Origin of the sequence: Cytobacillus gottheilii, from assembly GCF_018582665.1 — a bacterium.
GTDB lineage: Bacteria > Bacillota > Bacilli > Bacillales > Cytobacillaceae > Cytobacillus > Cytobacillus gottheilii.
In genome coordinates, this window is sequence record NZ_CP071709.1 from 1,182,501 (window position 1) to 1,413,186 (window position 230,686).

Genomic DNA, 230,686 nt, shown 5'->3' on the forward strand with positions numbered 1-230,686 from the left:
AAGAGATGTGCAGCTGATCGATTTCCGAACAATAGTCTGGTGGCGATAGCGAGAAGGTCACACCCGTCCCCATCCCGAACACGGAAGTTAAGCTTCTCAGCGCCAATGGTAGTTAGGGGCTGTCCCCTTGTGAGAGTAGGACGCTGCCGGGCAACATGAAAAAGAAAAGTACATCTGTATAGATGTGCTTTTTTTGTAGTTTAAATTCTAAATTGAAGACGACTGTTTAACTTCGAGAAACATTGGAGAGCCAGTGCATGTAGTTGGCATTGGAGGAAGGACCTAAAATGCCGCAAGGTATAGTCTTAAAAATGTAAGTTTGCTCAACTTATCTTTTTACCAAACTGTGAGGGAATTAGATAGGGACTGTCCCCCTTGAGAGTAGGACGCCACTAGGCGAATACATAGAAAAGAGTTAGCACTTTAGCTAACTCTTTTTTCCGTTCATTCAATCAAAAGTATTTAACTTCACAGAAGTTGAATTGTGCGAAGTGATGTAGTATTATAAGGATAATTAGAGTCGCATTTTTCTCACAACTTAGGGGGGATTTATTTGACGAATATAATTAATCTTTTCTCTCAAAAGCAAATTGAAGAAGGTAGAACACCAGGTACAGTAAAAACGTATGTTGGTGTTCTCGAAAAATTCCAAGCATGGTTAACAGCAAGGAACATAGAACTTAATCACATTTCAAAGAATGATGTTCAATTATTTATGGATTATTTGGAAGAACAAAAAAAGGGTGCAGGCACTATTGAAAAGTATTTTGCAGCCATAAGTGTTTTTGCACGATTTTTAGGAAAATCTGAAATTATGTTAAATATTCATCGTAAAGAAAAATTAAAGGAAAGCGAAATACCTGATTCACTTGAGGATAAGGAAGAGAAGAAGATATTATCTGAAGTTGAATTAGATGGTAACCTCCGAAATACAGCAATTGTGTATACTCTATTATATACAGGCATACGTATTTCAGAATTATGTGCACTAGATCTTAACGATATTGATTTAACTGAAAATAAGCTCTTTGTAAAAAATGAGAATGGACAAATTGAAAGGGGGATTCCTCTTTCATCAGAAGTAAATAAACATTTAATAAACTATATAGATTCTATAAATAATCCGAATCGAGAAGCATTATTTGTTTCGAGTGTAAATAAGAGATTATCTACAAGAGCAGTACAATATATGCTGCAGAAATATAATGTGAATCCTCATAAACTAAGACATACATTTTGTCAGAAGCTGATAAATAAGGGGATTGATATTCACACGGTGGCTAAATTAGCAGGGCATAAGGATATAAATGTTACAAAACGTTATGCTAGTGTATTAGAAGCAAATTTGGAAGATGCAATAAATAGAGCTTTTTCTTAAAAATGATACACTTCGGCACAATTTGTTTTATATATATTAACCATCTACAAATTGTGCCCCAAAAACAATTACTTAAGGTCTTTTTTCCAGTCGATAGGTTATTTAAGGAAAGATGTAAGCTTTTTTAACACACTATTCTGACTCATTAGCGACCTTTGAGCAGCTTTAAAATCTAAATGAAGCTGGTCAGAAATATTGATTGGGTGATGCACATTGTCGATTTGCTGATGTATTCACAGCCTTAACAATGAGAGAGAAGTTGCTGCCACAAGATAGAGATCTATCTTAATATTTGATGAGGAGAGAAGCAAATGAAAATCTATCAAGCTACGATTGAAGATTTAGAGGGAGTATCCGTTTTATTTAATAAATATCGTTTGTTTTATCAGCAGACCTCAGATCTAGAAGGTGCTTTGACTTACATAAAAGAACGCTTAGATAACATGGATTCTGTTATTTTTGTAGTAAAAAATGATCGAGGGTATGCAGGATTTACCCAACTTTATCCCACGTTTTCATCTGTAAGCATGAAGAGAGCATGGATCTTAAATGACTTATATGTAGATGAAGCTGCCAGAAAACAAGGGATTGGAGAAATGCTTTTGCAAAAAGCAAAAGACTTTGCTGTTGAAACAGGCGCGAAAAGCATTAGTCTGGAAACTGCGTCAGATAATATAACTGCTCAAAGATTATATGAAAAGAATGGATACAAAAAGCAATCACAAATTTTTCATTATGAACTAGATTTGACTGGTAAGTAGCCTTATTTAAATATGGTTTAGTTGTATATTTTAAGAACAAGCTGTCAAATCTGACAGCTTGTTTTGTTTAAGTAGGGGATAAAAATTGTCTCAGCTGTGATGCATAGTTAACTCTCCCGGTCACCCCAAAAAAACCCGTCAATCCAGCCATTCTGCATAAAAAAAGCTAAAGCGAAGAAAAACCAAATTTCTAAAGTGAATTCTTACTTTTATTGTAAAAAATAATTAATTATCTATAAGTATTTTATAAAAGGGGATACTATCCATAGTTATAAAACTGGAGGTATTACTGTGGAAACTCATCATATTCGTTTAACTTCAACTGAACTCGGTGGTTTATGGGCAAATTATATAGCGGATTCTATGTTTATTTGTGTTTACAAGTATTATTTAGCAAAAGTTGAAGATGATGAAATCAAACAAATCATAGAACATGCTTTAGATTTGGCCCAGCAGCATGTACAAGTAGTTACAAAAATCTTTAAAGAAGAAGGACATGCTATTCCTCTTGGTTTTACGGAAAACGATGTTCATGTGGATGCTGCAAGGCTTTTTTCGGATGAGTTCTTTTTAATCTTTACGAAACAGATGACGAAAGGAGCTTTAGTTACATACGGGGCCGCTTTGCCGCACGTCTTTCGCAATGATATTCGAGAGCATTTTATGTCTTGTATTTCTTCAACAATGGAGTTATTTAATGAAACAACTGACTTGCTGCTTTCCAAGGGACTTGAGGTTAGGTCTCCATATATACCTTATCTGCAAGAAGTGGATATGGTTGAAAAACAGCATTTCTTAGCTGGTTGGTGGGGAAAACAAAGACCATTAACAGCCTTAGAAATCACCCATCTTTATTCTAATATTCAAACGAACCATATGGGAACTGCAACTATAACTGCTTTCGGACAAGTGGCAAAGAATAGTGATGTTCGGAACTATTTCAAAAGAGGCAAAGAAATTTCCAAGAGTCAAATCCAAGTTATCATTAATTACTTACATGAAAATGATCTGCCAGCACCTGTAACCTGGGATGCAGAAGTTTACGATTCAACGGAGTCCCCTTTTTCTGATAAATTAATGCTGTTTATGATTTCTATGATGACAGCTGCTGGCATGGGTAACTATGGTACCGCGCTTTCAGCAAGCCCAAGGCGTGACATTGCTGCTGATTATGTTCGATTTCAAGGGGAAATTGGACTTTATGCGGAAGATGGGTTAAATCTTCAAATTAAGCATGCGTGGCTGGAAAGACCCCCTCATGCAGCGGACAGAGATCAGTTAATGAAATAAAGCGACATAGACCGCTAATTATTATAATATCCTTAAAAGAGGTTAGACAGATGTGAATCCAAAAGAAAAATTGTTATGGAGCATTGCTTTTCCAGGTTTTGGTCAATTGCTTAACGGTAAGTATCTGAAAGGTTTTCTTTTTATTCTATTGGAATTTATCATCAATGTTCAATCAAGTTTTAATCAGATTATTTTCTTTAGTTTTAATGGAGAAATCAATAAAGCAATTGAATATACCGATTACCAATGGCTGATGTTTTATCCTTGTATCTACTTCTTTTCCATGTGGGATGCTTATAAAGATGCAGGTGGAGCAAAGGAACAATATTCCTACTTGCCTTTTGTCGTTCCTGCATTTTTTGTTACGATTGGGCTTATGTATGCAGAGAGGGTAAGGATATTTGGTGTATGTCTGGGAACCGTTTGGTTTCCGATGTTGTGTGCAATTCCAGGAGTGGTGGTAGGTCTTCTGCTGAGAAAGATATTCAGGAATGTGTAGGAAGCACTGAAATACTGGTACATAAATCAAGGGCATTCGTATGGTTTAACGTGTCTAATTCGAATGCCAAGATTGGATGAAAAAATGGGTGAAGAAGCACTCATATTTTTACCATTAAGGATTAAACTTAATTGAATAGCCTTAATTTATATCAGCTGCTTTATATTGATGATACATCAGTCAATGAAGCGGCTGTTTTCTGTACGCAAAGCTATAATGAGTGAAATAAAATCCATTTTTATATATAATAATTCCATTATATGGAGTATTTTGTAACCATCTTGAAGTTTAATAAGTGTTGAAGATTAGGAGAGTGGAAAATGGATTTATTCGCAATGTTTTTAATATGGGGGATCCCGGTTTTATTGGTGTGGAGCTTTATTTTAAGTATTCGCCATATGCTAAGAGAGCCTAAAGGGGAGCAATTTTTAGGGCGGACCCTCACGTTTATTGGCTCCATCATTTCTTATACGATCCATTCACTGGCTGCTTGGTTTGGGATCATTTGTATCATTTTTGGCATTACCGCTTTTACAGTTGGCGGACTTATAACCCCGATCCTATTTATCCTATTTGGCGGATTTTTGGTGCGCAATTATTTTCCGCGCTTTAATATGCCAGAGTGAAGGCCAAAAGGTATTATTCTATTAAACTTTGGAGCAGAAAGGTGACTGTTATTGTCTAAAGAAAAGTACAATACATTATTTAAGCTCGTTAAAAAAACAATAAATGAATGGGACCCGATTGGTGTTTTACCTGATGCTCCCGACGATGAATATGAATTTGAAGTGGCCCAAATTGTCACTTTGCTTAATAAGGCTGATACGGAAGAAGCTCTTTCAGAAGGGCTTGCTGAGATTTTTAATAAAGCTCTGGGTTGTCATTATACTGTAGAAGAATGTTTGCCAATTGCCAGGAAAATAAGGATTTTAACAGAATAGCTTTTTTACTAAGCTGCCAAGTTAGGCGGCTGTTTTTTTGCGGAATGGGAAGATTACTAGATTCATTGGAAATAACGGATTCAAATGTTTTTATTTGCAGTGTCTTTCTAGCTTATAATATCTATTAAAAGTATATAATCTTTTTTACCAAGGAGAATTACTATGGAAACAGTCTATTTTGCAGGCGGATGTTTATGGGGTGTGCAAGCTTTTATTAAAACCTTACCTGGAGTAAGGTATACAGAAGCAGGACGAGCGAATGGAACAAGTCAAACACTACATGGTGATTATGATGGCTACGCGGAATGTGTAAAAGCAGAATTTGATCCACAGGTTGTATTGATCACAGAATTAATGGGCTATTTTTTCGAAATTATTGATCCATACAGTTTGAATAAACAAGGCCAGGATGTTGGGAAGAAATACAGAACAGGGGTATATAGTGAAAATCCTGAACATTTAATCGAGGCGAAAACTTTTCTTAGTAAGAGAAGTGATTATGACCGTATTGTGGTGGAGGTACTGCCTCTTACAAACTATGTGAGAAGTGCAGAGGAACATCAAGATCGGTTAGCTCGATGTCCGGATGATTATTGTCATATTCCAGAAGAATTATTAAACAAATATAAGTAAGTAAAGTTGGAGGGACTATACATGATACGATTTGAAAATGATTATGCAGAAGGTGCACATCCGCGGATCCTGCAGCGGCTCATCGATACAAATGAAGAACAGTCACCTGGTTATGGCATGGACGAACATTGTGCAAAAGCCAGAGAGTATATTAGAAAAGCGTGTGACAGAGAGAATGCAGATGTGCATTTTTTAGTTGGAGGCACACAGACAAATACAACGGTTATTTCTTCTATCTTGCGCCCGCATCAGGGAGCAGTGGCTGCCATTACAGGACATATTGCTGATCATGAAACAGGTGCAATTGAAGCCACCGGTCATAAAGTGCTTACTCTGCCTAGTGATGATGGGAAAATTAAAGCAGAGCAGGTAAAAGAATTATACGATGCTCATTGGAATGATGCCGCACATGAACATATGGTTCAGCCAGGATTGGTATACATATCGCACCCTACTGAAAATGGGACGACCTACAGTAAATCTGAATTGGAGGAATTAAGCAAAGTTTGCCGGGAATGTGATTTACCGCTGTTTATAGATGGTGCTCGGTTAGGATATGGTCTCGTTTCAGAAGGCAGTGATTTATCCTTAGCGGATCTGGCTAAACTTTGTGATGTATTCTATATCGGCGGAACCAAATTAGGAGCAATGTTTGGGGAAGCAGTAGTGATCATGAATGATACTCTTAAAAAAGATTTTCGGTATATGATCAAGCAAAAAGGCGGAATGCTGGCTAAAGGGAGATTATTAGGCATACAGTTTGAAACACTGTTTGAAGATGGCTTATATTATGAAATATCTCAACATGCTGTTGAAATGGCGCTGATGATTCGGGAAGCGTTTGTTGAGAAAGGATACTCTTTGCGTTATGATTCCAAAACCAATCAGCAGTTTCCGATTTTACCGAATGAAGTGTTATCGAAATTAGATGAAAAATATTCGTTTTCCTATTGGGGAAAAGTGGATGATGAGAACAGTGTTGTGAGATTCTGCACCAGCTGGGCTACGAAAAAGGAAAATGTTGAAATGCTGATTGAGGATATTAGGAGTTTGTAATATTGGTGTGTAGGTAAAGGAAGGATACTCCATTTTGAGCGATTTTTCTTCAAGGTGGAGTTTTTTTGCGGTCGGGGAGGCAGTTCTCAGCAGTTGGGTGGGGACCGGGCTGCAGAAACCCAGTGGGGCGAGGAATCTGCCATTTTCTCCCAATTTGAGAATGAGCTTGTTCATAAGCGGAGAAATCTCCCTTATTTCTAAAATAACGCTAAAAATGACCAAAATAGAGGGAGAAATTCCGACTATTGGCTCAAAAAAGGTGAAAAAGGGCGGTTTTGTAGGAGATAACCGGAATTTCTCCGCTTATTTAGACCAAAAATAGCGCTAAAATGAAAATAAGCGGAAAATCTCCGCTTATTTGAATCCGGGTTGAACGTTAAAGAGCTTGGGTCGAGGAACCTGTCCCTAAAAACCCATGTGAATAAAGCGCACATGTTTATAATAAGCGGAGAAACTTCCCTTATTTCTAAAATCACGCTAAAAATGACCAAAATAGAGGGAGAAATTCCGACTATTGGCTCAAAAAAGGTAAAAAAGGACGGTTTTGTGGGAGATAACCGGAATTTCTCCGCTTATTTAGACCAAAAATAGCGCTAAAATGAATATAAGCGGAAAAGCTCCGCTTATTTGAGACTGGGTTGAGCCTTAAAGAGATTGGGTCGAGGAACCTGTCCCTAAAACCCATGTGGATAAAGCGCACATGTTTATAATAAGCGGAGAAACTTCCCTTATTTCTAAAATAACGCTAAAAATGACCAAAATAGAGGGAGAAATTCCGACTATTGGCTCAAAAAAGGTGAAAAAGGGCGGTTTTGTGGGAGATAACCGGAATTTCTCCGCTTATTTAGACCAAAAATAGCGCTAAAATGAAAATAAGCGGAAAATCTCCGCTTAATTTACCCTAGGAAAGAGCGCCAAGAGTGGGTCGAGGAACCTGTCCCTAAAAACCCACCCAAAAACCCACCCCCAAAAAAACCCAGTGGGTCACTGAACCTGTCCCCAAATCCCATTCTCAATCATCTTCATCCGATAAAAATACCCTCCTCTCATCTCCATCAATTCTTGGAATGTCCCGCTTTCAATAATTCTGCCCTGGTCCATCACGATAATTTGGTCCATGTGTTCTAAGCCGGTTAGGTTGTGGCTGATGAGCACAATGGTGTTGTCTTTTGCTCCAGTAAATAGTCTGTTCATCACTCGCTGTTGTGTAATGGGATCAACAGACGAGGTTGGTTCATCCAGCAGCAGAAGACTTCCCTTTTTCAGCATCGCTCTGGCGATGGCAAGTCTCTGTTTTTCGCCACCGGAGAGATTTGCGCCTTTCTCCAAAACCACAGAATCCACGGATAAATGGTCTAGTTTTACATATGAAAGAACTTCATTCATTTTATCATCGGAAATATTGTCACCCGCAAGCCTTAGGTTTTCTCGAACACTTCCATAAAAGAAGTGATTGCCCTGAAGAACAGGGGAGATGTTCTTCCAGAGCTGATCTTCATCCAGATGGGCTAGATCCTGCCCCTGTATACGAATGGTTCCGCTGGATGGCGGATAGAGTTTTAATAAGAGATGTAGCAATGTCGATTTACCTGAACCGCTTGGTCCAACAATCGCCGTTTTGGACCCGCTCGGTAATCGCAAAGAAACATCTGTTAGTGTAGGGCGCGCTTCACCTGGAAAATAAAAATGCACGTTTTTACATTCGATTTCCGGGGGACCATCTAGCTCTGCCAATCTGCCATTGCTTTTCAGCTCTTGTTGTTTCTCTGCTTCATTGATGATTGAAGACAGCAGTTCTGCAGCATGTCTTGTATCTTCAAAATAACCCGGTACCTCGGTCATTGGAGCTGCCGTCTCAAATACTGTCAAGGAAATGAGAACAAGCATCGCTAAAAACACGCCATCAAGCTCACCGGCAGATACCAGGTAAGCCCCTAAAGCAATCACAGACCATGAAGTAAGCAGAGAAAACCAGTGATTAACCGCAGAGTTTAATTGTTCTTGCTTTCCCTTATCTTCCTGCTTTCCAATATAAACGTCTGATGTTTGACTCAGCTTCTTTTCTTTAGAAGATAGCTTCTGATAAAGCTTTAAATCTAAAAAGCCATATAAAAATTCGGTTGTATCAGTAGATAGCTCAGTGCGAAGCTGCCGGATTTTTGCCTGGATGCCACGCTGTTTGATGGCAAATATAAAGGGAATACAAAAGCCGGTTATCACCAGCCCTAATAAAAGAATTATTGCAACCGGAAGGGAAAACATAGCAGTGAAAAGAACCGTTGTCAGGAAAACAACAAGCATCACGATCGGCGGATAATACACACGAAGGAAAAAATTCTGCAGGCTTTCTACATCGCCCACAACCCTCGCCAACAAGTCACCGCTGCGAAAGCGCTGAAAAAGGGATGGCGCAAGTGGCTCTAGTTTGTTAAAAAAGTAGGTTCTTACATTACTAAGAATCGTAAAAGTAGCTCTGTGTGAGTAATAGCGTTCCGCATAACGGGCAAAGGCGCGAATGACGGTGAATAATTTTAACAGAGCAACAAAAATGGTAAGGATATAAAGCGGCGGAAGCAGTGCTGCCTTTGAAACGAGATAGCCGCTGTCTGCAAACACAGCAACCGTGGATAATCCAGCCAGTATGCCAAAGAAGATCGAAATGTACATATCTTTTCGTTCGATGAACATTAACTTGATTACGAATCTCAATTCCGTCATCCGGCAGCGCCTCCTTGGTTTTCTTCTACCATCGTCAAATAATCCTTTGTCTGCTCCAATAGCTCTTTATGAGTGCCTTTTCCAACTAACGTTCCTTTTTCGAGATACAAAATACAGTCTGCTTGTTTAATGGTATGTAATCGGTGTGCGACGGTAATGATGGTTGCGGTTTGGGCCAGCTCTGCAATCGACTTTTGCAGAATGCTTTCTGTATAAAGATCCAGTCCGACAGTTGGTTCGTCAAACAGGATAATGGAAGGTCTTTTTAAAAAGGCACGTGCAAGAGCAATCCGCTGTTTTTCCCCACCGGATAAACCTCTGCCAGCTTCTCCAATAGACGTATGTATGCCATTTTCTAATTGCTGTATAAGCTCAGTGAGTCCTGCTTTTTCCAATACAGTGCCAAGCTCGTTTTCAGAAATCTTTTTCCCAGGACACGCAATAAGGATATTATCTTTAATTGTGCCTGAAAAAATATAAGGATCCTGTGAGATATAAATGAGCTTGTCAAACCATTCACGTTCATCATAAGTAAATAGCGGCTCATCATTGATTAATACTTCTCCTGTTGCAGGCCTGAATATCCCAGCTAGTAAGTGAAGTAAGCTAGTTTTACCAGCCCCGCTTGGTCCAACGATCGCAATTTGGCTATAGGGTCTGAATTCTGCGTAAATGCCATGTAATGAAAAATGATCTTCTCCATATGTAAAAGATAGATTGTTCAGCACGATGCTTGGAGGGCCAGCACTGTGAGACAACGGTTCGCGTCCCCATTGGATGATCTCGCTAGATTCCTCCAGCTCATCTATTATTTTTTCCGCAGCAGCCATACTGCCTTTTCCTGCATGAAAGGCACTGCCAACATCCTTCAGTGTTTTATAAAATTCAGGCGCAATCGCTAAGACAAAGAAGGCTGGGAAGAAAGAGATATTTTGATAAATGACGAGTCGAAGGCCAACCTCCAAAGCAATTAAAGCAGTCCCTAGCATCGAAATGAGTTCGAGCACAAGTGAAGAGAGGAAGGCAAATTTAAGGACATCCATTGTTGCTGTCCGATAATCAATGCTGCTTTTTTTAATAAGGGCTGCTTCTTCATTCACTTTTCCAAAAAGCTTTAATGTGACTAATCCCTGCAGGCTATCGAGGAATTTTCCTGCAAGGACAGTTAGTTTTTCTACATGCTGAAGAGCTTTTTTTTCTGTTTTTTTTCCAATGATAATCATAAAGACTGGGATGAGAGGAGCGGTTACAATCATAATGACGGCTGAAACCCAGTTTTGCCAAAATACCGCTGCTAATAGAATGATTGATACAATGGAAGATAAAATCCGCTGTGGATAATATTTGCTGAAGTAAGGGTCAATTTCGTCCACAACATCCGTCACCAGCGTTACTTTTTGCCCTGATTGCCCTTTGATAGATGCCTGGACAGGGTTATTGGAATACTGTGTGATCAATGATTGGCGAAACTGTTTTTTTACTTTTGAGGCCATTCTTATCCCGATTTTTCCGTGAATATATGAGCATAATCCCCTTACTGAAAACACAGCTAAAAGAGCTGCTAAATGTAAAATAACAGCTGAAAAAGGCTTCTCTTCTAAAAAAATGCTGGTGACGATCGATACAATCAATAAAGCCTGAATAACTGTCATACACCCTATTACAAATGCAGTAAACGAAAGAGAATACGTACTCCTTTTTTGTTGTTTGGCAAGATCTTTTAGCTGTTTCACCTTTTGTCCTCCTAGCTACCGTACATCATCCACTTTTTTATCTGTAAGATACCGTTTATCTTTAAGAAAGAGACGCCAGAACCAATAGAATAATGGCACAAGAATCGCCATGCCGATTGCATATCCCCATAGAAGGGAAAGGTACATTTGCTTATTTGTCACTGCTTCATAAATCGTCAGATCGGGATAGACAATATAGGGCATATGAGCCCAGCCGTAAGCAAAGCTTGCTAAGCCAATCTGCGCCACCATAAATAGAACTGCAACCCGCGGCTGCCCGACCCGTCCTTTTTTAGATGGCCACCAAAGAGCACTATATCCAATAGAAAAAACAACGAGGCTTAAGGCGAATAGATGCCATTGCCTTGCCATATTTTCAACCATCCACATCGCTTCCGGCATTAGTGTCATTGTTGCAGCAACAGCCATACTAAGCATGATCGGACCGAGGATAATCGCATTTTTTCGATACACCTCATACGTTTCCATTGCTTTTGCTTCTCTGGCATAATCGCTCAGGAAGAGGGAGGACAGAAACAATTCCGCCGCTAATCCAAAGCCGATATGTGCATAAAGGGTGGGACTGGAAAGCAGTCTGTCATAAAGAATATAATGATTGCCACCAACAATCTCCACAAACCCGCCAATAATAATCGGAAGGATGCTTAGCATTAAGGCAGGAATGAGCAGACCGGTAATGCCGGAAATGTAAGTAAATAGCTTTGTATACTTTTGCACCGAATAGGAATACACCATAAAGGCACTTCTGATGATCAGCAAAATAAGGACGAAGCTGACTGGAACAATCATAAACGATCCTAAAGCAAAGGCTGCATGAGGAAAAAAACCGACTAAAGCAACAACAAATAACACTAAGAAAACATTTGTTACTTTCCAGGAAGGATTTAAGTACAAGTTCGCTATGCTGGCTGCGGTCGTATCTTTCCGTCCAAAATAAAACATCGACCAAAAGCCGGCGCCAAAATCAATCGCTCCGCCTAATGCATATAGGAACAAAAACAGCCAGATCACTACGATGGCAACATTGGCTTCCATTGTATTTTCCCCCTTCTAAACCGTTGTGGTTTGATTTTCAAATTCTTTTATAAGCGGATTGCGGCGGAAATAATAACGCATCACCAGTGCTGTCACGACTAATAGAAAACCATAGAGCGAAATAAAAATGACAAAGAAGGTTCCTAGGTTTGCTGATTTCGTTGCAGCTTCTGCCGTCCGCTGAATGCCATAAATGGTCCAAGGCTGTCTTCCAATACAGGCAAAAATCCAGCCCGTTTCAATGCCGAGCATGGCTAAAGGTCCGCTTGCAACTAAAGGAATGAGCACCCAATTCGGATATTCTCGTTTTTTGAAAAAAATCCGATAAGCTAATGCGCCAAATGACAGCGCAATTAATGCAGACCCAATGCCGACCATGATGTTAAATAAGGTATGAACAAAGAGAGGCGGCCACTCGTCCCGTGGATATTCATTTAGTCCAACTACCACTCCATCCGTAGAACCGGTGGCCAGATAGCTGAGCATGCCTGGGACTTCAATTCCGCCTACAACCCGATTTGCTTCCGGGTCAGGTGTCCCAAAAATGGAGAGTGGAGCATTTGACTGAGTTTCAAATAAACCTTCAGCCGCTGCCAGCTTAACAGGTACGTTATGATGCAGCCCTACAGCCGAATGATGCCCATTCGTTGCTGTCCATAAAGATGTAATCGCTCCAAAAATAAGCGCCATCATTAACCCTTTGCGATGATACGTTTTTTCACTTTGCTTCAGGTTCGGTTTTAATAATTGATAAGCGGCATAGGAAGCAACGACAAATGCAGTCGCTGTGTAAGCACTGCTTGCAACGTGTATAGCTGTATAACCAAAGGCTGGATTTAAGACCGCTTCCCATGGACGTACATCGGTAATATCTCCGTTCACGATACTGAATCCAGTTGGCGTATTCATCCATGACTGGACGTTGGTGATTAAAACAGCAGAAGCCGTAGCTCCAAGTGCGACGAAAAAGACACTGATGATGCGCATTGTCGAACTTAAGCGGCTGGCCGCATACACGTAAATAGAAAGAAATAAAGCCTCAAAAAAGAACGCAAAAATTTCTAACGTAAAAGGCAGGGCAATAACTTGTCCGACTACTTCAATTAAACCCGGCCACAACAAAGCAAGCATGACAGCTACAATGGTGCCAGATGGAATGGCTACCCCAAGTAAAATTGCAACAGCTTTAGTCCACCGCTTTGCAAGAATTCCATAATCATTATCTTTTCTAACAACCCTCAATATCTCAGCGATGAGAATCATCAGCGTAAGCCCAACTCCCAATGTCGCAAAAATAATATGAAAGATAAGGGATGACCCAAACAGCATTCTCGCAAGCAACACATTATCCATCATTCTCATCCTTTCAAACTTCATTCATATGGTTATTCTTGTTCAGGATGGATATTTTATGCATTGGTTTTTTGCCTGGGTTTTAGGAAAGGGAGATTTGATCGGCAATGTGATTTTGTAGGAGGGGAGTTGGTTATTGAGGGGCGGAGCAGGTTCTCTAGAGATTATTATAAAACGGGTGGGTCATGCACTGAGGTAAGGAACCTGTCTCCAGGGCCTAAAATAAGACCAGTGGGTCAAGGAGCCTGTCCCCCCCGACCCAAAATAAGCGGAGAAATTACTCTTATTCATGAAATTCCACTGAAAATAGCCAAAATAGACGGAGAATTTCCGGCTATTCCCTCAAAATCCGTGATTATGAAGGGTTTTACGGTGTTTAACCGGAAAAATTCCGCTTATATTAAGCGAAATTAGCTTATTTTTGCATTTAACGGTAAAAACTCCGCTTATTTTAAAAGCACTATTTTCAGAGAGAAGGATGTCTCCTTATAGGTACAGAAGGATTATGAAAAAGGAATAGAGAAGATTTAGGAGCCTGCATAAAGGAGTGGATCTAGAAATGATAAAAGCTGTTTTATTCGATTTGGACGGGACCTTATTAAATAGAGATGAATCAGTAAAAATGTTTATACAAAATCAATATGACAGACTGAATAAATGGCTGGGTCATATACCAAAAGAAAGGTGTATAAGAAGGTTTATTGAATTAGACCACCGTGGATATGTTTGGAAAGATAAAGTATATCAGCAGCTAGTCAGTGAATTTAAGATTACTGATATTACCTGGGGGGAACTGCTTCAAGATTACCTAAGTTCTTTTAAAAATCATTGCATTGCTTTCCCAAATCTTATTCGTATGTTAGAAGAATTAAAGACTAAAAACCTTGCTTTAGGCATGATTACCAATGGTAAAGGACAATTCCAGATGGATAACATTAAAGCTTTGGGCATTAGAGATTATTTTCAAACGATCCTGATTTCTGAATGGGAAGGGATAAAGAAACCAGATCCTCAACTATTTAAGCGGGCATTGCAGCAACTTAATGTAACACCTAACGAAAGTATATTTGTGGGCGACCATCCGGACAATGACATAAAAGCTGCCCGAAATATAGGAATGAAGGCAATCTGGAAAAGAGATTCTCAATGGAACCATGCTGCAGCAGACTATATGATTGATGATTTGGGAGAAGTATCTTTAATTATTGAAAATCTAAATTAAGCAGGATTATAAAAATTGTAGGAAAATAACTGTTATCAAAAAATCCCTATATGTTATAATTAGTGTAAAATTACACTAATATCAGAAAAGGGAGTATAAAATGAGGAAATTTCAAAGTGGTATCCTCATACTCATTCTATTTTGTTATCCATATGTCTATTTTTCTATGTATCAGGATTTTGATAATAGATCAATGCTCGGTTATTTATTTATGATTATAGTGACCTCACTTCTTGCTTTCTTCAGCAAACGATCTAATAATTTGTTCTTTCTTGTATTAGGGAATATCTTGTCAGCTATTATTTCATATATTTATATAAGTGATATGGCAGGAAACGACCGGTGGGAGGGTTATTTTAAGCCGCTTGCTCCAAATGACTTATTGATCTTGAATAGTTTGTTGAATTTGATTCCTCAATTCTTTGCTATATGGATAGCGAGAGATTCCAAAAATAAAGAGCAGCAGTGAGCTGCATTTTTTACATATGAGTTAATTTCGTAACAGAAGGAAGCGTGGCTATTTGGGTCAAGGAACCTGTCCCCCCAACCCAAAATAAGCGGAGAATTTACTCTTATTCGTGAAATTCCAATGAAATTAGCTAAAATAGACGGAGAATTTCCGACTATTCCCTCAAAATCCGGGAAAATGACTGGTTTTACGGTGTTTAACCGGAAAAATTCCGCTTATTTACTCCAAAAAAAGCTTAATTCTGAATTTAACCGGAAAAACTCCGCTTATTTTAACCTACCGCAGGACCCTGGCCCCCAAGCCCTACCCCACAACTCTCAGGTAAGTCTCCTCATTACACAAAATAAACAACTGTGCATCACTAGGAATAGATTCCTGATGCCTCCGCGCGATATCTAGAGAGTTTCCATCCGAAAGCAGTACCGCCCCCATGTCAAAAAGATCCATAGCGGCATCACGGTAGGTTTTCCATTGTGGTTTTGCGCTAATAGCATAAAGGTTTTCTCCGTCTTTATTACTGAGCATTTGATTGAATAATTTGCTTGAACCATGGTGGAGGGAGGCTTGAGCCATGAGGCGAGAAACGGAATCATTGGAAAGAATAAATTCATCGACATTGGCATGTTCGAACAGGGCGATATGTTTATCTTTTTTGACTTCGACGATGGTATAGATATTGCGGTCGTACTTTTTGGAGATATGTTCGACGCGAGAGGCGGTGAGCAGGGTTTTGCCATCGGCGTATTCTGCCTGATCGTTTCGGTCATCAGAGAAAATAGCAACCGATTTCGCTTCTAGGATATTGGCTTTCAGTAAAACTTCTTCTTCGGCAGGATTGCCGCTGATAAAATGGACATGATCGCTTTCGATTGGTGCGCGTTCCAGATGGTCAATAATGACGATTTCCTTTTTCGGACCGCTGCTGGTGATTTCCTCAATGACATTAGCTAACTTTTCTTTCGTGCCGCCGATTAAAATATAATGGTCTTTACCGGAATACTGCAATTTTCCTTCCTCCTTCCATTTGCGGTAAGTACTGAAGCCTTCAAATAGTTTTCCAATAATAATCCCCATTCCGCCGATGCCAAACGTATAAACAAGAAGCATAGTGAAAACCCTGCCGAGATCACTTGTTGGATAATAATCGCCATATCCGACAGTGACGAGCGTTGTCATCGTCCACCATAGAGCATCAATGTAGCGGGGAAAAGTCTCGGGCTCCACCAGCTTCATCGTGACGCTGCTGATGAAAATCATCGCAGCAGCCAGCAGAGCCGCATCAATCAATCTAATTTTTGTTAGCTTCGAAAAGATTTTATGTAAGATATACATGCTCTACCTCCTGATTCCCGCAGGAAGATAATAAGAAAGGTTATTGGTAATGGTTTCGCCAATCCGATAACCGATAGCACCTGGCTTCCCATTCAGCAGAAAGCTGCCGAGAAGCAGTTTGCCATTTTGTTTGCCTTTTTCACTTTGAAAATCCATGGCCGGATGCTCGATATATTGCTGATAGACGGGAAGATATTCAGTATAAGAGCTTTGTGCATCGGCTAAAACAAGATTTCCGCTACGATTAAAGATCTCAACCGTATCGCCTTCACGCCCAAAGATCGGCTTTTTCACAAAAGGAATTCCATTTTGGATAAAATAATCTGCTTCCAGATAGGTTGGAAGAAAGTACTGTCCAATCCAGCTATGCTCTTCCTCTGTAAAAAAAGGATGATCTTCTTCATGTAAGCCCCAAATAATGGCCTGAACCGCTTTATTTTGCAGCAGAAAAGCTGAAGGAGGATTAATAACAGTAAGCTTTCCATCCTCAATCAGTTCTAGTAACCAAAGTCCGATCAGATTTCCTTTGTCATCCTCATCTTTAATCAGGTTTTCAATCGGAAACGTTTGTCGATAAAGGATATCAATTTTTTTCCCTTGCTCATCAAATAGCCCCACACCTTTTTCAATGTGAAGTTTATGGAGAGGGGTGAACTTGGAATCATTTCCTTTTTGCAGATATAGAACCGTTTCCCGATCCTCTATATTGTCTTCATGTGCCGTGAAAACGATATGAGGTTTTTCCTTTTGCGAGCTTTGTTTAATGCTTTCAAGTACGGCGGATCTTAACTTTGCTTCCATGCCTTCATTTGGATCGATCATCCCAAACTCCCTGCAGATTTCACCGTTAACTGAAAAGAGCTCTTTAATGAAGGTAGGCGTATCTGCATTAATCTCAATGCATTTGTAGCTGTCGCCGGAGGGTATCAGATCTAGCCTGGCGATCACGCTCTCAGAATTCATCGTTTTCAAACGAATATAGGAAAGGGTTTCAGCTGGAAACCCCATTTCAAGCAATGTTTCATTTGGAACTCTGCGAAGAAGGGAGGCGGTTTTAAAGAAAACAGCTCCGATTCGTTCGCTGATCAGACGTATGCGATCTGCTTCAGCCTGTTCCAGCGGCTTGATATCATAAAGGGCATATTCCTCCCCATAAAGATCGTGCCAGAAGCCTTCGATTTTTTCGTAAAATTGTTTCCGTTTTGTCCGGTAGTCAGTTGTATTCACCATGCTTCAAATTCCTCGACATACAGAACATAGACGCCTCTGTCCTCATCGATCTCTGTTGAAGTCACTTTTCTTTTTCCGAGCTGCGGAATGTCGACAATGTCTTTCAGCAGATAGCGCAGAACGTCAAAGTGAGTATCACAGGGAATACGCGAAAGAAGGCGATAATTTTCCCGCTCATTTGGGCTTCGGAACTCGATATGTATTCCTTCTCCCCGAAAACTTTTTTCTTCATCCCCAGATAAATTCCGGCCAATTTCTTTCAGAACAAGAATCTCTTCCTTGCCGTCCATTTCATTCGAGATTAATTCATACTGTGACCCGCGCAGGATCAGATAGGTGCAAAGCTGTCTGGCGTAGAATTCGTCTTTTCCAACAGAGGAAGTTTTATATTCATAGAATGGATCATATCGTCCGTTGCCACGGTCAATATAGTAAGTTAATGCGTCCAACACAGGTCCCACCCTTAATTTAGTAAGATAAACACTTCGCGATAATCAGACCGATGGCCAAGAATAAGGAGAGAAGCATCACACCTACCGCCCGATTATCTTCTTCAATCGCCTTCGTAATGCTAAAGCGGATTGTCACCAATTCGGCAATCAGGAACACAAGAATCTGCGAGACAATGCCAATTGCTCCCCAAATCACCATATCCATCAGATCAATCGAATATTCCGCTGCAGCGCCAAGCACAATCGCAAGTCCTAAAACCTTCCCGCCCAAAAACAAAGCAGCAGTGACATTCTTTTCACCAATCAGGCGAAATTCCTTTAACTTCGGGGTGCTCAGCGTAAAAATAATCATACCTGCAATAAGAAGCAATAAAGCTACCCCTAAATAAGAAGCAAAATTTAAGTATAAATTCATCTTTTCATCCTCCTTTTTCTATAAGCCATTATCCGCCAGAGCTTGAAGACCCGCTTCCAAACCCTGAACTCCTGTTTTTCGAATCTCCGGCAAACGAAGAACTGCTTTTATAACTTTTATAGGCAGAGCTATTCAGCAATGCATTCTTGCCTTTGTAAAACGTCCCGCCATAAAAAAAGTGCCCATAATGCCGGGAATGATCATCATCACATTCATATACACCATCATCATCATCCCATTCCCAGTCATCACAATCCGTATCAGTGGGAGGAGGAGGAACTTCTGCCTGCGAATTACATCCCGAAAGACCAATTGTCAGAGCAGTCGCCGTAATGCCCGCCATGACTAACTTCGTCTTACCCATACTTTCACCTCGTTTCATATTTCATATTATCTTACGGAGGAGGGCGGGAAAAGATTCGGTTTTTTACTGAGGGAATGAAAATACGGGAAAAAGCCAAGAAAGGGTTTTAAGTTAAATAAAAGTAGTCGTTAGGAAATTTGTTTAATTCTGTATCCTGAGTCAAAAAATAAATAGTAGATGAGTGAATACTGAAGTGAGAGGTATTTTCAGATTAATAGACGGGGCAGTTATCGATATTGCGAAATTATCAAACACTTCTAAGAGTTTTGATATATTATAATGTAAAATATACTAATAAAAGGGAGTTGCTAGATTAAATGGCATTAGTAAGTAAGATAGATGAAATTAGCAGAAGTGCAAGCATACATGATGAAGTCGAAGCATCTTATAATGTGGTTCGCAACAATGGGGAAATTTATGTGCAAGTTAATACATATGGATCACCAGAAAGAAAGATTAAAGGGAAAGTAAGTCAATCAATTCAATTTAGTTCAGAGGTAATTATGGACTTATATGAAATTATCAATAAAGACTTTTAAATCTTAACCAGATTTTATAATTTTTTTTGTGGACACAAGGACGGTTTTTCTTGCTTCTATTTTGAAGCGAGAGAGAACCGTCTCTTTGTATGCCTGTAAATTTAAGTAAAATCCAATATCAACACTTTATTCTGCTAAATATTTGCTATAATTGTGATAAACATTGCTGCGAAACGGAGTTTTATAGATGAATGTAGTTCTGACAAGACCATCAGCAGCGCCTGTGATTCAGGCGCTTCGTTCTATTGGATATAATGCAAGCACTGCTATAGCCGATCTTGTAGATAACAGTCTGGATGCCAAGGCATCAGATATTAAAATAAATTTTGCTTATAATGATACAGATGGAATGATTACCATTAAAGATAATGGTTCCGGTATGACTGAAGAAATGCTTCAAATTGCCATGAATATTGGTTCTAAAGATCCAAGAGCTCATAGAGGAGCAAATGAACTCGGCCGTTTCGGCATGGGGTTGAAAACTGCTTCTTTTTCACTTGGGAAGCGATTGAGTGTTCTGACAAAAAAAGATGGAGTATACAATGAGAGATGCTGGGACCTTGATCATGTATCAGAGTGCAATGAATGGCAGCTTTTCACCAGTATTCCTGAAAAAGTGAAAATACAAATGGGGGATATAAAGGAAGAAAGCGGCACGATTGTCTGTATTGATAAGCTCGACCGCTTCATGGGTGTTGGACGAAAGCGCAAATTAAAGGAAACGAGCTTCTATAATAAGGTTTTCCGTATTAATAGACACTTGGAATTTGTCTTTCACTCCATATTGGAGAGAAAAGAAGTAAGCATGTTTATCAACGGTAAAGAGATAGAACCGTGGGATCCATTTATGCGATATCATCCGAATACAATGGAAGGCGAAATGCAGATCCTTAGAATTAATGATAACAGAATTAAAGTACAGTATTTTATTTTGCCTCATGCTTCCCATTTAGCAGAGCCTGAATATAAGAAAGCTGGGGGATACAAAGGATGGCGTGATCATCAGGGATTATATATATATCGGGAAAACCGTCTTTTATATTTCGGCGATTGGATGGGGCTGTTTCCAAAGGATGCAGCCTCACAGCTTGCCAGAGTACGCATTGACCTTCCCAATGCAGCTGACTCTGACTGGCAGGTTGATATAAAAAAATCAGGCATTAATCTGCCTGAGGATGCTAAAAGAAGGCTTGAAGCTATCTCATCCATAGCAAGAAAAGTCTCAAAGGATATCTTCTATTTTCGTACACAGCCGGGTCCAAGGAATCCTTCCGTTAAGGGCAGCTTAAATACATGGGAGCAGTCGGGAAGCGAGGATGGCCCGCAGTTTATTCTAAATCGAAATCATCCGATTCTATCTGAACTGCTTAAAAATCTGGATGATGAAAATGCAAAGCTATTAAACTTATATTTGAAATTTGTACAGCTTGGCTCTCCAAGCAATATTATAGATTCTCCAAAGGTCCCGGAAGAAGAAGTGCAGGAGGTACCGGACAGCCAGAAAGAACTGGTGATCCAATTTGCTTCTTCTATGATGCAGCTGAATGTGGCTGAAAATGAAGAACAGCTACTGAATATTTTGTTAACACAGCCTGCATTTGATGGATTAAACCGTGCTACTTTAAAAGCAATTACATCGGAGGCGAACTTGATTGTCAGCAATGGATAATAAGAGTCTGTTTGAACAGGCATTTACCACAAACTATTATATGTTAAAAAGTCACTCTGCAAATTCAGAAGAAGCCGCAGAAAAAGCATTGGACTTAGCGAGATTACTGGCATCCGGAATTGCCCCAATCGACAACGCAACATTCCAAAAGTGGTCTCTTGAAATGTTCATGAAATATAAAGTCGGTTTTGAGGTTCCAAAGGATTATGTTATGAGGAACTCTAAAGAAAAAAGCTGGTTTGAGCCTAAAATGGCAGCAAGCGGATTTTTCTGGACCAGGTACCGCAGATATCTGTCCGATTCGAAAAATTGGCCGCTTGATGCAGTAACTGCCATTGATGAAACGACGAATCAGATCATGGCATCTATCGGAAATCCAAAGTCAATGGAGCCATTCGACAAACGCGGTCTTGTATTAGGGTATGTCCAGTCAGGTAAAACAGCTAACTTCACTGGTCTGATTAATAAGGCTTATGATGTTGGCTATAAGCTTATTATTGTACTGTCAGGCATCCATAATGACTTAAGAGCACAGACACAGATTCGTCTGAATGAAGAGGTAATCGGGAACCGGACAGATAAGGATGGCAATCCAATAGGTGTTGCCCAAATATACGCAAATACGGCTGATCATATCATTTCCTCCTGGACAACAGAAGATAATGATATCAAGTCAAGCCGAAGAGGTACGAGCAATCTAAACTCACCAACATTAATGGTTGTTAAGAAAAACAAAACAGTTCTAGAGTCGCTTCGAGATCAGTTAATTAATCACCGTGATATATATAATCTGGATATTCCCGTCTTAATTGTTGATGACGAGGCAGACCAGGCATCGGTTGACACTTCTAATCCTGATAAAAATGAGGATCCGAAAACGATCAACCGCCTGATCAGACAAATTCTTGAAGTGTTTAAACGAAAAGCTTTTGTCGGCTATACAGCAACACCTTTTGCCAACCTTCTTATCAGCAAAGAAGGAAGTACGGATGAGGAAGGGGACGACCTTTATCCTAAAGATTTTCTGGTTGGCCTGCCAAAGCCAAAGGAATATTGCGGACCCGAGGAATACTTTAATGTCGAAGAAGATGCGGATGATACTCGGCCAAGTCTGATCCGCCATTTGCAACAGGAAGACCTAGATGTATTTACAACTATTAAAAAGAAATCCGACGCAGATAAATTCGAAGAAGTTCCGCCGCAAATGCGTGAAGCAATGCTTGAATTCCTGCTTGTGATTGCTATCCGCAATCTGAGAGGACAAAGAAGGAAGCATAATTCTATGCTCATTCATACTTCCCGTTTTAAAGATGTCCAGTCAAGTGTAAAAGATGAAGTATCCCGTGCCTTCGATGCTATATCAAAGCAACTGCAGTATAATCCGGAAAGCAGTGTAATTGCGGAGCTGCAAGAACTGTATGAAAATGATATTCTCCCAACAAGCAGAGATTGGCCGAATGAAGATCATCCAGAATTCAGCTGGAATGAAGTATATGAAGAACTGAGAAAATGCTGTGAAAGCATTCAGGTTTTCGAAATAAATGGAAACAGCCGGGATGCGTTGGATTACCATCAATATAAAGAAGATGGGTTAAATGTTATTGCTGTTGGGGGAGACAAATTGTCCAGGGGATTGACGCTTGAAGGCCTAAGCATCACTTATTACTTCCGAAATACCCTTATGTATGACACTCTCATGCAGATGGGACGCTGGTTTGGCTATAGAAAAGGCTACATGGATCTCTGCCGCATCTATACATCTGAAGAGATTGCTTCAAATTTTGAGCATCTGGCCATCGCAATGATTCAGTTGCGGCAGGAGTTCGATCGTCTGGCTGCAATGAAAAAGACGCCTTCTGAATATGCAGTTAAGATGCTCAGCCATCCAACGATGAAGCTGACAAGTCCGCTGAAAATGAGAAATGCCGTATCATCAAATGTAATTTATGCTGGCACCCTGCAGCAGACAAGGCTATTTGATCCGAGTGAAGAGGTAATGAAAGGAAACATGGATGCGGCTGTTAAGCTTGTTAATAAGATTCCTTTAGCAAAAACAACATACAGAAAAACCAGCTTTTACTCGGCCTCTGATGTAAATGCAGAACATATCAAGGAATTCCTGTCAGATTATCAGACAGCTGACAGTAATATTGTAAATTCTGTACTAATTGCTGACTATATTGACAGAGTTAATAAAGAGGGAGAATTAACAGATTGGACAGTTGCAGTGGTAGAGGGAGAACCGAAAGCTGCTTCAGGGCTATCAGAATACCCGGTTGCCTTAGGAAAGGTCAATTTGAATTCTGCTAATGCTCTTGGCAATAAAGTCAAAGCGCCTGAAAGCAAGGATCAAATTAGAGACATTAAGGCTATTGTGTCTCCAAACCACGAGTACATGGATCTGGACTATGAGGAGATTAAAGGGATAAAAGACCGTATGGAAAAAAGAAGGATGCGAGACAAGGAAAAAGGATTAATGTTAATTTATCCTCTGCATCCAGAAGTGCAGATCTTTAACAGCCTAGAAATAGAATTCTCCTCAAAACTTGTGCCAATTGGAATTGCGTTTTCCTTCCCCCCGACGGAAATAGAAGATAAAGGTGTCTACCAGACAAATAAAACGGTATAAATAACTTTATTTAAGGAGAGTACCTGTGTTGAATCTAAAAATAGAGTTTGAGCAAATGATACAAGAACTTAAAAGTCAGGACGACAGTGAAGTTTATAAATTAAATGTCCTGACTTATGAGGATCCAATTATGTTTGCGGGAATCGATCCCGTCAATCATCATCGCCAGCTGTACATTGATCTGGGCACAGAAGGATGGGACGAAGAACAGGAAAAAGCATTGCCGAAGTGGAGGGGGATGTCTGTAAAGGTAGAGTATCTTGAAAAACTCTCCCTCTTAAAAGAGCATTATTTTCTTGTTATCAGACAAGAGGATGAACAAAGTCCAGAAATATTTGAAGTTGTTCTGCAAAATCTCGCTGAACATCTGGCAGCTGCTGAAGAAGAAGAATCTCTCTTTTCAACCGTCTATAAAGTACTTGATCGATGGAGAACGTTCTTTCAGCGCGGAGGATTTAAGAAGTTATCTGAAGAACAGCAGCGTGGCTTATTTGGAGAATTATGGTTTATCAATGAATGGCTGGACAAGCACCCTGGCCAGCCGCCTCTTATAATAGAGCAGTGGGAGGGGCCGACAAAAGGCCGCATTGATTTTAAAGGAACCAGGTGCGGACTAGAAATCAAAACAGTTATTGAAAAATTATCAAAAACCATTAAAATATCAAATGAGAACCAGCTGAAACTCAATGAAGCTGTATCTTCTATTTTTCTCTATGTATGTTTTCTTGAGCAAAGCCGCACACATGGCCTTTCTCTTCAGGAGCTGGCAGGACTGGTTCGTGCCAAGCTTGCAGAAAGATCTGAAAGAATCGCACTCATTTATAGCGATTTATTGACTGATCTGGGGTTTAGGGAAGAAGAATATGGAGATGTGCTATATTTTATGGAAAAGACAGAGGTTTACGAAGCTGGGGAAGACTTTCCCCGCCTAATAAAGGAACAGCTGCCAAAAGGGATTTCACATGTAAGCTATAATATTGATCTGACTCATTGTTCAGAATATGAGAAGGATCCGGAAACTATATATCAATTGTTTAGAGTGGAAGGGTAAAAGATGATAGAAACAAGACAAAGAAAAGAATTTCTGCTCGACTTTATGGAAGAGCTGGAAGAAAAAGCGATCAAATCCGGCAGCTATCAGGTCCCTTTCCTGGAAAAAATGATTTCCTTTATGGACAGGCCAGATGAACCTGAAATTCTGCTGCCTCCTTATAAGGATACTGGAAAAAACATTGCCGTAAATGCCTATTCTTATGATGAAGAAAATCAAGTATTAGATATTTATGTGGCTGATTATAACTTTGAGCAGAATGAAGAAGATTTGCTTTCCATCAATATGACTGTCGTTGCTGAAATAGCCAATCGGGCAAAACGTTTTATTACAAATGCAAAGAGTCTTCTGCAGACGATCGATCATTCATTGGAAGCCTATGATCTTGCTAAAGTCATTGATGAAGTATTGAGCAGCATAAATGAGATTAATATTTTTGTTGTAACGAACTTGTACTATACTTCCAATAAGCCTGTCGAAATAACCATCCCTGGCATTGAAACGGTTAATGTTCAAGTATGGGATATCGATCGAGTTCAGCAGCTGATCACTTCTGAGCAGGCTATTGAAACAGACTATATTGATTTTGAAAGTGATTATGGCGAAACATTTGAAATGATGTTTGTTCCTGACCCTTCGAGCGGTGTGAAAGATTTTGATTGTTATGTAGGTTATATTTCTGCTGAGCTGCTTGCTAAAGCTTATGATGAATGGGGTCAAAAGCTTGTTGAGCGAAATGTCCGTTCATTCCTTCAGGCAAGGGGCGGAACCAATAAAGGTATTCGTGATACGCTAAAAGATCCTTTTCAGCGTAAAATGTTTGTTGCCTATAATAACGGTATTTCAACAGTAGCCCGAACTGGTGACTTTGAACCAGTAAAAGATGGTGTAAACCAATTTAAAATAAAAGGATTAAGCGGCTGGCAGATTGTAAACGGCGGTCAAACGACAGCATCCATTCATAAAGCTTACAAGGACGGTATCAGCCTGAGGGATGTCTATATTCAGGCAAAACTTACAATCCTGCAGGTTAATGAATTTGCTGCAAGAGATCAGCATCAGCTTGAAGATGAAATGATTTCACGTATTTCACAATATGCTAATACGCAGAACAAAATTAACAAATCTGATCTCTTGGCTAATACACGCTTCATGTCTGATCTGGAGAAATTTTCACGTAATATCTGGATTCCTGCAAAGGATGGAAGAAAACCAGAAAGCAAATGGTACTTTGAACGTGCAAGAGGCCAATATATGGTCGACATTAACCGCCGTAATCGGGGCAAAGAACAGACAGACTTTAAGAAGCAATATCCGAAAAATAAAGTTTTAACGAAAGTTGACTTGGCTAAATACTTTATGTCATGGGAAGGCTATCCTCATGTTTCCAGTAAGGGCGGAGAGGAAGCTTTCAAAAAATTTATGGATTTGAATAAAAGCTTCTGGAGCGGAACCACTCAAGATAAGATAACATTATCTGTCTATCAAAAACTAATTGCCCGAGCTATTATCAATTTAAGGGTAAAAGAAATCGTTGACGAAATGAAGCTAAGGGGCTACAAAGCAAACGTTCTTTACTACACGACTGCTATGCTTCATCACTTATACGGTGAGCAAATCGATTTAGTTGGAGTATGGGAAGAGCAATCTCTATCAGAAAAATGGGATGAAATCATCAGTATAATTGCAGATAAGACATTATCCTATCTTAGAGAATCAGCCGGAGAGCGAAATGTTACACAGTGGGCTAAGCAGGAAGCATGCTGGATCCAGTATAAAGAAACCTGCTCCCAGGAATTGAAAAACTTAATTTAATCATATAACACCCTAATCTTCTGTTGGAGATTCAGGGTGTTTTTCCTTTAAAAGTTTATGATGTCTAATAAAATCGGCAATAGAATTCACTGCATTGTCAAAGTTCTTCTTGAATTCATGCTCCCAAATGCGCATAACATTCCAGCCTTTTTCCGTATAAAATTGATTCACTTCCTGATCCCTGCTTACATTGCGTGCTAATTTTTTTGTCCAATACTCTTGATTTGAGTTGGGCATGTTGCCATGAATCGGGCAGCAATGCCAGAAACATGAATCTATGAAGATGACGATTTTATATTTCTTTATAGAAATATCCGGTTTCCCGAACATTTTCGTGTTTTTTCTGAACCTGAAGCCTCTTTTCCAGAGAGCCTTAGTGACAGCGTTCTCCAGCATGGATTGGGACTTTATTGCTCTCATGTTATTGGAACGCTGTTGTTTTGTTAATTTATCTGGCATGTAATCACGTCCGTTTAGGGATTATACTGAAATCTTACCCATGAGGATCCAACATTACACCATTTGGCATTAATCGCAAAAAAATAATTATGTTATAATTGAAAAGTTGACTAAAAATAACTTTTCGAACGCACGTTCCTATATTAAAATATAGTATAGAAAGACTACTTCTTATTGAAGTGAGGTTTTATAGATGAAGAAATTAAAAGTAATGGATCTTTTTGCAGGGGCAGGCGGTCTCAGCAGCGGCTTTGAACAGACAGGCAGGTTCGAGGTGAAAGTCGCTGTCGAAATTAATGAGAATGCCCGTAAAACCTACAAAATGAACCACCATAAAGACGTAACTTTACATGAAGACATTACAAAGCTCCAATATGTAGATGAAAATGGTGAAAAGATTGGTGAATTCAGTGATATAGATGTGGTGATCGGAGGACCGCCATGTCAGGGATTTTCCAATGCTAATCGGCAGCAGAATACACTTATCTCTTCCAATAACAATCTTGTTAAGGAATATTTGCGAGCGATTGAAGAAATTAATCCTGTAGCTTTTGTGATGGAAAATGTGAAGAGCATGGAGTCGGAAAAGCATAAGTTCTTTATGAGTGATGGTGATGAAGATGAACTTTCTAAGCTGGGAATCCATCCTGTGGAAGAACATATCAAGATCGGCAAAAGCACATCGTATTCTGCTAAATTAACAAATTTCCTTAAGACTGCTTACGAACAGAAAATAGATTTAACACCATTCATGATTAATAAAGACCTCTTTTCTAAACTGAATACACTTTTGAAGCATGCTAAAAAGCAAACGACCAATGATTTGCTGCACTTTATACAGAAAGAGACAAACCATAAATTCTTTATGAGGGTGATTAACAAGCAATGGCTTAATCAGCACCGTGAATATTGGGACAGCCATTATCAATTAGATTGGGTTGACTTGGGGGACATGCTGAAAAAACTTATGGGCAGTAATGTTAAAGAACTGGCAGCATATACAGAGAAACTTGAAAACATCATTGAAGCGCAAAAGGTCATACGCAAGATTTCAGAAGTTATTGAGAATAGAGTTTTGCTGTTCGATATTGAGAAAAATGATCATGATATTGAAATCATCATTAAATCATTTAATGTGTTTAATTATATTAAAAGAAAGTTTGCAAGCCTAGGCTATTCATTAAATGAAGATAAGTATATCTTCAATGCTGCTCAATATGGTGTTGCTCAGGAAAGAAGCAGACTAGTTTTAATGGGAATAAGAAACACTTGCTTAGAAGCAGAATCGGTCATAACACCTGAGCCATTATTTCATAGCAGAGATGAGTACAATAAAATCTATGATGCTATTGGTGACTTAGAGACTATATCTCCTGGAGTAGATGTGAAAGATGATGAAATGGAAAAGACGTTTCATCGACTATTATCTGATAGTCCCTTAAATGATTACCTTAACAATAAAGACAAGATATATAACCACGTTAGAACTGAGTCACGTGAAGTGGCTTTAAAAAGATTTCAGGCCCTTAAAGAAGGGCAGAATTTTCATAACCTGGATGAATCGTTAAAAACAACCTACACTGATCATACCAGAACACAAAATACAATCTACAGAAGACTTGCATATAACGAGCCATCAGATACTGTGCTTAATGCTAGAAAGTCGATGTGGGTACATCCGGTTATAGACAGAGCTATTAGTATAAGAGAAGCGGCTAGACTGCAATCCTTCCAAGATTCATATAAATTCTGCGGGTCAAAGGACTCGCAATATCAGCAAATTGGGAATGCGGTTCCTCCTTTGCTTGCTAGGGCGATTGCTGAGGGAATATTGGAATCACTGGGAATGGAAGTGGAAGTTAAGATGAGAGATATTTTAATTTTAGCTGACCAAAAACAAGTGAGAAAAATTTAAAGAAACTACTTTGTTAAAACTGTATTGATATAAATTAAATACCCGTATTTCTGAAATAGCTCAGAATATACGGGTATTTTTATAGGCGAAATTAAGCATTACTGCTGTGTTCTTCCTTAATTTTGATTGATAGATAGAACCACACAGCCTAATATAATTCATTTCCACCTAATCTTATGTTACGATACCAATATAAAATCTAATCCAAATCCGCTTTTCAAACAGCGGTAGAGGTTCTAGCACCCCTCTCTAAAAAAACTAAGATGAAGCAGCACTTCGATCTTGGGGTGCTGTTTTTTCTTGTGTTTTAGGGAAGGGGAGTATTTACATGTTAAGAGATGAAAAAGCAATTGTCGTTTTTAGTGGCGGGCAGGATAGTACGACTTGTTTGTTTTGGGCGTTAGAGACGTTTAAAGAGGTTGAGGTTGTTACGTTTAATTATAATCAGCGCCATAAGGAAGAGATTGAGTGTGCGAAGCGGATTGCAGAGGAGCTAAAGGTGAAGCATCATCTGTTAGACATGCAGTTGTTGAATCAATTAGCTCCGAATGCGCTGACAAGAGATGATATTGAGATTAAAGAGGGAGAAGATGGGGAGCTGCCATCGACGTTTGTTCCTGGGCGTAATTTGATTTTCCTTTCGTTTGCAGCGGTTTTGGCGAGTCAGGTGAAGGCGAAGCATATTATCACGGGTGTATGTGAAACGGATTTTAGCGGATATCCGGATTGCCGGGATGCGTTTGTTAAATCGCTGAATGTGACGATTAATTTGTCGATGGATCAGCAGTTTGTGATTCATACGCCGTTGATGTGGCTTGATAAGGCAGAAACTTGGAAGCTTGCGGATGATTTGGGTGCATTGGAGTTTGTTCGTGAGAAGACGCTCACTTGTTATGAAGGCGTTATTGGTGATGGCTGCGGTGAATGCCCGGCATGTAAGTTAAGAAGAAATGGTTTAGAGAAGTATCTAGAAGGAGCTAGTGTACATGACAGATAATTTCTTTGGCTTTCGAATCGTGGAGAAGCTTCAGAAGCTGGATGAAGATATAAAGAAAAGTGATTTAAAGTATCATCACAAGCGCGTGCTTGTCAGTAAGGAATTTACGTTTGATGCAGCCCATCATCTTCATTGCTATGAAGGGAAATGCAAAAATCTTCACGGGCATACATACAAAGTTGTGTTTGGCATTAGTGGTTTTGTTGATGAGGTTGGTCTTGTGATTGATTTTGGGGATATCAAAGAGATCTGGAAAGAGGAGATTGAGATTTATCTGGATCACCGTTACCTGAATGAGACGCTGCCTAAAATGAATACAACGGCTGAGAACATGGTTGTGTGGATTTATGAAAAAATGATGGAATCCTTGAAGAACAGATGTAATCAATATAAGGGTGCACGAGTTGAATTTGTTCGTTTATATGAAACACCTACGAGTTTTGCAGAGGTTAGACGGGAGTGGATGGAAGTTTGAGTAAGGTGCCAGTGATGGAGATTTTTGGACCGACAATTCAGGGAGAAGGCATGGTGATCGGACAGAAGACGATGTTTGTCAGAACTGCCGGCTGTGATTATTCTTGTTCGTGGTGTGATTCTGCTTTTACATGGGATGGGTCAGGGAAAGATCTCATCAAGCAGATGGAGGCAGAGGAAATTTGGGAAGAGCTTGTGAAGCATGGCGGAGATGGCTTTTCTTTTGTGACCATATCGGGCGGCAACCCCGCATTGCTAAAAAATCTTAGTTATTTAATTCAGCTATTAAAATCGAAGAATATTAAAATTGGGCTGGAAACACAGGGAAGCAAATGGCAGGACTGGTTTCTGGAGATCGACGAGTTAACACTCTCGCCCAAACCGCCGAGTTCTGGGATGACAACGGATTTTAATATGCTGGATACCATAATCGGAAAGCTTCAGGCAACAAACACAAGTTTAAAAGTGGTTGTGTTTGATGATGAGGATTATCTTTATGCCAAGAACGTGCATCTTCGTTACCCTGAAGTGCCGTTTTTCCTGCAGGTTGGCAACAGTGATAATCAAACAGCCGACAACCAGCAGCTGTTGGCTCAATTAATAGAGAAATATGAATGGCTGATTGATAAGACGATGGCCGATCATGAGTTAACGGATGTTAAGGTGCTTCCGCAGCTTCATACGTATATTTGGGGCAATAAGCGGGGCGTGTAATTATATTTTTTAAGAAAGAGATACTTCTGCGGAAGTGTCTTTTTTTATATTCGAGATATTGGCTGTATGAGATTTTAATACATCGGTATTTATTTTCTTCAACTAGAATAATGTAAAAAGGACTAGGAGGAGAGCGAGATGAAGGCGATTGTTTCGGAAAGGTATGGCAGGGCTGATAGTCTTACAGTAAGGGAAGTAGCAATTCCCAGTCTTGATCGCAATCAAGTGCTGGTAAAGGTTCATGCATCATCCATCAATTTTGGAAATCTTGTATTATTAACAGGCAAGCCGCTGCCTGCCCGTCTTGCATTTGGGCTTTTGAAGCCGAAGTACAGAATTCCAGGCGGGGATGTAGCAGGTATTGTTGAGGCTGTTGGTGAGAATGTGACTAGGTTTCAAATTGGCGATGAAGTGTTTGGAGATTTGTCCACCAGCGGCTGGGGGGCTTTTGCAGAATATGCAGCTGCAAATGAAACATCGTTGGCTTTGAAGCCCAGCAATCTGACATTTGCCGAAGCGGCCGCAGTGCCGATGGCAGGGGCAACAGCACTACAGGCGATCAGGGACAGTGGAGAGTTAGCTGCTGGCATGAAAGTGCTGCTTCATGGAGCTTCAGGGGGAGTTGGAACTTTTGCCATTCAAATTGCGAAAGTGTATGGTGCTGAAGTAACCGCTGTGGTAAGTACTCGAAATACAGAGATGGCAAGAACCTTAGGTGCTGACCATGTCATTGACTATCAAAAGGAAACCATAGAGAAGCATGATCAAACCTATGATGTTATTTTTGGTGTGAATGGCGCTCAGCCTCTTTCCACTTATAGCAGGTTATTAAAAGAGAATGGACAATTTATCCACGTTGGAGGGGAAAGCAGCCAGATGTATCAAACGCTCCTAAAGGGCTCATGGTTATCCATGGTTGGGAAAAAGAAATACAGCACATTTATGCACAGAACAAAGCAGGAGGATCTATTTTTTCTTAAAGAAATAATAGAAACGGAGAAAATACGGCCGATTATTGATCGGGAGTATTCCCTGCAAGACGTTCCAAAGGCCATTCAATACTTTGAAAAAGGACGTTCTCAGGGGAAAGTTATTATCTCTGTTTTAAGTTAGTAAAACGCTATGTTTGTTTTGTTGCACTTAAAAAGTGCAAAGTATCTACGTTCACAACTAAACGATACAGGCACCCATTTTTTCGATTTCAATATGATGAATTTGAAGGAGTGATGACGATGCCGTGGCAACAAAAAATTAGTTATTTGATCGGTCAGCCTGTTGGTATTTCAATGGCCAACGGACAGGGAACTTCAGGTATTCTGTGCGGTACATCTAATGGAAAGCTGCTTGTGATTGAATATTTGTATCAAGCACAATTCGCCTTAAAGCAGTACGATTTTTATATGATTCAGGATATAAATGGATTTCCAGCTTGTCAGAACCAGCAGCCCTTATATTAATGAAGCGTCCCTTCTATCGAGGGATTTTTGTTTACTGTGCAAAAGAATTAAATTTTTATTAACTCTTAGGAATTCCCGCAAACACTTTTATGAAGTCTCTCTTTTTAAATTTGCAAACAATTTTGTTATCCTTAAATGGAAGAGAAATGCCTAGAGGATAGAGAAGGGAGGCGGATATTTAATGGACATAGAAGAATACAAAACTCGAGCAGAACAGCAGGAGGATTGGGCACCAGGCTGGGAAGCGATTGATATGGTGTTTGATCAGCTTTATGATAATCAAAACCCGGCTCATTATGGAACAGAATTACACAAGCGGGCGATGTTTGGCGGTGATCAGTATTTGGACGGGTTTAGTATCTATGAATCTGGTAATGGCTACAAACACATTTTGACATATGGAATGAGTGAGCTGTATGTGAACGAGGAAGCGTTCGGCGGAGAATGGAGCGGCTGGGGATATGAGATGACGTTCAAGCTGCAAGCTGAATCGGCGGAAGAGTGTTTGTGGGCCTGTGATATGTTGGCCAATCTTGCCCGCTATACGTATACACAGCAGCGATTTTTTGAACCATCGCAATTTGTGGCAGGCAATGGAACGTCTATTCATTCCGGAGTGGAATCAGACATCACGGCATTGCTAGTGGTCAATGATACAGAGGCTGAGGGAATCGATTCGGTACATGGCAGAGTAGAGTTTCTGCAAGTAGTCGGCATTACAGAACGAGAACTAGAGCTGTTGAAAGAGGATGTTACCTTGGCGGCAAAGCTTGTTGAAGAGATGAAGAAGGATAATCCATATTTGGTGACGGATATGGGGCGGAAGAAATCTTACTTATAGAAGTAATTTCAATAAAAATTGGTTATTAACGATACATAGGGAAGGAGAGTTTTATCATGACAGAACTAGTAAGACGCTTTGAAAATAAGGTTGCACTTGTAACAGGCGGGCGTTCGGGGATTGGGCAGGCAATTGCACGCCGTTTGCGTGACGAAGGAGCAACCGTGATTACGGCGCAGCGCGGGGAGGACAAGGAATTTGACTGGATTTCAGCTGATTTTTTTGATCCTGAAACGCCAGAGCGGATTATCGAAGAGGTAATCGCAAGGACAGGACAGCTTGATGTATTGATCAATAATGCGGGGATGATGCAGGAGGCAGCGATTGAGGATATGAGCCTGGAGGATTGGCAAAGAAATCTTACGTTGAATCTGACGGCTCCTTTTCTCATGATCCGGGCGGCATTGCCTTATCTCCGGAAGACGAAAGGCAGTATCGTCAACACAGGATCTGTTGAGGGATTGGCTTCTAATCCGCTGCATGCTGCTTATGGTGCCACTAAAGCTGGACTTCATGGACTGACACGTGCTGTTGCTGTGGACCATGGGCATGAAGGGATTCGCTGCAATGCAGTAGCACCAGGCTGGATCGATACGGATTTGAATCTTGATTTAATTGCAAACATGCCTGATCCCGAGGCATTTCAACATAACATTGGGCGAATTCATCCAATTGGCCGCACAGGTTCTCCAGAAGAAGTGGCAGCACTTGTGGCCTTTCTTGCGGCTGAAGAGTCTGGGTTTATTACTGGACAGATCTATCCAGTTGATGGCGGCAGAATGTCAAAGCTGAGTCTGCCATAAATGATGTAATGGAAAAAAACGCTCGCTGAAAGCCAGAATGATTCATGGTTGCTTTTAGGAGCGTTTTTTAAAAAATAAGGAAGTTTTTGAGTGAGAAGGAAAATGGGTGAGAAAAGATAGATGATGCAATACAAGCAGGTTTAGTTATCGGTAGAGAATGCTGTTACTAGTTCAACAGCTGGTGTTTGAGGAAAGTTTTTTTTCCTCATTAGGCAAAAAAAAAGCTGGCAGCCACCAACTTGTTTATAAAACTTATATCTTTTTTACATGCCACTTATGAGACGGAATCGTATTCTGATTTAGCCTTTTTGCCATGTCGTCAGCTTCCGAGTAGTCTTCAAAGGTTTTGCTCGATTGGCTGTTTGAATTCTTTAAGTGTTCTGTTGTTCCGCTAATGTTACGTATCAAAACGAACATTGGATCAACTCCTTTTATCCTTATAAATTTAAGGATATGTTAAGCCTAACATAATTCGCGGTAAAATTATAGGAAAATTAGGAAACTTATTCAAATTTTCGACATTTAAGAAAGAATAACGAATAACAGGTGCTTTATCATATAGAATTTTATGACATCAAATGTGATTGTAATGCAGCCACTACTAGAATAAAAAATGCCAGACACCATAGGAAAGGTACCTGGCATTTTTTTAGTTTAATTAAGGTTTTTCGGTCTGAAAATCAACTTCAAAATTTCCATCAGCACAAGTGCTCCGAATGCAAGACCCAATGCTGTCAGGAATTCCTGGAATCCAAATGTGGCTGGAATCGAGAAGATGTCACGCGTGAACGGTAATAGAGTGATTCCGTAAAGTACAAATCCTAATGCAACGGCACCAATTACATATTTGTTGCTGAAAAGTCCTGCTCCAATGGCTGTTTGTGTCGCAGAACGGGCAGCAAATGTCTGCAGGGTACGAGCTAGGATTAGTGTCGAGAATGCCAATGCTACTCCCATTTCTTCTGAATGCTGCAAGCCAAGGTAGTGTGCGATAATAACGGCGATTCCGATTAGAATACCTCTTGTTAACACTGCCCGCAGTGTACCGCCGGCAAAAATACCTTCATCAATATTACGCGGTTTCTTTTTCATGACACCTGGTTCTGATTTTTCCATGCCAAGTGCAATGGCTGGCAGGGAGTCATTGACTAGGTTGATAAATAACAGCTGTATCGCTGTAAACGGGTTGGCCCAGCCAATGATGACCGCGAACAGAATCGCAATGATCGCGCCCAAGTTTCCGGCGAATAAATAGCCGATCGACTTTTTAATATTGTCAAAAACCGTCCGCCCTACACTGACTGCATTAACAATTGAGACAAAGTTGTCGTCTGTTAAAATCATGGAAGAGGCGTCTTTCGCGACATCTGTACCGCTTCCCATTGCAATTCCGATATCTGCCTGCTTGAGAGCAGGGGCGTCATTTACGCCATCACCGGTCATGGCTGTAATGCGATTCTTCTTTTGCCATGCTCGGACAATCCGGATTTTATTTTCAGGTGAAACACGTGCATAGACAGAGATGTCTTCTAATTTCCGGTCCAGCTCTTCTTCAGAGAGTGCATCTAATTCCTGACCTGTCAGGGCAATATCATTTTCATCCATCAGGCCGATGTCTTTTCCAATTGCCTGTGCGGTCGTTTTATGATCACCAGTGATCATAATGGTTCGGATGCCTGCCTGTTTTGCTTGCTCAATAGAACCATAAACAGCTTCACGAGGCGGATCCATCATCGCCGTCAAGCCGACTAAAACCAGATCATTTTCATCCTCGTGTCCAATGCCGTGATGCTCCGGCAAATTTTTATACCCATAAGCGAGAACACGAAGCGCTTGTTTAGAATACTCTTCATTCATATCTTTAAACTGCTGCAGAAGTTCATCTGTTAAAGGTTCTTCTTTTCCATTGATCAGTACGTAGCTGACCCGATTAAACATCACGTCAGGACCACCCTTTGTTAAAATCATCCGTGAACCATTAATGGTGTATACGGTCGACATTAACTTTCGATCGGAATCAAACGGCAATTCTGCTTCGCGTTTGTTTTGATTTCTGATTTCCTCAAACTGATCCACATAATTGATCAGCGCTACTTCGGTTGGATCGCCAACTTCTTTTCCTTCATTGTTAATATAAGAATCGTTACAGAGGACCATAATGTTGAACAGCATTTCTTCGCTGCTGTTTTGATTTTCGTGCGGCTTATCCTTATTGCCCTCACCAGGAATATAATAGTTTGTCACCGTCATTTTGTTCTGTGTTAGTGTCCCTGTCTTATCCGTACAGATTACACTCGTCGATCCAAGCGTTTCTACTGCCGGCAGTTTTCGAATAATGGCGTGCTGTTTCGCCATTTTGTTCGTTCCAACGGATAAAACAATCGTGACAATGGAGGACAGTGCTTCTGGGATCGCTGCAACAGCCACGGCTACTGCGAACATAAGTGACTCTAAGATAGCTGTTGTCATATCAGCTGTATTGCCGCCAAACCAGATTCGGCCAACCTCAACGGCAAAAATGAGAATACAGAGAATAAGGATCGCGATGCCGAGCTTTTTGCTGAACTCATCAAGCTTTCGCTGCAATGGCGTCTGCTTCTCTTCTGCTGTAGCAATCATGTCGGCAATCTTACCGATTTCTGTTTTCTCACCAGTGCCAGTCACCACAAAGGTGCCGCGTCCGTAAACGACTAATGAGCTGCTGAATACCATATTGCGGCGATCCCCGAGTGGAGCATCTTCGCTGAGGGTCTCGGTGTTTTTCTCAACCGCTTCCGATTCTCCCGTCAGCATGCCTTCATTGACCTTTAACGAGCCGCTTTCAAGAATCCGGCCGTCTGCTGGGATATGATCACCTGCTTCAAGGAAAACGATATCTCCCGAGACAAGCTCGCGGGCTGGAATGGTTTGTCTCTCACCGTTCCGGATCACTTTTGCATTTGGTGCCGACATACTCTGCAGGGCCTCAAGAGATCCTTCCGCCTTTTTCGTTTGAACGACACTAATAATCGAATTAATAATGAGCACAAGAAAAATAATTAAAGATTCAACCACTTCACCAAGAATGAGCTGAACACCAGCTGCAATTAAAAGAACGATAACCATCGAGTCTTTAAACGTTTCTAAAAATAACTTCCAGGTTGGAACTTTTTCTTTCCCCTTAATTTCGTTATAGCCATCTCGTTCTAAACGTTTATGTACTTCTTCCTGTGCAAGCCCATTTTCAGTCGCCTGCAAATGCTGCAGCACATCTTCCTGACTTTCACGATAAAATTGCATTAGATTGCTCCTTTCCTACCCAATTTTATTATTAGTATCCTTTTCCCATTTCATGCTCTTATTTAAACAGAAAGGGAAGATGAGTCGAAACAAACTGTAAGATGCCGAATGAGTCATTCTGGTGTGATGATCTCCAAGGTGAGATGGTTGGAATTTTAATTGTGATGGATTTATTGGAGAATTTATTAAAGTGCTTATTTTAGTATTTGATTTCGTGGAGTAGAAGAGAGCTTAGTGTACCTTTAGATTATGTTAGATATGCCGATCTTAAAAGGGTCATTATGATAAGTTTTTATTAAATTTTGTATATTCCTTTAAATAATACAGGTATGAAAACACATAAATAAACCAAGACAAGGAGAAGATTCCCTGACTTGGTTTTGAGACAAAAGTTTATTGTATCAGTGATGGTTTCCCATTCTTTCTTTTGCGGCTGTACCAAAGAGCAGTTCCCAGCCAAATGAATGCTAAACCCATTGGGATGGCCAGTAGCCGATCGAATGGATGAGGAATGACAGCGGCAGCAAGAGTAATGACTGCTGAAGCGGCAAGTAAAGCGCCAGCCATGGGAGGCAGGACTCCTGCACGATATGTTGCAATTCCAAAGAGCAGTCCGCCAACTGTATAAAGAATTCCTGCTATCGGTGCTAATATGGGGAAAATACCAAGGTTCACTTCACTTTGCAGCCCGCCAAAGATTCCTGTGATGCCCTCTACAAATCTTGGAGCATCATCTGTTAGGAGAGGTAAAACGAATGCCTCAATAAAACTAAAATTCATGGAAATAAACCAAAACAGGCTGAAGGTTACCCACCCAATCAGGCCAAGCCATCTCGTTTCTTCCGCTTGCTTCAAGTAGATCCCCAGTATGCCAATTAAACTAAACAGCGAAAAGGAAATTGTAATGACAGCAGCGATCACCCATAAATCTGTGTTAACAGACGATAATTGGTCTGCTGGATGGAAAAACTGAATGGAGATGTAAAGAATTCCTGCTAAAATTGCAAATAAACCACCAAATTGAATGACGCTTTCTGCTGTTGCACCCCTGTTGTTTTTTTTCATACCATACCCATCTCCCTGTAAGAAGGGGTCTGAAGTTTTAGTTACCTCAATCCACTTCTTTGTATATTTGATAAATCAAAATTACCATTTTCATCCGCCTTCTCGCTGTCCAGATCTTGCTGTATTAGGAGCCAGGCACATTTCCATTCTGCTTGAAGCCAATCCCGTATTAACTGAATAGTAAGCTAGACAGTGAACTATTTACGAAATAATCAGCATATAGTATTTTAGTAGTAGGTAGTCCAGAAAAATACAAAAATAAGGTGATCTCATGGAGCATTATGAAGTAATTGAAAAAGCTTTAATACATATTGAAGATAACTTAGACCAGCCCTTGTCATTAGAGTCGGTTTCAAGCGCCTTCCATATGTCGAAGTACTATTTTCATAGACTATTTTCTGCCATCATGGGCTGTTCTCTAAACGAATACATACGAGCCAGAAGATTGAATATGTCTGTAAAATACATTCAAGATTCAGATTTGTCCTTAACAGATCTGGCCTATCAATTAAATTTTGGTACACCATCGTCCTTCTCCCGTGCTTTTAAAAAGCAATACGGTATTCCCCCAACCTCTTTAAGAAATAGTGAAAAGACAATTGATACTACTGACATTCCTCCAGTCATAAAAAGACCGATTAAACATATTAATGGCGACATTGTGACTGATTTTACCTTAACAAACTTCGATTCTATACAAATAAGCGGACTTGCATTCGAAGTTGATTTATCCACAAACGATTTTAAGGAAGTCATCCGATTTCATTCTAAAATGCTGACAGACAGCATTAATCACACCATGAAAAGTCCCTGCTATGTCATATATTCAAACTGCCAGCCAGATTCGACCAAGTTTAAAGCGCTTGTTGGGATTCCACATCATATAAAGATTGATAAGCCGCATTTCTTCACTGTAGATGTTCCCGATTTTTTTTGTTCAAAATTTAACTACTATGGCGATTTGCTTGAAATTGGAGATGTCTTTATTACAGACTTTGCGAGGTTCTTAAAAATCTCCAGACAAGAAGCCGAGGATGCTGATATAGAGCTTATTCAAGTATTTGAGGACGTTCACAATTTAGAATCGTCCTATCATATCGTTGTTCCAGTCAAGAAGCTGCCGATTGATTCAGAAGTTTGAGGTTATTTACTTATGTCCTTTTTTGAAGCTATCTAGCTGGATGTATTCTTGAGGAAGACTGTTTTGCATCAGGAGGGGGAGGCGCAAAGGAGCATGTTTAGAAGACTTAACGCTTCTCTTTTGCAGCAGATCAGTTTGTTTTAAACTGCCAGCTTAGTGAGTGGAGGTCTATTTATGAAAGAAAAAACAAAATTGTTTATAGGAACCGCAGGATGTTTTATTTTATGTGTATTTGGTGTTTACCGTTTACTGGTTGAGAACCCATCCAATTTTACCTCTATGATTATTCCCGTAATTTTTGCGCTTTCAGGTTTTCTTGGATTTGTGACAAATGTTTATAAATTGAGTAAGCGGAAAAGTGACAATATATGAACATTTTGGCAGAGAGCTGAAATTTTATTATAAGATAATAGTGCAGATATTCACGATATAAAAGAAAGGATGATTCTAATGAGCCGAAACATCACTTTACCGGACGGAACAACACTGCCAAATGTGGGACAAGGCACATGGTTTATGGGTGAAAACGCACAAATGAAGTCGAAGGAAGTCAAAGCACTGCAGCTTGGCATTGAGTTAGGCATGAATGTCATTGATACGGCGGAAATGTATGCTGAAGGAGGAGCGGAGCTGGTTGTTGGCGAAGCGCTCAAAGGAAGAAGAGACGATGTTTTCTTAGTATCCAAAGTTTATCCGCATAATGCTGGATTGAATTCTATTGAAAGAGCATGTGAAAACAGTCTAAAACGGCTGGGAACGGATCATCTCGATTTATATCTTTTACACTGGAGAGGTTCTGTCCCTTTAGCAGAAACCATTGAAGGAATGGAGAAGCTTAAGAAGGATGGAAAAATTGCGAGATGGGGGGTATCGAATTTTGATACAGCGGATATGAAAGAGCTATGGAGTACAGAGAACGGCCAAAATTGTATGACCAATCAAGTGCTCTATCATTTAGGTTCTCGTGGAATTGACTATGATTTGGTTCTATGGCAGCATGAGCACAATATGCCGATTATGGCCTACAGTCCGCTCGCTCAAGGTGGTTCCTTAAGACAGCAGCTGTTAACAGATCCAGTCATAAAGGAGATCGCAGAAAAGTATAATGCCGAGCCTTTGCAAATTGCTTTAGCATGGACCATACGGGCAGGCAATTGCCTGGCGATTCCTAAAGCAGTGCAGGAAGAACATGTACGGGCAAATGCGGCAGCAGCTGGTATCACCTTAACTGATGAGGATCTGCACAGACTTGATGAGGTATTTCCGAAACCTACACGAAAAATGCCTTTGGATATTATTTAAAAGAGAAAAGGTGGCTGAGATCTTCAGCCACCTAGCATTATCTGACCTTCATTTCCGTGTTTAGCACAACGCGGTCTCGTCCAGCATTTTTCGCACGATACAAACATTCATCAGCTTCCAGGATCATATCCTTGATGGAAGTAATGCTGTTTCCTTTGTGAAGACTAACGCCAATGCTGACTGTTAAAGACAGAGCTTGATTTCGATTTAAGAAAAGCGGATGTGAATGCAGTGACTTCCTCAATTCATTGGCCACATTGATAACTTCCTGTTCTTTGACATGGCTAGTGACTACTATAAATTCTTCGCCACCGTATCTGCCGACAAACCCCAATTCCTTAAAGGTATCCACGATTCGATTGGCAACAAAGATAATGGCCTGATCTCCAATCGTATGACCGTATGTGTCATTGACACGTTTAAAGTGATCAATGTCAATTAGTAGAATACTAACCTCTTGCTCCGCTTTCTGTGCCTCTTTTACCAGCATATTTGCTTTTTCTAAAAAGTATTTGCGGTTTAATACATTTGTAAGATGGTCGTACATAGCCGACTCTTTAAATGATGTATAATTCATAAGATTGTCCATTAAAACGGTAAATTGATCCTGGAAATAAGGAATCATTTTCTCCTTCTGATAGGGGTCAATTTGATCCTGATCCTCGCCACAGACAATAAGAAGACCTGTATGATTTTCACAAACAATCGGAATAGACAAGAACGTGCCAAATGTATCCTGAACACCAAAAGATCTGGGCGTGATATCAGTTGCATAGATGATTCTTGATAGATATTGATCGTCGATATGAAAGCTGTCATCAAGAGATAAATCGCCATGCTGAACGATCACTTCCCATGCTGCATTCTTTTTCTGCAAATAGAATCCTTTTTCCAGCTTTGTCAGGTACAAGAGCGTGTAAAGTCCATTTTCCGCCAGCAGAGTATGTTCTTTCACACTGGACATCTGCTTAAAGAAATTCTGCATCAGTGTCTGCATGTAATATTTCTTTGACTCCATCTCTTTTTCAAGCGTGACACGTTTAATCTTGTCAGCAAGACCTAATGAAAGAACAAGGACTTCTACCATTGCTCCAATTTTTGGTGCATATAAGGTCAATGCATTGAGCGGCAGAATCTGATAAGCAGCCATCAGATTGAGTAAGATGCCTATTAACAAAAGCGACCATGCTGCAATATAAAACTTGGCTTCCCGTGTTCGCAGTCTCACTTTTATGACAATTAAGATGACAAAAAGGGCAAAGAGGGTAGCAATGATTGTACTAACCATTGTGGCCATTCCGATAGGTAAAACGAAAGGAATGATTAATGTAAAAGCACAAATGATCGTAAATACATGGACCATTTTATAGAGTCTTGGTGCAATGCCTTTCAGCTGCAGAAAATGCTTCGTAAACAGTAATCCAAACAGCGCAGCAAAAAGAATAAAAAATGAATTAGACCGGAGTGCCCACCAAGGATAATCGCCCCACAGCCACTCGAACGCATATCCATCCCAAATCGCCTGCAGGATCGTAAAACCAGCAATAAACAAGATATAATATAAGTACGTTTTTTCTCTTAGCGAGAGAAATAGAAAACTATTATAAATCATCATGGCAATCATAATGCCGTAAAAAAGACCAAACAGCATTTGCGAATCAGAATGGTTTGCTGAAAATGATACATAATTCCAAAGAGTGATCGGTGCCTGAAAGAAACTATCAGTTTCAATTTTTAAATAATAGGTATGTATGTCTTCAGATGAATCTAGGTGAAGCGGAAAAACGAGATTGCGGTGTTTTATGATTCTTTCATCAAATGGCAGGCTGTAGCCGATCGTTTCTTGTAAATTAAGGCTACCACTATTTTCACTATACAAGGAAACCAAGCTTAAATGCGGCTTTTGAATTTCGAGCAGCAGCTCTTTCGCACGGTCACTTGTATTTTGCATATCGATCTTGATCCAATAATCCAAATCGGCAATATCCCCATCGATATCCGCCTGACTGAAGGGAACAAATTGATCCTGCCTTTCGAGAATTTGATCTGGAGTAAGATCGTTTGAATCAACATACACAAGTAAATGGGAGGTCATGTCCTTTTCCGTAAAATCATTGCCGACGTTCACGGAGTTTGCTTCAGCATAAGAGGCTGAAATAGGAAAGAACAATGTAAAAAGGACAATGAGAACAAAGTAGTGATATTTTTTGAAAACTGGTTTCATTGAATTGACTCCCGTTTCATGAAATATTGGTATCATTATAACATGATAGTGTCAAATTTTAGCATATTATTTTAGGAGGAATGTCATGAAAACAGAAACGTATGATCAACTTTTGCCATTATTAAAAACAGGTGATTTAATTTTATTCAGCGGAAAATATGAGATGAGCAAGTTAGTGGAAAAGCTGGAGCACAGCAAATGGTCGCATGTGGGGATGGTGCTGCGTCCTGATCCAGATGGTGAGGTTTATTTCTTTGAATCGACCGCCCTTGTAAATCTGGAGGATGAATGGTTTCATGATCATGAGACAGGACCAAAGGTTGTCAAACTGCTGGATCGGCTTAAAACGTACGGCCAGGATGTAGAACCCTACGTGGCACCAGAATATGCCGTGCGCACCTTAACTATGAAAAACAAAATCGATGATCAAAAGCTCTATGACTATATCAAAAGCGTGCATGGAATCCCCAATCCAAGTGAATGGCCAATGATTGAAGAAGTAATTGAAGGCAGAATGTTTCATATTACTTCAAAAAGGAATGATTACACCTGCAGCAAGTTGATCGCAGAAACTTATTTAACATTAGGGATCACATCGTTTTCCATGCCGTTAAACGGACTAATGCCAAAGGATTTTTCGTCAGCAGGACATATAAAAATAAAAGACGGAGAGTTAGGAGAAGAGATATTGATTCAGTTAGAGGAAGAGGTTGCTACTTGAAATTTTCATTGACAGACCTCTGTCCTATAAGATAATATTAAACTCAATTGCATAACCCGATCGGGAGAGGTTCCTAGCTTAAACCCTCTATAAAAAACTATGGATTGCTGTGTCCATGTGGTCACAGCTTTTTATTTTTTTGATAGAAAGATTGTCTAGGCCTCTTTGTGAAGTTCTGTAGAACTTTGCTGGGAGGTCTTTTTTCGTTCGGTTATCATATAAAACTGTAGCATCAGGAGGAGTATACATGAGAATTTTATTGTATTTATTATCTATTGTTATTGCCAATGTGGTAACAGCTAAATTTGCGCCATTGGCTGTAGGGATTTTCATGATCCCTATGGGTACGCTGTTTATTGGAGCGACCTTTATTTTCCGTGATCTTGTCCAAAATAAATATGGAAGATCAAAGACGTACTTATTTATTTTTACTGCATTAATCCTGTCTGGAATCGTGTCATTCCTGCTTGGAGATACATTGATGATTGTGGTTGCATCCGCTATTTCGTTCTTAATTGCAGAAACAGCTGATACGGAAATCTATACGCGTTTAAAGCTGCCATTTGCATGGCGTGTTTTCTACAGCGGTGTTGTCGGCGGCTTGCTGGATTCAGTTGTGTTTGTTGTAATCGGCTTAAGTCCATTAGGTGCAAACATGCTCCCATGGGAAGCAGTGCCGGCAGCAATTGTTGGTCAAATATTGGCGAAAACGATTATTCAAATGATTGCAGCGCTGATTATTCATCGTATTCATACTGGAAAAGAGAATAAGATGGCGTTTTAAGTTTCGGAGGAATCTATTGATCAAAATAGGTTCCTTTTTTATGTCCCCAGAATGCTGTTGTCCCAGAGCAGTGTCGATGCTATGCTTTTAGTAAAAAAAGGAGTTTCATTTATGCCTTTGGAAATCGTTCGCCAGGATCTTACAGTCATGAATGTAGATGCCATCGTCAATGCAGCCAATAAGAAATTGCAAATGGGCGGCGGTGTTTGCGGTGCTATTTTTCAAGCAGCCGGAGTTGAGGAGTTAACAGAAGCATGCGACAAAATCGGGGGATGTGCAGTCGGTGAAGCCGTGATAACGAATGGATTTAAGCTGCCTGCCAACTATATTATCCATACACCTGGTCCCATTTGGAAGGGCGGTACACAGCAGGAGGCAGAATTGCTGCGGAAATCTTATAAGCATTCATTAGAACTGGCACAAACATATCAATGTGAGTCCATTGCATTTCCACTGATTTCAACAGGAATATACGGATTTCCTAAAGAAGAGGCTCTGCAAATTGCCATTTCGGCCATCAGCACCTTTTTAATGCAGCATGAAATGCATGTTTATTTAGTTGTATTTGATCAGCAATCGTTTGGCCTGAGCCAGAAGCTTTTTCACTCTATTCAGGAATATATTGATGAGCATTATGTGGAAGAAGCTAGTGCTCTCTATGGGGGCAGAGAAGCACGCTTTGTAACGGAACAACTTAGAGAGCATGATTATGTTAAGCAAAGTGAGGATATTGAAGAAAGCAGTCTAATGCAGTTAATTGATGAACTCGATGAATCGTTTTCGGCACGCCTGCTTCGCCTCATTGACGAAAGAGGAATAAGCGATGTGGATGCTTATAAAAGAGCGAATATTGATCGCCGTCTGTTTTCAAAGATCCGCAAGGAAGACAGTTATAATCCGAAAAAGAAAACCGCTATCGCCTTTGCGATCGCTCTGGAGCTGGATGAAGATGAAACCAATGCTCTGCTGTCAGCAGCAGGATATACTTTGTCACACAGCAGTAAATTTGATGTCATTGTGAAATTTTTTATCACTCAGCAGAAGTATGATATCCATGAAATTAATGAAGCATTATTTCGATTTGACCAGCCTTTGCTCGGTGCTTAGAAAATGTCGCTTTTGAAGCGACCATTTCATTTTGAAAACTTGATATCCTTCCATTATAGATAAGGAGGGTATTAAACATGAAAAACAAAGTAACTGAAGTTGTATTTATTTTAGACAAAAGCGGATCAATGGCAGGGCTCGAGGCAGACACGATTGGCGGCTATAATTCGATGTTGAAAAAGCAGAAAAAAGCTGAAGGAGAGGCGTTTGTAACGACAGTATTATTCAACAATGGGTATGAATTATTACATGACCGCGTTTCTGTAAAAGATATAAAAAAGCTAACTGAAAGCGATTATGAAGTAAGCGGGACGACCGCATTAATTGATGCAATCGGGTTTTCGATTCAAAAAACTGTTCAAGAGCAGAAGAAGAAAGAGCGTGCAGATCATGTCCTCTTTGTGATTACCACTGATGGCATGGAAAATGCCAGCCGGGAATTCACCTCTGAACAAGTGAAAAAAATGATTCAGCATCAGAAAGAAAAATATGACTGGACCTTTATGTTTCTCGGAGCCAATATTGATGCCGTTGAAACTGCTGGGTACTTTGGCATTGATAAAGATTTTGCCGTGGATTACCATGCTGATGGAGAAGGTACGAAACTAAATTATGAAATCCTGAGCGAGGCAGTATTGAGCGTACGGTATGGCAAGGGTGTTGATCCTGGCTGGAAAGACGAGATTGAACGGGATTTTACTGAGCGGAGTAAATGATAGTAGGTTATAAGGTGTCCTAAATCTTTAGTGATTTAGGATATTATTTTTGAGTTTAAGTTAATTTCTGGAAAAACCTATTAATTAAAACTGTATTTAAGAGGTAAAGGAGGAGAAGTGAAGTTGAAAAGATACTTCGAGGGGAATTGATCCCTTTCTTAATGTATAGGGGGGACAAAATGCTTGGGCCATGGTGTTGGGGTGTCTCCAAGCATTTTTATGCATTGAGTTTTCGTGAAAATAGAGGGAAGAATTCCGCCTATTTAGGGAAATAGCTATATTTTCCTCTAAATAAGAGGAGTTTTTCCGCTTATATGGATAAAATCATTAAAATTCGGTGCATTTTTTGAAGATAACCGGAATTTCTCCCTTTATTTTTGCTATTTGAGGCCTTTTTTTCAAAATAACCGGAATTTCTCCGCTTATTCATTCCTAGACCTTTTGGAGAAACAACATGATAAAGTATTGAAGGTCGCAGCTTAGCCGAGTGATGTATGTGCAAACAATAGTAGTATTGAGTTATAGATACGGAGCACTGTATAATCATTAGCATAGAAGATTTCGGGGAGATAAGAGCCGGCAAAGTGCCCGTGGGCAAGTGAAAAGAGAGTTGGCGAGAACTAAAGAGCCGGCAAAGTGCCCGACAGGCAGTGAAAAGAGAGTTGGCGAGAACTAAAGAGCCGGCAAAGTGCCCGTGGGCAAGTGAAAAGAGAGTTGGCGGGAACTAAAGGGAAGGCAAAGTGCCCGTCAGGCAGTGAAAAGAGAGTTGGCGGGAACTAAAGGGAAGGCAAAGTGCCCGACAGGCAGTGAAAAGAGAGTTGGCGGGAACTAAAGGGAAGGCAAAGTGCCCGACAGGCAGTGAAAAGAGTCAAGTCCTTATTATTGTGTAAATTCCTTTTCACAATGTTACCACCTATTAATAGCTGTTAGTTGATTTTGCTTAGGAGAAGGGGGTACCCCCTTCTCCTAAGCAAAATTTCGCTCCGCGGTAAGGTATACTTTCTTATTTAATTCTAAATTTTCATTCTCCATTAACAATGCACCAATTAATCGAAATGCAGACTGATTATTAGGAAAGATACGGATCACACTCACTCGTTTTCTAATTTCTTGGTTGAGCCTTTCCAATGAGTTATTGCTTAAAATGTGTATTTGATACTTTTCTGGTTCATTTAGAAATTGGATCGTGTCTTCGTAACCTTCTTCGAGAATTTCGATTGCCTTTCTTACTTTCTTATTTTCTGCATATAGTTCAATAAATTTGTCCCTATATTTTCTTGACTCTTCAACTGATACTACTTGGTATATTTTTCTCAGATCAGAAATGATTTGTCGTGATCCTGTTTTTGGAAGTGCGTTAACAATATTTCGTTTGAAATGAACAGTGCACCTTTGCCATGCCGTACCTATAAATACTCTTTCTATTGCTTTCTTTAATCCAGCATGTGCATCTGAAATCACTAATTTTGGTGATTGTAACCCTCGAGATTTTAAATCTTGAAAGAACTCTTGCCATGCTTGAAAGCTCTCGACGTGATCTATTTTAAAGCCAAGTACTTTACGCTTTTTGTCCTCACCCATACCAGTAATTAAATAAGCTGCTTTTGAAATGACCTTGTTATTCTCTCGAACTTTTATATAGGTGGCATCAGCGTAGAGATACGGATAATATTCGACATTAAGTGGGCGATTAGCCCAGGCTTTTACTACAGGATCCAGTTTCTCTGTTAGGGAGGAAACAAAAGATTTTGATACACTCTGGCCACATAATTGTTTTACGATATTCTTTACTTTTCTAGTGGAAACTCCATTGATGACCATTTCTAACATAGATAATATAAGTGTCTGATCAACACGCGAAAATTTCTCAAAGATAGAAGGCGAAAATTCACCTCCTCTTGTTCGGGGAACTTTTATTCTTAACTTTCCGATACTCATGATGAGTTCACGTTCATAATATCCATTTCGATAATCACGACGATCTAAAGAACGTTCATAGGCAGCTGCATTTAAATAGTCATCTCGTTCTTTTTCCATGTATTCGTTCAAGACTAATACTAAGGTAGATTTCACAATAAGCTCAAGATTAGAATTCATAATCGATTCTTTTAAAACGTCCATATCTAGGTTAAACTGTAACTGAGTCATTTTTATCCCTCTTTCCAATGTTTTCTTGGTCGTTAACATTGTGGACAAATAGGAATAAAATGACTCTTTCTTTTTACACAATTATATGGACTTAATCGTGAAAAGAGAGTTGGCGGGAACTAAAGGGAAGGCAAAGTGCCCGACAGGCAGTGAAAAGAGAGTTGGCGGGAACTAAAGATCAAGCAAAGTGCCCGTGGGCAAGTGAAAAGAGAGTTGGCGGGAACTAAAGATCAAGCAAAGTGCCCGTGGGCAAGTGAAAAGAGAGTTGGCGGGAACAAAAGAGCAAGCAAAGTGCCCGACAGGCAGTGAAAAGAGAGCTGAGGGGAACTAAAGGGAAGGCAAAGTGCCCGTCAGGCAGCGAAAAGAGAGTTGGCGGGAACTAAAGGGAAGGCAAAGTGCCCGTCAGCAAGCGAAAAGAGAGCCGAAAGGAACATATGCGCCAACGCCTACGTAAATTTCCTCCCCAGCAGTATCTACATAAACGTCTAAAAGGAGTATTATCTTAATGTCGATCATTGATAAATTAAACCTAACCAAATACAACAATCTAGCAGTGCTGAATCAGCAAGGAGACTACGATTTATTTAACGGCTTCAAGACTGAGCTGACCGGAGATCATGATGCGATTTTTATTTTTATAGAGTCTATCAATCAAATGGTTGAGCATACAAATCGTATCATTCAAGAGGGGCAATTAGTTGAAAAAGGGTATTTGTTTTTTGCTTATCCGAAAAAAGGGAATAAGCGGTTTGATACGCACATACATCGTGATGAGATCTTTCCGGCGATGAAGGTTGGAGAGGATGGCTATGTGGGTGACAGTGATATCAAGTTTGCTCGGATGGTAAGCATGGATGATGTTTTTACGGTGATTGGATTGAAACGTGAAAAGAAGAAAGCGAAAAAATCCTCCGCTGCAAGCCAATGTGTGGCGGATTACGAAGATCAGATACAAGATGTAGAAAAACTGCTGACCGATCATCCTGATGAGTTAGGTTTTTATCAATCGTTAACACCAGGCTATAAGCGGGATTGGGCACGGTATATCTTTTCAGCAAAGCAGCAGAAAACGCGTGACAGCCGACAGGCACAAATGGTCGAGATTTTATCTAAAGGATTTAAGACTGTTGATTTGTACAGGCAGGGCAAGAAATAATATAGAAGAAAAAAGCTTACAGACCTAGATTCTGTAAGCTTTTTTCGTTTCTACTCGGAAATCAATTTGATCTTTTCAACTGTGTTTTCAATTATGGTTTCTATATTTGTGTGACCGTAATAGGAAGCATACATAACAGCATTTCCTTTATGCGCAAACACCATTTTTGTTTTATGCTTATCATAAGTAATCAAAAGATCCAATTCAGGATGAGAGGTTTCTATAAAATCTTCTCGTTCAGTTTGAAAACTTCTGCTTTGTATTAAATCCGAAATTACTGGCTCTGCCAAGGAAGGAAAGCGCAGCTGGTATACTTTTGTATCAAGTGAAGACGAATATTCTTCTCCATATTTCTGAATTTCACCCGGTATGAATCCGTGTTCAGAAGTTTCATATTGCAGGGGGGCAAGAGGACTCCAATTAAAAGAATATTGATTTCCACGATCTACATCGTCATTAAAAAAGACAGGTTCTTCCCTGATAAAATCCGGGTCATTCTCTAAATCTGCTAATCTGATAAACGGTAGGTCGGGGCTGCTTTCCGGCAATGTTTTCGTATCTATTTTTGCCAGCTGAAAAATTGGGATGATTGCAATTAGTCCCATTACGATTGTAAGCAGTATGCCTATAATAATTTGTGTTTGGAATCGTTTTTTCCAAGGTGCATGGTGGTCAATCGGTTTTCCTTCAATTAGGTTTCTGCGCAGTTTGCGAATGGATATGGCTGCTTGAAGTGAAAGGTATGTTGAATAAAGTAAAAACAGTCCAAAAATGACTTGAAAAACTGCGCTCCCCTCGATTAAGACCAGAGTAGGTGTTTCATCAAGAAACCAAACTGCGGCTTGCATTCCGATTAGTAAAAGCATGCCAGTAATCGTTATGATTGTGCTAAAAGTTAACTTAGTATCCAGAGTCTCGATTGTAAAAGCCTGCTCAGCCGGATCGGTATGAAGTTCTGGTGCCTGCAGATCTGCAGGGGACGAAAAGACATGAAATAAATTATAGCTCGTTACATATTCCCAGCCGTTTTCTGCATACATTTGCTTTTGTTCGGATGTTATCTCGTCTCCCGAATTCACTTCAATTCGGTAGCGCATTTTCTTTGGGTCCCCTTTAACAAACTTGGCAAAAGGAATCCCCATCTTTTTAAGAAAAAACCCATGGGCAGCCATGTCTGCAAACCAGCTTTCATGTTCTCCGATTCGCCAATTGTCATTGGGACGCAGCTTGTAGACAGCTTTAGTCATTTTCATCACCACCCTCTAAAATCCTGCTATCTTCAATCATCGCTTTTAATCGGTCATGCTCCAGCCGAAGTGCTTTTTCTCCTTCTGCTGTTATTTCATACGTTTTTCTTCTTCTATCCTCTTCCGTTAAAGAAATGAGTCCATCTTTTTGCATCCTTGAAAGGACACCGTAAAGAGTGCCAGGACCCATATTTACTCGGCCATTGGACACTTCTGCAATCGAATGCATGAGCTGATATCCATGATTGGGACGCATTAACGCCAGAAGAACATAATACATCGCTTCTGTCATTGGTCCGCCGTTATAGGCCATTTCAATCATCCTTTAAAAAGTTATTATGTTACACGTTATATCGTCTAACATAATAGTAAAGGGATTTTTATCCAGTGTCAACCTTAATTGGAAAATAAAAGAAGACATAAAGCGGCGCAGTGAGTCGACAAATTTCGGGGCGTCACTGTGACGCCCCGAAGAACGCCCCGAAGAACGCCCACAAGAACTTCGTAAGATTTAAAGCAGAAAAAAAGAAGAATTTTGTTATGTATTCCAAATATTGTTTGCCAGAGTTTTCTATATGATAAAGGCACTAAGACAAAGGTTTTTTATTTGGAGGGATATGTAATGGGAATTTTAAAGGTTCAAAATGTAAAGAAGGTTTATAAATCCCGCAGAGGAGCAAGGGTGGAAGCACTTGCTGATATCAGCTTCACTGTGAATAAAGGCGAATATATTGCCATTATGGGAGAGTCTGGTTCGGGGAAAACAACGCTGCTGAATATTTTAGCTTCTTTAGATGAAGTGACAGATGGGGAGGTACTTCTTGAGGGGATGAACTATAAGCATATTCCTAATGATGAATTGGCTGCATTTCGCAGGCAGCATTTAGGATTTGTGTTTCAGGATTTTAATTTGTTAGATCAATTCACCTTGAAGGATAACATTTTCCTGCCGCTCGTAATGGCTAACCTTCGTGTAAAAGAGATGAATGCAAAGATTAAGGATATAGCTGCTGCATTGGAGATTGAACATATTTTAAATAAATATCCATACGAAGTTTCTGGCGGTCAGCAGCAGCGTGCCGCTGTTGCTCGGGCATTAGTCACATCACCAAGCTTAATTTTAGCAGATGAACCAACAGGTGCTCTTGATTCCCGTTCAGCACAGGAGCTATTGGACTTATTTGCAGCGTTTCATCAAGCAGGCCAAACCATTATTATGGTCACACATAGTGTGTATGCGGCTAGTAAAGCAAGCCGTGTGCTATTCATTAAAGATGGAAAAATAAATAATGAAATCAAAAAAAATGCTATGAATGAAGACATAACCCAACAGATATTTGATATGCAGTCAGCAGCAGTTACGAGAAGGAGTACCAGTCTATGAATAAAAATTTATATGGTAAATTAGCGCTGACAAACATTAAAAAGAATCGCTTAATGTTTCTGCCATATATAATAACTTGCATAGTAACCATTGCATTATTTTATACAATGAACAGCTTGGTGAATGATACAGCTTTGAAAAACATTCCAGGAGGAAATTTTACGATCGATGTAATGAAATTTGGAAGCTTATTGTTTACAATACTTTCTCTGTTTTTTCTGCTATATGCGAATAGCTTTATTTTTAAGAGAAGAAAAAAGGAATTGGGACTTTATCATTTACTCGGGATGGAGAAAAGGCATGTTAGAAAACTATTGAGGCTGGAAAATCTTCTGATTGCACTGCTGAGCATCCTAGGTGGAATAATAATTGGACTAGTGTTTACCCAAGTTGTAGGCTTAGCTATGTCGATGACGATGAGAGCTCCCTTGGCGTTAAACATTATTTCTATATTAGCAATTATAAAAACGATCGGCACCTTTATCATTATTTTCTTCATCATTTACTTATATAACGTAAAACAGATTCACTCTGTTCGTATCATAGAACTAATGAAAGGCGGACAATCCGGGGAGCGGGAGCCAAAGGCAAAATATCTGTTAGCTTTACTTGGCTGTATCCTTTTAATTGCCGGATATCTATTATCATTTACTGTAAACAATCCAAAGCTAGACTTAAATGCAATGATAACAGCGGTCGTGTTTGTTGTAGCTGCAACGTATTTACTTTTTATTGCAGTCAGCGTTGTGCTCCTTAAAAAGCTGCAAAATAATGAAAGCTTTTATTATAGCAAGGATTATTTTACCCTTATTTCAACTATGCTTTACCGTATGAAACAAAATGCTGTTGGCTTATCAAATATTACTATATTAAGCACGGCAACAATGATTGTGATCACAACCACGATTTCCTTATATTTAGGTGTTAATACGATGGTGAATAATACGTTTCAGTTCGATGTGTCTATAACGAATACAATAGAACATGAAGCGGAGCAGCAGCAACTGCAATCATTTATTGACAATCAAAAAGAGAGGTTTAATGTTGACATCACATCACTTATTTCTTATCGGGGGGGACAGTTTGCCGCAGATTTAACAGGAGATGGGAAGGAGAATTTTTTCCGTATTCTTCCCTTGGAGGATTTTAACACACTAACAAACGAAAGAATAACGTTAGCTTCCAATGAAGTACTTCTTCTAAAATCTAAAGAAACTGCAGAATTACAAAGCATTAATTTAAATGATGAATCATTTAAGGTGAAAGATAAGGTCGAGGAGCTGCCGTTTGATACAACTTTAGCTGACAATATAGAAGATAGCTGGATTTATGTCGTTGCATCGTTAACAGGTGAGTTTGCGCAAGCTGCAGATTTAGAAAACTCATTGACGATGTATCAGGATTTTAATTTACAAGGAAATTCAAAGCAGGTAAATGAATTTTCCCATGCAATCGCTGATGAGGCTGAAACGATTGGCAATGTGTATGTTGAGGCAAAGTCAATTTACAAAGAAACGGTGTTAGGCAGTTTTGGCGGTTTGTTGTTTCTAGGTATTTTTATTAGCGTCATTTTGTTTGCGGAGACAGCTTTAATGCTTTATTATAAGCAAATTTCGGAAGGGTATGATGATCGTCATCGCTTTGCCATTATGAAAAAAGTTGGAATGAGTGATAAAGAGGTTAAAAGAACCATTAGCAGGCAGACGCTTATCATGTTTTTGGCTCCGCTTGCAGTAGCTGTCATCCATTTAGCAGCAGTATTGCCTCTTGTGATGAAGATCATTGGGTTCACAGCAGCAATGGATCATACAATGGTTGTGTTAGGAAGTGCTCTTTTTGCAGTGATCCTTTTTACCATTATTTATGGAGTAACTTTTCGTTTTACAGAGAAAAACTATCTGAGGATTATCTTGCATTCATCCAAATTGAAACCTTAATGGTGCATAAAAAATGGATTGTCCAATTATCGGACAATCCATTTTCTGCTTATTTATTATTCAATTCAATCGTTTCATTCGTATCTGTGGATCGGGAGCTTTGCCCTGTCATGCGTTTATAAAGGAATGCCACTTTTTTGGTGAAATTACCGGTTTCCCAATATTCAGCTGCTTCTGCTTCAACTTTAATTAAGACAACGTTCGGGTCATCGTAAGAAGTTTGCATAATTTTTTCGAGTACTTTGTTCCACAGTTCTTTTTTCTTGTTTAAATCCTGAACAATTTCAGCTCTTCCGCGGACAGAAACATAGGATTTTCCGGCATAAGCGACATTCACATCTTGGTCATGCATGATTTCTTCATATTTATCTGTTTCTTTTTTTGTAAAAAACCATAAGTCACCATCAAACTCGACTTCCTGTGTTTTCATCGGACGGGATACAAGACCATCTTCAGATACCGTTGTCAGCATGGCTGTATCGATGTCTTTAATTAATTCTCTTAACGTTTCAAGTTCTTCTTGTTTTAACATGTTGAACATCTCCTTCACTACATTAGTCTCTATAGAGGTAAACTACCCTTTACACAAACTTTTATGCATAAGTCGAGGTTGGTAAAAGGAACTTGCTGAAAAGAAGCGAAATAATAACCATTGAGTTTTTAGGAGGAATATAATGGGATATATTTCTGAGCTGAGGAAGCAGATTGGCAGCATACCTATCATCACTGCGGGTTCAACCATAATTGTGATGAATCAAAATAAAGAAGTTCTTTTTCAGCATCGTTCAGATACTCTGGATTGGGGTTTGCCAGGAGGAACAATGGAACTCGGCGAAACATTAGAGGAAGTTGCTTTGCGGGAATTAAAAGAAGAAACAGGATTAAATGCCAATAAGCTTAAATTGATTGGTGTCTTTTCAGGTCACCGGTATTATTTTCGATATCCAAATGGAGATGAAACCTATAGTGTGATCAGTTTATTCCATGCCCAGCAAGTGACTGGAAGATTGTCTATGAATGATGGAGAAAGCCTGGATTTGAAGTTTTTTGGCAAAGACCATCTTCCAAATAAAATTGAAAAAAGAGCATGGGAACTAATGAATCAAATGGGAGATGGATTTTGGGAGTTAGGAGATTCTTTTTAAAGATCTATTATGTCCGGGAGGAGAGCGATGAAAAAGTGGAAAACGCTCAAAACAGAATACATACATAAAAGTCCATTTGGCCATATTCGAAAAGATGCGTGTCAGCTGCCGAATGGCATTATTATTCATGATTATTATGTTAATGAGTATTCAAATTGGGTTAATGCTGTGGTGATTACAAAAGAAAAGCAGCTGGTGTTGGTAGAACAATATCGTTATGCCGGAGAGGATTATTTTCTGGAAGTGCCAGCAGGGAAAATAGAAGCACATGAAACGGACGAGGAAGGGATCGTAAGGGAAGTGGAAGAAGAGACTGGTTTTACTTCGCTGCGAAAACCCGTTTTATTGGGTGAATTTATGGTGAATCCAGCTATTCAAAACAATAAAATCAAAACGTTTCTCCTTTTAGAAGCCTGCAAAACATCACAGCAAAAACTAGATGATACAGAGGAAATCAATATTCAACTTATCGATTTTGAAAAGTTTGGAGAGATGATTATAGCCAATACCATTCAAATACAGCTTTTTTCTGCACATGCTTACTACCTGGCGAGAAGTTATCTTCAATAGTATTATGACCACGAAAAAAACACCCTAACTACCAGAAAGGGCTCGTAGTTAGGGTTATTTCGAAATTTCTTTTCTATTCGGTGCAAGGGGTGGCTGTTCTAGCCATTTGTTTTTGACCATAATGTCAAACCAATCTTTTGTAACTAGAAGGTTCTGTAAAATAGTTGCTTCGTAAGTGGCGATTAGATCGGATCTCATTGATGATGCCAAACCTGCACCATGATAGTTTTGCGCTGCCTGAAATAAGAATCCCGTATGATACATAATTAATTTATCGGAAAATGGAGAATCGTTCGATTGAGTAACTTCCGTTTCCCATGATTTTGGAACAGGCAGATTATCTGCTTGCAGTATTTTTGCAAGTGTTTTGATTTGTCCATCGGCCGTCTTTTCTGAGTCACGCAGAAATTTCTTCACTTCTTTTGCTTGTGCGATCTGACTAAACGCTATAGAGAGCGTTTTGGCCATAATGCTTTTTTTGAGGTTTAAAGAAATACTGATAATTTCAATTGCTGAAAGGGTTCTGCCTTTGCCAAAGAAGCCATCCTTAAAATCCTTACTGGAAATAAAAGTGGGGTGGTCATAGGCATAATATAACGGGTCACGCTGAAATAGACCTTTTTCAAGCAAGAGATCAGTTGTTTTGTGATACATATCTTTGGCAGCGTCATCGCATGAATCATAGAATTGTCTTAAGTCTTTTCTGACAGAGACGCCTAAAGAGGTACTATGTCCTAATAAGCCGTGCAGGGTCATAATATTTAAGTAATTCAAGCAAAATGCATCTGTGAATAATCGCTGTTTACCTGGGAACAAATCGGTCTCATTAAATCCGATCGGTACAGGAAAACCTTCTTTCTCAATAAAAGTCTTAATTAGTTCCTTCTGACTTTCAAATGTTTGGATCGCTTCATGAAAAATCGCCTTAATTGCTTCGTCCTCAATTATAGAGTACATATACTTATTAACAATATCTGTCGCTGTACCATTTATGTACTCTCCCCACAGAGAGCCAATCTCAGAAGAGGTAAGCTTCATTTGTTCATTTTTCATATATTCACCTCTCCGATAATATTTCCTTATAATGAAAAAATATAATCAGAGCGGAGAGTTTGTTTTCAGCTAAATTCTTTAAACTAAGAGCAGTGCTGTATACCCAACCACCCCTAAAAAGAAGGCAGCAAAGCTGCTTTTCCGTTCTTCAGGCAGCTCTTCTTTTAGCACATTCAGCACAATGCCGCCAGCCAAAAATGCGGTAAGGAGGGAGATATAGACTTCTTCCAATTTTACAAAGGCGCCGACGGTCCAGCCGATCAAAATGGCAAACGTTAATCCCCAGCGGCCATAATGGTCATAGATATCCTGGTGATCTTTGCGCAAACTATGGTCATTCGTCACGAAATGTACGGCCAGTGCCAAAAAGTAAAAGAACATCCCCCAAACACTTTCGAATTCTTCTCTGACCAATAGGTATCCAATCAGTGCATTGTATAAGAAAAAGGAAGTGATATGAATCCAAAATACACCTGGACTTGTTTGCTCGTTTTGACTCGACTTAGAGTTTTTAACCATTTTTTCAAGTCCGTAAAATAAAGCAAGTCCCAGCAGTGCAATAATGTAGGCGTGATTCTCAAGGAAACGAAACAATCCTGGACGTGCGGCCTCTTCTAGAACCTGCTGATGCTTGTTCAAGTCTGGCAGTAGATGAATAAACACATAAGCAACAGCCACACCGCCGGCAGCTGAAAGAAAGCGGCTTCTTGGAATAGCCTTAACAAACCTCATATACTTTGAAAAATAGTGAATCAGGGTAAAGCCTAGTGCAAAAATAAAGCTAAGCAGCATTTCCATATGTATAACCTCCCTTGTTTGATACTTTTATAAGTGCTATTCACCAATTGTTTAAAAATCAAACAAAGCAGGGAGAGGAACCATCTTATTTCACCAATCATTAGACAATATAAAACGCCTCCTGGCAAAAGAGAGGATCTATCACTGCCAAGAGGCGTATTTACGTCGACAAAGTTCGAGTTTTTTCGGGGCGTCACAGTGACTGCTAATACATATCTTCCTCACGACTGGTTATTTTAATAAAGATATTGAATCATGCTATGGACGAGGGAGATCATTATGAAGAAGAAAAATCATGTAATTTTAAATGTAGGAATGATTGGATTGTCATGGTTCATCATACTTCTTTTCGGCAAAGAAAGTATTAAAAAGTATTTGCCGGCATCCATCCTAATTTTATTAGTTGAGAAGCTACACGCTGCACATGGGAAAAAGAAGAGATGGTGGGTTTTCTATAACAAACCGAAATCGTATTTCTTTGGAGAATTCCCTTATCAAATTGGTCCTTTTCTTATGCTGGCTCTGTGGACATTGAAAAAAACATATGGTGATTTCAAACCTTTTATTCTGCTCAACGCTGGTATAAGTGCTTTCTTTGCATTCCCATTAACATATATGGCAAAACAGATAAAATATTATCGCTTAAATCGGATCAATCATGTCCAGTTTTTCTTCTACTTTTTCTACAAGGCATTCCTATTATATGGTTTTCAATATTTGATTGAACGTGGTTTTCGAACAGGGAAAAGGCAGGAACCTGAGTTATTACCTTTTACTGAATAGCAATAATGAAAACAACACGCCTCGTGGCAGGAGAGATTTCTTTTCACTGCCAAGAGGCGTATTTGTGCCGACAAAATTCGAGCAATTTCGGGGCGTCACTGTGACTGCTTCAAAACTGCTTCAACTGCTTCCAAACCCACCCAATCCCCAAAAACAAAAACATCAAGCCCGCTAAGTAGTAAACGACTGCAAGTTCATATGTACCAAGTAAAACAAAAGCAATTAGCGGTCCAAGTGCCGCTCCAACGTCAACGACTATAGTGTAGGCGGTCATGACTTTTACTTTATGTGTTTGACTGGCAGTTTTTACGGCTAAGGTGTCAGCGGTTGTCACAAAAACTGTGGAAAAGAACTGAAATAATAACAGCAGCAGAAGCAGTGGCACAATATTCTGCACAAAGCCTAAGCCGAAAAGCAAAACAGCTCCAATAAGTGCTGGAATAATAATGAATAATACCGGTGTTTTGCTTGAATCAATCATCTTGCCAATTTTCGGAGCGATAAAAGGGTCCCAGCCCCAACGCAAGGCTTGGATAATGCCTGCCAGCGTAGCCGCCCCAACCGTCAATCCAGCAGCATTCCACTCAATGTCATAATGTGCTTCAATAGATGTACTGAGGGTAGAAGCAAAAAGCCCAAATATAATGAAACCAACCATCGCACCCGTCACTAAAATAAATCCGCTATCAACGGTAAGCCAGTTTTTTGATGCCTTCACTTGCGCAGGTTCCTCTTGTTCAACTTTAGAAAGTGGAATCAGAATAAATACTGCCGGCACCATAACAAGACCTATAGCAGCAAATAAGGAAGTCACAAACAAAATAGAAGTTTGATCAACAAGTAAACCTCCGCCGAGCATGCCAACAAGTCCGCCGATTCCCCAAAGACCGTTATATAAGCCGACCAGATTGCCTGTATTATCTTCTGTTGCAGCCTCTGCGACAGTCAGGAATCCGCCAAGGCGCAGAAGGGACCAGGCCACTCCCCATAACAGCCGCATGAGGAACAGCAGCCAAAACTCATTGAAAAATCCATAACCTGCCGTGGTGCCAACAGCAATCAGCAATGCAAGCAATACACCTGTTCGAAGCTCAAACCTTTGATAAAACAATCCCACTAATGGATTAATAGGCAGGCGAATAAATCGGTTGATTGAAAGCAGGAGACCAATTTGCCATAGGGAGGTTAGTCTAAACTCCTGCCAGTAGACAGGCAGCGCGATGATCAGCATGGAATCTCCCAGCAGTGCCGCTCCTGTAATTGCGGCGATTCCAATTACTTTCTTTTTAGCTGCAGTCATCGTTTTAGCCATTCGAGGATATGCTGCTTTGCTTGAAATAAAGCCTGGTGCTGATGATTAAAGGAGCTATCATCAATTTCAGAAAGAACTTTCCCATTACTTAATAAAAAAATATCCCCATATCCTTGGATTTCTGTGTTATCTCTATTGCTGATCCAGCCAGGCATGATTCCGTGACACTCTGCAGATTCGCCGTTTGGAAAAGAAACGCTGATGCTGCTGTGGAATTGGGCTTTCCTTTTGCTTAAGGGAACATAGGCTAGCTTTTCCAACAGCACCTCTGCCCGATCAGCATCACTGCCAGAGGAAAAACGTGCTGTTTTAACGCCGGGAAAACCTTCTAAAGCATCAATCGTCAAACCAGAATCTTCTCCTATTATAATGTCTTCTGGAAAATGACTTCTGACCGCTTCCACTTTTAATGCTGCGTTTCCTTCGAACGTAAGAGCTGTTTCTTCAATATCTTCTATTTCACCAGATAGTGAAGTGATCTCAATGGGTACCTCACTCAAAAAATGTTTGATTTTCTTTACCTTGGATGGATTCCAAGATGCAACGATCACTTTCATATATATCAACCTCCTGTTATTCATTGTACTTTTTGAAAAGAGGAAAAAAAGTGTATAATAGTTCTTATTGTTTTTCCCCTTTTATCAGGAGGAGCTGGAATATGAAGCTATTAGAGCATTATGATATCCTTTTTCAAAGCTTAAAAGAAACAAATAATGAGATAAAGATAACGGTTCAAGACCTTTCAGAGATGCTTTCATGCACCTACCGAAATGCCAAAATCATTCTCCGAAAGTTAGAGGAGCAGAATTGGATTGAGTGGAAGCCAGGGAAGGGGAGAGGGAATCTTTCCAGTATAAAGCTTCTGAAAGATGTGGATCACCTTGTTGTGGACGAAGCGAAAAGCATGTTAACACCTACTTCCATTGATGCAGGAATCAACCTGTTAAAAAAATATGGAGTAAAAGAATCTGTGCAGCGTGAATTCGTTGATTGGGTGTTTCATACGTACCTCGGCAAACAGCTCGGTCCTGAAGGTGGTAAGCTTGCACGATTGCATTTCCCTTCTTATCGGCCGCTTCCTGTTCTTGATCCGGCAAAAGTTAACAGACGTTCCGAAAATCATATTATGCGTCATATTTTTAGTACGCTCGTTACGTATAATCAGGAAAATGATGAGTTTCTGCCGTATCTGGCTCATCACTGGGAACATAATGAAGACTATACAAAATGGACCTTTTATCTGCAAAAAGCTGTCCTTTTTCATCATGGAAAAGAAATGACAGCAGAGGATGTCCGTTATAGTTTTATCCGCCATCGTGAAAATAGATCCGCTTATGAATGGATCCTAGATGGTCTGGAAGATGTACAGGTTAATCATCGGTATACAATTCAATTTGTGTTTGCTGACACTTGCCCATCTTTCCTGTATTTAGCTTCCTCATTAGGCGGAAGCATTTTGCCGGAGGATGTACCGGTAACTAGTGAGTTACCAGTAGGAACAGGACCATATAAAATCAGTGAAAATACGGAAGATAAATTGGTCTTAACCGTCTTTTCAGACTACTTCTTAAGACGGCCTTTTCTTGACGAGATCACACTATACTTTTTCCCGCAGCTTTATGACAATGCTGCTGATCTGCAGTCGGTTTCCAATTATGAAGATATGAACTTTTACCATTATCCCTATCAGGGGAGAAAGGTTCAGGAATTTAAAAAGTATACGATGCTTGATAAGGGAAGCAAGCTGCTTACGTTAAATTTGCATAAAGGGATTCTTGCTGAAAATGCCTATGTAAGAGAAGCTATTTTTCATTTTTTATCACCGGAAAAACTAATCGAGGAATTAGGAGGTTCACGCTTTAAAACAGCGTCTCGCATATTAAAAAAGTTTGAAGAAAAGAATCAGGAACGATCTGTATTGGCTGGTAAAAAGGCTCTAGCAGCAAGTGGTTACAAAGGGGAAACGCTTACCTTGATTAGTTATGTTGGAGCAGGGAATGAAGCAGATGCAAAGTGGATTCAGAAGGTTTTACGGACTAAAGGGATAGAATTAGAACTCAAATTTTACACGTATACTGAATTGCATAAGCGAGAATTACACAAAGAAGCAGATCTTCTCCTCGGTGAACAAATCGGTGATGAAAGTGATGTATATACCTATCTTTCAGCATTCAGGGGAAATCACAGCTTGTTAAAACATCATCTCCCGAAAGCTGTGAATGATGAAGATTTACTATCTTTAGAAAATAAAATACTGAAACAAAACGGGCATATTCATCTTTACCGGTTAAATCAATTCGCCTTTTATCACCATGATGTTAAAGGTGTATCATTTAATGCGCTAGGATGGATTGATTTTACGAAATTATGGTATGAAGCCTGAAAAAGAACGAATAGAGAGGAAGACCAAGGATGCCCTTAGTACATGAATTCGGAATTCTTGATGTGTTTGACAAAGAGAAAAAATACATATACTATGAGCCGGAACAATATAACTGCATTTCTGTTGATGATGATTTTATTCAAAATCTTGCAGCAGAACTATCAATCATGAAAACTTACTTTCATTCTTTTAAGAGAAAAGAATTTGGTCTGGCTATGTGGGGAATTACGCTGATCCCGCCTGAATCACTGCAGCTTTTTTATGAGAAAGTGACCTCTTCGAAAGACTTTAAGGAATCTGGTGATCTAGCTGATTTAGCAGCCAAAATCCTGCAGGCGATAGAAGAAAAGAGATATATGATTCATTTTGGCGTTTAACGTTAAACAAGAGCAGGGAGATAACTCCCTTGAGATTAAGCGGTTCATTGTATTTTGACCGGATGACATTTTTTATAGAAAAGAAGCCATTGCCTAGAGAGGTGATGGCTTCTTTTGTTTAAAAAAAGGAGACCAAATGAAGGAAAATGCATCTTCATTCCGAATAGGTTAATAGATTGCTTACAAAATAGGAGGGCTTATTTTGCTGCTTTATTTTTAATAAATCCGCTCCAACAAGTGTTTATAAACAAAATAGGAGTGGATCTAAAATGATGTTTAAAACTGATATTAATGGAATTACAGCTGAGATGTTAGGAGGGTTTTTCGTGGACTGGCCAAATCCGCCAAGCTCAGAAACCCATTTACAGCTCTTAAAAAATAGCACAAAAGTAGTTGTAGCTTTAGATGGAAATCAAGTCGTTGGTTTTATAACGGCGATTAGTGACGGAGTTCTATCTGCTTACATTCCGCTGCTTGAAGTCTTGCCTGACTATAAAAACAAGGGTATTGGAACGAAATTAGTAAATATCATGCTTGAAGAGCTTAGGGATATTTATATGATCGATTTATGCTGCGATGATGACGTGGTGCCTTTTTATAATCAATTCAAAATGATGAAAACAAACGGCATGATTGTAAGAAATTACGATCATCAATCTGGAAGTAAAAGGATGGTAACGAAATGAATGTAGAATTGACAAGGTTCAGAGTGAAACAAGGCAAATCAGAACGTGTGGATGAATGGCTTCAGTTTCTGAATGAGCATATGGATGACGTGCTCGTTACACTTGAAGGTGAAAAGATGTACGTCGAAACCATTTTCAGAGAGCTGCTCAATGGTGTGGAGTATTTGTACTGGTATTCTGTCCAAGGAAGCGGGGGAATAGAAGTAGATAATTCTCAGCATTGGATTGACAAGAAGCATTTAGAGTTTTGGGAAGAATGCATTGATGAAACCTTTAAACCGATTGACCTGAGTACAGAGGTTGTCATGATTCCAGAGAAGATAAGAAATTGTATGAAATAACTGTGCTTATCATTTTGAAGCAACATACAGCTGTATTAGAATGGAGAATAGTTATAGTGAGGGGGACATCTTAATGAAGAAGAAAAAGCAATATGAAGTGACATTTATTTTAAATAACGGTGAGATCGGGCATCTCATCGAAGCATCTTCTCTCGTGCGCGCAAGAGACAAGATTATGAAACATTTTGTAGACGATTTAAGCAGTCCCGTCATAGCAATTTCAGACGATTTAGTCATTATTAAACAAAATATCCAATACTTCAAAGTACATGAATATGATTTCTTCGAAGAAGTTTGAATATAGAAGGTAAAGAACGCGATCCGATTCAGGGCAGCGTTCTTTTTTTCCTATATTTACAAAAAATGAATTGTTATCGTAACAACAATAGTGTATGATACATAGTATAAACCATATAGTGTATAACATACAGCATAAATGCAGTGAGGTGAGTGAATGAGCAATCTGTTACTTTCTTTAACAACCGAATTACGAAGAGGCACTTTGACATTAGCCGTTTTAAGTCAATTACAGACACCGCAATACGGTTATTCACTTGTCCAATTACTCGAGGAATCAGGCATCAATATTGATCAAAGTACGCTGTATCCGCTGCTCCGCCGTCTGGAGAAACAGGAATTGGTTACAAGCAGCTGGGATACATCTGAAAGCAGACCGAGAAAATATTATGTTCTCAGTGATTATGGGCAGGAAATTTATACAGAGTTAAGAAAAGAATGGCTGAAAAGTTCCAAGGAGCTTTATGACTTATTAAAAGGAGAGGAAGACAATGCAAAATCTGATTGAGATTTACATCCAGGAAGTCACAAGAAGATTACCGGAAAAAAATCGCAGTGACATTGCATTAGAACTTCGGTCGACAATTGAGGATATGCTGCCTGATGAGTATAAAGAGGAAGACGTAAAGGCAGTTCTCGAAAAACTGGGAAACCCAGTAGCATTGGCGGGAGGTTATCGGGATCAGCCTATGTATTTAATTGGTCCACGGTATTATGACCTCTATATTTCACTATTAAAAATGATTTTGCCAATCGCGGTTGTTGTATCGTTTATAACAATGGTTGCCTCTTATTTTATTCAATATAATGGAGAGCAAGATTTCGTCAACTTCATCACGACTCTGATCACAAAGGGAATTATAACGTTATTAGAAGTTGGTGTTGGAGTCTTTTTTTGGATGACGATTGTTTTTGCAATCATTGAACGAACAGACACAAGCAAAGGTACAGACCCGCTAACGAACAGTTTGAGTAAATTGACTCCAGAAGATTTAAAGCAAATCACATATGTTCCAAAGAAGAAGAGCATCTCAAAAGCAGAGGTATTTGGTGCTTTTATTTGGACAGCGATCTGGGCAGCTTTCTATTTCAATGCCGATCACCTGATTGGAAGATTTGAAAATAGAGGAAATGGCCTGGAGTTTGTACAGCCGCTCTTTCATCAAGATGTACTCATAGGATATTGGCCATTGGTAGTAACCATTATTGCATTAGAAGCGGGGCTTGCTCTCTATAAATATGTAAAAGGACATTGGACGAATAGGCTGGCGATTTTTAATCTGATTGTCGAGTCAGCAGCAATGATTGTACTATTAATCTTATTCCTTAATCCAAACCTATTCGAAACGGAATTTTTTAATAATATGGCCAATACATTTTCTTACTCAAGCACACAGCTTCAATTTAGTTTCATTAGTATTACATTCGTTGTTGTTCTTGTATTTGCTGTTATTAGCATTGTTGATGGATTTCGGAAGGCGAGGATTAAGTAAGAGGGGGGGATGCTCCCTCTTATTTTCTTAATAAAGGGAATGAAATGCACGAGAAAAACAGAATATTAGAAGTTAGTGGTGATCATTTATCCGGTACTGAGCATACGACACACTCTTTAAATTCCAAGAGGTATGGACTGGGATGATTAATTAAACTTTATATCCGAATGGTTAAGAAGTGGATTTTTTTGTTATGTTACCTTAAAAATATTTCTGAATACATGAGTGGAATGGAGCGAAGAACACTCGACTCCTGTGGGCAATAGAGGAAAAGGTGAGACCCCGCAGGAGCGTCCCGCGACGAGGAGGCTCAGCTTCCTCCCCACGGAAAGCGAGGGTCCGTAGCTCAGGTGAAACGGGCTTGTTTGATTTAAGGTTATCAATTTAGTCTTATCTAATATTATAAAGTACAGACTGCTACTAAATTATATTTTAAAAACATACCCCAGCCGCTCCCCAAGTCTGCTCAATAATTCATTCGTAATTGTCCCGCATGACTCCGCAACGTCTTCTGCAGTGATTTGCTGTGATCCGTCTCTGCCAATCAATGTTGCAATATCGTCTGCTTGCACTCCTTCAATTTCTGAAACATCCACCAGTAGCTGATCCATGCAGATCCGGCCGATTATTGGCGCTTTTTGCGAACGAATGAGGACATGTCCGTTTGCCATATTTCTTGGAATTCCGTCACTATAGCCAATTGTGATGACCGCTGTTTTCATTGTGCTTGCAGCGGTGAAGGCTCTTCCATAGCCGAGCGCTTCCCCAGTGTGCAAGGTCTTTACCATTGCAACTCTAGCTTTAATAGATAATACGGGTTTTAGTTGAGCATTCGTATTAACCCTATCATTTTGGCTTAGGACTCCATAAAGAGTGATCCCTGCACGAGCATAATCATACTGTAAATGAGGATAATTCAAGATGCCGTAGCTAGCTTGAATATGCTGGTGTCCGACAGGAAGGTGCTGTGATTCAAGCCATTGAATGGTTTGGTTGTATCTATCTATTTGTCTATTCGTAAATGCTATATCATCTGGATCTAGGCTATCTGATACTGCTAAATGTGAAAAAACACCGGTTATCGTTAAATGTTTGCAGTTATACATTTCTTTCAGCTCTGCAAGCTGTGAAGCATCTGTTCCTAAACGGTGCATCCCCGTATCTATCTTAATCTGAACGCTGATGGGTACAGCATGTTTGTTTAACTCCTTTGCATGCTCAAGTCCAATCACTGTCTGTGTAAAGTTGTATTTTTTGATAATCCTAATAGATTGAGCGGGGGTATACCCTAAAATAAGAATATTGCTTTTAATGCCGTTTCTCCGAAGCTCGATTGCTTCTGCTAAAGTTGCAACGGCAAATGAATTTATTCCTGAGTCCGATAGTTCTTTTGCTATTTTTACTGCTCCATGACCATAGGCATTTGCTTTTACCACTGCCATTAGTTTTGTTTTCTCCGGCAATATCCCTTTCAGCTGTCTTGCATTTCCTCTAAGTGCCTGTAAATCAATTTCTGCCCACGCTCTGCTCGTTGGCGGCGGGTTTATCTTTTTTCGTCTTTTCCAGACAATCGTTGCTATTCTTGCCGCAGCAAACGAGAGAAAGCTGACTCCTATAAAATGCATAAGGCTATTTTCAACAAGCCATTTTTCAAGGTTGAAGATTTCTGCCGTTAAACGGACAAGCACAATCATCCACGGATGGATGATATACATAATCGTCGAGATCGAACGAAGGTCTTTACTGTTTTTTTCGCGAATTTGCAGCAGGCTTCTAAAGAGAAAATACATTGCTGGAATGAGCATGATATACATACTGTCATGCCGTTGAAGCTCAAGGGCATGCAGAAGCAATCCTTCAAGTATCAGCAAAGAAAAAGAGATAACGAAAAACAGAAGATTTCGCTGAAAAGGAATTGCATGATTCCCTTTATAAATCAGCATTCCCATTACTAAAAAGATCGGCACCATAAAAACGCCATTTCTAGTATAATCTGATAGAGTGAAAACCGCCTCATAAAATGCTTCTAAGCTGGAAAACGTCTCCGTCACTCCATAATAGCTGTCACCGAATAATCCAATAACATAAAGAATAAGAGAGATGAAAAAAGTGAATTTTAGTCCTATTTTGCGAACTAGAAAAGCAACAATCATCACACCTAAAATCAGTCCAGGGAAATACCATAAATGATAAAAGGTGCCATCAAAGATGATATCCTTAATCAATTCCTGCCCCCAATTTGCAGCCTCATAATGACCGGCATACAAATTCAGCGGGAGGTATAACAAAATAGAAAGAACATATAAAAGGGCGATTTTTTTACAAAAAGAAAAAATATAAGTATTATTGCCGTTTTCGATATATTTATAGAGAAAGTACCCGCTGACCATGAGAAAAAAGGGAACAGCGCCCCTGGCAGTAATCCGCGTCAGAATAAAATCACCATTCTCTCCATAAGAAAGAAGCGGTGATGTATGGTTTGCAATTACAAGAAAAGCAGCTATTAATCTAAAGGAATCAAGCGACCCTGTTTTACTCATAAAGAATTTCTCCAAACTGTCACGATAAAGCCGTCTACATTGTTTCCAGAGATTTGGTATAAGCAATCCTCTGGTATTTGAATGATCGTCTCCTGATCTATTGCTCTTACATAAAATATCTCGAAGTTTTTGCCCTTTTCACTAAATGTATAATGCTGGCCATGCTGCGGAAAATCGGAAAGAAACTGAATGTATTCTTCCAGACAGAAATTATGATGATTCATAATTTTTGCGTGCGGGTACCCGATATAGCGGAAATGCCAAGGTTCGTGTGAGATGCCTGTTATCTCTTCTTTGCCGCTGGAATAGCGCTCAATAAAACCGTAGTCTGCTGCTAGTTTGCGAAACTGACCAAAGATGCCTGTGTATGGAAAAGAAGGACGAATGAAATCAATTTCATCCGTATTTTCCCCTAAATCAATGGCAAGACCAGATTCATGCTCGCTGCAGCCTGGATAGGCGACATATTGCTCTGTAAAGGTTCTGCCATTTTCAATGAGAGAATCCTGGAATAATTGTTCTTGTTCTTCTTTGCTTCGAAAACCGCTAACTGGCACAATTTTTCCCCGTGCTTCTACTTTTTCAAGAAGCTGTGTTAATGAGGCAGCGGCCCTTCGTTCGAGTAAAATGGATTCAACGTTTTCAAGACAGGGCACAAGTGCAGGTGAATCGTGGGCTTGTCTTTGTTTTAGTCCGTTATGGCGATTTACAAGCAGTAAATAGCCTTTATACATATCGTTTTTCTGCAGCGTAATATTTCTCATCGCTCCAGCCCCAATTGGATTAGTTTGTCAATGATTTCGGAAAACGTTAATCCAATGCCCTTCATCATATTTGGATAACGGCTGTGATCTGTGAAACCTGGAAAAGTGTTCACTTCATTGAAGACAATCTCGCCACTTGGGGTAATAAACATGTCCACCCGTGCCAAACCAGAGCAGCCAAGGGCATGATAGATTTTAATGCCTGTATCTTTTACTTTTGCTTTCAGATCTTCGTCGATGCGGGCTGGCATATGAATCTTTGAAGTAGTGAGACTGTATTTTTCTTTAAAATCAAAATAGCCAGTTTCTAACTCTATTTCGTCCACTTCACCGACTATGAGGTCATCATTGCCTAAAATAGCACATCCAACTTCAAAACCATCAATAAACTCTTCGATAATAACGCGCTCATCATGAGAAAAAGCTTCGGCAACAGCACTGGGCAGTTCGTCTCTTTCGTTAACAAGCGTAATTCCGATGGAGGAGCCAGATTTAACGGGTTTAACAAAAAGCGGCAGCTTCAGCTGATTAGTTTCTGCAATGATTTCTTCTATTAACGCAGACTTTGAAAATACTACGGAAGCTGGGGTGCGTACCCCTTCGAGTGCTGCTAATTTATGAGCGCGGTCTTTATCCATGCACAAGGCAGAAGACAAGGTATCGCAGCCTATGTATGGAATTCCAGCTAGCTCTAAGTATCCTTGCAGTGTTCCGTCTTCGCCATTTTTACCATGTAAAACAGGGAATACCAGGTCAATCATCGTTTTAACAACTTGTCCATTTGTCTCTTCTAATAAATAATTCTCATAGCGATTTGGCGAAAAGATCGCAGGCGTACAGCTTGTTTCATCAGTACACCATGTATCATTTAATATGTTTTCTGCACTGCCGTAATATCGGTACCAGCGTCCTTCCTTTGTGATGCCAATTAAAACTTTTTCATATTTTTCAGGATCCATATGTGTAATGACAGAGTATGCAGATTGCAGAGATACTTCATATTCATTCGAGCAGCCGCCAAACAGAACAGCAACGATCATTTTTTCCATATTGATTTCCTCCTTGTAAATAAAAAAACACTTTTTGTTTCTGTACATACATCGTACTAAAACAAAAAGTGTTATTTTTTCGTTTATTTTCAAGGAAATAATACGTTTTTCTTCTGTAATTCTTACGATTTTCTTACGGTGTAAGTGGAAGTGTGACGATAAATTCAACTGTCTCATTCTCACTCTGTGCAGAGATCGTGCCGCCGTGCAGTTCTACGATCTCCTTGGCGATTGCAAGGCCAAGTCCGGCTCCTCCTGATTTTGTTCCGCGAGACGTATCCAATCGATAGAATTGTTCAAAGATGCGCTCCAGCTTATCTTTCGGAATGACAGGACCTTTGTTAATAAAATGAAGGTGTAAATGTTTTTGATCCTTTTCTGAACGAATGATGATAGCGCTATTTTCATAGCTGTAATTAATCGCATTGCGGATTAAGTTATCAAAAACCCGTTCCATTTTATTCACGTCGCAGGAGATTTCCAGATTGTCTTCAATCTCTAATTGGCAGGTTAAGTTCTTTTCTGCGAGTAGGGGATTAAATTCAAAAGTAATTTGCTGCAGCATTCTAGTTAAATGAATATGGCTCATTTCAGGACTTAGCTGTGTCAAATTAAAACGGGTAATCTCAAAGAACTCATTAATTAAATCCTCAAGTCGTTCGGCTTTATCTAATGAAATCGATAAATATTTTTCCCGCAGCTCTTCTGAAATTTGCTGCTCATCCCGAAGCAATGTTAAATAACCAATGACCGATGTTAATGGTGTTTTCAGATCATGAGCCAAATAGACGAGAAGGTCATTTTTGCGCTGTTCTGCTTCTTTTGCCAGCCTTGCATTGCGGATCGAATCCTGCTTGGTGCTATTCATTCGTTCTTCCACTTGCTTTAATTCAGCTGGCAGACGTATATAATCACTATTGTCTGAAGCAAGCAGCCTGCTTGCTTCTACAATCTGATCTACGTACTTGAGCGTTTTTCTCCAAAAATACATAAAGATGCCGACAATCCCGATCATCCATGTGATTAGAATAAAAGGAAGGGGGTTACTGCGAACAGGACTTAACAGGAGATAGATCAAATCATTTGGCTGCCAAACAAAATTGCTATAGATAAAATAAGCCGCAATAATAGATGTCATTAAACCAACTGAAAAAATAAAGATTGCAAAGAAAAATTTCGTGAACATCCTGCCAGTTAATCCGCTGCTTGGAGCACTTTCTCTATTCAATGGTATAGCCAACCCCCCATACCGTTTTAATAAACTTTGGCTTTCTTGATGGCTCCTTCATTTTCTCCCGTAAACGGGCAATATGGGCCATCACAGTATTGTTGTTATCAATATATTTCTCGCCCCAGACAGCTTCAAACAGTTCCTCTGAGGAAACCACCTTGCCTTTGTTTTCACATAAATGCCACAAAATCGAGAATTCGATCGGCGTTAAAGAGAGTGGTTTTCCATAGAGCGTGCATTTACGGGTGTCCTGATTAATGATTAAGCCGGAGAAATCGTGTTCCTTTGCAGCAGCCTCGGGCACAGGGGTGCTGCTGTTATTTGAATTATAGCGTTTATAGCGGCGCAGCTGCGCTTTCACTCTAGCCACCATTTCCAGCGGATTAAACGGCTTTGTTATGTAGTCATCAGCACCTAATGTGAGCCCGGTGATTTTGTCGATGTCTTCAATTTTTGCCGTCAGCATAATCACAGGATAATGGTGATTCTCTCGGATTTTTTGACAGATTGAAAACCCGTCCACATCCGGCAGCATTACGTCTAAAATCGCAAGCTCGAGCTCATGATTCTGTATATATTCAAGTGCCGGCTTGCCTTCATAAAAGACATGGACATCATAGCCTTCATTCATTAAATAAAATTTTACTAAATCGGCAATTTCCTTTTCATCATCTACAACTAATATAGGATTCATTTTTTTCACCTCAAACAGCTTACTGAACTACTATAGATTAAATCATTTTTAGGAGAATGAGAAGCGGGAGCAGTAATTATTGAAATAGAACATTTAAACAAGCCCGGTTCCACCTGCGCTGCGGACTCTCGCTTTCCGCGGGGAGGAAGGTGAGCCTCCTTGGCACGCCTGCGGGGTCTCACCTTTTCCTCTATTGCCCGCAGGAGTCGAGTGTCCTCCGCTCCATTTCACTCAAGTGAATAAAATAAATTTTATAATCATAAAAAAACCGAATGATTAGAAAGATGATTTCCTAAGCATTCGGTTCTATGCGTGTGTTAAATACTTATGCCTCAGCCTCTTTCAAACGGTTTATATTACTGAAACTGAACCTGAATACTGACAATTTCAGATCTCGTTCCAATTCGCATTGGCGGTCCCCAGAAGCCAAACCCTGAGGTAACAACAGAATGCATTTGCTCCTTCTGTAGATGTCCCCAATCATTCTCGAAAATGGAAGCCGTAATAAGGCTGCCTGGGAATACTTGTCCGCGATGGGTGTGGCCTGAAAGCATTAGGTCTACACCTTCCTGCTGTGCGATATCAAGGTCATATGGCTGGTGCTCCAGCAAAATGACTGGTTTAGAAGAATCGACTTCATTCATAAGTGTGTCTAAGGCCAGTCTGTCTGGATCTGAATAATCTTTGCGTCCAATCAGCGAAAACTGGTCCTGAATGTTTTCTGTCTCATCATACAGAACCGTGATGCCGCTATCCTCTAATGCTTGTATCAGCTCATCCATCGTTCCTTCATGCTTGTCATGATTGCCAAGGGAGGCGTACACGCCGTATGGGGCATCAAGCTCAGATAAGATTTGGTTGATTTCCTGATCAAGAAATGGCTGAACATCATCATCAAAAAGGTCACCAGGGATTAAGATAATATCTGGTTTCAACTCATTCATTTGTTTTACAAGGCGCTCTGCATGATTTTTACCTGATAAAAGACCAAAGTGCATGTCTGCAGCCATTGCGATATGCAATGAATCGAGAGTAGATGAGCGTTTTTCCATTGTAATATCATATGTGCGAACAACAGGACTGTATGTATTAAAAACGCCATATACTAAAAGTGATATTATCAATCCAATCGTAATCGTCCCTGCCCATACCTGCGTCTTTCGTCTCGGCAGCTTTGTTAAGCGCAGGAGAATGACCGTCAAATGGGCAAGAGGAACCAGTAAGATCAGCAGGTAAAAGCATGCCATCCAATAGGCGCCGGCAATATTTAAGAATGTGATTCCTGACACACGGCCCAGAACAAATGAAGTGGCTGCCAGCGTGATGACTAAAATATAAATCGTTTTAAAACGCCGCGTGGAAGTCTCCGGACGCAGCAATCGATACCCTCTCCAGCCGATATAATAAACAAGCCCGCCGTAAATCAGCAGAGAGAGAAGCATAATAAGAATGAACATGTGCTGTATTAGAACTCCTTTTCTAATTGTTGTTATTCAACAAATGGTTATTGTAGGTTAATCGTAGTATTTTTTTAGTGCAGAAACAAGTTTTAACTAATAGAATTGCAGTAAAAGAAATGTTTTGCATGGAAAAGGGAAAGCACTGGAAATTCGTGCAGGAAATGAATAACATATTTGTTGATTTTTAAATTTTGTTATTCTATGATTTACAGAGCAAGAAGCAAGTTAAAAGGGGAGGAACCCGTTAATGCAAATGACGATTGCCCGTGCGATGACGCGCAAAAAAACGATCAAAGCCCAGTTAGAGAAAATTACAAAAGACATTTCCCAGCATGGTGCCATTAATAATAAAAGGCTTCACATATTATCTGATGAAAAAAAGGATATCAAAAAGAATCATCAAGAATCGATAGACAAAGTGAAAGCATTATTTCAGCAGTTTTATGACCTGAAAGATAATTACATAAAGTTAACGGTAGCGATTAATAAGGCGAACCTGGAAACAGACATTGTCATTACAGGAAAGACAATGAAAATTGCCGAAGCTCTAGTCTATAAAAATGATATTCAAGCATACTTTGAAAATTTAAAATATGCCTATCAAAAAGCTGTATCAAAGGCCACTGCAGAAGTTGATCAATTTAATAAAAACATGAAAACTGAAGGACTATCAGAACAAGTGAAAAAGGAAGTCCTGGCAGATGTACTCTATTTAGTGCCAATTGAAAAAATGGATGAACTTGATGCGTTTTTGGTTGAGTTTATGACTGAAATTGATGGTACACTGAATGAAGTGAATGCAAGAACATTCGTTGAAGTAGATATCGACTAAGATGGATTAACTTTGCTGGTCTATCGCTGTAAACCACTAAATCCAGTCAATCAAATCTGATTGTTTCCCAAAGAGGAAACGCCAAGATAAGTGTTCAGTATTGAGTGCTTAGTAATCAGTGTTTAACTGTTTAGTGTTTAGTCATAAGTGATTAGTGTTAATGAAATCCTGCCATACAACTTTGAAGGCAACTTCGAGGTACCCTGACTGTCCTTGTGGTTTGATAGGCAGGCTGGTAGATCAGCAAAGCTTTAATACATACAGATTGAATAATAGAGACAATCCTTGAAACAGCAGGGTTGTCTTTTTTGTGTTAAGTATATAAAGGAATTTAGGATTAATAAATCGAATGTACTTGCTGAGGTGCTGTTTTGTGTGTTTAACATAAAACAGAAATAAAAGAATTCAGTAAGCAGGGATAAAGATATGAATATAAAAACAAGTAGATTATTAATCCGTCATTTTGATTTAAAAGATTGGCAGGCAGTATATGAATATACATCAGACAGGCAAGTAATGAAATACATACCAGAAGGTGTATTTACGGAAGAAGATGTGAAAGCATTTATAAATAAGAACACTGCTGCTGAAGCTAAATATTTTCCTGTTGTTTTAATAGAGAAGGATCTTTTGATCGGGCATATGGTTTTTCATCAATACTTTGGTGAACATACGTATGAAATTGGCTGGGTCTTTAATCCAAAGTATTACAGTAAAGGCTATGCTTCTGAAGCAGCTAAAGCCCTATTAGATTACGGGTTCGGAAAAATGAAACTGCATCGAATAATTGCAACCTGCCAGCCAGAAAACATTGCTTCTTATCGCATTATGGAGAAGATTGGCATGAGAAGGGAAGGCCATTTTAAAAAATGTATACCAAACGGCTCAGAGTGGTGGGATGAGTATTATTACGCTGTTTTAGCTGAAGAGTGGAGTAAAAGTTAGCACTTACAAGTTCTCGTATGAATTCATTTTTAGTGGAACTAAAATCTAGGATTGAACCAGAAGGGAATTATTCCCTCTGTATTGAATAATATCTACCATATATATTATTTGGAACAATATGGAGGAGAAAAATGACTTTAGCAACTATTTTCAGAAATGCTTTAGGTGTAGTTGGGTTCCCATTAACGATTTGGAACCTGGCTGTAGATCGGAAAAATAAAGTGAAGCCGCCTGGACAGATCATTAAAACTAAATTTTCAGAGGTCCATGCTATTGTGTGCGGCGAAGGACCTGTTACCGTTATTCTAGAAGCCGGGCTTAGTTCAATCTCTATTGACTGGTGCTATATTCAGCCGGAAATTTCTAAGTATGCGCGTGTTATATCCTATGATCGAGGCAGCTATGGCTGGAGCAGGACAAATAGGAAAACAATGACCTCTTTAGATAGTGTAGAAGAAATAAAAGATATTCTTCGTGAACTAAAAATCGATCCTCCGTTTATCCTGGTTGGCCACTCTTTTGGCGGTCTTGCAATGCGCCTATTTGCAAGCATGTATCAGGATGAAGTCGCAGGGTTAGTACTAGTTGATGCCGCACATGAAAATCATTATGTTTTAAATCAAGAGAATGAAAAGCGAATCAAGCAATTTAGCAGACTTGTCACCTTTGCGCATATCACTTCATTGATTGGAATTCCGCGATTACTGAAACAGAAGATTGGGCGTAAATTTCTTTCGAATGAGTTTGATGCTGCATTAAAATATACTGGCTACACGGTGGGGGCATACCAATCTGTCTACCGTGAATTCAGGGATAGTTCAATATCAGCACAGCAGCTTTTGAATAGCCAGCCTCTGAAGTCAGATCTTCCGGTTATTGTAATCAGTGCAAAAAAACAGCCTGAAAACTGGCGGAAAAATCAGCAGCATTTAATCAATCTCACTGCTGACACTGAACATATTGAGCTGGATATGGGTCATTCAGTACATCTGGAAGCTCCTGATGTCGTAAATGAAAGTATCCTGAAAATCATAAGAACCAAAAAAATAAATCAAAAGCAAAATATGATGACAATCTAGATCACAGTCGAACACACCAAAAAATTAATCTCATCTGAAGGAGTATGATTAGGATGTCTCATGCTAAGGATGTTCTGGCAGATCAATTATTAGCAAATGCAAATGATCGCAGCTGGTATGTTTCATTTTTAGAATCAACTGCGAACATAACAGAAGAAGACGCGTTTTGGAAACCAGACAAAGAAAGCAACAGTATTGCTGAAATAGTCCAGCACCTTCTATATTGGAATGAAACATGGCAAAAGAGATATAAAAAATCACATATGGATGCAGTTCCGCCGCTGCGTGACAATAATGAAAGCTTTGTGATTAAGGAAGATCGATCATTTGCTGACTTAAAAGCGTGCCTTCTAGCAGTTTTGCTGCAATGGCAGGAGCTGCTGACAGAGGAGATAATGGATCAAGAGGTACATGGCTTTCCTGTGAATGCAAAGTGGTGGGGTATTCTGGGAAACTTGACCACACATAATGCTTACCATATTGGACAGATTGTTTATATTCGAAAGCTGCAGAAAAGCTGGGACAGGAAATTTTCTTAAAAACAATCATCACAAATATTTAAGAGCCATCATGGCTGTTATGATGATACAAAAAAGCATGGAGCCAATTCACAGGCACCATGCTTTTTAAAAACAAAATAATAAGGAATCTTAAAGACCTTTTATGAGACGAGTTTCAATCCAACTGCAGCACTTAAAACCATGCCGATGAAAACGAGTCTTTTCCAGTCTCTTGATTCACCATAAAAAATCATTCCTAAAATCGCTCCGCCAGAAGCCCCGATTCCTGTCCAGATAGCATATGCCGTCCCCATAGGAAGTGTTTCCATAGCTAAAGCAAGAAAAATAAAGCTTAATCCAAACCCTAGAAACAATAAGAAGAGTGATTGCCAATTACGATCCTTATGCAGTTTGTTGATCATCGCAACACCCCACATTTCACATAATCCCGCTAAGATTAAAAAAATCCAAGCCATTAGGAGTCACCCTCTTCCTGTACTTTGTTTGTTGTCACTAATTTCAGACCGATAACACCTGCTAATAAAAGTAAAATTAAAAGTACTTTTTCAATCCTAAATGGTTCTCCAAAAAAGAGAATTTCAGATAATGTTGTTCCAGCTGTTCCCAGACCAACAAACACTGCATATACCGTTCCTACGGGAAGCTTTCGCCCAGCCATAATCATTAAATAAAAGCTGATTCCAATCGCAACGAGAGTTCCAGCCCATGCCCAGAAATCATTAGCATGCTTTAAGCCGATCACCCAAAATACTTCAAAAAAAGCTGCAATAAATACTTTAATCCAGTCTTTATTCATGCAAAAGACACCTCCAGTCTTTATTCATGCAAAAGACACCTCCAATGTTAATATCTCCAAAAAACAAAAAAGCCCAGGAGATAACTGTTACGCAGTTTCTCCCAGGCTTTTATCCTTCCGTGGCACAGCAAGAGCTGTGAGTTTTCTCTCGGACCAGACCAGCATTAAGCTGCGGAACCCTAGAAAACATTTTTGATATGCAGTTACCTCATATTATACAAAAATTTCGCATGAATTCAAGAATTACCTCTTGGAACATTGTGTAAGTTTGTGAAGCAAAAAAATCTGTATCAACGAGTTTTGACATATGACAGAAAGCATTTAGGGGATTTCGAATTCTTTGAATTTGCCATCTTATTGAAATATAATAACAGACAGATGGAGTATTTTAGAATGAGGGATGAATTCAGTCACGACGATATTTTTACAAAAGAGGTTTTAAAATGAAGAGCAAAAGAATATTACTTATTTTACTTGCATCGTTTGTCATGCTATTAGCAGCCTGCCAGGACTCATCGGAAGAGACAGGTTCTAATTCAGACACACAATCGGAAGAAAACAGCGGATCAGAACAAACTCCTGAAAATTCCGATTCGGCTGCACCTGATGAACAAGATGAATCTTCTAATGAGCCATCGGACGAAACACCTGCTCAAGATCCATCAAATTCTGCTGACAATAGTGATAGCGAAGAATCAGAGAGTAAAAAAGAAGAATATCTTGCGAAGTTAGATGAGATTGATCAAGAGATGACGGAAATGATGGAAAACTCGACTGCTTCCAACACAGTTGAAATGAAAAAAGAAGCTTCAGACCGATGGGAAGCCTGGGATGATGCACTGAACGAAATCTATGATGTCCTTGAAGAGCAGCTCTCACAAGAAGAAATGGATGCATTAAGAATAGAACAAAGAAGCTGGATTGAACACAGAGACGCAACGGCGAAGGAAGCTTCCTTAAAATATGAAGGCGGCACACAGGAAAATGTAGAATATACCGCTGTCATGGCAGATGTAACGAGAGAAAGATGCTATGAGCTTGTGAATGAATATATGAAGTAATTGAAGAAATATGGAACTTGTTTAGGCAAGTTCCATGTTTTTTTGTTGATTGAAAAGACGGGGGGAGGGATTCTGCTGCTAGAAGAGTCCTAGTCTCATATTTTAAGTAAAATTGATGTGACGTTTAAGCTTTAAAAATTGCATCTCATTACCAATTCTTGATAATATTAATCAGTAAGTAATATTTAGAAACACGAACTATACGTTAGGGGGATGCAAATGCGAGCAAATCTGCAAGATACAACCACATTACATAATGGTGTCAAAATGCCTTGGTTGGGCCTAGGGGTATTTAAAGTTCAAGACGGAGATGAAGTTATTCAAGCCGTTAAAGCTGCCATCAAAAATGGATACAAAAGCATCGACACAGCAGCCATTTATCAAAATGAAGAAGGTGTCGGCCAAGCGATTAAAGAAGCTGGTGTTCCACGTGAAGAACTATTTATTACATCAAAGGTCTGGAACGGCGATCAAGGCTATGAAGAAACATTAAAAGCCTTTGATACGAGCTTAGAAAAATTAGGTTTGGAATACCTGGATTTATACTTAATCCACTGGCCAGTTCCTGCTCAGAACAAATACAAAGAAACATGGAAAGCATTAGAAAAATTATATAAAGATGGACGAGTTCGTGCAATCGGTGTAAGTAACTTCAAAGAGCATCATTTAGAGGACTTGCTGAAGGATGCTGAAATTACACCAATGGTGAACCAGGTTGAGTTCCATCCGCACTTAACACAAGTGGAATTGCGCGATTTCTGCAAAAAGCATAACATCCAGCTGGAATCATGGTCACCATTAAAGCAAGGCCAGCTTTTAGATGAGCCTACAATTATGAAAATTGCCGAAAAATATGGCAAAACAACAGCTCAAGTTATTATCCGCTGGAACCTGCAAAATGAAGTCGTAACGATTCCAAAATCCATCAAAGAAAACCGCATCATCTCAAACGCAGATGTATTTGACTTTGAATTATCTCAAGAAGATGTGGAAACTCTTAACGGACTAAACAAAAGTGAACGTGTTGGATCCGATCCAGATGAAATGAATCGAGTATAACAAAAAAGGCAGCTTCGGCTGTCTTTTTTTTGTGCCCGAAAAGAGGAAATGATTGAAAAGTCTTTTGAAATGATCGAAAAGCTCTCGAGATTGGCCGAAAGTAACAGAAGATTGATCGAAAAAGCCGGGAAATAGATCGATACATCCTGGAAAATGACCAAAAGTGCAATAAACCCTTGCAATACTACCCAACTTTTAGTATTATCGTTTCATAGCTAACGATTAAGAAAATTTGAAGGGAGTGATGTGTATTTATACATTTAATGAGGATGGCGATCTGCTGCAGGAAGAGAAAGATACAATCAGCCAATTGTCTAAGATTCCTCTGGATTCCCTTAATTTAAACGCTGTTTCAGTTGTGACAAACATTTATCGAGTGGCACAGGGCTTGAAAAATGAAATGGAACGAGAAGTGCTTTCTAAGCACGGTCTTTCCTGGACTTCATTTTCTATCCTGTATGATTTATGGATCTGGAAGTCAGTTGAAACGAAAAAATTGGCAGAATTAAATGCGGTCTCAAAGGCTACGATTAGCAATATTACGAAAACCTTAGAGAAAAAAGAGTACTGTTACCGGAAAACGGACCCAAGAGATCGGAGAATAACCTTTCTGGCGATCACGGAACAAGGGAAAAAAGTAATCGAAGAACTTTATCCGCAGTTTCATCAAGGTGAAGTGAAAATTGCCTCAAGCTTGAGTGAGGATGAGCAAAAGACTGCGGCAGAATTATTAAGACGAATGATACGAGATAATCAATATTAAATGTGATGATAGGAAAAGCAGTAGGATTTATTGTCCTGGTTCAGAGAGTCGAATGGTGCTGAGAATCGATACAGTGATAAATCCGAATTACATTCCTTGAGCTTTCTTTTGTATATTTTTATGCAAAAGGACGGACGATCCGTTATATCGCAGAGTGGAAGACTGTAATCTTCAAAAAGGGTGGTACCGCGTAAACTATACGTCCCTTTATGAATGTTACGGTCTTTATTATTTTTTAGGAGGATGAAAGCAATGGTGAGCAAATTAACGCAGAAACAATTAGCGGAAGTAAAAAGGCAAATGAACATCTACACACAAGGTACAGCAGATATTATTCCAACAGAAGAGCTGGAAATGAAAGTGGCAAAGTCAATCCTGGAAAATCAGCCGCTAAAAATTAAATTAGGTTTAGATCCATCTGCGCCAGATGTGCATTTAGGTCATAGTGTTGTTTTAAACAAATTAAAGCAGTTTCAGGATAACGGGCATATCATTCAGCTGCTGATTGGCGATTTCACAGGTAAAATCGGCGACCCAACCGGCAAGTCGGCTGCCAGGAAACAATTGACGGATGAAGAAGTGAAACATAATGCAAAGACCTACTTTGAACAATTCGGCAAAATCATGGATATGGAAAAAGTAGAGCTGCATTTTAATTCAAAATGGCTTTCTAAACTGAACTTTGAAGATGTTATCAATCTGGCTGGAAAAATTACTGTCGCAAGGCTGATGGAAAGAGATGACTTTGAAGAACGAATTGCTTTAGGCAAACCAATCTCCCTCCATGAATTCTTTTACCCGTTAATGCAAGGTTACGACTCTGTTGAATTACAGTGTGATATTGAGCTTGGCGGGACAGATCAGCATTTTAATATTCTGATGGGCAGACATTTTCAAGAGAAGTTTGGATTGGAAAAGCAAGTGGCGATGTTAATGCCATTATTAGAAGGACTTGATGGTGTTGAAAAAATGTCAAAGTCAAAGAAGAATTACATTGGCATTGATGAAAAGCCAGAAGAGATGTACGGGAAAGCTATGTCAATACCAGATGAACTGATGATTAAATACTTTGAACTGATTACAGACTACTCACCAGAAGAGATTTCAAATATAAAAACAGATATTCAATCGGGTTCTCTGCATCCAAGGGATGCGAAAATGCTGCTGAGTAAAACCATCGTAAGAATGTACCATGGCGAGGAGGAAGGTGAAAAAGCAGAAAATCACTTTGTTTCTGTATTCCAAAAAGGGCAGCTGCCAGATGAGATTGCCGAAAAAGAGTGGGGCGGCGACCGAAACATTTCGATTATTGATCTTCTAGTAGAGCTGAACTTTTTACCATCAAAAAGTGAAGCCCGCCGAATGATCGGTAATCGAGGGGTTAAAGTGAACGGTGAGACAGTGGAGGACCCAGCCCTAAAACTGGAAATCACAGATGGGCTAATTATACAGGTTGGAAAGCGGAAAATCGTGAAGCTTAAGCTGTAAAAAATAAAAACGAGGGGAAATCTCCTCGTTTTTTTAGTCTATTTATAAAGATCTTTGTAATGCCTTATTAGCCAGATTTACATCATTTTGCAGTAACTTTTCTAAGTTGTATGAAGGGTAAAAACTCTTTCCATACATATAAGTAAACACTTTTGCATGTGTATCTATCGCATTGTTTAATTGCTTTTTCAATACAGTTCTGAGAGCTGGTGTGGCTGTTTCAGTGATGGCAATGGAATAATTGCGGACACCGGTTTTAAAAAGAGCCAATAAATCGCCTGCGTAGAATGGCAATAAATCTTCTCGAATTTCGTCCGTTTCATCATCTTCTCTTGGTGCCAGAGGATAAAATTCCAATAGCTCTCTAATATTGGCGCTGAGCCCATTAATAGCTTGTTCATATAATTCTTTTAATGCAGGATCTTTCACTTTTCCATATGCTGTTTTCAATTTCATTAAACCGATTGATTGGAAAGCTGTCAATTCATGAATTTCTAATGTTTCATGCCATGCAAGGTGAGGCTGTTGAGTATACATATTTTCCATTATTGTGCTAACCTCCAAAGGAAATTTTCTTGATAGATTATTCAATTGGAAAACATTTGCAAGTTGTCTAAAAAATTTGGGCTGAGAGATATTTAGTTATAAAAAAGCCGTATAAATACAATCTCACAATGTATTTATACGGCCCATATGATTTATACTCCCGGGAACCAGCCAGGTGTATTGATGATTGCATTCCACAGTGGATCTGGAACAACAAGTTCTTTTTGGCGATCTTTATCGATCTCCGTTACAATATCATCTTCTTTTCCAGCTTCTACTTTTTGTACCCAATCTGGATCGATAATCAGTTCTCTGCCTAATGCTAAAAGCGGAACGCCTGTTGCGAATGCTTTCTTTGCATCCTCTGCACTATAAATAGAACCAACCCCAATTAAAGGAACACGATTATCGATTTTTTCTAATAAGTAATGGATGCGTGTATTCGATAGATCATCAACACCGCGTCTTGGGGTTGAATGGAAGTCCTGAAGAGAAACATGCAAGTAATCTAAACCTTGATCTGATAGTTTATCAACAAGAGCAAGCGTATCATCCATTGTAATCCCTGGTGTTTCCGGCTCTTCTGGTGAGAAGCGGTAGCCTACAATGAATGGAGATTTAGCATGTTCTTTTACCACACTTTTTACCTTTTCTATGACAGCAAGAGGGAACGTCATTCGTTTTTCAAGGCTGCCGCCAAAGCGATCTTCTCTGCGATTTGAATGCGGGGAGAAGAATTGCTGAATCAAGTAGCCGTTTGCTCCGTGAATTTCAACCCCATCATAGCCAGCTTCAATTGCGCGGCGAGTTGTTTCACCAAAAGCCTCAATCATTTCTTCCACTTCAGCTTCAGATAAGCCGCGTGGAACCGGATTTCCTTCACCTTCTGAAGGAATATTGCTCGCACTTACCACATCTCCATTTACTAAATCAGGAGGGCATTGTCTGCCGCCATGGAAGATTTGCAGAATGGCTTTTGCGCCTTGTTCTTTAATGCCTGAAGCTAGTTGCTTTAAGCTTGGGATAAAATCATCACTATAGCCAGCAAATTCCCCAGGAAACCCTTGGCCATTTGGCGTGACATTTGTACAAGCCGTAATGACCATTGATACGCCAGATGAGCGGCGTGCATAATAGTCTACTTCAGCATCCGTAACAGTTCCATCCTGATTGGAAGAAAAATTCGTCATTGGTGCCATTACTACACGGTTTTTCAGTGTTATGCCATTCGGCAGGGTAAAAGAAGATAACAGTGAGTTGTTTTCATTAGTCATACTTTTTTAATCTCCTTAGTTGGTTTTTTTAAGACGGTATAGAGGTAATCATATGTAAAAACATTAAAACTGTAAAAGAATCTGCTTGCTTAGCTTTTCCAATCTGTTGAGTGCTAACCAGCAGACTGAAGGTGAAATCTCTAGTCAGTAAGTTCCAGCTAAGAATTTTAGTTTTTTTTCTTCAAATGGGGATTACTATTATGGAGTGTAATGCTTCAAAAGCCTTATGTGACGAGGTTTTGAATAGTATGTGATAAAAATCACAAAATATGTTGATTATTTCACAAAGATATCTTATAATGAGTTCATAAGGTTGATTGTGAAACAAATCACAAATAATATGTGAAGTTTTTAACAAACATAAACTCTAGGAGGAACACATAAATGAAAATTGCTGTTATTGGATGTACACATGCTGGAACTGCTGCGGTATCAAATATGGTGAAGCTTTACCCAGAAGCTGAAATTACAGTTTATGAAAGAAACGATAATATTTCCTTTTTATCTTGCGGAATTGCCTTGCATGTTAGCGGCGTTGTGAAAGATCCAAACGGTTTATTTTACAGTTCTCCAGAAGAATTGACGGAGCTAGGCGTTAAGATGCTGATGAAGCATGAGGTAGTAGATATTAATGTAGAAGAGAAAAAAATCACAGCAAGAAATCTGATAGAAGACAAAGAAGTGACAGACACCTTCGATAAGCTTGTCATGACGACTGGATCTTGGCCTGTCATTCCGAAGATTGAAGGCATTGATATGGAGAATGTCCTTCTTTGCAAAAACTTCCATCATGCGAACACAATCATTGAAAAGGCGAAGGATGCACAAAATATTGTCGTTGTAGGGGCAGGTTATATTGGCATTGAGCTTGTAGAAGCATTCGAAATGAGCGGGAAAAATGTAACGCTTATTGACGGTGAAACAAGAATCTTAAGCAAGTATTTAGATGAATCTTTTACAGAAATTGTTGAAAAGGACTTTACTGACCGCGGCGTTCAGTTAGCGCTGGGTGAAACCGTTAATCGTTTTGTTGGGGAAAATGGCAAAGTATCTGCTGTTCAAACAGCGAATGGTCAATACGAAGCAGATCTTGTGATTCTTTGTATCGGATTCCAGCCGAACACTGGTTTGTTAAAAGGGCAGATTGATATGCTTGCAAACGGCGCGATTAAAGTCGATGAGTATATGCGCACGAGCAATGAAGATGTATTTGCTGCTGGGGACAGCTGTGCGATTCGCTATAACCCTACAGGTGAATATGCTTATATCCCGCTTGCAACAAACGCGGTGAGAATGGGAACGCTTGTAGCTAAAAACTTGGTAAAGCCAACTGTTCGCTATATGGGAACTCAAGGCACATCAGGTATTAAAATATATGATCAAAACATTGCAACAACAGGCTTAACAGAAGCATCAGCTCAACGTATGGGATTGAATGTGAAAAGTGTCACAATTGTTGAGCATGACCGTCCAGAATTTATGCCAACCTATGAAGAGGTACAGCTGAAGGTTGTGTACGAAGAAGATTCAAAGCGTATTGTTGGAGCACAGGTTATGTCTAAAATCGACGTGACTCAATCAATCAACACATTATCAGTTTGTATTCAGAATAAGATGACAATGGATGAGCTTGGATTTGTTGATTTCTTCTTCCAGCCTCATTACAACAAACCTTGGAACTTCTTGAATCAAGCGGGGCTGCAGGTGATCTAATAGCAGTTCGTTTTGAAAGCCGAGTACGGATAGATATTCCGTGCTTGGCTTTTTTGTTGTGTAGGCGTGGGCGGATTGGAATTTGGCGGATATTTCCTAATTAACGGCGGATAATCTGCTATTTCAATTACTATGATCCGCATAATTCATGCTGGTTTCTATCGTTTTTTATGGTATTCGATCTTTTCTTCGCTATTTTTCCACTCTTTTCATTTTATTGCTCCAAAAAAGGAATAACACCTTTAACATTGTGGAAAATGATAGTATAAGAATTTTGATAGGGGTGTTACCATGGAAAAAACACTATACGAAAAAGTTGGCGGAGAAGAAGCAATTTCAAAGGTAGTAGATTATTTTTATAACGAGCTGGTACTTAAAGATGAGTCAGTCAATCACTATTTCAAGCATACTGATATGGAGAAGCAGCGCCAGCATCAGTCAAAGTTTATCAGTTTTGCCTTGGGAGGGCCGAATCAGTATTCCGGAAGATCCATGGCAAAAGCGCATGAAGATATGGATATACAGCCGGCACATTTTGAAGCGATTGTGAGACATCTTCATGATGCACTTGCACACTTTGGCGTCGAGAAAGAAGATATCAATGAGGCGCTGAGGAAAGTGGCGGCATTAAGAGAGGATATTATTCATAAATAAGTGCCTTGAAAAAATAAAAAAGGTGGCGGATCCATTTCATTTCCGCCACCTTTTTATGCAATTTACATTAAAGTCTCTTTAAAAATACGTAGCTGACCTTATCATATTCCATCTTATTTTCATAAAACCGATGTGCATCCTTTCTTTGCAGACCAGAAGAGAGGGAGACGATATTAAATCCTTTTTCATTTGCCCAATCATGTACATAGTTTAATAGTTTTTCACCATACCCTTTGGAACGGTGAGAAGAATCTGTTACTAAATCACAAACCCATATGGATTTTCCGTTGTATAAGGTAATCATCGGCATAAATCCAGCAAGAGCTGCGATTTTGTTATTTACGTATAAGGCAGCTAATGTATACTGTTCCTTTTCTGCTGCTTCCTCTACTAACTCAAGGTATTGCTCCTCTGTTAAATGAGTTCTTAATTGCTTCATGACGGGATAAGCTTCCTGCCATTCTTTTTGAGTGGTTAGTTCCCGGATGGATATACTGTTTTCATTTGTCATCTGCACACCTCTTTTTTCTCAGCGCGTTTTTTAGTGCAGTTAGCTTCATTAAAAAAGGCTGATGTATTTATGAAAATTATATAGCATTTCTATATGAATCTTCCTAACAATTACATTATTTTAAAAACAGCTCTTTGATTACTGAGAATTTTCCGTATCAAATTACAAGAGCACCTAATTTTGTTATTATTTAATTATTAGTAACAATTTCCAAGTGGAAAGCTGAAAATGTATATCTAGGAGGGCTAGCTATGAATTTTGTCATGAAATTTGGCGATACGAATTTCATAGGTGTTGCAAATACGGAAGAATATAAGTCGTTTGTCAGCGAAGATTGGGATGTTGATGATTTACTCTTTAAGCATATTGCCGAAGAAATGAAAAATGGATATATCCTCTTCTTTCAAATGACAGCAGAGGGAATTGAGCACTCCTGGAATGTTGAGGTATTAATTGATTCAGAAGAAGAGAATATTGAACAATCTTGTTTCCGTAAAGCTTCGGGTTTTATCAAAGTGACACACGAGCAGCTGTTCTTAGTTGATTATGATTGCATTACGATGGCAGCACAATTTGAAAATCATAAAGTGCCAGACCAAAATTGCTCTCAATATAGGATTGAAATTCCTAATGGGGATTATCAGGTTGAAGTTTTTCAATATTATAATGTTGATGATGATGAATATACTGGCACCAATCAAAAGGATATCCTGCTGCATTTTCGTAAAGCAGATCAATTCCAAGATATTGCAGATAAGACTTTTTGGTATACATATTAAGTTGAAAAACCTGGTGATATAGTAGTGAAAACCAATTTATCCTGGGGGGAGAATAAATTGTACTATAAAGAATACGGTGCAGAACATTCGAAAATGATTGTTTTTATTCACGGGGGCGGAGTCAGCGGCTGGATGTGGGATCAGCAGGTAGCTTATTTTTCCCAGCGTTATCACTGTTTGATTCCAGATCTGCCCGAGCATGGAAAGAGCAGAGGAGATGGGTTGAAATTCTCGATTGATACTGCAGCAGATCAGCTGATTGAATTGATTGAAGAAAAAAGAAAAGGAAGAACGGTGGCAGCAGTTGGGTTTTCTCTAGGTTCACAAGTGTTGATATCTATGCTGGGAAAAAAGGAAGATATAATTCAATATGCAATGATTAATAGTGCTTTGGTCAAGCCAATTCCTTTTGCCAACATGCTGAACCAAACCATGATCATGGCTTTGCCGCTGGTGAAGAATCGAACATTTGCTAAAGCACAAGCTAAAGCGCTTGATATAAGTGATGTGTATTTTAATCAGTATTATCAGGAAACACTTCAGATTAATAAACAAGCTTTTTTGCGAGTCATGAATGATAATGCCTCATTTACGCTCCCTTCATCGTTCCATACATATCCACACAAAATATTAGCTACGGTTGGTGAAAAAGAGAAAAAAATAATGAAGGATTCAATGAAAGAGATGACACACAGCAATCCGAATGTTCAGGGAATCATTTTTCCTAAGATTGGCCATTCAGCACCTCTTTCTGCTCCTGACCTTTTTAATAGACTTTTAGAAGAATGGATGGAAAACAATACGATTATAGATGAAATAAAAAAAGAAGCATAAAAGAAATGAGGCTACTGAATGCAAGTTGACCAATTCATGGAATCAAATTTTTCTGGTTTAGCACTGAGACCGCCGCTTTTTTACCATTGGGATGTTGGCATCCGATTTGAATTAGGGGTGGATTATGAATTTGACAACATTTATGAAAATTGTCCATATATAAGAGGTGTGTACGACAGAGCAATCACCTTGTTTAAGACAGTACATTCTCCAGCAGATGATTTATTTATGGTAGTGGATGTACATGATTATGCTGAAGGAGAAGTGTTTAAGCGGAAGTTAAGTACTTTTTCTAAGTATATAAAAAAGAAATCTGTTCTGTATAAGTTACAGGAGAATACGATTCCTTTTGTTTTTCCGGAAGATGATGAAGATGGGGAGTATAAGACCTATCGATTTACATTAAAATGTAAAGCTGAAGATATAGCTTACATTCCTTTGTTAAAGGCGATCTGTAATCAGGATATGGCATTACAGCCAAAAATATTTCATTATGTTTATTTTATCAATATGACTAAAAAAACAATCTTTCACGTTTATGATGATCGCGGCTGTGATCTGCTTGCAGCAAGTCCACAAACCATTCGGGGCATCTATGAAAGCTATAATGAATGGATATTAGATTATGACCGGGAGAAAATAGATCAGGTTTTTGCAGAATGAGGCTGGGACATAAGTAACTAACACACCTATTGAACCGAATGGTAAGGAAGGCATCTTTCTAATCATTTGGTTTTTTATTTATAATTATAAAATATATTTTATTTACATGAGTGAAATGGAGCGGAGGGCCCTCGACTCCTGCGGGCTGCAGAGCAAAGGGTGAGACCCCACAGGAACGAAGAGACGAGTAGGCTCAGCTTGCTCCCCGCGGAAAGCGAGGGTCCGCAGCGCAATGGAACGGTCTTGATTTAATACCGAAACTAAGATATTGAATATTCGTGTTTTAGAAATATTAATTTCGATTTGTCCCATCCTCTTTAAACGCTGGAATGCGTTAACCTGGCGTTTATGTATATATGTAATAAAAAATGCCTTTGTAAGGTATTCTTGGAATGTCATAATAAATAGCTTTAAGCAAAACGGGTATGGTAAATTTATCTTGTGGAAAGGAGATATCATAATATGGAAAAAATCATGATTGTTGAAGATGATCAAAAAATTGCCGAATATTTAAGTTCATATATAGAAAAGTACGGCTATCAAGTAAATATCGCAGCAGATTTTGAAAAGATTATAGACATTTTCCGGGAAGTAAAGCCCAATCTTTTACTGCTGGATATTAATCTGCCAAGTTATGACGGCTATTATTGGTGCAGGCAGATTCGAAAGGAATCCATTTGCCCTGTGATTTTTATTTCTGCGCGGACAGGCGAGATGGATCAAGTGATGGCGATTGAAAATGGCGGAGATGATTTTATTACAAAGCCATTTCATCCGGATATTGTCATGGCGAAGATCCGCAGCCAAATGCGCCGTGCCTATGGCGAGTATGCGGCTAAATTTGAAGAAAGAGTTTTATCGGAGGCCGGTCTTAATTTGTATCCTGAGCGATTGGAACTTCAATTCAAAGGCAGGAAAACGACATTAACCAAAAAGGAAAACGATATTATTGAACATCTGCTTGAACGCTATCCGCGCGTGGCCGGACGGCAGGATTTGCTGGAAAAGCTATGGGATGATCAAGTTTATGTGGATGAAAATACGCTCAATGTCAATATTACCCGGGTTCGGAAGAAGTTTGAGGAAATTGGGATTACGGATGCAGTTGAAACCGTGAGAGGGGCAGGATACCGGCTGCGCATTACTTGGGATGAGGGGCAATCATGAAGTTATTTCTGCGCGAGCACCTGCTCTTAATTGTGATTCAGGTTTTTCAATGTATGGTCGTTCCTGTTCTCTTCTGGCTGGATGGATACCGTGGGATTGGTGTAGTCATTTATGCTATTTTTCTATCCATAATACTTTTATCAGGATATTTGATTTATCAATATGGTAGCAGAAGGAAGTTTTATCAGCGTCTGCAGAATTCAATGGAAACATTGGATGCTTCTCTAGAAACGACCGAACGTTCACCTATTTCAGAGGCGCTTGATCAGTTGCTTCTATCACAATATCAGTTATATCAGGAGAAGCTGCGAAAAGCTGAAGACCAGCAGGATGAGCATTTATTATTTATGGATCGCTGGGTTCATCAGATGAAGACACCGCTTTCGGTCATTGAGTTAACAGCCCAAAGCTTAGATGAACCTGAATCTTCAAGTATTCGCGAAGAAACGGACAGAATGCGGAATGGATTAAATACGGTGCTTTATATGGCAAGGCTCCGTACAATTGCAGAGGATTTTCACATTAAGCCAGTTGTACTGTCTAAACTGATTCATGAGGTTAATCAAGATAACAAACGTTTTTATATTCGTAATGCGGTATATCCGCAGGTTAAAGAAGAAAGACCAGGAATTACCGTCGCAACAGATGAAAAGTGGCTGTTCTTCTTACTAACGCAACTTATACATAATGCCGTTAAGTACTCTTCTGGACAAGCAGGAAATATTGAGATCTCGATCTACGAAGAGTTAGGAGAATGTGTTCTCGAGGTAAGGGATTTTGGAATTGGAATTCCTATAGCAGATCAGAAACGGGTTTTCAGTAAATTTTTCACCGGGGAAAATGGAAGAAAATATCGTGAATCAACGGGGATGGGGTTGTATTTAGTAAAAGAAGTAGCTGATAGGCTTCAGCATGAGATTGTGCTGGAATCTGTTCAAGGAGAAGGGACGGTCATCCGCATTATTTTTTCACCTACACAAAACCTTACATCAATGTAAGATTCGTGAAAGCATAATCGATCGTATAGCTCACCAGATACAGGCTATACTTCAACTAGAAAGAAATTGAGAGGAGATTGGTTATGCTTAAACTTACAAATTTGGGCAAGGTTTACGAAGGAAAAGTAGCGTACCGTGCTTTAACGGATATCAATTTAGAAATAGACAAAGGCGAGTTTGTGGCGATCATGGGACCGTCTGGAAGCGGGAAAACGACGCTATTGAATATAATTTCAACGAACGATTCACCAACAACAGGCAATCTAGAAATCGAGGGGAAAAATCCGCATCGATTAAAGAAAAATGCGCTGGCAAAGTTCCGCAGAAATGAATTAGGCTTTATTTTTCAAGATTTTAATCTTTTGCATACCTTAACAGTGGAAGAAAATATTGTGCTCCCGCTCACATTAGACGGTGCTTCTGTAAATGAAATGAAGGAAAAAGCAGGGAAAATGGCTGAAAGCCTTGGAATCACACCGATTATGAATAAACGGACATATGAAATATCAGGCGGGCAGGCACAGCGTGTAGCTATTGCCCGGGCAATGATTCATCAGCCTAAGCTGCTGCTGGCTGATGAGCCAACAGGGAATCTGGATTCAAAGGCTGCCAAGGATGTTATGAATATGTTGGGGAACATTAACAAAAAGGAAGAAACGAGTTTGTTAATGGTAACTCATGATCCGCAAGCGGCGAGTTATTCTGACCGGGTCATCTTTATTCGTGACGGGAAACTTCATTCAGAGATCCACCGCGGGGAGAGCAGGCAAGCTTTTTTCCAAAAGATCATTGATATGCTTTCGCTGATGGGAGGCAATGATCATGACTTTTCGTCAGTTCGCATTTAATAATGTGCTCCGCAATAAAAGGTTGTACATTGCGTACTTCTTAAGCAGCATGTTCACGGTTATGGTGTTTTTCACCTTTGCTATTTTTGCCTTTCACCCTGCCTTTTCCGGAGGAGATATTAATAGAAACATCATTTTCGGAATGGCAGTTGCAGGCGGAATTATCTACGTATTTTCTTTCTTTTTCGTTTTGTATTCGATGAGTTCTTTTTTGCAGTCGAGAAAGAAGGAATTTGGTTTGTTAATCATGATGGGGGCTTCTGATCGGCAAATTCGCCTGATGGTCTTTCTGGAAAATATCCTGATTGGCTTTTGTGCAACAGTCGGCGGAATATTGGGAGGATTGATCTTTGCCAAGTTTATTTTGCTTATTGCAGAAAATGTTTTAATTATTGAAGAATCCCTTCATTTCTATTTTCCTGCTATGGCGATTGCTGTAACATTTGGAAGCTTTCTGGTACTCTTTTTTCTTATATCGATTTTTGTTTCCTTTATTCTTCGTACGAATAAGCTGACCGATTTGATTAAAGGAGATAAGAAATCTAAGGGGGAGCCGAAAGCTTCTGTTTTCCTCTCCATTATAGCTGCGATTCTTTTAATTGCTGGATATGTGACAGCTGTACTGGTTAAAGGGATATTCGTTGTATATGCGATGATACCCGTAATTTTGGTCGTCGTAATAGGAACGTATCTCTTGTTTACACAGTTAAGTGTTTTTATCATACGTCTATTGAAAAAGAATAAATCAATCTTTTGGAAGAAAACAAATATGCTTCTTTTTTCAGATCTTTCCTTTCGCATGAAGGATAATGCAAGAACATTCTTCTTAGTAGCGATCATCTCAACAGTTGCCTTTAGTGCGATTGGTTCATTATATGGTTTTCAGTCTATCCTTACTAAAGATGTAAAGAATTCCACATTATACGATGTTACGTATAGTCCATGGGGCGATGATACGAAAGAAGTCATTCAGCAGGATATTCAAAAAATAAATGCAATCTTGGAAGAAGATAATATTGAGGCTGTTAGTGAAACAATGGATGAGGAAATTTTTAATATCTCTGAACAGATTAGCTCAGTACAGATTGTAAAAGCCTCTGATTACAATCGCTTTGCCGCATTAACTGGAAAAGAGGAGCTTCACCCTGCAGAAATGGAAGCAATTGTTGTGGGTCAGAGTGAGGCCATCTTAACGGAAGACACAAAAGTGGACGAAATGATGATGAAAGAAGAGATCCAAATTCAAGACGGTCGAGAAATTATCCCAAGCTCTATTATTCAATCTGCTGTGCTAGATATATACAATCCGTATTATGTTGTTAATGACAGTATCTATGGGCAGCTGGGAGAGCCGGTTAGAAGTGATGTAAGTGCTGTATGGGCAGCTAAAGATGCACAGGAAGAACAGATCATCGAAGTGGGAAGAAAACTGAATGAACAATTGGAGCATAAAGCCTATTCTATTGATTATTCTATTTATGAAATCAATAAAACGTTTGGACCGATTCTTTTTATCGGCCTGTTTATTGGAATCGTGTTTTTCGTTTCTGCTGGGAGTTTCCTGTATTTCCGCTTGTTTACGGACCTGGATGAGGAAAAAAGAAAATTCAAAGCTATCGCTAAAATTGGTTTGACTCAAAAGGAACTGAAAAAGGTAGTCAATCGCCAAGTGGCGCTGCTCTTTTTCTCGCCGATCGTGGTTGCACTCGTTCACGGAGCTGTGGCACTTACAGCATTATCACATCTTTTCAATTATAATCTGACGACTGAATCAGCCCTCGTATTGGGGAGCTTTACAGTTATTCAAGTGATTTATTTCTTAATTGTTCGTTTTATTTATGTGAGACAGGTGAGAAGAACCATCTTATAAAAAAAAAGGAGCTTATAATTGTTGAACCTTCAATAGTTATAAGCTTTTTTTATACGATCAAATGTATAAATGAATAACAGAGTGGAACGCTCGCAGTAATGTAGTATAAGTGTTATTTTCATTCGGTAGCTTTTCTTTATCTGCAAATGAAACCTGCATGGCCGTTTATCCGTAAGAATAGTCATGCAGCCGTGAGATAACATAGAAATCTAATTTACTGAAGGGATGAATAGAATGAGAACGGATCAACCTGTAACTCCCGAAAATTTTGGTGAAATGTTTCTTTATGGAAATCCGGAAGTCATCTATGAACAATGCAGTAATGAATTTAAAGAACTAGTAAGCTTCCAGCAATTTAGTGAGCTATTGAAATCTTTTAATAGCAATGTTGAAAGCTTTCATCTTGAATCTGCTTCGCATCTTGGATTTGTCACACAATATGTGTGGATTGATGAGCGCAAGGAAAAGGCAATAAGTGTTGCATTTGACTCTTCTGATATTATTCAAAGCCTTTTAATAAAGCCTTATAATACGTTTCCAGAAACTGATAACACATACTCAAAGAATAAATATGTGATGCCCATTAATGAAGAATGGTTTGTATTCTGGGGCGGAACGAATGAGTTTATCAATTATCACTATTTATACGAATCTCAGCGTTATGCCTATGATTTAGTCATGATGAAGGAACATGTTACATATCAGGATGATCCAGCGAGGAATGAAAACTATTATGCCTTTGGCAAAGAGGTAACAGCGCCGGCAGATGGTAAAGTGGTAAAAGTTGTTAACCATATTATCGATAATATTCCAGGTGAAATGAATGAAAAAGAGGCTGCAGGCAATTATGTCGTTATAAAACATGAGCATGAAGAGTACAGTATGCTGGCTCATTTTAAGGAATCTTCCATCCTAGTTGAAGAAGGCGAAGCTCTGGAACAAGGTCAAGTTATTGGACTTTGCGGAAATTCAGGCAACTCTTCAGAAGCACATATACATTTTCAGGTGATGGATACGCCAGATCTATTTAACTCCAAATCACTGCGCATTCAGTTTGCGGGTGGTGAGGAACCTATTCAAGGGGATTTTGTAACAGAATAATAGATTAAACCAAGTAGGGGGGAGGAAAGAATCCTCCCTTTCTCTATATTTACTAAAAAGGTTAATAACATAATGGAGAGTGTGTTTTCTTCCCAGAATATAACTGTTAAAATAAGTTGTAAAAGGAATAAAAGGAAGGTTCTTCATGCCTTTATATAACAAACTTGTCCGAGATAAAATACCAGCTATTATTAATAACACAGCGAAGGATTTTCATACAAAACGGTTAAGTGAAGATGAATACATTATTGAGTTGAAAAAGAAATTAAATGAGGAAATCAGCGAATATCAAATAGCTGGGGATAATCAAGACGCCTTAGAGGAACTGGCAGATGTTTTGGAAATCATCCATAGTCTTGCGATCGTCCACGGTGCCGACATAGACGAAATTGAAAAAATTCGTCAAAAGAAGGCAGAAGAAAAGGGAAGTTTTCAGGAACGGATTTTTCTTATAGATGTAGAGGATTAAGATAAGTAAATAGATAAGAAAAAAATATTTAAATCGCAAGGCATCCGGGGCATTTTGGAGGAAACGCAATGAGTCATAAATTAAAGGTAGGAGAACTAAGAGAAACATATATAACCGACGAGGAAATATGGAGAATACTCACTGTCGTGTTATCAAGCAAATCTGTAAAATCTTCTACCTATAAGTATGCTCTAATTAAAGCATTAATTGAGAATTTATATATGGTCAATGACAATTTTGAGTTAACTTACAATCAATTAGCCTATTCTTTTACAAAGATTTATTGGAACTTAATTGTTCAACATAAATTAATCCACCAAAATAGAGGGAAAACGGCCAGAGTTGTGACGCTGATTAAGGAAACACAGACAAATCATGCCATTCCTGATGAAATGATCTTCGATAAAATCAGCGATGACTTGCAAATCAAACTCGTAAGCAAAATTAAGTCAACAATGAAAGAAAATGTTTACGGTGCGCTTTATGGAGATACAAGGGGAAGTTTTTATTCGTTTGATCACCGGCAGGAAATCCTGAGAATAAGTCCAGCTGTACATGGATTTATGCTGAATTATCAAAGGCTTATAGTGAATCTGACGAACTATCATTTGGCAGCAATGATTGAACAGCTGAATGAAGTTCCAAGCATAAATTATCTGTTAGGCAAGGTTGAGAGCATTGCCAAGCGGTCTTCTCTGCGTCCATTTGAAAGAATCCTGTTAGAGTATTTTAGTGCGGATTGTTTTTATTGTTGTAAGCCGTTAACCGGGATTACAAGAGAAACACATGTGGATCACTTCATACCTTGGTCTTTTGTGCAATCAGATCAAATTTGGAATCTAGTACTATCCTGTAATAAATGCAACACTTCAAAAAGTGACAAACTGCCAAAAAGAGATTATCTTGAATTCATTATTGAGCGGAATCATGAGCTGAATGACAAGAAAGAAGATCAAGTGGTAACAAACTGGATGGAGAATTATAAATCGAAAAAAATGATCATGCTTTATGATTATTCGATTAAGAATGGATTTGATACGATTTGGACTCCATCATAATAAGTAAATACCCAGAACCAATACAATAAAATGGACTATTAGGAGCAGGAAATATGATAAGAAATGTATGGAGTGACCGGAATGAAAGCTTGCCAGCGTTAACACCTAAAAAGGTGCAGGAAGCAGAAGTTAAACTAGGAGTAAAATTGCCGAAATCTTATATTGAACTATGCAGCATTCAAAATGGCGGCTATCTGGAGTATGATGCCTTTCCGACACTTGTTCCAACAAGCTGGGCTGACGATCATGTTTCAGTTGATCACATTAGAGGCGTTAATGAAGATGGGATTCTGGACAACCAATACTATATAGACGAATGGGGACTTCCAAATCATATCGTTCTGTTATGCGGAGACGGCCATTCATGGGTTGCTCTGGATTATAGAGAAACAAAAGAAAATCCACCAATTATATACGTAGATGCAGAATACACAGATGAAATATTTATACTTGAACTCGCCTCTGATTTTGAATCATTGATTAATGGTTTATTTATTTATGAAGACAATGTGTAAATACAAAAAGGACCAATTAGGTCCTTTTTATAAATAAGATAAATTTCCTGCTTATAGGAGTAAAGCGCATTATGCTACCCCTTGGGCAGTTTTGTCTTACTCTTTTTTTATATAGAATAGAAATCTATTAACGAGTGGTATCCGGCATAATCCAAACCACTTCGCATAGGCGAACGAAGAACGTTGAATCGCGCTCTTGAAGGGCAATATGATCTGGTTTAACATCGATTACACTGCCTGAAATTCTTCCTCTAGATGTTTCAATAACAGCTCTTTTTCCAACTAGGGAGCTTGCTGCATTATACACAAATGGCTCCACCACGATTACTTGTTCAGGCTGCTGCATCATGTTCATAGGCTGCATGTTTTGACGATACATATTTTCATCTCCTCAGATTTTTTCTTGTTTTATAAGGGATAATAAGATAAATTCACTGTGAATAAATCAAATAGCAAGTGAATCCCTGTCTAGCTCCAGGCGCTAGGGACTCGAGGTCTTAAGCTGATCCAGTCAAAAGGTTAAAGAGCAACCTTTCACCTGGCTCATCTTAAGCTTGTCGTCCCTGAGCGAGCGCCTTCCGCATTTCAAATTATTCAGGCATAATCCATACGATTTCACAAAGGCGGATAAAGAAGGTTGATTCAGCTTCTTGAATGGCGATGTGATCAAGTTTTGCATCAAGAACTGTACCTGATACGCTGCCCCGAGATGTTTCTACAACTGCACGTTTTCCAACTAAAGAACTGACCGCAGCGTACACATAAGGTTCGACAACAATTACTTGCTTCGGCTGCATCGTTGTTTCCATCTGTCTTGGGTAAAACATCTGTGTATAAGGGTTGTTCACTTGAGATCCTCCATTATGGTCTTATTTATTATGAATACATTCACAACATATTCAGCTTCAAGGGTATTTGCCCTGGTTATATACCTATATTTGAATAATTTCCTAGGCGCTTTTATTGCTAGTTGAATTCCGAAAAAAATATTTGACGATTCTTATCTTTTATATTATTATTTCACTATAAAGAAGAAAACGCTTTACTCATACAACTCAATGATCTCAGGGTGTTACTTATACAAGGCATAACCTGAATTAATCTAGATAGGACTAGGACTCTAGTTTTATTTGAGATTGATTCAGGTTTTTTGATTATAAGAATGAAATAACGAAGATTCGGCACTCTATTCTTGAGGAAAGGAGCGATCGTGTGAAGTTAAAAAAGGCTTTAAATAATAATGTGGTTTTGGCTAAGACAGAAGATCACCGTGAAGTTGTTGTCTTTGGCACTGGCATTGCTTTTAAACTGAAGCCGGGCGATCCTATTGATGAATCAAAGGCAAGTAAAGTGTTTACCTTGCAAACAAGTGACTTATCACTGCAGATGGCGAATTTATTAAAAGAAATACCTGTTGAATACGTTGAAATTACACAGGAAATCTTAGATTATGCCAGAAAGAAACTAAACGTTTCAATCAGCGACTATACATTGCTCACGCTCACCGACCATATCTATTATGCGATTTCAAGATATAAAAAAGGCGAGAAAATTGTAAACGTTCTATTATGGGAAGCTAAGAAGTTTTATAAATCAGAGTTTGAAGTTGGATTAAAGGCTTTAGAAATTATAAAAGAAAAAACAGGCGTGGCCTTTAATGAAGATGAAGCAGGTTTTATTGCCATGCATTTAGTTAACACGCAGGTTGAAGGCAATGAAATTGATAAAACATTAAAGATGACCAAGATTGTCCAAGACATATTAGGCATTATTAAATATTATTTTAAAATGGAATTTGATGAAGATTCCTGGAATTATGGCAGATTGGTTACTCATTTAAAGTTTTTCGCACAGAGAATTCTATCAAAGGATCGAATTGAGGAACAGGATGATGATCTATTCATTCAAGTTCAGCATAAATATCCAGAAGCATTTGAATGTGTGAAAAGAATAGAAACATATGTGAAAAATGGTTTTGGCATGCAAATCACTCATGCAGAAATGGTCTATCTTGTTCTGCATATCTCCCGTGTTACATCACGCGGAGGTAAATAATTTAATGATGAATACAGGGTGTTACTGAAAAGGCATAACCTGTGATGTTTCAAGGCTGATACCAGTCTTGTTTATACATCCAGTGTTATGCCTTTTTTTATATTATAAATATATATTAGGGGGTTTACCACAATGGCTGATTACAAACAATTAGCACAATCCATTGTCGAAGGTGTCGGCGGTGAAAACAATGTAGACAGTGTTTATCACTGTATGACAAGACTTCGTTTTAAACTAAAAAACGGAAATAAATTAAATAAAAAGGATCTTGAGCAGTTAGATGGTGTTGTATCTGTGCTTTATAGCAATGGACAGCATCAGGTTGTCATTGGAAATCATGTTGCAGAAGTATATAAGGCGATTACAGATCAATATAACATTGACAGTGCTGCTACTTCTTCCAGTCAGGAAAGTGAAAAGAAGACTAGTAATCCGATTGCCCGCTTGTTTAACATCATGTCGAGCATTATTACGCCGATTGTACCAACTCTAGCCGGATCAGGTATGCTGAAGGCCCTTCTTGTTATCTTCACAACCTATTTCGGAATGTCAGAAGAAAGCAGTACGTATCTGATCTTAAGTGCTGCATCTAACGCGGTATTTTACTTTTTCCCGCTAGCTCTAGCTGTATCGGCTGCAAAAACGTATGGAGTTAATACATTCGTTTCATTAGCGATTATGGGTGCACTGATGGAGCCGAAATTTACCGGATTAATGCAGGAAGTTGGAGATATCGTTGATTTTGCCGGATTGCCAATTGTATTAATGAGTTATAGCGGTCAAATTATCCCGGCTATTTTGGCTATTTGGTTATATTCTTATTTAGAAAAGTTCTTAAACAAAGTTATTCCAAAAGTTATTCAAATGTTTGCTGTTCCAATGATTTCATTATTAGTTATGGTTCCTCTTACAGCAGGTCTTATTGGACCGTTTGGCGTTTATGTAGGTGATGGAATTGCTACAGGTATTGATATGATGAGTAACACAAGCGGTATGTTAACAGGTGCGATTATTGGCGCAGGCTGGACATTCCTTGTTATGTTTGGAATTCACTGGGGCATTGTACCAGCGATGCTTCAGAACTTAACTCAAACAGGGTTTGATACGATTCGTCCGCCAGTAGCAAATGCAACATTTGCACAAGCTGGTGTAGCATTTGGTGTATTCCTGAAAGCAAAAGATAAGAAACTTAAATCATTAGCACTTTCATCTTTAGCTCCAGCTCTATTAGCAGGTGTAACAGAACCAATCGTGTATGGATTATCGGTGCGCTTAAAACGACCAATGATTGCAGCTGTTATCGGAGGAACGATTGGCGGAGCGTTTGCAGGCGCGATGAATACAACTGTTATGGCATACGTATTCCCGGCTCTGACAACATTGCCAGCCTTTATGACTGACACGTTTGCTTATTACATTATCAGTATTACCATTGCCTTTGTTCTCACAGCAGCACTTACGTATATTTTAGGATTTGATGAAGGAACACCAGCTAGTGATGATAAAGTAAAACCACAGACTCAGAATAATAAAATAGATAGTAATCGCTCTGTTGTAAAATCACCAATGAGCGGAAAAGTCGTTCCTTTGAAAGAAGTGAATGATCAGGCTTTTTCAACTGGTGCAATGGGGCAAGGTGTAGCTATTATCCCTGCTCATGGAAAAGTGTTTGCGCCCGTAACAGGTACAGTAACGACTTTATTCCACACAAAACATGCTATTGGCTTAACAGCAGATGATGGCACAGAAGTTCTCATTCACGTTGGTCTTGATACAGTAAAACTGGATGGTCAGCATTTTACAGCTCATATCAATCAGGGCGACATAGTGCAAGAAGGGCAATTATTAACAGAGTTTGATATTGAAGCAATTGAAAAAGCAGGTTATGAGCTGACAACACCAATAATCATCACAAATTCTAATGATTATTCAGATGTAATTGAAACAGAGCAGTCTGCTGTTTCAAACAATGATGTGCTTTTAACAGCAGTGAAATTGTAAAATAATGAAGTTTAGGAGCTGATCCATATGAAACCGAATCAATCACACTTCCCAGAGAACTTTCTCTGGGGAGGTGCAATAGCTGCCAACCAAGCGGAAGGCGCTTGGAATGAGGATGGAAAAGGTCCTGCGATAAGCGATGTTATTCGAAATGGAATCGTTGGCGGGACATTTGATGGAGAAGTGATAGATGGTCATTATTATGCAAGTCATGAGGCTATCGACTTTTATCATCATTATAAAGAGGATATTGCTCTTTTTGCAGAAGCAGGCTTGAAATGCTTCCGTACATCCATTGCCTGGTCTCGTATTTTTCCAAATGGGGACGATGAACAGCCGAATGAAAAAGGATTGCAATTTTATGATTCGCTTTTTGATGAATTATTGAAAAATGGAATTGAACCAGTTATTACGATTTCACATTTCGAAATCCCTTTAAACTTAATAACCAAATATGGCGGCTGGACAAACCGCAAGCTGATTGATTTTTATGAACGCTATGCGGTTACGATCTTTAAGCGCTATAAGGACAAAGTGAAGTATTGGATGAATTTTAATGAAATCAACCATTTTCACACAATTCCATTAGCAGCTGGCGGCATCCTCATTCAAGATGAAGAAACAAAGCTGCAGGATATTTATCAGGCGTCACATCATGTATTTGTGGCGGCTGCCAAAGCAGCAAAGCACTTGAAAGAGATTCGTCCTGATGCTATGATGGGCGCCATGCTTTCACTAAGCCCAATTTATCCGCATACATGTCATCCAGAGTCGGTCTTTGAATCCTATCAGCTTAGAAGAAGATCATTGTTTTACTCTGATGTGATGATTCGCGGAACGTATCCGACATATGCAAAGCGGATTTGGGATGAGCATCATATTAATGTGCAGATGGCTGATGGTGATTTAGAGCTTATCAAAGAGAACACAGTCGATTATCTTGGCTTCAGCTACTATCGCAGTTCAACCCATGAGGCAGGCATGAAAATCCTCGGGAATACGGGAGGCATTATCGGTAAAGACAACCCGTATCTGGAAAAAACAGATTGGGGCTGGCCAATTGATCCTCTTGGCTTGAGATATGTCTGCAATGAATTGTATGATCGTTATGAAATTCCGCTCTTTATTGTTGAAAATGGCTTTGGCGGAAAAGATGAATTTGATAAAGATGGCAAAATTATTGATGATGAAAGAATCAATTATATTCAAAAACATTTGATCCAGCTTAATGAAGCTATAAAGGATGGCTGTGACATTATCGGTTATACATGGTGGGGACCCATTGATATTGTCAGTGCCGGAACAGGCGAAATGAAAAAAAGGTATGGCTTCATTCATGTTGATAAAGATAATGATGGAAAAGGAACACTGAAACGGTCAAAAAAGAAAAGTTTCCAATGGTACCAGCAAGTGATCAAGACAAACGGCCAATCGTTATTTGAATAAAGGAGGACATTATGGAACACAACAAAAAAGCACCATTTCCAAAAGATTTTTTATGGGGGGCAGCTTCAGCAGCTTATCAGGTAGAAGGAGCTTGGGATCAGGACGGCAAAGGACCTTCTGTATGGGATGTATTTGTCCGCAATGAGGGTGTAACTTACAAAGGCACCAATGGCGATGTGGCAGTGGACCATTACAATCGCTACAAAGAAGATGTCGCATTAATGGCCGAACAAGGATTGAAAACATATCGTTTTTCAATTGCATGGAGCCGGATCTATCCAACAGGAAACGGAGAGGTCAATGAAAAAGGGCTTCAATTTTATGATGATTTAATTGATGAACTGTTAAAATATAATATTGAACCAATGATTACACTTTATCACTGGGATATTCCGCAAGCTCTGATGGATCAATATGGCGGCTGGGAATCTAGACAGGTGATTGAGGATTTTAATGAATATGCCATTACTCTCTATAAGCGTTATGGAGATCGTGTGAAATATTGGATCTCCTTAAATGAGCAAAATTATTTTATCAGCTATGGCTATGAAACAGCACTTCATCCCCCGGCTGTCAAAGACCGCAAGAGAATGTATGCAGCGAATCATATTGCTAACTTAGCGAATGCCAAAGTGATCCAGTCTTTCCGCAAGTATGTGCCAGATGGCAAAATTGGACCTAGCTTTGCATACAAGCCTTATTACCCAGTTGATTCGAATCCGCAAAACATACTGGCATTTGAAAACAGTGAGGATTTAAATAATTATTACTGGATGGATATGTACGCTTGGGGACGCTATCCAGTGACGGCTTGGAAGTTCTTAGAGGAAAATGGTTTGGCTCCAGAGATTGAAGAAGGCGATTTCGAGTTATTGGCATCTGCAAAACCGGATTTTATGGGTGTAAACTATTATCGTACAACAACCGTAGAAGAGAATCCGAAAGATGGCGGTGTTGATATCGGTGTTAAAAATGTAACAGGGAAAAAAGGCTCCACGAAACATTCTGGCATGCCTGGAATGTTTAAAACAACAAACAATCCTCATGTAGAAAGCACAAACTGGGATTGGGATATTGATCCGCAGGGACTGCGTATTGGTCTGCGCAGAATTGCGACGCGCTATCAGCTTCCGGTACTCATTACTGAAAACGGCTTAGGAGAATTTGATGCACTTGAAGAAGGCGATGTTGTTAATGATGATTACCGGATCGATTATTTAAAATCACATATCCAGGCAATCCAGGATGCAATGAGTGATGGAGTTGAAGTACTTGGTTACTGTGCATGGTCATTCACAGATCTGTTAAGCTGGCTAAACGGCTATCAAAAACGCTATGGCTTTGTTTATGTTAACCGAGATGAAGATGGCGAGAAGGATCTGCGAAGAATCAAGAAAAAAAGCTATCATTGGTATAAAGAAGTGATAGCTGAAAACGGAGAAAATCTCTAACCGATTAAGGAGGATACCTAGTGGAGGAAGAAGTTTTGCTTCCCTCTTTAGGTATTCTTTTGTGTTTTTTAGGTTGCAGTGAATTTTAAATTAGCTATTGAAGGAGATGGGTTATATCTGTAAAATAGTTATCATTTAAGAAAAGATAGGAAAATACCTAAAAGTGTGAGAAGGAAATGAACTTTCTTCGGCTTTAGGTATTTTATTTGTTTATAAGAATGAAGTTTTATAGTCCACGGGTAAGCTTTACTTTAAACAGGTAAGTCTTATGGAAGGAAGTCTGAACATGAAAAATGCAGTATTGTTTTTAGGGCAAATCTTAATCCTTTGGCTCATTTATATTTGCTCTCAGTATGCCGTTTCGTTATTGCACTTGCCGATCCCCGGCAGTGTGTTGGGAATGCTGCTTTTATATTTTGCTTTATCCAAGAAAATCATCTCATTAAAATTAATTGAAAAAGGTGCACTTTTTTTAACAAAACATCTGACCTTCTTGTTTTTGCCATTTGTGATCGGGCTGATGTCTTATGGTGATCTAATCAAAGCAAGTGGGATTCAGCTGCTTGTAATGATAGTGGCAAGTACGCTAATTGGCATGATTGCTACAGGTGCTGCATCGCAGTTTTTATCAAAAAAAGAGAGGGAGGTTGTGAAGGAACATGAACATTCTGACGCTGTTTAGTTTATGCCTGACTGTTGCCGTATACATAGCAGCAAGAAAATTCGCAGAAAAATTTCCATCTCCATTTACGATTCCTCTAGTAACAGCATCTGCTTTTATAATTATTATTTTCTTATTATTTGATATTTCGTATGAAGAATATGGAACAACCAAAAGCATTATTACCTATATGCTTGGACCAGCAACAGTAGCATTGGCAGTTCCAATGTATATGCACCGGGAGATCATAAAAGAGAAGTTTTGGAATGTCTTGTGTGGAATCCTGATCGGTACTTGTACGACTATCTTTGCTGCAGTCAGTCTTTCAAAAGTGCTGCATCTCTCAGAGACGATTCAAACGGCCTCGGCTGTTAAGGCAATTACAACGCCAGTTGCGATAGATACAGTGAAAATTTTAGATGGAGATCCAACCTTAGCGGCAACCTTTGTTGTTGCTTCTGGAATTACCGGGGCCATAATGGGCTCAGCTATATTAAATTTTTTCCGTATTCATGATCCGCTTGCACGTGGTCTTGGGATGGGGACAGTCTCGCATGGAATCGGTACAAGTCAGGCGTTAAATGAGGGCAGTCTCCATGGAGCTGCTGCGAGTGTGGCGATGAGCGTCGCCGCCATTATGACATCCATTTTACTGCCGCTGGTTTATCGTTTGTTTGTATAATTTCTTTAAGCTTTCAAATTGTCTGCATATGTCAGACGGGTTGAAAGCTTTTTTGCGGAGATGTTTTTACATTTTCAATAAGAGAGTGCTTTAGCCATTCATTACGAGTATAATTATGGTAAATAAAATGACCATTTTGGGAGTCTATAGATGAAAAAAACGTATTTGATTTGGTTAGCCTTTCACTGTATTGTCTGGATTTTTACCTTCATGGACTTATACCCGTTCTTAAATGAATGGCAAATTGGCAGTGTTTCTTTCTTTTTACTGCTGGTATTTATTTTGCCTCTCTTTAAGGACAGGGAATGGCTGCAGACTGCCATTTTTAGTGTGCAAGGTGTTTTAAGCATATTTATTTTCTACCCTGATGGTGATGGGTTTCCACGGTATATGCTCCTAATACAAATATTAATTATGGCTGAAGCTGTCTTTTACTTATCGCGTCTAAAAAGTATTCTTATTATTGCAATTATAAGCGGGGGAGCATATTTTACTTTTTTGCAGATACAGCTTACTGCAGGAAGTCTTGCTTGGTATGGCCTCATCTATTTACTTGTGATTTGTGCTCTCCTTTATTATCAAACATTACATAGAAAAGTTTCTGAAGTGCAGGAGAGAAACGATGCCCTGCAGCATGAGTATCGCAGAATGAAAAGACTGCTTGTTACAGAGGAAGAGCAGACTAGAAAAGATGAACGAATGCAAATCGGTCATGAAATTCATGATTCAGTTGGGCATAAACTAACAGCGCTAGTCATGCAATTTGAAGTGTTCCGGTTAAGTGCTGAAGAAAAGGATAAAGAGAAAATTACCGCATTAAAGGAGCTTGCACAGCAGAGTCTGGAAGAGACGAGAAGAGCAGTAAGATCCTTCAAAGACAGAGAAGTAGGAGGACTGCAAGGTGTCATTCGGCTCATCCGCAAATTAGAATTAGAAAGCTTTATGAAAATAAATTTTATTGTAAAACATGGCGCCTTTGCTGCTCCGCTAACAGGAGAACAATCCTTTGCCATATACCGGGCTGTGCAGGAAGGTCTTACCAACATCATGAAGCATGCACATACAAAGGATGCACAGGTGCTCTTTGAGTCACCAGGCGGCAGCATTTTCCGCTTTGAGGTATCGAATGCCACAGCCGGGAAAGTTTATTTTGAAGAAGGATACGGCCTGAAAGCAATGAGAGATCGCCTGGAAAAAGTTGGCGGCGTTTTAGAGGTCGAAAACAATGACCGAGAATTTATGATTAGAGGCGTTATTCGTTTGACTGATCGGAGTGGAAAAAGATGATTAAGGTAGTGTTAGCAGAAGATCAAGTGATGGTGCGGCAAGGGTTAAAAGCCATGATCGAAACGGATCCGGAAGTGAAAGTAAAAGGAGAAGCAGGGAACGGGAAGGAAGCAGTCGAGTTATGCGAAAAACATCATTTTGATGTAGCGATATTGGATATCCGCATGCCTGAGATGGATGGAATTGAAGCAGCAAAAATCCTCAGGATGAGATTCCCGCAAATGAAAATTCTCATGCTCACAACGTTTGATGACGAACAGTATGTAATGGATGCCTTAAAACTAGGCGTCAGCGGCTATATGCTTAAAAATGGAGATACAGAATCACTGTTGAGAGCCATTAAAGACTCAGTAAAAGGCGCCCTTTCACTGGAAGGGCAGGTTGCAGCCAAAGTCGTGCCTGCACTGCTGCATAATGAACAGGATCAATCCGTACATCCCGACTTAACACCAAGAGAAAGAGGCATCTTAAAATGCATTGGCGAAGGCTTGAACAATAAGGAGATCGCCGATCGTTTAGGATTATCTGTTGGCACGGTTAAAAATCAGATCAGTCATATATTGGATAAATTAGAACTAAGAGACCGGACACAGCTGGCGATTTATGCGATTCGAAGCAGGCTTGTATGAGTTAGATGTATTTGGATGGAGTTAGGTGCCCGCAGGGGTGTGGTTGATGGGAAAACGGGTTCGTTTGATAGGAAACTGAAAAATTTTGATAGGAAAACGAGTTTGTTTGATAGGAAACTGAAAAATTTTGATAGGAAAGCGGATTCGTTTGATGGGAAACTGAAAAATTTTGATAGGAAAGCGGGTTTGTTTGATAGGAAACTGAAATTTTTGATAGGAAACGGGTTCGGTTGATAGGAAAGTGAAAGATTTTGATGGGAAAGCGAGTTCGTTTGATAGGAAACTGAAAAATTTTGATAGGAAAACGGGTTCGTTTGATAGGAAACTGAAAAATTTTGATAGGAAAACGGGTTCGTTTGATGGGAAACTGAAAATTTTTGATAGGAAACCGGATTTGTTTGCTCGGATGTGAAAAATTTTTATTAAAACTCGACTGGAAAACAAGGAATACTCGGAGAAATTTTATAAAAAACCTATGATCAACCAAATTTTTGCCCAAGAAACACAAAATTAGACTCTGCATTACGGCAAAACACGATGCAAAAAAGAAAAAATGACTAAAGTAACAATGTCCTTTTCCTTGAATGACCAGGGTCAGTATTGACGCTGGTTTTTTTATTTTATACTTAGAAATATCAAGAGCAGCAAGGCTGTTGCCCAATTGATGCCAATGCCTAACAAAGCCATATAAAGGAGGAAGTTAGATGCTTGAGACGGTTGATTTAAGCAAATCATTTAAAGGAAATAAAGCCGTGCAAAACGTTAATTTATATTTAGATCAGGGTGAATCAGTCGGTTTATTGGGTCCAAACGGAGCAGGGAAGTCAACAACTATTTCAATGATGTCTACATTATTAAAGCCGACCAGCGGTGAGATTAAATTAAATGGGGCCAATACGCTTGGTAAACCAGATGAACTTCGCAAGGTATTAGGCGTTGTTCCACAGGAAATTGCCCTATATCAGGAGCTTTCTGCTTATGAAAATTTACGCTTTTTCGGCTCCATCTATAATTTGAAAGGGCAGAAGCTGGAGAAACGAATTCAGGATGCTCTTGAAATGGTTGGGCTGAAGGATCGCCAAAAAGGAATCGTCAAAACGTTTTCGGGCGGCATGAAGCGCAGAATTAACATTGCGGCGGCACTTCTGCATGAGCCGGAAATTCTCATTCTTGATGAACCAACCGTAGGAATTGACCCTCAATCACGGAACCACATCTTAGAAACAGTCAAAAATCTGAATAAAGAGAAGGGCACTACTATTCTATATACAAGTCATTATATGGAGGAAGTTGAACAGCTCTGTGACCGACTGTACATTATGGATCATGGTGCCGTCATTGCTGCTGGAACAAAACTTGAGTTACTCAGTATTTTATCTTCCGAGGATACAAACAAAGTAGAGTTGAACCATTTAGATGAATCGTTTATTCAAGAAGTAAAGGATATGGAAGGAATCAGCAAAGTCGAAGCCTCCAATCTTCAATTGAAAATTATTGCGAAAAAGGGCAGTAATCTTATTAGCAACCTCGTTCATCTCGCTGAGAAACATCATGTGCAGATCGTTAATTTCCATACAGAAACACCAAGCCTTGAGGATGTCTTTTTACATTTAACCGGGCGCACTTTAAGAGACTAGGAGGGAGGGGCATAATGAGTCATTTTATTAAAAAAGATTTGTTAATTTTCTGGCGTGATCGCAAGGAAACACTTATTGCACTGCTGCTCCCGATTTTACTTATTATCGTGTTGAATTTTGCTCTTTCTGGGGTTATGAGTGACGATGAAGATAATCAATTGGATTTGCACTTGGGGATTGTAAATCAGGACGATCAAGAGGTAGCCATGACGGTTTTACAGGAAAAGCTGGTCAATGAGGCATCTTTTACAGAAGCGAATGCTCTAGCTGTTTCAGAAAGTATGTATGCATTGCAGCCTGTGGATCAATTGTTTGCCTATTTTAATAGTGAAGAAATAAAAGACTTTGTGACTGTTCAGAAACTGGATGAGGATGAAGCCAATCAAAGAGTTGAGGATGGCGAACTGGACGGTATTCTTGTGATACCAGAAGGGTATACAGCAGAAACGCTATATTCTTCGATCACAGGCGAAGCTCCGGCAGCCCAATTGCGTTATAAGCTGGAAAACAATACAAATGAAAATAACATCTTATTTAATGTAATTGATGGGTTTATCGACCAATTGAATTATCAGTTTGCTCTTTCAAAGGTTGAAGGGTCTGAAAACGCCATTGTGCATGCGCCGCAAGGAGGGGTTGAGACAGTTGAGACTCATACACCCTTTACACTTACTGTTGCACAATATTATGCAGTAACCATGGGGGCGCTTTTTGCTTTGTTTTTAGCAGCAACAGTCGCGATCAAAACGGGTGAAGAAATCAGACAGCAGGTTGTAAATCGAATATATATATCGAATGCACATCCAACACAATTTTTAATGGGGAAGATGGTCTCAACCTTTTGTTTAGCTTGGGTTCAGCTATTATTCGTGCTTCTCACCTCCAATTTCCTATTAGATGTGTTTCCTGACCGTTCTGCTTCATTTTGGGCAGGTTTAATGATCATCATTACGTTAATAGCTTTGTCCATTGCCGGCCTATCTGCCGCTTTTACTTCCGTTTCATTAAGAGTGAAAAATATTGATACTGCAAATGGTTTATTTATGTTAGTGGTAATCATACTAGGAGCAATCGGGGGCGGCTTTGTTCCAGTCTATATTTTGCCAAACTGGCTTCAGCAAATAGGGGAATGGACACCAAATGGACTTGCGCTGGTGATTTATACAGATTGGGTGCAAAATGAAACAGTATCTTCTATTTTACTCTCTAGTCTGCTGCTTGTAGGATTCTTTCTGCTTCTTGTTGTAATTGGAGTCCTGCTGTATCCGAAAAGGGGGAATGCGAAATGATGAGATCTGTTATATGGGCGCAATTTGCAAAGGATCGGCGAGTGCCCTTATTCTTAATTTTGTTAATAGCAGGCAGTGTTTTGGCCACTGTCATTTTTACTGGCGGTGCTAACTCCCCCTCTTCCTTTGTTATTTATAGTGAAGAAGCAGATGCTGATCAAATTGAAAAGAAATGGGAGAAGCTGCTGAATACTGACGACTCTCTGGAATTTACGATTGCCGATTCGGCTCAGGTAAAAGAAGATTTGGAAAAAGGGAATATTGATTCTGCTGTAAAGTTAATGGAGAATGACTATAAGATCATCACGAGTGATGAAATAACAGATGTTTCATATATGCAGCAGCATGTTCATTCTGTGTTTCAGAGAGAAGCGGAGATCAGTGCGATTACAGATTTAGAAGGAAATGAACTGACAAGAGATGATGTGGAAAAGTACTTGCAAGCAGGTCCTGTTCAAATGGAAAAGGTCGGGCTTAACAATGAAGAGATGACAGACTATAACATGCGGACACAGTTAATGTTTGCTTTTACTCTCTTAATTGCCACCTTTATTCTTGGCTTTAGAGTGAATAATGTATCACATGATAAGGTATCCGGTGTTTGGGACCGTATGATTCTTGCACCGATCAGCAAGACCAAAATGTATACTGGTTACATCTTATATAGTTTCTTAATATCCATGTTTCAGATTGTTGCCGTACTATTATTGTTTAAATACGTGTTGAAGTATGATCTTGGAAATCAGTTTTGGCTAATCATACTCGCATCTGCTCTGTTTGTATTCAGCATGATCAGCATTGCCATGCTGATTACTGGATTTGTAAAAACACCAGAACAGTTCTATGCGATTTATCCATCCATCATTCCGCTAATTCCTTTGGTTAGTGGATCCTACATGATGCCAGGAACGATTTCTAATCCAGTACTGCTGTTTGTAGCGGATCTTTTTCCAATGGCCCATGCAATGGATGCTATCATGAATGTAATTTTTTATGATGCTGGGTTGGCGGACATAACGATGTCACTGCTAATTATGCTTTTAATCGGGATTGTCGGAATGGGATTAGGGATCAATTTGGTTGAGCGCAGGAGCAGGTGATTTATAGAAAAAAACGGGAGGGCATTATGTGCCATCCCGTTTTCTCTTTAATTCGTTTTAATGGAAGATTGTTTATTTGTTTTTTTATTCGTATAGTATAGCTTGTTTTGATCGATGAAAAGATCAATTGAATGTACTTTATTCATAGGTTTAGCGTGTTTGCCTGCTAGTGTTGCTTTATACAAATATCCGCTGTTTGAATAGTTGCTGAAGTAAATTTTGTTGTGCGTGATGACAAAATAAGGTGCTCGTGCATTGATCAGCTTTGTTTTTCCTGTACCGTCCTTTTTCATGCGGTAAAGCTTGTCCTGATCTTTACTGTTAGAGTAATAGAAATAATTTCCCATCTCTTGCACGGATTGAAGCTCTTGAAAGTAAGCATATTTGGTGCTTGCCGCTGATGGATATTGCTTTTCATTCCAGACATGATCTTTTCTCAATGTCTTAGCGTCTACAAGAAAATATTTATAGCTAACTTGATCAGCCTGATTTGGGACAGGATCATTCCAAGTGGCGTCAACATAATAATAGTGATGATCTACTTTTACCATATTCCAAGCATGTGGACCGCCGTTAGCTGTTCCTGCAATATATTCGTTCTCAATACCAGCGCGATCTAATAGCAGCTGCATCGTTTTAGCGTAGCCTTCACAAACGGCAATTCCATCAACCATTAAACCATACGGTGTATACGAGCTTTCAGGAACTGTTCCATTCTGATAGTTTGTCCAGTCATAAGCTGTATTTAAAACAATATAATCGTGAATCGCTTTTACTTTATCAAAATCTGAATCCTTCGGTTGGATTGTCTCTTTTAATATGGATTTAATCAGCTTTTCTTGTTTGCTGACCATCGTTTTGATTTGGGAAACAGGGTATTTGTAGCTGATTTTAATCTTACCGTTTGAATAAATCAGTGTATTTTTGTGCTGAAAATAAAAGATTTCAGGATGATCTGCTAACACGTCATTGATGACTTCACCAACTTCTTTGTATGAAAAAGATTGAGAAGGAAATGTAGCAGTTGTTTGATAGCTTTTAAAGGAATCCAGCAGATTCTGGTAGGTTTCTTGATAAGCTGAATCCTTCTTTTCGGCTGCAAGAGCAGAGGAGCTGATCATTGTGAGGAACAGAAATGCAAAACATACGGAATACAAGGTCTTTTTGACCATGGTCAATCTCTCCTTTACGATTAGTTTCTAAATAGAAAATAATTACGGTAACCCAGCTGTCATAGCTTGCGCCTTAGACCTGTGGCTTTGCGTCTCAATCTTTCAATTGATTTGCCGTTATGAGTATTATAGTCTATTATTATTAGTAATTAAAGGAGTATTAGGTTAAAAATACTAGTCTAATAGAAGTGTTTATGTAAAACTTTTATGAAATGTTGTGGGTTTATTAAGATTTTATTAAACATTTGTTAAAGAAAAATGAAAAACCTGTTGACGATAGAGGATAAATATACTAGAATAATAAAAGTAGTCAGCAGGATTATTCGACAAAATTCGATAGATTTTGCAGGTTCTAATTTGAGATTGAAAACATACTATTTTATTATATTGCGGTTGTAGTTTAGTGGTAAAACCTCAGCCACGAGCATAGCATCCATGAAACATCTGCGAGTTGCCTCGACGCATTAGCTTCTCGAATGAGCTGGCAGAGAAAGAGGCATGACATTTCGTGAGATTAAAATTATTTTAAAAAGATTCATTATAATGCGGGTGTAGTTTAGTGGTAAAACCTCAGCCACGAGCATAGCATCCTTGAAACATCTGCGAGTTGCCTCGACGCATTAGCTTCTCGAATGAGCTGGCAGAGAAAGAGGCATGACATTTCGTGAGATTAAAATTATTTTAAAAAGATTCATTATAATGCGGGTGTAGTTTAGTGGTAAAACCTCAGCCTTCCAAGCTGATGATGAGGGTTCGATTCCCTTCACCCGCTCCATACATAACCAACGCAGTGTTCCGTTTCTTTAAGAACGAAATGTTGCGTTTTTTCATGTTTTAAAAAGTGTTTTCATTGAATGTGTGAAAAGGGTCCATTTAGGAGATATGTGCTCAGAAGCTAAGGAAATGTGCTGTTTAACGAAAGTTATCCGCCGTCAGAAAATTTTATCCGCCGTTAAAAAAATTTATCCGCCAAAAACCATCTTTTATCCGCCAAACGCAAAAACACACCGCCTATCCCGTCGCTCAGCACAAAAAAACGCCCGCCTGCTCAGCAGCAGACGGAACGCACTCCATAATATTAATCAATTATGCGGACCTCACCAGTACCCCCATGCACTTGAAGGAACATATCCTTCAAAGAAACAGTCATTTCTTCCGCTTCTTCAACTGTAATAGATGGGCGATGAAAGACAATTTGCAGCGCATTGACGGTTTCTTCTGTGACAGCCGTTCTTTCTGAATCCACGAACGGGCTGCCAAATGGACCGGCTTCATCTGCTGCGACAAGTAATCGGTGGACAGAGTTTTCCCGACCGTTTAAACCGATATAGGATTCATTCTCCTCACCAAGTCGAATTTGGACTGGACCAGAAAGCTTGTCTGCATCATAAATTCCGATCGGCACTTGATATTTTAACGAAAAGAAATTATTCAAATCAATCGCACTATGAACAGATTGCAGATAATTTTGCTTTATTACTCGTCTGTAAAGTGCTTCGGCGGAATGCCGATAACGGTTAGGATCCTTTCCGCAAGCTTTAAATATCTGACGCCATTCCTGAATTGCTTCGATCTCGGTGACTTTTTTATCCTCATAATCGAAATAAAGCGACTCCTGAAATAATTGCAAGCGGCCTTTTACCATTTGCGGAGATTTGCCAACTTGAATATCATGGTATGTAATCACGCCGATTTTAAAATGAGGGAATAATGTGCTCAATTCAGGTGAAATGTTAATTTCCAATGTTTCCACCTCCAAAATAGATTAGAAATAGTTTATCATAAGAATAATGATTTTTTCATTAAAAGGTAAGTGAGTTGGTGTACTGCATGAAAGTAGAAGAATTGAAACAAGATATTATACAATACAGCCAGTCAATCGGGATTGATAAAATCGGCTTTACAACAGCCGATACCTTTACTGGTTTAAAAAATATATTAATGAAGCAAATTGAACTGAATTATCAATCCGGCTTTGAAGAGCCTGACCTGGATAAAAGAGTTACGCCTGCATTGCTTTTGGATCAACCCCAATCGATTATTTCAATCGCTCTTGCCTATCCTTCTAAAATGAGGGAGCGGGTTGCTGGGAAAAAAGGGGAAAGAAGGGGTATTTTCTGCCGGGCGTCTTGGGGAGAAGATTATCATCATATCTTACGGAATCGTCTGCAGCAGCTGCAGGACTATATCGCTGAAAAAGTGCCGGATGCCCGATTTAAATTTATGGTGGATACGGGTGAGCTTGTTGATCGAGCGGTTGCTGAAAGAGCGGGAATCGGCTGGACTGGAAAGAATTGTTCCATCATTACACCAGAATTCGGTTCCTATGTATATTTAGGAGAAATCATTACGAACATTCCGTTTGCACCGGATAAGCCGATTGAGGATCGCTGCGGTACGTGCACGAAATGTATGGATGCCTGTCCGACTGGGGCCTTGGTGAACCCCGGTCAGCTTAATGCTCAGCGCTGCATTGCTTTTTTAACACAAACAAAAGGCTTTATGCCGGATGAATTTCGGGAAGAATTGGGCAATCGCATCTATGGCTGTGATACATGCCAAACCGTTTGTCCTGAAAATAAAGGCAAAGATTTTCATTTCCATCCTGAAATGGAGCCTAATTCAGAAGACGTAAAGCCGCTGTTAAAGCCTATTTTAAAAATGAGCAACAAGGAGTTTAAGCAAAGATTTGGGCGCATGTCGGGCTCGTGGCGCGGAAAGAAACCAATTCAGCGTAATGCCATACTTGCTCTTGCCCATTTTAAAGATGAAACAGCTGTTGATGATCTGAGTGACTTGATGTTTACAGATCCCCGTCCAGTTATTCGCGGCACGAGTGCGTGGGCTTTAGGAAAGATTGGCGGAGAAAAGGCGAAGCAGGAATTAGAAAAGGCTCTAACAACCGAGCAGGATCCAGAAGCCTTGGAGGAAATCCAAAAAGGACTTTCTTTTTTATAAAGATTTCTTTGAAAGTGTCTAGCTCCTAAGATCATGGAGCTGCAGGCTTTTAAATATTTTAATTGAGATGAGAGGCATGTCCTCTCATTTTTTTATTGTGAAAATGACTTTTCCTTCATAAGTATAAATAGAAGGGAGAGATGCACAGTGAGAGACCAATTACAGAAACATTTAGAGAATATGGTTGGGTTATATGTATCATCTGAAAGGCTCTCTAATTCAGCGGATTTAAAAGTTGAACGTAAGCTAGGCGGCCTGCAGCGCAGGAATGCTGAAATCGTTAAAGCGAAAGCAACAGGGGCGATTATAAAAAAAGAACAAGGAGAAAATGAAACAGAGCTCGTGCATTATCGTGCTCATTTCCAATACTTAATTAAACAAAAATCCTCCTTATATATAGAAGAAGAGATGGAAGAGCGGGAGGCTGAGTTTTATAAAGGTGTGCTTGTTGATGATAAAGAGATTGAGCCGGATTATGAAATGCCAAGCATGCTAAATGAACTTCAGGAAAGCGGAGAAGCTGATGTAAGGCTGAAATTTCATTATGATCGTTTGAAGGCCGTTCAATATGCTGAAACATGGTGGAATAGCTATAACCCAGCCTATAAAAGCTTTGATGTTGACTGCACAAATTATATTTCTCAATGTCTGCATGCTGGCGGTGCTCCGATGAGAGGCTATCCGAATAGAGGAAAGGGATGGTGGATGCAAAACAATAATTGGAGCTACAGCTGGACGGTAGCGAATGCCATGCGCTGGCATTTGCCTGGTTCAAACGCGGGGCTTCAGGCGAAGGAAGTAGCTGCTCCAGAGCAACTGCTGCTTGGAGATGTCATCTGTTATGACTTCCAAGGGGATGGCCGTTTTGACCACACTACGATTGTGACAGGAAAAGACGCTGATGGAATGCCGCTCGTGAATGCTCACACCACTAACAGCCGAATGCGGTATTGGGCTTATGAGGATTCCACTGCTTATACACCGAACATAAAATATAAATTCTTTTCTATAAACGATCAGAACTAGAAGTTTAAAATTTTTCTTTCAAAGTGATATAATGAATCAGACATATTTTTAGAGGTGAAAGACATGGCACTACATATTGTACTCTATCAGCCAGAAATCCCGGCAAACACCGGCAATATTGCCCGTACTTGTGCAGCGACAGACACAACACTGCATCTGATTCGTCCGCTTGGCTTTTCAACAGACGATAAAATGCTGAAGCGTGCAGGACTTGACTACTGGGAATTTGTAAATATTGTTTATCATGATTCATTAGATGATTTTTATAAACAAAATGAAGGCGGAGAGTTCTTTTATTTAACTAAGTTTGGCACACAGCCACACTCCACATTTGATTATAGTGATCAGGACAAAGATTACTTTTTTATTTTCGGGAAGGAAACAACTGGCCTTCCAAAGGATGTTATCGAAAGCAACAAAGATCGTGCGCTGCGCATTCCGATGAATAATAATGTCCGCTCGCTGAATTTATCCAATACAGCTGCCATCCTCATTTATGAGGCGCTAAGACAACAAGATTATATCCATCTAAAATAGACCTGAGCATTTGTTCAGGTCTTGTTTATATCCTTTTCGAGGAAATCATTATTAAAAAAAGAGAGGAACATGACCCATGAATGAAACAATAAAATTACTTCAAAATCACCGCTCAGTTCGCTTCTTTGAGGACAAGCCATTATCAGAAGAACAAATCAAAGCGATTGTTGTATCTGCACAGGCAGCTTCAACCTCCAGCTTTATTCAAGCGTATTCCATTATCGGAGTGACAGACCAAGACAAGAAAGACCAGCTTGCTGCACTAGCTGGCGGACAGGAATATGTAGCAAAAAATGGTCATTTTTTTGTATTTTGCGCTGATCTGCATCGGCATGAGCTTATTGGGGAGCTTGAAAAGAAGGATGTTTTGCCAACCATCAAAAGCACGGAAAAATTCATGGTTTCACTGATTGACGCAGCTTTAGCAGCACAAAATGCTGCCATTGCAGCAGAGTCCATGGGTCTTGGCATTTGCTACATTGGCGGCATTCGTAATAATTTGGAAGCAGTTTCTGAATTATTAAAAACACCGAAACGCGTTATTCCGTTGTTCGGCATGACGGTAGGCTATCCGCAAAAAGAGAATGAGCAAAAGCCGCGATTGCCTTTTGAACATATTTACCATGAAAACGAATATAACCAAGACACCGATGCCTATAAAAAGCAGCTTTCTTTATACGATGAGATCATCTCTGAATACTATCAGGAACGTACAGATGGAAAGAGATCAGACACGTGGACAGGCCAGATGGCTCAAATGCTCGAAAAACAAACAAGAATGTATATGAAGGAATTTGTGAAGAAGCAGGGGTTTGATTTGAGATAGTTTGTAAACTATTATTTGGTGAATGGAGTTGTGAAAGCAGCTGGAATACACCACTGTAAACCAGTATCTGGTAAAAGGTGTTGCGAAAACAGAGGAAACACCTCACTAAAAACCAGTAAATGGTAAATAGTGTCTCGAAAACAGCCGAAACACCCCACGAAAAGCCAGTAAATGGTAAAAGATGTTGCGAAAACAGAGGAAACACCCCACTAAAAACCAGTAATTGGTAAATAGTGTCTCGAAAACAGCCGAAACACCCCACTAAAAACCAGTAAATGGTAAATGGGGTCTCGAAAACAGAGGAAACACCTCACTAGAAACCAGTAATTGGTAAATGGTGACTCGAAACAGAGGAAACACCCCCACGAAAAACCAGTAAATGGTAAATTGTGTCTCGAAGACAGAGGAAACACCCCACGAAAAGCCAGTAAATGGTAAATAGTGTCTCGAAAACAGCCGAAACACCCCACAAAAAACCAGTAAATGGTAAAAGGTGTCTCGAAAACAGCCGAAACACCCCACTGAAAACCAGTAAATGGTAAAAGGTGTCTCGAAAACAGCCGAAACAACCCACGAAAAACCAGTAAATGGTAAAAGGTGTCTCGAAAACAGCCGAAACACCCCAATGAAATCCAGTAAATGGTAAATGGTGTCTCGAAAACAGAGAAAACACCCCATTAAAAACCAGTAATTGGTAAACGGTGTGCCGAAACCGCTACGATCGCTCTAGTGTAATCCAAAAGTAAATGAGTACTGGAACCCAATAACCTTACTCTCAAAAAATAAAAAACTGCTGGCACAAACGCCAGCAGTTTTTTACTTTTTATTAATGCCTGGTTTATCGTCGTATCCTGCTGTGAAAATAGCAACAAGGAAAGCAGCCATGACACCAAGAATAATAATTGTACCCATGTTATGTATCCTCCTTTTTATGAAACATTCCACAAGCATATGAGTTTATTATATCCTATTGCAGGAAAACTGTGAATGTCATGTGTGAAAATTTTGTAAGTGTTTACTTTTCTTTGAGAATAAAGCTCTATTTCCCTCTGTTCCAAAGGGTTAAACAGCTATTATTGTTTGAATATTGTAAAAATTACCTGCTAAAACAATCCCTTGTTCGCGCATGTTCGATAAACAGGGCGCATACAGTATATTAATCGTCTCTGATAATGTGACAGGGGGAGGTCCATATGGATATTCTAAAAAAAATTGAGATGTATCGCCACGAAGAGGAAAAGCTGAAATGGGAAGGGACTTTCGGTGAATATTTAGAAATTATAAAAGAAAAGCCATGGGTTGCCCAGTCCGCACATTCACGTGTTTATAATATGATTAAAGACGCGGGAATTGACGATGTTAAAGGGCAGAAAAAATATCAGTTTTTCAGTGATCAATTGTTTGGTCTTGAGGAATCACTGGAAAGACTTGTAGAGGAATATTTCCATCCTGCTGCAAAAAGGCTGGATGTACGCAAACGGATTCTTTTACTGATGGGACCTGTAAGCGGAGGTAAATCTACTTTAGTGACTATGTTAAAAAGAGGGCTGGAAGCCTATTCCCACTCAGAGCGGGGAGCGGTCTATGCCATTAAAGGCTGCCCAATGCACGAAGATCCGCTCCATTTAATTCCGCATCATTTACGCAAGGATTTCCTGGACGAATATGGCATTCGGATTGAAGGGAATTTATCACCTCTTAATATGATGAGACTGGAAGAGGAATATGGCGGCAAGATAGAAGATGTAATGGTTGAAAGGGTCATTTTCTCAGAAGATCGGCGCGTTGGGATCGGAACATTCAGCCCATCAGATCCTAAATCACAGGATATCGCTGATTTAACAGGGAGCATCGATTTTTCAACGATTGCCGAATATGGTTCAGAGTCCGATCCGCGTGCTTATCGTTTTGATGGAGAACTGAACAAAGCAAACCGCGGTATGATGGAGTTTCAGGAAATGCTCAAATGCGACGAGAAATTCCTATGGCACCTACTATCTTTAACACAAGAAGGAAACTTCAAGGCAGGACGATTCGCCCTCATTTCTGCGGATGAATTAATTGTTGCCCATACGAATGAAACAGAGTATCGCTCATTCATCTCTAATAAAAAGAATGAGGCGCTTCATTCCAGAATCATCGTCATGCCGATTCCATATAACCTAAAAGTAACGGAAGAAGAAAAAATATATGAAAAAATGATTCGCGAAAGTGATGTATCTGAAGTGCATATTGCTCCGCATACATTAAAGGTTGCAGCCATGTTCACGATTTTAACGAGACTCAAAGACCCGAAAAAAGGGGATATTGATTTAGTTAAGAAGATGCGCCTATATGATGGTGAAAATGTAGAAGGCTATGCGCTTGCAGATGTAGAAGAATTGAAAAAAGAGCATAGTGATGAAGGAATGAGCGGCATTGATCCGCGTTATGTGATCAATCGAATCTCATCGACCATCATCCGAAAGAATATTACGTCTATCAACGCACTGGATGTCCTGCGTTCTTTAAAAGAAGGGCTTGATCAGCACCCTTCAATTACAGCGGAACAAAAGGAAAGGTATTTAAACTTTATCTCTCTGGCCAGGAAAGAATATGATGACATTGCGAAAAAAGAAGTGCAAAAAGCATTTGTGTATTCATACGAAGAGTCTGCAAAAACATTGATGGAAAACTATCTTGATAATGTTGAAGCATACTGCAATAAAGTAAAACTTCGTGATCCGCTGACTGGTGAAGAAATTAATCCAGATGAAAAACTAATGCGGTCGATTGAAGAGCAAATTGGTATTTCGGAAAATGCGAAAAAGGCATTCCGTGAAGAGATTCTTATCCGAATTTCGGCTTATGCCCGCAAAGGTAAAAGGTTTGATTATAATTCACATGATCGACTTCGTGAAGCGATCCAGAAAAAGCTCTTCGCTGACCTTAAAGATGTCGTGAAAATCACCACTTCCTCAAAAACGCCAGATGAACAGCAGCTGAAAAAAGTAAATGAAGTAGTAGCACGCCTTATCGATGAACATGGCTATAATTCATCATCTGCAAATGAACTTCTCAAGTATGTGGGAAGCTTATTAAATCGATAAAAAGCTTATGTTTGAGGCTGTCCGGCTCAAGGGTAAAGAATACTTGAGGTGATAGCATGAAAAAGTATGAGCTTGATAAAAACTTTAAACCGCGCAATAGTTCAATGGCTGAGAATGTGGAAGAAATGAAGAACCTCGGAAACCAAATGGAGAATCTACGCACTAACAAGGAATTAAAGGAAGATCAAAAAGTGCCTGACCCCGTCCAATATAAAGAAGCAGATAAAAACCTTCGCCGTTCGTAAGCGAAGGTTTTATTTTCCCTAAAATAATATTTAGGCTTGTCCAAAATAGATTTTCATGTACTATTGTCGAAATAATTTGTAAATTATTTTGTCTCATTGCATATGATGAAGTAATACACCATTTTTAATATGGTCAAGAAATGTTAAGATAGCTGTTATTACTGCCTTCTATGGTGAAATATCTTATTTGACACTCGGAATATAGTATGTAAGCAGCATATTAAATGTGCATGAAAAGTGAAGAAATTTTTAAGCAATTGTACAGCAGGTTTACGAAGTGTTTGCTCCATTTTTTCGCCAGTTTAAAAAGGAGGGATTTAATGTGAACGAGGCCAATAACCATCAGTTTGTGATTTCCCAGGAAGATTGGACCCTCCATCGCAAAGGTCATGATGATCAGCAGCGTCATCAGGATAGAGTACAGGATGCGATTCGCAATAATTTACCTGACCTGATCACCGAAGAAAATATCGTCATGTCGAATGGAAGGGAAGTTGTCAAAATCCCGATAAGATCATTGGATGAATACAAAATTCGCTATAACTATGACAAGAATAAGCATGTTGGTCAAGGTGACGGTGAAAGCAAAATTGGTGATGTGGTTGCCCGTGATGGTTCTCAAAGACAAAAAGGTCCAGGCAAAGGTCAGGGTGCAGGAGACCAGGCGGGAGAGGATTACTTTGAGGCTGAAGTTTCCATGATGGAAATTGAAGAGGCACTCTTTCAGCACTTAGAGCTGCCTAACTTGAAGAAAAAAGAAAACCAAGAGCAGCTCGTTGAAAATATTGAATTTAATGACATCCGCAAAACGGGGTTAATGGGCAATATTGATAAAAAACGCACCATGATGACGGCGTTTAAACGAAATGCGATGGCAGGCAAAGCTTCTTTCCACCCGATTTATCAGGAGGATTTGAAATTTAAGACTTGGAACGAGGTTGTTAAACCAGAATCAAAAGCCGTTGTGCTTGCGATGATGGATACGAGCGGATCCATGGGCATTTGGGAGAAATATATGGCAAGAAGCTTCTTCTTCTGGATGACCCGTTTCCTGCGCACCAAATATGAAACAGTAGAAATCGAATTTATCGCCCACCATACAGAGGCAAAAGTGGTCTCTGAAGAAGACTTTTTCTCTAAAGGGGAAAGCGGAGGTACAATCTGTTCTTCCGTTTACCGAAAAGCACTCGAACTCATTGATGCAAAATATAACCCAGCTCAATTCAACATCTATCCATTTCACTTCTCAGATGGCGATAATCTTACCTCAGACAATGCCCGCTGCGTCAAACTCGTCGAAGAACTTATTAAAAAATCCAATATGTTCGGATATGGGGAAGTTAACCAATATAACCGCCATTCCACTCTTATGTCCGCCTATAAAAATATTAAAAACGAACATTTCCGCCATTATATTTTAAAGCAAAAAGCGGATGTATTTCATGCAATGAAAGCCTTTTTCAGCAATAATGAAGAGAATAAGAAGTATGCTTAAATAGAGTTTTATCTAAAGCAAATCCCATATTACTAAACCCGGCAGATCAGTCTGTCCGGGTTTTATTATTGTTCACCTTACTTTTTACCTTGTCATGCAATACCTCTCTTAAAATGGGGTACAGGTTATAAAGTAAACAATTTTTACAGTGAAGGATGTAAAACCGTCCAACTGACAAATTCTATTATTAATTGTTATAAGGGTGATACGATGTTTTTTAATGATTGGGAAACGGTAGGCAGGACGATTTTAATTGGGGTTTTTGCATATGCTGGACTGGTTCTGTTCCTAAGAGTTTCAGGAAAACGGACACTTTCAAAAATGGATGCTTTTGACTTGGTCGTTACCGTTGCACTTGGATCGACGCTGGCAACAATCCTGCTAAATAAGGATGTGTCCCTTGCAGAGGGACTCTCGGCATTCTTTATCTTGATTGTATTGCAATATTTTCTTGCTTTCTTTTCGGTAAGATCTGGGATAGTAAGAAGCTTGATTAAGTCAGAACCAGCATTTTTATATCGAGATGATCATTATCTTCATGATGTGATGAAAAGGAAAAGGGTGCTAAAGGTAGAAATCCTCCAGGCTGCAAGGTCCAATGGCATATCTTCGATGGGGCAGGTAGAAGCGGTAGTGATAGAAGCAGATGGAAGTATTTCTGTTATTCAAAAAACAGATAAAGCTGGAGAGTCTACGCTTGCAAATGTGAAATAGTCGAAAATTAACCCACTTAAATTCATAAATACAGCCTTCTTATATGAAATAAGAAGGCTGTCAGACTGTAGACAAACTCGATGAAAATCGAGTTTGCCTACAGTCTTTTTTGTTTTAGAATAAAAGGAGAATAAGGTTAGAGGTGATGAAGATGCTTTCCAAACATAATTCAATTCAACGTGATCAGCTTGAAATGGTTGCGTTAGATCAACTGGTACCTGAAAACCATTTAGTACGAAAAATGGAGGCTGCAATTGACTTCTCCTTCATTTATGATTTAGTAAAAGATACATATTCAGAAGTAGGTCGTCCAAGCATTGACCCGGTAATTTTAATAAAGCTTACTTTTATTCAATATACCTTCGGTATTCGGTCCATGCGCCAAACCATTGAGGAACTAAAAACAAACATGGCTTATCGCTGGTTTTTAGGATATGGATTTTATGATAAAGTTCCTCACTTCTCTACCTTCGGTAAAAACTATGAGCGTCGTTTTAAAGATACTGATCTATTTGAACAGATCTTCTATCGAATCTTAAAAACGGCCACGGAAAAGAAATTAATTAGCGCTGAACATGTTTTTATTGACTCGACACACGTAAAAGCAAGCGCGAATAAACATAAATTTGCGAAGAAAGTTGTGCGGAAGGAAACACGCGCATATCAAGAACAGCTTCAGACAGAAATCAACGATGACCGTGAAGATCATGGGAAGAAGCCATTTCCACCTGATAAATTTGAAAAAGAGGAAACAAAAGAGATCAAAGAAAGTACCACAGACCCAGAAAGTGGCTACTACGTCAAAGACGAACGCACTAAACAGTTTGCTTATTCGTTTCATGCCGCCTCTGATCGCAACGGATTTATCTTAGGAAATATAGTTACACCAGGAAACATTCATGATAGTGGAATCCTTGAGCCTTTAGTTGAACGAGTGATTGATAGAGTTGGAAAACCTGAAGCCGTTGCCGCAGACGCAGCTTATAAAACACCTGCCATCACGAAGTACTTAATTGAACATGAAATAACACCTGCACTCCCTTATACACGACCACGTACAAAGGATGGATTCTTCCGAAAGCACGAATATGTTTATGATGAACATTTTGATTGTTATATTTGCCCAGCGGGCAAAATTTTGAACTATTCAACTACCACCAAGGAAGGCTACCGTGAATACAAATCATTGAAACAGACTTGTGCCACTTGTTCATTATTGCACCAATGTACACAGAGTAAGAATCACCAAAAAGTGGTGACCCGGCATATTTGGCAGGAATATGTGGAGGAAGCGGAACATCTTCGCCATCACAAAGATGTAAAACCAATATACGCAAAGCGAAAGGAAACGATTGAACGTGTTTTCGCTGATGCAAAAGAAAAGCATGGAATGCGTTGGACAACGTTAAGGGGACTTAAAAAATTGTCGATGCAAGCGATGCTTACTTTCGCGTCCATGAATTTAAAGAAAATAGCCAACTGGACGTGGCAGGACCCAAAAACAGTATAAATCTGAGGATAGGATAGCTGCATTCTGTCCTCTAAAGGAATAAAAATAGAAAAAAAACTTCAAAAGGGGTTCGGAATGAGACCATTCCGAACCCCTTTTGTCTACAATCTGACAGCCTTCTTATATGAAATAAGAAGGCTGTTTATAGTTGTTTTATGATTGGAAGCTCTAAAGATGACATACGGTAATGAACTTAAGTCCGATCATAGGCTTTCGGGGGTGATTCCATCCAGCCGTGATCAATGAGAATGTTTGCCCCATCATCAACAAACAATCCAACATTCATGAGGTTTCGCCCATACATTAAAGCGATATCCCTTCGTCCATTTACTGCTATAGAGTTCGCAAATGATCTTATTTTAATAGAAAACATATCTACCTTATGAAAGAGCATAATTTTATCTGAAAAAGGCGGGTATGTGGATGTTGTAACTAAATGATCAAGATGAGATGGTGTCTGCAGATTTTCAACATGCAGTTTCTCCATGAATTGCTTCACTGATTTTTCGGTCATGTCTAACCCGCGTTTAAACAAAGCTTTAATCTTTTCATCTCTAACCACCTGGTAAAACCCTAATAATAATGTTTTGCTTGTTGTGTTATTTTCAATATTGTCATAAAGGTGAGAGATTTCTAAAGCATGAAGAGGTCGTATGTCTCCGATAAAACCTGCCAAGTAATTTTGTTTATGAATAAAATCGTTGCTTTCTGGAATAGGAATAATAGGCGGTTTTGCTATTAATTTTTTTTCAGCTAAGACGGTATTAATTTGATCTAATAACGCCACGGCACAATTGTTGCAATAAGTAAAAAACTGATTGATATCTTTCCTCATAATTAAAGGAATCGCAACGGCATAAATGCTCATTCCCGCCTTGGAAGCATATTTCAGGTAGTGAACATAAAATGTATCATCATAAAGCCTCGGAGCACCATAGTTAACGTCATCTTCTGTAAATCCTTTCGGGATCGGGAAATGACTTTTCTTAAAAAAATATTCGATCCGCTCCATGAAATCCTTCGTCAAAGCAATTCCATTTTCCAGCAGAATTTTAATATCTTCATCGTCACAATGGTGAAGAAAATAAGTGAGGATTTGCTGAGACATGCTGTTGCCTGTATAAGTAGCCCAAAGCTTACCCATTTCAACCGCTGTTAAAGGTGCATTTTCACTTAATGAGTCTGAACTTAAATGAATAGGCTTTAAAATATCCATTGGATTTAAATCCATAATAAATCCCCTTTTGTAGATTTTTTGTTAGGATTACCGATGGATTATTATTTATTCCTGTAGCTTCCTTTACCTTTAAAAATTTTATATACTTTCCTGTATTTGCAAACCTTAGTGCCATTATTCTTATATGTAGCAAGCACGTGTCCCTTCGAAAATTCTATATCCTTATACCCTCAGCTTCCAAGCTGGTATCAACGAATTGAATTTAAAAAAGTAGCTCATAATGACATGAATAACTGTATATAATGCCAAAGTTGTCATGTAGGTAATGAGCCAGATATGAAAGGGTTCTTTCAGAAATAAGTAGAGCAGGGTCATGCCAACTGGAAATGGAACGAGAACAATTAACCAAATCGGTGCTCCAAGCTTTTCAGTTATGGAACCTAAGGATACGACGGAAGCGCCAATAATAATAGCCGCTAATATCGTGATGCTATTTTTCAAAAGGATGCTTCCAATAAAATAAGATGAAGCAGTAAGAAAAATGGCTAGAAGAAAGTTAAAGAAATAAGTCATATAATCACCTCGAAAATAATGATATGTAAATTTTACCATAAAAATCAAGGTGGAATTGTATCGGTACTGTAAATTTACGATAAAAAAGAGTCCTCTCAGACTCTTCATTTTCTATTCTTTTCAGTTAAATAACTACGGTTTTCCGACAAAGTAAGTGATATGCTGAAAACGAATATGATAATTCAAATGGTCAATGGTCAGTTGAATATGATCAATAGCCACCCCGGTTAATATGCCTTCTAGTTTTTCATTAATTGTCACCACTTTAATTTTTCTTCCGATATTCATAAGCAGGTGATCTAAAAATACAGGCTCTGTACTCATGGTTGAGTTTGGTGATAATTGATTCATTATAACTGGAAGGTTGTTTGAATATTTATATTGTCCGGGCGGTACGCTTTCGGTTTGGTTTCGATATAAATAAGGATACAAGCCATATTCCCCCTTTTTTATTACTTTATGTAAAGAGGAGTATAAACCGTGCCTGTCACAACTTTAAACTAAGCTTATTTAATTACTTTATCTAATGCTGGCAGAAGTTCGTTAAAAAAGGGCTTGACGACAAAGTCTTTTGCTCCATTTTGAAGAGCTTCAATGATTATTTTTGATTGGCCCATCGCTGAGCAAATGATTACATTTGCGCGGGAATCAATCCGCCTAATTTCTTTTAAAGCAGTCATTCCGTTAATTCCATCCATTGTTAAGTCAAGCAAGACAATATCAGGTGACATTCTTTTAAATAACTTAATGGCTTCTTTTCCATTTGCAGCTTCTCCAATGACAGTATAACGGTCACTTGAAATTGCTTTTTTAAGCAGCTGGCGCATAAACATTGAGTCATCAGCAATTAATACTTTATAATGCATCATTTCTTTTTACTCCTTTTTTACAAGATCAGTCATCTTGGTAACCCGGCTGCCTTAGCAAATCTGTGCCTTAGGTCCGTGGCTTTGCGTCTTTTACTTTCGTAAAATTTGCCGTTATAGGTATTTTAGCACGTGTTTTCCATTTCGACAATTTGCGACTTTTTTCTTATTACGAATATTTGAAAAGATTTGCCTTCAGTTAAAATAAAAAAAGCCGTCTATCGACAGCCTTTAAAAATCAGCAAAGAGCATGAGTTACTTCAATGGTATTATTCTTAGGAGAGTTTACTTTATCCGAAACGACAAAAGCATCCATGTGGTTATCCTCAAAGGGGACAAGGAGTTTGTTTAGTTCAGTGGCATTCCTATTGTTTGGGTTTAGCCATGTTTTTTCATCCTCTGGATTAAGGATCACAGGCATGCGTTCATGAATCTCTCTCATAAACGGGTTGGAGGCTGTTGTAATAATTGTGCAGGAATAAACGGGTGCTCCTTCAGGAGAAATCCAGCGTTCCCAGAGCCCGCACATGCCAAACAGGTTATCTGATTTTAACTTTATTCTCATCGGAACTTTTGTTGTACTTGTTTTTTTCCATTCATAAAAGGAATCGGCAATAATGAGGCAGCGGCGCTTTTCGTAAGCAGCTCGAAAGCTTTGTTTCTCTGTCAGGGTTTCTGCGCGGGCGTTCGTCATTTTATAGCCGATTTTCACATCTTTTGCCCAGGGAGGAATAAGTCCCCATTTTAAATAGCCCAGACGATTTTTTTCTCCGTCGTTAATGACAGCCAGCACTTCATGAGATGGCGCAATATTATAGCTGCGTATGTATTGTGCTTCATCAATGGCCGCTTCGATATCAAAGCGATCAATTATTTCCTCATAATCAGAAAATAAGGTGAATCTTCCGCACATATCTATTTCCACACTCCTTATCGTTGAATAGGATAGTTACATTTGTTTACGGAGGGAAGAAGACATTGTTTCATAATTTTTAAGGGATGTTTTTTATTTTGGATAATAAATCAAAGGTTCCGTAAGATCTTCATATCCACTTCTTTTATAAAATTCGATGGCTTCATCACTTGGCCAAACAAGCACAAATTCATATTTGTTTTCCTTGGTCCAATCATGGATAGCATGTAAGAGTTTGCTGCCAATTCCCTTTTGCCGATATTCTGGAAGTGTATATACATTTGTCATATAGGCGAAAGGGTACGTGATTCTCCCTGGACGGGGAACCTTGTGGATGCATTCAATATAAATATGAGAAAGAATTTTCCCCTGCTCCTCTGCAATCCAAATAAACCACTGCTGATTGAGGAGTGCTCTTTCTAAAAAGGAGCGGCATTCAGTCTCAAATTCCTGAAAGGATGAGCTTTTTTTGCTTTCATCATGTTCAATAGTGAAGTCCCATCTCATTTGAATTAACTGTTGGATATCATCTGCATCAGCTAGTCTGATTCTCATTGTATTCTCCTTTCTTGTTGAAAAAATTATTCTACAAGCTGAGATGAATATCCTTTAAAAAAACAGCCAAGGTTATTAACCCTGGCTGTTTAGTTCATATGGCTGTATGATTTTTGGCTGGATACTGCTTTTATTGCCGATCATAATTCCGGCTAAGATGATTAATACACCCGTCCATTGCAGGAAGCCGACATGTTCTGATAAGACCGCTGCTGATAATACCACTGCAACGGGCAGTTCGGATGCCGTTAAAATCGTTCCCAGACCTGGTCCTACATGCGGCATGCCAATAGAAAATAGCAGCGGCGGCAGTACGACCCCAAATATACCTAGTAAAAGTCCATATGGAGCTAAACTAAACAAAACGGGTGGATCGAATATAAAGAGCGGCGGAAATAAAATAAATACCGTAATCATGCTGCCTGTTGCCAATAAGGCACTTTTCTGAATGGCAGGCAACTCCTTGCCAACAACTCCGCTAAGAAAGATGAATAATGAGAATGTCACGGCAGATAACAGTCCCCACATAGCACCTTCTCCTGAAATGGACTGAATGTTCCCTGAGATTAGTCCAGCAGCTAAAAGCGATCCTGCAAGCAAAATAATGATAGATATAACTTTTAATTTTGAAGGTTTTCGTTTATAAACGATCCATTCAATTAATGTGCCAATCCATATAAATTGGAATAAGAAAATAATCGCGAGTGAAGCGTTAACTGTCTGCAGACATTGATAGTAAAAAACGCCTGTTAATCCGGTCGGAATGCCAGCACCCAGTATTTTACCTGCTTGAAGCATGGTAATTTTTATTTTTTTTGCAAATAATGCGATAGACCAGATAATGACAGTGCCAAAGAATACTTGGCTCCCAGACACCTGCGGCATCGTAAAGCCTGCTGCATAGGCAAGCTTAACAAATGTAGACAGAATGCCGAAGCTGCAGCCTCCCAGGAAAACGAGTAAAGCATAATGCCAGCTTTTCATATAAATCTCCTTCTTTCCAGTAAAATAAAAAAGCCACACAATTGCCTGTTAGACAATTGTGTGGCGAAAAGTAGAGTATCCTCTAGAAAAATCCACAAACAAATAATTTTAGTATGAAATTACCGTTAAGTATCATAGCGCAATTTAAACATTAATTCAAGTGGTTATGAACTTTTTTTATATTACAGAAAGTGAAAAAGAGGAAAACAGAAGAAAGGCTCAAAGTAGACGTTCATTTTAGTAAATGCAGCTAAAACTCTGTCTGTGTCCTTTCTATGACTAGCCAATCGGCAAATTTTCTTAATTATCAGGGCTATCAAGTGCCATTTCAATAATGGAAATGATAAGTGCGAGAACCATTCCTGTTACAGCAGCAATTTCAATAGAGTCCATTAGTAAATTGATAACAGATATGATTGCCCAGTTGATCAGAAAGGAAAAAAGAAGTATGCCGGCACTAAATGAAAATTTCCCCGTTATTCCTGCTGCTTTCATTAAAATATTAAAAGCCTTTAGAACGATATCACCAATAATGCCAAGCAGAAAATAAAAGAGAACGAAAAGGAATAGGGAAAAAAGGGATTCATAATGAATACCCAGGATATTAAACAGCCCTAATATACCAAAATAATAACCAGCGACCACAAAACCAATGGCACCAAGCAATAATAAGCTCATTGTAACGATTATAAAAAACTTCGTAGATTTTGATTCTTCTTTAAAAGGGCGGTTTGGCTCTGACATCGAAACATCCTTTTTGTTAAGATCATATTTTTAAATAATATACGGAAAAAGGTGTCAATTGGTTTCATTAGACTGTAATACTTTGTACGACTAGCGGTTATTTTTTATACCAGGAATCATCTATCCAAATAAAAACCATTCAACCCGACGATTGAATGGTCAAAAACTTCTTATGCTTTTACGTCGATTGTGCCGCCGAGATTTGGATGCGGGGCTTCAATCATTTTCAGCAGCTGGGCACTGTTGCCCTCAGCTGTGTCTAATGCCTTTTTGGTTAAGAGAATGCCTGCTGACTGGGATGCGGATGATTGACTTAAGGCCATAGATAATGCTGCGATATCCAAAATTTTCACCCCTTTCTCTTGTATCGGAAAGGGAGAAGAAAAATGAAGGAAAAAATGCAAAAAAAAAGCACAGAGCCCAAGTGACTCTGTGAATAGGAATAAGATCAATGGCTTACCAACCAAATCTTATACGTAAACTATACTTGAAAAAGCGACAAATTTCTACTGGTAATTGTCGGTATTTGTCGTATTGTGTCGAAATGTGAAATAGTATTGATAAATCTAACTCCACTTATTTTTTATTTACCCAGAATCAGATGTTTTTATTACAGGAAATTACTGCTATATAATAAAGGCAATGAAGAGGTTTTAAACAGAAGGAGGAGTCATAATTGGAACAGCGTGTAGCAGATTTAGGCAAGGGAGTTTATATAATAGACTTAAATGACTTAAACCAGTGGGGTAGAACAGGAGCATACGTGTTAACTGGAGGGGACATCACAATTATTGAAACAAGTGCAAGTCCTTCTATCCCATTTTTAAAGCAGGGGTTAAACGAATTAGGGATTGGTTTAGAAGATGTGAAAAATATCATTGTAACACATATTCATTTGGATCACGCCGGAGGTACGGGTCTCTTTTTGCAGAACTGCCCAAATGCCACAGTATATGTGCATCCGCGCGGCAAGCGCCATTTAGCTGACCCCGAACGCTTAATTAAGGGAGCTAAGGCAGTCTATGGTGATGACTTTGATCGTCTTTTCGATCCAATTGTACCAATTGATGAACAAAGGCTGATCAGTAAAAACGATGGAGAAACTTTGGATATTGGCAATGGCAGAACGCTTACGTTCTACGATACACCAGGACATGCAAAGCATCATTTTTCCATTCACGATTCTCTCAGTAATGGTATTTTTACTGGAGATACAATTGGTGTATGTTACCCGCAGCTTTTGAAAAAAGGATTGGAGCTATATTTGCCATCAACATCGCCAAGCCAATTTAATGAGGAAGATATGCTGCGTTCTGCTGAGCGCTTTCAGGCGCTTAAACCAGAACGGATTTATTTTGGTCATTATAGTATGACGGAAAATCCGCAAAATGTGTTCCAGCAAATAGCTTATTGGCTGCCGCAGTTTATGGAATTAGGGAAAAGGGTAATGACGGAAAATCCTGAAATAGATTTCCCGGGAAAAACAAATCTTCTGTCTGAAAAAATGCTGGAGCTTGTTACGGATGAAATCGCACAAAAAGAGGTTTCAATACAGTCTGAGGTTCTGCGTTTATTAAAATTAGATATGGATGTAAGCGCAATGGGAATCATTGAACGATTGAGTAAGGCACAATAGTTGCTAACTGCGAACAGATGAATGGCTACTGTGATGAAAGTATGACTATACTTAATGAATATCCAATTATGCAGGTACTCCAATCGCGGAGGTGAGATTATGGAAATGAATGATATACTAAATCATTTGCGAGAAAGAACGCCTGTTATTCTTGGCAGTGAGAAATTCTATAAATATTCCGTTCTGCTGCCACTAGTGAAAAAAGAGGATGGTTTGCATATTTTATTTGAGGTGCGCTCATTAAAAATGAGAAGGCAGCCTGGGGAAATTTGTTTTCCGGGCGGTAGAGCTGATTCTGCTGATCGAGATGAGGCTTACACAGCCATACGTGAAACATCTGAAGAGCTGGGGATCGAGGAAAGCTCGATCACTAATATTTTTCCGCTGGATTATATGATTTCTCCTTTTGGTACCATTATTTATCCTTATGCTGGTTTTATTGATCTTACTTCAACTGTCTTAAGTCCTAACCATCTTGAGGTGGAAGAGGTCTTTACAGTGCCCCTGCAAAAACTGCAGGAGCTAAAGCCGAAGGTATATAAAGTGAATTTCCGGGTGGAGCCTGAAGCCAGCTTTCCGTTCTCTTCCATAGCAGGCGGAGAGAATTATGACTGGCAAACACGGGCCATGGATGAGTATTTTTATTATTGGGACGATAAAGTGATTTGGGGATTAACGGCGAGAATTCTGCACCATTTCCTGGAGATCATTTAAAAGAGCCAGTAAAAAGGGGGGGAGTGATATGCTTCCCCTAGTTTTGAGTTGGAGCGTAAATAATGAGGCAGCTTCTCTTCATAAATAAACGGAGAAATTCCGGTTAAACGCAGAATGGAGCTCATCTTGGGGTAAATAAGCGGAGATTTTCCGGTTATGCTTAGAAAAAACCGTTATTTTCATATAATTTTGGGGAATAGTCGGAATTTCTCCTTCTATTTTTGCTGTTTTCAGTGCTTTTTCTCAAATAAGGGAAATTTCTCCGCTTATATTCATCAAAAGCTAACCAAACAACAGCAGCCATGAAAAAAAGGCTTAGTCAAGTCTCTAAGCCTTTTGATAATGCAATTTTGTAACCTCATGAGACTGTCTATGCTGTACCGTTCAGCACCTCACAAGTAAATCTGTTAGTCTTATTGAGATGGTGTCTTTGTCTGCTGTGTTTGAAGAATTGTACCGTTTAATAAATCCTTCATTTGTACGGTTACAATTTTAGCGCCGATTTGGACGTGGACCATGTTATCAAAAACAGCAGTCACTAACCCATTTAATGATACATTTGTTCCAATGTTTACATTTTTCTTTTCGGATTTATTTAATTTGCTGTTTGTCATCATCGCACCATCCATTCTATGAGTTTATAAAGTAAGGGTAAAATAAATAACAGCAATATTCTTATACAAGAAATATTTCCTGTTTATAGTAAAATAAACTTATATTTTAAAAAAGTCCAGCTAACTGCCTGTTTTTTTTATCGACAATTTTTTGACAAACCAGTATGAAATAAAGATCCTTAAAACACTATATGTAGAAGCGTTATACAATTTGCTGAAAGATGTTTGAAAATGAAAGCTGAGGGGGAGATTTTAAATGAGTAAAGTAATTGGCTTTATAGGATGCGGCAAAATGGCACAGGCCATAATAGGTGGAATTCTGTCAGCTGACGGTGCTGATCACAAACAAATCCTATTTAGTGCAAAATCACATAAGACAAAAGAGCATGTACAAGAGACTTATAGGATTATGGCGAAGGAGAACAAAGAAGTTGCTGCACAGTCAGACATTCTATTTCTTGCCATCAAGCCGGATTTGCATGGAAGTATTATTGAAGAAGTGAAGGATGTCATTCGACCTGAAACCATCATTGTGACAATGGCTGCAGGAATTACATTGCCTTATGTACAAGAAGCATTTGGATTTAATGTAAAGGCAATACGTACTATGCCAAACACACCATCCATGGTTGGAGAAGGAATGACAGCAATGACACGCAATGAATATGTAAATGATGATGAAGCGGAAGAAGTGAAAAAGCTGCTTTCTTCATTTGGCAAGGTGGAAGAAATAGAAGAAAACCTAATGGACACTGTACCTGCAATCAGCGGTTCTTCTCCAGCTTATGTTTATATGTTCATTGAAGCACTTGCTGATGGCGGTGTAAGAGGCGGTTTGCCTAGAGACCAGTCTTATAAAATGGCAGCACAGGCTGTTCTCGGTGCAGCAAAAATGGTATTGGAAACAGGAATGCATCCGGGCCAGTTAAAAGATCAGGTTTGTACACCAGGAGGAGCAACGATCGAAGCAGTAGCAGAGCTTGAGCAGAATCAATTCAAAGGGGCTGTGCTATCTGCTATGGAAGCATGTATGAATAAGACAAAAGGAATGTCAGAATAAAAGGAGAATGTATTTGCATTTCAGCTAATACAATACAGTAAAGTTGGGTTTATAGCGAATTTGTCCAGTTTTTTTGGCTGACTGATTTGCTCATTCTTATAATTCCGACTTGACTGATCAGATTACATGTTTTATAGTTAATCAGTATTTGAGGTACATATTAATAGGAGGTGTGAAGATGGAGACAGGTTTATTAATTTTGAATATTGCTATTATGCTATTGCTTATTTTCGCTTTATTTTACATGCAAAAGAAACATGTTTCTTTCTCAAAGAGAGTTTTTACCGCTTTAGGTTTAGGAATTCTGTTTGGTTTTATTTTGCAATTCGCCTATGGAGCAGGTTCAGATATTATTGCTCAAAGTGCAGACTGGTTTAATATTGTCGGGAATGGTTATGTAAATTTCCTGCAGATGATTGTTATGCCGCTTGTATTTATCTCCATTTTGGCTGCTTTTACTAAATTAAAACTGACCAATAACATAGGGAAAATCAGTGTGCTGATCCTAGGATTGCTTGTTGGAACGACAGCAGTTGCTGCAGCAGTTGGCATTGGATCTGCTTTTGGATTCGGACTTGAAGCTGGTCAAATTACAGCAGGTGATGCTGAGACAGCACGCGGAACGATGCTGGAAGAACGTTCAGTGGAAATGGAAGGAAATACTCTGCCGCAGCAGATTCTAGAATTGCTTCCGGCTAACCCGTTTTCTGATTTAACTGGAGCAAGATCCACTTCAACAATTGGTGTTGTTATCTTTGCAGCCTTTTTAGGAATTGCTTATTTAGGAGTTAGAAGAAAAACACCTGAGCATGCAGAGTTATTTGCTAAGATTGTAGATGCGTTCTATGCGGTAATTATGCGAGTAGTTACGCTGATTCTCCGATTAACTCCATATGGCGTGCTTGCGATTATGACCAGAACGGTTGCAACAAGTAACTTTGATGCCATTCTCAGTCTCGGTAAGTTTGTGATTGCTTCATATGTTGCTTTAGCGGTTATGTTTATTATTCACTTATTGTTAATCACGTTTGCGGGCTTAAACCCATTGACTTATCTAAAGAAGGCATTCCCAGTTTTAACATTTGCGTTTACTTCTAGAACAAGTGCTGGTGCACTTCCATTAAACATTAAAACTCAAAAATCTTTAGGTGTTTCTGAAGGTGTCGCCAACTTTGCCGGCTCATTTGGATTATCAATCGGCCAAAATGGCTGTGCTGGAATTTACCCAGCGATGCTTGCCATTATGATTGCGCCAACAGTTGGAATCGATCCATTTACACCTGGATTTATTTTTACAGTCATTCTGATCGTGGCACTATGTTCGTTTGGTGTAGCAGGCGTCGGCGGCGGAGCAACATTCGCAGCCATCCTCGTTCTTTCAGCACTAGACTTGCCAGTTGCTTTAGCGGGTCTTCTTATTTCCGTTGAGCCTCTTATCGACATGGGCCGTACAGCTGTCAACGTAAGCGGATCAATGACATCAGGTATTCTTACAAGCCGAATTACTGGTGACATTGACAGCAGCACATACAACGATATGAATGCAAAAATTGAAGCAGAAGCATAAGAAGACAAAAAACGTCCCAGCCTAATCTGGGGCGTTTTTTTACTGATGTTTTCAAACAGTATAATTAGCAGCACTGGAAAGAATTATGTCTTCGCACATAGGCCCTGCCAATCAGCAAGCTATTTCTAACATTTTGGGACACACGCCAAAATGTTTTTTTATTTTAGCAGCATTTGAGAAACAAAGAGTTACAATTTTTAGACTCATTTTATGTTTTTGAGACTGCTATATATCTCTTATTTTTAAAAAAATTTAAAGTTTTTCTATTTACTCCTATAATAATTATTGTCACTGTGAGGATGTTTTATTGAATGCGTATAGAAGGAATGTCGAAATATCTGTTCAGTAAAATCCTTTTCTTTGAGTCATTTCAATGTGGCTATGTTTTTATCTTGTATTCTCTAAATAACCTTTTTAAAACGCGTGGAATGAAGCGGAGGGCACTCGACTCCGGAGGGCAATAGAGGAAAGGCTGAGACCCCGCAGGCGTGCCGTGGAGGCTCAGCTTCCTCCCCTCGGAAAGCGAGTGTCTGCAGCGCAATGGAACAATTACTTCTTATTGCTCAACTAATTATGAAATCGAAGAATTCAATATTAGGTGTAAAGTCCTCATTTATTGTCGATAAAAAAACATTCCAAATCACTTTTCTGAAATAATAAGAATAGTTACTATATTTAAAAAATATTGACTATTTTGTTAACTTGAAAATATAATGAAAACGAAACTTGAGTTTCATTTTTTGAACAGAAATCACCTCATGCATTTCAGGAAAGGGGGAGCGAAAGATCGAGCAAAATATCAAAGCGGTTGAAAAGGCATTTCAGCTGCTCGAACTCATTGTTGAGCATCCACGAAGTTTTATGGACCTAATTACCCTGATGAAAAGCAACAAAGCAACCATCCACCGTTATGTTTCCACCTTAGAGTCACTTCAGTACATCGAAAAAAATGAAAACGATGATTATCAAATTTCTTACAAATTCCAAACGTTAGGCACCAAAGTATTTTTCGAACTAAAACTGTTTGATATGGTCAAACATCAGTTGGAAGAACTTTCGGTCAAAGTAAATGAAAGCGCTATTATTTCTACTTATCGCCATGATACGGTCTTTTATTTAGGCAAAGTTGAAAGCCCGTCCGCACTGCGCATTGTAGTGGATTCAGGGAAAACAGCACCGTTATATTGTGTTGCGAGCGGCAAGCTTTATTTATCCCATTTAAGTGAAACGGAACTGGAAGATTACTTGTTGAGGCAAAAGCTATCGAAAATAACAGATAATACGATTACAGATCAAAACGTCTTCAGAGAAGAAATCAGGAAAATCAGAAGCCAAGGCTATGCGGTGGACCATGAAGAATGGGAGGAATATTTGCGGGGAATTGCTGTCCCAATTTATGATCACACCGGAAAAATTGTTGCATCTTTGTCTATCGCGGGGGTTTCTTATCGATTCACTCCGGAGAAAGTGGAGTTTGCTGTATCAGAATCGTTGATTGTAGCAGGAAAAATTTCCAATCTATTAGGCTATAAAACAAGGAGGAGTATCGGGAAATGAAAAATAAGAAGAGGTTTTTATTTATTTTTGTAAGCGTTATCTTTTCGCTGATTTTAAGCGGATGCGGAAGTGAATCAAGTGCAGGCAGCAGTAATGATAAGCATAATTTAAAAATGTCTGTGACGGTAAGTGACAGCTCTACCTGGTATAAGGCGGCTGAAAAGTTTGCAGAGGAAGTAGAAGCTGAGACAGATGGCCGGATTACCATTGATATCTTTGCGAATGAACAGCTTTCAGGCGGAGATTCCGGCAAGGCTGTAGAGTCATTGGCAAAGGGGACAATTGATTTAACATACAATTCAACGATCATCTATTCAATCCTGAATGAAAAGCTTGGCGTGTTAAGTGCACCATTTTTATTCAGCGATCTGGACGAAGTGGATGAGAAGCTAAATGGACCTGGCGGTGAAGAGATTAAAAAGATTCTTAGAGATTTTGGAGTCGAGCCTCTGGGCTTTGGGCAAAACGGTTTCCGTCAATTAACTAACAGCACGAAGGAAATTACCTCACCAGATGATTTAGCCGGATTAAAAGTTAGAATTCCCGGAATTAAAATGTACACAGATTTATGGACTGAGTTTGGCGCTAACCCTTCTACAATGACATTCTCTGAAGTCTTTACTTCCCTGCAGTCTGGAACGATTGATGGGCAGGAAAATCCAATTGACGTTATTCATTCGTCAAAGCTGAATGAAGTACAGGATTATATGACAATGTGGAATTATTCTTACGATCCGCTCGTTCTTGGAATGAATAAAAAGTTATTTGATTCTTTAAGTGAAAGTGATCAGGAAATTATTCAGACAGCAGCAGCTAATGCTAACGAGTTTCAGATTGCTGAAGCTAGAAAGCTTGAGGAAGAGCAAATTAAAAGCCTAGAAGAAGCTGGAATGCAATTGTATTACCCATCAGAGGAAGAAATTAATCAGTTTAAAGAAGCAGCTCAGCCAATTTATGACCAATATGAGTCTATCTGGGGAGAGGATCTTTTGAAAGCCTTTCAGGAAAATGAATAGAAGGATGTGTGAGTCATGTCTACACTGCTGGCTAAGGTTGAAAATGGCGTCTTAATCTTAAGTGCATCCATCATGTGTTTAATTGCTTTCTTAAATGTCATTTCAAGATACTTTTTTGGCAATTCACTCGCTTTTACAGAAGAAATCACGATTAATTTGTTTGTTCTGCTAACTTTTGTTGGAGCAGCTGTAGGAGTGAGAGAGAAGGCACACCTTGGTTTTACGCTCGTATTTGATAAAGTGAATGAGTCATTAAAAAAGGCACTTGTTCTGTTTTCAGGATTGATCGTTATCATTGTGTTTGCGTTATGTGCTTATTATGGAGCGATGATGGTTCAGTTTCAAATGATGACGAATCAGATGACACCTGCTTTAGGGTGGTCACAATGGGTATTTACAATCGGCTTTCCTGCTGGCTGTGTGTTATGTGTCATTCGGGCGATTGAATCCATGGTAAAAGAGTTAAAAATTTTAAAAACAGAAAGTGACTGATGGAAATGGAAGCGATTATTCTTTTTGGTTTGTTTTTTCTGCTGCTGCTCCTTAGAGTGCCGATTGCTATTTCACTGGCAGCAGCATCCATCGTGACATTAATAACCTCTATGGGTTTCTCATCCATCGAAATTGCAGCAGATATTATGTACACCAGTGTAGCGAAGTTTACGCTTCTTGCGATTCCGTTCTTTGTTATTGCTGGCGTCATTATGGAATATGCGGGAATTTCAAAGCGCCTGATCCATTTGGCTGATGTCTTTGTGGGACATCGAAAAAGCGGCATTATTCTTGTCACTGTCATGACGGCGATCTTTTTTGCCGCTATATCAGGATCCGGGCCAGCGACGGTAGCCGCAATTGGCGGTATTTTAACACCTGCACTAGTTAAGAACGGCATGAAAAAGGAGTCAGCAGCTGCACTCCTGGCAAGTTCAGGCTCAATTGGCATTATCATTCCGCCAAGTATCGCACTCATTGTCTTTGCGGTCGTAGCTGGCGATCAAATTGCTGTTTCGATTGGAAGACTGTTCATTGCTGGAATTATCCCGGGTATTCTTTTAGGAATAGCGCTTATCGCAGCGGCTTTATATGTAAAGAAAAAAGATATGAGTGAAAGGGCCTTAACAGATTCAGAGAAACATATTGAACAGGAAATCTCTGCAGCCGCAGAAAAGGTTCCATTACCAGAAAAAATGAAAGCGCTTTATGATGCGATTTGGGGATTGCTTATTCCCATCATTATACTAGGCGGAATTTACGGTGGAATTTTTACTCCGACTGAATCCGCTGTAGTTGCAGTCTTTTATGGATTATTTGTGGGCGTGTTTGTCTATAAAGAGCTGAAGCTGAAGGATGTTAAAAAAATCCTCATTGCTTCTTCCGTTCAGACTGCCACAGTCATGTTTATTGTAAGTGCAGCATCTGTTTTTGCTTATTTAATTACGACAGAGCAGATTGCACAGCAGATCGCTGATGGATTGTTAGGGCTCACTGATAATAAGTATATTATTCTCTTGCTGATTAATCTTCTTTTACTTATTGCTGGAGCTTTTATGGATGCTATTTCTGCTTTCTATATTTTTGTTCCAATTCTTTTGCCGGTTATGCTGTTTTTAGATGTCGATCCAACTGTATTTGGACTTATGATGACTGTCAATCTTGCCATTGGTTTGTTTACACCGCCGGTTGGCGTCAATCTCTACGTTGCTTCTGGGCAGGCAAATGTTACCTTGAATCAGATAACAAAGAGAATCATCCCATTTTTTATCGCATCAGTTGCTGTACTGCTTCTGATCACATATATCCCGGCAATTACAACATTTTTACCGGATTTATTAGGAGTTAAATAGGAGGTTTTTTAGATGAAAGTTAAAGATTGTGTAGCGATTGTAACGGGTGCGTCAAGAGGAATTGGGGCAGGATGTGCGAAAGTATTGGCGCGGGAAGGTGCACATGTAGTTCTTGTCGATTTAATGCCAAGTGAGGAAACAAAAGCAGAAATTAAAGAATTAAATCCTGCTGTGCAGGTATTTTCATATGAAGTGGATATAAGAGATCAATCTGCCATTCAAAATCTGGTTAAAGATGTGCATGAGAAATTAGGAAGGATAGATATCCTAGTTAACAATGCCGGAACATGCAGCAGACTGGATTTAGAAGAAATGACCGAAGAGATGTGGGACCGTGATATGGATACGAACTTAAAAGCAACTTTTTTCCTGACACAGGCCGTGATCTATCCGTATATGAAGGAGCAGCAGTATGGGCGGATTGTCAATATTAGTTCAATTTCGGGCTTAGTTGGCGGACATATTTCAAGCTACGAGCCAGGCAGTACGAAAGGAAGATCCGGCCCTGGCTATGCGGCTTCTAAGGGTGGTGTAATTGCTTTTACGAAATGGGTTGCTAAAGAAGTGGGACCGCTTGGTATTGTCTGCAACAGCATTGCTCCAGGAGCAGTTGAAACAGCCATTACTAAAGGGATGGCCTATAACCTGGACAGTCAGGTTGTCAAAAGAATGGGCACACCTGATGATATCGGCGAAGCAGTTTTATATCTTTCTTCAAAAGAAGCAGGGTACACGACGGGTCAGGTTCTAAAGGTATGCGGGGGCGCTGCCATTGGTTAAAGTACCTGTTCAGCGCACATCACGATCTGTATTTGATCAAAAAAGAGGCATCATAATGGGCTATCTTGCTCCTGGAGAAGATTTGCTGGGCGGATTAAAAAAGGTTTGTGAACGGCATGGAGTAAAATCAGGCTCGATTTCATGCATTGGCTCGCTTTCAAATATAGAGATCGTGCAATTGGATTATAACGATGGAGAAATGGCATATTCAAAACCGATTCAATGGAACACCCCTGTTGAATTGCTTTCAGGCAATGGGTTTATTGGGGTAGATGAACAAGGAGATCTTGATATTCATTTTCACGGTGTCTTTGTAGATCATCGCAAAAATGTCTCTGGCGGGCACTTCTTAGAAGGAAAAACAATCGTAGCGATTACGCTCGAGTTCACCATTATAGTGGCTGAAGGCATTCAGCCTGTAAGAGAGACCTATCAGCCATCAGGGTTTTCACTGTTTAACTTTTATGATGAAAGTGAGGCGTAATCATGCAAACGATCGCTGATTTAGCAGGGAAAGTATTTAAGCGTTATCCGGATAAAATAGCTGTTAAAGATGCTTATCGAAGTTTAACATATGCCCAGCTGCAAACGAGAGTCTTTCAGTTATATGCAGCATTAAAAAAAGCCGGCTTGAAAAAAGGCGACCGTATAGGCATTTTAATGTCTAATCGGCTGGAGCATATTGAGCTTGATTTAGCAGCGGCTTACGGCGGTTTTATCAAAGTTCCTCTTAATTACCGTTTACATGAAAGAGAAGTTGAATACATTTTAGAGAATGCTGATGTGCAGATTTTAATAGGTGAAGAAGAGCTGATTGAAAAGGTAACACGCAGCTGCCAGTGTGTATTTATTGGTCATGATTATGAAGGCTGGTTATCTGCAGAAGAATCTTTACAGCCGGAGATGGATGTGGAGGAAGACGACTTATTTGCGATCATGTATACATCTGGGACAACGGGCAAGCCAAAAGGAGTTATGCTTTCACATCGCAATATGATTTCAAGTGCTCTTTCATTAGCACTTGTCTGTGAGATCACAGCAGATGATGTTGTTGGGCATGTTGCTCCTTTGACGCATGGAAGCAACTTTTTATCACATATTTCATGGCTGTTCGGCTTAACTCAAGTGGTATTTGATAAATTTAATCCTTCTGAGTTTTTGAATGAAGTAGAAAAAGAGAAGGTTTCTTTTATCTTTATGGTGCCAACAATGGTAAATCTAATGATTCAGAGCCCTGATTTTGATGCAAAAAAACTATCAAATATTAAATCTATTAATATGGCAGGGTCTTCGATAGCTGCAAGCAAATTAAAGCAGGCGATTGAGAAGGCAGGACCTATTTTTATTGAGACATATGGCCAGGTAGAAGCTCCTATGACCATTACAGTGATGCCGAGACAAGAGCTTATTAACAGGCTTGAATCCTGCGGTACAGCAGGTCCGTTTGTTGAAATGAAGCTGGTCGATGATCATGGTGCAGAGGTGCCTCAGGGAGAAATTGGCGAAATCATCTGCAAAGGTCCATTGGTTATGCAGGGCTACTGGAAAAATGACAAGGCAACAAAGGAAACATTAAGAGATGGCTGGCTTTACACAGGTGATTTAGGCTGGTGTGACGAGCAAGGCTATCTGCATATTGTCGACCGCAAAAAGGATGTCATCATCAGCGGCGGTTTAAATATATATCCGAGAGAAATTGAAGAGGTCATTAATAAGCATGTAGGCATTAAAGAAACTTGTGTTCTTGGGATTGCAGATGAAAAGTGGGGAGAAATGGTCGTTGCTTATTGTGTTTTAAATGAAGGGCATTTTGTCGATGAAAATGAATTACTTCTGCTGTGCAAGGATCATCTCGCAAGCTATAAAAAGCCTAAACAGATTCATATTGTTAAAGAATTGCCGAAAAGCAGTTATGGGAAAATTTTAAAAAGGGAGCTGCGGGAACAGGAGGGGAGCGGAGTACAATGAACAAAGTGAATGTATCTGGACTTGGAATCACGAAATTTGGCACACATGAAGGAGAGACATTAAAGAGCCTGCTATTGGATGCCTGTTTTCAAGCCCTCAAGGAAGCTGATTTCCCCAAAATAGATGCAGTCTATGTTGGAAACTTTATGTCCGGGTCTCTTGGCAATCAGGAAATACTAGGTGCGATTGTGGCAAATGATCTTAGTTTAGGAGCTATTCCGACCGTTAAAGTAGAGGGAGCCTGTGCATCAGGAGGGATTGCCTTCCGCCAGGCATTCTTGATGATTCAAAGCGGAGAATATGAAAATGTGCTGGTGGCTGGGGTTGAAAAAATGAAAGGTGCTCCTACAGAGGTCATTACAAATGCCATTAATGCTGCAATGGATAATGATTCAAATGAAAAGCACGCTGGACTAACATTCCCAGGATTTTTTGGAACTGTTGCAAACCGGTATTTTTATGAAACAGGAGCAAGCAAAAAGCATCTGGCATATGTAGCACTTAAAAACAGGGAATACGCGATTCATAACCCAATTGCTCAATTTACAAAACCTGCGACCATGGAGGACTACATGTCCGCTCGAATGATCACAGAACCGTTAGGCTTATTCGATTGTTCCCCGACAAGTGATGGTGCAGCAGCGATCGTTCTTTCAAAAGGTGAAAATGGAGTTATTGTCCGCTCTTCAGGTCAGGCATCAGGTACGACTCAGATGCAGGAAGCTTCGGACCTTTTAAGCTTGCCTGCTGTAAAAGAATCGGCACGACGTGCGTATGAAAAAGCAGGTTTGGGTCCAGAAGATATTGATGTGGTGGAGCTGCATGATTGTTTTTCAATGACAGAGATTCTATCCATTGAAGAACTTGGTTTCTTTGCAAAAGGAACAGGCTTTGAGGCCGTTGAGCAAGGCCTCACCAAACATGGCGGAGTAGTTCCGGTTAATACGAGCGGCGGGCTGCTCTCAAAGGGACATCCGATTGGTGCAACAGGTCTGGCGCAAATTTATCACATTGTTTCACAATTGCGCGGAACAAGCTGCAACCAGGTTGAAGGAGCACGAATCGGTCTTGCACAAAACCTGGGCGGAACTGGCGCTTATTCGACCGTTCATATCTTTGAGGGGGTCAAATAGACATGGCAAATATACAAGTGTTTGAATGCACAGGCTGCCAAAAGCAATTTGTTCAGCGAAAATGGCTTTGCCCGGTCTGTAAGGGCACTTCTTTTAAGAAGGCAGAAGAAGAGGGTGCTGGTAAGGTCTTTTCTTTCACAAGAATTCATGTTACTTCAAAGGAATACGCACACCTTGCTCCCTATACCGTCGCTTTAATTGATACACCGAGCGGCCTCAGGATCACCGGACGATTATCTGAAGAAGTGCAGATTAACGATGAAGTGAAATGTGTTGAACAGGACGGAGACGCCTACATTTTTGAGAAGGTTTAAGGGATAAAAGTGAAGCATTTCAGCTTTTGGGCTGGAGTGCTTTTTTTATGGAAGCAGGGTGACTGTTTGGGTTTGGCGGATAAATCGGTGTTTTTGGCGGATATATGAAAATAACGGCGAATATTTTTCAAGGACGGCGGATACCAGATTTCTACCATCATAAAACACTAAATTCACATAAATGATCTGCCAAAAGACAAAAAAACGGACCTGGAACAAACCAGGCCCGTCAGACTGTAGACAAACTCGATGAAAATCGAGTTTGCCTACAGTCTTTTTTGTTTTAAAATAAAAGAAGAATAAGGTTAGAGGTGATGAAAATGCTTTCCAAACATAATTCGATTCAACGTGATCAGCTTGAAATGGTTACGTTAGATCAACTGGTGCCTGAAAACCATTTAGTACGAAAAATGGAGGCTGCTATTGATTTCTCCTTCATTTATGATTTAGTGAAAGATACATATTCAGAAGTAGGCCGTCCCAGTATTGACCCGGTAATTTTAATAAAGCTTACTTTTATTCAATATACTTTCGGCATTCGGTCCATGCGCCAAACCATTGAGGAACTAAAAACAAACATGGCTTATCGCTGGTTTTTAGGATATGGATTTTATGATAAAGTTCCTCACTTCTCTACCTTCGGTAAAAACTATGAGCGTCGTTTTAAAGATACTGATCTATTTGAACAGATCTTCTATCGAATCTTAAAAACGGCCACGGAAAAGAAATTAATTAGCGCTGAACATGTTTTTATTGACTCGACACACGTAAAAGCAAGCGCGAATAAACATAAATTTGCGAAGAAAGTTGTGCGGAAGGAAACACGCGCATATCAAGAACAGCTTCAGACAGAAATCAACGATGACCGTGAAGATCATGGGAAGAAGCCATTTCCACCTGATAAATTTGAAAAAGAGGAAACAAAAGAGATCAAAGAAAGTACCACAGACCCAGAAAGTGGCTACTACGTCAAAGACGAACGCACTAAACAGTTTGCTTATTCGTTTCATGCCGCCTCTGATCGCAACGGATTTATCTTAGGAAATATAGTTACACCAGGAAACATTCATGATAGTGGAATCCTTGAGCCTTTAGTTGAACAAGTGATTGAAAAAGTTGGGAAACCTGAAGCCGTTGCCGCAGACGCAGCTTATAAAACACCTGCCATCACAAAGTTCTTACTTGAACAAGAAATAACACCTGCTCTCCCTTATACAAGACCACGTACAAAGGATGGATTTTTTCGAAAGCACGAATATGTTTATGATGAACATTTTGATTGTTATATTTGCCCAGCGGGCAAGATTTTGAACTACTCAACTACCACAAAGGAAGGCTATCGTGAATACAAATCATCGAAACAGACTTGTGCCACTTGTTCATTATTGCCCCAATGTACACAGAGTAAGAATCGCCAAAAAGTGGTGACCCGACATATTTGGCAGGAATATGTGGAGGAAGTGGAACATCTTCGCCATCACAAAGATGTAAAACCAATATACGCAAAGCGAAAGGAAACGATTGAGCGTGTTTTCGCTGATGCAAAAGAAAAGCATGGAATGCGTTGGACAACGTTAAGGGGACTTAAAAAATTGTCGATGCAAGCGATGCTTACTTTCGCGTCCATGAATTTAAAGAAAATAGCCAACTGGACGTGGCAGGACCCAAAAACAGTATAAATCTGAGGATAGGACAGCTGCATTCTGTCCTCTAAATGAATAAAAATAGAAAAAAACTTCAAAAGGGGTTCGGAATGAGACCATTCCGAACCCCTTTTGTCTACAATCTGACGGACCTGGAACAAACCAGGCCCGTCAAATTAATGCGGCAGAAATGCCAATTGGTATAAAAACAATACAGCAAAAACGTAAACAAGCGGATGAACCTCTTTCCATTTTCCTCTTGCCACTTTTAAAATCGGATAGCTGATAAAGCCAAGAGCAATTCCAGTAGCAATACTTGAAGTGAGCGGCATGCTCAAGATAATAATAAACGCAGGAAATGCCTCGTCGATTTCTCCCCATTTGATAGAAGCGATGCTTCCCATCATAAGGCTTCCGACAATAATTAATGCTGGTGCTGTAATAGCGGAAATACCTGAAACCGCGCTGACAAGCGGTCCAAAGAAGGCAGCTAAAATAAACAGAACACCAACTGTTAATGATGTAAGACCTGTACGCCCGCCGGCAGCAACTCCTGAAGTCGATTCAATATAAGCTGTAGTTGGGCTAGTTCCAAACATCGAACCAATAGTCGTAGCGACAGAATCTGATAATAGTGCTTGTCGTGCGCGCGGCAGATTATTATTTTTCATAAGTCCAGCCTGCTGTGCAACCCCAACCATTGTTCCAGTTGTATCAAAAATCGTTACAAGCAAAAATGAAAAGACAACGGCATATAAACCATGCTGAACGACTTCTCCGATTGCATCAATCGGGTTGAAAACAATGATGCCCTCAGGAAGAGAAGGCAGTGCCATAATTCCCTGCTCAAATGAAAGCTGTCCAGTAAAGTAGGCGATTAATCCAGTTGCAATCATTCCAAAGAATAAAGCACCGTTCACATTTAATGCCATTAAAATCAATGTAATGGCCAATCCTACTAAAGCAAGGACAGATGAAGCTGATGTCAGATCTCCTAATGCCACTAAGTTTGTAGGGTGACTAGTAATCAGACCAGTTAAACGCAGGCCGATGAAAGCAATGAATAACCCAATTCCTGCAGTGATTCCGTGTTTTAGATTATCAGGAATCGCTTCAATTAATTTACTGCGAAAAGGTGTTAACGATAGGATGATAAAAATAATCCCTGCTACAAAAACAGCTGCAAAAGCTGTTGCATAATCAATATTTCCATGAGTACCGACAACAGAATAAGCAAAATATGCATTTAATCCCATACCAGGTGCAATGGCAATTGGGTAATTTGCAAATAAAGCCATCCAAATGGTACCTGCTGCAGCGGCAATAATCGTTGCAATAAAAACTTGCTCAAAAGGAACACCGGCATCTGCTAATATGCCCGGGTTTACAACAACTATATAAACCATAGTCAGGAACGTTGTAATACCAGCCATCATTTCAGTTTTTACAGATGTTCCATTTTCCTTTAATTTAAACATAAGATAATCCTCCAATGAAAAAAGACAGTTTGTGTTCTAGTATGCTCAAAAAACGAACGTTTAAAGACACAAAGTATATATTATTCGTTTAATGAGCAGTTTTCAAGTCTAAACTGCATATTTTTAATGAATTTAACATAATCTAACCAAATCTTTGTGAAAGTTGATATAATATTCTGAAATATAGATCTTTAATAGATTGGCAGAGGAATTAATTTAAGCAGGTGCTGATGTATTAGCGATACTTAGCTTTTAGCACCACAGTCATTTACAGAGAGTAGGGGGAGTATTAAATGTATTCATATTTACGGACATTGAGCCTGCCTGAACAGGCAGAATACCTGACCAAAATGCTTGTAAGACAGAAAAGTTATACTTTAACATATGGTGAAGTGGAAAAGGCTGAATGGATTGCAGATTTGATCGGGCAGTTTCCCTACTTCAGTGATCACCCTGAAAACGTATGGATTTCAGAAATCAAAGAAGATTCCCTTTCACGCAAAAATGTTTTTGCTTTTTTGCCAAGTAGTAAAGAAGTAAAAGAAACGGTGGTTTATCATTCTCATATTGATACAGTCGGAACAGAGGATTATGGAGCTATACAGGATATTGCCCACGATCCTCAAGGGTTAAAAGAATTCTTTTCATCTTCACCCAATGACCCAGAGCTTGAAGAAGATGCGGCTTCAGGACAATGGTTATTCGGAAGAGGAGCTTTGGATATGCAAAGCGGCATCGCTGTCCATCTCGTTAATCTGCTGTACTATTGTGAAAATAGAGAAGAATTGCCAGGAAATCTGCTGGTAATGTTTAATCCTGATGAAGAGGGAGAACATGCGGGCATTCGCTCAGCGCTTTCAGAGCTGATCTCATTAAAGGAGAAAAAAGGTCTGCATTATGTGGCTGCTATAAACAATGATTTTATATCCCCTTTAGCAGATGGAGATGAAACGAAATATATTTATACAGGGGCAGCTGGGAAATTACTTCCGAGCTTTGCGGTCTTTGGAAGAGAGTCACATGTAGGTGAAAGTCTCCTTGGAGTAGATTCAACCTTAATTGCAGCAGAATTGAATACAAGAATCAATCAAAATTTTCATCTCACTGAAAAGCTCTCTGATGAGCTTGTTCTGCCGCCCAGCTGTTTATATATGAGAGATGAAAAAAAGAGATATGATGTCCAGACAGCGGTAACAAGCAGGATCTTTTTTCACTATTTTATATACGAAAAACCTCTACAAACCGTAACAGATGAGCTAGTCAAAATAGCAGCCGAAGCATGTACAGCGATTGAAAAGCGGCTTGAAGATACGTTCGAGTTATACAGAAAAACAAATAATCTTCCGAAAAGAGATGTCAATTGGGCAATTGAGGTTCTAACGCTCAAAGATCTTTTGGACAGACTAAAAAGGGAAGGAATTGAAACAGACGAGATCATAAGCGAGACACTCCATCTATGCCGGTTGGCAAAGATGGATGCCAGAATGACTGCTTTTGAAATTGTGGAAGCATTGCAGCAGGCTGATCCAGAAAAGAAGCCTCGAGTCATCTTGTTCTATGGAACACCTTTTTTACCGTCTAATTCATTGTCTGAGTCAGAATCAAAAGGCAATAGCTTAAGATCCAAATTAATGAATATCTTGGAGCAAACATCAGCTGAAACAGGGGAAACCTTTAAGGTAAGAAAATATTTCCCCTATTTAGCCGACGGAAGCTTTATGTCATTTCAAGGAAGCGAGGAAGATATAAGCACATTGCGGAAAAACTTCCCTGCTATGGACGCTCTCTTTCCTCTGCCTCTTAAAACAATGACACAGCTGAATATCCCTTCTATTAATCTCGGTGTATTCGGCAAAGGCGGTCATAAGTGGACCGAACGTGTGTATAAGCCATATACGTTTCATACTTTACCTAAGCTGATTCGTGATTTTACTAATAGTATTTTGTGATTGTTTATTTTCTTAAAAATCTCCTTGATAGCAGCAGTCCTGCCACAAATAAAAATAGAGCAAAATAGGCAGGAAGCAAGTGGATAAAAGAAGTATAGCCGATGATAAAATGGGTTGAAATCCCTGCAGCAAAAGCAGGGATTCCCCCAATCAAAAGTGTGTTCCATACCCAGCTTGCTCCTTCATGAAATCCCCACAATGAAATCATTAGTACGAGCAGTCCAACGCTAAACAAGGCGCTGCCAAACCCGGCGCGGTCATGTGCTATGACAGGAATCAGCTGTTCATTTAACATGCTGAGCTGTTCTGGTGTCATACAGATAAAAGTTAAATCTGTGCTTACAAAAACATTTGATACGCCAATGACCGAGATCACAATTCCCCCTATGACAAATGAAAATCCAAGTACAACAAAGCATAGCTGCCCCCAGAGGGCTGTTTTCCATGCTGCTGTATTTTTTCTGTTTTTAGACAAGGGAGATTGCCGTGCTTCCTTCGTTTTTTTTGACCCAAGGATAAAAAAAGGCAAGAGGATCAGCCAAAGTAATCCATGCAGCCAATCGAAGTACCCAAACCCAATGAATAAGAGAATACCAAGAAAACCAGCAGTGCCTGCAATAATGACAGCTTTTCTTGCCCAATGGATGTTGTTTCTGACAGCATGTTTTGCCAGCTGCATATACAGAAACCCTCCTGAAATCATTGTTCCGGCAAGTGTCATCCGATCATGTGCCATGAATTGGATGATTTTCGGGTTAACGAGCAAAAGCTGTTCTCTTGTCATGCCCAAAAAAGTTTCATCATAAGGTAAAATCACTCTGCTCATACTGAACAGCAAGGCAATAAGTCCGCCAATTAAAATGCATAACCCAAAAAGCCAAAAATAAATCCAGCCAGATTGCTTTCCATTAGAAATGTCTTCTTTGCTTTCATCTGCAAGTGCCTCGTTGATGCGCTTTGGAAGTCCTGGACCTGATATAACATACCCTTCTGATAGCATCATAAATCTGCAGCCGGCATGATAAAGTTTTACAGCGTCATCGGGCTCATGAATGCTTCCTGAAACCATGATGTTTGTATAGCGCTGTAAATTCTGAACATCTTCCAGAAGAGATTCAATTGAACCATGCTGATCTGTATCAATCAATATCATTTCATGTTTTGTTAAGTGCTCCCATTCTATGATGCTAATATCTTCAGCCTTTATAGCGGGAATAACGGGACATGGAAGGGATGCAGCCATCCTGCTGATTTCCTCGAGATTGCAGCCATCCCCATCGGCTTCGATCACAAAAGCGGCTGCAAACTCTTCTAATCTATGAGCCATTTCACGGAGCTCGTTTTGCTTTTCAATTGCGTTTCCCCGGGGATGGCGAAGCCGGATTAATAATGGAATATCCATTGTATGCTTTTTTAACTGTGTGATGGTTTGACTTAAGCCAATTGAATAGGTTTGTGATGGTAAATATAAGGAATTTCGATCTTCTGAAAATAAAGGCATTTCTTCTGCTGCATCCTGATGAAGGGAAACCGGGCCAATTTCTAAGAAGCCAAAACCAAGCTGATTAAATGCCGATGTGCCAAGTAAATGCGGATCAATTCTCCCGCTTAATCCGACTCTGCTTTTCAGCTGGTATCTAAAAAATGGTTGCTCTAGAGAAGCTGATGGTTTTAAATGTCCTAAAAATTCAACAAGCCTGCTGCCGAACGGAAGATGAACCATCGTATTCATTGCATTGTGAATAAAAGCTCTGCCGGTTTGAGCAGGAAGGCGAGATAAGAAAGGTTTAAAAATTGTATGATAAGACCAATCAGGCATATGATCACCTCATTCTTACAATGACGTTATATTTGTAACGGCTTTAAAACTTTATGAAACTATAAATATTTTATCATGGTGAGAATAGGAAATTACAGAGCATTTGAAGGAGAAAGCTTTATAATAAAATATCAACACTAGAAGCAGTACAGAATTCTCACTCGGAGTGTACAAGACTTTTAAAATATCCCTCATGAACATAAGCATGGAAGGTTTGAACGGGGGATTGGGTAAAACAGAAAAACCCCAGAAAATCTTCTGGGGTTTGTTAGCGCATTATTGGTGCGGATTTGGAAGTTCAAAGATGGCTTGCTCGCCTTTGAATGCTTTTTCGCCGCTTTCAAGATAAAATGGACCAAATTCCAGCGTGAATTTTTTATAGATGGAAAATTCATCTTTTCTGAATAAAAAGACATGATATTTCTCTCCAGCTTCTCCTGCAGCTATCTCACGCGGATCTCGTGGCTCAGCTTGTGCAACGTTTAAATATCTTGCTCTGCTGTCATCCACATCAAGCATCGTGCCTAAATTAGAAATATTAACTGCAGAATCAGACTGATTATCAATGTTCAATTTAACGGTTAGGGCAACAATTCCGCTGTCACCAAAATCAGTGAACATGGATGCATTCGCATCTGTCGGAACAACATCGGTGTATTGGACCCCTTCAAGTGTTACTGTTACGTCACCGATTTGCTTTGTCTCATTTATTCCTTCTTCTTCAAAGAGGATGGTCTTATCAGCCCAGTTATCTGTTGTGAGGCGATCCTGGTAAAGCGAAGGCTGATCAGCAACAGCAGAAGCCTGCTCACCAGCATAGACGAAATCATAGGCTGGTGAGTTTTCAAGATTACTGCCGGAGTAATCCTTATTATCAGCTATTCCACCCTCAATAATATATTTAGGAGTTACTGTTTTCATTTTTTCAAATTCTGCTTCTGTTAAAATAAACGTTATCAAACCGGTTACTTTTTCGCCAGCTTCATATAAGCTGATTTCATCTTGATTCTTTCTGAGCTTTTGAATCTGCTGGTCTTCAGGTATTAAATTTTTGCTTTCTGAATTTATATAATCTAACTCATTTTCGAGTTGGATTTTATGGAAGTTATTATAGTATAGATTTTTATCTGTTGTATTTTCGAGTGTCACTTCTGCCGAAACAACATACCCATTTACTTCATCATTAAAATAAGAAGCGTAATCCTGATTCATATCTGTGATTTTAGTCATTTCATATTGATTCACGGAAATGTTAAAGCCATCTAAACTATGGGTATACTGTGGTGATTCGTTTTTATAGATGCTTTCAATAGTGCCTTCCGTTTCTTCTAAGAGCGGATTTAAATATTCACTTGTCTGACTGCTTTCCTCTGTTTCTTCTTGTTCTGCTGGTTCAACTTCCTCTGTTTGTTCAGATTTTACTGTTTCCTCAGTTTCGTTTGCTGCTGATGTTTCCTCATTGCTGCCATTTCCACATGCAGCTAATAATAGTGCTGTTGATAACATAGAAACTGCCAAAATTTTTGTTTTCACTGTTTACACCTCGTTATGTAATTTTTTCCTGTTCATTATAAGGGAATTAATACACTTTTTTCAATTAAAATACATAAATAGTAAATTATTACTATGGTAATAAAAACATAATGATAATGAAAATAGGTATAAAGAAATAACATCTGTTAAATAGAGAATGATAGATAATAGGATCTTATGAAATAACTTTGCAGTCTTTATAACTTAAATAAGTTGTTTACAAGGCATAAGTTGATTTGTGATAAGTGTCACAAACTTTTCGGAAATGGTTGCTAAATCATCATTATTTTAGTTATATACTCAAACTGAAAAATAAAGATAGCGTTATCATTGGGAAATTGAAAAAGAGGGGGAGTAACTGATGAAATTAAGATATCCGTTATTCATATTTATGGTTCTTCTAATGCTCAGCGCGTGCGGCAATGAAAACGAGAATACTGCAGCTCCTGAAAAAGAGCAGCCTGAAACCGAAACAGCTGGTGTCGATGAAGAGTTAGAAAATGCAAAAGCGATGTTTGAGCCGTTAGGTGAAATGCCAGTACCTGCTGATAATGAAATGACAGATGAGAAGGTTGAATTAGGAAAAACACTTTATTTTGATCCTAGATTGTCTGGAAATAATAAATTGAGCTGTATGACATGTCATGCTCCAGGTGCAGGTTATGGAGATGGACTGGAAACATTTTTTGGATTTGAAGGCGCACAAGGGAGCAGAAATAGCCCCACTATTATCAATTCGGGCTATTATCCTGAATACTTTTGGGACGGCAGAGCAGGAAGTCTGGAAGAACAGGCACTCGGACCGATACAATCTGAAGTGGAAATGAATCAGGACATTGATGAACTTGTTATTGAACTTAATGGTGTGCCAACATATGTAGAACAATTTAACACTGTTTTTAATGATCCGATCAGTGCGAATAATATTGCGAAGGCAATCGCTGCATTTGAACGAACCATTGTCATCTCAGATACAGCCTTTGATCGCTATTTACAGGGTCAGGAGGATGCAATTAGTGCAGATGCACAAGAAGGTATGAAGCTTTTTGCCGGAAAAGCAAGCTGTATTACCTGCCATGCCGGCCCAATGCTCTCTGATTATAGCTATCATAATCTTGGAATGACAGGTGATGAAGGAAGATACGAGGTAACCAAAAACGAAGAAGATAAAGGGAAATTCCGTACAACGGGTTTAAGAGGTGTAGCTCATACGGCACCATTTATGCATGATGGCAGCTTTGCCACTTTAGAAGATGTGGTAAATTACTATAACGACGGCGGAGGAGATCATGTAAACAAAAGTGATCTGATCAATCCATTAGGCTTAACAGATAAAGAAGTGCAGCAGCTTGTCGCTTTTATGGAAAGCTTAAGCGGTGAACTGCCAGAAGTTGAAACGCCTGAGATACCATAAAGGTTATTACTGGGAAAGTCGGAATTTATTTTCCGGCTTTTTTAATTGGAGAGTTCTCTTTAAAGTAAGGGCCAATGAATATTTCTTAAAAGGTGTGTGTGTCAGAGTTAGGGCGTGGGAGTAATCCTAAAAAACGTGTGGGTCAAAGTTTAGAGGAATAACTGCGGGCGAGTCATTCCTGGAAAGTGCGGTAGCCACAGATTTCAGGAATTACCCAAGGCGAGTTATTCCCGAAAAGAGGGGTAGGCACAAATTTCAGGAATTACCACGGGCGAGTCATTCCCGAAAAGAGCGGAAGGCACAAATTTCAGGAATTACCACGGGCGAGTCATTCCCGAAAAGAGCGGAAGCCACAGATTTCAGGAATCCCCCAAGGCGAGTCATTCCCGAAAAGAGCGGACGCCACAGATTTCAGGAATCCCCCAAGGCGAGTCATTCCCGAAAAGCAGGGAAGCCACAGATTTCAGGAATCCCCCAAGGCGAGTCATTCCCGAAAAGAATGGAAGCTAGAGATTTCAGGAATCCTCCAAGGCAAGTCATTCCCGAAAAGCAGGGAAGGCACAGGTTTCAGGAATTACCACGGGCGAGTCATTCCCGAAAAGAATGGAAGCCACAGATTTCAGGAATTACCCAAGGCGAGTTATTCCCGAAAAGAGGGGTAGGCACAAATTTCAGGAATTACCACGGGCGAGTCATTCCCGAAAAGAGCGGAAGGCACAAATTTCAGGAATTACCACGGGCGAGTCATTCCCGAAAAGAGCGGAAGCCACAGATTTCAGGAATCCCCCAAGGCGAGTCATTCCCGAAAAGAGCGGACGCCACAGATTTCAGGAATCCCCCAAGGCGAGTCATTCCCAAAAAGAACAAGAAGCACAGATTCCAGAAATATCTAAGACCAAAAAACCTCGTAAATATCCAATAAGAAAAATTCTCCCCGGCCACCGGCTTTCGGAAACCCTAGTTCATTGCCGAACAACGTGTATCGCTGCTTTTTTTCATAAAACATTGCCTGATCCAGATTTTTCTGATAATATATTCTTCTTCTCACGCGTTTTGCTATTCTTAAAAGCATTTGCACTTAAAGCTTAGGATGATTAGAATTCCCGGGCGAAGTGCTGTGTGCTTTTTCTTTCTCCATTGCGGCTGAAATTAATCTTTGGAGGTAAAAAGAATGTCTCTTCAGAACCACCCCGATTACGAAACAGAACTGCAGCGATTAGAATTTACTAAACGGTATATTGAAGCTGTTGTGAAAACAGCTGAATCCAGTAAGGAACAATTTCAGGAAAATATGAAAGAAGCCTTTTCGGATACCGATTGGCTTGAATCCAGTTTAAGCTATTCTTCCCTGTTAACCAATGCAAGGTTTTTTGAAATGTCTAAGGATGAGTTGAAGTCTTTAAAAAAAGCCAGAAGAACGCCTTATTTTGCGAGGATTGATTTTAACCGTGATGGTGGAGGAGAAAAGGAAGTTCTATATCTTGGCAAAACTTCTTTATATTCTCGGGAAAGCCAGGAGCAAATCATAGTGGATTGGCGCTCACCGATTGCAAACCTTTATTATGAGGGCAGACTTGGACCAGTCCAGTATGAATCCTATGAGGAGAGTTTTTCTGGTGATTTGTCGTTAAAGAGACAATTTATGATTGAAGACGGGTTCATGCAGGAAATACGTGATATTGACTTAACCACAACAGATGAATTATTGCAGGAGTCTTTAGCTAAAAGCTCAAGTAATCGCCTCACCGAAATTATTACCACGATCCAGGAAGAACAGAATAAAATTATCCGAGCTGATTTGAACAAGCCCATAATTGTTCAGGGAGGAGCGGGCAGCGGCAAAACGACGATTGCGCTGCACAGGATAAGTTATTTTATTTACCAATATAAAGAGAATTTTGCTCCGGAACAGCTGATGATCATTGCCCCAAGCGGATTGTTCCTGCATTACATATCTGAAGCTCTGCCAGAACTTGGAGTGGAAAGAATCCGCCAGACAACCTTTCAGGACTATGTCAAACTTTGTATTGATCTGAAAATGGAAATACAAAAGGACGATAAGCTGATCAGGATCATTGAAGATAAGGATTCACAGTCTTCAAAAGTAATTCAGCAGCTGTCCGCCCTTAAAGGATCGGATGTATTTCAAACTATTCTAACCAATTATTTAATAAAAATAAGCAAAACCTTTTATCCAGCTGAGGATTTCTATGTAGATAAATTTCGTTTATTCAGCCGTAAAAAGTTTATAAAGCTTTTTAGAGATGACTATCATTATTTGCCTCTTTACCGCAGGCTTGAAAAATTAAAGGGAATCCTGCAGAATGATGTGCGATTAAAGAAGAAAAATATGCTGGAAAAGATTCAAACCTACTATGATGTAAGGATTGAACGGGCTCTCTATCGCGGCGATGATCCGGAAAAAAGGCGACAGTATGTAATTGAAGCTATGGATAAAAAAGAAAAGAGAGTGGGTGAGATACAGTCTGCCATTAAAGGGGCAGTCAGAAACTATATGAAGCCTTTCCCTAAAAAAGATCTGCGTTCTTACTATCGCGAATTATTTCAGAATGCAAAAGAACTTCATTCACTTTCAGACGGAACCTTATCTATGGAGGAAGCAGAGCTGCTTTGTGACTACAATCAGCAGTTATTTAAGAAAAATGAGTATGAACGGGAGGACTTAGCACTCCTATTATTTTTACAGGTTCATTTATATGGTCTTGAAAAAGAACACCGAGCCAAAAACATAGTGATTGACGAAGCTCAGGATTACAGCTTTATGGAGCTTTTATCCTTAAAAAAAGCGGCAGATACAGATATGTTTACATTAGTTGGAGATCTGGCTCAAGGCATTCATTCTTATCGAGGTCTTTCTTCATGGGAAACGGTGATTGAACATATTTTTCCCCGTGCAACCTATACGGAATTGCAAAAAAGCTATCGAACGACTGTAGAGATTATGGAAGAAGCCAATACCCTTCTCGAAAAACTCCCGGTTTCTTTTCCAAAGGTAGTTCCTGTTGTCAGGCACGGAGAGGCACCAGCTTTTTATCGACGAAAAGAAGGCAAGTTTTTTATAAAGCAGCTTGAAGAAAAATTGCAGGAACTGAAGAATGAGCATTTTAAAACCTTTGCGCTTATTGGCAAAACCAGGACAGATTGTGAGCAGCTATATCAGCTTTTCAAGGACTTTTCTAATGAACGTGTAAAATTGCTGCAGGAACAAGAAGAAATACCAAAGGACGAGGCAGTTATTGTTCCTTCGTATTTAGTTAAAGGATTGGAGTTTGATGCAGTCATTGTTTTTTCTCTGGATGAAGTGTACTCAGATGCCTCCCCGCTGGATATTAAGCTTTTATATGTAGCCATGACACGTCCGCTGCATCGCTTATATTTTTATGGATTACATTCATCTGATTTTTTGCTTGAAGAGGTTTAGGACAAATTTTTGGCCGGGAATATCCTAACTAACTGGCTAAGGCCGTTCAAATAAACGAGCGATTGCAAAGAGCAATCGCTTTTTGTTTTTGTGAGGGAATATTTAAGCAACCAACAATAAAACGTTTTCATCTAGTTCCTTTTCAATCACTATTTTATTAATATGTTTCAGTTTTTGAATGCGGGGTATTTAACTTGTACAAGCAGAAAAAACCACATGTGGAAAAGGAAAACTTTCTGCTAGTTGTATAAGTTACACTATATAACAAAAACTATTCAAAACGAACAAGGAGGAATTATAATGTTAAGCTTTCTTTGGGCATTAATTATAGGTGGTATTATTGGTTGGGTTGCCGGCCTAATTACAGGAAGAGACGTACCAGGCGGAGTTATTGGTAATATTATTGCCGGATTCATCGGGGCATGGCTTGGATCATTAATCTTAGGAGATTGGGGTCCAGTTGTTGCAGACTTTGCCATCTTACCAGCTCTAATTGGTGCAATTGTACTTGTGCTAGTTGTTAGCTTTGCAATGAGAGCATTTAGAAAATCTACTGACTAATATTTACATGCAAATTGAAATAGAAAAGCCTTCCTAATAATGGGAGGCTTTTCTGTGTTTATTGATCTTTCATATAGGCACTAAATTCCTTTGGCGGCGGGCAGGTTACATCAACCTTTTCGAGTGTAAAAGGATGTGTAAAGGTTAGTCTCGCTGCATGCAGGGCTTGTCTTGAAAATATCGGTTTGCCTCCATAAAGAGTGTCTCCGGCCAAAGGGTGTTTCATATGACTAAGATGTACACGAATTTGATGAGTTCTGCCTGTATCCAGCTGACATTGAATAAACGTAAGTTTTTCTTTTTCAAAAAATTGAAGTGCTGAAAAATGGGTGATGGCATCCTGACCTTTCGGTGAAACCCGTCTTCTTGTTGGATGATGCCTGTCGCGTCCAATAGGCTCGTGAATAGTTCCGCTCAATTTCTTGAGATGACCATGGACAAGAGCTGAATAGGTTCGTTTGATTTTTCTTTCTTCAAGCAGCTTATCGGCAATGACTCCTGCCAATGAATGTTTGGCAAAAAGAATGCATCCGGACGTATCCTGATCAAGGCGATGTATATGTCTTACATTTCTCTGAACTCCTTGAGAAAGAACATGAAATGCTGCTGCGTTAGCAAGTGTATTTTTTTGTCCTGGTTCATTTGGGTGCGTATCCATTCCGGCAGGCTTATTAAAAATAATAAAATGTTCATCCTCAAACAGAACTTCAATTGGCATATATTCTGGGAGCACTTCAGATGCCTCTTCTCCAAATACTTTCATCATCAGCAGATCGCCTGTTTGTAATGGTTTTTCCCATTGAGCTATTTCTCCATTCATTAATACATGCTTTTCCATCCGCATAAAATGAATTTGTTTTTTCGAAGCTTTCCAAATATTTCTGAATAGATGGTCCACTGAGACTTGATTCCATTGTTCTGGAATGGTAATTTCATACCATTCTCCTTTTACCTTGGTTGTTACCATAATTTACTCCTAACTTTGGAAGATAAAATCAGGTTCTTCCACCATATAATGAATTATATCCCATGATTTCGTAAGGGTATAACTAGATATTTCCAAAAATCTGAGTTTAGCTTTAATGGAATAGATAATTGCTAATATTTTACTTATGCGTGGGTATAATTACCACCCTGTTACCAGCTTAGAATATGCTATTCTTATTATATATTACGAAATTATTACAGGTGTTTAAAGGTGGTTTTTTTCGGTGAAGGTTGTATTTGCATCTACTCCAGATCAGGAACAGCGTATTGCCCGGCTCATTCAGAAATTTTACGCAGATATTTTTCCGAAATATTTTACTGATGAGGAGATTAAAGAATTTGAATCATTGAAGGTGCTGCACACATCCACCCGCCATTTTGAATATTTTGGCACGCTGAGGGAGGCGTATCAAGTCATATGCGGGCTGGAAACGATTTACTCTATATTGGAAATGGCAGAAATTGATGAAAAGTATGAGGATATGTTTAGTAGAAACGTTGAAATCCTGGAAAGATTTGAACTTTCCTTCCCCTTCCATTTTAGCCAATTCAGCCATGAAAAAGAAGCTAACACAGATACACGCTTTAGTGTATATACAAAAGCGGCAAATGAATGGCTTGTTTAACCTGCAATGCTAAAAAAATCCTGCTGAAGCACTCATCAGCAGGATTTTTTATGCTTAAAGTTACATTGAATTCTCGTTAAACCAATCCTCAAAAACAGCTTCTTCTCTTAAACCAGTAATTCTTGCAGCTTCTTCGCCATCTTTGAATTGGATAATCGTAGGTGTTTCAGAGATATTAAAGTCATCCCAGCCTTGTTCAAATTCAAGCAGATTATATTGAACAAGATCAATCCCCATATCGTCTGTTAAAGGAGCCACAATCGGAGTGGTTTGCTGGCAATACTGACAGGTTGGGCTATAAAAATATACTGTTGCATCTTCGCCATTCTCCAATTTATCCCCAAGTGCTTCGGGCAGGATGATATTTTGATAATTAGGATCGTCAAGCTGAGCTAATGTTTCCGGCTCAAGTGTATCTTTCTGATAGACATTATCTTCTGGTGCTTTATTCTGCATATACGTTAATACGCCAACTCCACCGAATAAAACCAGCATAATGGCTAGAAAAATAATGATTTTTTTCATTTTTAATTTTCCTCCTTCGATTGTTTCCAAATCAAAAAGCTGCATACAAAAATGATCATAAAAGCAATAAGAGCTAAAAACGGAATTGTTATAAATCCGAACCAATTTATATATTGGCCTGTGCATGGCACTCGTCCGCATGAAGGGGCGGCATCCTGTAAAAAGGGCAGCTTCTGCAGAGCGTAATGATAAAGAGAAATACAACCGCCAATCGCTGATAAAATCATGGAATATAAAGCTATTTTATAATCCTTTTTTACAACAGCGATTCCTAAAATGACCGTGAATGGATACATGACGATCCGCTGATACCAGCAAAGCTCACAAGGCTCATACTGTCTGATTTCTGAGAAATACAGACTGCCAAACATGGCAATAATAGATGCTGCCCAGGCAATAAAGAGGGTGTTCTCCCTTTTGTCTTTAACAGACTTGTTCATACTTGTCTCCTTTTTGACCGGCTGTCTTGATTCATTTTTACATAATTGGAGAATGATTAAATGAGCCGCAAGATGCAAAAACAGCCTTAAATTTGGTGATAAAACCTGGTTAAAATTCCTTGCTGTAAAAATTATAAGGTCCACCTGTTTTAAAGTAAACGAAACTGTCTCGATTAAAAGATAATTTTCCAATTCAATTATAGATTTTTTATGAAATTCATATGCTAGAAATAGAAATAATAGAAAATGATGTTAGATTGCTGAGAAAAGAGGGTATAGGAAATAATTGATTATACATAGAACAGATGTTTAGCAAAGAAGAAAATCAATTGTGTATATAAAAATAGGGAGTGTTATGTTTGAGTGAGCTTGATTTAAGTCGATTTGAGAAAAAGATGATTATTCGAAATATGCAAAGAAATGATATACCGGAGATTATCAGTCTTCAGGGAAAATGTTTTCCGGGAATGGACCCGTGGAAAGAGGAACACTTGGAAAGTCATTTGAGCATCTTTCCGGAAGGGCAGTTTGTGGCAGAATACGATGGTGAAATTATCGGTTCATGTTCGAGTCTTATCATCAATTTTGATGAATATGATGACCGGCATACATGGGCAGATGTGACGGATAATGGCTATATTACCAATCACAACCCAGATGGCTATAATCTATATGGAATTGAAGTCATGGTGCATCCCGCTTATCGCCGAATGAAGATTGGGCATCGGTTATATGAAGAACGAAAAGAATTAGTTCGGGCCCTAAATTTAAAAAGCATAATCATTGGCGGCAGAATCCCCAACTATCATAAACATGCTGACCAAATGAGCCCGAGGGAATATGTGAATGAGGTCTCCTTGCATATTATTTATGATCCAGTCCTTTCGTTTCAGCTTCTAAATGGGTTTTCGCTGATGCGGATTAACCCTAATTATCTGCCCGATGATATGCAGTCCAATAAATATGCGACCTTAATGGAATGGAATAATGTTGATTATCGCCCTACATCAAAACGTTTTTACAAAACAAGTTATCCTGTACGCATCTGTGTTGTTCAATATATGATGCGTCAAATAAATTCATTTGAAGACTTTGCGAATCAGGTGGAGTATTTTACTGATGTTGCTTCTGATGCTGAATCCGATTTTGCCGTATTCCCTGAAATTTTCACGACACAGCTGCTGTCCTTTTTAGATGAGAAAACGCCTAGCCTTGCGATCAGAAAATTAACAGAGTTTACCGAGGACTATATTCAGCTCTTCACGGATTTAGCCGTCCGTTACAATATTAATATTATCGGCGGCTCTCATTTTGTAAAAGAAGATGACGATAAGATCTACAATATTGCGTATTTATTCCGCCGGGATGGAACCATTGAAAAGCAATATAAAATTCATATTACACCGAATGAAAGAAAATGGTGGGGAATTAGCGAAGGCGACGAAGTAGAAGTCTTTAATACAGACTGCGGGAAGATCGCTATACAAATCTGCTATGATATTGAATTCCCAGAGCTTGCCCGTATTGCCACAGATAAAGGAGCAAATATCATCTTTACACCATTCTGTACTGACAATCGGGAAGGGTATTTACGAGTACGCTATTGTGCACAGGCACGTGCCATCGAAAATCAAATCTATACCGTAATTTCTGGTACTGTCGGCAATTTGCCTCAAGCTGATAATATGGATATCCAGTATGCGCAATCCGGTATATTTTCTCCATCTGACGTGGAATTTGCCAGAGACGGAATTATTGGTGAAGCCAACGCAAATATCGAAATGGTTCAGATTGGTGATGTAGACCTGGAAGTTTTAAGAAGACAGCGTCAGGACGGTACGGTCCTTCACTTAAAAGATCGCCGCCATGATGTTTACAGAATTGAATATAAAAAGTAAAATTAAAACAGAAATGCATGTTTAATCCTTTTGGTTCTGTCATGAATTGTCACAAATTCAGGGACAGATTCAAAAGGATTTCTGTTTGTTTTAGCGAATGTAATAAGCATACATATGGATTTTTTTTAGGAGGCTGATGGTGAATGACATGGAAAGAGAAAGCTGAACGCTGGAGTCAATTTGAGCAAGTACAGGAAGATTTAAAGCTTGAACTCCAAAATTTAAAACAAGATGAAAAGCTTTTAGAAGATGCCTTCTATAAGGAATTAGAATTCGGAACGGGTGGCATGCGCGGTGTTATTGGGCCTGGCACAAACCGCATGAATATCTATACCGTTCGCAAGGCTTCAGCAGGATTGGCTGCATACATAGAAGAACAAGGATTAGAAGCCAAGCATCGCGGAGTAGCAATTGCTTACGATTCCAGACATATGTCGCCTGAATTTGCGATGGAGGCTGCGAAAACATTGGCAACCCGCGGAATCCAGACCTATGTTTTTGATGGGCTAAGACCAACTCCAGAGCTGTCTTTTGCAGTCAGATATTTGCATGCGTTTGCAGGTATTGTTATAACAGCTAGTCATAATCCGCCTGAATATAATGGCTATAAAGTTTACGGACCAGACGGTGCACAGCTTGGTCTTGCAGCAGCAGATGAGGTCATCGGCAAGGTTAATGAAATTGAAAATGAACTTACGATTGAAGTAAATGATGAAAATGAGTTAAAAGAACAAGGACTCATTACCATGATCGGTGAAAATATTGATCGGGCTTATAATCAGAAGCTTATGACGATTTCCGAGCATCCGCATCTGGGAGAGGATTCTGATATAAAGATTGTCTTTACGCCGCTTCATGGCACTGCGAATAAACCTGTTCGCAATGGTCTCCAATCTCTTCACTATAAACATATTTATACGGTTAAGGAACAGGAACTGCCTGATCCTAATTTTTCAACTGTAGCTAGTCCAAACCCTGAGGAAAGGTCTGCATTTCACCTTGCCATTGAGGAAGGGAAACGCGTGAATGGTGATATATTAATTGCCACTGATCCAGACGCTGACCGTATCGGTGTTGCGGTGAAGATGCAGGATGGAGAATATACGCTATTAAGCGGAAATCAAACGGGTGCGTTATTGCTGCACTATGTACTGACGCAGAAAAAGGCGAAAGGAACGCTTCCAGACAATGGCATAATGATGAAAACGATCGTTACTTCAGAGCTTGGAAGCAAGGTAGCAGCCTCCTTTGGAGTGAAATCAGAAGATGTGCTGACTGGCTTTAAATTCATTGCCGAAAAAATAAATGAATATGAAGGTACATATAAATTCTTGTTTGGATATGAAGAAAGCTATGGCTATTTAATTGGTGATTTTGCGCGGGATAAGGACGCTGTGCAGGCGGCACTGCTAGCTGTAGAAGCAGCAGCCTTTTATAAGAAGGAAGGCAAATCACTTTATGATGTCCTTATAGAAATATACGAGACACATGGCTACTACATGGAAGGACTTGAGTCTTTAACTTTAAAAGGAAAAGAAGGTGCTGAAACTATTCAGCAAATTTTATCATCATTCCGTTCTGAACCTTTAACAGAATTAGAAACTATAAAGGTAAATGCGGTTGAGGATTATTTAACAGGCATTCGTACAGAATTGGATGGGGCAGAAAATCAAATATCGCTGCCAAAATCAAATGTTATCAAATACTTTTTTAAAGATGGCACTTGGATTTGTCTTCGTCCATCCGGAACCGAACCAAAGATTAAGTTCTACTTCGGCATCACGGCAGACTCCTTTGAAGCCAGCAGTGAGAAATTAGACAAGATAAAAGAGTCATTTATGAAGAATGTTGAAAATAAATTGCAGGTAATAGCAAAATAATTGGGTGTCCAATAGTCATCATTTGACTATTGGACGCTTTTTTGTTTTTTTTTCAGCCCCGTTTTTGCAGCAATCTACGACTTTTGATGTATAAAATTCCTCCTAATTTCGAACGCAAGCGGTACAGAAACGTTTTATAATGGAATTAGCTATAACAGGGGGAGTTATGATGAAAGAGAAAAGAGATCATGAATTACAAACCTTAAGGGAGATTGCTGAGCTTTTAAACACTGGCACTGATGTAGATTCTCTTCTCAAAAATGTCCTCGAAAGGCTGCTTCATATTACTGAGCTCGAGACAGGATGGATTTTTTTAATTGATGAGGATGGAAATCATGAGCTGGCTGCAGCTGTGAATCTGCCAAGGGCGCTGGCGCGAAACAACACTGCCCGAATGTGTTCAGGAGACTGCTGGTGTCTTAATAAATATAAAAATGGCCATCTGTGTGAGGCTACAAATATTATGGGCTGCAAACGAATTGAAAAAATACTGGCTGAAAAAGTGGAGCATACAAACGGGCTTACACATCATGCATCTGTACCGCTTCGTGCCGGAAACGAACGGTTTGGCATTCTAAATGTAGGAACACCTGAAAAAACGACTTTTAATGACGGTGAGCTTGCACTGTTAGAGTCGGTTGCATTTCAAATTGGAACAGCATTGAAGAGAATACATCTTACACGGCTTGAGCAGGAAGCTGCACTATCAGCTGAGCGTAATCGTCTTGCCCGCGATCTTCATGATTCTGTTAATCAATTGCTGTTTTCCTTGAGTTTAACAGCAAGAGGAGGAGCAGAGATCGCAGAAAACACAGAAACAAAAGAAACATTTACATATATTCAAGATTTAGCACAGGAAGCCTTACAAGAAATGAGAGCTCTGATCTGGCAGCTAAAACCGCATGGACTTGAAAATGGCTTAATCTCTGCTCTAACGACCTATAGTGAAATGATTGGCATAAGGCTTCATACTACAGTGCAAGGTCTTATATGTTTGTCAGAACAGATGGAAGCAGCATTATGGAGAATCGGCCAGGAAGCACTGGCAAATAGCAAGAAGCACTCTGGAGAGAGTGATGTTTATTTAGTATGTGAAGTAGATTCAGAAAGTATCTTTTTTCAGATAAGAGATGAAGGTACAGGATTTCATTACGATCAAAAAGCATTGATTCCATCACTTGGCTTAAAAAGCATGAAAGAGCGTGCTGAACAGATGCAAGGTTCCTTCCAGCTTAAAAGCTCACCAGGTGATGGAACAGACATTATCATTACATTGCCCTTGTCATAAGGAGTTGAAAAAATGGCCATCAGGTTATTAATTGCAGACGATCACCATATTGTCAGACGCGGTCTGGCGTTCTTCTTAAAAACACAAAAAAACATTGAGATCATCGGAGAAGCTTCAAACGGACAAGAAGCAGTTTCGATGGCCGAGGCTTTTCAGCCAGATGTTATTTTAATGGACCTTGATATGCCTGTCATGAATGGCATTGAGGCTACGAGGGAAATTACTAAGAGATCATTGCCCTCTAAAATCATGATCCTTACGAGCTTTTCTGATCAAGACCATGTAATCCCTGCCATTGAAGCAGGCGCAGCTGGATATCAGTTAAAAGATGTTCAGCCAGATGTGCTGGTGCAAGCCATTGAAAAGCTTGTAAAGGGAGAAAATGAAATTCATCCAAAAGCAACTGCACATTTGCTTAAACAGCTTAGCCAGCGTCAATCAGAGCAGAATGAATTAAATGTCCTTACCAAAAGAGAAAAGGATGTATTGCGGGAAATTGCTGCAGGCAAAAGCAATAAAGAAATCGCAGCAGCTCTATTTATTACTGAAAAAACAGTCAAAACACATGTCTCCAACCTCCTATCTAAGCTTCAGGTAACAGACCGCACACAAGCAGCACTGCTGGCGGTGCGGCTTGGAATACATAAGTATTAACGCAAGAAAAACACGAGCAGCATCGCTCGTGTTTTTTTGGTGGAATTCGCCTATATAGAATGTGCTTCTGTATGTTCAAGAATATGTTCCGCAGACAATTCATTGGCATGGTCAATATATCTCAGTAAAGAATATAAGTTTCTTTCTACTACTGTGTAGTCTTTTTCAAAATTATAAGCATGCAGGAAATGCTCAATTTTTTTTGAAAGAAACTGATCGTGTGTACGAACCATTAATATTAATAAGTTATCCCATTCAGAACGATGGGTGTAATACAAGGCGCGGTCATAATCAACTTTATTCATCATCTTGCCTCCTCTTTCAGGAGTTGATAATAGTGTATGTCAACTTAATGTTTTATTTCTCAGTAAATGTTGGTCATCCATGTTTACAGGGCTTTTCAACTTTTACCTGTATAAGCTTTTTGTTTTTGCGGAAGGTAAAAATGAAATGAAAGAGGAAGGATTTTTTCATGAAACGAATTGTGCTAATATTATTTGCTTTATTCTTTTTAACGGGAGGCATAGCGGCAAAAGCTGCTATTATTAATCCGTATGTACCATATCATTACGATATTTTGAAACAAGATTTGAAAAAGATGAAAAAGCAATACCGTTTTATCAAGGTTAAGAAGTTCGGCAAATCATCATTTGGGCGGAATCTTTATGCTGTAAGACTAGGCGAAGGAAAACAAAATATTCTTATTGTTGGTTCCCATCATGGGCGTGAATGGCTGACAACAAGCTTAACAATGAAAATGATGGAGGATTATGCCTATGCCTATCAGCGGAAAAAAGGGATTGGAGGATATTCATACAGCCTCTTAGACGAGGTCTCTATCTGGTTTATTCCTATGCTGAATCCTGATGGAGTCGTCCTGCAGCAGGAAGGAATAGATGCTTTTCCAAAAGGTTTTCATGCAAGACTGCTTGAAATGAATGATGGCCGTTCTGATTTTACAAGCTGGAAAGCGAATGGAATTGGAATTGATTTAAATAGGCAATATCCTTCAGGCTGGGATGAATTGCAGACGGGATCTGAAAAGCCATCCTGGCAATTTTATAAAGGAGAGCATCCAATTGAAGCTGCGGAAGTAAAAGCGCTTGTTCGTTTTGTGAATAAAATAAATCCAGAGCTTGCAGTGGCATACCATTCTTCCGGGCAGGAAATTTTCTGGGATTATCATAATGATGCTCATTCTGCAAGAGATCGGGCTATTGCAAATGAAGTAGCAGAATTAACAGGATACCCATTATCTGAGCCCTCCGCTGAAGCTGTAGGAGGTGGCTTTAAAGACTGGTTTATAACAGAATTCCGCAAACCAGCCATGACCATTGAGATATGCAGGCTGGTCGAAGATCGTGCTCCGCCCATAAGCGAGCTCTATGAGGAATGGGAAAGGAATCAGCATGTCGGCATCCTCCTGGCAAATGAAGCGAGAAAAATGATCGAAAAGGAAAATCGTTGACATAAAAAATACATTTTTTGAAAAAATAAAGGCAATGACAAACATATGGAGGTACGCATGAAACGATTATCCGTCCTGTTATTAGCACTTTTTTTCATAATAAATGCAGCTCTTCCTGTCCATGCGGAAGAAAAGCCGGATTATGAAAAATACGGAAGAATTGCAACAGTTGTTGTGAAAGAGGATTATCCAGGCGAGGCAGTAGTAGAGTATAAATACGGCGGCCGCAGAAAATTGACGGAAGAAGAAGTAATGGACACTTTTGTCTTCATTGTAAAAGAGAACGGTAAAGACAAAACCATTCTAGTTAAAGTCACTCATTTGCTTAGTGATAATAAGTCGTTAAGCCTGACCGTTGAAGAACAGAAATAGGGATTGTTTGTTTCCAGCGAATGTTTTTTCAATGTAATTCTGCTGAGATTGCATGAAAGGGCATTCGTTTTTCTATATTTGTAAACCGACTCACCAGCAGCCTTGCTTGGTGTTTTTTTTTGGTTTTTTTAATGCAATAAGAAATGGATTTTAAAAAATGTTTCTGCTAGTCTAAAGATATGAAGAGATGGCGGGGAGGCAGACCTGGTGGCGAAAGAGAAAATACTCGTTGTTGAAGACGAAGTGAAAATTGCGCGCTTGCTTGAATTGGAACTGGGATTTGAAGGATATGAAGTGACCAAGGTGTTTGATGGTTTAGATGGATTGGAAAAATTCAGAACAGAAAACTGGGATTTAATCCTGCTAGATGTGATGCTGCCGGGACTAAGCGGAATTGAACTGCTGCGCAGAATCAGAGCAGGGAATAAATCTACACCTGTGCTCCTTCTTACGGCCAAAAGTTCGGTGGAGGATAAAGTTTCTGGACTTGATTTAGGTGCAAATGATTATATTACAAAGCCTTTTCAAATTGAAGAACTGCTTGCAAGAGTGCGGGTTGCACTGCGCAACAAACAGAGTGAACAAAATGAAGAACAAATAGATACTTTAGAAATAGAAAATTTGAAAATCAATGAAAAAACAAGAGAAGTGACTAGAGGGGATGTACAAATTGAATTAACACCGCGGGAATTTGATCTTTTATCATTCTTGCTTCGCAATAAGAGACAGGTGCTGTCCAGAGATCAAATATTAGAGGCTGTATGGGGCTACGATTTCATGGGTGATACAAATGTGGTTGATGTGTATATTCGCTATGTCCGCAAAAAAATTGAACCAGCAGGAGAGCCCTCCCTTATTCATACGATCCGGGGTGTAGGCTACGTCATAAAGGAGCCAAAATGAAGCTTCGAAATAAAATCAACTTGTACACATCTGTATTATTTGCCTTCCTTATTATTGTCATGAATGCTGCTCTTTTCTTTCTGTTTTCAAAAATGATTGTAGACAGTGAACTGGAAACAGCCAGGAATGAGTTAGAAAACCTGGCTCAGGAGATTGACCAATCCCTAGGGCAAATACCTCCAGCCGATCTGCTTAGGGCATATGCTCCTTTAGATGGGGTTATTCAAATAGTGCAAGATGTTAATGGTGATTTGAAAAGCACGATAGGCTCAAATTCAGAAGAAAACCGGAAATTATTAGACGAGATGGATGAACAATTTTATCAGTCAGAACAAACGGAAGAATTGGTTCTTCGCAATCAGCATTATGCCTTTTCGTCTATTCCCATTATTTTACCGGATGGAGAAGTTGCCAATCTGCAGACGGTCAAAAGCATTCAATCAGCCATTAATATCCTGCAGCTGTTTCGGATTGTTCTTGTCATTGTGACATTGCTGACACTTGTTCCTGTGTTAATATCAAGCAGAATCTTGAGCAGTTTTATCATGAATCCAATCATTTCAATGATTGAGACGATGAAGGAAATCAGGGAGAGCGGACAGTTTAAACAGCTTAAGCTAGAGGGGAAATCGAAGGACGAACTTCATATAATGGGAGATACGTTTAATCACATGATTACTTTATTGGAAAATAATTATGAAAAGCAAAAACAGTTTGTTTCCAATGCTTCCCATGAATTCAAAACCCCTTTAACCGTTATTGAAAGTTATGCGAGTTTATTAAAACGAAGAGGCTTACAAGATCCGGCTTTATTCGAGGAATCTGTTGAAGCGATTCATTCTGAAGCCATAAGAATGAGAGAAATGACTGAACAGCTGTTATTGCTGGCAAAGCACCATGAACAATGGAATATTGAATGGAACGACATTCAGCTGAAACCTTTTTTGCTTCAAACTGCTAAGGCGTTTGAGCAAGCCTATAACCGAAAAATCTCATTTAATTGTGACGAGACTTCCATTGTGCGTACAGATGAGCAAAAGCTCAAACAGCTGCTGTTTATCTTTCTGGATAATGCGAGGAAATATAGTGATGATGACATCATTCTTTCATGTGAAAAAAAGAACCAGAAAGTACTTATCCATATTCAGGATTTTGGTTCAGGCATCGGTGAAAAGGATTTGCCGCGGGTATTTGAACGATTTTATCGGGTGGATGAAGCAAGAACAAGGCAAAATGGCGGTACTGGTCTCGGACTTTCACTGGCAAAGGAAATGGCAGATGTAATGGGCATCCAGCTGGAGCTTAAAAGTGAAAAAGGGGCTGGTACCACGGTCACTTTAATATTTAATTAAGGAAATTCTCATCCATTTCTCATTTTTCTGTTTCATAATGTGGAGAGAAGGATGGAGGGGGAAATAGATGAAAAACAAATGGATATGGATCCTAACTGTATTGGTTTTGGCTGGTTTTATCGCAGGTTTTTTTCTATTTAATCAGGAAAAAGCAATGACAATGGAAGAAGCCAAAACACTTATTGCGAATCGTTATACAGGCGAGGTAATCAATATTGAAGAAATGGACGGAGAGTTTATTGCCGAGATGAATCGCGATACCGGAAACTATCAGGTTGCCATTGATGCCTTCAATGGAGAAACAAAATCCCTCGAAAAAACAGGAACGAACGAGAACACAGATACTCCTGAAAAAAGCGATGAACCAGTTGAAAAGGAAATCTTAACACAACAGCAGATTAAAGATCAGCTTAAAGCAGCAGGTCATGAGGTGACTTCTGTTAAAAGCAGCACATCAAATGAGAATAAACGGTATGTGGCTGAAGTGGAAAATGGAGAACAAAAAAGCCAGCTTGAAATAGATGCTGTAACAGGCGAAATTCTTAAAACTACTCCAATTGAAGAGACGACTACAAAAATTTTAACAGAAGAGCAAGCGAAAGAAATTGCCCTGCAAACGGTTAATGGCTCTATTGATGACATTGATCTTGAATCCATCAATGACCAGCCCTACTACCTAGTAGAAATTGAGACAGAAGATGATCAAGAAGCCGTCGTCCAAATCAACGCGATCACAGGCAAATACACTATATCATGGGAAGAAGATTAAAGATTGGCCAGGGGAATGGGATTCCCTTGGTTTTTTTGATTCTGCTTCGAGTGGAGGAGGGGTGTATCAATGGCTTTAACGATCCATCTTGATAAATTTCATGGACTTCGGTCTGGCAGATAACTCCGAAAATAACGGGCGACTATCCATCTTATCAAACTCCTCTTGAATTAAATTCAGCAGATAAAAAAGCAAATTCATAAATTTTGTGCCTCTTTTTAGATATAAAACCTGCTAAAATCGATATCCGCCAGCATTTTTACTCCTAAATGAGTAAATTTCATTTCTTTCTCATCATTTTCTAATGTTATTCTACCGTTTCTTTAAGATAAGAAGACTATATTGATATTGTAGAAAACAAATTGAAGGAGGAAACAAAATGAAAAAGAAAATTTGGATTGGTGCACTTGCAGGGTTAGTTGTATTAGGAGGAGCAGCTGCAGCTGGCGCAACACAAAAATCAGCTGAGGAGCAGGCAACAAAAGAAATGATTACTTTGGAGAAGGCGAAGGAGCTGGCCTTAAAAGAACAGCCAGGTGTAATTGAAAGCATTGAACTGGAAAGCAATTTAAAAGGACGCTACTATGACGTTGATATTGATAACAATGATGACCGCATGGATTATGACGTGGATATTGATGCATATACTGGCGAAGTTTTATCTGTTAGAGAAGATCGTGATGATGACGATGATTTCGATGATCAGGATGATGATCATGTACAAAACAGTCAAGCAAACTCTTCAGCATCAGGTCAAAGCACACAAACTGCTGATCAAAAGATCTTATCTGAAAAAGACGCCATTGCCATTGCAGAAAAAGAAACTAACGGCAAAGTAAAGGAAATGGACTTGGATAGCGATGATGGCACAATGAAGTATGAATTCGAGTTGCGCACAAAAAATGGCGAAGCAGAAATTGAATTAGACGCAGTAACAGGCGAAGTATTGGAACTGGAATTTGATAACGATAATGACTAATTTCCGGCAGGCTGTTAAACAGCCTGTTTTTTTATGCAGTAATGAATTTAAGAGACATCTATAAAAATACGAGCATGAATCATCATTCCCCGTCCCTGCTCATAGATTAGGATAAGGACTTAAAGGGGGAGTGGCAAATGCAAGTGGAGGATGCGAAAGCACTCGAATATGCGATACATGAGATTACGGAAATTGCCAGCGGGTTTGGTCTCGACTTTTATCCGATGCGTTATGAAATTTGTCCGGCAGATATTATTTATACATTTGGAGCCTATGGAATGCCAACTCGTTTCTCACACTGGAGCTTTGGCAAGCAATTCTTTAAAATGAAGCTTCAATATGATCTTGGACTTTCAAAAATATATGAGCTTGTAATCAATTCCGATCCATGTTATGCCTTTTTGCTTGATTCAAATTCACTTATACAAAATAAGCTCATCGTCGCGCACGTCTTGGCGCACTGCGACTTCTTCAAAAACAATGTTCGCTTCCAGAATACAAAGCGCGATATGGTTGAAAGTATGGCAGCAACAGCTGAAAGGATTCGCTTATATGAAGTTGAACATGGCAGAAAAGAGGTTGAGACATTTTTAGATGCGGTTCTTGCCATTGAGGAGCATATTGATCCTTCCTTAATGCGGCCAAAGTTTGCGTGGAGCACAGAAGAAAGTGAATTTGAAAGCTCTGATAGCATAGCGGCTTCTCCATATGATGATCTTTGGGGTTTAGATGATCGCGGGCCAAAGCAGGAAAAAATAAAGAAAAAACGCAAATTTCCGCCTCGTCCTGAGAAGGATTTAATGCTTTTTATTGAAAGCTATAGCCGTGAATTGACAGATTGGCAGCGCGATATTTTAACCATGATGCGCGAGGAAATGCTGTATTTCTGGCCGCAGCTTGAAACGAAAATTATGAACGAAGGCTGGGCTTCCTATTGGCATCAGCGGATTTTAAGAGAACTTGATTTAACAAGCTCAGAAGCAATTGAATTTGCAAAATTAAATGCTGGTGTTGTGCAGCCATCCAGAACGGGCATCAACCCTTATTATCTAGGCTTAAAAGTGTTTGAGGATATCGAAGAGCGCTACAATCACCCTACTGAGGAAATGAAGCGGCGTGGAGTTCAGCCAGGTTCAGGTCGGGAAAAGATGTTTGAGGTGCGTGAAATTGAATCCGATATTTCCTTTTTACGCAATTATCTAACAAAAGACCTTGTCATGAGAGAGGATATGTATTTATTCCAAAAGCAGGGCAAGGATTACAAAGTAGTTGATAAACAATGGGAAAACGTGCGTGATCAGCTGGTTGGCATGAGAGTAAATGGAGGCTTTCCTTATCTAACGGTAACGGATGGCGATTATCTGAAAAATGGCGAGCTGTATATAAAGCATTGGTATGAAGGCATTGAACTTGATCTGAAATATTTGGAAAAAGTACTTCCATATATCCATCAGCTATGGGGGAGAAATGTCCACATGGAGAGCATGGTGGAAGGCAAGGAAATGGTATTTTCTTATGATGGAAAGTCTATCCACCGCAAGTACCTATAAAGGCATCTCTATAGAATTGAAAAGCCGCAAAATTGCATGGAATTCCGTGCGTATTGCGGCTTCCTTGTGCTTAATAATTAGTAAACACTACTAATAGCTTAGTGTATCGCCTTTTTCTTAAATCTGCCGCCGCGCACCTCAGATATATTGGCAACTGCCAAAAACGCATTGGGGTCTAATTCTTCTACAATTGTTTTTAATTTTGCTTCCTCAAGCCGTGTAATCACGACAAAGATCACTTTTTTATTGTCCCCTGTAAAAGCGCCTTCGCCATTTAAATATGTGACTCCTCTGCCAAGCCGAGCTATAATTGCTTCTCCTATTAATTGGTGATTCTCACTAATGATCCATGCTGATTTTGATTCATCTAAACCTTGAATCACAACATCAATTGTTTTAAAAGCAATAAAGTATGTAATAATCGAGTACATCGCCCGATCCCAGCCAAATACGAAACCAGCTGTCACAAAAATAAAGACATTAAAAAACATGATTATTTCGCCAACTGAAAACGGAAGATTTTTATTAAGTAAAATGGCAAGAATTTCTGTGCCATCCAGGGATCCGCCATAACGAATGACAATGCCAACGCCAATTCCTAAGCTGATGCCGCCAAAAACGGTGGCTAATAACAGGTCACTCGTGAAGACAGGAACATTATGGAGCAGCAATGTGGTGAGAGAGAGAACGCCAATGCCGAGCAGAGTAGAAAGAGCAAAGGTTTTTCCAATTTGTTTATAACCTATATAGAAGAAGGGGATATTCAGGAGAAATATAAAAATCCCAAGCTTTATATGTGTTAAGTGAGACAATATAATCGATATGCCTACAATACCGCCATCCAGAATTTGATTTGGCACTAAAAACTCTTCAATGCCAATCCCCATAAAAATGGCTCCAATAATAATAAATATAATTCTCTTAAAGACTTTCCCTTTCGATGTTGCTCTGTGCAACTGCTGATTGTTCATTTCTTCAGGAGTCAATTCCATCAGCAAACCTCCTTTCCTATCATATCTATTTTAGCACGATTAGAAAAAATAAAATGAAAATTCTGTCCAGCATCTGTATAAAATGACTTATTATAAATGATTATCTCTGTCCTTATCTGGGAAAAGGAGACTATACTCTCAAATCTACTGTAAAGGATGTGAATAAAAGTGAACCGTGCAATTACTTTTGGAAAAAAGCTGTCTGCAGAATTAAAAGAAGATCGTGCAACAGGACTTGCAGCAGAGCAGGCTTACTATTATATGTTGGCAATATTCCCGTTGTTGATCTTAATGATCTCTATTTTGCCATATTTATCTATTGATCCGCAAACGGTGCTCACATATTTAAGCAGTATTTTGCCTGGAGATACGTTCAGCTTAATTGAGGAAAATGTTATTAATATTATAACGGTGCCAAATGGAGGGTTACTGACCTTCGGGATTATCGGTACACTTTGGTCGGCATCCAATGGAATGATGGCCTTTATTCGTGCTATGAATACGGCATTTGATGTAGAGGATTCCAGATCTTTTATCATAGTTAGGCTTATATCAATTGGGTTAACGCTTGGTTTAATCCTTGCTATTGTAACCGCAATGCTGCTTCCGATATTCGGGAATGTCATTGTCGACTTTATTGGACAATTCATTTATATTCCCAATAATATGGAAGTTTTGATCAATATTTTACGCTATGTCATTGCGATCGTTGTTATGGCAACTGTACTGGCTTGTCTTTATAAATTTGCGCCAGACAAGCATTATCCATTTAAGGAAGTATTGCCTGGAGCTTTTGCAGCGACAGTTATTTGGCAGATTATCTCCTTTGGTTTATCCATTTATGTTAATAATTTTGCCAACTACTCAGCCACATACGGAAGCCTTGGTGGTGTAATTGTGCTAATGCTTTGGTTTTACTTAACAGGCTTGACCTTTGTTCTTGGAGGAGAAATTAACGCCTTGCTTCACAGAAGGAAAAAAGGACAAGCCATGAACAAAGCAAAAACAGCTGCAATGTAAATGACTTGGAGACATATACCGCTCCATTTTGACAATTGAACACATAAAAAAAAGCGAGGAATGTTCCTCGCTTTTTTCTATTCACAAACGTTTTATAGTTTATGGATAAAAGGAATTTTAATTTTCCACCACTTGGTAATGGATTTAGGTGTCTCCTTCACGCTGGAAATAAGCGATGTAAAAACACCTTTCTTAAATTCAAAATCCTTCTGCAGCTCTTGCTGCTGCATTTTAAGTGCGTCAGTTTCATGCTTCAATACATTCATCTTATGCTGCAATCGGCTATTTGTCTCATTCAGTCGTTCAATACTTGGCTGTGCCTCTTTCAATGTCTTTACTGCCGAAATGATAAAATACACAATTGCAAGCACAATTACAGCGATACTTGCATACACAATAAACATTCTATCCCTCCCAAGTTGTCGGATGTGCTGCCATCATTTAATGGATAAACTAATTGTATTCTTTTTTTACCCTTTAAGCATGAAAAATAACAACTGTTAAAAAATATAGTCAAGTTTGCATTAGAAAATCCGACAATTATTATTATTCTTTCACAAAAAAGATTGAACAATCTGTTTGTGTGGTACATAATATATATGAGCATATATTCATATACAAAAGAGGAGGGAATTCGATGGGACACTCACACTCACATTCACATTCACACGGTCATTCACATCATCATCATTCAACCAACAATAAAAAAGCATTGCTTACTGCCTTTATTTTAATTGCCGGCTTTATGGTCGTAGAGGTGATTGGAGGACTGGTTACAAATAGTCTCGCACTTTTGTCAGATGCAGGACATATGCTTAGTGACGCGGCGGCTTTAGGGCTGAGCTTTTTAGCGATCAAGCTGGGTGAAAAAAAGGCGACCATAAGCAAATCCTTTGGGTATAAACGCTTTGAAATCATTGCAGCTTGGGTTAATGGTGTTACACTCTTACTTATCTCTCTTTATATTTTCTATGAGGCTTATCACAGGCTTCTTGACCCGCCAGAGGTTCAAAGTCTTGGTATGCTGACGATCTCTGTTATCGGACTTATTGTGAATATTATTGCCGCCTTTATTTTAATGAGCGGTGATAAGGACCATAATTTAAATGTCCGCAGTGCATTCCTGCATGTCATTGGTGACTTGCTTGGTTCAGTTGGTGCCATTACAGCTGCATTGCTTATGTATTTCTTTGGCTGGGGAATAGCGGATCCGATTGCAAGTATTATTGTCGCAATCTTAGTATTAATCAGTGGATGGCGAGTCATGAAGGATTCCTTTCATATTTTAATGGAGGGAACCCCAGAGAATTTGAATCCCGAAACAATAAAAAACGCACTTTTAAAGATTGGCCAGGTGTCCGATGTGCATGACTTGCATATATGGACAATTACTTCTGGTTTTCCCGCGTTAAGCTGTCATGTCGTCTTAACTGATGATCAGGGGCATGATGCTGTACTGAAAAAGGCTCAAGGCATATTACATGATGAATATGGCATTGAGCACAGCACAATTCAGGTTGAAGGGAAGACAGAGGGATGTCCAAGTCATCATGGCACATGTAATTAATGCTGTGCATGATCGATAGTTTGCTTTAATATGCTTAAGACGTGTTCATCATCATGACTATAATAAAGGGTAGTTCCTTCTCGGCGGAACTTCACTAAGCGCAGGTTTTTAAGGAAGCGCAGCTGATGTGAGACCGTTGATTGCAGTAATGATAGCTTCTCGGCAATATCATTAACAGAAAACTCTCCCTTCGAAAGCAAATGCAGGATTCGCAGGCGAGTAGGATCTGACAATGCTTTAAATGTCTGAGAAACAATAAATAAAGTTTCTTCATCAAAATCGTCTTCAAGTAAAGAGTATGGCTGTTCATTTGTCATTGCAGAACACACCTCCTAATTATTGATATTATAATCCTGATTAGGCTCTTACAGCAAAGAAAACCACCGGTTAAGGTGGTTTTTTTGATGCAGCAGAAGAAATTATTCTTCTTTAATGCTATTTTTTATTTCGCCCATAAGCGTTTTCATTTCCTGGTGAAGCTTGTCATCCGTCAGATTAAGCTTTTCCTTCATTTCTTGAAAGCTTTTTCCGTCTTTTTTTAATTGAATGATTGTATTGAAGTCTTCACCTGAAGACTTAGACATGGCTGCAGCTGTAATGATAAAGTGCAGGCTCATATTCTCTTCTTTTATTAATGTTTCAAGATCAGCTTCATTTTTACCTGTATAAACGGATAAAGTTTTGAGAACCTCCGTCTGATGCTTCTTGAGAAATCGTCCCTTTGCTTTATAATGCTGTTTCATTTTCTGTAGATCTACACCGAATTGCTGTGCTGTTTTGTCCCAAGATGAACCGTTCTTTTTATATGAAGCTAATACATCTTCAACTTTTGCCTGCGAAAATTTTGCTATAAACGATGCTTTATAGATTTCTTCTTTGCTGTAGCCCTTATCTATTAAGGAATCAACCAGTTCTTTATCCATAAAACGATGTCCATGATGATCTCCTTCTCCGCCTTCCTGAGCAAATGCACTTCCTAATGAAGGGCAAAGAAGAGTGAAAATCGACAAGAATACTATAAGGATTTTTTTCATATTTGATCTCCTTTATCGTTAATAAACTTCAAACTTTAGCTTGTCCAAAAAAAGGCAATTCATGAAGGTAAACTTGAAAAAGAGAGAAAGTGAAGAAATGAGCGTATAAAAATTGAAAAAATGATATTATTTCGCTTTAATGTAACTATACCTAAACGTAGTGACTGAATGTGCCATAGGATGGTGGATATGAAAATACTAGTAGTGGAAGATAATCAAAGTGTTTGCTCTATGCTCGAAATGTTTTTTATGAAAGAAGGATATGAGGGAACGTTCATACATGATGGGCAATCCGGTTTTGACCATTTTAATAAGGAAGCATGGGATTTAATTATTTTAGATTGGATGCTGCCAGTGATGGATGGTGTGACGTTATGCCGTAAGATTCGGGAGCTTAGTAAAGTGCCCATTATTATGCTGACTGCAAAAGATAGCGAATCAGATCAGGTGCTGGGACTTGAAATGGGGGCTGATGACTATGTGACAAAACCGTTTAGCCCGCTGACATTAATGGCGAGAATTAGAGCCGTCACCAGAAGATTTCATATGGACACGGAGGAAAAAGAGGAAGACAAATACATCACAACGGCTCATTTTAAAATCAGCAAAGAAACAAGAGAAGCTTATTTTAACGGTAATTTGCTTGGAAATCTAACACCAAAAGAGTTTGATCTTTTGTATTACTTTGTGAAAAATCCTAAGCAAGTATTCACAAGAGAGCAGCTGCTCGATAAGGTGTGGGGTTATCAATTTTACGGAGATGAACGGACAGTTGATGTTCATATTAAACGATTAAGGAAAAAGATCGGCACAGCACGCCAGCCGTTTATACATACAGTATGGGGCATAGGCTATAAGTTTGATGAAAGTGCGGATGATCATGAAAGTTAAATATTTTTATCAGCTGCTGATCAGCCATATTATTATTCTGATTCTAGCTTTTTTGCTGCTTAGTCTGCTGTTTTCACAATTCCTGGAGAACTATATTTTTGAAAATAAGGTAGAAGAACTTGAATCCTATGGAAAGCAGATCCTGACTGATCTGACAGTTAGAATCGAAGGAACAGAAGAATTTTTAAATGAATATAGCGAGATTCTTGAGGCCCGTAATATTCAGTATATTTTATTTGATCGAAAGGGAAGAGTTCTTTATCCAGAACTGCAGGAGCCGGTTGTCCTTTTATCTGAACAAGAATGGCTGGAGCTTTCGGCCGGAAATGGCATTTCAGTCCTCCATGATATCAAACGCTTTGATCAGGAGGTAACACTTGTGGCACTGCCTTATATGAATGGTGATCAGCTCATTGGCGGAGTTATTCTTCTTTCCCCGATCAGCGGGGCAATTCAAATGATCAGCCAGCTTAATAAGTTTCTGCTTTATACCATCATTATTTCTTTGACTGCTACCATTCTGTTAAGCTGGTTCCTTGCCAAAAACTTAATTAAACGGATTCGCGACCTAAGAGATGCTACTTCTATGATTTCATCCGGCAATTATGATGTCAATGTTCCTCATGTGCACATGGATGAGATTGGCCAGCTGGCAAAGGATTTTAATGAAATGGCCGCAAAGTTAAAAAAATCGAATGAAGAAATCGATCGGCTAGAAAACAGAAGAAGAAAATTTATAGCGGATGTTTCACACGAAATGAGAACTCCGCTCACGACGATTAGCGGATTAGCTGAAGGAATCCAGAATAATCTCATTCCGGAGCAGGAAATGGAAAAGGGGATGAATTTAATTGATCGCGAGGCCAAAAGGCTGATTCGGCTGGTCAATGAGAATCTCGATTATGAGAAAATACGATCCAATCAATTACAGCTTCATAAGATAAACGTGAATCTGCTCGAGACCTTTGAGGTTGTAGCTGATCAGCTCCTCCTTCAGGCCGAAGAAAAAAACAATACCATTATTATTGAGGCAGAGCCGCAAACAACAGTTGTAGCGGATTATGATCGATTAGTGCAAATCCTTGTAAATATATTAAAAAACAGCATTCAATTCACTGAAAATGGAGAGATTTATTTAAGGTGCGAGGAAAGCGATCATGCAACAAATATCATGATAGAAGACAATGGGATTGGAATCGATCCTGAAGAAGTAGAAATGATTTGGGAAAGATTTTATAAAGCGGATGTTTCGAGGACAAGCAATTCTTTCGGAGAATTCGGCATTGGATTATCAATTGTCAAACAGCTGGTGGAACTGCACGATGGGAAAATTGAAGTGAAAAGTGAAAAAGGGAAGGGTACAACATTTTTTATTCAGCTGCCAAATGTGTCTTGAATACCTAAAATGGAAACAAAAAATCTCGGCCAATAGCCGAGATTTTCTGCTTCATTCAATTATGGCATAACTTCTGTTTCTGTTAATGCGACCGGTTTTGTCTGCTGCTGCGGCAGAGGTTGAGGAGCCTGTTCCAGTATTTCAGGAAGACGGTTTACTTCAAGGTATTTAATGTGATGGTCTTCCATTTCCATCACTTTAAATCGATATGAACCGTGGGTAATCACGTCACCTTCTTGTGCTTCATAATTTTCCGTTAAAATCCAGCCGCCAATAGTATCAACATCTTCATCATTGATATCGATTCCGAGCATGTCATTGATCTCGCTGACAAGCACTTTTGAATCGATGATAAAATGATCTTCCTTAACCGTTTGAATCATTGGGATTTCGTCATTGTCAAATTCGTCGCGAATCTCTCCAACGATTTCCTCAATAATATCTTCCACGGTTACAAGACCTGATGTACCGCCGTATTCATCCATTAAAATAGCTAAATGAATGCGTTCTTTTTGCATTTTTAACAGCAGGTCATGAATTGGGGTACTGTCAATTACACGGATAATTGGACGAATATAAGGCTCAAGTGTTTTCACCGCTGTATTCTTTTTTGCAATTAAGTCGGTCATGACTTCCTTCATATTAATCATGCCAATAATATGGTCTTTATCACCATCGATAATAGGGTATCTTGTGAAGTTTTCTGTCTGTGCCGTCTGAAGGACGGTTTCTACATTGTCTTCCTTTGATAAGGAAATAATTTCTGTCCGCGGAACCATAATTTCTTTTGCAATTCGATTGTCAAACTCAAATATTTTATTTACATACTTGAACTCTGATTGGTTAATTTCCCCGCTCTCATAGCTTTCTGAAAGAATGATGCGAAGCTCTTCCTCGGAATGGGCAAGTTCATGTTCAGATGCAGGCTTTAATCCGAATAATCCGGTTAAAAAGCGTGCAGATCCATTTAAGAACCAAATAAATGGATACATGATGCGATAGAACCAAATAAGTGGATGTGCAATAACTAATGTCACTGCTTCAGCCTTTTGAATCGCCAGCGTTTTCGGTGCAAGCTCTCCAACTACAACATGAAGGAATGTAACAATTAAAAATGCACATGCAATAATGAGTACATGTGAAACATCATCGGATAAACCGAAAAACTGGATAATTGGACTAAGCAATACTTCAAAAGTAGGCTCTCCAAGCCATCCGAGTGCTAACGCAGTAATGGTTATCCCTAACTGACATGCTGATAAATACTCATCTAAATTGGTAATTAATTTTTTTGCGGCTATCGCTCTTGTACTGCCTTCTTCAATTAACTGATCGATTCGTGAGCTTCTAATCTTCACAATGGCAAATTCCGAAACTACAAAAAATGCCGTCAAAGCAATCAAAGTGGCGAAAATAACCAAATTAAATATGTCCAAATAAGTTCCCCTTCTCCCGTGTTAACGGGCAGGGTGTCACCTCCTGATTAATGGAAAAATAAGGTTAACTCGTTAGACTGACAAGTGATTGCAGCAATGCAGATCCTTCCAGTGAAAGCTTTTTAGAAAAACCGTTTTTGTTTTTCTCATCCAAATTCTTAATGAGCGGCATAAGGACGGATATTTCATTTTGAAGCTGTTTCATTTGCAATGTTACTGCATCGATTTGCATTTCAACTTCTACAGTGCGAATTTCCCTATTTGTCCTCATTTCTAGTTTTCTCTTAATCTCCTCTAAAGGAATATGCATTTTTTTGCATTCCTCAATAAAGCGTAAATCAACTAATACTTCTTCCGAATAAAATCGATAATTAGACTTTGAACGCGTCGCTTGGATTAGACCTATAGATGTATAGTAGTCTATTGTTCTTTTAGAAACATTTGCGATTTCTGCTAGTTCACCGATGCGATATAATGCCCCATCTTACCACCTCAGCTTATCATTAGTTGTAATTATTATACGTTACTAAAAACCATACAGTCAAACGTTCCAGTTGGAAAAAATGGATATATAAAAGTATATGAAATTTGAATAAAAAAATGATTACGAAATATTCTGATTTTAATGGTGGTCATTTGATTTGTTAAGTATATGGGGAAACAGATTGATTTTAGAGTGAGGAGGGGATATGTGGCAGATAAAAATGGCAATCCTCCCCATAATGAAATGTCTTATTTTTTCATATGGGAAGATCGCTGATTCTTATTGTTACTTTAAACTTTCAAACCATTCACGGTACAGCAAGCCATATACAGCAAGATCATGAAAATGATCGTAAAGAAATTCAGCATCGCGAACAATTCCTTCTTGTTTGAATCCAAGTCTTTCTGGTATAGCCCTGCTCTTCGTGTTGCCGATTCCGCAGCGGATTTCAATCCGGTTTAACTTAAGTTCTAAAAAGCTGTAGTTTACTATTGCCTGTACACTTCTTGTCATAATCCCTTTGCCCTGGAAGCCCTCACCCAGAAAATATCCAATGCTTGTCTGTTTATTATGCCAATCGATTTGATGAAGGCCGATCGAGCCTGCTAATTTTCCTTTATACCGAATGCCCGCATTAAAGCCATTATTATCGGCAAATTGCTTTAGCCACATTGGGATAATCGAGTTGTATTGAACAGCAGATGTGGTGTTATCTACCCACGGAAGCCATTTTCGCAAATGCTGCCGGTTAAAATCAACTAAAGCAAATAATTCCTCGGTATGCTGAAGCTGAAATAATTGCAGCTCTAATTCTTCGTCAACTTTTAACGTAAACATGATGATTCCCCCTCCTGAATTAACATCATCATAACGAATGTATGAAGAAAAAAATAGATTATTTTCAGTATTTTAAAAATAAACAAGCTTAGTAAAGGGATTACAGACTGAATGTATTTGTATAGTGTATTTTATTTTGTTGGCGGCTTAGTTTCAGCTATACTATAAAAGGGTATAAATACGAAAATTAGAAGGATTTTCCTTAAATGGTTTTCAGCTCGAAAAATGAATGATGGAGGAAGACATACATGAAATTAACAACTAAAATAATCATTGGGTTGATTGCTGGAGCAATTGTTGGGATTATATTAAATTTATCTGCGCCAGACTTATTTTCCACCCTTGATACGTATTTATTTAATCCTTTAGGAACCATCTTTATTAACCTTATTAGTATGCTTGTCGTTCCTATCGTTCTATTTTCTATTATTCTAGGTGTGACGGGATTAGGTGAACCCAAAAATCTTGGAAGAATAGGGGTTAAAACGGTAAGTTATTACTTAATTACGACAGCCATTGCCATCATTATTGGTATAGGATTGGCTATGATTTTTAAACCAGGTCTGATTGGAGAATTTAATACGGCAGATGCAGAGTATAGTACAGAGGAAGCACCGCCTGTTAGTGAAACATTGATTAACATTATACCGAGTAATCCTTTTGAAGCACTTACCTCAGGTAATATGCTGCAGATTATTGTGTTTGCCGTATTAGTAGGATTTGCTTTAACTAGATTGGGAGAGAAAACAAAGGGAATTGTGAATCTCATCGAGCAAGGAAACGAAGTTATGATGTATTTAGTTGGCTTGGCGATGAAGGTAGCACCTTATGGTACATTTGGTTTAATTGCCTCAGCAATAGGCAGTCAAGGCTTTTCCGCAATAAAGGCAATGGGTGTTTATATGCTTGTCGTTTTAGGCGCCTTATTTGTTCATGCAGCAGTAACATATGGCTCGTCTGTATACTTTCTTGGCGGAATGAGTCCACTTAAGTTCTTTAAAGGGTTTTCTCCTGCAATGGGAGTTGGCTTTAGTACCTCAAGCAGTAATGCAACATTGCCGCTATCAATGGAAACGGCGCAGAAAAAATTGGGTGTTCCTGAACCTATCAGCAGTTTTGTACAGCCGCTTGGAGCTACCATTAATATGGATGGAACGGCTATTATGCAAGGTGTGGCAACAATTTTTATTGCACAGGTATACGGATCAGATTTGTCATTAACGCAATTGATGACCGTTGTTTTAACTGCTGTATTAGCAAGTATTGGGACGGCTGGTGTTCCAGGAGTAGGTTTGATCATGCTGGCAATGGTTCTTCAATCAGTAGACCTTCCTGTTGAAGGAATTGCTTTAATTATTGGGATCGACCGTTTGCTTGATATGGTTAGAACCTCTGTGAACATTACAGGTGACGCTGCCTGTGCGGTAGTGGTAGCTAATACAGAGGAGAAAAGGTTACAGAAGAAAGCCTAAAGATTAAAAGACAATATGATGATGCCATTCTATATTGAAAGTCAAAAAGCTTGCCGCTCGGCAAGCTTTTTTGATCTGGTAATCAGTTATGATCCCTTTTAGCAATTGGAAGCAGAATGCTAAACACTGTTTTGCTTGTTTCTGATGTACATGTAAGGGTGCCGCGGTGCTTTTCAATAATTTCCCGGCAAACAAAGAGACCCAGCCCCGTTCCAAGTGTTTTGGTTGTAAAGAAGGGCTCGAATATGGTTGAAACAAGATTGTCAGGGATTTGCGGTCCGTTATTCTCAATATCTACCTTAACTTTGTCATCGACCTTTAAAGTTCTGATTTCAATAATGGGATTTATTCTGTCAGGGCTTAAAACATCAATTGCATTAAAAATAATATTAATAAATACTTGTCTTATTTCATCTTCATAACCTTCAAGGTAAATATCTTCAGCAAGCTTCTGTAATGTTTTTACCTTGCCATCAAGTATACTCGGATAAAGAAAAATCAGTACTTCATCTATTAAATCGTTTAAAGAGAAAACAATTTTTTCTTTTCCTATAAGTTCTTTTTTGGAAAGAAGCAGGAATTGTGAAATGCGGAAATTCAGCTGCTCGATTTCGTTTGAAATGATATCTAAATATTTCATATCAGAATGTTCTGCCTTTAGCAGCTGAATAAAGCCTTGAATTGAGGTAAGCGGGTTTCTGAACTCATGGATAAAGCTTGATGTCATTTGTCCTAGCAGTGTCAGCCGATCTTTATGGGTAGAGTCAATAAACTGTGTTTTTTCTTTAATTATGTTATTTTGGGTTTCACTGTAATGGGATACGGAATAGTATAGGAATTGGTCAAAGCAGGAATTTAATCGATCTACGAACAGCTGCAATTCATCAAGTTCTAATTGTAATGTTAAGGCGAATTTTAATATGACTGCTCTTCCGCAATTCACATTGTAAACAAAATCACCAATGTTTATATTGGCTTCTACGCGCTGATGTGCAATTTTTAATGCGAAAATACTGATCTTTTCATTGAGAACATGTTCTTGATCTAAAAGTGACTCAATAAATAATTCAAACATATCGTTTCCGTTCATGTAGATCTGCTGTGCATGAGGGTCATCGGCTTTCGTTTTAAGTTTTCTCATCCAATCACTTAACAGTTCTTGTTTGTTCGCTTGCAAACAACGCAGGACAGTTTCTTTTGTGACAGTTTGCATGAAGGCCTCCATAATTTAGTGATTTTCGTATATTTACTATAATAGATTCGCTTACAAATACTAAATTCCTTTTTAGGAGAAAGAGAAAATCGAAAAAATCGGTATTTCGAATCATATGAATAAAGATATTTAGAATTTGAAATAAAATAGGAATTCGTTTTATAATAGAGATATCACGTGTAAATTTACACGAAGCAAAAAGGACTGAATCAATATTGACTCGAGAAGAAATTATTATGAAAGTATCCGAAAAATTACGGCTCATTCGAACTGAGGCTGGCTACACCCAAGACAAAATGGCTGAGATCATCGGTGTTTCAAAGAAAACCCTCGTGCAAATTGAAAAAGGCAGAGCTGAAGCCGGATGGTCTACAGTTGTAGCTGTATGTGCACTTTTTCGCGAAACCGAAACAGTTAGATTCTTATTTGGAAACGAACCATTGGAAGTCCTTGAAACAATTGCAAGAGAAGGAATTGACTACAGAAAAGAAAAAACAATGGGCGGAAAAATATGGTGGCGTGAAATGGAGAAGAAAAATGGTCTAATTCTTCAGCAAAACATTATTAGTCAGCATTTCCGTATTATTGATCAAGACCACTTTCGAATTTATAGCAGTTTTGATGAACAATCTTCTAAAGAACGATTTCAGGAAGCAGTGAAAGAGTTCTTATAACCTTATAACTGATTCATTTCTGGTTGTGATAAATAGAAGAATTGTAGAAATGCTAAAATATGATGAGAAAACCATTGATAAGCGGCTGCGGCTGCTTTTTTTTATTTTAGGAATCTAAAGATTTAACTTACATGAAACCATAAAAAGAAAACACCTCATTAGAGATGCTTTCTTTTTTATCAATCTATTTATTGTGCCACTAAAACAGAGCATGGTGCATTTTTTAAGATTTTTTCACTTGTGCTGCCAACAAATAATTTTTTTAATCCGCTTTTTTGAGAGCTCCCAGTTAAAATGAGATCTGCATTTTTTTCAGCTGCAAATTCGCAAACGCTTTCTGCAGGGTCTCCGCTTAACACTTCATAGTCTGTTTTAGTATGAAGACCAGCGGTGATTTGTTTCGCGTTAAAGAGGGCCTGATCTGCACTATTGCTGACCTGGGCATGTGTGTTGGGATAAATATCTTCATATCGATCCTCTGCAGGTGGAATAGGCATGCCTTCTAAACCAAATCCGTTTGCCCGGAGCGGCTGATAACCAGGCTGTGAATCTAAAGTTGTATTTGCAACCTTCTCTTCGAAAACATGAGCGATATATAATGAACATTCAGGATTGCCTTTTGCAAGATTACTTGCCATTTTCAGGGCATTTTGGCTTGCAGTTGAATCGTCATATGCGACTACAATACAGTTAAATTGTTCATTCATGGCCATCACCTTCCTTAGCAATTTTAATAAGAATTACACCTGGATTGAATTAAATGATGTATTACTTTTAAGAGAATGTTTACTGTGGGACTGCTGACAGATTTCTGCTATGCTTTGCAGGTGTTTTTCTGAACTTTTGCCCTCGACAATAATTTTCACAATACTTCCAGGAGTGACGGTTAATAAGAAAGATACCAGTTTAGGCAGGTTTTTAACCTGAGTCAGTTTATTTCCGCTATATAAGAATGCTGAGCCATTGAAGCTTTTGCTTTTTTGATAAAGATCTAAGATTGTTTTCATAGATAATTTGTTTTTTATGATCACTGATGCTGATTCGATTTTGTTCATGATAAAAACTCCTTTTAATGATGTAATATCTGATCACTTTGCTTTGTTATCTGAAAAATACCCGTGAAAAAAACAAAGTAAACCGTTCACAGGAAAATGTGATAATAGAACTATAATTGTTACATTAGTCCTAAATCGCACCACAATACTGTCTTTTTTTGTTACAGAGCTAGGTGGATTTCTACTTTAAGGCAAGCGTTTTTCTGCCGGTGTATCGCACCAATTCATTTATGTCAGCAGACAAAGTGTCATGGGAAAAATCATCTGCAGAAAAATTTTAAAATTAAAATGAACTTTTTTCCGACTTATACGTCATATAGACAGAGTGAAGCAGAAGCGGGGGATCTGGATGGAAGATAAGGCATTAATAAGAAAAGCTAAAAAAGGTGACCAACAATCCCTGGCAGTGCTGCTGCATAATCATTATCTTTTCCTTTTTAAATATTGCATCAAGCTTACAATGAACAAGCATACAGCCGAAGACCTAACACAAGAAACAATGGCTAAGGCGATCGAGAAGATTTCCTTATATAAAGGTGAAGCAAAGTTTTCTTCATGGCTGATTACAATTGCTACAAATGTATATGTAGACAGCAAACGGAAAAACAGCCGGCATCAGTTATGGAGACAGGAGCAGATCCATCAACGGCAAATGAGATGGCAGATGGAATACCATAATGAAGACTGGAATGATACGATGCAGGCACTTGGCACTCTTTCAGATAACATGAGAATACCGATCATATTAAAGCATTATTACGGCTATTCTTACGCTGATATTGCTGAGATGATGAATAAATCCGAAGGGACCATAAAATCAAGGGTACACAATGGGATCGAAGCGATCAGAAAGGAGCTTAAGGCAGATGGAAGAGAATCAAAATAGGCAGGATGAGGAACTGAAAAGAATAGAAGAAGAGCTTGTTCGCGGTCTGAGCGGATTAGATAATAGTGTCGAGGAAGAAAGAAAGAGTTTAGATTGGTTTGAACGTTATACTGCGCATCAAATACAGCATATTAAGAAAAAGCAGCATCGGGACAACTGGCTCTTTGCCTTCATAGGATTAACCGTTCTTTGCTTCGTCCTATTCACGCTGTATAGCAGTCCAAAGATTTTTATTCTGATTCAAATAGCCGTTTTCCTGCTCATACTGATCTATGGCACATTGTCTAGTTCCCGGAAAAGGGGGAGACAGTTATGAATACCGAGGTTGAACATTCTCTTCCCGTTATTATCTGTGCGGCAGTCATATTGATTTGTCAAAGCGTCTTTTTGTTTAGAGATGCAAGAAAAAACGGACATAATTATTGGTTTTGGGGAGTTATCGGCATGATTCAAGCTCCAGTTCCATTGCTGGTATATTTATTTTTTATTAAAAAGCAATGGAGGAAGAACAATAAAAGGTAAAGGAAATGGTGCCTATGCAGAGAATGAAACAATGGCTTTTATGGTTAGCACTCTTAGGGCAATTGGTTTGTTTTGTTATGTTATTTATTAATATTTGGACTGCCATTATTTTTTATATCATATACTTTGCTGCTGTCATTATATTAATAATTGTTTTAATAGCAGAGCGTAAAAAAGAAAAAGAGGAGGACGATCAAAATGATTATCACAACTACTGATACGGTACCAGGCAAGGTCATTAAAGAATGGAAAGGATTTGTCAGAGGAGGTACCATTCAGTCAAAACATATCGGAAAAGACATTCTTGCCGGATTAAAGACGATTGTTGGCGGTGAGATTTCGGAGTACACTGAGATGATGGAGGAAGCGCGTCAAAAAGCGATTGGACGAATGGTAGAAGATGCAAGGAACAAAGGTGCAAATGCGATCGTTGGTATGCGTCTTCAGACTGCAGGGGTTATGCAAAATGCTGCCGAAATCATTGCTTATGGAACGGCGGTATATGTGGAAGAAGGGTAATGCTTTAAAAAGTGTAAATATGGACTTCTGACTGTTGACAATTATCAGAAAAAAATGGTAATCTTCAAGAGCACTAATATTTTTACTAAAAAGGAGGAGAGAACAATGAAAATGATAAGACTAGTAAATAAATCCAACTTCATACATTGTTCATATCCGAATTTCGTGTAAAGTTCTGGCAATTATACGTGAGGTATGAGCAAATCGCTATACCTCCTGAGATGAGATGCATGCTCTTTTTAGGGTATGCATCTTTATTTTTGCCTAAATTTAGTGACTCGAAATAAAAGGAGCTGGCGGATGATGATTTGGAACAGACAAATCCAACTGAATTTTAAAAAGGTGTTGCTGGATGGAGGGTAGCTTCGGCTTATTGGAAGAGAAAGCAGGTGTAAAATATGTTTGATGTATTAGGAAAGCTAGGCTGGTTTTTTAAACAGTATTGGAAGCAATATACAATAGCAATTGTATTACTGATCATTGCAAGTGTCTTAGAGGTCATTCCTCCCTTTTTGCTGGGAGAAATTATTGATCAGATTACCTCTGGAGAATTCACCAGAGCAAATCTAATGCAGTATGTTTATATTTTTATTGGGATTATTATAGGCGGATATATTCTAAACTTTATTTGGCAATATCGTTTATTTCGCGGTGCTATTGATTTAGAGAAGATTATGCGCCGGAAGCTGATGCTTCAGTTTTTGAGGATGACACCTACATTTTATGAAAAAAACCGTACTGGTGACTTAATGGCCAGAGCAACGAATGATTTAAATGCTGTTTCTCTGACAGCAGGCTTCGGTATTATGACATTAATTGACTCGACTCTTTACATGGGAGCCATTATTTGTGCGATGGGTTTCCTCATTTCATGGAAGCTGACTTTTTTCGCGATGCTGCCTGTCCCGATTATGGCGGTACTTATTCAGTATCTTGGAAAGCTTGTACATGAGAGGTATATGCTTGCTCAGGATTCGTTTGGTGTGCTAAATGACAATGTTCTTGAATCTGTTGCAGGTGTCCGGGTTGTACGCGCATATGTGCAAGAAAAGAAGGATGAAAAGAACTTCGCAGAAATGTCGGAGGATGTATACCAAAAGAATATGGATACTGTGAAAATCAATGCACTTTTTAATCCAATCACGAAAATTGGAACGGGTATCAGTTATGTTGTGGCGATTGGTTATGGAGCTGTTCTCGTATCAGCAGGAGAGCTTACTGTCGGCCAGCTTGTAACATTCAATGTTTACTTAGGCATCGTTGTTTGGCCCATTTTTGCCATTGGAGAACTAATTAATGTCATGCAGCAGGGAAATGCATCGCTTGATCGTGTGCAAGAAACGTTGGATTATCAGGCAGATGTTAAGGATAGTGAATCCCCAACTGCTGTAGAAAGCCCTGATTCAATTGGTTTTACCTCCTTAATGTTCCAGTATCCAACAAGTCAGGTGAAAAACCTGCAGGAAATCTCATTAGCCTTGAAGAAGGGTGAAACACTTGGAATTGTTGGCAAAACAGGTGCTGGAAAAACAACTTTTTTAAGACAATTGCTCCGTGAATATCCAATTGGAGAAGGCAGACTAAATATTAACAATGTGGATATAGCTTCACAAACGAAAGAGCAAATCCTGGATTGGATCGGCTATGTGCCGCAGGATCATGTTTTATTTTCAAGGACGATTAGAGAAAATATCCTTTTTGGAAAAGAAAATGCTACTGAAGAGGAAATTAATAAGGCGATTCACCTTGCTCACTTTACTAAGGATTTAGAAAATCTGCCTGATGGATTAAATACACTTGTAGGAGAAAAAGGTGTCTCTTTATCTGGTGGTCAAAAGCAGCGTGTTTCCATCGCCCGCGCCTTAATAAAAGATCCAGAAATATTGATCCTTGATGATTCGTTATCTGCAGTGGATGCAAAGACAGAGACGAGTATTATCAAAAATATACAGAGCGAACGAAGTGATAAAACGACAATTATCACCACACATCGTCTGTCTGGAATACAGCATGCAGATTTAATCATTGTTTTGGATAACGGGCAAGTTATTGAACAAGGTACACATGAAGAGCTCCTGCAGCAAAGAGGCTGGTACAAAGAGCAATATGACCGCCAGCAGCTAGAAGGAGGCGAGGCATAAAATGAATACAGGTAAACAATTATTTCAATATGCCATGTATTTTAAGAAACCGATTTTTTTAGGATTGTTTTTCTTATCAATTGCAGTTTTGACAGAGCTTGCAGGTCCGTTTATAGCTAAATATATTATAGATGAGCATATGGTAGTGGGGGATCTGGAAATTGAACCGATTGCTTGGCTGCTGTGCTTATATTTTGTATTAGCACTGGCAACAGCACTGCTGAGATATTTTATGTATATTTATTTGCAGATGGGCGCTAATAGGATCATTCAAAAATTGCGCAAAGACGTTTTTGGACACATCCAAAAGCTGCCGATTCAATATTTTGATCATCTTCCCGCTGGAAAGGTGGTTGCACGTGTTACGAATGATACGGAAGCAATTCGAAATTTATATGTTCAGGTGCTATCCAATTTTGCAACTAGTGCAATATCGATTTTGGGTGTATATGCAGCGTTATTCATACTGAACTGGAAAATGGCTTCCATAGCTTTGGTCATGATCCCGATTGTTTATTTATGGATGATTCTTTATCGCAAATATGCAGCTGAATATAATGATATCATTCGGACAAAAATTGCTGATTTGAACGCCATGATTAATGAATCGATACAAGGAATGACGATTATTCAGGCTTTTCGCCGCGAAAAACAAATGACAAAAGAATTTGATGAGATGAATGAATCTCATTATGAAAATCAGCGAAAGCTGCTGTTTTTAGATTCAGCTACTTCATTTAATCTAGTGAATACGATCCGTCTGATTATGTTTATGATTTTTATTATCTACTTTGGCACACAGTCTTTTACAGCTGGGGAGGTTGCATCGGCCGGAACCTTGTATGCCTTTGTTGACTATTTAACTCGACTATTTAATCCTATAACAAATGTCGTTAACCAGTTTTCACAGCTTGAACGGTCATTAGTAGCCGGGAACCGTGTGTTTGAAGTTTTGCAGCTTACTGGAGAAAATGTGTCAGAAAAGAATATTCCTCGATACGACGGCCATGTCGTTTTTGAGCATGTTTCTTTTGCTTATAAAGCTGACAACTACGTTTTGAAGGATTTATCGTTTGAAGCGAAAAAAGGAGAAACAATTGCACTTGTGGGTCATACAGGCTCAGGAAAAAGTTCAATTATGAACCTGCTATTCAGATTTTATGATCCATCAAAAGGGAAGATCATGATCGATGGGATAGATATTACGTCCATGCCAAGACAATCCATCCGCAAACATATGGGGATTGTGCTACAGGATCCATACCTTTTTACAGGAACCATTGCTTCTAATGTCAATCTTAATGATCCGACGATTTCAAGAGAAAAAGTAGAAGCTTCATTAAAAGCAGTTGGTGCCGATCGTGTGCTGGGACACTTGGAAAAAGGCATTGATGAACCGGTTATTGAAAAAGGAAGCACGTTATCGTCCGGTCAGCGGCAGCTCATCTCATTTGCAAGAGCATTGGCCTTTGATCCAGCTATTCTTATTTTAGATGAAGCAACCTCCAATATTGATACAGAGACAGAAGAAATCATTCAGCATGCTATGGATGTCTTAAAGCAAGGACGTACGACATTTATCATTGCACATCGTCTGTCAACGATCAAAAATGCAGACCGAATAATTGTGCTCGAAAAAGGTGTCATAAAAGAACAAGGTACTCATGACGAGCTTTTAGAGAGTGGCGGCATTTATCAGCAAATGTACGAAATGCAGGCAAAATCATTATATAAGGAATCTGCTCTCGGCATTCGTTCATAAAATGTTCAAATAAAGGACACAGAATCGTACTGACATGTATGAAAATCCCCTTCTAATGCGTGGTATGTTAAAAAGGAAGATTCCTTTTAAAGGGGGATAACATAAATGGAAGACTTTTCAATTACATTAGCAATAGCAAGCATTATGATACTTGGTTATTTTATTGGCTATGCTATTGCGAAAGCATAACTGCCTGCGGGGTTTCCGTGAGGCAGTTTTTTTATGGGTTATGGGGACAGGTTCCTTGATCCATGTGGGATATAAGGGACAGGTTTCCTGACCCATAACTAATTTAAACACCACCTTTTTTCATTTTAACTGGCAAATATGTTTATGAACGTTTAAATATGGGGGAAATGAATATATTAGGGTAGTAGAAATTTAAGGAGGGACAAAGGAAACATGAGTGAATATAGAATTGAAAGAGATACACTTGGAGAGATCAATGTTCCAGCGGATAAATATTGGGGTGCCCAAACGCAGAGGAGCAAGGAGAATTTTAATATCGGCATTGAAAAAATGCCATTGGAATTAATCTATGCTTTCGCGGTTTTAAAGAGATCAGCTGCAATCGTGAATGAAAGATTAAGCGGATTGTCAAAAGCAAAGAGTTCGGCCATTGTAAAAGCTTGTGATGAAATCCTGGAAGGAAAATGGGATACGCATTTTCCTTTATCAGTATGGCAAACAGGAAGCGGAACACAAACGAATATGAATATGAATGAAGTAATTGCGAAGAGGGGAAATGAAATTTTAGAAGCAGAGAACAGTGATGAGCACATCCATCCGAATGATGATGTCAATATGTCACAAAGCTCGAATGATACTTTTCCGACGGCTATGCATATTGCTGCATACAAAGGGCTTTCAGAAAATCTCCTGCCTGCTTTGCACGATCTTAAACAAACCATCAAATTAAAAGAAGAAGCATATCAATCGATCGTTAAAATTGGCCGCACACATTTGCAGGATGCGACACCACTCACATTAGGACAAGAAATCAGCGGCTGGCGCTGCAGTCTTGAGAAAAATCAGCACATGATTTCAGATGCTTTAAAATACTTACAAGACCTTGCGATTGGCGGGACTGCTGTAGGAACGGGAATTAATGCACATAAACAATTTGGAGAAGAAACAGCCAAAGAAATTTCCAGTTTTACTGGTTATCCTTTTAAATCCTCCGATAATAAATTCCAGGCTTTGACGAGTCATAGTGAAACGGTGCACACTCATGGCACACTAAAGGCACTGGCAGCTGATCTTATGAAAATAGCCAACGATGTCAGATGGCTGTCAAGCGGACCGCGCAGCGGAATTGGTGAATTATCAATCCCTGCCAATGAACCAGGCAGCTCCATCATGCCAGGGAAAGTAAACCCGACACAGAGTGAGGCATTGACGATGATTGCTAGTCAGATCTTTGGAAACGATGCAACCATTGGTTTTGCTGCGAGTCAGGGGAATTTTGAATTGAATGTTTTTAAGCCGGTAATCATTTATAACTTTATTCAATCCGTCACTCTTTTAGCGGACGGAATGACCTCTTTTAACAAAAATTGCATGGTCGGCTTGGAAGCAAATGTTGAAATGATTCAAGAGCATGTCCAGAATTCACTTATGCTTGTCACAGCATTAAATCCTCATATTGGATATGAAAAAGCAGCGGAGATTGCGAAGCTGGCATTTAATGAAGGGACTACGTTACGGGAAGCTGCACTAAAAACGGGTTATGTTAATACAGCAGAATTTAACCAATGGGTTGATCCGCAAAAAATGGTTTAATATTGGAAATGGCCCCCTTTATAAGGGGGCCAAGCCATAATATTAAATTTTTTACAAAATGTAAATGATATTAGAATGAACCGCCGCCAAGTTGTTGTTCAGCCATTTGCACAAGGCGTTTAGTGATTTCACCGCCGACAGATCCGTTAGCGCGTGAAGTTGTTTCAGCACCTAAGTTTACACCGAATTCTGAAGCGATTTCGTACTTCATTTGGTCAAGTGCTTGAGATACTCCTGGTACTAAAAGTTGGTTTGAGGAATTGCTTCTGCTTGATGTTTGGTTTGTCATTTTTGATTCATCTCCTCATGAATTTTTTTGTTTGATGGTTGGGTTAGCTGGACTTGCACCAGCGCAAGATTTCTTGCTCCATCTAGTGGGTTAACCCATCGGTATAAGTTGCTGCGGTGTGTGTGACCCGCTGTTTGTACTAACTATTATGTTTGATTCTGAGAAGTTTATGCGAAATAAATACAGTAATTTTTTCCATCTGAAAAAACGTACTTTTTACATAACCTATCATTACCTATAACGTTAGAGAGGATGGGAACAATGGGAGTCTGTTCAATATGTAATGGTTTCAGAGAGCTTCATGAATTATGTAATAAATGCGGCAAAGAGATGAATGATCATGGCAAGATTATGGATTATTATGATGACTATAGTGCGTACATGCCGACAGATCTTATGAAAATGGAGGATGGCTACCAAAATGATTATAGAGATCAATTGTGTCCGCATTTGCTGACATGTAATCATTGCGGAAGTGAAAGCGTGAAGCTTTTGGAGGAATAAATTGAGAGCTCAGAGAGGGGATAGGTGGGTCATACATTGAGCTGCTGTAAATGGAAAAGGAAATAAGGCGTATGAATTTCTCATACCCCTCATTAGCTTGGTGTGGATATTGTCATAAAGGAAATAGTCGCGAACTAAGCATATCATGCCACTGGTTTCTATTATCTGGAAAATACTGTCGTGATTAAGCGTTTATCAGGCCGCGAATTACCGTTATCTGGATAATACTGTCGTGATTAAGCGTTATCAGGCCACGAATTACCGTTATCTGGATAATACTGTCGTAATTAAGCGTTTATTACGCCCCTAATTACCTTTCTCTGGAAAATGTTGTCGTGATTAAGCGTTTATCACGCCCCTAATTACCGTTATCTGGAAAATACTGTCGTGATTAAGCGTTTATCACGCCCCTAATTACCTTTCTCTGGATAATACTGTCGTGATTAAGCGTTTATTACGCCACTAATTACCTTTATTTGGATAACGCTGTCTGCTTACGCATATATCACCCAAAATTCCCCTTTATCTGGTTTCCGCGGCCGCATTCCAAATCACAATACCCCCATATTTATCAGCAGGTTAAATTCTATTAATTAGCCATTTTCTCTCCTAATCACTTCAATCCACTGCGGTGCCTCAACCCCCGGGTTATCTAATGGAAATTCGATCGCTGTATACGCTGGAAAAGGGAGTTTTAAATGTTCAAGATCCACCGGTTTATTAACCCAGCCTTCATTCGTTTTTGCTGCAGTTTTTAAATGAAGATATTCGATCCAGGTGCTTAGTTCCTGATGGGCAGCACTCCAGTTTTCATTTTGCACAGTCCAGTTGCCAACGTCAAAAGTCATCCGGATAGACGTTTCTGTTTGCCATTGAAAAAAAGACAAGATCGAATTCAGCGTTCCTCCATAAGGAGTTTGATCATTTTCCACTAACATCTTGATCGAACTTGGCAGATTTGATGCGATCCATTCTTTAAACCCTTTTGCATCAGCATGTTTTGCGTCAAATTTTCCTAGTGAAAACTTTATGTGAGTTGCATTTAGAAATTCTGCTTCTTTTAATGCACGTATCGCATCCGGATTTAGAGAGAAAGGGTCTTGCCATAACTCTACTGGAACAGAATAAATGACAGCATCAAAAACCGCCATACCAATCTCCTGTTTAAATAGCCTTAACTCCTCGGAGATATTCTCCAGTCGCTCCCGGCGAATTTCAATGCCATCAGCACCAAATTCCTTTATCATAGCCACTTGTTCTTCTATTGAAAGTTGTTTAGTAAAAATGAGTGTTGGCAGAATTACTTTTGTCACGATCGAACCTCCCAGGCAATTTAATCACTAATCGATATAGTTGATTCATCATAACACGGATGTAAGCGCTTATCTATAATTGTGTGACGGTTTTGAAAATAAAAATACTTTTTTAAAATTACGGGTTGTAAAACGCTTACATTTATTTTATAATTTCACTAAACCGATTTAGTAAACCGATTTAATTCATATAGCTAGGAGAAACTGGAATGAAGAAAGTTACAATTGCAGATGTTGCAAAGCATGCAGGTGTTTCAAAAAGCACGGTATCTCAATATTTAAATCAGCGTTTTGATTATATGAGAGAAGATACAAAAATCCGTATTGAAGAAACGATTAATGAACTCGGCTATAGACCAAATATTTTAGCAAGAAGTTTAAAACAAAAATCGACTACCACGATTGGTGTGATCGTCGCGAACATCTTGCATGTTTTTTCAACACAGGTAATACGGGCAATTGAAGATGTTTGCAATGAGAAGGATTTTCACGTAATTATTTGCAATGCAGATGATCAGCCGGAAAAAGAAAAGAAGTATATTGATATGTTAAGAGCCAAGCAAGTTGATGGCCTCATATTGTTTCCAACCGGGAAGAATATTGAGCAATATCAAGAGTTAATCTCTGAGAACTATCCTGTAGTATTTATTGATCGCCTGATTAATGGACTGCAGACAGATACTGTATTGCTTGATAACGAGAAAGCCTCTTTTCTGGCAGTAGATTCATTCGTAAAGCACGGCTATTCAAAAATTGCCGTTTTATCTCCGCCAATAGAGCCAGGCGTTACACCAAGGGTGGAGCGATTGAGCGGATATAAGAAAGCGTTAGAGCACCATCAGCTTTCCATTCGGGAAGAATTTATTGTGAGTGGAAAGACGACAGACATGCAGAGTCTAATACACCATTTATTTCAGCTCAGTGAACCGCCAAAAGCAATTTTGGCGACAAATGACCGCAGTTTAATGGAGCTTCTGTCTTATGTGAAGAAAAATAAGCTAAGTATACCTGAAGACATCGGGCTGATTGGAATAGATGATGTTTCTTTTGCAGATATCTACAATCCAGGTCTGACGACAGTGGCTCAGCCTGCTTTTGAAATGGGAGAGAAGGCTGCAGAGCTTTTATTTAAAAGGATTCAGCAAAAAGAAGAGCCAAATCAAGCAGAAATTTATCGTTTTGAACCAACGTTAATAGAAAGAGAATCATTATAAATTTTAGAGGTGAACATGATGAAAAGAATCATTGATACGATTGCTGGTGAAATTTCTGGCGTATTAGCACAGATTGACGAAAAGGAAGCAACACAGTTGGCAGATGTTCTGCAAAACGCAAAGAGAATTTTTATTGCGGGCACAGGTCGTTCGGGGCTGGTCGGGAAAGTATTTGCCATGAGGCTCATGCATAGCGAATACCCTGTTTACGTAGTCGGTGAAACCATTACACCAAGTATTGAAACAGGAGATGTGCTGCTGACGATTTCCGGTTCCGGGAGCACAGGCACATTAGTGCAATATGCTAAAAAAGCAAGAGAAATTGATGCAAAAGTAGCGTTAGTAACGACGAACAAAGATTCGGTTATTGGAGAATTCAGCGAGTGTACAGTTGTGATTCCTGCTGCAACAAAAAAACGTCTTGCCACAGAGCCAGAGACGATTCAGCCGCTTGGAAGTCAATTCGATCAGGCAGCACATCTGCTTTTAGATGCGATTGTGGTTTATCTGCTTGAGCAGCAGCCTGAGGGAAAAAGCCATAAAAGTCTAAATCAGAAACATGCAAATTTAGAATAGTTTGGTAAAACAATGACGACAAGGGGGAAAGAAACATGCTGAAACACAAATTTACTTTTCTATTACTTATTAGTATGACCATTGGTATTTTGGCTGCATGCAGCAGCAATGAAGTTGATGGCGATGGAGACGGCAAAATAAAAATTATCGCTGCTCATAATCAAACCTCTCCAGATAATCCTTATCAGGTTGGAATGCTAAAGTTTAAAGAAGTAGCTGAACGTGAATCAAACGGAAGTATAGAAGTTGAAGTCCATGCTGGGACAATTGGGACAGAAGAATCACAGCTGGTTGAGAAGCTTCAGTTAGGTGCGGCGGATGTGGTTCTTGTTTCTCCTGGATTTATGACTCAAACCGGAATTAGGGAAGTTGATTTATTCTCTGCTCCATATCTGTTTACCAGTTATGATCATTGGCTAAATGTCGTGGATGGTGAGATTGGAAAAGAGATGGGAGATATTATCAATGAAAAATCCAATAATTCTTTTAAACTGTTAGGCTATTGGTCTGCTGGTGTCCGTCATTACTATGGCAAGAAACCGCTAAATGCTGTAGAGGACCTTCAAGGTGTCTCATTAAGAACGCAAACGTCTGGTGTTGTTTCTGATTTCTGGGAAGCAACTGGAGCCATTCCATCAGCGATCTCTTGGGGAGAACTATATCAAGGATTGCAGCAGGATGTTGTTGATTCATCTGAAAACGCTTACCCATTTTTTGTGCAGCAATCTCACCATACGACACCAAACGGAAAGTATATCACGGAAACAGGTCATGACTATACAACTAGGTTTCTATTAATCAATGGGGAGAAATTTGATCAATATTCAGAAGAACAACAGGAAATTCTTTTAAAAGCAGCGGAAGAATCGGTGAAAGCTGAGCGTGATGCAACAAATGCCCAAGATGTCGAGTATAAGGAAAAAGCTATTGAAGAAGGTGCGACTGTTAACGAAATAGATACACAGCCTTTTATTGATATCGCACGACCCATTCTAGAAGATTTTGCAAAGGAAATTGAAGTAGAAGAGCTGCTGCAAAAAATTGTTGACCTGGAATAATCCAAAGGGGGGATCGGGATGAAACGTTTTGTTCAGACACTTGAAAAAATCCAAATGACACTCGGAATTGTCTTCTTAACGGTGTTCTTTGCAGTTATCTTATTGCAAATTGTTACAAGGCATTTAGGCATATCGATACTATGGACAGAAGAAGTCGCTAATTATTCGTTTATTTGGGCCATGTTTATGGGTGCAGCCGTTATGGTCAACCGTCGTGAACATTTTAATTTTGATTTTTTCCAGAGAAAATTAAAAGGAAAAAATAGAGTCTTTCTTAATATCTTTAATGACCTTGTCTTAATTGCTTTTAACGTTTGTATTTTCTTTTTGGGAATCATTGTTGTAAGGGAATTTTGGAATTACACATGGGCAACATTCCCTGAAATGCAAATGGGCTACATTTGGCTTGCTATCCCTGTTATGGCAGGAACCATGCTGATTTATTCTTTTTCACATCTGCTGAATCACATCCAATCTCTTAAAGAGAAGGAGGTTAGAGCGTAATGGGATTTTTACTGCTTGGCTTATTTATAATTTTAATGCTAATAGGTGTGCCAATTGCTTTCGTCATAGGGATCGTTGCGCTTCTCGGCATAACAGGAATCCCATACACTCCTGAAGCCACTGTACCAATGAAGATGGTCAATGGTCTTGATTCCTTTGTTTTGTTAGCGGTACCACTATTCATTCTGGCAGCCAACTTAATGAACTCAGGAAAAATTTCCGAAAAACTGATTAATCTGGCACTCGCGATTGTGGGTCCGATCCGCGGCGGTCTCGCACATGCCAATATTCTTGTGTCCATGATGTTTGCTGGCGTATCTGGAGCCTCACAAGCAGATACAGCTGGAGTAGGGAAAATTCTTATTCCCAGTATGCTTAAAAAAGGCTATGACAAAGAAACGGCTGTTGGTGTAACAGCTGCCTCTTCTACGGTAGGAGTTGTTATACCGCCAAGTATTCCAATGATTATTTTTGCTGGTTTAACAAACGCTAGTATTGGGGCACTGTTCCTTGGCGGGATTGTACCAGGAATTTTAATTGGTTTAGGCATGATGCTTTTTGTCTATATACTTGCTGTAAAAAGAAATTATCCTCGTTCACAAGCAGTCGAGTTTAAAAAATTTGCGAGGCTGTTCCTTGAAGCGATTCCGGCCCTGCTGACACCAATCATCATTATTGGAGGAATCGTAACGGGCTTTTTTACAGCTACAGAGGCTGCTGCAGTAGCCTCACTGTATACTTTACTAGTTTGTATGTTTTATTATAAAACGCTAAAAGTAAAAGATTTGCCGAAGATTTTAATGGATACACTTGCATTAAGTTCGTTGTCTTTATTTGCTTTAGCTTGTGCAAGCGCGCTTGGCGAATTGATGAGTTATTATCAGCTGGGAACAGCAGCGCAAGAATTCTTTACAAATAATGTTGGCTCAGAATGGCTGTTCATTATTATTCTAATCGCATTCTTCCTTTTCATTGGAACCTTTATGGATGCAATTCCAGCGATGATATTATTCGTGCCAGTCATTCTGCCGACAGCATTAGAATTTGGAATGGATCCAGTTCACTTAGGACTTATTGTTGTAATCACCTTAGCAATTGGGCTGATTACACCGCCATATGGGCTCTGTCTATTACTGGCAGCAAAAATTGGCGATATGTCAATCGAAAGATCGTTTGTAGCTGTTATTCCTTATATTGCAATTGTTGTGATTGTCCTGCTGTTTATCGCGTTTTTCCCAGAGATTGCATTCTTTATTCCGAAAGCGATTAATCCGGGATTATTCTAAGTTAATGTTTGAGGAGTGATTGATTAAGATGGACGATAAACGTATAGCTGCTGAGGAAGCTGTGAAATATGTGAAAAATGGCATGACTGTTGGTTTAGGCTCAGGATCAACCGTTGATTTCATGCTTCATGCGCTTGGGAAACGGGTTCAAGAAGGACTCCAAATACAAGGAATTCCTTCATCAAAAAAGACGGAGAAACTGGCTAAAGAGTTGGGGATTCCGCTAGTAGATTTTTCAGTAACCACACATATTGATTTGGCGATTGATGGAGCCGATGAAATTGATCCCTCCTTGAATCTCATCAAAGGAGGCGGCGGATCGCTCGTTCGAGAAAAAGTAGTCGATGCTTGTGCAGATGAGCTGATTATTATTGCGGATTCATCGAAAGTGGTTTCCACATTAGGACGGTTTCCACTGCCGGTTGAAGTTTTGACGTTTGGTTTTGAAGTCACCGCTGAATATATTAAAAAGCTAGGCGGTGACCCAGTATTAAGAAGAAAAGATGGGGAAGTTTTTATTAGTGATAATAGGAACTACATCCTTGATTGTTCCTTTGGCCACATCGATGATGCTGCTAGATTACATGAAACATTAGTTAAATTGGTTGGAGTAGTGGACACGGGGATTTTTGCAGATATGGCAGACAAAGTGATTGTTGCCAACAAGGGAGAAATCGAATTGTTTCAAAAAAAGCAAGAGTAGTATTCTCCAAGAGAAAGAATCAGGGGACAAAAGTTTGGAGGCTTCAACATGATGGATATTATTACGATTGGGGAAGCGATGATCGCATTTAACCCAACAGCAACAGGTCCGATGAAATTTGTAAACAGTTTTGAGAAAAGAATAGGCGGTGCAGAGCTTAACACAGCAATTGGCTGTGCCCGTCTTGGCTTAAAAGCTGGCTTCATCAGCAGACTGGGCAATGATGAATTTGGAAGGTATATTCTAAATTATGCCCGCGGAGAAGGCATCGATGTTTCAGAAGTAGAATTTGTAGACGGCTATCCGACTTCCGTTAATTTCAAAGAGATTATGGAGGACGGCAATGTACGAACCTTTTTCTACCGTGATAAATCACCGACATTGACAATGACGGGGCAGGACTTAGATGAAACGTATATCAGTCAGGCAAAAATTCTTCACATTACAGGCATCTATCCTGCAATAGGCGAGAGAAATATTGAAGTGATTAAGAAGGCGATTGAATACGCCAAAACAAATGGCGTGAAAGTCTCATTTGATCCCAATATCCGCCTTCGCATGTGGAGTAAAGAAGAGGCACGCAAAGTGCTATCAGAAATCCTTCCGCAAGTTGATATTTTACTGGCTGGCGATGAAGAAATGGAGATTATTCTCGGTGAAAAGGATCCAGCCATTATTATTGAAAAAGCAAAGGCATTAGGTATTTCAGTGATTGCAATAAAGCAAGGCGATAAAGGCTCTGTTGGATACATGGAAGGTAAAACAGTGAATGCTGCCCCTGTAAAAGCTGCAAAGGTTGTTGACACGGTTGGAGCAGGGGATGGATTTAATGCAGGTTTCATTTATGGATTTTTATATCAGTGGCCTCTTGAGAAAATTCTTCATTTTGCAAATACGATTGGTTCGATGGTGGTTTCTGTTAAGGGAGATAATGAGGGGTTGCCGTATTTGCAAGATGTTCAAGCTAGACTTGGAGAAGTGGAACGGATTGAAAGATAATAGATTTGCAGCAGTCTTAGGGTCCTGACAGTTGGGAACGAAAGCTAAACGAGGTGTTATATTGAAATTACAGCTGGCATTAGATCGATTAACAAAAGAAAAGTGTATCACCATTGCGAAAGAAACAGAGGCGAACATTGATATTATTGAGGTGGGAACAGGCGTTATTAAAGAGTATGGAATGTCGATCATTCGTGAATTGCGCACTCTTTTCCCAGAAAAGTTAATTCTTGCTGATATGAAGACATGTGACGCAGGTAAGCATGAAGCCTGGCAAGCCTTTGAGGCAGGAGCAGATATTACGACAGTCATGGCGTTTTCGTCAGATGTGACAATAAAGGACACAATGCAGGCTGCACGAGAAATGGGTAAACAGGTCATGGTCGATTTACTGGAGGTTCATTCAAGAGCAAGAATAGAGGAGCTTAAGGATCTTGGTGTTCAGCTTGTCAGCTTGCATGTTGGAAAAGATCAGCAGACGGTTGGCAAGTTTAACACGGAACTGTTTTCACTTGTGTCAGGTTTTGATTTTAAAGTGGCAGTAGCAGGTGGAATTAATCTCGATAACGTACGTGAAATTGCCGGACACAAGCCGGATATCATCATTGCTGGCAGCTCTCTGACAGGTGCAAAAGACCCGGCGGCGGCGGCACACATGATGAAAGCTAATCTTCAATAGAACCAATATAAAAAGTCTTAAAAAGGAAATCCCCGGGTGAATGAACCCGGGGATTTCTTTTACATTAATCTAAATTAGTGAATTCTCTGCTCAGTGCCAGCATCAAAGAAATGACCTTTGTTCATATCAAATGCAAGCTGCAGAGACTGTCCTGGTTTAATATCAGAACGGGAATCAACACGTGCAATATAATCCTGACCTGCAAGGCTGGCGTAAATCATTGTTTCAGCTCCTGTTAATTCGGAAACATCAATTTTCGCTTGAATCGTAGTCTCTGGGAATGAATCAATCATAAGCTGCTCATCATGAATATCCTCAGGACGAATGCCAAAAATAATGTCTTTTCCATCGTAACCTTGTTCACGAAGAGCCTTTAATTTTCCTTCTGGTACAGCCAGGGCAACATCGCCAATATAAAATTTGCCTTCTTTTAACTTACCGTTGAAAAAGTTCATAGCAGGTGAGCCAATAAAGCCGCCGACAAAAACATTTTCAGGCTTTTCATATACTTCTTTTGGTGCTCCGACTTGCTGAATGATGCCATCCTTCATAACAACAAGGCGAGTCGCCATAGTCATTGCTTCTGTTTGGTCATGTGTAACATAAATCGTAGTAGTTTGCAGACGCTGGTGAAGCTTGGCAATTTCTGCTCTCATTTGTACACGAAGCTTAGCATCCAGGTTTGAAAGCGGCTCATCCATTAAGAATACCTTAGCATCCCGGACAATAGCACGCCCTAGTGCTACACGCTGGCGCTGACCGCCTGATAAAGCCTTTGGCTTTCGTTCCAAATAAGCTTCCAGTCCAAGAATTCTTGCTGCATCCTGCACACGTCGATCAATCTCTTCCTTTGGAAACTTGCGCAGCTTTAATCCAAAAGCCATATTGTCATATACGCTCATATGCGGATACAATGCATAGTTCTGGAATACCATTGCGATGTCACGGTCCTTAGGGGCAACATCGTTTACACGCTTATCATCTATATAAAAATCACCTTGAGAAATTTCTTCCAGCCCTGCAATCATTCTGAGTGTAGTGGACTTTCCGCATCCAGATGGTCCAACAAAAACAATAAATTCCTTATCTTTAATATGCAAGTTAAAGTCTTCTACAGCAGTTACCTTGTTATCATAAATTTTGTAAATATGGTCTAATTTCAATTCTGCCATGTAAATCAGCTCCCTGTCTTAGATACGTTTATTGTAAAACATTGGTCTCTAAAACCATATGGGAAACCTGCACAAAGATAATGAAAGCGTTTTATGCAATGTGCTGAAAAAAGTTTAAATGCTATACACAATTGCCAAAGCCAATGGTGAATGTTATTCTGTGCTGCTTTGCTTTAAGTACAAACAGGCAAGATAAACGGTAGATGCCTGTTTAAAGTCTTTTAAATTTATGCCTGTTTTTTCACCGAACTTATCGAGTCTATATTGCAATGTGTTGCGGTGAATAAATAACTTTTTCGCAGTCATGGAAGCATTTGATCCATTATTCAAAAAGACCATTATAGTAGTTAATAATTCCTGGTCATCCAAAAGAAATGAAAATCTAGCCAGCAGACTGTTCTGTATGTATTCTGGCATCTCATTAATGAGCATGACGGGAAGAAGAGTCTCAAATGTAAAGATCTTTTCAGCATGGTTTCCTTTTTTGGCTGTTTCAAATATGTTTCCATCATGCTGAAAGTTTCTTGGTAAATCTTTTGTAACTGGCTGAGGTGTACCAATGTATAATGTTAAATCTGTTAAGAAATCACTCTCAATCGCATGGCAGATTCCTTCAAATTCATCTGATTGAGGTGAGTGATGGTTATATTCTTCAATAATGGCGCCTTCGAAGTCATTCTTCCAAAACATGATCATACTTTGGTGAAAAAATCCTTTAAAGGCTGTTTCAAAATCGTAGGGTGTCCAGTCGCCTTTTGTAACAGCAAAGTGAATAATTCGATAGTCTGCATCTTTCGAATGCTGTGGAAATGCCCCATCCTCGGTTAAAAATTGTCGCCATGACTCGGCAGCAGGTGAATGATTCAGATTGGGGATTTGCGGAGTAAAGAGGGTTTGCAGTAAATGAAGCTCATTTGCTGTCAGATCGGCAGAAGGAATGCCAAGCCATTGAGCGCCCTCTTGAAACCAGTGATAATGGCTATTATTTTGTATAGCATCAGCCAGGATTGAATTTGGATAATGACGATGTATTTTTAAGAGCATGATAAAACCTCGATTTTCCTTTTTAAAAATTATAGCATAACCTTGGTTATGAAATCGTTTTAAGGTTAGTCTCCTTTTTTAGGATACAAAGAAAGGACATTGAAGATTTTTCAAATGTCCTTTTTCGCTTATTGATTCAATTCAGAATTATGCGGCGGTGTTTCTTCCGGGAAATCAACGGCTTCCTCAATGTTGGCAAACTCATCTTTTCTATGAACGGATCCGCCCGATAAACCTTCATTGATCATACGATCAACGTCCATATAAACTTTGTCTTTTCCTTCATATTGCAAATCTTGCGTCATATTCTTCTTTTTATGTTTGCTCATTAAAAAACTCCTTTTTAGAAGGGCAAATTAGCATTGAGCAATCATCATATGCTCAGAAGTGCTTAAACATAGCCTTTGAAAAAAAGATAAAGCCTATTCGTATACATGAAAAAGCATTAATTCATGAATTTGCGATTTAATTTTATCGAGATCCTGTGCAGGAGGTTTGGAATGTGTCCATTCAATTTTGCCATCCTGATGATAAACACCATCATACCTTTGTTTTTCAAAATAAAAATGAATAGTCCATCCAGGAAGCTGTGAATTATTGTATAAAGGTTTAAACTGAAAATGCTGAAGCATATTTATTCCCCCTTTATGTTTCATTGTAACTGCTTACATATGAAATCCCAACCATTAAATACGAGGAAAAAAACTTTTCTTTTTCAGCAGATTAAAGGGCGGATTCTCAGGGAAACTTACAGATAGTCATGGCTTTTGGGTGACAAGTGTTTGTTTTTTGAAATTGAGGGAATAAAAAGAACACGATATATACAGGAGGGATTCTTTATGAAAAATAAATTAGCATTTACAACCGTAGCATTAGGAGCAGCTTACTTAATGAGAAATAAAGACGCTCGTCAAAAATTAAAACAGCAGTTTCAATCCTTTACAAACTCAAAACGTTCCTAAAGATAAAGCTGCAAAAAAGCCAGGCGAAGGTTTCGCCTGGCTTTATTTCATTCCATTTTGAAAAGGTTTAAATCCAGTTTCTTTAAAAAACAGGGTGCAAAGCTGCTGAATTCTTTTCGACTCGATTTCTTCTTCATCAAAACTCATCGGTTTAGAATTGACCTCGTAAATATAATAATCCCCTGTGTCTGAAATGCCGGCATCTATGGAGAATTCTCCAAAAAAACCAAACGCTTCAGATAGACTGTGTCCGAGCTTTGCTGCAATATACTCAATGAATTGATCATGTTGCTTTGTTTGAATGAGAGTATAAGGAAGGATTTTTCCTCCGTTCGGGATATGTGTGGTAATCTGCTGAGAATTGGAGACTCTCAGCCCAATTCCTGTCACATTATAGCTGTGATCAGCGTAGTGCACGAGTATACGAAAGTCATAGCGGGAGCCGTGTATTAAAGCAGGGGAAATGGCTTCCTGAGCGATATAATCTTTATGTTTAAACTGGCTTTCTGTATCTTTCCAAAATAGTTGAAAAGAGGGATAGAGGGATTGCGCAGTGTGTGAAGTGAGTGCAATAGCATGGTCTTCACGCCATTCTGCAACATATATGCCTTTTCCTTTGGCTCCGCGTGAAGGTTTTAAATAGATGCGCTTATACTGCTGAAGCAGCGATTTAAGCTTGGATGCAGTAGGATTTGTTAAGGTGGCCGGCAAATATGGAGCTAAGTCCTCTGAGGAACTGATTAACTCATAGAGTTCTTTTTTTTCAATAAAACCTGGATTGAAGAAAGGGATATTCATTTTACGAATATTTTTAATAGCATTATGAAAGCTTTGTGTATTTTCGTGCTTTCGAAATGGTGCTCGGTTATAAATTAGATGGGGGAATGGGCATGACACGGGAATCCATTTATCTTCTGCAGGCGAATAAAGAAAGCCGTTTACACCGTTTTTGTGCCAATGTTTTGCGGTGAACACAACAGAAACTCCCCCTTGGTGCAAGAGCTCTTTCTGCAGCCGCATAAACAAGGGTCCGTTGCCGGCCAGGTTTCCGTGTTTATCTTCACCTGTTAAAATGCCGACTAAGGGGCCAGCATTGTTGCCCTTTAAGGAGAGAGAGAAAGGAATCATCTCATGATTCCCTGTCTCCCTCCTTTGAACTGGCTTCCCGCTGCTTCCAAATGTCAGGACTTCATCGCTATACCAGCTTTTGTCAGAAGGGCAATAGAATACATTCATTTAATAACTTCCCCAGGTGAAGTGATGGCCTTTTCAGTCAAAAAGACAGCATAGGATAAGCTGAGCTTCCGGGTCAGCAAGTCAAATTCTCTCAGCTCAGGGTGTTTAAAAATAGAGCGGCCAGGTTTGCTGTTAGCTTCGAACAGCCAGACATTTCCCTGACGGTCGAGTCCAAGATCAAAACCGATTTCACCGATTAGCCCTTCAACTGTTCCTTCCAAAGCTTTGCTTATCTCTAGAGCTGCTTTACTTAATGAATCTACAGCTTGTTTTTGCTCCTCTTTGTTTGTAAAGATTTCTTCAGCTGTCATAATGACTCCACCGCTTTTTACATGTGTCGTCACACTTCCCCGGCCGGCAACCTTAGCTGCGAGGGCAGAAATCTGCCACTCTCCATGTTCATCTTTGTTTGTATGCACACGGAAATCAATAGGCCGCTGTTCTTTGCGGATTAAATGAATACCTTGCTGAACAAGCATACTGTTAAGATTTCTGTTTTTAAAAATGTATTTACTTAAAGCCTCAAGGCTGCTGAACTTTTGCAGTTTGTTTTCTTTATTTTCATCTCGGTACCGGCAATAATAAGCCTCATCCTGACGATCATAAATAATCTGATGAATACCCAGTCCCAGACTGCCGTTTATTGGCTTCATATAAACATGACCATAGTCAGCCAGCATTCTTTCAACGATGGAAAAAGAAGTGAAAGGATGTGTTTCCGGCAAGTATTTTTCTACAGAAGTTTGCTGCAGTCTTTCACTGATATCCAGCTTGTTAAAAAATCCTGGGTTATACCAAGGAATGAAGTATTCCTCCTGCAGCCGTGCTTTAACGGCACGATATTGCTTTTGTCTTTCTGTTTTACGGTTCGGCAAGCGATCATAAATGGCATTAGGATAAGGGACTTCCATTGTAATCCATCCTTCTTTAAAGTAAAAGTATCCATTAATTGTGCCTTGTTCCCAATTGATATGCTGTTCTCCAAAGACAAATGGAATCGCACCTATGTTGCTTTTCACAGACAGCAGTTTGGCAAAAAACATCGTCCGTTCACCAATAGGTCTCATTGGAAAGGAGGTAAATCCGGAAGTAAAAATGCCAATAAGCGGTCCGATGACCATTTCCTCTCCTTCAATAAATAAATGAAGAGGCACCTTTAAATCCGGAAGTAATAAACGTTCTGCAAGCTCAGAGCTAAGGATGACTCTTCCTTCTTTTCCTGCTGTTTTTACTTCTACGTTTTCTGCTGAATGGGTGCCAAATGTTATTTTCATCTGCTGTGGCAGCTTTAGGCTGCTTGGTACAATAATCGTATTATGCAAATCCTCAGATCTGCTAATTTGATATTGTTTTTTCATGGTGGTCCTCCTTAGATTGCAGATTCTTATCAGCTAAATAGTTAGCGTATAGAAGGGGGGCTTTATATAGGTCATCAGAGCTTTCTGGATACAATGTAAGCATTACTTTTCTGCCGGGCTTTGAATTGATATCGAGGATCCAAATGGCTCCATTTGTATCAATCCCTATATCAATGCCTAATTCAAACAAGGGAGGAAAGTGTTTTTCCAGCAATACAGGGATGGTCTCTAAAATATATTGCAATTCCTCGATGATAAAGGCACTTTGTTTTGCTGGTAAGGTTTTTAGCCAATCATCTGTTTTTGAAACCAATCCGCCTGCACTCATATTTGAAATGAGTCCATTCTTTCTGCCTGTTCGAATGCCGTTTCCAGCCTGATGCCACTTTCCTCTTTTATCTTTTTGCAGAAGAAAGCGAAGATCAAAAGGCTCCTGATGCTGATTGACAAGTGTTAAGTATGGCTGATAAAAATAAGCATTATTTTCAGTGAGCTGTTCAAGCCATAATGCTGCCTTTGAGGCAGGAAAGGTTTTAGTCATATATTGATTTTGTTTATCTGTTTCAATTAAGATATGATCCTTCAGCTTTGTTACTTTATAGATGCCGCGTCCCTGTGAGCCGTTAGCAGGCTTTAATACGACAGGCACAGAATCATGCAAACTTTTAATAAACGCATCTGGACTAGTAAATGCTGCTGTTATAGGTAAATAGGGATTAAGCACAGTTTGGCGCAGCTGTTCGTATAATGACAGTTTATTCGGCAGGCCATATCCTATAAAAGTTAGATCCTCCCGCTTTTTCAGCCAGTTAACAATCGATGCGTTATGCTTGGAATAAACACTATCTGAATAAAAACAGCGATCGTAAAGTATGGGAGGAATATCAAATTGACAGCTTTCCCACCTGTCGTTCGCAGGATTATATTGTTCTCCATCTGCTTTCTCCGTCATGGGATTTATACTGCTTGGAATAAACCGGTAACATAATAGATTTAACGCTGAAGCTCTTTTTGCCATTTCAGTGTGATAGGTTGTTTCACTCGTTTTACTAAGAGTCATAATTCCAATGGATCGCAATTTCTATTCCTCCCCTTTAGCAGTTTGGCGAAACGCCATGGATAGACAATATTCAATGACAGCACGGGCAGAGGGGCGAACTTTGCTTGTTTGCTCCTCTGTATTTTTTGAGGGTTTCACATTTGCTTCAATAATCCACAGTTTTCCTTCTTCATCTAACCCAATATCAATGCCGAGTTCAGCAAAGAGGCCTCCGGATTTTTGATCAATGATAGACGAAACCTCTACGGCAAGCTCCTTCATAAGTGAGAGCTGCTGTACAGCTTGTTTGTGGTCCGTATAGATTGAAAGGATTTTTAATGGCTTTACCATTTCTCCTCCGCGCGCTAAATTGGAGACAAACTGATCTTCAGCTGAGATCCGGGCAACAGCAGAAGTGGCTTTCCAGATATTTTGATAGTTTTTATGGCAAAGAATCCGAAAATCGAGCTGACGATTTTCAAATGTTTTAAGAGATAAAGCTCTTTGAACAATATAGCTTTGCTTTGTTAAATAGTGCGAAAAAAATCTGTTAAAGTGGTTATAATCTTTAAACTCTCTAACCGATCCTCGTTTCCCGGCAGTTGAGGCTTCACTATAAATAACTCCATCTGAATACTGCACGCGCAGAATACTGCGCCCTTGACTTCCTGTTACAGGTTTAAGATAAATGCATTCATACAAATTAAGAAAATCTTTAATCGTCTGCTTATCTGCTACAGCACTTTCTGGGATATAGGCCTGCATATGCTCTTCAGGATAAAGCAGCTCATGTACATCATCTTTTGCCAGGAATCGGTCATTGAAAAGGGGGATATTCAGTTCATTGATTGTCTCTCGAAATGTTTGAAACTGATGGCTGCCTTCAAGTTTTCTGGAGTGGAGACGATTGTAAATCACACCAGGCAGCGGGAGACTTGTTTTGATCCATTGATCATTTTTAAAAATATAGCCGCTTACTTCTCCGTTTACGAAGTCTTGAAGCTTGAATACATACAGTATTCCGCCAATATCTGCTGCTGCCTGATGTAATTCCAAACAAAAGCTATGAATGGAGCGAAAGTTCGCTTCTCCATTTTTCTCTTTATAATCGGTTAAAATTCCGATCACAGGACCAATCACAAGTGTGTTTTGATTCCGCAGAAAACGGGCAAGCAGTTGAAAGGGAGCTGAATCTAATTTCCATTGCTGTAAAATATGACTGCTTAAGTGAATATGATTTGTCTCAATCGCTTCAATCCGCACATGTACAAGTTCGACTGTACTGCCAATCTTTATGTTCAGCGGAAGATCGGTATTGATTTTCAAGTGTTTTGCCAGGGACTGGCTAATATGCATATATTTATGGTCATTTTGAAACGTTTTAAGTGCTGCAATCGTAATAGGGGTTAAAGAAACACTCATACACATTCCTCATTTGCTCGTCTTCGATTGTGTTAGTATAATGAAAAAATAGGCAAAAGCTGATAAAGCATCGTATGATTTACGTGGACTTTTTGTGCTTTTATGAAAGAAGGTAGAGGGAATGCAAATTACGATAACCATTTTACTTATGGCCGGTATTGGAGCTGCAATCGGCGGCTTTACAAATTATCTGGCGATCAAGATGCTTTTTAAACCATATAATCCTGTTTTTATTGGTAAATGGCAGCTGCCATTTACCCCTGGATTAATTCCGAAGCGCAGAGGAGAGCTCGCTGATCAAATGGGTAAGCTTGTTGTCAATCACTTGCTTACGCCTGCAAGCATTAAACAAAAATTTATGAATGAAAAGTTTCGAACTGAATTGACTCTTCTCGTTCAAAAGCAGCTTAGCAGTTTTTTAAGGTCAGAACAAACACCAGAACAGCTATTTGAAAAAATGGGCATAACAAATGCTGTAGAAAAAACAGAAACACAACTTGACTTGCTAGTGGAAAATAAATATGAGCAATTTATGGGCAAATACCGTGATAAGCCCTTGCGTGACGCTTTGCCAGCTGAGATTATTGAAAAAGCAAACAGTAAAATACCGCTCATTACATTAATGATTCTGCAAAAGGGAATTTCTTATTTTTCCAGCATGGATGGGTATATGCGCATTCAGCGCATGGTCGATGATTTCGTCCGCGAAAGAAACGGCATGTTTGGCAATATGCTGCAAATGCTGGCTGGAAACATCAATCTCGCAGATAAAATTCAGCCGGAAATCATTAAGTTTCTAAAAAGTGAAGGAACGGCAGATCTAATTACGACTTTAATAAAAAATGAATGGGAAAAACTGCTTGAACGCGAAGCTGCTTTTTTTGAAGATCAATTTGAAAAAGAAAAGCTCGTTGGGATGGCCAAACGATATGTAAAAAAAGCTGTTAACGCAGAAAAACTATATAATACTCCAGTTTCAGAGCTGACTGCGAAATATCATGACACTATCGTGGATGACATAGCACCAAAAATGGTTGCGTTTGGTGTAAATGAGCTATCAGAAAAAATAGAAACACTGATGGAACGCCTGCGCATAGCAGATATTGTAAAAGAACAGGTTAGCGGATTCTCAGTAGCAAGGCTCGAAGAAATGGTCTTCTCGATTATAAAGAGCGAGCTGAAAATGATTACGTATTTAGGCGCTCTTCTTGGAGGAATAATCGGAATAGTCCAAGGGATTATTGCACTATTAATGAATTAAAGGTATATGATTAGATTTCAAAGAACCAGTCTGTTATAGTGGTTTGGTATGAAGAAAAGCGGAAGGCGCTTGCTTAGGGACGACAAGCTTAAGGCGAGACGGCTGGAAGGTTGCCCTTTAACCTTCAAGACGGATTGACTTAAGACCTCGAGTCCCTAGCGGCTGAAGCTAGACAAAGAAAAGCGGAAGGCGCTTGCCCATGATTAGATTGGGTGCTTAGCGCCAGGAGCTAGAAAAAAGGAGTGTCTATTATGGCAGTAAACGTATTTGATTCAGCATATGAACTTGAAAAAACAGTGCGTCAGAGCGAAGAATATGTAACATTAAAAAAAGCGTATGATGAAGTGAACGCAGATCCTTCTGCAAAATCAATGTTTGATAACTTCCGCAACATTCAATTAGAGCTTCAGCAAAAGCAAATGTCCGGCCAGGAGATCAGTCAGGAAGAAGTAGAGCAGGCTCAAAAAGCGGTTGCGCTTGTACAGCAGCATGACAAAATTTCTGCTCTTATGGAAGCAGAACAGCGTATGAGCATGGTGATTGCTGAACTTAACAAAATCATTATGAAGCCACTTGAAGATTTATACGGAGCTGGCGAGTAAGAAAGAACATAAGCATATAACAAGAACATAGAGCCGAATGATTAGGAAGTGAACCTCTAATCATTCGGTTTTTTGTTTGTGATTTTATAATATAACTAGCAAATAAAGCGCAGGTGGAACAGGCTTGTTTAAATACACAAACCATATGCAATAGTGTATGAATTTAATGGAATTTGCCGTTACTATATAAAGAGAAAAGAAAGGAGGCAGAGACCATATGAAGCAAGCAATTTTTCTGGATCGTGATGGCGTCTTAAATGAAGTTCTGACAGATCGGGTCAAATTTGTAAACAAACCTGAACAGCTTTTTTTACTAGAAGGTGCAGCTGAAGCTGTTGGAGAACTTACAAAAAGCGGTTATGACATTTTTGTCGTGACCAATCAAGGCGGAGTTGGTTTGGGGTTTATGAAGGAAAAACAGCTGGTCGAAATACATAGCAGGCTGGAAGAGCTAGTTGGCGAGCATGGGGGCAGCATTATAGAGGTGGCCTATTGCCCTCATAAACCAAAAGAAGGTTGTGAATGCCGCAAGCCAAATGCTGGAATGCTTCTAAGGCTTGCTGAAAAATATGAAATTGATCTCGCAAACAGTGTCATGGTAGGCGACCATGAACGTGATATAGAAGCAGGGATTAAAGCGGGCTGTAAAACGGTTTTTATCGGAGATGAAGAAACGAAAGCAGATCGAAGAGCAGATTCGCTTAAAGAAGCAGTACCATCGATTTTAGAATTGCTTTAAAATCTCGAAAAGATAAATCAGCATTACTAGAAAAGCTCAAGCTGCAGTGATTGTTCTATTTCTGCTTTCGCTCTCATACAAGTGTTATAGGGACAATTTACACCATGAATGGGGGCAAAAATATGATTTATCGACTGCTCGCTTTAAATATTGACGGTACACTGCTGCAGTCAAACGGCAGGCTGCACAAATCTACAAAAGAAGCAATCGAGTATGTGCAGGAAAAAGGCATATATGTAACCTTAATTACATCCCGCAGTTTTCCATCTGCGAAAAAGGTTGCGAAGGCTTTGAAGCTGGACACACAGATTGTGACGCATAGAGGAGCATTTATCGGCAAAAACATCGATAAACCAGTTTATGTGAATAGAATTGCAGAAGAAGTCACATATGATATTATTCGATTTCTTGAAGGGTTTCCTTGTCAAATTAGAATCGTACATGAAAAATTTGCATTAGCCAATAAATATAAGCTTAATCATAACTTAATGGCAAAGACGGTATTTTCTTCAGGGGACCCAGTTTTCTATTCACAGCAATTTGTTGAGTCTGTAAGCGAGACTATTTTAGAAGAGCCTGTTTCACCGCCGAAGATCGAAGTGTACTTTGAGAACAGTGACGATCTTGAAGACGCAAGAACAGCTATCAGAGGGATGTTCTCGGAGGTAGACATGCTTAAGCTCAATGACCTTCGCCTTGAGATTGTCAGTGCTGGCGTTTCAAAGCTTAATGGTCTCTTATACTTAGGTGAGCAGCTTGGCATCCGCAGTAACCAAATGGTTGTCATTGGAGATGGAATGGACGATCTTGAAATGATTGAAGCAGCCGGGTTAGGAGTGGCAATGGGCAATGCGCCAGCTGAGGTTAAAAATGCTGCAGACTGGCTGACAAGAACCAACGACCAGCACGGCGTCACCTACATGGTCAAAGAACACTTCCGCAAACAGCAGCCAATCCAATTTTTGCGCAAAATGAACTTATTAAAATAATATTGCATTTCCTGGGCTAAAGAAGAAATTCTTTAGCCTTTTGAATATAAAGCTAAATGAAAGACAGGATCGTTTACACATAGAAGTTACTCTAATATTGACCTAATAAACTCTCTTTTGTAAACTTAAAGAAGTTTGTTTAAATACGATCCTATTTCCACAAGGGAATAGTTTTTATAAAAAGGTGATTCTAGTGAAACTAATGATACAAGGTATAGAGGATGACCGTTTTCATCGTCCGCTTCGTCTGATTGCCAATTTGTTTTTTGAAGAAAGTCACATTGTGATGGAAAATGAAGCAGAGGATGTCGATGTGCACATCGCTTTTGAATTTTCTATGGATACATCGGTTCAAGTTTCTGCAAAGCTGCAAGATCTGAATGGAGTAAGCCATTCTGCTCAGTACGAACGTACTCTTGGATCGGATCTTACAGAAAAAGAAGAGTTTAAACAGTTGAAGCATGCTGTTTCATATGTCTATTTGACAGTATTGCAGGATTGGACAGGTGTAAGACAAAAGTGGGGCATTTTAACTGGCATAAGGCCAACGAAGCTGCTGCACCGCCACATGCAAAATGGACACCCGCTTACTGCAGCACATCAGCAGCTAAAAGAAGATTATTTAATTACAGATGAGAAGATAGAGTTAATGCAAAGGATTGTCGATCGCCAGCTTGCAGTTGTGCCGGATCTATATGATCTCCAGAAGGAAGTCAGCATTTATATTGGGATTCCCTTTTGCCCAACGAAATGTGCGTACTGTACTTTTCCCGCATATGCCATCAATGGCAGACAAGGTTCGGTGGATTCATTTTTAGGCGGCCTTCATTTTGAAATTAGAAAAATCGGGGAATGGCTTAAAGAAAATAACGTCAAAATTACGACCGTTTATTATGGCGGCGGTACACCGACGAGTATTTCGGCCGAAGAGATGGACATGCTTTATGAAGAAATGTACACCTCATTTCCAGATGTAGAAAACATCCGTGAAATTACGGTCGAGGCAGGACGGCCGGATACGATTACACCGGCAAAATTAGATATATTGAAAAAGTGGAATATTGACCGGATCAGCATTAATCCGCAATCCTATACGCAAGAAACACTTAAAGCCATCGGCAGACATCATACTGTTAAAGAAACCATTGAAAAATTTCATCTTGCGAGAAATATGGGTATGAATAACATAAACATGGACTTAATTATCGGTTTACCAGGTGAGGGCTTAAAAGAATTTGAACATTCTCTTGATGAAACAGAAAAGTTAATGCCTGAATCTCTAACTGTTCATACACTTTCGTTTAAGCGTGCTTCTGAAATGACGAGGAATAAAGCGAAGTATAAAGTGGCGGAACGCGATGAAGTCGAAAAGATGATGGAAATGGCTGAAAAGTGGACAGTTGAAAAGGGGTATGAGCCGTATTATTTATACAGGCAGAAAAATATCCTCGGCAATCTGGAAAATGTAGGTTATGCTCTTCCAGATCAAGAGAGCATCTATAATATTATGATTATGGAAGAACTGCAGACCATCATTGGCATCGGCTGCGGAGCAGCAAGTAAATTTATTGATCCTCAATCAGGAAAGATCACGCACTTTGCCAATCCAAAAGATCCGAAAACATACAATGATAGCTTTGAAGCGTACACGCAAGAAAAAATTGATATATTGAACGAGCTATTTTTACAAAAACAAGAATAAACCTTCAAGAAAAAGGCTGTGACATAAGTATTTAACATGACATAGAACTGAATGATTAGGAAGTTCTTCTTTCTAATCATTCGGTTTTTTATTTGTTATTTAAAAATATTTCTTTTAAATATGAGTGAAATGGAGCGGAGGACCCTCGACTCCGGAGGGAAATAGAGGAAAAGGTGAGACCCCGCAGGAGCCCGTGCGACGAGGAGGCTCAGCTTCCTCCCCTCGGAAAGCGAGGGTCCGCAGCGCAATGGAACGCGCTTGTTTAAATTACCAAACCAATTACATTTATATTCAAGTCTTAGAAATAGAATTTTCGTTTTGTCCAAGAGCTTTTCTTTTTAAATAAAAAATTTTCATCATAGCAGGATAATCGTCATGTGAGACGAATGATATAAAGACAATCAATCATATACTTCTAAGAGTAAAATGTAAGCGTTTACTATTTAAAGGGGGAATGTTTATGATGATGCAAACACCTTTGACGATGACGCAGATGATTAGAAGAGCTGAAAAGTTTTTTCCAAAAAAAGAGGTTGTCTCAAGAACAGGCAGCGGCATTCAGCGCTTTACGTACAAAACGATTGCAGAACGAACAAAAAGGCTGGCTGAAAGTCTGCAGAAGCTGGGCATTAAACGTGGAGATAAAGTTGGTACATTAGCATGGAATCATCACCGCCACTTAGAAGCCTATTTTGCGATTCCGTGCAGCGGTGCTGTTCTGCATACAATTAATATCCGACTTTCTCCGCAGCACATTATATACATTATCAATCATGCAGAAGATCAGGTGCTGCTGATCGATCCTGACATTTTCCCATTAATTGAAAAGGTAAAGGACCAGCTGACAACTGTGAAGGCCTTTATTGTCATGTGTGCTGAAGATGAAATGCCTGAAACAACGATAGAATCTGTTTATAATTATGAAAGATTGCTGCAGGACGCAAGCGGAAACTATGAATATCCTGATGATTTAGATGAAAACGCACCTGCAGGGATGTGCTATACATCAGCAACAACAGGCAATCCAAAAGGAGTTGTCTATTCTCACCGCGGCATTGTTTTACACAGTATGGCGCTTGGAATGGCAGATAGCGCAGCTGTCAGTGAAAAGGATATTGCACTGCCGGTCGTGCCAATGTTTCATGTCAATGCCTGGGGACTGCCTTTTGCAGCGGTATGGTTTGGCACAAGTTTAGTTTTGCCTGGTCCTTACTTTACACCAAAATTAATAGCGGAACTAATAGAGTCTGAGAAGGTGACCATTACTGCCGGCGTTCCTACCATTTGGCTTGGATTATTAAAAGAACTAGATGAAAACAGCTATGACATGAGTTCACTGCGAAGTGTCCTCTGCGGCGGATCAGCAGCACCACGCGGGATGATAAAAGCGTTTGAAGAGAAGCACGGCATTCCGTTTATGCATGCTTATGGAATGACAGAAACGAGTCCGCTTGTTGTTATTTCTTCATTAAAAAGCTATCAGGAAGAACTTTCTACAGAAGAAAAGTTAAATATTAAAGCCATGCAAGGCATTCTCGTCCCTGGCTTGGAAATGAAGGTTGTCGGAAAAGATGGAGAAGCATCATGGGACGGTAAGGAAATGGGCGAATTAGCGATACGGGGACCGTGGATTGCATCGGGGTATTATCGTGATGAGCGATCGGATGAAGCGTTTCGGGATGGCTGGCTTTATACCGGTGATGTAGTGACTGTTGATGAAGAGGGCTTTATGAAAATTGTAGACCGTACAAAGGATTTAATAAAAAGCGGCGGTGAGTGGATCTCCTCGGTTGATCTTGAAAATGCAATGATGGCACATGAAGCCATATTTGAAGCGGCTGTCGTTTCTGTTCCGCATGAAGAATGGCAGGAGCGTCCCGTTGCCTGTGTTGTTTTAAAGGAAGGATACAAAGGAACAGTAACGAAAGAAGAGTTATACACTTTCTTACAGCCGCAGTTTGCGAAATGGTGGCTGCCTGATGACATTCTTTTCATGGAGGAAATACCAAAAACGTCTGTCGGGAAGTTTCTGAAAATGAGATTAAGAGATCAGGTTCGAATGATGAGTTCGGAGCTGAACTAATATACGGATCGAGCGCTTGGGATATTTTGTCCAAGCGCTTATTCAATTGTTTCCTTTTACAAAGCCTGTTACTTTTACAAGGACTTCATGAAGTCAGATATTATTTTAATGAATTATTCTGAAAATATTTCTCAAATGATGATGTTGTCTTTATAATGGAAGAGAGATGGAAAAGGAGGGAATAATGATGGGAAAAGTAAATCTGAGTGTAAACGATCGAGTTGCAACGGTCGAGCTAAACCGGCCTGATTCGTTAAATGCACTTGATGTTGAGATGCTGAAAGAATTATTGAGTGTATTAAAAGATGTGAGTAATTCGGATGGAATTGATATTGTTGTCCTGCTTGGTAAAGGCAGAGCGTTCTCATCTGGCGGGGATATAAAGACGATGATGGCGGCTGAAAATGAAAGCGATTTCTATCAGGTTATGGACTGTATTAACGAATTGGTTGTAACTCTTTACAGTATGCCTATGCTGACAATTAGTGCAGTGAGAGGGGCAGCTGCCGGTCTTGGGCTTAGTTTAGCTCTTGCAACCGATTATATTATCGCTGATTCTGCCAGCAAGCTGGCGATGAACTTTATTGGCATCGGCTTAATCCCTGATGGAGGGGCACATTTCTTCCTTGAAAATAGAATTGGTGAAGATAAAGCAAAACAGCTGATCTGGGAAGGGAAGATTTTAAGTGCAGAAGAGGCATTTTCCAAAAACATCATTCATGAAATAGCTGCTGGAGAGCTGGAAGAGGCCCTTGATGTGAAGATTAATAAATGGCTGAGCAGTCCTGTACAAGCTATGATCAAAACGAAAAAAATACTATCAGATAAAAATCGCCCATTGCTTTTAAAGGTGCTGGAGCTTGAAAAGCTGGGACAGGCCAAAATGAGAGAAACACAGGATCATAAAGAAGGGATACAGGCATTTATCGAAAAAAGAAAGCCAGTATTTCAAGGCAAATAGTTTTAGTTAGGCGGGACTGTCCAATGTTGCTGTACGCAAATTGGATCGCCCGCCTTCCTTTTGTAAACTGTTATTCTTTCGTAAATCCATCAGTAAAAAGGATGTTTTACATTAAAAAGAGAATGCTATGAAAATAAGGCTGGACAGAGCCAGATGATCAATCCACATATTCAGCGGTGGAATAGAATGAGTTTGCCAGCAGGAGAGGTACAGCGATGCGTTTTTTCATGCATGGCTTTTTCGTGCAGCAGGTTCTCTCCTTTTGTTTTTGCTTCTTGGTCATTTTGTGCCTGAAAGGCTTCATCCAGAATTTTTTCACCGTCTTGTTCAAAGACTGTCAGTTTATATGTTTGCATAAGATTCTCCTTTTCATAAAGAATTCTGACTGTTACCACTATTCAATCATACGAATAGAATGAACGCAATTTTTTTAATGGAACTTTTTCCTTTTCTCATTCGTATATAAGATATGGCCGTTTAAAGGAGGAGATTATATGGTATTAAAGCTGGCCCAAGTCACAAAAAGATTTGGTTCATTTACAGCCGTTGATGATTTATCACTGGAAATCCCGGAAAAAGAGATGTTTGGCTTTCTTGGTGCAAACGGTGCAGGTAAAACAACTACCTTTCGCATGGTCCTTGGATTAATTGATCCTACCAATGGAACCATTACATGGAAAGGGAACAGGATTGATTATAAGACAAGTCATATTATCGGTTATCTGCCCGAAGAACGCGGTCTTTACCCAAAAATGAAGGTAAAGGATCAGATTGTCTATTTAGCACGATTGCGGGGAATGCAAAAGCAGGATGTTTTGTCGGAGCTTGATTATTGGCTGAATCGATTTAAGGTGCCAGAATACGCTGACAAGAAAGTGGAAGAGCTGTCTAAAGGCAATCAGCAAAAAATTCAATTTATCACAGCAGTTATACATAAACCTGAGCTATTAATCTTAGATGAGCCTTTCAGCGGGCTAGACCCCGTTAATGTTGAATTATTAAAAGAAGCTGTAGTCGATTTAAAAGAAAAAGGAACAACGATTGTCTTTTCTTCACACCGAATGGAACATGTTGAAGAGCTTTGTGAGCACTTATGCATTATGCAAAAGGGAAAGCCGATTGTGCATGGATCGCTTAAAGAAATTAAACGTTCATTCGGCCGCAAAAATTTAATCGTTCATGGCGATTTTTCAATGGAGTTTTTCAAAACACATCCTCTTGTTCTGAAGGCGAAGCTAACCGCAGAGGGTGCACATCTGCAAATCTCAAAAGAAGAGGATGCGGAAGCTATTTTAAAAGAAATAGTCGGGAAAGGCTTTATCCGCAAATTTGAATTAGAAGAGCCTTCATTAAACGATATCTTTATTGAGAAAGCAGGTGCGGCATATGAATAGTTTTTGGATTATATTATCTCATACCTACTTTTCTAAGCTAAAAACGAAATCATTTATAATTACCACGATCATAACAGCTTTGCTTGTAGCAGGATTGGCAAATATGAACAATATCATCGGCTTCTTTGAAGGAGATGAAGCGGCAGATCAAGTACTGGTTATGGATCAGGAATCAGAATTATATGCTCCTTTGGCAGAACAGCTTGAGCTTGCAGAGAGTGAACTGATTGTTGAACAGTTCACTGGAACAGAAGAAGAGGCAGAGGAAGCAGTAACAAATGGAGAGTATAGCGGTTTGCTGCTTTTATCGATGAATAGCGATAATATGCCAGAAGGATTATATAAAGCAAGAAGTGTGGCAGATTCAACAATCTCCGGAGAATTACAGGGTGCACTTCAGCAATTGAAGACGGTCATGGCAGCCTCAGAAGTTAACTTAACACAAGAGCAATTAAATCAGCTTTATGATCCAGTTTCTTTTAATACAGCGGCACTTGAGGATAATGCTAAATCAGCAGAGGAATTGAATCAGGCACGCGGTCTCGTGTATGTTCTTCTCTTTGTTATTTATTTTGCGGTGATTATGTACGCAAATATGATTGCGATGGAGGTTGCAACAGAGAAATCATCCCGTGTTATGGAAATTCTCATTTCAAGTGTGCCACCGATCCGACAGATGTTTGCCAAAATATTGGGTGTTGCCCTATTAAGCCTGACACAAATGCTGGTGATCCTTGCTGTTGGATATTATTTTGTAAAACAGAATCTTGACTCGATGCAGGGCGGCTTTTTTGAATTCTTTGGCTTTGGCGATGTTCCTGCTATCACGATCACGTATGCTGTCATTTTCTTTATTTTAGGATATTTCCTGTATGCGACTCTTGCTGCATTTTTAGGATCACTTGTCAGCAAAATTGAAGATGTGCAGCAGATGATTACACCAATGACAATGGTAATTGTTGCGGCCTTTTTAATTGCCATGTTTGGATTGACGGATCCTGAAGCATCCTTTGTAACGATCACATCTTACATCCCATTTTTCACTCCAATGATTATGTTTATGAGGGTAGGAATGCTGACTCTTCCAGTGTGGGAGCCGATTTTAGGAATCGCAATCCTGTTGATTTCCATCATTGTGCTCGCCATCTTTGGAGCAAAAGTATACAAAGGCGGCGTATTATTATACGGCAAGTCTTCTTCGTTTAAAGACATTAAGAAAGCATTGCAGCTGTCCAATAAGGAATAAAATGTTCTAGGCTCCCATCTGGGGGCTTTTTTATGGTTTTTTTACCGAATACGATATATGGAGAACGTGCATTCGCTTTTGAATTCATGTACAATAAGTGCATAAAACCTAGTTAAAGAGGGATCGGAATGAAGAAAGTAACATTTATTCATGCGGCGGATTTACATTTAGACAGTGGAATGGCTGGACTGCGCCATTTGCCTCAGCCTATTTTTTCAAAACTGAGAGAGAGTACATTTGAATCGCTCTCGAGCATAGTGGATGCTGCGATCATACATAATGTAGATTTTGTTGTGTTAGCTGGTGATTTATTTGATGCAGAAGACCGCAGTATTCGTGCCCAAATCATTTTTATAAAAGAAATGGAGCGGCTCGCCGAAAAGGGTATTTCTGTATTCGCTGTACATGGGAATCATGATCACATGGAGGGCAGCTGGGTTCATCTGCCTCTCCCGAACAATGTTCATCTCTTCTCAAACCAAGTTGAAACGGTGGAGTTTTTAATAGAGTCACAAACTTCTGTTCATTTATATGGATTTAGTTATCATAGCAGGCATGTATATGAGCGCATGATTCAGCATTATAAAAAAAGAGATGGAGCGGATTTTGACATCGGTATTCTGCATGGTCAGCTTGAAGGAGAAAGTGAGCACGGAACCTATGCTCCTTTTACCATCTCTGAGCTGGCAGATAAGAACTTTGATTATTGGGCACTCGGACATATACATAAAAGAAATGTGCTTCAAAATGAACCGCCAATAGTTTATCCAGGCAATACCCAAGGCCGGCATGTGAAGGAAACAGGAGATAAGGGCTGTTATCTCGTTCAGCTTTCAGAAAAAGGTGCAGAAATGACATTTATAAAGACAGCTCCAGTTGTGTGGTCTGAAAGAGAATTAAACTGTGAAGAAGCTGCTTCTTTTCAGGAAATCTATTCAAAGTGCCTAGACCTTTTAGATGAAGAAAAAATGAACGGCCAAGCAAAAATTTTAACCCTGACTCTTCAAAATACAGATCTACCTTCAAAAGATGCAGCTGCTATTCGCGAGGGGGAGCTGCTCGAACTGCTGCAGGAGCATGAAGCAGAAGGGGAAGATGGCTTTATATGGATTGCTGACCTACTTGTAAATGAAAGAAAAAAATGGAACAAAGAGAAACTGATGTCCGAATCAGCTTTTTTTGCAGAAATGTTTCATGCAGCTGACGATTTGGAAGGGATTGGCATGAGCTTAGAACTTTTATATAAGCATCCGGAAGCGAGAAGGTTTTTACAAAAAAAGAGTGAAGATGAGCTGGATTCCATTTCAAAAGAAGCAGAAAATCTGTTAATGCAGTTACTATATCAAAGCTAAGGAGGTGCTCATCCTGAAGATTATAGAAATACAAATCTATGGATACGGCAAGCTAGTGGATAAGACCTATTCACAAATTGGCGATTTTCAAGTGTTTTATGGTGAAAATGAAGCAGGAAAATCAACGATCATGGCCTTTATACATGCTATCCTCTTTGGATTCCCGCCCAAACAGCAAAACGAATCGAGGTATGAACCAAAAGCAGGCAGCAAGTATGGAGGCAAGCTGACCGTTTTATTTCCAGGCAAAGGCAAAGCGGTTATTGAGCGGGTGAAGGGAAAGTCAGCCGGAGATGTTACGGTCAGAATGGAAGATGGAAGTGCTGGTTCTGAAGCGCTCTTAAAAGAATTATTGCATGACATGGATAAAAAAATGTTTCAATCAATCTTTTCTTTTAATGTTCATGGATTGCAAAATATCCACCAGATGAATGGCGAGGATCTGGGCAGGCTGCTCTTTTCTGCTGGCGCCCTTGGCACAGATCAGCTCCTTCTGGCAGAGCAAACGCTGCAAAAAGAGCTGGAAACGCGTTTTAAACCGAATGGAAAAAAGCCAGCATTAAATCAAAAAATTTCAGAAGTAAAAGAACTGTACAAAAAGCTTCAAATGGCAGAGCAAAAAAACGAGGAATATTGGCATCTTATAAAAGAAATAGAAAAGCTTGAGGAACAGATTAAGAGAATGCAGAAAGACCTGGCTGAAAGCAAAGAGAATGTTCATACTCTTACTTCCTGGCAGCAGATAGAGCCAGTCTATAAGGAAAATAAGCTTCTGGAGAAAGAATGGATTGCATATAAAGACCTCGTATTCCCAATCGATGGTTTAGCTCGCTTCGAACGGCTTCTTGAAGGGCAGCGACCGCTTCTCGCAAAGCAATCTGCTTTAAAGAAGCAGATTACACAATTATCCGAGGAGATTCGAGCGGGCCAGGCAAATAAAGAAATATTGTCAGCTGAAAAAGAAATAACGAGTATTTCGGAACAGCTTCCGCTTATGCAAAAACTTAGAGAAGAGGAAAAGACACTTTCTTTAAAACGTGCAAACATAGAGAGTGATATTCAAGACTTAAACGAAAGGTTAAATATAACCTTATCTGATGGCGAAATTGCCTCTATTGATACAAGCATTCATAAAAAGAAGCAAGTATCAGAAGCTGAGGATGAATATAAAAGATTAGTTGCCAAGAAAGCGGATTTGGATGAGCAGTTTAATGAGAGTACAAGGGAATTGGATCTGCTCGAGAAAAAAGTGAACGAGCTCAAAGCTCTGCAGCTGTCTTCTAAAGAAGAGGATGAATTGCAGAAGAAACAGGATGAGGTTGAGGAAAGAAGCAGGCTGCAGCGAGAACTTGATGAAATGAGGAAAAAACAAAAGGCAGAGAATTCGGGTCGATCTGGACAGCGGCAGCAAAGAAAACCGAAAAACGATGCGAAGCCAGCCGTTTTATTAGCCTGTTTGTTCTTCATTCTTACTGTTTGGTCGCTGCTTCAGCAGGAATGGCTCATAGGGATAATAGGTGCTGCAGGTCTGCTATTTGTTATATATCATTTCATAGTAAAGTCTAAGGCGAAAATAGATGAAGGAGACACTGCGGGCTTAGAGCAGCGGCTGATAGACATAGAAAAGCGCCTCGAAGAGCTTCCAGACCACGATATAAAGACCCTTGCTGTTTTAAAAGCACAAAACGACGAACGAAAACAGAAACTAAAAGAGCTGGAGATCTATATGCAGCAGGAGATTCTCTCAAATGAAAAGATCATTTCGGGATTTGAACGTTGGGAAGTTGCCTTTCAGCAATCCAAAAAGAAGCTGCAGGAGCTTTGCGCTCATCTTCATCTTCCTTTGCATAATGAAGAGACACTTGAGCAACTAGGTGAAGCCTATCGTTTACTTGAACAATTGAAAACCGCTGTAAAAGGAAAAAGACATATTGTTCAAGAGTATGCTCAAACATCTGAAAGTCTAAAAATGCTGCAAGAGAAAATAGATAAACTGGCAGAAAGATTTCACCTTCATCATGAATCAAGTTATGCAGAGAAGGTTTATGAATTAAGAAAAATGTTAAAAGATGAAATAGCTAAAAAAGGGAAGGAAGAGGAAGCTGCTCGGGAACTTCAGAAGCTGGAAGAGGAAGAGCACACCTATCTGCTTGAGATCAGCCAGTATCAAGAGGAACTTTCAGAGCTAATGAAGCAAGGAAATGCAGCAGATCAAGAGCATTTTCGAGAGCTGGCAAAACAAGCAGAACGAAAAGAGCAGATAAAAGCGAGAAGAGATGCATTACAGATGCAATTGCAAATTTCACCGTTATCATTAGAACAAATGGAGTATTTGACAGGTGAAAAGAATGAAAAACAAACGCTTGAAGAGTTAACAGATCTTGTTGACTCACTGGAAAATTCAATTCCCGACTGCCAAAAAAAGTTGGCAGAGATGAAATATGAAGCGAAACGGATTGAAGAAGGCGGTACACATGCAGAATTGCTGCATCGATATAAGCTAATCAAGGCCGAGCTGGATCAGGATGCACAAGAATGGGCTAAATATGCAGCTGCACAGCATATTTTGAGAAAAACGATTGCTGCTTTTAAAGATGAACGTCTTCCCAAGATTATAGCAAAAGCAGAGGAACATTTGAGCATACTGACGGGCGGAGAATATATTCGAATTTGGCCAAAGCAGGAAGAAAGCGGCTTTTATATTCAAAATAAAAGAAAAACCTCTTTTGAAGTTTATGAACTAAGCCAAGCTGCAAAAGAACAGGTATATGTTGCTCTTAGATTAGCCTTGGCGGAAACAGCTTATGAAAAAGAGAACTATCCGCTAATCATCGATGATAGCTTTGTTAATTTTGATCATAACAGGACAGAGCGAATGATGAAGCTTCTTCGTTCACTGACAAACAGGCAAATTCTATTTTTTACCTGTCATCAGCATTTGCTTTCCCAATTTTATGATAAGGAAACGATTGAATTGACAGCCCCATTGCTGACTAACAGATAATTGTTAGTGGAGGCATAAGGGTGTCTGTTCCTGCCTGAACTTCGAAACTATCGCTTTCTATGTTATACTATTTTCATAGAAGGGAGCGTCGGTGCACGTATGAGCAAAGGAATTGTATATTACGAAGTTGGAGAACAAATAGAAGTATTTCTGCTGATTAAAAACGCAACAAAAGGGATTGCCAGCAACGGCAAGCCGTTTTTAACATTAATTTTTCAGGATCAGAGCGGAGAGATCGAAGCGAAGCTCTGGGATGTATCAGATGAAGATGAAAAAAGCTACAGTCCTGAAACGATTGTAAAAGTAGCTGGTGATATTTTAAATTACCGTGGACGTAATCAGCTTCGTATTCGCCAAATTAGACCAGCGTCTCCTACAGATCCAGTAAAACTAGCAGATTTTCTTGAAACTGCGCCTGTAAGTACAGATGAAATGATGAGTAAAATCACTCAATATATATTTGAAATGAAAAACCCGAATGTGCAAAGAATAACCAGACATTTGCTGAAGAAACATCAAAAAGCGTTTCTGGAATTTCCGGCTGCAACAAAGAATCATCATGAATTTGTATCCGGTCTTGCCTATCATGTTGTATCTATGCTTGACTTGGCAAAATCAATTGCGGGACTCTACCCTAGTCTTGATAAAGACCTCTTATATGCAGGTGTGATTCTTCATGATTTAGGGAAGGTTACCGAGCTTTCTGGTCCTATATCAACTGTGTATACCGTTGAAGGGAATTTGCTTGGACATATCACGATTATGGTGAATGAAATTGGCAAAGCAGCAGAGGAACTTTCTATTAGCGGTGAAGAGGTTATGGTTCTTCAGCATCTCGTTCTGTCCCATCATGGAAAGGCAGAGTGGGGGAGCCCGAAACCGCCGATGATTAAAGAAGCGGAAATCCTTCATTATATTGATAATTTAGACGCAAAAATGAATATGCTAGACCGTGCCCTCCATCGCACAAAGCCTGGCGAATTTACAGAACGAGTTTTTGCACTCGATAATCGATCCTTTTATAAGCCAACCTTTCATAAGTAAAAGAATGAAAAGAGGCTGGGATATAAATATTTAACACACTTATAGAACCGAATGGTTAGGAAGTTCATCTTTCTAATCATTCGGTTTTTTTTTTGTATTTGTAAAATATATTTTAGTAACATGAGTGAAATGGAGCGGAGGACCCTCGACTCCTGTGGGCAATAGAGGAAAAGGTGAGACCCCGCAGGAGCTTCCTCCCCACGGAAAGCGAGGGTCCGCAGCGCAGTGGAACGGACTTGTTTAAATGAGCAAAACAAGATATTGAATATTGGTGTTTATTTCTTTTTTTCAGCTTCTTTTTCTATTTAAAAATATAGCAGCTCCCATAGCCGCGAAGTACATAAAAATAGCATAAATCTATGAAAACTGCATAAAGTTTTAATAGGTAATAGGACAAACTAAGAAGAGATGAGGGATTAACTTGATTCCAGTATGGGTGTATTTTATTGCGGCAGGAATCGTTTTTTGTGCAATTATGGCGATTAAAACAGGCAGAGATGAAAGACGTGAGGAAAATGAAATGATTGAGCGCGAAGGAGAAGTGTATATGCAGCGGCTAGAGGAGAAGAAAGAGGAGAAGAAGGCAGGCGAACGCTCCTTTGGATGAGACGTGCTAAAGCATAAAAAACGGGTTCCTTATTCAGGAACCCGTTTGTCTTTATTCTGTTTCAGTTTCTGATTCTTCAGTGCTTTCTTCTTCAGTGTTCTCTGTGTCAGCATCTTCACCTTCTGCAGAGCTGTCACTTATGATGCTTTTCAAATCTTCATCCTTAACATCTACATTTGCATCTTTCAGTTCTCTGTCCAATGCAGCTTGTACAATCGTTGGATCCTGTTGAAGCTTAGCTACTTTAAGATCATGTTCCATATCTTCTTTCATTTCATCAAAAGACTTTTTCTCTTCTTTTTCAGTTACT

General features: G+C 39.3%; 228 protein-coding genes, 1 tRNA gene, 1 rRNA gene, 4 riboswitches and 1 other annotated feature (1 of these 235 running past the window's edge). Of the genes, 153 read left to right on the forward strand and 77 right to left on the reverse strand.

Annotation, left to right across the window (positions count from 1 at the left end; translation table 11 throughout):
• Window positions 1–35: 35 nt before the first annotated feature.
• The 9 genes from rrf to J1899_RS05875 all read left to right on the forward strand — a co-directional run bounded on the left by rrf (window position 36) and on the right by J1899_RS05875 (window position 6,558).
• A 5S ribosomal RNA gene (gene rrf / locus J1899_RS05835) occupies window positions 36–152 on the forward strand.
• A 401-nt stretch (window positions 153–553) separates the two neighbouring features.
• The gene (locus J1899_RS05840; RefSeq protein ID WP_246586596.1) at window positions 554–1,378 is read left to right on the forward strand and encodes a tyrosine-type recombinase/integrase; all 825 of its coding nucleotides are present in this window, start codon (window positions 554–556) and stop codon (window positions 1,376–1,378) included.
• 311 nt (window positions 1,379–1,689) lie between these two features.
• Entirely contained in the window at window positions 1,690–2,139 is a 450-nt protein-coding gene (locus J1899_RS05845) for a GNAT family N-acetyltransferase (RefSeq protein WP_214478028.1), read from the forward strand.
• A gap of 291 nt (window positions 2,140–2,430) precedes the next feature.
• The gene (locus tag J1899_RS05850) at window positions 2,431–3,429 is read left to right on the forward strand and encodes a DUF3231 family protein (protein WP_246586597.1); all 999 of its coding nucleotides are present in this window, start codon (window positions 2,431–2,433) and stop codon (window positions 3,427–3,429) included.
• 52 nt (window positions 3,430–3,481) lie between these two features.
• Window positions 3,482–3,928 (forward strand): hypothetical protein, encoded by a 447-nt coding sequence (locus J1899_RS05855; RefSeq protein ID WP_214478029.1) that lies wholly within the window; start codon window positions 3,482–3,484, stop codon window positions 3,926–3,928.
• 320 nt (window positions 3,929–4,248) lie between these two features.
• Window positions 4,249–4,554 carry a hypothetical protein gene (locus J1899_RS05860; protein ID WP_214478030.1) on the forward strand — a complete coding sequence of 102 codons (306 nt, stop codon included), beginning with the start codon at window positions 4,249–4,251 and terminating at the stop codon, window positions 4,552–4,554.
• A 51-nt stretch (window positions 4,555–4,605) separates the two neighbouring features.
• Window positions 4,606–4,869, forward strand: a complete 264-nt coding sequence (locus J1899_RS05865) for a DUF1871 family protein (RefSeq protein ID WP_214478031.1) — start codon at window positions 4,606–4,608, stop codon at window positions 4,867–4,869.
• A 162-nt stretch (window positions 4,870–5,031) separates the two neighbouring features.
• Complete coding sequence (locus J1899_RS05870) at window positions 5,032–5,502, forward strand: peptide-methionine (S)-S-oxide reductase (protein ID WP_214478032.1); 471 nt, start codon at window positions 5,032–5,034, stop codon at window positions 5,500–5,502.
• 21 nt (window positions 5,503–5,523) lie between these two features.
• On the forward strand, window positions 5,524–6,558 hold the full coding sequence (locus tag J1899_RS05875) for a threonine aldolase family protein (protein ID WP_214478033.1): 1,035 nt from the start codon (window positions 5,524–5,526) through the stop codon (window positions 6,556–6,558).
• A 984-nt stretch (window positions 6,559–7,542) separates the two neighbouring features.
• Here the strand turns inward: J1899_RS05875 and cydC are convergent.
• Genes cydC through J1899_RS05895 form a run of 4 tightly spaced genes read right to left on the reverse strand, consistent with a single transcriptional unit; the run spans window position 7,543 to window position 13,418 of the window.
• A complete protein-coding gene (gene cydC, locus J1899_RS05880; RefSeq protein WP_214478034.1) occupies window positions 7,543–9,276 on the reverse strand; it encodes a thiol reductant ABC exporter subunit CydC in 1,734 nt (577 codons plus the stop codon).
• Window positions 9,273–11,009 (reverse strand): thiol reductant ABC exporter subunit CydD, encoded by a 1,737-nt coding sequence (cydD, locus tag J1899_RS05885; RefSeq protein ID WP_214478035.1) that lies wholly within the window; start codon window positions 11,007–11,009, stop codon window positions 9,273–9,275. Before cydD ends, cydC begins: the two co-directional genes overlap by 4 nt.
• Before the next feature lie 15 nt (window positions 11,010–11,024).
• Window positions 11,025–12,065, reverse strand: a complete 1,041-nt coding sequence (locus J1899_RS05890; protein ID WP_066448548.1) for a cytochrome d ubiquinol oxidase subunit II — start codon at window positions 12,063–12,065, stop codon at window positions 11,025–11,027.
• Window positions 12,066–12,080: 15 nt separating this feature from the next.
• Window positions 12,081–13,418: a cytochrome ubiquinol oxidase subunit I gene (locus J1899_RS05895; protein WP_214478772.1), complete on the reverse strand. Its 1,338-nt coding sequence runs from the start codon at window positions 13,416–13,418 to the stop codon at window positions 12,081–12,083.
• Between the two features lie 559 nt (window positions 13,419–13,977).
• Between J1899_RS05895 and J1899_RS05900 the strand changes: the two genes are divergently transcribed.
• Window positions 13,978–14,640, forward strand: coding sequence for an HAD family hydrolase (locus J1899_RS05900; protein ID WP_214478036.1), 663 nt, complete (start codon window positions 13,978–13,980; stop codon window positions 14,638–14,640).
• Between the two features lie 100 nt (window positions 14,641–14,740).
• The gene (locus J1899_RS05905; RefSeq protein ID WP_214478037.1) at window positions 14,741–15,109 is read left to right on the forward strand and encodes a hypothetical protein; all 369 of its coding nucleotides are present in this window, start codon (window positions 14,741–14,743) and stop codon (window positions 15,107–15,109) included.
• A 303-nt stretch (window positions 15,110–15,412) separates the two neighbouring features.
• Here J1899_RS05905 and J1899_RS05910 read toward each other — a convergent pair whose 3' ends face one another.
• Genes J1899_RS05910 through J1899_RS05930 form a run of 5 tightly spaced genes read right to left on the reverse strand, consistent with a single transcriptional unit; the run spans window position 15,413 to window position 18,902 of the window.
• Window positions 15,413–16,441 (reverse strand): ion channel, encoded by a 1,029-nt coding sequence (locus J1899_RS05910; RefSeq protein WP_214478038.1) that lies wholly within the window; start codon window positions 16,439–16,441, stop codon window positions 15,413–15,415.
• Between the two features lie 3 nt (window positions 16,442–16,444).
• On the reverse strand, window positions 16,445–17,671 hold the full coding sequence (locus J1899_RS05915; protein ID WP_214478039.1) for a glutathionylspermidine synthase family protein: 1,227 nt from the start codon (window positions 17,669–17,671) through the stop codon (window positions 16,445–16,447).
• Window positions 17,665–18,120, reverse strand: a complete 456-nt coding sequence (locus tag J1899_RS05920; RefSeq protein WP_080847954.1) for an RNA helicase — start codon at window positions 18,118–18,120, stop codon at window positions 17,665–17,667. The genes J1899_RS05915 and J1899_RS05920 overlap by 7 nt, the downstream gene beginning before the upstream one ends.
• A gap of 19 nt (window positions 18,121–18,139) precedes the next feature.
• Window positions 18,140–18,538, reverse strand: coding sequence for a DUF350 domain-containing protein (locus J1899_RS05925; RefSeq protein ID WP_214478040.1), 399 nt, complete (start codon window positions 18,536–18,538; stop codon window positions 18,140–18,142).
• Between the two features lie 28 nt (window positions 18,539–18,566).
• A complete protein-coding gene (locus tag J1899_RS05930) occupies window positions 18,567–18,902 on the reverse strand; it encodes an aminotransferase yhxA (protein ID WP_246586598.1) in 336 nt (111 codons plus the stop codon).
• Between the two features lie 317 nt (window positions 18,903–19,219).
• Here J1899_RS05930 and J1899_RS05935 point away from each other — a divergent pair, with 317 nt between their 5' ends.
• From J1899_RS05935 to J1899_RS05955, 5 genes are all read left to right on the forward strand, one after another.
• Window positions 19,220–19,441, forward strand: a complete 222-nt coding sequence (locus J1899_RS05935) for a hypothetical protein (RefSeq protein WP_214478042.1) — start codon at window positions 19,220–19,222, stop codon at window positions 19,439–19,441.
• A gap of 187 nt (window positions 19,442–19,628) precedes the next feature.
• The gene (locus J1899_RS05940; protein ID WP_214478043.1) at window positions 19,629–21,110 is read left to right on the forward strand and encodes an ATP-binding protein; all 1,482 of its coding nucleotides are present in this window, start codon (window positions 19,629–19,631) and stop codon (window positions 21,108–21,110) included.
• Window positions 21,094–23,739 (forward strand): Z1 domain-containing protein, encoded by a 2,646-nt coding sequence (locus tag J1899_RS05945; protein WP_214478044.1) that lies wholly within the window; start codon window positions 21,094–21,096, stop codon window positions 23,737–23,739. Before J1899_RS05940 ends, J1899_RS05945 begins: the two co-directional genes overlap by 17 nt.
• A 25-nt stretch (window positions 23,740–23,764) precedes the next feature.
• Complete coding sequence (locus J1899_RS05950) at window positions 23,765–24,790, forward strand: PD-(D/E)XK motif protein (protein ID WP_214478045.1); 1,026 nt, start codon at window positions 23,765–23,767, stop codon at window positions 24,788–24,790.
• A gap of 3 nt (window positions 24,791–24,793) precedes the next feature.
• Window positions 24,794–26,605 carry an AIPR family protein gene (locus J1899_RS05955; protein ID WP_214478046.1) on the forward strand — a complete coding sequence of 604 codons (1,812 nt, stop codon included), beginning with the start codon at window positions 24,794–24,796 and terminating at the stop codon, window positions 26,603–26,605.
• 12 nt (window positions 26,606–26,617) lie between these two features.
• Here the strand turns inward: J1899_RS05955 and J1899_RS05960 are convergent, their stop codons facing one another.
• Entirely contained in the window at window positions 26,618–27,064 is a 447-nt protein-coding gene (locus J1899_RS05960) for a very short patch repair endonuclease (protein WP_214478047.1), read from the reverse strand.
• A 193-nt stretch (window positions 27,065–27,257) separates the two neighbouring features.
• Between J1899_RS05960 and J1899_RS05965 the strand changes: the two genes are divergently transcribed.
• The 8 genes from J1899_RS05965 to J1899_RS06000 all read left to right on the forward strand — a co-directional run bounded on the left by J1899_RS05965 (window position 27,258) and on the right by J1899_RS06000 (window position 34,265).
• Complete coding sequence (locus J1899_RS05965) at window positions 27,258–28,979, forward strand: DNA cytosine methyltransferase (RefSeq protein WP_214478048.1); 1,722 nt, start codon at window positions 27,258–27,260, stop codon at window positions 28,977–28,979.
• Window positions 28,980–29,307: 328 nt separating this feature from the next.
• Window positions 29,308–29,976: a 7-cyano-7-deazaguanine synthase QueC gene (queC, locus tag J1899_RS05970; RefSeq protein WP_214478049.1), complete on the forward strand. Its 669-nt coding sequence runs from the start codon at window positions 29,308–29,310 to the stop codon at window positions 29,974–29,976.
• Window positions 29,966–30,451 (forward strand): 6-carboxytetrahydropterin synthase QueD, encoded by a 486-nt coding sequence (gene queD / locus J1899_RS05975; protein ID WP_214478050.1) that lies wholly within the window; start codon window positions 29,966–29,968, stop codon window positions 30,449–30,451. Before queC ends, queD begins: the two co-directional genes overlap by 11 nt.
• Window positions 30,448–31,164, forward strand: coding sequence for a 7-carboxy-7-deazaguanine synthase QueE (gene queE, locus J1899_RS05980; protein ID WP_214478051.1), 717 nt, complete (start codon window positions 30,448–30,450; stop codon window positions 31,162–31,164). The genes queD and queE overlap by 4 nt, the downstream gene beginning before the upstream one ends.
• 138 nt (window positions 31,165–31,302) lie before the next feature.
• Window positions 31,303–32,277, forward strand: coding sequence for an NAD(P)-dependent alcohol dehydrogenase (locus J1899_RS05985; protein ID WP_214478052.1), 975 nt, complete (start codon window positions 31,303–31,305; stop codon window positions 32,275–32,277).
• 119 nt (window positions 32,278–32,396) lie between these two features.
• Entirely contained in the window at window positions 32,397–32,621 is a 225-nt protein-coding gene (locus J1899_RS05990; RefSeq protein WP_214478053.1) for a hypothetical protein, read from the forward strand.
• A 181-nt stretch (window positions 32,622–32,802) separates the two neighbouring features.
• Window positions 32,803–33,462: a suppressor of fused domain protein gene (locus J1899_RS05995; RefSeq protein ID WP_214478054.1), complete on the forward strand. Its 660-nt coding sequence runs from the start codon at window positions 32,803–32,805 to the stop codon at window positions 33,460–33,462.
• 56 nt (window positions 33,463–33,518) lie between these two features.
• Window positions 33,519–34,265 carry an SDR family NAD(P)-dependent oxidoreductase gene (locus J1899_RS06000; RefSeq protein WP_214478055.1) on the forward strand — a complete coding sequence of 249 codons (747 nt, stop codon included), beginning with the start codon at window positions 33,519–33,521 and terminating at the stop codon, window positions 34,263–34,265.
• 252 nt (window positions 34,266–34,517) lie between these two features.
• Here J1899_RS06000 and J1899_RS06005 read toward each other — a convergent pair whose 3' ends face one another.
• From J1899_RS06005 to J1899_RS06015, 3 genes are all read right to left on the reverse strand, one after another.
• Window positions 34,518–34,682, reverse strand: coding sequence for a hypothetical protein (locus J1899_RS06005; protein ID WP_156495813.1), 165 nt, complete (start codon window positions 34,680–34,682; stop codon window positions 34,518–34,520).
• A gap of 237 nt (window positions 34,683–34,919) precedes the next feature.
• Window positions 34,920–37,544 carry a cation-translocating P-type ATPase gene (locus J1899_RS06010; RefSeq protein WP_214478056.1) on the reverse strand — a complete coding sequence of 875 codons (2,625 nt, stop codon included), beginning with the start codon at window positions 37,542–37,544 and terminating at the stop codon, window positions 34,920–34,922.
• A gap of 393 nt (window positions 37,545–37,937) precedes the next feature.
• Complete coding sequence (locus J1899_RS06015; protein ID WP_214478057.1) at window positions 37,938–38,609, reverse strand: hypothetical protein; 672 nt, start codon at window positions 38,607–38,609, stop codon at window positions 37,938–37,940.
• Window positions 38,610–38,880: 271 nt separating this feature from the next.
• Between J1899_RS06015 and J1899_RS06020 the strand changes: the two genes are divergently transcribed.
• From J1899_RS06020 to J1899_RS06030, 3 genes are all read left to right on the forward strand, one after another.
• On the forward strand, window positions 38,881–39,750 hold the full coding sequence (locus tag J1899_RS06020; RefSeq protein WP_214478058.1) for a helix-turn-helix transcriptional regulator: 870 nt from the start codon (window positions 38,881–38,883) through the stop codon (window positions 39,748–39,750).
• Between the two features lie 174 nt (window positions 39,751–39,924).
• A complete protein-coding gene (locus tag J1899_RS06025; RefSeq protein ID WP_214478059.1) occupies window positions 39,925–40,122 on the forward strand; it encodes a hypothetical protein in 198 nt (65 codons plus the stop codon).
• A gap of 78 nt (window positions 40,123–40,200) precedes the next feature.
• Entirely contained in the window at window positions 40,201–41,052 is an 852-nt protein-coding gene (locus J1899_RS06030) for an aldo/keto reductase (protein WP_281420643.1), read from the forward strand.
• 37 nt (window positions 41,053–41,089) lie between these two features.
• On the opposite strand, the gene J1899_RS06035 is transcribed toward J1899_RS06030, so the two are convergent.
• Window positions 41,090–43,276 (reverse strand): diguanylate cyclase, encoded by a 2,187-nt coding sequence (locus J1899_RS06035; protein WP_214478060.1) that lies wholly within the window; start codon window positions 43,274–43,276, stop codon window positions 41,090–41,092.
• An 85-nt stretch (window positions 43,277–43,361) separates the two neighbouring features.
• Here J1899_RS06035 and J1899_RS06040 point away from each other — a divergent pair, with 85 nt between their 5' ends.
• From J1899_RS06040 to J1899_RS06055, 4 genes are all read left to right on the forward strand, one after another.
• Window positions 43,362–43,997, forward strand: a complete 636-nt coding sequence (locus J1899_RS06040) for a C40 family peptidase (protein WP_214478061.1) — start codon at window positions 43,362–43,364, stop codon at window positions 43,995–43,997.
• A gap of 60 nt (window positions 43,998–44,057) precedes the next feature.
• Window positions 44,058–44,104, forward strand: a riboswitch (PreQ1 riboswitch).
• A 140-nt stretch (window positions 44,105–44,244) separates the two neighbouring features.
• Complete coding sequence (locus tag J1899_RS06045) at window positions 44,245–44,781, forward strand: VUT family protein (protein WP_066448447.1); 537 nt, start codon at window positions 44,245–44,247, stop codon at window positions 44,779–44,781.
• 111 nt (window positions 44,782–44,892) lie between these two features.
• On the forward strand, window positions 44,893–45,888 hold the full coding sequence (locus J1899_RS06050) for a macro domain-containing protein (RefSeq protein ID WP_214478062.1): 996 nt from the start codon (window positions 44,893–44,895) through the stop codon (window positions 45,886–45,888).
• Between the two features lie 77 nt (window positions 45,889–45,965).
• The gene (locus tag J1899_RS06055) at window positions 45,966–46,604 is read left to right on the forward strand and encodes a vWA domain-containing protein (RefSeq protein WP_214478063.1); all 639 of its coding nucleotides are present in this window, start codon (window positions 45,966–45,968) and stop codon (window positions 46,602–46,604) included.
• Between the two features lie 966 nt (window positions 46,605–47,570).
• Here the strand turns inward: J1899_RS06055 and J1899_RS06060 are convergent.
• Complete coding sequence (locus J1899_RS06060; protein WP_214475133.1) at window positions 47,571–48,752, reverse strand: IS256 family transposase; 1,182 nt, start codon at window positions 48,750–48,752, stop codon at window positions 47,571–47,573.
• Window positions 48,753–49,257: 505 nt separating this feature from the next.
• Here J1899_RS06060 and J1899_RS06065 point away from each other — a divergent pair.
• Complete coding sequence (locus J1899_RS06065) at window positions 49,258–49,908, forward strand: YdeI/OmpD-associated family protein (protein WP_214478064.1); 651 nt, start codon at window positions 49,258–49,260, stop codon at window positions 49,906–49,908.
• 50 nt (window positions 49,909–49,958) lie between these two features.
• Here J1899_RS06065 and J1899_RS06070 read toward each other — a convergent pair whose 3' ends face one another.
• A complete protein-coding gene (locus J1899_RS06070; RefSeq protein ID WP_066448431.1) occupies window positions 49,959–51,155 on the reverse strand; it encodes a DUF2812 domain-containing protein in 1,197 nt (398 codons plus the stop codon).
• A complete protein-coding gene (locus J1899_RS06075) occupies window positions 51,148–51,468 on the reverse strand; it encodes a PadR family transcriptional regulator (RefSeq protein WP_066448429.1) in 321 nt (106 codons plus the stop codon). Before J1899_RS06075 ends, J1899_RS06070 begins: the two co-directional genes overlap by 8 nt.
• A gap of 309 nt (window positions 51,469–51,777) precedes the next feature.
• Between J1899_RS06075 and J1899_RS06080 the strand changes: the two genes are divergently transcribed.
• Both J1899_RS06080 and J1899_RS06085 read left to right on the forward strand, forming a co-directional pair.
• Entirely contained in the window at window positions 51,778–52,539 is a 762-nt protein-coding gene (locus tag J1899_RS06080) for an ABC transporter ATP-binding protein (protein ID WP_214478065.1), read from the forward strand.
• On the forward strand, window positions 52,536–54,476 hold the full coding sequence (locus tag J1899_RS06085; RefSeq protein WP_214478066.1) for an ABC transporter permease: 1,941 nt from the start codon (window positions 52,536–52,538) through the stop codon (window positions 54,474–54,476). Before J1899_RS06080 ends, J1899_RS06085 begins: the two co-directional genes overlap by 4 nt.
• A 49-nt stretch (window positions 54,477–54,525) precedes the next feature.
• On the opposite strand, the gene J1899_RS06090 is transcribed toward J1899_RS06085, so the two are convergent.
• Window positions 54,526–55,017 carry a pyridoxamine 5'-phosphate oxidase family protein gene (locus J1899_RS06090; protein ID WP_214478774.1) on the reverse strand — a complete coding sequence of 164 codons (492 nt, stop codon included), beginning with the start codon at window positions 55,015–55,017 and terminating at the stop codon, window positions 54,526–54,528.
• 133 nt (window positions 55,018–55,150) lie between these two features.
• On the opposite strand from J1899_RS06090, the gene J1899_RS06095 reads away from it, so the two are divergent.
• Complete coding sequence (locus J1899_RS06095; RefSeq protein ID WP_214478067.1) at window positions 55,151–55,621, forward strand: NUDIX hydrolase; 471 nt, start codon at window positions 55,151–55,153, stop codon at window positions 55,619–55,621.
• A 27-nt stretch (window positions 55,622–55,648) separates the two neighbouring features.
• On the forward strand, window positions 55,649–56,191 hold the full coding sequence (locus J1899_RS06100) for an NUDIX hydrolase (RefSeq protein ID WP_214478068.1): 543 nt from the start codon (window positions 55,649–55,651) through the stop codon (window positions 56,189–56,191).
• 54 nt (window positions 56,192–56,245) lie between these two features.
• On the opposite strand, the gene J1899_RS06105 is transcribed toward J1899_RS06100, so the two are convergent.
• Both J1899_RS06105 and J1899_RS06110 read right to left on the reverse strand, forming a co-directional pair.
• Window positions 56,246–57,244, reverse strand: a complete 999-nt coding sequence (locus tag J1899_RS06105; RefSeq protein WP_214478069.1) for a DUF3231 family protein — start codon at window positions 57,242–57,244, stop codon at window positions 56,246–56,248.
• Between the two features lie 78 nt (window positions 57,245–57,322).
• Window positions 57,323–58,042 carry a hypothetical protein gene (locus J1899_RS06110; RefSeq protein WP_214478070.1) on the reverse strand — a complete coding sequence of 240 codons (720 nt, stop codon included), beginning with the start codon at window positions 58,040–58,042 and terminating at the stop codon, window positions 57,323–57,325.
• 279 nt (window positions 58,043–58,321) lie between these two features.
• Between J1899_RS06110 and J1899_RS06115 the strand changes: the two genes are divergently transcribed.
• On the forward strand, window positions 58,322–58,825 hold the full coding sequence (locus J1899_RS06115) for a hypothetical protein (protein WP_214478071.1): 504 nt from the start codon (window positions 58,322–58,324) through the stop codon (window positions 58,823–58,825).
• Between the two features lie 109 nt (window positions 58,826–58,934).
• On the opposite strand, the gene J1899_RS06120 is transcribed toward J1899_RS06115, so the two are convergent.
• Together J1899_RS06120 and J1899_RS06125 are read right to left on the reverse strand one after the other, a co-directional pair.
• Window positions 58,935–60,137 carry an MFS transporter gene (locus J1899_RS06120; protein ID WP_246586599.1) on the reverse strand — a complete coding sequence of 401 codons (1,203 nt, stop codon included), beginning with the start codon at window positions 60,135–60,137 and terminating at the stop codon, window positions 58,935–58,937.
• Entirely contained in the window at window positions 60,122–60,694 is a 573-nt protein-coding gene (locus tag J1899_RS06125) for a non-canonical purine NTP pyrophosphatase (protein WP_214478072.1), read from the reverse strand. The genes J1899_RS06120 and J1899_RS06125 overlap by 16 nt, the downstream gene beginning before the upstream one ends.
• Before the next feature lie 101 nt (window positions 60,695–60,795).
• On the opposite strand from J1899_RS06125, the gene J1899_RS06130 reads away from it, so the two are divergent.
• From J1899_RS06130 to J1899_RS06160, 7 genes are all read left to right on the forward strand, one after another.
• Window positions 60,796–62,520 (forward strand): ABC transporter substrate-binding protein, encoded by a 1,725-nt coding sequence (locus J1899_RS06130; RefSeq protein WP_214478073.1) that lies wholly within the window; start codon window positions 60,796–60,798, stop codon window positions 62,518–62,520.
• A gap of 29 nt (window positions 62,521–62,549) precedes the next feature.
• Window positions 62,550–62,897 (forward strand): short-chain dehydrogenase, encoded by a 348-nt coding sequence (locus tag J1899_RS06135; protein ID WP_214478074.1) that lies wholly within the window; start codon window positions 62,550–62,552, stop codon window positions 62,895–62,897.
• A gap of 269 nt (window positions 62,898–63,166) precedes the next feature.
• Window positions 63,167–63,583, forward strand: a complete 417-nt coding sequence (locus tag J1899_RS06140) for a GNAT family N-acetyltransferase (RefSeq protein ID WP_066448401.1) — start codon at window positions 63,167–63,169, stop codon at window positions 63,581–63,583.
• Entirely contained in the window at window positions 63,580–63,924 is a 345-nt protein-coding gene (locus tag J1899_RS06145) for a DUF6176 family protein (protein ID WP_214478075.1), read from the forward strand. Before J1899_RS06140 ends, J1899_RS06145 begins: the two co-directional genes overlap by 4 nt.
• A 73-nt stretch (window positions 63,925–63,997) precedes the next feature.
• Window positions 63,998–64,222, forward strand: coding sequence for a hypothetical protein (locus tag J1899_RS06150; RefSeq protein WP_214478076.1), 225 nt, complete (start codon window positions 63,998–64,000; stop codon window positions 64,220–64,222).
• 156 nt (window positions 64,223–64,378) lie between these two features.
• Window positions 64,379–64,729, forward strand: coding sequence for a PadR family transcriptional regulator (locus J1899_RS06155; protein ID WP_214478077.1), 351 nt, complete (start codon window positions 64,379–64,381; stop codon window positions 64,727–64,729).
• Window positions 64,713–65,714: an HAAS signaling domain-containing protein gene (locus J1899_RS06160; protein ID WP_214478078.1), complete on the forward strand. Its 1,002-nt coding sequence runs from the start codon at window positions 64,713–64,715 to the stop codon at window positions 65,712–65,714. The genes J1899_RS06155 and J1899_RS06160 overlap by 17 nt, the downstream gene beginning before the upstream one ends.
• A 425-nt stretch (window positions 65,715–66,139) precedes the next feature.
• Here J1899_RS06160 and vanT read toward each other — a convergent pair whose 3' ends face one another.
• The 6 genes from vanT to J1899_RS06190 all read right to left on the reverse strand — a co-directional run bounded on the left by vanT (window position 66,140) and on the right by J1899_RS06190 (window position 73,449).
• A complete protein-coding gene (vanT, locus tag J1899_RS06165; RefSeq protein ID WP_214478079.1) occupies window positions 66,140–68,254 on the reverse strand; it encodes a serine racemase VanT catalytic subunit in 2,115 nt (704 codons plus the stop codon).
• The gene (locus J1899_RS06170; RefSeq protein WP_214478080.1) at window positions 68,251–69,018 is read right to left on the reverse strand and encodes a D-alanyl-D-alanine carboxypeptidase family protein; all 768 of its coding nucleotides are present in this window, start codon (window positions 69,016–69,018) and stop codon (window positions 68,251–68,253) included. Before J1899_RS06170 ends, vanT begins: the two co-directional genes overlap by 4 nt.
• Complete coding sequence (gene vanG / locus J1899_RS06175; RefSeq protein ID WP_214478081.1) at window positions 69,015–70,067, reverse strand: D-alanine--D-serine ligase VanG; 1,053 nt, start codon at window positions 70,065–70,067, stop codon at window positions 69,015–69,017. Before vanG ends, J1899_RS06170 begins: the two co-directional genes overlap by 4 nt.
• Before the next feature lie 133 nt (window positions 70,068–70,200).
• Window positions 70,201–71,295 carry a vancomycin resistance histidine kinase VanS gene (gene vanS, locus J1899_RS06180; protein WP_425514997.1) on the reverse strand — a complete coding sequence of 365 codons (1,095 nt, stop codon included), beginning with the start codon at window positions 71,293–71,295 and terminating at the stop codon, window positions 70,201–70,203.
• On the reverse strand, window positions 71,288–71,992 hold the full coding sequence (gene vanR, locus J1899_RS06185; protein ID WP_214478082.1) for a VanR-ABDEGLN family response regulator transcription factor: 705 nt from the start codon (window positions 71,990–71,992) through the stop codon (window positions 71,288–71,290). Before vanR ends, vanS begins: the two co-directional genes overlap by 8 nt.
• 356 nt (window positions 71,993–72,348) lie before the next feature.
• A complete protein-coding gene (locus tag J1899_RS06190) occupies window positions 72,349–73,449 on the reverse strand; it encodes a metallophosphoesterase (RefSeq protein ID WP_214478083.1) in 1,101 nt (366 codons plus the stop codon).
• A 250-nt stretch (window positions 73,450–73,699) separates the two neighbouring features.
• Here J1899_RS06190 and J1899_RS06195 point away from each other — a divergent pair, with 250 nt between their 5' ends.
• The 4 genes from J1899_RS06195 (at window position 73,700) to J1899_RS06210 (ending at window position 76,847) form a co-directional block, all read left to right on the forward strand.
• A complete protein-coding gene (locus J1899_RS06195; protein WP_214478084.1) occupies window positions 73,700–74,284 on the forward strand; it encodes a hypothetical protein in 585 nt (194 codons plus the stop codon).
• A 426-nt stretch (window positions 74,285–74,710) separates the two neighbouring features.
• Window positions 74,711–75,229 (forward strand): GNAT family N-acetyltransferase, encoded by a 519-nt coding sequence (locus J1899_RS06200; RefSeq protein WP_214478085.1) that lies wholly within the window; start codon window positions 74,711–74,713, stop codon window positions 75,227–75,229.
• Between the two features lie 131 nt (window positions 75,230–75,360).
• Entirely contained in the window at window positions 75,361–76,308 is a 948-nt protein-coding gene (locus tag J1899_RS06205) for an alpha/beta fold hydrolase (protein ID WP_214478086.1), read from the forward strand.
• Window positions 76,309–76,361: 53 nt separating this feature from the next.
• Window positions 76,362–76,847 (forward strand): DinB family protein, encoded by a 486-nt coding sequence (locus J1899_RS06210; protein WP_214478087.1) that lies wholly within the window; start codon window positions 76,362–76,364, stop codon window positions 76,845–76,847.
• A 122-nt stretch (window positions 76,848–76,969) separates the two neighbouring features.
• On the opposite strand, the gene J1899_RS06215 is transcribed toward J1899_RS06210, so the two are convergent.
• Window positions 76,970–77,284, reverse strand: a complete 315-nt coding sequence (locus tag J1899_RS06215; protein ID WP_066448350.1) for a DMT family transporter — start codon at window positions 77,282–77,284, stop codon at window positions 76,970–76,972.
• Window positions 77,284–77,625, reverse strand: coding sequence for a DMT family transporter (locus J1899_RS06220; RefSeq protein WP_066448347.1), 342 nt, complete (start codon window positions 77,623–77,625; stop codon window positions 77,284–77,286). The genes J1899_RS06215 and J1899_RS06220 overlap by 1 nt, the downstream gene beginning before the upstream one ends.
• Window positions 77,626–77,721: 96 nt before the next feature.
• Window positions 77,722–77,819, reverse strand: a riboswitch (guanidine-I (ykkC/yxkD leader).
• A 249-nt stretch (window positions 77,820–78,068) separates the two neighbouring features.
• Between J1899_RS06220 and J1899_RS06225 the strand changes: the two genes are divergently transcribed.
• From J1899_RS06225 to tyrS, 4 genes are all read left to right on the forward strand, one after another.
• Window positions 78,069–78,686: a lysozyme inhibitor LprI family protein gene (locus tag J1899_RS06225; protein ID WP_214478088.1), complete on the forward strand. Its 618-nt coding sequence runs from the start codon at window positions 78,069–78,071 to the stop codon at window positions 78,684–78,686.
• A 219-nt stretch (window positions 78,687–78,905) separates the two neighbouring features.
• Complete coding sequence (locus tag J1899_RS06230; RefSeq protein ID WP_214478089.1) at window positions 78,906–79,745, forward strand: aldo/keto reductase; 840 nt, start codon at window positions 78,906–78,908, stop codon at window positions 79,743–79,745.
• 244 nt (window positions 79,746–79,989) lie between these two features.
• Entirely contained in the window at window positions 79,990–80,508 is a 519-nt protein-coding gene (locus J1899_RS06235; RefSeq protein ID WP_214478090.1) for a MarR family winged helix-turn-helix transcriptional regulator, read from the forward strand.
• Window positions 80,505–80,718 (forward strand) — a binding site (T-box leader). Its footprint overlaps the gene before it by 4 nt.
• Before the next feature lie 33 nt (window positions 80,719–80,751).
• The gene (tyrS, locus tag J1899_RS06240) at window positions 80,752–81,996 is read left to right on the forward strand and encodes a tyrosine--tRNA ligase (protein ID WP_214478091.1); all 1,245 of its coding nucleotides are present in this window, start codon (window positions 80,752–80,754) and stop codon (window positions 81,994–81,996) included.
• Between the two features lie 42 nt (window positions 81,997–82,038).
• Here the strand turns inward: tyrS and J1899_RS06245 are convergent, their stop codons facing one another.
• Entirely contained in the window at window positions 82,039–82,542 is a 504-nt protein-coding gene (locus J1899_RS06245; protein ID WP_214478092.1) for a spore coat protein, read from the reverse strand.
• A 152-nt stretch (window positions 82,543–82,694) separates the two neighbouring features.
• A complete protein-coding gene (locus J1899_RS06250) occupies window positions 82,695–83,816 on the reverse strand; it encodes an NADH-dependent flavin oxidoreductase (RefSeq protein WP_214478093.1) in 1,122 nt (373 codons plus the stop codon).
• 384 nt (window positions 83,817–84,200) lie between these two features.
• Here J1899_RS06250 and J1899_RS06255 point away from each other — a divergent pair, with 384 nt between their 5' ends.
• Together J1899_RS06255 and J1899_RS06260 are read left to right on the forward strand one after the other, a co-directional pair.
• On the forward strand, window positions 84,201–85,529 hold the full coding sequence (locus tag J1899_RS06255) for an FAD-dependent oxidoreductase (protein WP_214478094.1): 1,329 nt from the start codon (window positions 84,201–84,203) through the stop codon (window positions 85,527–85,529).
• Window positions 85,530–85,820: 291 nt separating this feature from the next.
• Complete coding sequence (locus tag J1899_RS06260) at window positions 85,821–86,183, forward strand: group I truncated hemoglobin (protein WP_214478095.1); 363 nt, start codon at window positions 85,821–85,823, stop codon at window positions 86,181–86,183.
• A gap of 67 nt (window positions 86,184–86,250) precedes the next feature.
• Here the strand turns inward: J1899_RS06260 and J1899_RS06265 are convergent, their stop codons facing one another.
• The gene (locus J1899_RS06265) at window positions 86,251–86,694 is read right to left on the reverse strand and encodes a GNAT family N-acetyltransferase (protein ID WP_214478096.1); all 444 of its coding nucleotides are present in this window, start codon (window positions 86,692–86,694) and stop codon (window positions 86,251–86,253) included.
• A gap of 263 nt (window positions 86,695–86,957) precedes the next feature.
• On the opposite strand from J1899_RS06265, the gene J1899_RS06270 reads away from it, so the two are divergent.
• The 11 genes from J1899_RS06270 to J1899_RS06320 all read left to right on the forward strand — a co-directional run bounded on the left by J1899_RS06270 (window position 86,958) and on the right by J1899_RS06320 (window position 96,996).
• Complete coding sequence (locus J1899_RS06270) at window positions 86,958–87,473, forward strand: hypothetical protein (protein WP_082851833.1); 516 nt, start codon at window positions 86,958–86,960, stop codon at window positions 87,471–87,473.
• A gap of 57 nt (window positions 87,474–87,530) precedes the next feature.
• On the forward strand, window positions 87,531–88,307 hold the full coding sequence (locus J1899_RS06275; protein WP_246586600.1) for an alpha/beta fold hydrolase: 777 nt from the start codon (window positions 87,531–87,533) through the stop codon (window positions 88,305–88,307).
• Window positions 88,308–88,343: 36 nt separating this feature from the next.
• A complete protein-coding gene (locus tag J1899_RS06280; protein WP_425515007.1) occupies window positions 88,344–88,970 on the forward strand; it encodes a DUF3885 domain-containing protein in 627 nt (208 codons plus the stop codon).
• 462 nt (window positions 88,971–89,432) lie between these two features.
• Window positions 89,433–90,137, forward strand: coding sequence for a response regulator transcription factor (locus J1899_RS06285; RefSeq protein ID WP_214478098.1), 705 nt, complete (start codon window positions 89,433–89,435; stop codon window positions 90,135–90,137).
• Window positions 90,134–91,135 (forward strand): sensor histidine kinase, encoded by a 1,002-nt coding sequence (locus J1899_RS06290; protein ID WP_066448307.1) that lies wholly within the window; start codon window positions 90,134–90,136, stop codon window positions 91,133–91,135. The genes J1899_RS06285 and J1899_RS06290 overlap by 4 nt, the downstream gene beginning before the upstream one ends.
• Window positions 91,136–91,218: 83 nt before the next feature.
• Window positions 91,219–91,983 (forward strand): ABC transporter ATP-binding protein, encoded by a 765-nt coding sequence (locus J1899_RS06295; RefSeq protein ID WP_066448301.1) that lies wholly within the window; start codon window positions 91,219–91,221, stop codon window positions 91,981–91,983.
• A complete protein-coding gene (locus J1899_RS06300) occupies window positions 91,958–93,853 on the forward strand; it encodes an ABC transporter permease (protein ID WP_214478099.1) in 1,896 nt (631 codons plus the stop codon). The genes J1899_RS06295 and J1899_RS06300 overlap by 26 nt, the downstream gene beginning before the upstream one ends.
• Window positions 93,854–94,087: 234 nt before the next feature.
• Window positions 94,088–94,954 carry a M23 family metallopeptidase gene (locus J1899_RS06305; RefSeq protein ID WP_214478100.1) on the forward strand — a complete coding sequence of 289 codons (867 nt, stop codon included), beginning with the start codon at window positions 94,088–94,090 and terminating at the stop codon, window positions 94,952–94,954.
• A 145-nt stretch (window positions 94,955–95,099) separates the two neighbouring features.
• Window positions 95,100–95,423 (forward strand): nucleoside triphosphate pyrophosphohydrolase, encoded by a 324-nt coding sequence (locus J1899_RS06310; protein ID WP_066448293.1) that lies wholly within the window; start codon window positions 95,100–95,102, stop codon window positions 95,421–95,423.
• 68 nt (window positions 95,424–95,491) lie between these two features.
• Complete coding sequence (locus tag J1899_RS06315) at window positions 95,492–96,481, forward strand: HNH endonuclease (RefSeq protein ID WP_066448291.1); 990 nt, start codon at window positions 95,492–95,494, stop codon at window positions 96,479–96,481.
• 53 nt (window positions 96,482–96,534) lie between these two features.
• Window positions 96,535–96,996, forward strand: a complete 462-nt coding sequence (locus J1899_RS06320; RefSeq protein WP_214478101.1) for an SMI1/KNR4 family protein — start codon at window positions 96,535–96,537, stop codon at window positions 96,994–96,996.
• A gap of 127 nt (window positions 96,997–97,123) precedes the next feature.
• Here J1899_RS06320 and J1899_RS06325 read toward each other — a convergent pair whose 3' ends face one another.
• Together J1899_RS06325 and J1899_RS06330 are read right to left on the reverse strand one after the other, a co-directional pair.
• On the reverse strand, window positions 97,124–97,375 hold the full coding sequence (locus J1899_RS06325; protein WP_066448283.1) for a DUF2642 domain-containing protein: 252 nt from the start codon (window positions 97,373–97,375) through the stop codon (window positions 97,124–97,126).
• 211 nt (window positions 97,376–97,586) lie between these two features.
• On the reverse strand, window positions 97,587–97,844 hold the full coding sequence (locus J1899_RS06330) for a DUF2642 domain-containing protein (RefSeq protein ID WP_246586601.1): 258 nt from the start codon (window positions 97,842–97,844) through the stop codon (window positions 97,587–97,589).
• 364 nt (window positions 97,845–98,208) lie between these two features.
• Here J1899_RS06330 and licT point away from each other — a divergent pair, with 364 nt between their 5' ends.
• The 11 genes from licT to J1899_RS06385 all read left to right on the forward strand — a co-directional run bounded on the left by licT (window position 98,209) and on the right by J1899_RS06385 (window position 111,234).
• Complete coding sequence (gene licT, locus J1899_RS06335) at window positions 98,209–99,051, forward strand: BglG family transcription antiterminator LicT (RefSeq protein WP_214478102.1); 843 nt, start codon at window positions 98,209–98,211, stop codon at window positions 99,049–99,051.
• A gap of 132 nt (window positions 99,052–99,183) precedes the next feature.
• Complete coding sequence (locus tag J1899_RS06340; RefSeq protein WP_214478103.1) at window positions 99,184–101,052, forward strand: beta-glucoside-specific PTS transporter subunit IIABC; 1,869 nt, start codon at window positions 99,184–99,186, stop codon at window positions 101,050–101,052.
• Between the two features lie 27 nt (window positions 101,053–101,079).
• Window positions 101,080–102,498: a glycoside hydrolase family 1 protein gene (locus J1899_RS06345; RefSeq protein ID WP_214478104.1), complete on the forward strand. Its 1,419-nt coding sequence runs from the start codon at window positions 101,080–101,082 to the stop codon at window positions 102,496–102,498.
• A gap of 11 nt (window positions 102,499–102,509) precedes the next feature.
• The gene (locus tag J1899_RS06350; protein ID WP_214478105.1) at window positions 102,510–103,949 is read left to right on the forward strand and encodes a glycoside hydrolase family 1 protein; all 1,440 of its coding nucleotides are present in this window, start codon (window positions 102,510–102,512) and stop codon (window positions 103,947–103,949) included.
• Between the two features lie 286 nt (window positions 103,950–104,235).
• Window positions 104,236–104,631, forward strand: coding sequence for a CidA/LrgA family protein (locus J1899_RS06355; RefSeq protein ID WP_066448267.1), 396 nt, complete (start codon window positions 104,236–104,238; stop codon window positions 104,629–104,631).
• On the forward strand, window positions 104,609–105,292 hold the full coding sequence (locus J1899_RS06360) for an LrgB family protein (RefSeq protein WP_214478106.1): 684 nt from the start codon (window positions 104,609–104,611) through the stop codon (window positions 105,290–105,292). Before J1899_RS06355 ends, J1899_RS06360 begins: the two co-directional genes overlap by 23 nt.
• A 150-nt stretch (window positions 105,293–105,442) precedes the next feature.
• On the forward strand, window positions 105,443–106,579 hold the full coding sequence (locus tag J1899_RS06365) for a sensor histidine kinase (protein ID WP_214478107.1): 1,137 nt from the start codon (window positions 105,443–105,445) through the stop codon (window positions 106,577–106,579).
• Entirely contained in the window at window positions 106,576–107,208 is a 633-nt protein-coding gene (locus J1899_RS06370; RefSeq protein ID WP_214478108.1) for a response regulator, read from the forward strand. Before J1899_RS06365 ends, J1899_RS06370 begins: the two co-directional genes overlap by 4 nt.
• Before the next feature lie 704 nt (window positions 107,209–107,912).
• Entirely contained in the window at window positions 107,913–108,845 is a 933-nt protein-coding gene (locus tag J1899_RS06375; protein WP_066448257.1) for an ABC transporter ATP-binding protein, read from the forward strand.
• Between the two features lie 14 nt (window positions 108,846–108,859).
• A complete protein-coding gene (locus tag J1899_RS06380) occupies window positions 108,860–110,134 on the forward strand; it encodes an ABC transporter permease (RefSeq protein WP_214478109.1) in 1,275 nt (424 codons plus the stop codon).
• Window positions 110,131–111,234 carry an ABC transporter permease gene (locus J1899_RS06385; protein ID WP_246586602.1) on the forward strand — a complete coding sequence of 368 codons (1,104 nt, stop codon included), beginning with the start codon at window positions 110,131–110,133 and terminating at the stop codon, window positions 111,232–111,234. The genes J1899_RS06380 and J1899_RS06385 overlap by 4 nt, the downstream gene beginning before the upstream one ends.
• 47 nt (window positions 111,235–111,281) lie before the next feature.
• Here the strand turns inward: J1899_RS06385 and J1899_RS06390 are convergent, their stop codons facing one another.
• Window positions 111,282–112,406 (reverse strand): DUF5050 domain-containing protein, encoded by a 1,125-nt coding sequence (locus J1899_RS06390; RefSeq protein ID WP_214478110.1) that lies wholly within the window; start codon window positions 112,404–112,406, stop codon window positions 111,282–111,284.
• 43 nt (window positions 112,407–112,449) lie between these two features.
• A riboswitch (cyclic di-GMP riboswitch) is annotated at window positions 112,450–112,532 on the reverse strand.
• Window positions 112,533–113,107: 575 nt separating this feature from the next.
• Here J1899_RS06390 and J1899_RS06395 point away from each other — a divergent pair.
• Window positions 113,108–113,181 (forward strand) — tRNA-Gly (locus J1899_RS06395).
• Between the two features lie 303 nt (window positions 113,182–113,484).
• Here the strand turns inward: J1899_RS06395 and J1899_RS06400 are convergent.
• Entirely contained in the window at window positions 113,485–114,150 is a 666-nt protein-coding gene (locus tag J1899_RS06400) for a B3/B4 domain-containing protein (protein ID WP_214478111.1), read from the reverse strand.
• 86 nt (window positions 114,151–114,236) lie between these two features.
• Between J1899_RS06400 and queG the strand changes: the two genes are divergently transcribed.
• The 9 genes from queG (at window position 114,237) to J1899_RS06445 (ending at window position 124,806) form a co-directional block, all read left to right on the forward strand.
• On the forward strand, window positions 114,237–115,364 hold the full coding sequence (gene queG / locus J1899_RS06405) for a tRNA epoxyqueuosine(34) reductase QueG (protein ID WP_214478112.1): 1,128 nt from the start codon (window positions 114,237–114,239) through the stop codon (window positions 115,362–115,364).
• 147 nt (window positions 115,365–115,511) lie between these two features.
• Complete coding sequence (locus tag J1899_RS06410) at window positions 115,512–116,390, forward strand: amidase domain-containing protein (protein WP_246586603.1); 879 nt, start codon at window positions 115,512–115,514, stop codon at window positions 116,388–116,390.
• Window positions 116,391–116,453: 63 nt separating this feature from the next.
• Complete coding sequence (gene trmL, locus J1899_RS06415) at window positions 116,454–116,927, forward strand: tRNA (uridine(34)/cytosine(34)/5-carboxymethylaminomethyluridine(34)-2'-O)-methyltransferase TrmL (protein WP_066448232.1); 474 nt, start codon at window positions 116,454–116,456, stop codon at window positions 116,925–116,927.
• A gap of 76 nt (window positions 116,928–117,003) precedes the next feature.
• A complete protein-coding gene (gene nfsA / locus J1899_RS06420; RefSeq protein ID WP_214478113.1) occupies window positions 117,004–117,753 on the forward strand; it encodes an oxygen-insensitive NADPH nitroreductase in 750 nt (249 codons plus the stop codon).
• A 1,193-nt stretch (window positions 117,754–118,946) separates the two neighbouring features.
• On the forward strand, window positions 118,947–120,842 hold the full coding sequence (locus J1899_RS06425) for a PrkA family serine protein kinase (protein WP_214478114.1): 1,896 nt from the start codon (window positions 118,947–118,949) through the stop codon (window positions 120,840–120,842).
• Window positions 120,843–120,898: 56 nt separating this feature from the next.
• The gene (locus J1899_RS06430; protein ID WP_066448160.1) at window positions 120,899–121,087 is read left to right on the forward strand and encodes a hypothetical protein; all 189 of its coding nucleotides are present in this window, start codon (window positions 120,899–120,901) and stop codon (window positions 121,085–121,087) included.
• 322 nt (window positions 121,088–121,409) lie between these two features.
• On the forward strand, window positions 121,410–122,582 hold the full coding sequence (gene yhbH, locus J1899_RS06435; protein ID WP_066448154.1) for a sporulation protein YhbH: 1,173 nt from the start codon (window positions 121,410–121,412) through the stop codon (window positions 122,580–122,582).
• Between the two features lie 210 nt (window positions 122,583–122,792).
• Complete coding sequence (locus J1899_RS06440) at window positions 122,793–123,296, forward strand: DUF421 domain-containing protein (RefSeq protein WP_214478115.1); 504 nt, start codon at window positions 122,793–122,795, stop codon at window positions 123,294–123,296.
• A 151-nt stretch (window positions 123,297–123,447) separates the two neighbouring features.
• Window positions 123,448–124,806 carry an IS1182 family transposase gene (locus J1899_RS06445; protein WP_214475360.1) on the forward strand — a complete coding sequence of 453 codons (1,359 nt, stop codon included), beginning with the start codon at window positions 123,448–123,450 and terminating at the stop codon, window positions 124,804–124,806.
• Between the two features lie 193 nt (window positions 124,807–124,999).
• On the opposite strand, the gene J1899_RS06450 is transcribed toward J1899_RS06445, so the two are convergent.
• The 9 genes from J1899_RS06450 to J1899_RS06490 form a co-directional block, all read right to left on the reverse strand.
• On the reverse strand, window positions 125,000–126,037 hold the full coding sequence (locus tag J1899_RS06450) for a DUF3231 family protein (protein ID WP_246586604.1): 1,038 nt from the start codon (window positions 126,035–126,037) through the stop codon (window positions 125,000–125,002).
• 168 nt (window positions 126,038–126,205) lie between these two features.
• A complete protein-coding gene (locus J1899_RS06455) occupies window positions 126,206–126,484 on the reverse strand; it encodes a hypothetical protein (protein WP_246586605.1) in 279 nt (92 codons plus the stop codon).
• 204 nt (window positions 126,485–126,688) lie between these two features.
• Entirely contained in the window at window positions 126,689–126,988 is a 300-nt protein-coding gene (locus J1899_RS06460; RefSeq protein ID WP_066448144.1) for a DUF2642 domain-containing protein, read from the reverse strand.
• Window positions 126,989–127,062: 74 nt separating this feature from the next.
• Window positions 127,063–127,425, reverse strand: coding sequence for a response regulator (locus tag J1899_RS06465; protein ID WP_306806928.1), 363 nt, complete (start codon window positions 127,423–127,425; stop codon window positions 127,063–127,065).
• 33 nt (window positions 127,426–127,458) lie between these two features.
• Window positions 127,459–127,545, reverse strand: a riboswitch (cyclic di-GMP riboswitch).
• A 115-nt stretch (window positions 127,546–127,660) separates the two neighbouring features.
• Window positions 127,661–128,335: an SOS response-associated peptidase gene (locus tag J1899_RS06470; protein WP_214478782.1), complete on the reverse strand. Its 675-nt coding sequence runs from the start codon at window positions 128,333–128,335 to the stop codon at window positions 127,661–127,663.
• A 93-nt stretch (window positions 128,336–128,428) separates the two neighbouring features.
• Window positions 128,429–128,890 carry a GNAT family N-acetyltransferase gene (locus J1899_RS06475; protein WP_066448141.1) on the reverse strand — a complete coding sequence of 154 codons (462 nt, stop codon included), beginning with the start codon at window positions 128,888–128,890 and terminating at the stop codon, window positions 128,429–128,431.
• Window positions 128,891–128,965: 75 nt separating this feature from the next.
• On the reverse strand, window positions 128,966–129,874 hold the full coding sequence (locus J1899_RS06480) for an EamA family transporter (RefSeq protein WP_214478117.1): 909 nt from the start codon (window positions 129,872–129,874) through the stop codon (window positions 128,966–128,968).
• 300 nt (window positions 129,875–130,174) lie between these two features.
• Window positions 130,175–130,618: a YrvL family regulatory protein gene (locus J1899_RS06485; protein ID WP_214478118.1), complete on the reverse strand. Its 444-nt coding sequence runs from the start codon at window positions 130,616–130,618 to the stop codon at window positions 130,175–130,177.
• Between the two features lie 170 nt (window positions 130,619–130,788).
• Complete coding sequence (locus J1899_RS06490) at window positions 130,789–130,962, reverse strand: YjfB family protein (protein WP_214478119.1); 174 nt, start codon at window positions 130,960–130,962, stop codon at window positions 130,789–130,791.
• A 332-nt stretch (window positions 130,963–131,294) separates the two neighbouring features.
• Between J1899_RS06490 and J1899_RS06495 the strand changes: the two genes are divergently transcribed.
• On the forward strand, window positions 131,295–132,254 hold the full coding sequence (locus tag J1899_RS06495) for an MBL fold metallo-hydrolase (RefSeq protein WP_214478120.1): 960 nt from the start codon (window positions 131,295–131,297) through the stop codon (window positions 132,252–132,254).
• Window positions 132,255–132,353: 99 nt separating this feature from the next.
• Window positions 132,354–132,968: an NUDIX hydrolase gene (locus J1899_RS06500; protein WP_214478121.1), complete on the forward strand. Its 615-nt coding sequence runs from the start codon at window positions 132,354–132,356 to the stop codon at window positions 132,966–132,968.
• A 413-nt stretch (window positions 132,969–133,381) separates the two neighbouring features.
• Here the strand turns inward: J1899_RS06500 and J1899_RS06505 are convergent, their stop codons facing one another.
• Entirely contained in the window at window positions 133,382–133,585 is a 204-nt protein-coding gene (locus J1899_RS06505) for a hypothetical protein (protein ID WP_246586606.1), read from the reverse strand.
• A 253-nt stretch (window positions 133,586–133,838) separates the two neighbouring features.
• Here J1899_RS06505 and proC point away from each other — a divergent pair, with 253 nt between their 5' ends.
• The 12 genes from proC (at window position 133,839) to J1899_RS06565 (ending at window position 146,500) form a co-directional block, all read left to right on the forward strand.
• On the forward strand, window positions 133,839–134,642 hold the full coding sequence (proC, locus tag J1899_RS06510) for a pyrroline-5-carboxylate reductase (protein ID WP_214478122.1): 804 nt from the start codon (window positions 133,839–133,841) through the stop codon (window positions 134,640–134,642).
• Between the two features lie 178 nt (window positions 134,643–134,820).
• Window positions 134,821–136,209, forward strand: a complete 1,389-nt coding sequence (locus J1899_RS06515) for an L-cystine transporter (RefSeq protein ID WP_214478123.1) — start codon at window positions 134,821–134,823, stop codon at window positions 136,207–136,209.
• A gap of 798 nt (window positions 136,210–137,007) precedes the next feature.
• On the forward strand, window positions 137,008–137,766 hold the full coding sequence (locus J1899_RS06520) for an IclR family transcriptional regulator (RefSeq protein WP_281420732.1): 759 nt from the start codon (window positions 137,008–137,010) through the stop codon (window positions 137,764–137,766).
• A complete protein-coding gene (locus tag J1899_RS06525; protein ID WP_214478125.1) occupies window positions 137,763–138,782 on the forward strand; it encodes a DctP family TRAP transporter solute-binding subunit in 1,020 nt (339 codons plus the stop codon). Before J1899_RS06520 ends, J1899_RS06525 begins: the two co-directional genes overlap by 4 nt.
• 15 nt (window positions 138,783–138,797) lie before the next feature.
• The gene (locus J1899_RS06530) at window positions 138,798–139,274 is read left to right on the forward strand and encodes a TRAP transporter small permease (RefSeq protein WP_214478126.1); all 477 of its coding nucleotides are present in this window, start codon (window positions 138,798–138,800) and stop codon (window positions 139,272–139,274) included.
• 5 nt (window positions 139,275–139,279) lie between these two features.
• Complete coding sequence (locus J1899_RS06535) at window positions 139,280–140,626, forward strand: TRAP transporter large permease (RefSeq protein ID WP_214478783.1); 1,347 nt, start codon at window positions 139,280–139,282, stop codon at window positions 140,624–140,626.
• A gap of 12 nt (window positions 140,627–140,638) precedes the next feature.
• A complete protein-coding gene (locus tag J1899_RS06540) occupies window positions 140,639–141,406 on the forward strand; it encodes an SDR family NAD(P)-dependent oxidoreductase (RefSeq protein WP_066448110.1) in 768 nt (255 codons plus the stop codon).
• Window positions 141,399–141,890, forward strand: a complete 492-nt coding sequence (locus J1899_RS06545) for a PPC domain-containing DNA-binding protein (protein WP_066448101.1) — start codon at window positions 141,399–141,401, stop codon at window positions 141,888–141,890. The genes J1899_RS06540 and J1899_RS06545 overlap by 8 nt, the downstream gene beginning before the upstream one ends.
• A 2-nt stretch (window positions 141,891–141,892) precedes the next feature.
• The gene (locus tag J1899_RS06550) at window positions 141,893–143,374 is read left to right on the forward strand and encodes a class I adenylate-forming enzyme family protein (protein ID WP_214478127.1); all 1,482 of its coding nucleotides are present in this window, start codon (window positions 141,893–141,895) and stop codon (window positions 143,372–143,374) included.
• On the forward strand, window positions 143,371–144,507 hold the full coding sequence (locus J1899_RS06555; protein WP_066448098.1) for a thiolase C-terminal domain-containing protein: 1,137 nt from the start codon (window positions 143,371–143,373) through the stop codon (window positions 144,505–144,507). Before J1899_RS06550 ends, J1899_RS06555 begins: the two co-directional genes overlap by 4 nt.
• Before the next feature lie 2 nt (window positions 144,508–144,509).
• Entirely contained in the window at window positions 144,510–144,821 is a 312-nt protein-coding gene (locus J1899_RS06560; RefSeq protein WP_214478128.1) for a Zn-ribbon domain-containing OB-fold protein, read from the forward strand.
• A gap of 320 nt (window positions 144,822–145,141) precedes the next feature.
• A complete protein-coding gene (locus J1899_RS06565; RefSeq protein ID WP_214477539.1) occupies window positions 145,142–146,500 on the forward strand; it encodes an IS1182 family transposase in 1,359 nt (452 codons plus the stop codon).
• 140 nt (window positions 146,501–146,640) lie between these two features.
• Here J1899_RS06565 and J1899_RS06570 read toward each other — a convergent pair whose 3' ends face one another.
• A complete protein-coding gene (locus tag J1899_RS06570) occupies window positions 146,641–147,942 on the reverse strand; it encodes an NCS2 family permease (RefSeq protein WP_214478129.1) in 1,302 nt (433 codons plus the stop codon).
• A gap of 293 nt (window positions 147,943–148,235) precedes the next feature.
• Here J1899_RS06570 and J1899_RS06575 point away from each other — a divergent pair, with 293 nt between their 5' ends.
• Window positions 148,236–149,891 carry a M20/M25/M40 family metallo-hydrolase gene (locus J1899_RS06575; RefSeq protein WP_214478130.1) on the forward strand — a complete coding sequence of 552 codons (1,656 nt, stop codon included), beginning with the start codon at window positions 148,236–148,238 and terminating at the stop codon, window positions 149,889–149,891.
• 4 nt (window positions 149,892–149,895) lie between these two features.
• Here J1899_RS06575 and J1899_RS06580 read toward each other — a convergent pair whose 3' ends face one another.
• The gene (locus J1899_RS06580; RefSeq protein ID WP_214478131.1) at window positions 149,896–151,710 is read right to left on the reverse strand and encodes a dihydroorotate dehydrogenase; all 1,815 of its coding nucleotides are present in this window, start codon (window positions 151,708–151,710) and stop codon (window positions 149,896–149,898) included.
• A gap of 276 nt (window positions 151,711–151,986) precedes the next feature.
• Complete coding sequence (locus J1899_RS06585; protein ID WP_246586608.1) at window positions 151,987–153,243, reverse strand: DUF5068 domain-containing protein; 1,257 nt, start codon at window positions 153,241–153,243, stop codon at window positions 151,987–151,989.
• Between the two features lie 361 nt (window positions 153,244–153,604).
• On the opposite strand from J1899_RS06585, the gene J1899_RS06590 reads away from it, so the two are divergent.
• The 3 genes from J1899_RS06590 to J1899_RS06600 all read left to right on the forward strand — a co-directional run bounded on the left by J1899_RS06590 (window position 153,605) and on the right by J1899_RS06600 (window position 158,660).
• Complete coding sequence (locus tag J1899_RS06590; protein ID WP_156495810.1) at window positions 153,605–154,657, forward strand: cytochrome-c peroxidase; 1,053 nt, start codon at window positions 153,605–153,607, stop codon at window positions 154,655–154,657.
• A gap of 1,171 nt (window positions 154,658–155,828) precedes the next feature.
• On the forward strand, window positions 155,829–158,099 hold the full coding sequence (locus J1899_RS06595; protein WP_214478132.1) for a HelD family protein: 2,271 nt from the start codon (window positions 155,829–155,831) through the stop codon (window positions 158,097–158,099).
• 300 nt (window positions 158,100–158,399) lie between these two features.
• Complete coding sequence (locus J1899_RS06600) at window positions 158,400–158,660, forward strand: GlsB/YeaQ/YmgE family stress response membrane protein (protein WP_066448072.1); 261 nt, start codon at window positions 158,400–158,402, stop codon at window positions 158,658–158,660.
• Window positions 158,661–158,718: 58 nt separating this feature from the next.
• Here the strand turns inward: J1899_RS06600 and J1899_RS06605 are convergent, their stop codons facing one another.
• A complete protein-coding gene (locus tag J1899_RS06605; protein ID WP_214478133.1) occupies window positions 158,719–159,627 on the reverse strand; it encodes an RluA family pseudouridine synthase in 909 nt (302 codons plus the stop codon).
• Window positions 159,628–159,871: 244 nt separating this feature from the next.
• Here J1899_RS06605 and J1899_RS06610 point away from each other — a divergent pair, with 244 nt between their 5' ends.
• Window positions 159,872–160,273: a YhcU family protein gene (locus tag J1899_RS06610; RefSeq protein WP_214478134.1), complete on the forward strand. Its 402-nt coding sequence runs from the start codon at window positions 159,872–159,874 to the stop codon at window positions 160,271–160,273.
• A gap of 60 nt (window positions 160,274–160,333) precedes the next feature.
• Here J1899_RS06610 and J1899_RS06615 read toward each other — a convergent pair whose 3' ends face one another.
• Window positions 160,334–160,798 (reverse strand): thioredoxin family protein, encoded by a 465-nt coding sequence (locus J1899_RS06615; protein ID WP_066448064.1) that lies wholly within the window; start codon window positions 160,796–160,798, stop codon window positions 160,334–160,336.
• A gap of 2 nt (window positions 160,799–160,800) precedes the next feature.
• Window positions 160,801–161,238 (reverse strand): disulfide formation protein C, encoded by a 438-nt coding sequence (locus J1899_RS06620; RefSeq protein ID WP_066448062.1) that lies wholly within the window; start codon window positions 161,236–161,238, stop codon window positions 160,801–160,803.
• A 359-nt stretch (window positions 161,239–161,597) separates the two neighbouring features.
• Here J1899_RS06620 and J1899_RS06625 point away from each other — a divergent pair, with 359 nt between their 5' ends.
• From J1899_RS06625 to J1899_RS06640, 4 genes are all read left to right on the forward strand, one after another.
• Complete coding sequence (locus J1899_RS06625) at window positions 161,598–163,136, forward strand: carbon-nitrogen hydrolase family protein (RefSeq protein ID WP_066448059.1); 1,539 nt, start codon at window positions 161,598–161,600, stop codon at window positions 163,134–163,136.
• Window positions 163,137–163,279: 143 nt separating this feature from the next.
• Window positions 163,280–165,016, forward strand: a complete 1,737-nt coding sequence (locus J1899_RS06630; protein ID WP_214478135.1) for a phospho-sugar mutase — start codon at window positions 163,280–163,282, stop codon at window positions 165,014–165,016.
• Between the two features lie 166 nt (window positions 165,017–165,182).
• Window positions 165,183–166,304 (forward strand): GAF domain-containing sensor histidine kinase, encoded by a 1,122-nt coding sequence (locus J1899_RS06635; RefSeq protein ID WP_214478136.1) that lies wholly within the window; start codon window positions 165,183–165,185, stop codon window positions 166,302–166,304.
• Window positions 166,305–166,316: 12 nt separating this feature from the next.
• A complete protein-coding gene (locus J1899_RS06640; RefSeq protein ID WP_066448044.1) occupies window positions 166,317–166,958 on the forward strand; it encodes a response regulator in 642 nt (213 codons plus the stop codon).
• Window positions 166,959–167,008: 50 nt separating this feature from the next.
• On the opposite strand, the gene J1899_RS06645 is transcribed toward J1899_RS06640, so the two are convergent.
• The gene (locus J1899_RS06645) at window positions 167,009–167,263 is read right to left on the reverse strand and encodes a YhdB family protein (protein ID WP_066448038.1); all 255 of its coding nucleotides are present in this window, start codon (window positions 167,261–167,263) and stop codon (window positions 167,009–167,011) included.
• Between the two features lie 167 nt (window positions 167,264–167,430).
• On the opposite strand from J1899_RS06645, the gene J1899_RS06650 reads away from it, so the two are divergent.
• From J1899_RS06650 to J1899_RS06670, 5 genes are all read left to right on the forward strand, one after another.
• Window positions 167,431–168,426, forward strand: coding sequence for a M14 family metallopeptidase (locus J1899_RS06650; RefSeq protein ID WP_214478137.1), 996 nt, complete (start codon window positions 167,431–167,433; stop codon window positions 168,424–168,426).
• A gap of 57 nt (window positions 168,427–168,483) precedes the next feature.
• A complete protein-coding gene (locus tag J1899_RS06655; RefSeq protein ID WP_066448025.1) occupies window positions 168,484–168,798 on the forward strand; it encodes a DUF3889 domain-containing protein in 315 nt (104 codons plus the stop codon).
• A gap of 207 nt (window positions 168,799–169,005) precedes the next feature.
• Window positions 169,006–169,701 carry a response regulator transcription factor gene (locus J1899_RS06660; RefSeq protein ID WP_214478138.1) on the forward strand — a complete coding sequence of 232 codons (696 nt, stop codon included), beginning with the start codon at window positions 169,006–169,008 and terminating at the stop codon, window positions 169,699–169,701.
• On the forward strand, window positions 169,698–171,053 hold the full coding sequence (locus tag J1899_RS06665; protein WP_214478139.1) for a sensor histidine kinase: 1,356 nt from the start codon (window positions 169,698–169,700) through the stop codon (window positions 171,051–171,053). The genes J1899_RS06660 and J1899_RS06665 overlap by 4 nt, the downstream gene beginning before the upstream one ends.
• 67 nt (window positions 171,054–171,120) lie before the next feature.
• The gene (locus J1899_RS06670; RefSeq protein WP_214478140.1) at window positions 171,121–171,822 is read left to right on the forward strand and encodes a PepSY domain-containing protein; all 702 of its coding nucleotides are present in this window, start codon (window positions 171,121–171,123) and stop codon (window positions 171,820–171,822) included.
• A 75-nt stretch (window positions 171,823–171,897) separates the two neighbouring features.
• On the opposite strand, the gene J1899_RS22725 is transcribed toward J1899_RS06670, so the two are convergent.
• Window positions 171,898–172,023: a hypothetical protein gene (locus tag J1899_RS22725; protein WP_281420645.1), complete on the reverse strand. Its 126-nt coding sequence runs from the start codon at window positions 172,021–172,023 to the stop codon at window positions 171,898–171,900.
• A 178-nt stretch (window positions 172,024–172,201) separates the two neighbouring features.
• On the opposite strand from J1899_RS22725, the gene J1899_RS06675 reads away from it, so the two are divergent.
• Both J1899_RS06675 and J1899_RS06680 read left to right on the forward strand, forming a co-directional pair.
• Complete coding sequence (locus tag J1899_RS06675; protein ID WP_066448016.1) at window positions 172,202–172,801, forward strand: PepSY domain-containing protein; 600 nt, start codon at window positions 172,202–172,204, stop codon at window positions 172,799–172,801.
• A 137-nt stretch (window positions 172,802–172,938) separates the two neighbouring features.
• Window positions 172,939–174,351: a SpoVR family protein gene (locus J1899_RS06680; RefSeq protein ID WP_214478141.1), complete on the forward strand. Its 1,413-nt coding sequence runs from the start codon at window positions 172,939–172,941 to the stop codon at window positions 174,349–174,351.
• A 98-nt stretch (window positions 174,352–174,449) separates the two neighbouring features.
• Here the strand turns inward: J1899_RS06680 and J1899_RS06685 are convergent, their stop codons facing one another.
• On the reverse strand, window positions 174,450–175,343 hold the full coding sequence (locus J1899_RS06685; RefSeq protein ID WP_066448011.1) for a YitT family protein: 894 nt from the start codon (window positions 175,341–175,343) through the stop codon (window positions 174,450–174,452).
• A gap of 168 nt (window positions 175,344–175,511) precedes the next feature.
• On the opposite strand from J1899_RS06685, the gene J1899_RS06690 reads away from it, so the two are divergent.
• Window positions 175,512–176,363, forward strand: a complete 852-nt coding sequence (locus J1899_RS06690) for a YihY/virulence factor BrkB family protein (RefSeq protein WP_066448005.1) — start codon at window positions 175,512–175,514, stop codon at window positions 176,361–176,363.
• Between the two features lie 92 nt (window positions 176,364–176,455).
• On the opposite strand, the gene J1899_RS06695 is transcribed toward J1899_RS06690, so the two are convergent.
• Window positions 176,456–176,767: a DUF948 domain-containing protein gene (locus J1899_RS06695; protein WP_066448001.1), complete on the reverse strand. Its 312-nt coding sequence runs from the start codon at window positions 176,765–176,767 to the stop codon at window positions 176,456–176,458.
• Window positions 176,768–177,000: 233 nt separating this feature from the next.
• Here J1899_RS06695 and J1899_RS06700 point away from each other — a divergent pair, with 233 nt between their 5' ends.
• Window positions 177,001–177,930, forward strand: a complete 930-nt coding sequence (locus J1899_RS06700; protein ID WP_214478142.1) for a cation diffusion facilitator family transporter — start codon at window positions 177,001–177,003, stop codon at window positions 177,928–177,930.
• On the opposite strand, the gene J1899_RS06705 is transcribed toward J1899_RS06700, so the two are convergent.
• Both J1899_RS06705 and J1899_RS06710 read right to left on the reverse strand, forming a co-directional pair.
• Window positions 177,927–178,247, reverse strand: coding sequence for an ArsR/SmtB family transcription factor (locus J1899_RS06705; RefSeq protein WP_151575405.1), 321 nt, complete (start codon window positions 178,245–178,247; stop codon window positions 177,927–177,929). The genes J1899_RS06700 and J1899_RS06705 overlap by 4 nt on opposite strands.
• Window positions 178,248–178,349: 102 nt before the next feature.
• Window positions 178,350–178,964 (reverse strand): hypothetical protein, encoded by a 615-nt coding sequence (locus J1899_RS06710; RefSeq protein ID WP_214478143.1) that lies wholly within the window; start codon window positions 178,962–178,964, stop codon window positions 178,350–178,352.
• 189 nt (window positions 178,965–179,153) lie between these two features.
• Here J1899_RS06710 and J1899_RS06715 point away from each other — a divergent pair, with 189 nt between their 5' ends.
• Window positions 179,154–179,855: a response regulator transcription factor gene (locus J1899_RS06715; protein WP_214478144.1), complete on the forward strand. Its 702-nt coding sequence runs from the start codon at window positions 179,154–179,156 to the stop codon at window positions 179,853–179,855.
• A complete protein-coding gene (locus tag J1899_RS06720) occupies window positions 179,845–181,251 on the forward strand; it encodes a sensor histidine kinase (RefSeq protein ID WP_281420646.1) in 1,407 nt (468 codons plus the stop codon). The genes J1899_RS06715 and J1899_RS06720 overlap by 11 nt, the downstream gene beginning before the upstream one ends.
• 59 nt (window positions 181,252–181,310) lie before the next feature.
• Here the strand turns inward: J1899_RS06720 and J1899_RS06725 are convergent, their stop codons facing one another.
• The 3 genes from J1899_RS06725 to J1899_RS06735 form a co-directional block, all read right to left on the reverse strand.
• A complete protein-coding gene (locus J1899_RS06725) occupies window positions 181,311–182,687 on the reverse strand; it encodes a hemolysin family protein (protein WP_214478145.1) in 1,377 nt (458 codons plus the stop codon).
• 64 nt (window positions 182,688–182,751) lie between these two features.
• Window positions 182,752–183,153: a MerR family transcriptional regulator gene (locus J1899_RS06730; RefSeq protein ID WP_082851710.1), complete on the reverse strand. Its 402-nt coding sequence runs from the start codon at window positions 183,151–183,153 to the stop codon at window positions 182,752–182,754.
• Window positions 183,154–183,456: 303 nt separating this feature from the next.
• Window positions 183,457–184,008 (reverse strand): GNAT family N-acetyltransferase, encoded by a 552-nt coding sequence (locus J1899_RS06735; protein WP_214478146.1) that lies wholly within the window; start codon window positions 184,006–184,008, stop codon window positions 183,457–183,459.
• Between the two features lie 248 nt (window positions 184,009–184,256).
• On the opposite strand from J1899_RS06735, the gene J1899_RS06740 reads away from it, so the two are divergent.
• Window positions 184,257–185,480, forward strand: coding sequence for a dicarboxylate/amino acid:cation symporter (locus J1899_RS06740; RefSeq protein ID WP_214478147.1), 1,224 nt, complete (start codon window positions 184,257–184,259; stop codon window positions 185,478–185,480).
• 82 nt (window positions 185,481–185,562) lie between these two features.
• Here J1899_RS06740 and J1899_RS06745 read toward each other — a convergent pair whose 3' ends face one another.
• Window positions 185,563–186,693: a histidine kinase N-terminal domain-containing protein gene (locus tag J1899_RS06745; RefSeq protein WP_214478148.1), complete on the reverse strand. Its 1,131-nt coding sequence runs from the start codon at window positions 186,691–186,693 to the stop codon at window positions 185,563–185,565.
• A gap of 215 nt (window positions 186,694–186,908) precedes the next feature.
• On the opposite strand from J1899_RS06745, the gene J1899_RS06750 reads away from it, so the two are divergent.
• On the forward strand, window positions 186,909–187,367 hold the full coding sequence (locus J1899_RS06750; RefSeq protein ID WP_151575396.1) for a helix-turn-helix transcriptional regulator: 459 nt from the start codon (window positions 186,909–186,911) through the stop codon (window positions 187,365–187,367).
• Window positions 187,368–187,555: 188 nt separating this feature from the next.
• Here the strand turns inward: J1899_RS06750 and J1899_RS06755 are convergent, their stop codons facing one another.
• Both J1899_RS06755 and J1899_RS06760 read right to left on the reverse strand, forming a co-directional pair.
• Window positions 187,556–188,074, reverse strand: coding sequence for a universal stress protein (locus J1899_RS06755; RefSeq protein ID WP_214478149.1), 519 nt, complete (start codon window positions 188,072–188,074; stop codon window positions 187,556–187,558).
• Window positions 188,075–188,107: 33 nt separating this feature from the next.
• Complete coding sequence (locus J1899_RS06760) at window positions 188,108–188,422, reverse strand: HPr family phosphocarrier protein (RefSeq protein WP_214478150.1); 315 nt, start codon at window positions 188,420–188,422, stop codon at window positions 188,108–188,110.
• A gap of 349 nt (window positions 188,423–188,771) precedes the next feature.
• On the opposite strand from J1899_RS06760, the gene sigY reads away from it, so the two are divergent.
• The 8 genes from sigY to fumC all read left to right on the forward strand — a co-directional run bounded on the left by sigY (window position 188,772) and on the right by fumC (window position 196,034).
• Window positions 188,772–189,308: an RNA polymerase sigma factor SigY gene (gene sigY, locus J1899_RS06765; RefSeq protein ID WP_214478151.1), complete on the forward strand. Its 537-nt coding sequence runs from the start codon at window positions 188,772–188,774 to the stop codon at window positions 189,306–189,308.
• A complete protein-coding gene (locus tag J1899_RS06770) occupies window positions 189,289–189,624 on the forward strand; it encodes a YxlC family protein (RefSeq protein WP_214478152.1) in 336 nt (111 codons plus the stop codon). Before sigY ends, J1899_RS06770 begins: the two co-directional genes overlap by 20 nt.
• Complete coding sequence (locus tag J1899_RS06775; RefSeq protein ID WP_214478153.1) at window positions 189,621–189,830, forward strand: sigma-Y antisigma factor component; 210 nt, start codon at window positions 189,621–189,623, stop codon at window positions 189,828–189,830. Before J1899_RS06770 ends, J1899_RS06775 begins: the two co-directional genes overlap by 4 nt.
• Window positions 189,831–189,844: 14 nt before the next feature.
• Window positions 189,845–190,048 carry a hypothetical protein gene (locus J1899_RS06780; protein WP_214478154.1) on the forward strand — a complete coding sequence of 68 codons (204 nt, stop codon included), beginning with the start codon at window positions 189,845–189,847 and terminating at the stop codon, window positions 190,046–190,048.
• Window positions 190,029–190,349 carry a YbjQ family protein gene (locus J1899_RS06785; RefSeq protein WP_214478155.1) on the forward strand — a complete coding sequence of 107 codons (321 nt, stop codon included), beginning with the start codon at window positions 190,029–190,031 and terminating at the stop codon, window positions 190,347–190,349. Before J1899_RS06780 ends, J1899_RS06785 begins: the two co-directional genes overlap by 20 nt.
• Window positions 190,350–190,747: 398 nt before the next feature.
• The gene (locus J1899_RS06790) at window positions 190,748–192,490 is read left to right on the forward strand and encodes an ABC transporter ATP-binding protein (protein ID WP_214478156.1); all 1,743 of its coding nucleotides are present in this window, start codon (window positions 190,748–190,750) and stop codon (window positions 192,488–192,490) included.
• Between the two features lies 1 nt (window position 192,491).
• Window positions 192,492–194,252, forward strand: a complete 1,761-nt coding sequence (locus tag J1899_RS06795; protein WP_214478157.1) for an ABC transporter ATP-binding protein — start codon at window positions 192,492–192,494, stop codon at window positions 194,250–194,252.
• Window positions 194,253–194,654: 402 nt separating this feature from the next.
• A complete protein-coding gene (gene fumC, locus J1899_RS06800) occupies window positions 194,655–196,034 on the forward strand; it encodes a class II fumarate hydratase (protein ID WP_214478158.1) in 1,380 nt (459 codons plus the stop codon).
• 70 nt (window positions 196,035–196,104) lie between these two features.
• On the opposite strand, the gene J1899_RS06805 is transcribed toward fumC, so the two are convergent.
• Window positions 196,105–196,323, reverse strand: a complete 219-nt coding sequence (locus J1899_RS06805) for an alpha/beta-type small acid-soluble spore protein (RefSeq protein ID WP_066447930.1) — start codon at window positions 196,321–196,323, stop codon at window positions 196,105–196,107.
• A 261-nt stretch (window positions 196,324–196,584) separates the two neighbouring features.
• On the opposite strand from J1899_RS06805, the gene J1899_RS06810 reads away from it, so the two are divergent.
• Window positions 196,585–196,827, forward strand: coding sequence for a hypothetical protein (locus tag J1899_RS06810; protein ID WP_066447926.1), 243 nt, complete (start codon window positions 196,585–196,587; stop codon window positions 196,825–196,827).
• Between the two features lie 593 nt (window positions 196,828–197,420).
• On the opposite strand, the gene J1899_RS06815 is transcribed toward J1899_RS06810, so the two are convergent.
• Window positions 197,421–198,140: a sugar phosphate isomerase/epimerase family protein gene (locus J1899_RS06815; protein WP_214478159.1), complete on the reverse strand. Its 720-nt coding sequence runs from the start codon at window positions 198,138–198,140 to the stop codon at window positions 197,421–197,423.
• A gap of 209 nt (window positions 198,141–198,349) precedes the next feature.
• Between J1899_RS06815 and J1899_RS06820 the strand changes: the two genes are divergently transcribed.
• From J1899_RS06820 to hxlA, 8 genes are all read left to right on the forward strand, one after another.
• Window positions 198,350–199,354, forward strand: coding sequence for a LacI family DNA-binding transcriptional regulator (locus J1899_RS06820; protein WP_066447922.1), 1,005 nt, complete (start codon window positions 198,350–198,352; stop codon window positions 199,352–199,354).
• Window positions 199,355–199,369: 15 nt separating this feature from the next.
• Window positions 199,370–199,930 carry a 6-phospho-3-hexuloisomerase gene (hxlB, locus tag J1899_RS06825; RefSeq protein ID WP_306806927.1) on the forward strand — a complete coding sequence of 187 codons (561 nt, stop codon included), beginning with the start codon at window positions 199,370–199,372 and terminating at the stop codon, window positions 199,928–199,930.
• 35 nt (window positions 199,931–199,965) lie between these two features.
• Window positions 199,966–200,988, forward strand: a complete 1,023-nt coding sequence (locus tag J1899_RS06830) for a TRAP transporter substrate-binding protein (RefSeq protein ID WP_214478160.1) — start codon at window positions 199,966–199,968, stop codon at window positions 200,986–200,988.
• Between the two features lie 18 nt (window positions 200,989–201,006).
• A complete protein-coding gene (locus J1899_RS06835; protein ID WP_066447915.1) occupies window positions 201,007–201,492 on the forward strand; it encodes a TRAP transporter small permease in 486 nt (161 codons plus the stop codon).
• On the forward strand, window positions 201,492–202,778 hold the full coding sequence (locus J1899_RS06840; RefSeq protein ID WP_214478161.1) for a TRAP transporter large permease: 1,287 nt from the start codon (window positions 201,492–201,494) through the stop codon (window positions 202,776–202,778). Before J1899_RS06835 ends, J1899_RS06840 begins: the two co-directional genes overlap by 1 nt.
• 28 nt (window positions 202,779–202,806) lie before the next feature.
• Window positions 202,807–203,481: a ribose-5-phosphate isomerase RpiA gene (gene rpiA / locus J1899_RS06845; protein ID WP_214478162.1), complete on the forward strand. Its 675-nt coding sequence runs from the start codon at window positions 202,807–202,809 to the stop codon at window positions 203,479–203,481.
• A 48-nt stretch (window positions 203,482–203,529) separates the two neighbouring features.
• Window positions 203,530–204,480, forward strand: coding sequence for a sugar kinase (locus J1899_RS06850; RefSeq protein ID WP_214478163.1), 951 nt, complete (start codon window positions 203,530–203,532; stop codon window positions 204,478–204,480).
• 61 nt (window positions 204,481–204,541) lie between these two features.
• A complete protein-coding gene (gene hxlA, locus J1899_RS06855) occupies window positions 204,542–205,159 on the forward strand; it encodes a 3-hexulose-6-phosphate synthase (RefSeq protein ID WP_214478164.1) in 618 nt (205 codons plus the stop codon).
• Between the two features lie 74 nt (window positions 205,160–205,233).
• Here hxlA and J1899_RS06860 read toward each other — a convergent pair whose 3' ends face one another.
• The 4 genes from J1899_RS06860 to J1899_RS06875 all read right to left on the reverse strand — a co-directional run bounded on the left by J1899_RS06860 (window position 205,234) and on the right by J1899_RS06875 (window position 208,007).
• Window positions 205,234–206,331: an ABC transporter ATP-binding protein gene (locus J1899_RS06860; protein ID WP_066447894.1), complete on the reverse strand. Its 1,098-nt coding sequence runs from the start codon at window positions 206,329–206,331 to the stop codon at window positions 205,234–205,236.
• A 153-nt stretch (window positions 206,332–206,484) separates the two neighbouring features.
• A complete protein-coding gene (locus tag J1899_RS06865) occupies window positions 206,485–207,375 on the reverse strand; it encodes a PucR family transcriptional regulator (protein WP_214478165.1) in 891 nt (296 codons plus the stop codon).
• A 128-nt stretch (window positions 207,376–207,503) separates the two neighbouring features.
• On the reverse strand, window positions 207,504–207,704 hold the full coding sequence (locus tag J1899_RS06870) for a hypothetical protein (RefSeq protein WP_214478166.1): 201 nt from the start codon (window positions 207,702–207,704) through the stop codon (window positions 207,504–207,506).
• Window positions 207,705–207,797: 93 nt separating this feature from the next.
• Window positions 207,798–208,007 carry a YheE family protein gene (locus J1899_RS06875; protein WP_214478167.1) on the reverse strand — a complete coding sequence of 70 codons (210 nt, stop codon included), beginning with the start codon at window positions 208,005–208,007 and terminating at the stop codon, window positions 207,798–207,800.
• A 207-nt stretch (window positions 208,008–208,214) separates the two neighbouring features.
• On the opposite strand from J1899_RS06875, the gene J1899_RS22730 reads away from it, so the two are divergent.
• The gene (locus tag J1899_RS22730; protein WP_257298207.1) at window positions 208,215–208,337 is read left to right on the forward strand and encodes a hypothetical protein; all 123 of its coding nucleotides are present in this window, start codon (window positions 208,215–208,217) and stop codon (window positions 208,335–208,337) included.
• Between the two features lie 42 nt (window positions 208,338–208,379).
• Here the strand turns inward: J1899_RS22730 and J1899_RS06880 are convergent, their stop codons facing one another.
• The 4 genes from J1899_RS06880 to J1899_RS06895 are packed head-to-tail and all read right to left on the reverse strand — an operon-like array spanning window position 208,380 to window position 213,392.
• Window positions 208,380–209,573 (reverse strand): YheC/YheD family endospore coat-associated protein, encoded by a 1,194-nt coding sequence (locus J1899_RS06880; RefSeq protein ID WP_214478168.1) that lies wholly within the window; start codon window positions 209,571–209,573, stop codon window positions 208,380–208,382.
• A complete protein-coding gene (locus tag J1899_RS06885) occupies window positions 209,570–210,931 on the reverse strand; it encodes a YheC/YheD family endospore coat-associated protein (protein WP_066447872.1) in 1,362 nt (453 codons plus the stop codon). Before J1899_RS06885 ends, J1899_RS06880 begins: the two co-directional genes overlap by 4 nt.
• Window positions 210,909–212,009, reverse strand: coding sequence for a YheC/YheD family endospore coat-associated protein (locus tag J1899_RS06890; RefSeq protein ID WP_214478169.1), 1,101 nt, complete (start codon window positions 212,007–212,009; stop codon window positions 210,909–210,911). Before J1899_RS06890 ends, J1899_RS06885 begins: the two co-directional genes overlap by 23 nt.
• Window positions 212,010–212,012: 3 nt before the next feature.
• On the reverse strand, window positions 212,013–213,392 hold the full coding sequence (locus J1899_RS06895) for a YheC/YheD family endospore coat-associated protein (protein ID WP_214478170.1): 1,380 nt from the start codon (window positions 213,390–213,392) through the stop codon (window positions 212,013–212,015).
• Between the two features lie 121 nt (window positions 213,393–213,513).
• Between J1899_RS06895 and J1899_RS06900 the strand changes: the two genes are divergently transcribed.
• The 7 genes from J1899_RS06900 (at window position 213,514) to J1899_RS06930 (ending at window position 221,729) form a co-directional block, all read left to right on the forward strand.
• A complete protein-coding gene (locus tag J1899_RS06900) occupies window positions 213,514–214,653 on the forward strand; it encodes a DUF445 domain-containing protein (protein ID WP_214478171.1) in 1,140 nt (379 codons plus the stop codon).
• A gap of 251 nt (window positions 214,654–214,904) precedes the next feature.
• Window positions 214,905–215,255 carry a YlbF/YmcA family competence regulator gene (locus J1899_RS06905; protein ID WP_214478172.1) on the forward strand — a complete coding sequence of 117 codons (351 nt, stop codon included), beginning with the start codon at window positions 214,905–214,907 and terminating at the stop codon, window positions 215,253–215,255.
• Between the two features lie 217 nt (window positions 215,256–215,472).
• A complete protein-coding gene (locus J1899_RS06910) occupies window positions 215,473–215,994 on the forward strand; it encodes a D-glycero-alpha-D-manno-heptose-1,7-bisphosphate 7-phosphatase (RefSeq protein WP_214478173.1) in 522 nt (173 codons plus the stop codon).
• 122 nt (window positions 215,995–216,116) lie between these two features.
• A complete protein-coding gene (locus J1899_RS06915; RefSeq protein WP_214478174.1) occupies window positions 216,117–216,983 on the forward strand; it encodes a Cof-type HAD-IIB family hydrolase in 867 nt (288 codons plus the stop codon).
• Between the two features lie 202 nt (window positions 216,984–217,185).
• Window positions 217,186–218,685, forward strand: coding sequence for a coproporphyrinogen III oxidase (locus J1899_RS06920; protein ID WP_425515008.1), 1,500 nt, complete (start codon window positions 217,186–217,188; stop codon window positions 218,683–218,685).
• A gap of 463 nt (window positions 218,686–219,148) precedes the next feature.
• Window positions 219,149–220,768: a long-chain fatty acid--CoA ligase gene (locus J1899_RS06925; protein WP_214478786.1), complete on the forward strand. Its 1,620-nt coding sequence runs from the start codon at window positions 219,149–219,151 to the stop codon at window positions 220,766–220,768.
• A gap of 184 nt (window positions 220,769–220,952) precedes the next feature.
• Window positions 220,953–221,729, forward strand: coding sequence for an enoyl-CoA hydratase (locus J1899_RS06930; RefSeq protein ID WP_066447842.1), 777 nt, complete (start codon window positions 220,953–220,955; stop codon window positions 221,727–221,729).
• A gap of 170 nt (window positions 221,730–221,899) precedes the next feature.
• Here J1899_RS06930 and J1899_RS06935 read toward each other — a convergent pair whose 3' ends face one another.
• Complete coding sequence (locus J1899_RS06935) at window positions 221,900–222,085, reverse strand: YhzD family protein (RefSeq protein WP_066447839.1); 186 nt, start codon at window positions 222,083–222,085, stop codon at window positions 221,900–221,902.
• Between the two features lie 138 nt (window positions 222,086–222,223).
• Here J1899_RS06935 and J1899_RS06940 point away from each other — a divergent pair, with 138 nt between their 5' ends.
• From J1899_RS06940 to J1899_RS06965, 6 genes are all read left to right on the forward strand, one after another.
• Entirely contained in the window at window positions 222,224–223,123 is a 900-nt protein-coding gene (locus tag J1899_RS06940; protein WP_214478176.1) for an ABC transporter ATP-binding protein, read from the forward strand.
• On the forward strand, window positions 223,116–224,369 hold the full coding sequence (locus J1899_RS06945; RefSeq protein WP_066447834.1) for an ABC transporter permease: 1,254 nt from the start codon (window positions 223,116–223,118) through the stop codon (window positions 224,367–224,369). Before J1899_RS06940 ends, J1899_RS06945 begins: the two co-directional genes overlap by 8 nt.
• Window positions 224,370–224,497: 128 nt before the next feature.
• On the forward strand, window positions 224,498–225,721 hold the full coding sequence (locus J1899_RS06950) for a metallophosphoesterase family protein (protein WP_214478177.1): 1,224 nt from the start codon (window positions 224,498–224,500) through the stop codon (window positions 225,719–225,721).
• A 4-nt stretch (window positions 225,722–225,725) separates the two neighbouring features.
• Window positions 225,726–228,725 carry an ATP-binding protein gene (locus J1899_RS06955; RefSeq protein ID WP_281420649.1) on the forward strand — a complete coding sequence of 1,000 codons (3,000 nt, stop codon included), beginning with the start codon at window positions 225,726–225,728 and terminating at the stop codon, window positions 228,723–228,725.
• 99 nt (window positions 228,726–228,824) lie between these two features.
• Window positions 228,825–229,769: a 3'-5' exoribonuclease YhaM gene (yhaM, locus tag J1899_RS06960; RefSeq protein WP_066447828.1), complete on the forward strand. Its 945-nt coding sequence runs from the start codon at window positions 228,825–228,827 to the stop codon at window positions 229,767–229,769.
• A gap of 421 nt (window positions 229,770–230,190) precedes the next feature.
• On the forward strand, window positions 230,191–230,376 hold the full coding sequence (locus tag J1899_RS06965; RefSeq protein WP_066447826.1) for a sporulation YhaL family protein: 186 nt from the start codon (window positions 230,191–230,193) through the stop codon (window positions 230,374–230,376).
• Window positions 230,377–230,427: 51 nt separating this feature from the next.
• On the opposite strand, the gene J1899_RS06970 is transcribed toward J1899_RS06965, so the two are convergent.
• On the reverse strand, window positions 230,428–230,686 hold the 3' end of the coding sequence (locus J1899_RS06970) for a peptidylprolyl isomerase (protein ID WP_066447825.1). It continues 671 nt past the right edge of the window; only the last 259 of its 930 coding nucleotides appear in the window; its start codon lies beyond the right edge, outside the window — the gene reads right to left on this strand; its stop codon occupies window positions 230,428–230,430.

Excerpts from the sequence above, each read along its gene's own strand:
- J1899_RS05845 (WP_214478028.1), top strand. The coding sequence starts at position 1,690 with ATGAAAATCTATCAAGCTACGATTGAAGATTTAGAGGGAGTATCCGTT.
- J1899_RS05860 (WP_214478030.1), top strand. The coding sequence starts at position 4,249 with ATGGATTTATTCGCAATGTTTTTAATATGGGGGATCCCGGTTTTATTG.
- J1899_RS05870 (WP_214478032.1), top strand. The coding sequence starts at position 5,032 with ATGGAAACAGTCTATTTTGCAGGCGGATGTTTATGGGGTGTGCAAGCT.
- J1899_RS05875 (WP_214478033.1), top strand. The coding sequence starts at position 5,524 with ATGATACGATTTGAAAATGATTATGCAGAAGGTGCACATCCGCGGATC.
- cydC (WP_214478034.1), bottom strand. The coding sequence starts at position 9,276 with ATGACGGAATTGAGATTCGTAATCAAGTTAATGTTCATCGAACGAAAA.
- J1899_RS05890 (WP_066448548.1), bottom strand. The coding sequence starts at position 12,065 with ATGGAAGCCAATGTTGCCATCGTAGTGATCTGGCTGTTTTTGTTCCTA.
- J1899_RS05895 (WP_214478772.1), bottom strand. The coding sequence starts at position 13,418 with ATGGATAATGTGTTGCTTGCGAGAATGCTGTTTGGGTCATCCCTTATC.
- J1899_RS05900 (WP_214478036.1), top strand. The coding sequence starts at position 13,978 with ATGATAAAAGCTGTTTTATTCGATTTGGACGGGACCTTATTAAATAGA.
- J1899_RS05905 (WP_214478037.1), top strand. The coding sequence starts at position 14,741 with ATGAGGAAATTTCAAAGTGGTATCCTCATACTCATTCTATTTTGTTAT.
- J1899_RS05910 (WP_214478038.1), bottom strand. The coding sequence starts at position 16,441 with ATGTATATCTTACATAAAATCTTTTCGAAGCTAACAAAAATTAGATTG.
- J1899_RS05915 (WP_214478039.1), bottom strand. The coding sequence starts at position 17,671 with ATGGTGAATACAACTGACTACCGGACAAAACGGAAACAATTTTACGAA.
- J1899_RS05925 (WP_214478040.1), bottom strand. The coding sequence starts at position 18,538 with ATGAATTTATACTTAAATTTTGCTTCTTATTTAGGGGTAGCTTTATTG.
- J1899_RS05930 (WP_246586598.1), bottom strand. The coding sequence starts at position 18,902 with ATGGGTAAGACGAAGTTAGTCATGGCGGGCATTACGGCGACTGCTCTG.
- J1899_RS05935 (WP_214478042.1), top strand. The coding sequence starts at position 19,220 with ATGGCATTAGTAAGTAAGATAGATGAAATTAGCAGAAGTGCAAGCATA.
- J1899_RS05940 (WP_214478043.1), top strand. The coding sequence starts at position 19,629 with ATGAATGTAGTTCTGACAAGACCATCAGCAGCGCCTGTGATTCAGGCG.
- J1899_RS05955 (WP_214478046.1), top strand. The coding sequence starts at position 24,794 with ATGATAGAAACAAGACAAAGAAAAGAATTTCTGCTCGACTTTATGGAA.
- J1899_RS05960 (WP_214478047.1), bottom strand. The coding sequence starts at position 27,064 with ATGCCAGATAAATTAACAAAACAACAGCGTTCCAATAACATGAGAGCA.
- J1899_RS05965 (WP_214478048.1), top strand. The coding sequence starts at position 27,258 with ATGAAGAAATTAAAAGTAATGGATCTTTTTGCAGGGGCAGGCGGTCTC.
- queC (WP_214478049.1), top strand. The coding sequence starts at position 29,308 with ATGTTAAGAGATGAAAAAGCAATTGTCGTTTTTAGTGGCGGGCAGGAT.
- queD (WP_214478050.1), top strand. The coding sequence starts at position 29,966 with ATGACAGATAATTTCTTTGGCTTTCGAATCGTGGAGAAGCTTCAGAAG.
- J1899_RS05985 (WP_214478052.1), top strand. The coding sequence starts at position 31,303 with ATGAAGGCGATTGTTTCGGAAAGGTATGGCAGGGCTGATAGTCTTACA.
- J1899_RS05990 (WP_214478053.1), top strand. The coding sequence starts at position 32,397 with ATGCCGTGGCAACAAAAAATTAGTTATTTGATCGGTCAGCCTGTTGGT.
- J1899_RS05995 (WP_214478054.1), top strand. The coding sequence starts at position 32,803 with ATGGACATAGAAGAATACAAAACTCGAGCAGAACAGCAGGAGGATTGG.
- J1899_RS06000 (WP_214478055.1), top strand. The coding sequence starts at position 33,519 with ATGACAGAACTAGTAAGACGCTTTGAAAATAAGGTTGCACTTGTAACA.
- J1899_RS06005 (WP_156495813.1), bottom strand. The coding sequence starts at position 34,682 with ATGTTCGTTTTGATACGTAACATTAGCGGAACAACAGAACACTTAAAG.
- J1899_RS06010 (WP_214478056.1), bottom strand. The coding sequence starts at position 37,544 with ATGCAATTTTATCGTGAAAGTCAGGAAGATGTGCTGCAGCATTTGCAG.
- J1899_RS06015 (WP_214478057.1), bottom strand. The coding sequence starts at position 38,609 with ATGAAAAAAAACAACAGGGGTGCAACAGCAGAAAGCGTCATTCAATTT.
- J1899_RS06020 (WP_214478058.1), top strand. The coding sequence starts at position 38,881 with ATGGAGCATTATGAAGTAATTGAAAAAGCTTTAATACATATTGAAGAT.
- J1899_RS06025 (WP_214478059.1), top strand. The coding sequence starts at position 39,925 with ATGAAAGAAAAAACAAAATTGTTTATAGGAACCGCAGGATGTTTTATT.
- J1899_RS06030 (WP_281420643.1), top strand. The coding sequence starts at position 40,201 with ATGAGCCGAAACATCACTTTACCGGACGGAACAACACTGCCAAATGTG.
- J1899_RS06035 (WP_214478060.1), bottom strand. The coding sequence starts at position 43,276 with ATGAAACCAGTTTTCAAAAAATATCACTACTTTGTTCTCATTGTCCTT.
- J1899_RS06040 (WP_214478061.1), top strand. The coding sequence starts at position 43,362 with ATGAAAACAGAAACGTATGATCAACTTTTGCCATTATTAAAAACAGGT.
- J1899_RS06045 (WP_066448447.1), top strand. The coding sequence starts at position 44,245 with ATGAGAATTTTATTGTATTTATTATCTATTGTTATTGCCAATGTGGTA.
- J1899_RS06050 (WP_214478062.1), top strand. The coding sequence starts at position 44,893 with ATGCCTTTGGAAATCGTTCGCCAGGATCTTACAGTCATGAATGTAGAT.
- J1899_RS06055 (WP_214478063.1), top strand. The coding sequence starts at position 45,966 with ATGAAAAACAAAGTAACTGAAGTTGTATTTATTTTAGACAAAAGCGGA.
- J1899_RS06060 (WP_214475133.1), bottom strand. The coding sequence starts at position 48,752 with ATGACTCAGTTACAGTTTAACCTAGATATGGACGTTTTAAAAGAATCG.
- J1899_RS06065 (WP_214478064.1), top strand. The coding sequence starts at position 49,258 with ATGTCGATCATTGATAAATTAAACCTAACCAAATACAACAATCTAGCA.
- J1899_RS06070 (WP_066448431.1), bottom strand. The coding sequence starts at position 51,155 with ATGACTAAAGCTGTCTACAAGCTGCGTCCCAATGACAATTGGCGAATC.
- J1899_RS06075 (WP_066448429.1), bottom strand. The coding sequence starts at position 51,468 with ATGGCCTATAACGGCGGACCAATGACAGAAGCGATGTATTATGTTCTT.
- J1899_RS06080 (WP_214478065.1), top strand. The coding sequence starts at position 51,778 with ATGGGAATTTTAAAGGTTCAAAATGTAAAGAAGGTTTATAAATCCCGC.
- J1899_RS06085 (WP_214478066.1), top strand. The coding sequence starts at position 52,536 with ATGAATAAAAATTTATATGGTAAATTAGCGCTGACAAACATTAAAAAG.
- J1899_RS06090 (WP_214478774.1), bottom strand. The coding sequence starts at position 55,017 with ATGTTCAACATGTTAAAACAAGAAGAACTTGAAACGTTAAGAGAATTA.
- J1899_RS06095 (WP_214478067.1), top strand. The coding sequence starts at position 55,151 with ATGGGATATATTTCTGAGCTGAGGAAGCAGATTGGCAGCATACCTATC.
- J1899_RS06100 (WP_214478068.1), top strand. The coding sequence starts at position 55,649 with ATGAAAAAGTGGAAAACGCTCAAAACAGAATACATACATAAAAGTCCA.
- J1899_RS06105 (WP_214478069.1), bottom strand. The coding sequence starts at position 57,244 with ATGAAAAATGAACAAATGAAGCTTACCTCTTCTGAGATTGGCTCTCTG.
- J1899_RS06110 (WP_214478070.1), bottom strand. The coding sequence starts at position 58,042 with ATGGAAATGCTGCTTAGCTTTATTTTTGCACTAGGCTTTACCCTGATT.
- J1899_RS06115 (WP_214478071.1), top strand. The coding sequence starts at position 58,322 with ATGAAGAAGAAAAATCATGTAATTTTAAATGTAGGAATGATTGGATTG.
- J1899_RS06120 (WP_246586599.1), bottom strand. The coding sequence starts at position 60,137 with ATGGCTAAAACGATGACTGCAGCTAAAAAGAAAGTAATTGGAATCGCC.
- J1899_RS06125 (WP_214478072.1), bottom strand. The coding sequence starts at position 60,694 with ATGAAAGTGATCGTTGCATCTTGGAATCCATCCAAGGTAAAGAAAATC.
- J1899_RS06130 (WP_214478073.1), top strand. The coding sequence starts at position 60,796 with ATGAAGCTATTAGAGCATTATGATATCCTTTTTCAAAGCTTAAAAGAA.
- J1899_RS06135 (WP_214478074.1), top strand. The coding sequence starts at position 62,550 with ATGCCCTTAGTACATGAATTCGGAATTCTTGATGTGTTTGACAAAGAG.
- J1899_RS06140 (WP_066448401.1), top strand. The coding sequence starts at position 63,167 with ATGATGTTTAAAACTGATATTAATGGAATTACAGCTGAGATGTTAGGA.
- J1899_RS06145 (WP_214478075.1), top strand. The coding sequence starts at position 63,580 with ATGAATGTAGAATTGACAAGGTTCAGAGTGAAACAAGGCAAATCAGAA.
- J1899_RS06150 (WP_214478076.1), top strand. The coding sequence starts at position 63,998 with ATGAAGAAGAAAAAGCAATATGAAGTGACATTTATTTTAAATAACGGT.
- J1899_RS06155 (WP_214478077.1), top strand. The coding sequence starts at position 64,379 with ATGAGCAATCTGTTACTTTCTTTAACAACCGAATTACGAAGAGGCACT.
- J1899_RS06160 (WP_214478078.1), top strand. The coding sequence starts at position 64,713 with ATGCAAAATCTGATTGAGATTTACATCCAGGAAGTCACAAGAAGATTA.
- vanT (WP_214478079.1), bottom strand. The coding sequence starts at position 68,254 with ATGAGTAAAACAGGGTCGCTTGATTCCTTTAGATTAATAGCTGCTTTT.
- J1899_RS06170 (WP_214478080.1), bottom strand. The coding sequence starts at position 69,018 with ATGAGAAATATTACGCTGCAGAAAAACGATATGTATAAAGGCTATTTA.
- vanG (WP_214478081.1), bottom strand. The coding sequence starts at position 70,067 with ATGGAAAAAATGATCGTTGCTGTTCTGTTTGGCGGCTGCTCGAATGAA.
- vanR (WP_214478082.1), bottom strand. The coding sequence starts at position 71,992 with ATGAATCCTATATTAGTTGTAGATGATGAAAAGGAAATTGCCGATTTA.
- J1899_RS06190 (WP_214478083.1), bottom strand. The coding sequence starts at position 73,449 with ATGTTCATTCTTATTATGCTTCTCTCTCTGCTGATTTACGGCGGGCTT.
- J1899_RS06195 (WP_214478084.1), top strand. The coding sequence starts at position 73,700 with ATGCAAATGACGATTGCCCGTGCGATGACGCGCAAAAAAACGATCAAA.
- J1899_RS06200 (WP_214478085.1), top strand. The coding sequence starts at position 74,711 with ATGAATATAAAAACAAGTAGATTATTAATCCGTCATTTTGATTTAAAA.
- J1899_RS06205 (WP_214478086.1), top strand. The coding sequence starts at position 75,361 with ATGACTTTAGCAACTATTTTCAGAAATGCTTTAGGTGTAGTTGGGTTC.
- J1899_RS06210 (WP_214478087.1), top strand. The coding sequence starts at position 76,362 with ATGTCTCATGCTAAGGATGTTCTGGCAGATCAATTATTAGCAAATGCA.
- J1899_RS06215 (WP_066448350.1), bottom strand. The coding sequence starts at position 77,284 with ATGGCTTGGATTTTTTTAATCTTAGCGGGATTATGTGAAATGTGGGGT.
- J1899_RS06220 (WP_066448347.1), bottom strand. The coding sequence starts at position 77,625 with ATGAATAAAGACTGGATTAAAGTATTTATTGCAGCTTTTTTTGAAGTA.
- J1899_RS06225 (WP_214478088.1), top strand. The coding sequence starts at position 78,069 with ATGAAGAGCAAAAGAATATTACTTATTTTACTTGCATCGTTTGTCATG.
- J1899_RS06230 (WP_214478089.1), top strand. The coding sequence starts at position 78,906 with ATGCGAGCAAATCTGCAAGATACAACCACATTACATAATGGTGTCAAA.
- J1899_RS06235 (WP_214478090.1), top strand. The coding sequence starts at position 79,990 with ATGTGTATTTATACATTTAATGAGGATGGCGATCTGCTGCAGGAAGAG.
- tyrS (WP_214478091.1), top strand. The coding sequence starts at position 80,752 with ATGAAAGCAATGGTGAGCAAATTAACGCAGAAACAATTAGCGGAAGTA.
- J1899_RS06245 (WP_214478092.1), bottom strand. The coding sequence starts at position 82,542 with ATGGAAAATATGTATACTCAACAGCCTCACCTTGCATGGCATGAAACA.
- J1899_RS06250 (WP_214478093.1), bottom strand. The coding sequence starts at position 83,816 with ATGACTAATGAAAACAACTCACTGTTATCTTCTTTTACCCTGCCGAAT.
- J1899_RS06255 (WP_214478094.1), top strand. The coding sequence starts at position 84,201 with ATGAAAATTGCTGTTATTGGATGTACACATGCTGGAACTGCTGCGGTA.
- J1899_RS06260 (WP_214478095.1), top strand. The coding sequence starts at position 85,821 with ATGGAAAAAACACTATACGAAAAAGTTGGCGGAGAAGAAGCAATTTCA.
- J1899_RS06265 (WP_214478096.1), bottom strand. The coding sequence starts at position 86,694 with ATGACAAATGAAAACAGTATATCCATCCGGGAACTAACCACTCAAAAA.
- J1899_RS06270 (WP_082851833.1), top strand. The coding sequence starts at position 86,958 with ATGAAATTTGGCGATACGAATTTCATAGGTGTTGCAAATACGGAAGAA.
- J1899_RS06280 (WP_425515007.1), top strand. The coding sequence starts at position 88,344 with ATGGAATCAAATTTTTCTGGTTTAGCACTGAGACCGCCGCTTTTTTAC.
- J1899_RS06285 (WP_214478098.1), top strand. The coding sequence starts at position 89,433 with ATGGAAAAAATCATGATTGTTGAAGATGATCAAAAAATTGCCGAATAT.
- J1899_RS06290 (WP_066448307.1), top strand. The coding sequence starts at position 90,134 with ATGAAGTTATTTCTGCGCGAGCACCTGCTCTTAATTGTGATTCAGGTT.
- J1899_RS06295 (WP_066448301.1), top strand. The coding sequence starts at position 91,219 with ATGCTTAAACTTACAAATTTGGGCAAGGTTTACGAAGGAAAAGTAGCG.
- J1899_RS06300 (WP_214478099.1), top strand. The coding sequence starts at position 91,958 with ATGACTTTTCGTCAGTTCGCATTTAATAATGTGCTCCGCAATAAAAGG.
- J1899_RS06305 (WP_214478100.1), top strand. The coding sequence starts at position 94,088 with ATGAGAACGGATCAACCTGTAACTCCCGAAAATTTTGGTGAAATGTTT.
- J1899_RS06310 (WP_066448293.1), top strand. The coding sequence starts at position 95,100 with ATGCCTTTATATAACAAACTTGTCCGAGATAAAATACCAGCTATTATT.
- J1899_RS06315 (WP_066448291.1), top strand. The coding sequence starts at position 95,492 with ATGAGTCATAAATTAAAGGTAGGAGAACTAAGAGAAACATATATAACC.
- J1899_RS06320 (WP_214478101.1), top strand. The coding sequence starts at position 96,535 with ATGATAAGAAATGTATGGAGTGACCGGAATGAAAGCTTGCCAGCGTTA.
- J1899_RS06325 (WP_066448283.1), bottom strand. The coding sequence starts at position 97,375 with ATGTATCGTCAAAACATGCAGCCTATGAACATGATGCAGCAGCCTGAA.
- J1899_RS06340 (WP_214478103.1), top strand. The coding sequence starts at position 99,184 with ATGGCTGATTACAAACAATTAGCACAATCCATTGTCGAAGGTGTCGGC.
- J1899_RS06345 (WP_214478104.1), top strand. The coding sequence starts at position 101,080 with ATGAAACCGAATCAATCACACTTCCCAGAGAACTTTCTCTGGGGAGGT.
- J1899_RS06350 (WP_214478105.1), top strand. The coding sequence starts at position 102,510 with ATGGAACACAACAAAAAAGCACCATTTCCAAAAGATTTTTTATGGGGG.
- J1899_RS06355 (WP_066448267.1), top strand. The coding sequence starts at position 104,236 with ATGAAAAATGCAGTATTGTTTTTAGGGCAAATCTTAATCCTTTGGCTC.
- J1899_RS06360 (WP_214478106.1), top strand. The coding sequence starts at position 104,609 with ATGAACATTCTGACGCTGTTTAGTTTATGCCTGACTGTTGCCGTATAC.
- J1899_RS06365 (WP_214478107.1), top strand. The coding sequence starts at position 105,443 with ATGAAAAAAACGTATTTGATTTGGTTAGCCTTTCACTGTATTGTCTGG.
- J1899_RS06370 (WP_214478108.1), top strand. The coding sequence starts at position 106,576 with ATGATTAAGGTAGTGTTAGCAGAAGATCAAGTGATGGTGCGGCAAGGG.
- J1899_RS06375 (WP_066448257.1), top strand. The coding sequence starts at position 107,913 with ATGCTTGAGACGGTTGATTTAAGCAAATCATTTAAAGGAAATAAAGCC.
- J1899_RS06380 (WP_214478109.1), top strand. The coding sequence starts at position 108,860 with ATGAGTCATTTTATTAAAAAAGATTTGTTAATTTTCTGGCGTGATCGC.
- J1899_RS06385 (WP_246586602.1), top strand. The coding sequence starts at position 110,131 with ATGATGAGATCTGTTATATGGGCGCAATTTGCAAAGGATCGGCGAGTG.
- J1899_RS06390 (WP_214478110.1), bottom strand. The coding sequence starts at position 112,406 with ATGGTCAAAAAGACCTTGTATTCCGTATGTTTTGCATTTCTGTTCCTC.
- queG (WP_214478112.1), top strand. The coding sequence starts at position 114,237 with ATGAAAGTAGAAGAATTGAAACAAGATATTATACAATACAGCCAGTCA.
- trmL (WP_066448232.1), top strand. The coding sequence starts at position 116,454 with ATGGCACTACATATTGTACTCTATCAGCCAGAAATCCCGGCAAACACC.
- nfsA (WP_214478113.1), top strand. The coding sequence starts at position 117,004 with ATGAATGAAACAATAAAATTACTTCAAAATCACCGCTCAGTTCGCTTC.
- J1899_RS06425 (WP_214478114.1), top strand. The coding sequence starts at position 118,947 with ATGGATATTCTAAAAAAAATTGAGATGTATCGCCACGAAGAGGAAAAG.
- J1899_RS06430 (WP_066448160.1), top strand. The coding sequence starts at position 120,899 with ATGAAAAAGTATGAGCTTGATAAAAACTTTAAACCGCGCAATAGTTCA.
- J1899_RS06440 (WP_214478115.1), top strand. The coding sequence starts at position 122,793 with ATGTTTTTTAATGATTGGGAAACGGTAGGCAGGACGATTTTAATTGGG.
- J1899_RS06445 (WP_214475360.1), top strand. The coding sequence starts at position 123,448 with ATGCTTTCCAAACATAATTCAATTCAACGTGATCAGCTTGAAATGGTT.
- J1899_RS06450 (WP_246586604.1), bottom strand. The coding sequence starts at position 126,037 with ATGGATTTAAATCCAATGGATATTTTAAAGCCTATTCATTTAAGTTCA.
- J1899_RS06465 (WP_306806928.1), bottom strand. The coding sequence starts at position 127,425 with ATGATGCATTATAAAGTATTAATTGCTGATGACTCAATGTTTATGCGC.
- J1899_RS06470 (WP_214478782.1), bottom strand. The coding sequence starts at position 128,335 with ATGTGCGGAAGATTCACCTTATTTTCTGATTATGAGGAAATAATTGAT.
- J1899_RS06475 (WP_066448141.1), bottom strand. The coding sequence starts at position 128,890 with ATGAGAATCAGACTAGCTGATGCAGATGATATCCAACAGTTAATTCAA.
- J1899_RS06480 (WP_214478117.1), bottom strand. The coding sequence starts at position 129,874 with ATGAAAAGCTGGCATTATGCTTTACTCGTTTTCCTGGGAGGCTGCAGC.
- J1899_RS06485 (WP_214478118.1), bottom strand. The coding sequence starts at position 130,618 with ATGTCAGAGCCAAACCGCCCTTTTAAAGAAGAATCAAAATCTACGAAG.
- J1899_RS06500 (WP_214478121.1), top strand. The coding sequence starts at position 132,354 with ATGGAAATGAATGATATACTAAATCATTTGCGAGAAAGAACGCCTGTT.
- J1899_RS06505 (WP_246586606.1), bottom strand. The coding sequence starts at position 133,585 with ATGATGACAAACAGCAAATTAAATAAATCCGAAAAGAAAAATGTAAAC.
- proC (WP_214478122.1), top strand. The coding sequence starts at position 133,839 with ATGAGTAAAGTAATTGGCTTTATAGGATGCGGCAAAATGGCACAGGCC.
- J1899_RS06515 (WP_214478123.1), top strand. The coding sequence starts at position 134,821 with ATGGAGACAGGTTTATTAATTTTGAATATTGCTATTATGCTATTGCTT.
- J1899_RS06525 (WP_214478125.1), top strand. The coding sequence starts at position 137,763 with ATGAAAAATAAGAAGAGGTTTTTATTTATTTTTGTAAGCGTTATCTTT.
- J1899_RS06530 (WP_214478126.1), top strand. The coding sequence starts at position 138,798 with ATGTCTACACTGCTGGCTAAGGTTGAAAATGGCGTCTTAATCTTAAGT.
- J1899_RS06535 (WP_214478783.1), top strand. The coding sequence starts at position 139,280 with ATGGAAGCGATTATTCTTTTTGGTTTGTTTTTTCTGCTGCTGCTCCTT.
- J1899_RS06540 (WP_066448110.1), top strand. The coding sequence starts at position 140,639 with ATGAAAGTTAAAGATTGTGTAGCGATTGTAACGGGTGCGTCAAGAGGA.
- J1899_RS06550 (WP_214478127.1), top strand. The coding sequence starts at position 141,893 with ATGCAAACGATCGCTGATTTAGCAGGGAAAGTATTTAAGCGTTATCCG.
- J1899_RS06555 (WP_066448098.1), top strand. The coding sequence starts at position 143,371 with ATGAACAAAGTGAATGTATCTGGACTTGGAATCACGAAATTTGGCACA.
- J1899_RS06560 (WP_214478128.1), top strand. The coding sequence starts at position 144,510 with ATGGCAAATATACAAGTGTTTGAATGCACAGGCTGCCAAAAGCAATTT.
- J1899_RS06565 (WP_214477539.1), top strand. The coding sequence starts at position 145,142 with ATGCTTTCCAAACATAATTCGATTCAACGTGATCAGCTTGAAATGGTT.
- J1899_RS06570 (WP_214478129.1), bottom strand. The coding sequence starts at position 147,942 with ATGTTTAAATTAAAGGAAAATGGAACATCTGTAAAAACTGAAATGATG.
- J1899_RS06575 (WP_214478130.1), top strand. The coding sequence starts at position 148,236 with ATGTATTCATATTTACGGACATTGAGCCTGCCTGAACAGGCAGAATAC.
- J1899_RS06580 (WP_214478131.1), bottom strand. The coding sequence starts at position 151,710 with ATGCCTGATTGGTCTTATCATACAATTTTTAAACCTTTCTTATCTCGC.
- J1899_RS06590 (WP_156495810.1), top strand. The coding sequence starts at position 153,605 with ATGAAATTAAGATATCCGTTATTCATATTTATGGTTCTTCTAATGCTC.
- J1899_RS06595 (WP_214478132.1), top strand. The coding sequence starts at position 155,829 with ATGTCTCTTCAGAACCACCCCGATTACGAAACAGAACTGCAGCGATTA.
- J1899_RS06600 (WP_066448072.1), top strand. The coding sequence starts at position 158,400 with ATGTTAAGCTTTCTTTGGGCATTAATTATAGGTGGTATTATTGGTTGG.
- J1899_RS06605 (WP_214478133.1), bottom strand. The coding sequence starts at position 159,627 with ATGGTAACAACCAAGGTAAAAGGAGAATGGTATGAAATTACCATTCCA.
- J1899_RS06615 (WP_066448064.1), bottom strand. The coding sequence starts at position 160,798 with ATGAAAAAAATCATTATTTTTCTAGCCATTATGCTGGTTTTATTCGGT.
- J1899_RS06620 (WP_066448062.1), bottom strand. The coding sequence starts at position 161,238 with ATGAACAAGTCTGTTAAAGACAAAAGGGAGAACACCCTCTTTATTGCC.
- J1899_RS06630 (WP_214478135.1), top strand. The coding sequence starts at position 163,280 with ATGACATGGAAAGAGAAAGCTGAACGCTGGAGTCAATTTGAGCAAGTA.
- J1899_RS06635 (WP_214478136.1), top strand. The coding sequence starts at position 165,183 with ATGATGAAAGAGAAAAGAGATCATGAATTACAAACCTTAAGGGAGATT.
- J1899_RS06640 (WP_066448044.1), top strand. The coding sequence starts at position 166,317 with ATGGCCATCAGGTTATTAATTGCAGACGATCACCATATTGTCAGACGC.
- J1899_RS06645 (WP_066448038.1), bottom strand. The coding sequence starts at position 167,263 with ATGAATAAAGTTGATTATGACCGCGCCTTGTATTACACCCATCGTTCT.
- J1899_RS06650 (WP_214478137.1), top strand. The coding sequence starts at position 167,431 with ATGAAACGAATTGTGCTAATATTATTTGCTTTATTCTTTTTAACGGGA.
- J1899_RS06655 (WP_066448025.1), top strand. The coding sequence starts at position 168,484 with ATGAAACGATTATCCGTCCTGTTATTAGCACTTTTTTTCATAATAAAT.
- J1899_RS06665 (WP_214478139.1), top strand. The coding sequence starts at position 169,698 with ATGAAGCTTCGAAATAAAATCAACTTGTACACATCTGTATTATTTGCC.
- J1899_RS06670 (WP_214478140.1), top strand. The coding sequence starts at position 171,121 with ATGAAAAACAAATGGATATGGATCCTAACTGTATTGGTTTTGGCTGGT.
- J1899_RS22725 (WP_281420645.1), bottom strand. The coding sequence starts at position 172,023 with ATGAATTTGCTTTTTTATCTGCTGAATTTAATTCAAGAGGAGTTTGAT.
- J1899_RS06675 (WP_066448016.1), top strand. The coding sequence starts at position 172,202 with ATGAAAAAGAAAATTTGGATTGGTGCACTTGCAGGGTTAGTTGTATTA.
- J1899_RS06680 (WP_214478141.1), top strand. The coding sequence starts at position 172,939 with ATGCAAGTGGAGGATGCGAAAGCACTCGAATATGCGATACATGAGATT.
- J1899_RS06685 (WP_066448011.1), bottom strand. The coding sequence starts at position 175,343 with ATGGAATTGACTCCTGAAGAAATGAACAATCAGCAGTTGCACAGAGCA.
- J1899_RS06695 (WP_066448001.1), bottom strand. The coding sequence starts at position 176,767 with ATGTTTATTGTGTATGCAAGTATCGCTGTAATTGTGCTTGCAATTGTG.
- J1899_RS06700 (WP_214478142.1), top strand. The coding sequence starts at position 177,001 with ATGGGACACTCACACTCACATTCACATTCACACGGTCATTCACATCAT.
- J1899_RS06705 (WP_151575405.1), bottom strand. The coding sequence starts at position 178,247 with ATGACAAATGAACAGCCATACTCTTTACTTGAAGACGATTTTGATGAA.
- J1899_RS06710 (WP_214478143.1), bottom strand. The coding sequence starts at position 178,964 with ATGAAAAAAATCCTTATAGTATTCTTGTCGATTTTCACTCTTCTTTGC.
- J1899_RS06715 (WP_214478144.1), top strand. The coding sequence starts at position 179,154 with ATGAAAATACTAGTAGTGGAAGATAATCAAAGTGTTTGCTCTATGCTC.
- J1899_RS06720 (WP_281420646.1), top strand. The coding sequence starts at position 179,845 with ATGAAAGTTAAATATTTTTATCAGCTGCTGATCAGCCATATTATTATT.
- J1899_RS06735 (WP_214478146.1), bottom strand. The coding sequence starts at position 184,008 with ATGTTTACGTTAAAAGTTGACGAAGAATTAGAGCTGCAATTATTTCAG.
- J1899_RS06740 (WP_214478147.1), top strand. The coding sequence starts at position 184,257 with ATGAAATTAACAACTAAAATAATCATTGGGTTGATTGCTGGAGCAATT.
- J1899_RS06745 (WP_214478148.1), bottom strand. The coding sequence starts at position 186,693 with ATGCAAACTGTCACAAAAGAAACTGTCCTGCGTTGTTTGCAAGCGAAC.
- J1899_RS06755 (WP_214478149.1), bottom strand. The coding sequence starts at position 188,074 with ATGAATGAACAATTTAACTGTATTGTAGTCGCATATGACGATTCAACT.
- J1899_RS06760 (WP_214478150.1), bottom strand. The coding sequence starts at position 188,422 with ATGAACAAAATCGAATCAGCATCAGTGATCATAAAAAACAAATTATCT.
- sigY (WP_214478151.1), top strand. The coding sequence starts at position 188,772 with ATGGAAGATAAGGCATTAATAAGAAAAGCTAAAAAAGGTGACCAACAA.
- J1899_RS06770 (WP_214478152.1), top strand. The coding sequence starts at position 189,289 with ATGGAAGAGAATCAAAATAGGCAGGATGAGGAACTGAAAAGAATAGAA.
- J1899_RS06775 (WP_214478153.1), top strand. The coding sequence starts at position 189,621 with ATGAATACCGAGGTTGAACATTCTCTTCCCGTTATTATCTGTGCGGCA.
- J1899_RS06780 (WP_214478154.1), top strand. The coding sequence starts at position 189,845 with ATGCAGAGAATGAAACAATGGCTTTTATGGTTAGCACTCTTAGGGCAA.
- J1899_RS06785 (WP_214478155.1), top strand. The coding sequence starts at position 190,029 with ATGATTATCACAACTACTGATACGGTACCAGGCAAGGTCATTAAAGAA.
- J1899_RS06790 (WP_214478156.1), top strand. The coding sequence starts at position 190,748 with ATGTTTGATGTATTAGGAAAGCTAGGCTGGTTTTTTAAACAGTATTGG.
- J1899_RS06795 (WP_214478157.1), top strand. The coding sequence starts at position 192,492 with ATGAATACAGGTAAACAATTATTTCAATATGCCATGTATTTTAAGAAA.
- fumC (WP_214478158.1), top strand. The coding sequence starts at position 194,655 with ATGAGTGAATATAGAATTGAAAGAGATACACTTGGAGAGATCAATGTT.
- J1899_RS06805 (WP_066447930.1), bottom strand. The coding sequence starts at position 196,323 with ATGACAAACCAAACATCAAGCAGAAGCAATTCCTCAAACCAACTTTTA.
- J1899_RS06810 (WP_066447926.1), top strand. The coding sequence starts at position 196,585 with ATGGGAGTCTGTTCAATATGTAATGGTTTCAGAGAGCTTCATGAATTA.
- J1899_RS06820 (WP_066447922.1), top strand. The coding sequence starts at position 198,350 with ATGAAGAAAGTTACAATTGCAGATGTTGCAAAGCATGCAGGTGTTTCA.
- hxlB (WP_306806927.1), top strand. The coding sequence starts at position 199,370 with ATGATGAAAAGAATCATTGATACGATTGCTGGTGAAATTTCTGGCGTA.
- J1899_RS06830 (WP_214478160.1), top strand. The coding sequence starts at position 199,966 with ATGCTGAAACACAAATTTACTTTTCTATTACTTATTAGTATGACCATT.
- J1899_RS06835 (WP_066447915.1), top strand. The coding sequence starts at position 201,007 with ATGAAACGTTTTGTTCAGACACTTGAAAAAATCCAAATGACACTCGGA.
- J1899_RS06840 (WP_214478161.1), top strand. The coding sequence starts at position 201,492 with ATGGGATTTTTACTGCTTGGCTTATTTATAATTTTAATGCTAATAGGT.
- rpiA (WP_214478162.1), top strand. The coding sequence starts at position 202,807 with ATGGACGATAAACGTATAGCTGCTGAGGAAGCTGTGAAATATGTGAAA.
- J1899_RS06850 (WP_214478163.1), top strand. The coding sequence starts at position 203,530 with ATGATGGATATTATTACGATTGGGGAAGCGATGATCGCATTTAACCCA.
- J1899_RS06860 (WP_066447894.1), bottom strand. The coding sequence starts at position 206,331 with ATGGCAGAATTGAAATTAGACCATATTTACAAAATTTATGATAACAAG.
- J1899_RS06865 (WP_214478165.1), bottom strand. The coding sequence starts at position 207,375 with ATGCTCTTAAAAATACATCGTCATTATCCAAATTCAATCCTGGCTGAT.
- J1899_RS06870 (WP_214478166.1), bottom strand. The coding sequence starts at position 207,704 with ATGAGCAAACATAAAAAGAAGAATATGACGCAAGATTTGCAATATGAA.
- J1899_RS06875 (WP_214478167.1), bottom strand. The coding sequence starts at position 208,007 with ATGCTTCAGCATTTTCAGTTTAAACCTTTATACAATAATTCACAGCTT.
- J1899_RS22730 (WP_257298207.1), top strand. The coding sequence starts at position 208,215 with ATGAAAAATAAATTAGCATTTACAACCGTAGCATTAGGAGCAGCTTAC.
- J1899_RS06880 (WP_214478168.1), bottom strand. The coding sequence starts at position 209,573 with ATGAATGTATTCTATTGCCCTTCTGACAAAAGCTGGTATAGCGATGAA.
- J1899_RS06885 (WP_066447872.1), bottom strand. The coding sequence starts at position 210,931 with ATGAAAAAACAATATCAAATTAGCAGATCTGAGGATTTGCATAATACG.
- J1899_RS06895 (WP_214478170.1), bottom strand. The coding sequence starts at position 213,392 with ATGAGTGTTTCTTTAACCCCTATTACGATTGCAGCACTTAAAACGTTT.
- J1899_RS06900 (WP_214478171.1), top strand. The coding sequence starts at position 213,514 with ATGCAAATTACGATAACCATTTTACTTATGGCCGGTATTGGAGCTGCA.
- J1899_RS06905 (WP_214478172.1), top strand. The coding sequence starts at position 214,905 with ATGGCAGTAAACGTATTTGATTCAGCATATGAACTTGAAAAAACAGTG.
- J1899_RS06910 (WP_214478173.1), top strand. The coding sequence starts at position 215,473 with ATGAAGCAAGCAATTTTTCTGGATCGTGATGGCGTCTTAAATGAAGTT.
- J1899_RS06915 (WP_214478174.1), top strand. The coding sequence starts at position 216,117 with ATGATTTATCGACTGCTCGCTTTAAATATTGACGGTACACTGCTGCAG.
- J1899_RS06920 (WP_425515008.1), top strand. The coding sequence starts at position 217,186 with ATGATACAAGGTATAGAGGATGACCGTTTTCATCGTCCGCTTCGTCTG.
- J1899_RS06925 (WP_214478786.1), top strand. The coding sequence starts at position 219,149 with ATGATGCAAACACCTTTGACGATGACGCAGATGATTAGAAGAGCTGAA.
- J1899_RS06930 (WP_066447842.1), top strand. The coding sequence starts at position 220,953 with ATGATGGGAAAAGTAAATCTGAGTGTAAACGATCGAGTTGCAACGGTC.
- J1899_RS06935 (WP_066447839.1), bottom strand. The coding sequence starts at position 222,085 with ATGCAAACATATAAACTGACAGTCTTTGAACAAGACGGTGAAAAAATT.
- J1899_RS06940 (WP_214478176.1), top strand. The coding sequence starts at position 222,224 with ATGGTATTAAAGCTGGCCCAAGTCACAAAAAGATTTGGTTCATTTACA.
- J1899_RS06945 (WP_066447834.1), top strand. The coding sequence starts at position 223,116 with ATGAATAGTTTTTGGATTATATTATCTCATACCTACTTTTCTAAGCTA.
- J1899_RS06950 (WP_214478177.1), top strand. The coding sequence starts at position 224,498 with ATGAAGAAAGTAACATTTATTCATGCGGCGGATTTACATTTAGACAGT.
- yhaM (WP_066447828.1), top strand. The coding sequence starts at position 228,825 with ATGAGCAAAGGAATTGTATATTACGAAGTTGGAGAACAAATAGAAGTA.